The sequence below is a fragment of the Methylobacterium sp. C25 genome, from assembly GCF_021352225.1.
Classification (GTDB): Bacteria; Pseudomonadota; Alphaproteobacteria; order Rhizobiales; family Beijerinckiaceae; genus Methylobacterium.
Map to the genome: position 1 here is coordinate 114,773 of NZ_JAAUVI010000004.1, position 226,625 is coordinate 341,397.

Genomic DNA, 226,625 nt, shown 5'->3' on the forward strand with positions numbered 1-226,625 from the left:
CACTGCCCGGACGTCTGCCCGACCACGCTGCAGCAGATCACCGACGTGCTCGCCGCCCTCGGCCCCAAGGGTGACAAGCTGAAGGTCGCCTTCGTCACAGTCGACCCTGAGCGCGACAATCCGGCTGCGCTGAAAGAGTACCTGTCGAGCTTCGATCCGCGCATCACCGGCCTGACCGGGACGCCCGAGCAGGTCAGGGCAGCGCTCAGGGCCTATCGCGGCTACGCCAAAAAGGTCGAGGGCAAAGACGGCGACTACGTAATGGAGCACACGGCGCTGGTCTACGTCATGGACGCGCACAACAATTTCGTCAGTGCCCTCAACCTGCAGCGACCGCCGCAGGAGACGGCCGCGGAACTGACGAAGCGGATCTGACGCCCGCGCCTTTTCGGGTCAGCCGAGCGCCGCTGCGCGAGGTGCGCGCCAGACCATGCTCGGTTTTGTTCCAGCGATGCGGATGGCGGGCGAGCTCGAACACCGCGAGCCACGCCGCGGCGCTGACCAAGCCGAAGTAGAGCGGCAAGAGGAGTGCCCATGGCATCAGCCCGAACCAGCGGCGGCGCATACAGGCAAGCAGCGCCGGGAGCAGCATTGCCACGATACCGCCTATGAACACGACGTGCGTCCCAAGGCTCGTGACTTCCGCCAATATGTCTGGCGCCGCGTCGGGCCCAGAGATCAGTCGATAGACCGTCCAGAGCGAGAGAAACGGGTAGACCAAGGCAGATAAGACGGTCCCCGGTAGGAGCGTGACCGCGAACAGGCTTCCAAGCGGTCCCAGCCGCCCGGCAGTCTCTGCAGGATTCCGAAGATGGGTGAAGGTCGTCTGCAGAAATCCCTTCATCCAGCGCGTCCGCTGGCGTAGCCAAGGCTTCACCAGCCGAAGGCCCTCCTCCTTCGTGTCGCTCGGCAGGTCACCGACATGATAGCCAGCGAGCGCCAAACGCATCCCGAGATCTGCATCCTCGGTGACATTCCAGGCGTCCCAACCGCGCAATTCACGCAGTACGCGCGTGCGGAAATGTGTCGTCGTCCCGCCCAACGGCGTCGGCATCCGCCACGCAGCGAGGGCTGGTCCAAGCACGTCAAACAGGGCCGAGTATTCGAGGGCGAAGAGCCGCGTCAGCCAGCCATCCTCGTAGTTGTCGACGACGAGACGCCCCTGCAGGCAAGCCGTCGTCTTGGGGGCTCGGGCGAACAGCGTCGCGGCGAGCCTGAGTTGCTGTCGCTCGATCACGTCCTCCGCATCGTAGACGACGAGATAACGGCCGCGGGCCAGCGGCAGCGCGACGTTGAGCGCCCGCGGTTTCGTTCTGGGCAGGCCAGGCGGAGCCGTCACGATCTCGAACCAGGGCGGCAAGGCGATCGCCCGCAGCGCTTCCGCCGTTTCCGCGTCGTCGGCTTCGAGCAGGAGTTTGATGTCGAGCTTGGCCGCCGGATAATCGAGACGCTTCAAGGATCCGACCAGTTGCTCCACGACGCTGGCCTCGCGGTAGAGCGCGACGAGGACGGTATAAGTCGGCAATGCCGCGTCGTTCAGGAGACGAATCTCGGGAGAAGGCTCCGGGCTGGAAGGTACTCCAGCGGCACAGAAGCGGACCATCAGCAGCGCAATGGTCGCTAGTTGGGTCAATGCGAGCAGCCCCATGCTGAATCCGTTCGGCAAGCTGGTGAAAAGAAGGCCCAATCCGACCACGGCCCCAACGACGATGAGGTCTCTCGCCGTCAGGCCTGGCCGGCATGACCATTCTGGATGGTGCTGCCTCAGGTCATCTGCCGCTTCGGCCGCGATCTCATCGGCCCGCTGCGCGAATACGGCATTGCGCAATCGCGTGGGCGTGGTGATGGCCGGCTGGACGCTCCGCTGGTTCCAAGTGTCGATGAGGCGCGCGACGGCACGTCCGCGCGGCGCCACAGCGACGAGGGGCCAAAACTCCCGAGCCAACGGAGTGGCGTCAACGTCCAGCACCTCAGAATGGCGCACCTTGTCGTAGAGCCGCACGTCTTCGACGAATGTCGTGTCGAGGGTGAGCGCGAGGGCGCGGTAGTATCGCTCCTCGTCGATCACGCCGGTGTTGAGCAGCGTCGTAAGGACATCAGCGCGGCCCAGACGTGCCGCTTCCGCGGCGTTGGCGAGAGCCCGGTAAGATATGCCATGCGCGAGCAGAAATCCGATCTCGCGCGGAAGCACCACCTCTTCCGGGCGCGCCCCAGTGTCGAGAGAGCCCCGTGCCACGATGGACCTGTCGAGGACCGCCATGAGGGACGCTCCCGAGGGGCTCGACGGTATGGTAGGGAGGCAGGGTGAGCCCGATCTCGTCCTCCCTTCCGCAAAGCCATCGCAGCCGCACGGTCCAGGCAAGCGCCCTGCGCGCTCTGGTTGTGTACGGTTTGTTAACCGTCGCCCTATTGCTGACCAGTGCGGCAGAATCGACACAGGCGCAGGCTCCCGCCGTACCCGAGACAAAGCCAACGAGCCCGTCCGTCGCGATCCCGAACTTCTGGAATCCCCGCGCACGCGGTGAGCGTGTCGAGGCACCGCAACTCGGGCGCCCGGTCCGCTTCCTGACCGACGATGAATTTCCGCCGCTGCATTTCGCGGGGCCCGACGGCAACCCGACCGGCTTCTCGGTGGAACTGGCGCGCGCCGTCTGCGAGCGGCTGGTGATCCAGTGCACGGTGCAGGCGCGCCGCTTCGACACCTTGCTCGACGCTCTGGCTGACAAGCAAGGCGACGTCGTCGCGGCCGCGATCCCGCTGACGCCAGGCCTGCGTGCCCGCTTCCTGGCGACGCGCCCGTATTTTCGCTGGCCGGCGCGCTTCGTCGCGCGCGGCGACAGGGGGTTGGCGCCCCCCTCGGCCCAGGCGCTGTCGGGCAAGACGGTGGGTGTCATCGAAGGAAGTGCGCACGCTGCCTACCTGAAGACGTTCTTCTCCGGCGCAGTGCCGAAGCCTTTCCCCGATCTCGCGTCGGCCGAGGCCGCCTTGAGGCGGGGCGAGATCGACTACGTCTTCGCCGACGGCCTCAACCTCGCACTCTGGATCGGCGGCCAGGATTCCGAGCGCTGCTGCAGCTTCGTTGGCGGCGATTACCTGGAGAACCGCTATTTCGGCGAGGGCATCGGCCTGATCACCCGCACGGAGGACGCCGCCCTGAACCGCGCCCTCGACGATGCGCTCCAGCGCGTCTGGGATGATGGCAAATATGCGGAGCTCTACCTGCGTTTCTTTCCGGTGAGCCCGTTCTGAGTCATCGCGTTGACCGGCCCGGACCCGGTCCATAGTAAGTCACGACCATGACCGCCCCGCTCGCACTCGATCCCGACATCGTGGACGCTGCCGCCACGGCAGCCGCTTGGCCCTTCGAGGAGGCGCGCAAGCTCCTCGCGCGGCTCGAGCGGAAGCCGAAGGCGGAAGTGCTGTTCGAGACCGGCTACGGCCCCTCGGGCCTGCCGCATATCGGCACATTCGGCGAGGTCGCGCGCACATCGATGGTGCGTCACGCTTTCCGCGTGCTCACCAATGACAGCGTACCGACGCGGCTCATCGCCTTCTCCGACGACATGGATGGCCTGCGGAAGGTGCCGACTAACGTCCCCAACCAGGACAGGCTCACGGCCGCGCTGAACCTGCCTTTGACCAAGGTGCCCGACCCGTTCGGCACCCACGAGAGCTTCGGCCATCACAACAACGCCGAGTTGCGCCGCTTCCTCGACGCATTCGGCTTCGACTACGAATTCCGTTCCGCGACAGAGTGTTACAAGGCCGGCATCTTCGACGACGCGCTCCGGCTCGTGCTCGACCGCTACGAGGCGGTGATGGCGATCATGCTGCCCTCGCTGCGCGCCGAGCGCTCGGCCTCCTACTCGCCGTTCCTGCCGATTCACCCGGTGACGGGACATGTCATGCAGGTGCCGATCGACGAGGTGAAGCCGGCCACCGGCACCATCGTCTGGCGCGATCCGGCCACCGGCGAGGCCTACGAGACCCCGGTCACGGGCGGCCATGCCAAGCTGCAATGGAAGCCCGACTGGGCGATGCGCTGGGTGGCGCTCGGCATCGATTACGAGATGGCCGGCAAGGACCTCATCGACTCCGTGAAGCTCTCGGGCCAGATCGCCCGCGCACTCGGCGCCGAGCCACCGGAGGGCTTCAACTACGAGCTCTTCCTCGACGAGCACGGCCAGAAGATCTCGAAGTCCAAGGGCAACGGCCTGACCATCGACGAGTGGCTGACCTACGGCACGCCGGATTCGCTGGCGCTCTACATGTACAACAAGCCGCGCGAGGCCAAGCGCTTGTTTTTCGACGTGATTCCGCGCCACGTCGACGAGTACGACAACTTTTTGGGCCGCTACCCGCGGCAGGATGCGAAGCTGCGTCTCGGCAACCCGGTCTGGCACCTGCATGCCGGCAACCCGCCCGCCCCCGAGGCCATCGACGCCTCCGGCACGGTGCTGAGCTTCGCCATGCTCCTGAACCTCGTCTCGGTGGCCAATGCCGAGACCCCCGACGTGCTCTGGGGCTTCATCCGCCGCTATGCACCCGATGTCGGGCCGCAGACGCATCCGCGGCTGGCCGCGCTCGTGACCCGCGCGCTCGCCTATTACCGCGATTTCGTGCGCCCCCAGAAGCAGTACCGCGCGGCCACCGAGGAGGAGAGGGCGGCGCTTGCCGACCTCGCCGAGACCCTTGCCGAGCACGAGGGCTCGACCGATCCGGAAGGCTTGCAGGCCGTGGTCTACGAGGTGGGCCGCCGCCACTTCCCGGACCTCTCGGGCAAGGCCAAGAGCCCCGATGGGCGGCCGGGCGTGTCCAAGACCTGGTTCGCCTCGATCTACAACGTGCTGCTCGGGGAAGCGCAGGGGCCGCGCTTCGGCTCGTTCATCGCGCTGTATGGGGTGGCCGAGACGCGGGCGCTGATCGGGAAGGCGCTGGAGGGTGCGTTCGTCGGAGCCGACGCTTAACGGGGGCGTCGGACGTCATCTCGTTTCAGGCCGTACGGAAGGCCGGACGAGCGGGACGGATGTCCCGCCTGTCCCAAGCCGTCCCACGGCCGGGATTGCCCCCTCTGAGAACAGCATCGGCCGGAACCGTCGTGGAACGCATTGACAGCGCGCCGCTGATTATGCCAATATTCCTATATCGGCAGAGTGGTGGTTCTCACAAGCCGGGCTTGATGGGGGGACTTGAACCCCAACCGGGCATATGCCGCCACGTTTCGAGTAGTCTTCGCAGACTGTCCGAAATCTACTTTGGGTAGAATTCGGTAAATTGCCAGTAGGCTTACCCACCACCATAAGCACCCATAATGGGCGGCATCAGTGGTTTTGATTGGTTGGAGCCTTTCAGCTGCGGCAAACTGCTGACGGACGAAAGTCAGCTAGCGCTCAGCCAATTTTTGCCCAATTGGTTCGCAACTAAACCATCTGCAGCAACGGCGCTGCGCAGGGACGGTGCTGGTCCAAATGCCTCGATACTTTTTCGACGTTCACGATGGCGTTGACGTTCGCGACGATGCCGGCCGTGAGTTGGAGGGTCCCGAAGCGGCGCGGCAGGAAGCCGTCCGGCTTGCGGCGGAGTACGCGAAAGATGTCGAGAACCTATCAGCAGGCGGCCTCCTAGTCGTCACCGTCCGAGACGGGTCCGGCACCACCGTGACCACGGTCCGGCTGATCTGCCAGATCGACTGACGCGGCAGTTTCCTTCGCCAGCTCAATGGAGAGCATGTCGAGCAAGACACGAAGCCGGAAGCCGCCGTTATTTCCTAATAATTCTCTGGCTTCCCGGCACAGGCCCGCCACGCTCTCAAGAACTTGTTCCTCTTGAGGCATAATCCTCTCTGCGACGCCGTGAACACATCGCCCCAGATGGAATGAACGGCCGAGCCGCGTCCAGGACTTTGTTGCCGGGGACTTGCCCGTCGCCCGCACCATCGCGCGTTTAGTTGATGACTTGTGTTTTTTGAGCAACGGGCAGGGCAAGTCGCGTTAGCGCCATCTCTCTACCTCCACGCATCCGCACTCTCGCATCAATTCGATCCTGGATGCGAATGCCTTTGCATGAATTTTTTGAAATACTCTCTCCGCATGTGGCCGCCTATTCTATAGAGAGATCGCCGTATTTTCCGGAAACTTCATCATGAAGGCTTCGGATTTACGGTTGGCGTGCTCAGTCGATACCGCGCAAGAATGACCTATTGGCTGAGCTTCCGGCAAACGGCCAAGCGTCATCCAGTCCATCTCCCGCACAGCCTCAACGACCGGCGCCCCGGTGGTCGAGGCAGGCCGCGGCGACGATGCCCGCCGCATAGGCGAGGATGTTCCAGCCTGAAAAAATTCGACCGAGCAGGAGCTGGCCGGCGAGAGTGAAGCGGAACGCATCGAGACCGGGTGTGTGGAACAGGCGAAGCAGTTCGACCGAGATCGCCACGGCAAGGGCGACGGCGATCACCATTCGCGTGCGCGCACCCGCCATCAGGAAGGCGACGATCCCGTAGACCATCGCGCCCCACAGCACGCTGCCGACGTACTTCACGACGCCGGCGGGGAGGCCGACCGGCACCAGCCGCAGCATCGTTCCGAGTACGATGACGGCGAGCGTCGCGACCAGGATCACCAGCCGGCTTCGAACGAGAAACCGCATCATGGTCGCTCTTGGTTTCGGCCCGAGGCGTCGAAGCGCGGAGCCGGGTCCCGGGTTGCTCCGCTCCGCTAGCACGACATGAAGGTGAGCCGCATTCGGATAACCCAAGCCGCAATGCCCTTGCGAGGAGGCCGCCGCGTCGCATCCTTGCACAAGGAGAAACAATGCATTTTCGATTTCGGACGTTCACCACGAAGTCAAGACACATCAACCTTCCCAGTATTCAAGTCGACATCGAGGAGTCGACTCAAGTTCTCGCGAAGGAGTGTTTCAATGTCGAACGCAGACCATGCCCGGGTTCCAACAATAGACAGGCATGATGGGCCTGGGGCCTCGCCCGCAATCGTGCCGGCGACGCATCGTTCGGCGGGAGGTTCGACGAGCGCTCGAACGTTCAGGCAGGGCGAGTTCGACGTCACCGTCTTTAGCGACGGGCACATGATCGTGCCGGCGGCCTTCATCGCGCAGGACGCACCGGCCGATCAGCGCGAAGAGGTGATCGAGCGCTCCGGCGCGCCTTCGCCGAACGTCCTGCCAGCGGCCAACGTGCCAGTTCTGCGCCGGGGAACAGAGCTCATCCTGTTCGATCTCGGCGATGGAGGCCGGTTTCAGCCAACGGAGGGGAAGCTTCTCGGCGCGCTGCGCGACGAACGCATCGATCCGAGAGAGGTCACCCAGGTCGTTCTCACGCATGCGCATCCCGACCATCTGTGGGGATTGAGAAACGTCGCAGGCGAGTTGAACTTCCCGAACGCGGATTACGTCATCGGCCAGACGGAATGGGATTTCTGGACGGCGCCCGATGTCGCCTCGCGGCTTCCCGAGGCCTTCCGGGGTGTCGTCCCTCAAACACAGAGCGATCTCGCTGCGATTGCACACCGCGTTCGCCTCTTGAAGGACGGCGACGAGGTCGCCGCCGGAATCTCGGCCGTAGCGACCCCCGGCCACACGCCCGGGCATCTCTCCTTTGCAGTCGCAGGCGGCGACGGCCTCTTCATCACGGCCGATGCCCTCACGCACGAGTTGATCTCGGTCGAGCATCCCGCCTGGCAGAACGGCTTCGACTATCAATCCGACGTCGCCATAGCGACCCGGCAGCGCCTGCTCGATCGGCTGACGCACGACAGGATGGCGGTCCTGGCCTTCCATTTCCCGTTTCCGGGCCTCGGCAGGATCGAGAGAGCCGGCTCGGGCTACCGCTACACCGCCGCACGGTGAAGCCGGCGCGGGGCGCGGAGATGTCCGCGCCTCCTTCACGTGGACGGTACCGACCCGTTCGCATCCCGCGATCGCTCGCCGGGAGCGAGATCATGACACCCGATGCCCCCCTGTCCCATTGCCGCCCGATCTATCTGGCTCGGTTGCTGCCGCTGTACCTGGCGATCTTCGTCGGCTTCGTCGGCTACAGCCTGATGATCACGATCTTCACGCCGCTGGTGGTGAACGACGTGACGCTCGTGGCGACGTCATCGACGGGCACACGCTCGATCGTGCTCGGCATCCTGCTGAGCCTCTATCCGGCGGCCCAGTTTCTCGGCGCTCCCCGGCTCGGCGCCTGGTCGGATCGGTTCGGCAGAAGGCGGGTGCTGCTCGTCAGCCTGGCGCTGAGCGTCGTGTGCTATGTCGGCATTGGCGAGGCGCTGCATGCCCACCTGCTCTGGCTCCTGATGGCCGCGAGCTTTGCCTGCGGCCTGTGCGAGAGCAACATCGTGGTGGCTCAGAGCGCGATCACCGACATCGTGCCGCCATCGCTGCGCAACCGGTATTTCGGCTACGTCTACCTCGCGTCGAGCTCCGCCTATATCCTCGGACCCATCGGGGGCGGTCTGCTTGCGAATTCCGGCCATGTCGGCTGGTTCGGCAGCGACACGCCGTTCTGGGCCGTCCTGCTTCTTCTGGTTGCGACGACGGCCTGGGTCTGGTGGAGCTTCGCCGAAACCCGTCGAGGCGCCGATCAGCGTGGCTCCGGTCCCGATGCCGGCGGCCTCACGACCTTCCTCAGGTCCCTGAACGATGTCCGCTATCGCCGCTACTACGTGATCAACGGGCTGATCTATCTGGCGATCTTCGGATTCTTCCGCAGCTATCCGATGTATATCGAGGGCCGCTTCCAGCTCGGCCTCGCGGATCTCTCCTGGTTGATCGCCTGGGTCAGCGTCCCGATCGTGCTCGCCAATCTCTGGATCACCGGGTTCGTCTCGGCCCGCTACGATGTTGCGGATATCGCGTTCTGGTCGGCGATCGCCGTCGGCATAGCCATGGTGGCGATCGTGCTGCCGGGTAGCCCGAGCTGGCTTTGGACGACCCTCGCGCTCACGGCGATGCCCCTGGCGCTGTGCCTTCCCAGTTTGGCGACCATGCTCTCCCTCGCGGCGCGCGACGGCGAGCAGGGAAGCGTGCTCGGCAACAACCAGAGCATCCAGGTGGGTGCGGAGGCACTGTCGGGCCTGGCAGCCGGTCTGCTGGCGACGCTCGATCTCCGCCTGCCCTTGGTCGCCCTCGGCATGGTGTCGATCGTCGCGGCCACGCTGATCGCGCGAAGCCCGAGACGCCGGATGGATGCTGAACGGTGACACCAGGGGTCGCCTCGTCATCACGCGCAAGAGCGCCGCAATCACGATGCGAGCATTTACACCGCCGGACCCGCCCGGTATCACCCCGGCCTTCACCGCACACGAGTTCACCCCAAGATGCGCGCCGAGATCGAGCAGAGCTCGGATGCCGCCAAGCAGTCTATAGGACTGCTGAGGAGGCATCTTTGACTGGGATACCGTCGATAAACGTCTCGCGGAGCTGAACGCCGCCTCCGAGAACCCCGACCTCTGGAACGACGCCGAGGCCGCGCAGAAGGTCATGCGCGAGCGCCAGCAGCTCGACGAGGCCGTCACCGCTATCCGCAAGCTGGAGCAGGCGCTTGAGGACGGCGCCACGCTGATCGAGCTCGGCGAGATGGAGGAGGATCAAGCCTCCATCACCGAGGGCGAGAACGCGATCAAGGCCGTCGAGAAGGAGGCCGCGAGCCGCCAGGTCGAAACCTTGCTCTCCGGCGAGGCCGACGGCTTCGACACCTATCTCGAAGTCCATGCAGGCGCTGGCGGCACCGAGAGCCAGGACTGGGCCAACATGCTGCAGCGCATGTATGGCCGCTGGGCCGAGCGCCGGAAGTTCAAGGTCGAGATCGTCGAGATGACCGACGGCGAAGAGGCCGGGATCAAGGGCGCCACGCTCCTGATCAAGGGCCACAACGCCTATGGCTGGCTCAAGACCGAATCCGGCGTGCACCGCCTTGTGCGGATCTCGCCCTACGATTCCAACGCGCGGCGGCACACCAGCTTCGCGTCGGTCTGGGTCTATCCGGTGATCGACGATCGCATCGAGATCGAGATCAAGGAATCCGACTGCCGCATCGACACTTACCGGTCGTCCGGCGCGGGCGGCCAGCACGTCAACACCACGGATTCGGCGGTGCGCATCACGCACAACCCGACCGGCATCGTGGTGGCCTGTCAGCAGGAGCGCTCGCAGCACAAGAACCGGGCCACCGCCTGGAACATGCTGCGCGCCCGGCTCTACGAGGCCGAGTTGAAGAAGCGCGAAGAGAAGGCCAATGCCGAGGCCGCCTCGAAGACCGATATCGGCTGGGGCCACCAGATCCGCAGCTACGTGCTGCAGCCCTATCAGCTCGTGAAGGATCTTCGCACGGGCACGCAGTCGACCGATCCGGACGAGGTGCTCGACGGCGATCTCGACCCGTTCATGGAGGCTTCGCTCGCGGCGCGGGTCTACGGCACCACAGAGGCGGTCGAGGATATCGACTGATCGTGCAGCGGCGCGGAGGCCTATGGCCGCTGCGTCAGCTTCTGCAATTGCGCATGCGACCAGGCGACCCAGGATTCGCCGGCCAGGCCGTCGCGGCCCGGACGATCCGAGACCGGCTCGGGGTCCACGGCCTCGTCGGCCAGGCCGATGCCGGCCTTGAGGAAGCGCTGCGGATCGACCGGCTCGCCGTCGATCCGAACCTCGTAGTGCAGATGGTTGCCCGTCGAGCGGCCGGTAGAGCCGACGCGGCCGACGATGGTGCCGGCCTCGACCCGCTGGCCGGGCGTCACCGAAAAGCTCGCCAGATGCGCGTAGCGCGTGACGAGCCCGTGGCCGTGATCGACCTCGACCATGTTGCCGTAGCCGCCATTGGGCTCTGCCACGGTAACGCGGCCGGCCGCCGTGGCGCGGGCCGGGGCTCCGTGCTCGGCGCGCATGTCGATGCCCGTGTGTAGCGCAAGGCCGCGTGTGAAGGGATCGAGGCGGGCGCCGAAGGTGCTGGTGTAGACGGTGTCCTCGGCAAGCGGCTTGCGCAGGGGGAGGGTGGCCACCGTCCGGCGCAGCCGCTGCTCCTCGTCGCTGGAACGTTGCGCCTCGGCGAGCGCACGATCGAAAGCGTCCCCGGTCAGCGGGACCAGCGGGCCGCCGACGCCACGCTCCGGCTTGTCAAAACGGCTCGGGGCGAGACCAGCCCGCGCGATCAGGTCTCTGAGCCGCCCGACGTTGCGCGCCGTCTTAGCGCTGAGATCGCCCAGGACCTCCGACTGCCGCTCGGCCAGCTGGTCGAGCCGGCCGTCGAGATGAGCGAGGCGCAGCCCGAGCCGGCGCTCCGGCGCCTCGACCCGGTCGCCGCCGCGCATACGCAGGCCGAAGCTGCCGCCGGCATCCGAGGGCTCGGGCGTGGGAAAGGGTTTTTGGGGTTGGGCAGCGGCCGGCTGCTCCGCCGGGATCGCGCCGGTGGTCACCGGCTCGGAGGCGCCGAGGCTCACCAGGATGCCCTGGCGCCGCTCGATCAGCGCCTGACGTTCGGCGAGCGCGCCGAGCCGGCTCTCGAAGCCCTCGCGGCTCCTGATCCGCTCGGCGACCGTCTGCTCGACCTGCGATTGCAGCGCGCCGACCCGCTCCTGATAGGCGAGCTCGACGGTGCGGACCTGCACGAAGAAGCGGCCGAGCGTCTCGTCGCGAAAAACGATGTAGTAGGTGGTCGCGCCGGCCCAGACCGTGCACGCGCAGAGCGCAACGGCCAGGATCGGAGCGAGCCTGCTCCGGCGCGGAGCCCGGGCCTGGGCGAGGCGATCGCGGCGCCGGGCCGAGCCGTCGGTCGGAAAGTTCGATGGTGAGATGAGACGCATCACGCCGAACGGGGAAGGCAGATGCGGCCATCACACATCGTCAAGGTTAAGGAACCGACAAAATCGCCCCGGCGCCGCTGTCTCAGCCGAGGGCGCGAGTTGCCTCGAGCACCTCGTCGGCATGGCCGGGCACCTTCACCTTCGGCCAGATGCGAGCAATCTTGCCTTGCCCGTCGATCAGCACGGTGGTGCGCTCGACGCCCATGTATTTGCGCCCGTACATGCTCTTCTCGACCCAGACGCCGTAGGCTTCGAGCATGCCCTTGGCCTCGTCCGAGGCGAGCGGGAAGGTCAGCCCGTATTTCGCGCGGAACTTGTCGTGGCTCTTCACCGAATCAGGGGAGACGCCGACCACCGTCGCGCCGGCCTTCTCGAAGGCATCTCCGAGCGCGTTGAAGCCCTGGGCCTCCAGGGTGCAGCCGCTCGTGTCGTCTTTCGGGTAGAAATACAGCACGACCTTGCGCCCCGTGAGGCCTGAGAGGGCGATCGTCTCGCCTCCCGCGCCCGGCAAGCTGAAATCGGGAGCTTTTTGACCCTGTTCGAGCGGCATCATGCCTTCCTTTCGGCTGATTGATCGTGTCCCTCGGGACATGCGCCCAGACGTTGCGGCGCGCCACGCCGACAGACTACGAATCCCAAGGTTTTGCGCCCGCTTACCCCGGGTGTGCCAGCCACTCCAGCGGCGAAGGATGAATGGACCAGGAAACGGCCCACTCGCTCCTCGAGGAAGCGGTGACCGGCAACGCTGCGACCGGCAAGGCTGCACGGGGGCGTAAGACGCCGCCGGAACGGCCTTGCAAGCCGCCGGGCCGTATCCGCCGCAGATGCATGCTGGTGGCCGTGGCACTGGTCTTCCTGCTCGGCCTCGGCACGGGGCTCGCGGTGCTGCGGCTGTCGCAGGGCCCGCTGCGCATCGACGGAATGTCCGAGCGCGTCGCCGCCGGCCTCGCCGGGAGCATCGGACCCGGCTGGCGGGTCGATCTCAAGGACAGCTCGCTGGAGCTCGACTCCGAAAATTCCCTGGCCCTGCGCGTCGCGGGGCTCGACGTGTTCAATCCGGAAGGCGCGCTCGTCGTCAGCGCTCCGCTCGCCGTGGTCAGCATCGACACCTGGGGGCTCCTGAAGTTCTCGGTGCAGCCGCGCTCCATCGAGTTCCGCGACCTGCGGATGACCGCGCTCGTCCATCGCGACGGCTCGATCGCCTTCGCCGCCTCCTCGCCGACGGAGGCCGCAGCGGTGAAGCCGCACACCCTGCCAAGCGTCGACCAGGCGCGCGGCACCGTCTCGCCCGTTTCCGCTGCCGTCGGCTCGATCTTCGGTGTCGTGCTCGATTCCGCCGGCGTCGTCGGCGCCCTCGACCGGGCCAGGATCACCAATGGCCGCCTGACGCTGATCGACGACGATGCCCGCGAGCGGGCGGTGTTCGAGCGCGTCAACGGGCTGTTTCGGCGCGATGCGACACGCGATGCCCGCATTTTCGAATTGCGCATCGATGGCCCGCATGGCGAGTGGCGGTTCGGCGGCGACCTGCACGAGGAGGGCGGTGGCCGCCGCTCGGGCACCATCACCCTCGACGACCTGCCGGTCACCGACATGCTGCTGCTCGGCGGGATGTCCAAGCTGCCGGTCGAGACCGACCTGAAGCTCTCGGCCTCAGCCGACGTGGCGATCAATGCCGGACGGATCGACACCATGAAGGTCGGCGTCCATTCCAGCGCCGGAAATCTCCTGATCGAGGAGAAGGACTTCAACCCGGTCACGATCGAGACGCTGAACGCCCAGGCGAGCTGGGACGAAGCGGGCCGCGCCTTGAAGCTCGACGCGCTGGACTATGCCGGCGCCGGAAACGCCATCCGGCTCGAGGGGCTTTTCGCCCAGAGCCCGTCGGGGGCCATCACGGACTGGACCTTCGGCTTCAGCGGCCGCAATGCGGTCCTGCGCGGTGCCGCGGCCACTGACGCGCCCGTGAAGGTCGCCGAGATCACAGGTCACCTGACCGGCCGCGAGGGCGGCATCAGCATCGACGATTTCTCGATGCGCGGCGAGAAGCTCAACGGCACCATCACCGGCACCATCGGCACAAGCCGCGACGACGACGGCGTCACCCTGCGGATCAAGGCCGACCATACCGACGGGCGCCTCGCGCTCCGGCTCTGGCCCGAGCACATCGCGCCGGCCGTGCGCTATTACCTCCAGGACTACTTGGTCGGCGGCCAGGTCGACGCCACCGACATCGTGGTCGACCTGAGCGGTTCGGAGATGGCGGCCGCCCTGCAGGGCGCGCCCCTGCCCGACAAGGCCCTGCATGTCGACGTCGCGGTCTCGGACGCCGGCCTCACCGTGTCCCGCGATGCGCCGCCGCTGAGCCGCGCCCGCCTGTCGGGGGTGATCACCGGCCGCTCGACGACCATCAGCGGCGCCAGCGCGGAAATCCGCATGGCGGATAACCGCGTCCTCGCCATCAGCGACGGCTCCTTCACAGTCCGCGACCCGCAGCCGGCCAAGGTGCCCGCGCAGATCGGGCTGCGGCTCGGCGGCAGTGCGGACGCGGTCGCGGCGCTCCTCCAGACCAAGATGTTCAAGGGGCTGACCGGCGCCGATATCGATCCGGCCAACGTGAAGGGCCGCGCGGACATGCGGATCGACTTCCCGTTGAACCTCAAGCACGTGCCCGATCTCGCCGACATCCCGGTCACGCTCAACGGGGCGCTGACCGACCTCACCGTCGACAAGGCCTTCGGCAAGGAGCGTTTCGAACAGGGTCGGTTCGCGCTGAACTACGACCGCAGCGGCTTCGCGATGAAGGGCGACGGCCGGGTGCTCGGCGCGCCGGTGACGATCGACCTCAAGCAGCCCAAGCCCGGCGCCCCCGGCGAGGCGCTCGTGAGCGTGGTGCTCGACGAGACCTTCCGGGCCAAGAAGGGGTTCCCGGTCGCTCCGCAACTCACGGGGTCGATCCCGGCGCGCATCACCGTTCCGATTGGCCGATCAGGGTCGGGTAAGCCGCCGATGCGCGTCGAAGCCGATCTGACCAAGGCCGGCATCGACGGCCTGCTGCCCGGCTGGTCGAAGGCCGCCGGCAAGCCGGGCAAGCTCAGCCTCACCCTCGCCGAGAACGCCAATGGCGGCTCGGACCTGCGCGACATCAACCTCGACGCGGCCCCGGCACTCGCTCGCGGCAGCGCCGTCATCACTGCCGACGGCGCCTTCGACCGGGCCGACATCACCAGCCTCAAACTCTCGCCCGGCGACGACATGCGCGTCTCGGTGGATCACTCGAGCGGCGTCTACAAGGTCGCGGTGAAGGGAGCGGTGGCCGATGCACGGCCCTTCCTGAAAACGCTGACCAGCCCCGATCCCAAGAAGGGCAAGGACAAGGACGGCAAGGACATCGAGGCCGACATCGCCCTCAATATCCTGACGGGATACAATGGCGAGGCTCTGACCAACGCGAACCTCAAGATGACGATGCGCGATGGCGACATCCGCAGCGCTCAGGTCAAGGGACGGTTCGGCAGCGCGCCGTTGACCGCGAGCATCAGGCCCGAACGGGGACAACCGCTCCTCGCGGTCGAGTCCGAGGATTCGGGCGCGACGCTTCGCTTCTTCGACGTCTACAAGCGCATGTACGGCGGAAAACTCGACCTGAGCCTCTTCCTGAACGACGGGCCCCAGACGGGCGGCGTCAAGGTCAAGAACTTCGTGCTGCGCGATGAGCCCGCCCTGTCACGGATCATGGCCTCGAGCCCAGCCGCCGGCGATGCCGTCGATGCCCGCGGGCGCCGTGTCGCGGCTGCGAGCGACGTCGGCTTCGACCGGATGCGCGCGAATTTCCAGCGCAACGGCTCCCGCGTGAGTTTCTCCGATGCCGTGATCTCCAACGCCGCCATGGGCTTCACCATGGGCGGCTGGCTCGACACGGCCAAGGAACGCACGCAGATCGACGGCACCTTCGTGCCGCTCTACGCGCTCAACAACGTCGTCGCCCATGTGCCGATCGTCGGGCCATTGCTCGCCGGCGACCGCAACGAGGGGCTGTTCGGCGTCAACTTCGCGGTCGTTGGTCCGATCTCGAAGCCGACGGTGAGCGTGAACCCGCTCTCGGCCGTGGCGCCGGGCTTCCTGCGCCAGCTCTTCGGCGCCGGCGGAGGCAGCGCCGGCCCATCCGCCAACGGATTGCCATCGCCGGAACGCTGACGTCGCTTCCGATAGATCAGGTCTGTGATAGCGGCGAAGCTGACGGCGGCGCTGAGAAGCGCGTCTCAGCCCTTCTTGAGCAGCACGTGCTTCTTCTTGCCGAAGGAGAGCTTGATCACACCCTCGGCGGTGAGATCGCCGGTGCGCAGCACGGAGCGCTCGTCGCTGACCTGGGTGTCGTTGACGCGCAGGCCCCCGCTCTTGATTTGCCGCCGCGCCTCGCTGGTGGAGGGCAGGAGCCTGGCAAATTCAGGCCCGAAAGCCGTGAGCACGCCGATGCCGGCATCAAGCAGTTCCGCCGACACGATCACGGTCGGTAGATCCGCCGCGACGCTGCCCTCGACGAAGGTTTTTCGCGCCGTCTCGGCAGCAGCTTCGGCCGCTTCACGGCCATGCATGAGGGCGGCGGCCTCAGTAGCGAGCGTCTTCTTCGCCTCGTTGATCTCGGCACCGCCGAGAGCGGCGAGCCGGGCGATCTCGTCCATCGGCAGCAACGTGAACAGCTTGAGGAAGCGGCCAACGTCGGCGTCTTCTGTGTTCCGCCAGAACTGCCAGTAGTCGTAAGGCGACAGCATCTCGGCATCGAGCCAGACGGCGCCGGCAGCGGTCTTGCCCATCTTGGCGCCCGAGGCCGTGGTGAGTAGCGGGCAGGTCAGGGCGTAGAGCTGCTTCGTGCCCATGCGGCGGCCGAGATCGAGGCCCATGACGATGTTGCCCCACTGGTCCGAGCCGCCCATCTGCAGGACGCAGCCGTAGCGCCGGTTCAGCTCCACGAAGTCGTAGGACTGGAGGATCATGTAGTTGAACTCCAGGAATGACAGCTCCTGGTCGCGCTCCAGACGCATGCGCACGCTGTCCATCGACAGCATCCGGTTCACGGAAAAATGCCGGCCGATGTCGCGCAGCATCTCGATGTAGTTGAGCTTCGTTAGCCACTCGGCATTGTCGACCATCAGCGCCTCGGTCGCGCCGTCGCCGAAGGTCAGGAACTTGGCGAAGGTCTTGCCGATGCCGCGCTTGTTCTCCTCGATCTGCTCGAGCTTCAGGATTTTTCGGGTTTCGTCACGGCCCGACGGGTCGCCGACGCGGGTGGTGCCGCCGCCCATCAGCGCGATCGGCTTGCCTGCCTTCGTCGCCTGTAGCCAGTGCAGCATCATGATCGAGAGCAGGTGGCCGATATGCAGCGAAGCCGCCGTGCAATCATAGCCGACATAGGTCGTCAGCCGCCCCTCGGCCGCCGCCGCGTCGATGCCGGCGAGATCGGAGGTCTGGTGGATATAGCCGCGCTCGGTCAGCACCCGCAGGAAATCGGATTTCGGCGTGTGGCTCTCGGCGGTCATGTGTGTCTCGGTCAGGGGTGGCGCGACAGGATCGGCGCCAGCATGCTAGCTCCCCGCATCGGGGATGGGCCGGCTCTTAACAGGGCAGCCGGCGAAAGGCACGGGGCGTGAAGACATGACCATAAAGCGCGCGATCGGCCTGATGAGCGGCACCTCCCTGGACGGGGTCGACGTCGCGCTGATCGAGACCGACGGCGAGGCGGTCCATGTCGTCAAGAGCCGCAACAACTTCCTCGAACCCCTCGGTCCGACCGGCTATCGCGGCTACGAGGAGGACGAGCGCGCGCTCTTGCGTGCCGCCACTAAGGATGCCGAGAGCGTCGTGCTGCCCACCGACCGGCCCGGCCACCTGCCGGAGGCGGAGGAGTTCGTCACGCGCGCCCATGCCGAGGCCGTAGAACGCTTCCTCGCCGAGAACGGGCTGACGCCGGGCGACATCGAAGTCATCGGCTTCCACGGCCAGACCGTGATTCATCGCCCTCAGCATCGCATCTCGATTCAGATCGGCGACGGACAGGCGCTGGCCGACCGACTCGGCATTCCCGTGGTCTCGGACCTGCGCCGCGCCGATATCGAGGCGGGCGGGCAGGGGGCTCCGCTGGTGCCGATCTTCCACAAGGCGCTCGCGGAAGCCGCCGGCTTCGAGGGGCCGTTCGGCATCCTCAATATCGGCGGCGTCGCCAACGCCACGCTGATCGATTCCAAGGGCGGCGTCGTCGCCTTCGATACCGGGCCGGGCAATTCGCTGATCGACGAATGGATGCAGGAGCGTGAGGGCAAGAACCTCGACGATGGCGGCCGTACCGCCGCTCGGGGCAAGCCCGACGACCAGCTCTTGGCCTGGCTGCTGCAGCACCCGTTCTTCGCGCGCAAGCCGCCGAAGTCGCTGGACCGCAACTGGTTCTCGCATAAGCTCGCCGGCCAGCTCTCCACCGAGGATGGAGCGGCGACGCTGACCGCCTTCACGGCCCGCGCCGTGCTGCTCGCCCTCGACCACGCTCCCGAGCGCCCGACGCGCTGGGTCGTCGCCGGGGGCGGGGCCAAGAATGGCGAGCTGATGCGGCTCCTCAACGGGCTGCTCGATGCCGAGATCCTGATGGCCGACACGATCGGCTGGTCCTCGGCCTTCCTGGAGGCGCAGGCCTTCGCCTATCTCGCCCTCCGCTCGATGAAGGGCCTGCCGATCACCTTCCCGAGCACCACCGGCGTCGGCGAGGCGATCTCGGGCGGCGTGCTGGCCCGGCCGCGCTGAGCGGCTCGCTCGGTTTCGCCGCAACGACTACGCTTCCCTTCCGATCGGACGAGAATCCAAAGAATGAGATCTCAGCTTCGCACGGGTGCCGCCGCCACCGGGCTCGTGCTGATGGGCGGTGCCCCGGCCATGGCCTTCGACTGCGCCAAGGCGGCCACGCCGATGGAGAAGGCGATCTGCGCCGATCCCGTTGCCAAGGCTTCCGACGACGCCATGGAATCGGCGTTCAACGCCCTTCGCGCAGGCCTCACCGGCCCGCAGAAACAGGCCGCCCTCGACGACCAGCGCGCGTGGCTGAAGCAGCGCAACGAGAATTGCGGGAAGGAGAAGACACCCGCCTCCTGCGCCGCGGACTCGAACGGCGCGCGCACCGGCGTCCTCACCGCACGGCCGGAATCCGGTCCTGGCGCGCAGAGCCGCCTGATCCCGGTTTTCATTCGCCAGGCTGGCAGCCGCGACAAGGTCGAGGTCGACGTGCAACTCTACAAGTTCGCCGACCCTGCCACACCCGGCGAGCGTCTGCTCAACGCCCGCGCCGATGAAATCGCCGCCAAGATCGACTTCAAGAAGGACGAGCCGGACGACCGCAGCTGGAGCCACGAGGAGAACTGGTCGATCTCCTACGCCTCGCCCGCCTTCCTCTCGATCTGGTCCACGGGCTACGATTACAGCGGCGGCGCCCATGGCGGCGCCAGCGGCACCGGCATCCATATCGACTTGCGCAGCGGCCGCATCCTCGGCTTCTCCGATCTGTTCGACGCCAAGGCAGCGTCAGAGATCGACAAACGCTGCGTGAAACAGATCAAGGCCGAGAAGGTCGAGCGCGGCACCGGGGACGATGGCGACGATCCCGATCTCGCCAAGAAGGTCTCCGAGATCGTGAAGGACCTTGCCAATTGGTCCATCAAGGAGACGCAGGCCTCGGTCTATTTCGGGCAATATTCCGTCAGCTCCTATGCTGAGGGCGTCTACGGGTGCGACCTGCCGATCGCCGATCTGAGCAAGCTGTCAAAGGTGCCACTGCCCCCGCGTTGAGGCTTCGCGCAATCGCGCCATGCACCATCGTGTTTGTGACTCCTCGCCTCCCGCGCTAGAGCGGGCCTGAGATGTCCCACAACACGTTCGGCCACCTGTTTCGCGTCACCACCTTCGGCGAGAGCCACGGGGTCGCCCTCGGCTGCGTGGTCGATGGCTGTCCGCCCGGCCTCGCGATCGAGGCGGAGGAGATTCAGGCCGAACTCGACCGGCGCAAGCCCGGCCAGTCGCGCTTCACCACCCAGCGCCGCGAGCCTGACCAGGTGAAGATTCTGTCTGGCGTGTTCTCCGACGACCGCACCGGCGGCCGCCAGCTCACCACCGGCACGCCGATCGCCCTCGTCATCGAGAACACCGACCAGCGCTCGAAGGATTATTCGGAGATCCGCGACAGCTACCGTCCGGGCCATGCCGATTACGCCTACGACGCCAAATACGGCATCCGCGATTATCGCGGCGGAGGTCGCTCCTCGGCCCGCGAGACGGCGGCACGCGTCGCGGCCGGCGCCATCGCCCGCAAGGTGCTGCCGGGCGTGACCATCCGCGCCGCCCTGGTGCAGATGGGTCCGCACGCCATCGACCGGGCGAACTGGGACTGGGAGCAGGTCGGGCAGAACCCGTTCTTCTGCCCCGACGCCAAGGCCGCCGCCTTCTACGAGACCTATCTCGACGAAATCCGAAAAGACGGCTCGTCGATCGGCGCGGTGATCGAGGTGGTCGCCGAGGGCGTGCCCGTCGGCCTCGGCGCTCCGGTCTACGGCAAGCTCGATGCGGATCTGGCCGCGGCGATGATGTCGATCAATGCGGTGAAGGGCGTCGAGATCGGCGACGGCTTCGCGGCCGCTGCGCTCCGCGGCGAGGAGAATGCCGACGAGATGCGCTCGGGCAATGCCGGCGCGCCGACGTTTCTGGCCAACCATGCCGGCGGCATCCTCGGCGGCATCTCGACGGGACAGCCCGTTGTGTGCCGCTTCGCGGTGAAGCCGACCTCCTCGATCCTCACGCCCCGGAACACCGTCACCCGCGACAACCGCGACGTCGAGATCGTCACCAAGGGCCGCCACGACCCCTGCGTCGGCATCCGCGCCGTGCCGGTCGCCGAGGCCATGATGGCGTGCGTGCTCGCGGATCACTATCTGCGCCATCGAGGGCAGGTCGGCGAACCGCCCCAGAGCGCCTGAAGAACCGGAAGTCAAACGTGACCCACCATTCCCGCGTCTCCGAGGCCGTCGCGGCCTTTGCCCGTGGCGAGATCGTCGTCGTCACGGATGACGACGACCGCGAGAACGAGGGCGACCTCGTCGTCGCCGCCTCGCTCTGCACGCCGGAGAAGATGGCCTTCATCATCCGCAACACCTGCGGCATCGTCTGCGCGCCGGTGACGCTGGAGGAGGCCCGCCGGCTCAACCTCGCCCCGATGGTCGCCTCGAACGACGCGCCGCTCGGCACCGCCTTCACCGTCACCGTCGACGTGAAGCACGGGCTCACCACCGGCATCTCGGCCGAGCAGCGCTGCAACACGGTGCGTGCGCTCGCCAACGGCAACATGGGCGCGGCCGATTTCGTGCGCCCCGGCCACGTCTTCCCGCTGATCGCCCGCGACGGCGGCGTGCTGATGCGCTCGGGCCATACCGAGGCCGCGGTCGACCTCTGCAAGCTCGCCGACCTGCCGCCGGTCGGCGTGATCTGCGAGCTCGCCAACGACGACGGCACCGTGATGAAGGGGCCGCAGATCGACGCCTTCGCCGAGACGCACGGCCTGAAGCGCGTCTCGGTCGCCGAGATGATCGCCTATCGCCAGGCCCGCGACCGGCTGGTCGAGCGTGTCGGCAGCTTCCCGGTGAAGACCCAGCACGGCGCGATGACGGGCTATGCCTATGTCACGCCCTTCGAGACGATCCAGCAATTCGCCTTCGTCCATGGCGAGATCGGCGACGGCCGCGACGTGCTGGTGCGCCTGCACCGCTCTAACGTCGTCGCCGACGTGATCGAGGGCGGCGGCCAGATCGACTGCGTCATGCGCCGCTTCGCCCGCGAGGGTAGGGGCGTGCTGGTCTACCTGCGCGACGGCACCGCCGGCGTGCCGCTCTCGCGCTACGCCGACGAGGGCGCGGAAGCGCAGCGCGTGCGCCAGTGGCGCGAAGTCGGCCTCGGCGCGCAGATCCTGCGCGATCTCGGCGTCCACTCGATCCGCAATCTTTCCGCGTCCTCGCGCGCCTATGTCGGCCTCTCCGGCTTTGGCATCGAGTTGCTCGGCGACGAGCCTCTGGAGTGACCGAACGCCCGCTGTTCCCAGGGCAGGCCTTCGCCGCGTTCCTCTTCGACATGGACGGCACGATCCTGACCTCGATCGCTTCGGCCGAGCGGGTCTGGGCGCGCTGGGCGGAGAGGCACGGCCTCGACGTCGCGACCTTCCTGCCGACGATCCACGGCGTGCGGACGGTGGAGACCATCGCCCGCCTCGGTCTGCCCGGCATCGATCCGGTGGCCGAGGCGGACGCCATCATGCAGGCCGAGATGGAGGACGTCGCGGACGTCGCGCCGATCGCCGGGGCGCCGGCGTTTCTCGCCGACCTGCCGCGCGAGCGCTGGGCAATCGTCACCTCGGCGCCGCGCCTGCTCGCGGAGCGGCGCATCGCGGCGGCCGGCCTGCCGCTGCCACCACTGATGATCGCGGCGGAGGATGTGGAGCATGGCAAGCCTGCGCCCGATTGCTTCCTGCTCGGCGCGGAGCGGCTCGGTGTGTCGGTCGAGGATTGCCTCGTCTTCGAGGACTCGCCGGCTGGCCTGACAGCTGCCGATGCCGCCAGAGCACCGGCCCTGGTCATCACGACAACGCATGCCCATCCGTTCGAGACCGGCCATCCGAAGTACCGGGATTACGAGCGCCTAGCCGTGCGCGCGACAGCCGACGGCCTCCAGGTCTTCGAGCAAACCTGAACCGTCATTGCGAGCGAAAGCGAAGCAATCCAGGGCCAACGGGCAGGCGTCGCGGGTGTGGCTCTGGATTGCTTCGCTGCGCTCGCAATGACGGCGGAAGCGCTCAGATCAGCGCCAGATCCGTGGCATCTACGCTCGGAAACACTCTTCGAAGCGCCGTCTGGTCGAGCCCGTAGAGCCGCTGAAAGAGCCCGGCGAACAGCGCCCGATAGTCGGTGAGCACAGAGTAGTCCCGGTTCTGGAAGAGGTGGGCCTCGTCGGCCTTCACTTGCGGGCCGGCGATCCGGCCGCCCTTGAGGCCGCCGCCGAGCACCCAGTAGACGCTGCCGTGGCCGTGGTCTGTGCCACGGTTGCCGTTTTCGCGAAACGTGCGGCCGAACTCGGAGAGTACGACCACGACCGTGTCGTTCCAGGCCGGGCCGATCTCCTGCGCGAAGCCCGCGAGCCCACGCCCGAGCTCCCCGATCCGGTCGGCGAGATACCCTGTACCAGCGCCCTGGTTCACGTGGGTGTCCCAGCCGCCGACATCGACGAACCCGAGGTTGAACTGGTCGCGCATCAGGTGGCCGATGCGCCGCGCCGACAGCTCGAACCCCTTCGGTGACACGGCCCCGCGATCGGCCTGCTCCTGATGCGCGGAGATCGTCCGATAGACCTCGTCGCGCACCCGGAACCCTTCGCTGACCGAGGAGGCCAGCGGCGTCGCCTTGTACATCGCGGTGATCAGCCGGGCCTGGCGCTCGTCGATGCCAGGCTTGCCGACTCGGGCGATGGCGATGTTCGGCACGGTCTCGCCGCCGCGAAAGATCAGCGGCATCTGCTCGGCGAAGGCGATGGGTCGCACGCGGGTCAGCTCGGCCGCGAGCCGCGCCATGAAGCCGGAATTGTAGTCGCGCCCGCTGCCGACGGTCTGGCCGAGCTCGATCGTGTCCTGCGTCTCGAAATGGCTGCGGGTGAGGTCGTCCGTGCCGGCGAAGGGCACGAAGGCCGCCTGACCCTTCGCGAAGAGCGGAAGGATCGTCTCGCGCAGGCTCGGATGCAGGCTCCAATCGGCATCGAGCGTCAGGGCGGCGGCCGGGTTGTTCGGGTCGGGTCGCGCCACGGCGAGATTCGGCCGGGAGCGGTAGTAGAAGTCGCTGCCCGTCGGGATCACCACGTTGGCGGCGTCGTAGGCGCCGCGCAGGAAGACGACGAGCAGCCGCGCATCCGCTTTCGGCGCGGCCCAGACGCGCCCGGCCACGGCGGAGAGCCCCAGCGCCAAGGACGCCCGGATGAGATCGCGACGATCCATGGCGAGATCCTTCATGCCCAGCCTCACCGCATGAACTCGGGAGAGGACAGGAACAGCGTGTTCCAGTCCTGCGGCGAAACCGCCTGGGCGAGGGCCGTGCGGGTCGGCTCGCTCAGCGTGGCGGCCAGCGTCGAGAAGTAGAGCTCGTTCTGGATCAGCGGGAAGGCCGGCACCTCGGTGGCATCCGGCATCACGGCGTTGAACAGGCCGGCCGATCCCGAGCCGATCTGCCTGGCGATCTCGAAGCGTGTGGTCATCTGGCCCGGCCCGCTCCAGGAGGCCGCGTCGAGGGGGTAGCCGTCCGGCGTGGTGCGGTTGAACAGGCCCTCGCCGAGGCGGTTGAGCCAGCCCTGCATCGGCGCGGTGTTCAGGATCGGGCGCCCGTCATAGGCGAGCCGCACCGCCGAGAGCACGAAGCGCATCGGGTCCTTGAAGCGGGCCGCGTTGGGCGCCGTGAAATCACGCGAGTGAAAAAGAGCATCGAGCACGGTCGGGATGTCGCCGCCGCTCTTGGCGAAGACGCCCGCCATGGTGTCGACGAGGGCGCCCGAGGGTTCACTGCCCATGAAGGCACGGGCGAGGCCCCGCGAGACGCTGCGTGCCGTCGCCGGCTGGCTGCAGATGATGTCGAGCGCCTCGCCGATCTCGGCCCAGCCGCGCCCGCGGATCGTGTGGCCGAGCAGGTTCTTGTCGCCGTAATCGTGCCGGTTCGGGTTGAAGATGAACAGGCCGGCCCGGACTAGATCGGCCTGCCGCTCGGGCTTCACCTTCGGGTCCTCCGTCCGCGCATCGATGCCGATTCCGGTGAGGATGCGGGCGAGGTTCTCGACATCGCCCTGCGTGTAGCCGGTGCCGACGCCCATGGTGTGCAGCTCCAAGAGCTCGCGGGCGTAGTTCTCGTTGATGTGCCCGGCGGCGTTGTCGGCATTGTCGAGGTAGCGCAGCATCGCCGGGTGCCGCAGGGTCGCCTCGACGAGATCGCGGAAGCGGCCCAGCGCGTGCGGGCGTATCGCGGTATCGACGTAGTCGCCGACCATGGCGCGCAGGTTCGCCTTGCCGAGATGAACGTTGAAGCGGTTGAACCAGATCCAGGTCAGGCGCTCGCGGAGCTGGTCGGGGCTGTAGAGCGCGCGGAGCAAAGTCGCGGAGGCGGCGTCCTTGACGCTGGCATTGAGCGAGGCCTGCAGCGCCCGCCGTGACTTCTGCTTGGCCTCGGGATCCGGCTCGGCATTGGCCTCCTTGCCCTGGGCCTGGAGCGCGGCAATCCGGTCGAACAGGCTGCCGCTCGGCGCCAGGGCGTCGACCTGCGCCTGCACCGCCGCCGGCAGCCGCGGCTGGGCCGGCGGATGCAGCTGCTCGCGCAGCCACGCCTCTCGTCCCTTTGTGCGAAACTCCGAAAAACTCGACGGGGTGATGCCCCAGGTCAGCGCATCGACGAAGGCCGCGTCTTCGGCTGGCGTGGCATCGGCACACACTGCCGAGCCCGCGAGCAAGGCAAGGGCGGCGAGGCAGCGCAGGGGACGGATCATCGCAGGCGAAGTCCCGGTGGCGAGCTAGGGCAGACTCGGCCCGGATTGCGGCAACCGCAAGTTCGGCGCGATCACGACACCGGTAGCTTGCTCCAACTCCCTCCGGAATTCCCGGATCGGACCATTTTTCTCGAAGGGAGTTCGATGATCTCAAGGTCAGGATCGACGAGACTGGTCGTCTCGACCTAAAGGCACCAAACCATCGGGCCGTGTGAGGATCAGGCTTTCCTAACTACGCGGCTGTTTAAGCATGGTGATCTAGCGGTCTGATTGCAGGCGGACGTTGCGGCTTATTGATGCCTTGAGGATCGGACCGACCACCGAACGCAGCGGCTCGGGATCGACGTGGTGGTCGCGGCCCGCCGACCGAGCTACGAATCGTTGGTCGATAGTCCCATCGGAGCCGAGAATGGGCGTGAAGAGGTCGATGAACCGGAAGCCCCGATCGTTGCAGATCGCGCGAAGACGCTGGTTAAAGCTGTCATGCATCGCCGTTCTTTCACTAAGCTTCGGGATATCTATCGACCTCACAGCATCGATCATCGCCTCTGGCGAACGATCCCCCTCCAGCCCAACGATGTGAGCGTTCGCGTAGCCCTGTGCCCAAGACTCGTCCGACAGTGCCGGCGGGAAGATCGACAGAACATGCGTCGCGAATGGCGATCCATAGTAGCTGCCGAGAAATGCGTGATACGCATCGGAGACCGTGTCGCAGAATGCCTCGAAGCCAGCGCGGTCAAACGCCCGTTCACCGGACTGGATGCGGCGGAAGACCGAGACGAATTCCACATCGACTTGGCCAAACTGGAAGAAAACCGGCAGCCGAGACGCCAGCCCCGTTTCGCCAAGGGCCGCCGCAAGCCGCGCAAGTCTGGAATGGTACCCTGAGCGCGAGTGCGGATTGTTGAGCCCAAGCGCAGAGCCCCCCAAGCAAGCCAAGTGAATGGGAATGATGGGGTCTCGCCAGTTGTTTCCAACAATCCGGCTGGCGAGCGAGTGGCTGTCGCCAATCAGCAGATAAGGTTGGCCGACACGCTGCATCGCCGGCAGGACGGCCTGCCAGAAGTCCGCATCTCGGGCGGTGTCTGGATGCAGCAGCAAGTGGCTGTTGATCAGACTCGACATCAACTCGGCGAGCGAGTTTCGATTCCAGCAGCGTGCCTCGGCAAGCCGGCTGAAACCGGCGGTGTCGAGCCGTATCGGATAGGAGAAATGCGTGAGGGAGCAGTAGTCGAGGAGATGCAGGAGAGCCCGGCGGTCGTCGGTAATGGCGGCACGAAATTCCGCCGACTGGCCCCTATAAGCTAACGGCTCGAAGCCCGCCGCCTTCACACGCAAGCCCATCGATGCATGCGTTTCCGGGAAATAGCGTCGCTTCCCGAGAGCGGATCTCAGCCAAAACGGCCACGGCTCAACCAAACAGCGGCTCCTTCCGTTGCCCCAGGGCCAGAGTCCGGAGCGCCCGCGGCGAGGCCATTCGATCGGCGCAGGCTCCCCTGAGAGACGTTGCCTACCGGCCCATCAGCGCATCGACATGCGCCGCGACTGAGCGGCCGAGCCCGTCGAGATCGTAGCCGCCCTCCAGCACCGAGACGACGCGGCCGCCGCCATGCTTGTTCGCGACCTCCATCAGCCGGCGCGTCGCCCAGCCGAAATCCGCCTCGGTGAGGCGCAGATTCGCCAGCGGGTCGAGATGGTGTGCATCGAAGCCCGCCGAGATGATGATGAGATCGGGCGCGAAGATCTCGAGCCGCGAGAGGATGCCGGCCTCGAACACCTCACGGAAGACGCTGCCGTCGTCGCCCGACCGCAGCGGCACGTTGACGATGGTGTCGTGATTGCCGCGCTCGGAGGCCGAGCCCGTGCCGGGAAACAACGGCATCTGGTGAGTCGAGGCGTACAGAATGTCCTTGTCGTCCCAGAAGATATCCTGGGTGCCGTTACCATGGTGGACGTCCCAATCGACGATCGCGACGCGGCTGGCGCCGTAGGCCTTCCGGGCATGACGGGCGGCGATGGCCACGGTGTTGAACAGACAGAAGCCCATCGGCGTCGCGCGCTCGGCGTGGTGGCCGGGCGGCCGCATTGAAACGAAGGCGTTGGTCGCTTCCTTCTTCATCACCGAATCGACCGCGAGCATGGCTCCGCCGACGGCATGCATCACCGCCTTGAGGGTGCCTGGCGACATCAGCGTATCGGAATCGATCTGCACGTAGCCGTCGGTGGGCGCGGCCTTGGCGATCGTCTCGACGTATTCGGCCGGGTGAGCGAGTTCGGCCGCAGCCAGGTCGGCGCGCGGGGCGAGGCAGCGGACGAGCGCGGAAAAGCTTTCCTGCTCCAGCGCACGCTCCACAGCCTGGATACGGGCCGGGCGCTCCGGGTGGCCCGGCGGGACGACATGGTCGAGGGCGCTGGGATGGCTCACGTACAGGGTGGTCACGATCATCCTCCCACCAGCGCGGCGCCTGCAACGGGCCGGCCTGCTGTCTCATCTCGGCAACAAGCGCAGCAATTGCGCCACGGTTTCGCTCGGCAAGGGCAGCTTGCCACAGTCATGACCATGAAGCTCGGCAATTTATCGCCGGTCCTGTCGGCCATCCGACTCGGCATTCCGTCTACTGGGCAACCACGATATGCGTTCCGTCCTCAGGCTCCTTGCCCTCGCTCCGCTCTGTGCATCGCTGACCGCGTGCATGTCCGAGCGCGCCGAGCGTCCCCCAACGCAGCTCGCGGCGCTGACCCCGCCGAATGCCGTCGGCGGCACGATGCCGCTGCCCCCGCCGCCACCCTTTTTCCCTCCCGGACCCGAGCGCGACCGCGAATGGCTGAAGCTCGCGCCGGCCGCCCAGATCAACGACCCCGCGCTCCTGCGCACCGTCGTCGACTATCCGACCAAGGAGAAGCCGGGCACGGTGATCGTCGCGACGGCCGAGAAGCGCCTCTACCTCGTCATGGCCGACGGCAAGGCGATGCGGTACCCGGTCTCGGTCGGCAAGGAAGGCGCCTCCTGGTCGGGGACGGCCAATGTCGACCGCAAGCTCGAATGGCCGGACTGGAACCCGCCGAAGGAAATGCTCGAGCGCAAGCCCGATCTGCCGCATCGCCTGGAGGGCGGCCCGCTCAACCCGATCGGCGCCCGCGCGCTCTACCTCGCCCAGAACGGCAGGGACACGCTCTACCGCATCCACGGCACCAACGAGCCGGAGAAGATCGGCCAATCGGTCTCGTCGGGCTGCATCCGCATGCTCAACGAGGATGCGATGGACCTCTACAACCGCGTGCCGATCGGCACGAAGGTCGTCGTGATGTAGGCCCGCACCGGACATTCGAATCTGACGACGGCCCTGGCGGGGCGGCACGCAAGTGCCGCCCCGCTCCGTTTTGCTGATCGTCTCCGGACCATCCGCCGCAGCGCGAAGATGCAAGATCCGAAAAATGCGCTCATTCATGATTACGATTTCGAAAGCACCAATCGTGATGACGCTTTAACCTGAAATTCCATTCAGATTTGACCGTTAACCTCTTGAGACGAGGCCATCACGCATAGTGCAGACACACAGGGACAAGAGACCGGCAAGACAAAAGCCGGGGGAGGCATCAAGACATGAGCAACTTTTCTCTTCAACTCTTCTGCAACCGTATCGCCACCGCCGGCACGATCACCCGCGCCGACGTGCGAATCCTGCGGGAGGAGCGCCTCGAAGATGGCCTCGAGCACCGCGATGAGGTCGACCTGCTGCTCGCCCTCGACCGGGCCGTGACCGACAAGGACGAGACCTTCGCGGACCTGCTCGTCGCTCTGGTCGTTGACTTCGCCGTGTGGGGCGAGACCCCTCATGGCCGTATCGACGGCGAGACCGCTTCATGGCTCGTCGCCTCGATCGGCGGCCGTACCGGTCCGACACCAACCGGCGCGCGCATCGCCGTCGATCTCGTCCGCGAGGCCGAGGCCAGCGACGACGTGCTGACGGGTTTCGCACTCGAGGCCAATCGCTGGGCACGCCGGCCTGCGGCAGCGCGCTCCCGCAGCTTCGCCCTCGCAGCCTGAGGCCGCCAAAACCCGCTGAATTGTATTCACTTTACGACAGGGGCCGGCAAAGCTTTCGCCGGCCGAGCAAGTGCTTTATCGGAATGCGGCCCGGCCCCGTCCGGGTCTCCGCACGACGACACTTCCTCCCAAAACGCGGCCTGTGATGTTCGACAAGATCCTGATTGCAAACCGGGGCGAGATCGCCTGCCGCATCATCAAGACGGCCCGGAAGATGGGCATCAAGACGGTCGCGGTCTATTCCGATGCCGACCGGGACGCCGTCCACGTCGCCATGGCGGACGAGGCTGTCCATATCGGCCCCGCGGCCGCAGCGCAGTCGTACCTGCTGATCGACAAGATCATCGAGGCCTGCAAGCAGACCGGCGCCCAGGCCGTGCATCCGGGCTACGGCTTCCTGTCCGAGCGTGAGGCCTTCCCGAAAGCGCTGGCCGAGGCCGGCATCGTCTTCATCGGCCCGAATCCCGGCGCCATCGCCGCCATGGGCGACAAGATCGAATCGAAGAAGGCCGCGGCCGAGGCGAAGGTCTCCACCGTTCCGGGCTATCTTGGCGTGATCCAGGATGCCGAGCACGCCGTGAAGATCGCCGACGAGATCGGCTACCCGGTCATGATCAAGGCCTCGGCCGGCGGCGGCGGCAAGGGCATGCGGATCGCGGAATCCGCCGGTGAAGTGAAGGAAGGCTTCGATCGCGCCAAGTCCGAGGCCGCGTCCTCCTTCGGCGACGACCGCGTCTTCGTCGAAAAGTTCATCGTCGACCCCCGCCACATCGAGATCCAGGTCATCGGGGACAAGCACGGCAACGTGATTTACCTGGGCGAGCGTGAGTGCTCGATCCAGCGCCGCAACCAGAAGGTCATCGAAGAGGCCCCATCGCCACTTCTCGACGAGGCGACCCGCCGCAAGATGGGCGAGCAGGCCGTCGCTCTCGCCAAGGCAGTGAATTACGATTCCGCCGGCACCGTCGAATTCGTCGCCGGCCAGGACAAGTCCTTCTACTTCCTCGAGATGAACACCCGGCTCCAGGTGGAGCATCCGGTGACCGAGATGATCACCGGGCTCGATCTCGTCGAGCTGATGATCCGTGTCGCCGCCGGCGAAAAGCTGCCGCTCGGCCAAAGCGACGTGAAGCTCAACGGCTGGGCCGTCGAGAGCCGCGTCTATGCCGAGGATCCGACCCGCAACTTCCTTCCCTCGATCGGCCGCCTCACCACCTACCAGCCTCCGGCCGAGGGCCCGGTCGGCGACGCCATCGTGCGCAACGATACCGGCGTGGAGGAGGGCGGCGAGATCGCGATCCACTACGATCCGATGATCGCAAAGCTCGTCACCTGGGCGCCGACCCGCCTGGAGGCCATCGAGGCACAGGGCACCGCGCTCGACGCCTTCGCGATCGACGGCATCCGCCACAACATCCCGTTCCTGGCGACGCTGATGGCGCATCCGCGCTGGCGCAGCGGCGAACTCTCGACCGGCTTCATCAAGGAAGAATTCCCGGACGGCTTCACCGCCCCGGCGCCCGAGGGCGAGATCGCCCTGCGCCTCGCCGCCGTCGCCGCGGCGATCGACCACAAGCTCAACCAGCGAAAGCGCGGCATCTCCGGCCAGATGCGCGATCCGGGCCTGTTGAACTTCGAGCGCGAGCGCGTGGTGCAGCTCGCCGATCAGAGCTTCAACGTGACCGTCTCCACCGTCGGCAACGAACTCGTGGTGACGAGCGAGGACGGCACCGTGACGCCCGTGCTCAGCGATTGGCGGCCCGGTCAGCCGGTCTGGACGGGCACGGTCGGCAACCAGAACGTCGCGATCCAGGTGCGCGGCGTGCTCAACGGCGTCTTCCTGCAGCATGGCGGCGTGGCCGCGAATGCCCGCGTCTACACCCGCCGCGAGGCCGAGCTCGCCGCACTGATGCCGGTCAAGGAGACCGGCGATTCCGGCAAGCAGCTGCTCTGCCCGATGCCAGGCCTCGTGAAGCAGATCCTGGTCGAGGAAGGCCAGGAAGTGAAGGTCGGCGAGGCGCTCGCCATCGTCGAGGCCATGAAGATGGAGAACGTCCTGCGCGCTGAGCGCGACGGCAAGATCTCCACCATCGCGGCCAAGGAAGGCGACAGCCTCGCCGTCGACGAGGTGATCCTGGAATTCGCCTGAGCGAGGCCTCGCCTTAAGGGGCAGCCATGTCGGATGCCGCCCGGAACGAGCAGACAAAGCTTCTCGCCACCGGGCTGAACAATATCGGCGTGGCTTTCGTGGTGATCGGCGTCGTGACGCCGATCACGGCGGCCAGCTTCGGTGTCGCAAGCGCTCCGCACTTCAGCTGGAGCACGGGCGGGTTCTCCGTGATTTGGCCTACATTGGATAGGCAGACGCGTCCTGCGGAGCCTCAGGCCATGAATTCCGGCCAGATCTTCGTCACCTTCGTCATCCCCGCCTTCGTCCTGACGGCGGCTTATCTCGCCATGCTCGCAAACGAGCGGGCCGTGAAGCGCAGCGAGCGCACACCGCCGGGCGAGTAAGCCTCACAGCCGCTCGATCATCGCCATCGCGGCTGCAGGGTTTCGTGCCTTCGCGCCCGAGATGAAGAAGGCGAAGACGTCACGCCTTTGCTTCTTCGGTTTGTCGCCGCTCAGCGTCGGCAAGTCGTCGGGCACACCGCCATCGGCATAAGTCTTCAGCCGCTTGGCCCAGGCATCGAGGTCATCCGCCGAATAGCCCGTCTCGATGTCCCGGCTGCGCTGCAGCCTGAGATAGACGAAGTCCGCCGTGACGTCGGCGATGGTCGGGTGATCGGGATCGTCGAGCACGACCTGTGCGACATCGGCCTCGGCCTCGCGCAACAGGGTCACGAAGGCCGGGTCGGCGAAACTCTCGTGGCCCGCCTCGATCACGTGACGCAGCGTTTTCCCTTCACGCTTGGCCGGCAGCAGCTTCAGGAAGGCCGCGATGTCGTCGCGGTCGAATTTTTTCGTGGCCGGAAGCTGCCAGAGGATCGGGCCGAGCCGGTCGCCCATCTCCGTCGGACCCGTATCGAGGAATCGCGCGATGGACTCCGCGCCCTCGGCGAGGACACGTCGGCTCGTGGTGAAGCGTGAGGCCTTCACCGAAAACTGGAAGTTATCGGGCGTATCGCCGGCCCACTTGCGAAACGTCTCCGGTGTCTGCCCGCGATAGAAGGTTCCGTTGATCTCGATCGCGGTCAGGCGCTCCGCCATGTAGGCGAGCTCCTTCGTCTTCGGCAGTTCCTTCGGATAGAAGCCGCCGCGCCAGTCTTCGAAGGTCCAGCCGCCGACGCCGACGCGGATCGTGCCGGCCATCAGCGGACGGGTCCCAGATCGGTCGGGAGCGACGAATGGCGCATTGGCAAGCCTCGTGCAGGTATTTGCGCGCCCGGACCGGGCGACACCGTTACTGTACAGGACCGCTCGCTCCTTCGTACAGCGGCCCTCAGACCTCAGCCAAAGCCCGCGATGCCACTCTACTTCGCCTACGGAGCCAACATGGATGCGGCCGCGATGGCCGCGCGCTGCCCGCAATCCCGGCTGGTCGGGGGAGGGCGGCTCAACGGGCACCGCTTCATCATCATGAAGGAGGGCTACGCCTCGGTGATCCGCGCACGCGGCTCCACCGTCTGGGGCGTGCTCTGGGACCTCTCGCTTGCGGACGTCCCGGCGCTCGACCGTTACGAGGGCGTGGCGGGCGGCCTTTACGTCAAGGCGAGCCAGCCAATCACGACGCCGGGCGGCGTGAAGCGCGCACTGATCTATTTCGGCCGCAGCACCGCCCCCGGCATCCCGCGGCCGGGTTATCTGGATGACGTACTCGCGGCAGCGCAGGCCGCGCAATTGCCAGGACCATACGTTCAGGAGATGCGCGGGTGGCTGCGGCGGGCGCGGGCCTGACGGCCGCGTAGCCCGCGCGAGATCATGCTGCGTTTTGATTGAAGCGATCAAAACGCAGAAAACATGATCGATTCAATGAGTTAGAGCATGCTTTGCGCGAAAAATCCGTGTCCACTTTTTCGCAGCATGCTCTAGGTGGACGGTGAGAAACGGAGCAGCCCATTGAGCGAGACCAAGTCGATCCATGTGGTCATCCGCGGCCGCGTCCAGGGCGTCTTCTACCGGAAGTGGACGCAGGAGCGCGCACGCCACCACGGGATCGTCGGCTGGGTGCGCAACCGCGAGGATGGCGCCGTCGAAGGCGTTTTCTCCGGTCCGGCGGAGGCCGTCGACGCGCTCGTCGCCGAATGCCGCGACGGGCCACCGGCAGCGCGCGTCGAGGGCATCGACATCACCGCGGCAGACTCAGTCCAGGGCTGCGACTTCGAGGTGACCCATTGAGCCGCAATCGCGAATCTCGCCCGCAGGGCTTGCCGCGCCGCGGCGCGCTCTGTAGCCGCCAGACCATGAGCCCTCCCGCCGGATCCGGGGCCGCCCGACGTCATGCCTGATCTCAGAGCCTTCTCGCCCCTCGACCTCGTCGGGCTGGTCTTCTTCGTCGGGGCCTGGTTGACCTACGGCTACGCGGTGCAGAGCCGGAAGGGTCACCGCAGCCTGAGCCGGATCATGCATGGCCAGCGCCGGATCTGGGCCGAGCAGTTGATCGGACGCGATAATCGTGTGGTCGACACCACCATCAACGCCTCCCTCCAGAACGGCACCGCCTTCTTCGCCTCGACCTCGCTGATCGCGCTCGGCTCGGTGCTGACCCTGTCGCGCTCGAGCGACGACGTGCTCAGCCTGTTCGGCTCGCTGCCATTCGGCGTCGCGACGACGCGGGCGACCTGGGAGGTGAAGGTCGCCGGGCTCGCGATCGTGTTTGTCTACGCCTTCTTCAAATTCTCCTGGGCCTACCGGCTGTTCAATTACGGCGCGATCCTGATCGGCGCGGTGCCGCCGAAAGGCACTGGCGTCGACTACGAGACGATGCAGAAGGCAGCGCATCGCGCAGCAGCCATGAACATCGCCGCCGGCAACCACTTCGACCGGGGCCAGCGGGCCTTCTTCTTCGCGCTGGCGTATCTCGGCTGGTTCGTCAGCGCTCCGGTCCTGATCGCTTCCACCGCCGCCTGCGTCTTCGTGATGTGGCGCCGGCAATTCTCCTCCGAGATCCGTGCCGCCCTGCTTGCCGACGAGGAGACCCGCGATGGCCGATGAGGCCGTGATCGAGAAGACGATGCTCGACCTCGTCGTCGAGCGCGGACCGGGCAAGACCTGCTGCCCCTCTGAGGTCGCCCGCGCCATCGGCGGCCCGCATCCCGACGGCTGGGGGCCGCTGATGCAGCCGATACGACGCGTCGCCGTGCGGCTGACCAAGGAGGGCCGCATCGCCATCCTGCGCAAGGGCAAACCGGTGGCCGATCCCGACGACTTTCGCGGGATCTACCGGTTGGGTCCGTCGAGCCTCACCTAGACGACGCGTAGCGGCCGCGCAGGTTGAAGGCGAGGAACAGCAGCATGACGCCGAAGGCGAGGCTGTAGGCACCCATCCAAAAGGCCAGCACGATCGCCGACATGCCGGGATTGATCGCCAGTGCCAGCCCGAACAGGATCGAGATCACGCCACCGAGCCCGAGCCACCAGCGGCCGTAATGGAGATGCAGCCTGAAGGCGGCAGCGATCATCAGGGCGCCCGTCACGAGGGCCCAGGTGGCGACCAGCAGCACGAAGGCCCAGATCGCCGCCGCCGGGATCAAGGCCGCAGCGAGCCCGACGACGATGTCGACGATCCCTTCCAGCAGCAGAAATCCGTAGCGCTCGTGCTTCTGAGCCGCCCGGATCGCCGAGGCGATCGTCCAGCCGCCATCGACCAGCATGTAGGCCGCGAAGTACAGCGCCAATGCGAGCAAGAAAGCCTGCGGAGCCGCAAAGGCGAGAACGCCGAACAGGATGGCGAAGACGCCTCGCAGCGCCACGAGCCACCAGTTCCGCGCAAGAACCGCACTCATCGCGTCGAGCCTGGCGACGCCAGCGAGCGGAGTGTTGGAAGAACCTATCGGTGGTACGGCGGTCGAATTGGCCATCACAGCCTCCTGCCGTCCTGCTGGCGGCGCGACGTTCGTCGCGAAGCGAACGCTGCGCCGGCAAAAGCGTTCCCCTCCTCAGGCGGCCTCCAGCGTCCTGCAGCTCATCCGCCGCAGGGCGGCTTCCGCATCGGCAGCCCCGGGAGCGCCCATGAAGACCTCCTGGAGACGCGCACCCGTCTGCGGTCGATAGGCCTCGCGCGGCAGCGCCGGCATGGCTCCGTCGTAATACGAGGCGAACATCTCGGCAAAGGCGTCGTAATCGAGCGCGCTGACCTCGAGCTTCAGGTCGATCCGGCAGGGGCGCACCATGGCGGGATCCAGCGCCGCGACGTGGTTCGTCGTGATGATCGTGATCAGCCCGTGCGGCGTGGCAAGTCCGTCCAGCGTGTTGAGCACGCCGTGCAGCAGGGCCTTCGCATCGCCGATAGTGCCAGGCACAGGCGCGGTCTCGCCAGCCTCGCGCTTCAGCGAGCCAAGCGTGTCGATGTCCTCGATGGCCAGGATCCCGTTCTTGAAGCGGCCGATCTCCGGCCCGAGCGCGACGAGCCGGTCGACGCAGTAGAGGTCGCGGTTGAAGTGGCTGGCAATGGCCTGGATCAGGCTCGACTTGCCGGTGCCGGGCTCGCCGTGCAGCAGGATGACGAGCTTGTAGGTCAGCCCGCGCCGCCGGTACCACTCCTCGTTGGCGAGGAACCAGCGTACCTTCTCGATGAGTTCGGCTTTCATCGCGCCATTGGCGAAGACGGTTTCGATCGGCCGCTTGGCCCGGCGGATCGCCTGCCAGCCGCTGGTCGAGCGATGGTGAATGTCGATGGTGCCGCGATCCTGCATCGCGTCGTCGAGCGCCTCGTCGAGGAAGCGACGAATAGCGGTGCGATCGCGGGTCAGGAAGGCGAGGGTGAGCACCTCCACGACCTGGAACGTCTTGGCGTTCTCGTCGATCCGCAGGTTGTACCAGATCCACGTGCCCTGCCAGCGGGCGATGCCGGAGCCGTAGCCGACGGTGAGCGCATTGTCCTCGGTGACGCTGTAGCTGCGGCCCCAGGCATGCAGGCGATGACGCGCGATGAGCCCGGTCAGGCGCTCGACGGAGGCACCGTTGGAGCGCGCCGTCAGCGTCGAGAAAATCTGGCTGCCGATGAAGGCTTTCAGGCCGGCGGCGAGCCGGGTCGCCTGCAGAGCGAGAAAGGCGGCGATCGTCGTACCGATGCCGGCAACGAGAAGCTGGTTCGTCGAGAGCGCGGTGAGTTGGCTGACGAGATCGGTCATGCCGGCCTCCGAAGAAGCGACACGGCTGGCCGGCCGGCGGGCTGCCCCTTCGATCGAGCACAGCCGCCCGAGATGGGGAGCGTCGCTCCCTAGCACCAGGGCTCAGGGCGACTTTTCAGGCGCGGGCATCCACGTGTCGGTGTAGCCGACGAGCTTGTAGACCACGAGGCCGATCCACTCCTTCACGGCCAGATCGAGTTCGAGCAGGCCGTCCGAGGCGAAGGTGTTGAAGCGCGTCACGTCATGCGGACCGGCAGTCCGGTAGTCGACCGGATAGGCCGTCACCGGGAAGCCAGCTTTGCGGAAGCAGCCGACGGCCCTCGGCATGTGCCAGGCCGAGGTCACGAGCAACCAGCGCTCGTCCGGCTTCGGCTGGACCAGCTCGGCGGTGAACCTCGCGTTCTCGCGCGTGTTGCGCGAGCGCTCTTCGAGGATCAAGCGATCGCGCGGTACGCCGAGGGACTCGGCGAAGCGGCCGACCGTGCCGGCTTCGGTGACCGCGTCCTCCTTAAGGCTGGCACTGCCGCCCGAGAAGACGAGCCGCGCCTGCGGATAACGCCGGGCGAGGTCGCCGAGGGCGAGTTGGCGCTCGCCCGCGTCGTTGAGCGTGAGTTGGTCGCGCTCTGCGGAGATCCCTGTCATCAGGCCGCCGCCGAGCACGACGATGCCGGTGATCGGGCGCCCGTCATCGACAAAGGCGGGAAACCGCTCCTCCAGCGGCAGGATCGTCCAGATCGGAAGTGGCGAGAGACCGCCGGTGAGCAGCCCGAGGAAACCGAAGATCGCAAAGATCCGCCCGATCGGTGCAGCCGCCTGCGTGAACAGGAGCAGGCAGCCGAGCAGCCCGATCAGGATGAAGAAGTTCGACGGCGTGATCAGAAAGAAGATGATCTTCGAGAGCGGGAAGAACATGACTTTTCCGGATCGTGGAGGTGAGGGCTCGGGCGAGGGGGCATTGCTCATCGCGGCATCATCCGGCGCCGCTCCCGAGCCTCGGTAAGTGCTCAGCTGATCGGCACCGTCAGAACGGCCGAGGCAGCCTCGCGTTGCGCGATCACCTGGAACCAGCGCACGATATGCGGGCGCTCGTCCCGTTCGAGCGGCATGTTGAGCCAGCGATGGGCCGCGCAGCCGACGGCAATGTCGGCGATGCTGAAGCTGTCGCCCGCCACGAATGCTGTGCCGGCGAGATGCCGGTCGAGCAGGGCCGCGCCCTTCTCGGTCGTGACGCGAGAGGCCTCGACGGCCTTGATGTCGCGCTGGCCCTCGGGCACCCGCATCATCTGCCAGAAGGCGTCGCGCATGCCCGGGGTGAAGGCCGTAGCTTGCCAGTCGAGCCATTGGTCGACCCGTGCGCTGGCGCGAGGATCACCAGGGAGTGCCAGCGGCGAGCCGGGCTGACGCGAGAGGTAGCGCAAGATCGCGTTCGACTCCCAGAGGGCGAAGCCGTCCTCCTCGAGCGTCGGCACCAGCCCGGTCGGGTTCATGGCGCGGTAGGCAGGCTCACTGACCACGCCATGTGCGCCGCCGGCATCGGTCCGCTCATAGGGCAGCCCGGATTCCTCCAGGCCCCAGATCGCCTTCTGCACGTTGACGGAATTCGCCCGTCCCCACAGACGCCGCATCACTTGTCCTCGCTCTGGTCTTCCGGCGGATAGGCGTGCTCGAGGCCGGCCGGATCGGTGACGAGGTGACCCTCGGCACTCTCGCGCCAATAACCCGGGCCGACCGGCACCTTGCCGTGGCCGCCGGGAATATCGAGGACGTAGGTCGGCTGCGCCAGCCCGGAGAGCTTTCCGCGCAATGCTCTCATCAAGGCCTGCCCCTCGGGAAGGCTCGTGCGGAATCCGCTCGTGCCCGGCGCGAGGTCGGCATGGTGAAGGTAGTAGGGCTTGATGCGGTTCTCGACGAAGCCACGCATCAGCGCGGCGAGCGTCTCTGGGTCGTCGTTGACGCCGCGCAGCAGCACGCTCTGGCTCACCATCGGAATGCCGGCATCAACGAGCCTGGCGATGGCGCCGCGCGCCGCCGCCGTGAATTCTTTGGGGTGGTTGGCGTGGAGCGCCACGAAGACCGCACCGGTGAAGCGCTTGAGCGCAGCGACGAGCGCTTCGCTCACCATCGAGGGGTCGACCACCGGCACGCGCGTATGGATGCGCAGCACCTTCACATGAGGGATCGCATCGAGCGCCTTGGCGATCGCCGCGAGGCGGCGCGGCGACAGAGCGAAGGGGTCGCCGCCGGTGAGCACCACCTCCCAGATGCCGGGATTGGCTGCGATGTAGGCGTAGGCGGCCGAGAGCTCAGCATCGCTCAGCGTGCCAAGTCCTTCGGGACCGACCATCTCGCGGCGGAAGCAGAACCGGCAATAGACTGGGCAGACATGGAGCGGCTTCAGGAGCACCCGGTCGGGGTAGCGATGGACGAGGCCGGGCAGGGGCTCGTGCACGGCATCGCCGATCGGGTCGGCGATCTCGCCGGGCTGAGTCTCCAGCTCCTCGGCGCGAGGGACGAACTGGCGCGCGATCGGGTCCGACGGATCGGCCGGGTCGATCAGCTCGGCGAGGTCCACCGAGAGCGAGACGGCGTAGCGCGCCGCCACGGCCTCCAGGCCGGGCAGGTCTTCGGGCCGCAACAGGCCGGCGCGGGCGAGATCGGCGGGGCTGCGCAGGGGCCGGGTCACGATGCAGTGCTCCGGGCGACCGGCGTCCAGACCACCTCGTCGATGCGCGGCGCGCCGGTGGCAAGCATCACCAGCCGGTCAAAGCCGAGCGCGATGCCCGAGGCCTCCGGCATGATCGCGAGGGCGTCCAGAAAATCCTCGTCGATCGGGTAGCGCTCGCCGTAGACGCGCGCCTTCTCGTCCATCTCGGCCTCGAAGCGGCGGCGCTGCTCGGCCGGATTGGTCAGCTCTCCGAAGGCGTTGGCGAGCTCGACGCCGCAGGCATAGAGTTCGAAACGCTCAGCCACCCGCGGATCGTAGGGGCTCGGTCGGGCGAGAGCCGCTTCGCTCACCGGGTATTCGCAAAGGATGGTCGGGCGGCCATCGCCGAGATGCGGCTCGATCAGGCCGACCAGGATGCGGGAATAGAGATCCGCCCAGCTGTCGTCCGAGGCGACGCGCAGGCCTCGCGCGGCAACGGCGGCAGCGAGCCGATCGCGATCGGTCTGGCCGTCGTCCGAGAGTGTCGCCAGTAGATCGATGTCGGCATGACGCATGAAGGCTTCGGCGACGGTCAGGCGCTCGAACTCGGCGAAGGGATCGGCCTCACGGCCGCGATAGGCGAGGCGGGTGACGCCGGCCGTCCCGGCGGCGAGCGCCAGCAGGTCGGCGCAGTCCCGCATCAGGGTCTCGTAGCCCTCTCCCGCTCGGTACCACTCGACCATCGTGAATTCGGGATGGTGCAGCGGCCCGCGCTCGCGATTGCGAAAAACCTTGGCGATGCTGAGGATCTTCGGCTCGCCGGCCGCCAGCAATTTCTTGCAGGCGAATTCCGGCGAGGTGTGCAGGTAGAGTTTTTCGCGACCGCCATCGGGTTGGATCGCCTCGGTGGCGAAGGCCGAGAGATGCGCCTCGTTGCCCGGCGAGACCTGCAAGCAAGCGGCTTCCACCTCGACGAAATCCTGCGCGTAAAAATGCGCGCGCAGAGCCGCCTGGATGCGGTTTCGCGCCATCAGCAGCGGGCGCCGATCCGCATGGACCTGCGGTTGCCACCAGGGGGAGGGAGGGTTCACGCTGCGCCGGCTCTTTAGATTGACGGGTCTCGGCTGGCACGAAGGCGGCGGATGCGGTAGGGGCTGCAGCGATATTTCGCTACGGCGTCGCCGCATCGGCCCGGCGCCCTCGACAAAACAAGGTCTACGCTCGTGAAGGTGATCGCCTCGACGCTCCGCAAGGGCAATGTCGTCGACAAGGACGGCAAGCTCTACGTCATCCTGACGGCGGAGAACATCCACCCCGGCAAGGGCACCCCGGTGACCCAGCTCGACATGCGCCGCATCACCGACGGCGTGAAGGTCTCCGAGCGCTACCGCACCACCGAGCAGGTCGAGCGCGCCTTCGTCGAGGATCGCGAGCACACCTTCCTCTACAACGACGCCGAGGGGTTTCACTTCATGAACCCCGAGAACTACGAGCAGATCGCGGTGCCCGAGGACGTGGTCGGCTCCTCCGCCCCCTACCTGCAGGAGGGCATGGCCGTGATGCTCTCGCAGCACAACGGCGTGCCGTTGACCATCGAGCTGCCGGCGCGCGTGACGCTCGAAATCGTCGACACCGAGCCGGTGACCAAGGGTCAAACGGCGTCCTCGTCCTACAAGCCGGCGATGCTCTCGAACGGCGTGAAGACCACGGTGCCGCCGCATATCCAGACCGGCACCCGCGTCGTGATCATGACGGCCGACGGTTCCTACGTCGAACGCGCCAAGGACTGATTTTTATCAGCTGAGACACGATCTTACGGCGGGGAGGCGGTGCCCTCCGCCGCCTCGTAGCATTGCCGGGCGAATCTCTGCGCTTTCGCCCGCTGCTCCAGCGTATAGGGGATGCCGCTTCCCCAGAGCCCCTCGCGGCGCAGGACGTCAGCGACACATTGGCTCGCGATCCGACAGGCCTCGGTCGAGCCGCCCGTGCGGGTGCAGTTGCCCTCGAATTCTGCCCGAAACTCCGAGACGCCCGCATTCGGGTTCGGTCCGGTCACGCTGACCACCGCGTAGACCAGCGCGAACAGTATCGGCTGGTGAACGAGATAGATCGCGAGGCTGTGCCGCCCGGCGAGGCTCGCGGCCCGACCGAGCCTGCCCTCGGCCTGCCATGCTGCGACGCGCGAGCGCAGGAAGGCCGGCAGCCCGAGCTGGCCTAGCGCGATCCCTGCACAGACGATCCCGAACCAGGGAAACAGGGGCACCCAGTCGTTCGTCTGCGGCGGCAAGTGGGCAAGGCCGAGAAATCCGAGCGCCGGGTCGTCGAGCAGCGGCGCGCGCAGCGTATAGCTGCCGAGGATGAACGCGACGCACAGCAAGGCGCTGATCACGGCGCTCGGTCGGCGGGGCATCAGGAGCAGCGGCAGCGCGAGCACGCTGGAGTTGGCGATGCAGTGCAGGATGCCAAAGAAGATGTAGCCGTCCCGCATGAACCAGAACGTCGCGGCGGTGATCAGGACCGCGCCGCCACCGATCCGGGCGAGCCGCATCAGATAAGGCCGCCAGCGCAGGCCGTTGCGGGTGGCCAGCACGAGGCCAATCCCGACGAGCAGCAGGAAACTTCCGGCGATGAGATGGGCGATGACCCGCCCGGGCGTGGTCAGCGCCGCATTCAACGGCGTCAGACGGAGAAACCCGAGATCCCAGGTGAAATGATAGGACGCCATCGCGAGCAGTGCCGCGCCGCGGGCGGCGTCGATCGCGTCGATGCGGCTTTGGGAGCGGGGGGCCTCCGCGGCCATGGCGGCAGCGGAGGAGGGGCTGGCGTCGTGCATGGGCTTGCGCGTAGCATCCTTGCTGGGACGGAGCGATGCCCGGCGGTGCCTCTCGTGATTGTGACCGGGCACGGTTTCGCGCGCGAACATTATGACGTCGCGCGGTGATCACGCGCGACATGCCCGAGCATGACTGTGGCAAGACTGCCGAATCACGAAAAAATGCAATGTTCACGCGCCGGCTTGCCTCGCGAACGGGCTTCCGCCGAATCCGGACTTTGTTAACCTGACATCAGAATCGCGTCGGCGTGATTCGGTTCGGTTCGGGTTGCTTACATGTCGAACGATCACGGAACGGCAGAGGACGAGCGCGCCGCCGCAGCGCTCCCGGAGGACGGAGCGCGCGAGGCGCAAGTCGAACGGCCGCTCGACCTCGTCGAGGTCTCAGGGCGCATCAAGTGGTTCGACGTCTCCAAGGGATTCGGCTTCATCGTTCCGGATGACGGCTCGCCCGACGTGCTGCTCCACGTCACCTGCCTGCGCCGCGACGGTCACCAGAGCGCAAGCGAGGGCGCGCGCATCGTCGTGGAGGCCGTGGAACGGCCGCGCGGCTGGCAGGCGTTCCGGGTGGTCTCGCTCGACCAGTCGACCGCAACCCATCCATCCGAACTGCCGATGCCGCGCACCCATGTCAGCGTGACGCCGACGAGCGGGCTCGAGACGGCGGTGGTGAAGTGGTTCAATCGCCTGCGTGGTTTCGGCTTCGTCAGCTGTGGCGAGGGCAAGCCGGACATCTTCGTGCACATGGAGACCCTGCGCCGCTACGGCATCGCCGAGCTGAAGCCGGGCGATACCGTGCTCGTGCGTTACGGCGACGGCTCGAAGGGTGCTATGGCGGCGGAAGTTCGCCTCGTCGACGGGGCGCTTCCGGCCTCTCACTGACGGTACCCCGATGGTCTCGAGCCTGCTTCGCCGCCGCGCCGCACTGGCGCTCGCCGCCTCGCTTCTCGCCGCTCCGCTCGCCACATCCGTTCTCGCCGTGCCCGCGCGCGCGGAAAAACCCGTCGACGACATGTCAGGGGCGCTCACCGAACCTCTGGCCATCGTCTCGAAGAGCGGCCGCCACGCCTTCAAGGTCGAGGTGATGCGCACCGATTCCGACCGCGGCCGCGGCCTGATGTTCCGCAAGTCGCTGGCGGCCGACCGGGGCATGCTGTTCGATTTCGAACAGGTGCAGACGGTCAATATGTGGATGAAGAACACCTACCTGCCGCTCGACATGGTGTTCATCCGGGCTGACGGAACCGTGGCCCGCGTCGCCGCCGATACCGAGCCCTTCTCCACCAAGGTGATCCCCTCGGGCGAGCCGGTGCTCGCAGTGCTGGAGGTGAATGCCGGCACTGCGCAGAAGCTCGGCATCCGGTCCGGCGATCGCGTGGAACATGCGATGTTCAAGGGCCGGCCCTGATCAGGGCAACCGTGTCTAATCCTTAGCCGAGTATTGCAAACGCATCGGTGCCGTACCCCCAAATGGGTATGGCACAGCTCGTTCGCCTGCGCGTTGTCTCGCAGTAGGCGGAGTTCAGCCATGTTCACATTCAGCGAGACGGCGCCCGGCCAGTGGCAGTGGAGCTTCGCCTTCGGCAAGCATGTCCTGGCTCACGCCGAGGAGGCTTATGCAAGCCGCGGCAAGGCGATGGCCGCCGCAGAGGTATTTGCGCGCGGGGTCGGGCAAGCGCTCGTTCAACTGATCGGACATCGCTGAGCGCAAGCAGAAGCCCGCCACGGCGAACCGGACGGGCGTCATCTTCGACGAAAAAGTCTTACGCCGCCTTCGGCAGTGAACGCATGTCGATGACGTAGCGGACCTTCACGTCGCTCTTCTGCATGCGGGGATAGGCGGCGTGGCCGGGTCTCACGGGCCTGCGGCGAGGCTCGGCGCCGTGCGGTGATCGAGGATCTCTTCGCACCAGGCGGCCACACGAAGGAGGCGCAAGTCGTCGCGGTAGCGGCCGACGAGCTGGATGCCGAGCGGCAGGCCGTCGTGCAGTCCTGCCGGCAGGTTCACGGCCGGGGTGCCGAGGAAGGTCCAGGGCACGCAGAAAGCCGGATTGCCCGTATAGGCGAGGCCTTCCGGGGCCGCCCCCGCCGCCGGCAGCGTCAGGATCGCGTCGAAGCCGTCGAGCACGGTGGCGAGCTCCCTGCGAAGCCGCGTCTGCAGGCGCAGGGCATCGACATAGGCTGGTGCGGCGATCGCGGCTCCCTCGGCGATGAGTTCCTTCAGGACGGCGCTGACCAGGTCCGGATGGCGCTCCGCCAATGGCGCGAAGATGGCCGAGGCCTCGCAGGCCAGGATGATCCGCCCGGCCTCCCACATCCCAGCGAAGGAATCGGGCAGCGCGAACGCCTCCACGGTGCCTCCAGCGTCCCTAAAGCGGGCAGCCGCGGCCTCGGTCAGCGCCTTCTGCGAATCGTCCGCCGCATCCCAAAGGCTAGTCTTCACAAAGGCGAGGCGCGGAGCCGGCAGCGGCGCGAGGCCGCCATCGAGGGTGAAGCCCGGCAACGGCCGTCCGTGCGGGTCGGTATCGCTGACGGCGGCCAGCAGATACAGCGCGAAGGCGGCATCCCCGACCGAGCGCGTGAACACACCGACATGGTCGAGGGACGGCGCCAGGGCATGGACACCGGTGCGGGGAATCGCGCCGTAGCTCGGCTTGAGCCCAACGACGCCGCAGAAGGCGGCGGGGCGGATCACGGAGCCGAAGGTCTGGCTGCCGAGCGCCAGCGGCGCCAGCCCCGCGGCCACGGCCGCGGCGGAACCGCTCGACGAGCCGCCGGGCGTGTGGGCGGTGTTCCAGGGATTGCGCGTTGGCCCGGGGTGCCGCCAGGCGAATTCCGTGGTCACGGTCTTGCCGATCACCGTGGCGCCGAGCGAGCGCAGCCGCTCCACCACCCAGGCATCGGCATCGGGGATGCGGTCGGCATAAATCGGGGAGCCGTTGGTGGTCGGCAGGCCACTCGTCGCGAAGATGTCCTTCACCGCCACGGGGATGCCGGCGAGCGGGCCGGCCGTGGTCGCGGCGTCACCCGGATCGGCGATGCAGGTGAAGGCCCGGATCTCGGGGTCGATCCGGCGGATCCGCTCGACGAGGGCGGCGCGATAGGCCGCGCCGTCGAGGCGGCCGTCACGGATGGCGCGGGCGGCCTCGACGAGGCCGAGAGTGTGCGCTTCCATCGTCATCAGTTTCCGGCGATCGCCTTCTCGATGAAGGAACGCCGCACGAAGGTCGCGTAGTCCGGCTGGGCCGCGAGGTTGCCGAGCGCGATCTGGGTATCGAGGCCGACCTTCAGCGCATCCGGGCTGATGTCGGCGGTCTCCGGATAGACCTTCTCGGCCATCATGCGCTTGACCGCGGCCTCGACCACGGCCGGATCGAGGGTCGGAAATTCCTTCTTGGCGACGGCAATGGCCTTGGCCTGGTCGGTCTTCATCAGGACGAGGGCCGCCTGCAGGCCGTTGACGAAAGCCTGGGCGGTCGCCGGATCGACGTCCTTGCGGGCGCTGATCGCCGAGAAGGCGTAGGCGCCGTAATGCTGCGGGAAGCCGACGAGCACCTTCATGCCCTTGGCCACCGCCTGGTCGAGGCCAGGCTCGTACATCACCGCGACCTTGGCCTGACCGGCCAGGAACGGGCCGGGCTCGGTGCCGATCTGGACCTGCGTGATGTTCACGTCGTCCTTCGCCATCCCGTTCTCCTTCAGGTACTTGAGGAAGAGCGAGGTGCTGGTGGTGGGCATCAGGCCGGCGACGATGGTCTGGCCCTTGAGGTCCTTGGCCTCCTTGAAGGGGAAGTCCGGAGTCGCGGCGATCCAGACGGCGGCACCGTTGACCACGTTGCAGATGATGTTGACCGGTGCGCCCTTCGAGGCGGCCACCGCCGTCCATTCCGGCCCGTGCAGCGAGAACTGCGCGCTCTTCGAGATCACCGCCGAGAGGGCGACGCTCGGGGCGCCGGCCGTCTCCTTGGTGACGTCGATTCCGGCCTTCTCGAACAGGCCTTCGTCCAGGGCCACGTAGAGCGGCAGGTAGAGCATCGACTGGAAGGCCTGGGAGACCGTGGCCTTGAGGTTGGCGGCAGCGGCCGGCGTGGCGCAGGCGAGCGCGGCGGCGAGAAAGGCCGCGGAACGGAAGGACTTCAACATCGAGAATCCGTGGGAGAGGAGGGAGAGAAGGCGGCCCGAGCCGGGCCGCCGAGGGCAAGAGCGGGGGCTCAGACCTGGACCTGGCCGGCGGTCGAGATCTGCTTCCAGGGCAGGATCCGGCGCTCGACGAAGTCGATCAGGTGGTAGAGGACGAAGCCGACGAACATCAGCACGAACAGCCCGGCCCAAACCGTGTTGAGGTCGTAGAGGGACGAGGCGTTGTAGATCAGGTGGCCGAGGCCGCGCTGGGACGAGATGAACTCGCCGACCACCGCACCGACCAGCGCGAAGCCGATATTGATGCGGAACATCCCGATGATCGCCGGCAGGGTCGAGGGCACGATCACCGAGCGAAAGATCTTGTTCTTCGAGGCGCCCATCGAGGCGAGCAGGGCCTGGAGGTCGGGATCGGCGTCACGCGCGGCCTGATAGGCGGCGATCAGCGCGACGAGGGCGGTCAGCGAGACCGCGAGCGCCACCTTCGAGATGAAGCCGGTGCCGAACCACAGGATGACGATCGGCGCGAGTGCGATCTTCGGCACCGAGTTGATGGCGACGATGAACGGCTCGACGATGCGGGCCACGAGGGTCGAGTACCAGAGGGAGAGGCCGGCCAGGGACCCGAGGGCCGTGCCGATCACGAAGCCGAGGATCGCCTCGATCAGCGTGTACCAGGTATCGGTGAGGAGGCTCCCGTCGAGCAGGCTGGCGCGGAAGACCTGCCAGATGCCCGAGGGCGCACCGACGAGGAAGGCGTCGAGCCAGGCGGCGTCGACCGCGATCTCCCAGATGATGAAAAAAGCGGCAACCGCTGCGAGCTGGATCAGGCCGCGCCCGAGCCGCGTGTCGATGGCGCGGGCGATGGGGCCGGGACCGCGCCGCGGCATGCTCATGCTCCGATTCGAGGACACGGCGCGGCTGCCGCTTTTCAGGGCTTGCGTGGTCATCAGGCAGCCTCCGCTCGGGTACGGGTCTGGATGTCGAGTTCGCCGCACAGTGCGTGGAAGTATTCGGAGAAGCGCGGGTCGCTGCGCGCGCCGATCGGCGAACGGTCGCCGAGCTCGATCTCGTGGACGTTCTTGACCTGCGAGGGCCGGCCGCCGAGGACTACGACGCGCTTCGACAGCGCCACCGCCTCGTCGATGTCGTGCGTGACGAGCACCACGGTCTTGTTGAAGGTCTCGACCGCGTCGAGCAGCACGCCTTCGAGGTAGAGCCGGGTCTGGTAGTCGAGGGCCGAGAACGGCTCATCGAGGAGCAGGATGTCCGGGTCCATGATCAAGGTCCGGATCAGGGCGGCGCGCTGGCGCATGCCGCCGGACAGGGTCTTTGGATAGGCGTTCTCGAAGCCGCCGAGGCCGAAGCGCGCGAGGTAGTCCCGCGCCGTGTCCGTCGCCTGGCAGGGGTCGACGCCCTTCATCTCCAGCCCGAGCATCACGTTCTGCAGGACCGTGCGCCAGGGAAACAGCAGGTCCTTCTGCATCATGTAGCCGACCCGGCCGCGCAGTCCGAAGACCGGCTCGCCGCGGAAGAACATCGCGCCGCTATCGGGTTCGATCAGCCCCGCGATGATATTGAACACCGTGGTCTTGCCGCACCCGGATGGACCGATAATCGAGACGAAGTCCCGCTCGTGAATGTCGAAGGTCAGCCCGTCGAGAACGGGCACTGAGCCTCCCTTGGCGGGGAAAGCCTTCCGAATGCCGTTCAGGCGCAGTTGAACGTTGTTCGCCGTCATGCCGACTCCTCTTACGGAGCGGCACGCAGCAAACCTCGGGCCAATCTGCATTCAAAATTTAGAAGTCTGGCAGCCCGACTGCATGAAGCACCAGAAAGCCGGATTGCCCGCGTTGCAGCCGGCACGATGCCTCGGCCTCAGGCGCGGCCGGCCTCGGGGTGCGGGAGCCAGCTCAGTCGCCGATCGATCGATCGCTCGGGCATCTTGGCGAATTTCCTGAGCCTCGGCAGGTCGACGAAATGGAAGGTCCGGCCCGTCCTCGTGATGTACCCGTCCACCTCGAGGGACTTGATCGTGCGGCTGACATGCATCGCGCTGATGCCGAGGACGTCGGAAAACTGGTCCTGGTTCATCGGAATGTAGATCGACTGGCGTCCGGCCTCTGGCGAGCCCGCCTTGCGATCGAACAGCGTCAGGAGAAACGCAGCAAAACCCTGCCGGGCACTGAGCCGCCCCAGCATCAGCAGGTTGTCCATGAGGGCGACGCGCTTGCGTTGAGCAGCCAAGAAGAAAAAGCCGCCCAGGCGCGGCTGCTCAGCGAATATCGCGCCGAGCTGGGCAGCCGGGATCTGGCTGATCAGGCAATCCGTCAGCGGAGTCAGCGTATCGACGGCATGCAGGAAGGGCAGGCTCGACGCCCCCATGAGATCGCCGTCGACATGGACCGCAACGACCTGACGTTTCCCGTTCGCGAGACAGATGCTGCTGGTGATCCAGCCGCTAGACAGGAAGTACAGGCCCGGGTTCTCGTCTCCCTCCATGCGGACGTCTTGCAGCGCTTTGACCGCGATGAAGTCGCCGCTCAGCCGATGCAGCGCCTGGACTTCGCCCGCCGTCAGGTCGGCGACCGCACCGAGACGCCTGACGAGCATGTCGCCCGCCGTCTCCAATGCCGGATACAGGCCTGCTTCCGCGATCATTTTCATGGCGCAATCTCCTGAAAAATCCTCCCGTACGAATATTTTGACGCGCGACAATAGACGCTTCGGAATACCGTGATGGTACCCCGAAGGATTGACAGGGCAATCTGGACATTAGTCGAAAGCCCGAATCCGGTCGGGCGAGATCATCGACATCGCGCAGCGGCACGCGGCACAGCGGCCCCGCTGAGGTGCGAGACCGGTTTGCCGCTCACGCCGAGCGGGGGCGGTCAGGCTGAAATTGTCTCTGGTTGCACAGATCTCATTCTGAGCGACATTCTTTTACCATCTCCAACGCCAGTTCGATCATGATCATGTCGAACAACACTCTGATTCTAAAGGAACATGCGCTTTCGATTTCACTTCTAGCCTTGTCACACAGATCCATGCTCTTCTTTATCTGTAATTTAGCTTTATTCGACATCTCTCTATCCAGTGTGTTCGTAATTTTATTGATCAGAATTGATTCGTTAAGAATAGTCACGAGCCCGTGATCCGTCTCAGACAAATGCTAAAATGCCGCTCTCGCGTTGCGGTTCGCGAACCCGCACGGTCGCGGCGAGACGCTGCTGCCACTGCAGCCCCCGAACTGCCCGATTCCGCCCCGACATTCTGTTCGCCGAACTTCGCAAAGAACGGCGGCCCGACGATCCGGGCAAGGGGAGGGCGCCGTGCTGAAAACCTATCTGTCGAACCTCGTGGCCGAGTTGGAACGGCCGCGCACGGAGCGGCCATTCGGGTCGGGCTGGCTCTCGGGTTCGGCGGCGCTCCTCTGTGCCATCACCGCCAACCTGATGGTTGTGGCGCTGCGCAACCCGGACCTGCTGACCACGCCCGAACTCGCCATGGTGCGCGACAGCGCGCTGTTTCGGCCGTTCCTCTACTTCGTGCTGATCACAGGCTACGTGCTGGCGGCGCTGAGCCTCGCCTTGCGGCCCGACAAGACCCTCGGCGTCACCGCCATGGCCGCGACGCTGCTCGCCTCCTTCATCGGCAGCCTGCCGACCCATGCCTCGCTCAGGCTCGAAGGCGCCTTCCTCGGGCTCGATTTCTTCGTGCTCAACGTGCTGTTCATGGGCTTCCTGTTCGTGCCCCTGGAGCGCCTGTTTCCGCGCAACCGCGACCAGATCCTGCTGCGCGAGGAATGGCGCGAGGACCTGTTCTACTACTTCGTCTCCTCGCTGCTGGTGCAGGTGCTGACCTTCCTGACGCTTGCACCCTCGCGGCTCGTCAAGGAGAACACCGACCTCGGCACGATCCAGAGCTTCTTCGGCGGCCTGCCCTGGCTGCTGCAGCTTCTGCTGATCATGCTGTTCACGGATCTCGTGCAGTACTGGGTGCACCGGATGTTCCACCGCATCCCGGCGCTGTGGCGCTTCCACTCGGTGCACCACTCGGCGAAGTCCCTCGACTGGATCGCCGGGGCACGGATGCACTTCGTCGAGATCGTCGTGCTGCGCGCGCTCACCGCGACGCCGATGTTCGTGCTCGGCTTCGAGGAATCGGCGATCCAGGCCTACATCCTGATCGTCTACGTCTATTCGGCCTTCATCCACGCCAACGTCTCGGGCAGCTTCGGCTGGCTCGAGAAGCTGGTCGTGGTGCCGCGCTTCCATCACTGGCACCACGGCGAGGAGCGCGAGGCGATCGACGTCAACTTCGCGATCCACTTCCCCGTGATCGACAAGATCTTCGGCACGCACCACATGCCCGAGGGCCGCTGGCCCAAGGGCTACGGGATCAAGGGACACCCCGTGCCGCGCGGCTATTGGCGGCAATTCCTGTATCCGTTCCAGCGATAGGGTCGGATTCCATCTCGTCCTGGCGCGCGGCCTGGGCGCGGCCGAGCCAGAGCGCGTTCACCAGCCAAGCGATCGAGAGCGGCACCGCCAGGATTGCCGTCCATGTGCCGGCGAGGCCGAGAGCACCGATGCCGGCATAGGACCAGGCGCCGATCTGGTCGCCGGTGCGATAGACCACCGTGTCGATGAAGCTCTTGGCTTTGTAGCGGTCCTCGCGCGGGACGACCGTGAACAGAACCTCGCGCACTGGCCGGGCGATGGCGAAGTTGCCGGCCCGCCGCAGCACCTGGAAGCCGACGATCGCGACGAGGCTCGGCGAGATCGCAAGCGCCGCGAAGCCGAGCACACTCGCCGCCGGCAGCAGCGCCAGGGTCGGCCCGACGCCGATCGCCTTGGTGATCCGGCCGGTCAGGAAGAGCTGGATGCCGAGCGTCAGCACGTTCACCGCCAGATCGACACTGGCGAAGAACGCCGTCTGCGCCGCGCGGTCCGGGAAGCTGCGCTTCGCGATGCCGGCCTGCTCGAAATACAGGAAGGTCGAGGTGACCGAAAAAATCAGCAGGAACAACGCGATGTTGAGCAGATAGGGCGAGGCGAAGGTGCGTCGGATCCCGGCAAAGGCGCTCCCGCCGATCGTCTCGACGGCGCGGCCCGTCGGCACCTCGTGCAGCCGCTCCGACAGCCGCGCCAGCCCGCGCATCGAGAAGACCGCGCCCTCGAGCAGCAGGGCTGCGGCGATCAGCAGTCCCCAGGTTGGGACATGGCTCGCGAGTGTCGCCGTCACCGCCGAGCCCGATATCGCGCCGAGCGTCGCCCCCGCCGCGATGAAGCCGAACAGGCGCTTGCCCTGCTCGGTGGTAAATACGTCGACGATGGTGGCCCAGAAGATCGAGACCACGAACAGGTTGAAGATCGACAGCCAGACGAAAAACACACGCCCGACCCAGATCAGGCTCTCTCCATCCGCGAGATAGATTGCCACGGCAAACAAAAGGATGTTGCCGGCAAAGAAGCGATAGGTGAGGGGCACGAAGCGCGCCCGTGGCAAGCTCTTCACCAGCCACGCGAAGGGTAGGTTCAGGGCCAGCATGCCGATGAGCGTCGCCAGGAACAGCCAGGGCAGGTTCTCGAGCCCGCCAGCGATGCCCATCTGGTCGCGGATCGGGCGCAGCACGTAGTAGCTCGCCAGGATTGCGAAAAGGTAGGCCCAGGACCAGGCCAGAGCCGGCCCCTCGCCGGGCCGCAGGTCGACGAGGCGCGCCAGAAGGGACGGGCGCGCCGCAGCGCGCTCCCTCAAGGCTTTACCCCGAGCTTCTCCTTCAGCTCCGGCGCGGAAAGTTCGAGCCCGAAGCCCGGCTGCCCCATCTGGAATTTTTTGGCGGCTCCCAGGTCGCCGACGACGACTGAATCGAACCCGGCATCCGTCACGAGCGTGCGGGCGGTCTCGATCGCCTTCGGATCGTCTCCCGCGATCGGGATCGCCATGCGCGGCTCGGGCCGGCCGGCATTCTTCTCGAAGACCTTGAAGTTCGCCGCATTGAAGGCACGGGCGATGCGCGCACCGGGCAGGTACTTCTGCGACGTGACGCCGATGCCGTTCTTGTCGACCTCGTCGCGCAATTCGGCGCCGTCACGCGCGGCCGTCGCGTTGCCGGCATCGATCACAATCTTGCCCTTCAGCGCGGCGGCGTTCTGCTTCCCGAATTCGGGATAGGCCTTGTAGGGCACCGCGAGAAACACCGCGTCGGCATAGGCCAGCGCCTCGGCCGGTGTGCCGGCATGGGCCTTCGGCCCGAGGCTCTCGACCAGCGGCTTCAGGTCTTCCGGATGGCGCGAGGCGAAGAGCACCTCGTAGCCGGCCTTCACCCACAGCGTCCCAAAGGTGCTGCCAATCTTGCCGCCGCCGACGATCCCGATCTTCTTGGGCGTTGGCTCGGCCATTGCCGGTGTTGCCGCGACCGCCGCCAGCGCAGCAAGGGCCGCAACCCGCGACACAATCCGAAGGGCATCAAACGGCATCGATATAGGTCTCCATCTTCTTGCGCTCCGTAGCGTCGGGCAGCCGTCCGCGTGCCGCCCCGACGTTCTCCTCGACATAGGCGACCTTGGCCATGCCGGGGATCGGGCAGGTGACCGCCTCGTTGGCGAGAACGTATTTCAGGAAGAACTGCGCCCAGTTCGCGCAGCCGAAGGCCGCCGCCCAGTCGGGGATCGGCTTGCCCTTTACGGCCCCGAACAGACGGTCGCGCCCGAAGGGGACGTTGATCATCGCGGCCATGCCGCGATCCTTTGCCAGCGGCAGGATGCGCTCGGCCGCAGCCCGGCTATCGATGGCATAATTGACCTGGATGAAGTCGAGCGCCTCGCGCTTCATCACCGCTTCGAGATCGGCGAACTGGCTGTCGACCCAGACCGTGACGCCGACATAGCGGATCCGGCCCTGCCGCTTGAGCTCACGCAGGGTCGCGAGGTTGGTCTCGACATCGACGAGATTGTGAACCGCGATCAGGTCGATATTTGTGACGTTCATCCGCTTGAACGAGCGCTCGATCTGCGCGAGCCCATCCTTGCCGCGCTCGGAGACCTTGCTCGCCAGAAAGATTTTTTCGCGAAGGCCGCCCTCGGGCAGGATCTTTCCGAGCACGTCCTCGGCGGTGCCATAGCTCGGCGCTGTATCGATCACCCGGCCGCCCAACGCCATGAAGCGCTCCACCGCCTCACGTAACGGAGCGATCTTGTCGGGTGTGGGCTCCACCTCGTAACGGCGCGAGGTGCCGATACCGATGGCCGGCAGGGACTCGCCCGAGGAGGGGATTTTTCGGAGCAGTAGCGAGTCCTCGGCCAGTCCCGGCCGGACGGCGAGCGGCATCAGGGCGCCGGCGGCCAGCAGCGTTCGTCGATCAAGAGGCATCAGCCTTCCCTTCGCGATGACGCGGGGTAAATGGAGCGCATCGCGAGCGAGGGGAGGCGTGCGACAAACGCTGCCCCTGCAGCCGAAATTGATCCGATCGGACGAGTCCGGCTATCACGCTGCGTTTCGACAAGGAGCAGGATGCGCTACGCAATCGACACGTTCGCCATCGTGCGTGGATGCATCGTCGTCACCGGGTGGACCGACGGACGCCTGCCCAGCCTCTATCTCGGCAAGACCAAGCTGCCGACCTGCACGGCCCGCTCGGCGCGGACGGATCTTGTGACGCTGTTCGGTGATCGCGCGCGCAAATGGGGCTTCCGCCTAGCCGCTGCGACGGAAGCGGCGAGCGTGCCGCACGATGCGATCAGCCTGCATTGGCCGAACGGACGCGTGATGACCCCGATGGACGTCGCCGCGCTGCCCCAGGGCCGGCGCTCGATGTGGGAGTTGCTCGACGAGTTCCGCAAGCGTGTCGGGGCCAAGCCGGGGCCGCTCCTCGAAATCGGCTCGCGGGCGCGCAGCGGCCACTCCTACCGAGGCCTGTTTCCATCGACGATTCCCTATCGCGGCCTGGACGTGAAGGACGGGCCGAATGTCGACGTGGTCGGCGACGCCCATCACCTCTCACGCCACGTCGAAGGGCCATTCGACTACGTGTTTTCCGTCTCGGTGTTCGAGCATCTGCTGATGCCCTGGAAAGTCGCCCTGGAAATGAATGCGGTGATGCCCGTCGGCGGCGTGGCCTACATTCAGTCGCATCCGATGTGGCCGCTGCACGAGGAGCCCTGGGATTTCTGGCGCTTCTCCGAGAATGGCTGGCGCGGATTGTTCAGCAGCCATACGGGGTTTTCCGTGATCGGGACGGGCTACGACATCCAGGCCATGACCGTGCCGGTTTTCGCGGGGGGAGGTTCCACGATGGATATCGAGCACGAGCAGGCCTTCCTCGCCACCGCTTGCCTCGTCGAGAAGACCGGGCCGGCACGTGTCGCGTGGGACGCCGAGGCGGGCGACGCCTACGATCTCTCCTATTCGCACGCCTGACATGCCCCATCCCGATACGGCGAGCCTGATCCGCCGCGGCCGGCCGCCGGTCGCCCTGCCCGTCGAAGGCAGCCGCCTGCGCCTCATCATCGGCCTCGACGGCCAGGATCTCGGCCTGCGCTTCGTGCGCGTCAGCTTCCTCGACCCGACCAGCGCCGCCTTCAGCCGAGTGACGCTCAGCGCCGGGTTGAAGGAGGGCAGCTACAAGCCGCAGCTCGCGCTCTCGGCCGACGGCAACGGCCGCTTCAGCTGGACCGGCTTGCTGCCGAAGACCGTGCGGCATCTCGAACTCGCGCCGACCTTCGACGATTTCCTGCCGCCGCTGACCGACCTCGAACTCGCCGAGCCCCATCTCGGCGGCCTCATCACCACGGGGCTGATGCGGCGGCCGCATCTCGTCGCCGAGGCCGGCCTTTGGCGGCTGGTGCGCAAGCGGCTCAGGGCGAAATATCGGCTGGAGGCGGCCGTCCAGCCGCGCGCGCTCGCCGGCTACGACGACTGGATCGCCCGCTTCGACACCGTGACGGCAGCCGACCGCGCCCGCATGAAGGCCGAGATGGCGGGCTGGGCCAAGCCGCCGGCCCTCTCGGTGCTGATGCCGGTCTACAACCCGGATCCGGGAGTGCTGGAGAAGGCGATCGCCTCGGTGCGAGGCCAGCTCTACCCGCACTGGCAGCTCTGCATCGCCGACGATGCCTCGACCCGGGCTGGCGTGGCGGCCGTGCTCGAACGCGCCGCAGCCGCCGAACCTCGAATTCGATTGATCCGCCGCAGCGAGAACGGCCACATCTCGCGCGCCACCAACAGCGCACTGGAGGCGGCAACGGGGACGTTCTGCGCGTTGCTCGACCACGACGACCTGCTGCCGGAAAATGCCCTCTGGGAGGTCGCCAGCGCGATCGTCGCCGATCCCAACCTCGATCTGATCTATTCCGACGAGGACAAGGTCGATGCAAAGGGCAAGCGCTTCGAGCCTCATTTCAAGCCGGACTGGAATCCCGAGCTGCTGCTCGCGCAGAACTACCTGAACCACCTCACCGTGATCCGCACCGAGCTGATCCGTCGCGTCGGTGGCCTGCGCCCCGGCTTCGAGGGCAGCCAGGACCACGACCTTCTGATGCGCATCGCCGACGACCTGACGCCGGACCGCGTCCTTCACATCCCGAAGGTGCTCTATCACTGGCGCGCGGCGATCGGCTCCGGCACCTTCTCGGACGCGGCCTTGGCCACCGCGGAGGCGGCACGGCTGCGCGCGCTCGACGAGGCCATCGCGCGGCGTGGCTGGCGGCACCGGGCCGAGCGCGGGCCGGCCGGCTTCAACCGCATGGTCCGCGCGCTGCCCGAGCCGGCACCGCTGGTCTCGGTGGTGATCCCGACCCGTGATCGGGCGGAATTGCTCTCCGTCGCTCTCGAGGGGCTGCTCACCAAGACCGACTACCCTGCGATCGAAGCCGTGATCGTCGACAACGACAGCGTCGAGCCCCAGACGGCAGCCCTGTTCGCTCGCTACGCCGACGATCCGCGCGTGCGGGTCGTGCCGAGCCCCGGTGCGTTCAACTTCTCGCAGCTTTCGAATGTGGGAGCCGAAGCGGCGCGGGGCGAGGTGCTGCTCTTCCTCAACAACGACATCGAGGTGATCGAGCCCGGCTGGCTGCGGGAGCTGGCCTCGATCGCGGCCGAGCCGCATGTCGGGGCCGTCGGCGCGAAGCTGTTCTATCCGGACTGGACCTTACAGCACGGCGGCGTGGTGCTCGGCGCCGGCGGCATCGCAGGCCACAGTCATCTTGGGATCGAGCGCGAGGATCCAGGCTACTTCGCCCGCATGGTCGTCGCGCAGCAGGTCTCCGCGGTTACCGGTGCCTGCCTCGCCATGCGCAAGGCCGTGTTCGAGGAGATCGGCGGATTCGATGCCGAGCGGCTCAGCGTCGCCTTCAACGACATCGACCTCTGCCTGCGCGCCACGCAGGCCGGCTATCAGGTGATCTGGACGCCGCACGCAGTGCTGATACACCACGAATCGAAGAGCCGCGGCCAGGAGGACACGCCGGAGAAGCGCAGGCGGTTCGAGGGAGAGACCAAGGTGATGGTCGAGCGCTGGAGCAAGCAGCTCTCGCGCGACCCGTTCTACAACCTGAATCTGTCGAGGGCGAAGGCGAACTTCCGTCTGAACTGACGGAGCTTCCCCATTTATTCGGGCGCAGCCATGAAGGCTGCGCCCGATGCGAGACCTCTCGGCTGGCCTCGGTGATCGAGGCCGATCAGTAAGGATAGCCCTCGTAGCGGCGGCCTCGCTCGCCATAGGGCACGTCGCGCGGGCCGTAGGCGCGACGGTAGTAGTTGTAGCGCGACGGGGCGTAGTTGCCGTTGTTCACGCCGGCCGAGCGGTCATTCCCACTCTCGGTGGCGTAGGGCGAGAGGCCGCTGCCGCTGCTGCTGTTGCCGCCACCCATGGCGAAGGCCGATCCGGCCGCGAGAAGGACGCTTGCCGCGACAGTCGCTGCAAGCACGGATTTGGACGCGATCATCGTCATCGTGGTCTCCCTGTATGCACGCTAACTCGCGAGGTCGGCAGAGGATGCATGGCAAAGCTTCACCGAAGCGTTTTCGCCGTCGCCTCTCCTGCGTCCGTCATCCGACGCAGCCTCATGCCGCCTCCTCGGGTAGCGCGGCGGCGGTCCTGACCTCTCGGCGCAGGAAGTGGGCGGCCATCTCGATGGAGCGGCGCGCCTCCGGCACGTAGTTGTCGGCGAGTTGCCAAGCATGCGGCACCACCGGCCAAAGCGCGAGTTCCACCCGCACGCCGGCCGCGCGCGCGCGCTCCGCCAGCGCGACCGCGTCGTCGCGCAGGACCTCACGCTCGGCCGCATGGATCACCAGGGGCGGAAAGCCGGAGAAATCGGCCTCGATCGGCGAGGCGCGAGGATCACGGGGGTCGGCCCCGGCGAGGTAGGCCGTGATCAGACTCGCCAGGATGCCAGGGGTGAACATCGCATCGCGGTGCCGGTTGGACCGGAACGAGGCGCCACGCGCGAGAAGGTCGCTGGCCGGCGAGAACAAGGCGGCAGCGGCAGGCACAGGCAAGCCACGGCGGCGCGCCTCGACGATCAGCGCAAGCGCCAGGTTCCCACCCGCGGAATCGCCGACCACAGCCGCCGGTCCCTCCTGCGAGAAAGCGGTCCAGGCCGCCACGACGTCTTCGAGAGCTGCCGGAAACGGGTGCTCCGGAGCGAGGCGATAATCCGGCACGAACACTCGGAAATCCGCTCGCGCGAAGGCCGCCGTGATCGTGCGGTGGGTAAACGGCGAGCCGCCGACGAAGCCCCCGCCATGCAGGTAGAGCAGGTGAGGGCGCGCTACGTCGGTCTTCTTGCGTGGCCTCACCCATTCGCCCGGCACACCGCCGAGTTCGCCTGGGTCGAACACCGCGCTCGGCGAAGGGTGGAGCGTGTTCTGGTGGAAGACCGCGCGGATGCGGGCAATGTCGGGGGAATGGCCGAGCCGCGCCTTCACACGGATCCGGGCCGCCAGATCGAAGAGATATGCGCGAAGGCTCGCCATGGTCCGTCCGCTCCGGCGGCGAGGCCCGCGCGCCGGCTCGTTTCGTCCTATGACATGCCTTCCGGGATCCGAGCCACCTCGGGCTCGCCCGTCCTGGCCATCCCTAGGCCGACAGGGGCCGCGTCCCGTAGGCGTCGGCCATGGTGTCGATCGCGGCGAGCTTCGCCGTGAAGGCCGACCAGTCGTCACGTTCCGCGATGGGCTGCCAGATCCCCTCGACCTCGTCGATCAGCATGGTGCAGGGTTTTCCCGCGAAATAGGGATGGTCGAGCCGGGCGTCGGCTGACGGCTCCAGATCCTGCAGAGCGGCGTGGACCGGCTTGAAATCGTCTCCTGCGTAGAAGGAGGCGGCCGGGCTCGCCGCCGCCCGCGCCTCGCTGGCGAGTCCGCCTCGCCAGTCGAACAAGGCCTGCTCGAAGGGCATCTGGCTCTTGGCCATGAAGCTCCAGAAGGCCGAGATCAGCCGGTGCAACGCCTGCTCGTCGCTCGGGCGAGCCAGTCCGAGCCGGAAGAGGATCGCGTCGGCGAAGGCGTCCTGAAGCGCCGGTCCGAAGCCCTTGAGGCTCGCTTCGAGCCGCGTCTGCTCCGTGAGCGGGATCAGGCATTCGGCGAGCCGGCTGAGGTTCCAGAACAGCGCCTCGGGCTGCCGGCCGAAGCTGTAGAGCCCGTACTCGTCGAAATAGGCCGCGGTGAAACCCGCATCATGCGTCGGCGCGAAGCGCCACGGGCCGTAATCGAAGCTCTCGCCGGTGACGTTGATGTTGTCGGTGTTCAGCACGCCGTGCACGAATCCCGCCGCCATCCATTGCGCGCCCATCCTCGCCACCCGCGCGATCAGAGCGTCGAAGAAGGCGATCGTCCGGTCGGCCAGCGTCTCCTCGCGGATCTCTGGGTAGTAAGTGGCGACCACATGGTCGACGAGCCGCTCGATGTTCCGGGTCTCGCCCAGCGCCAGGAAGCGCTGGAAGGTGCCGATGCGGATGTGGGAATGGCTCAGGCGCACCAGCACCGAGGAACGGGTCGGCGAGGGCTCGTCACCCCGCTCCAGCGCCTCGCCGGTCTCGATCAGGCTGAACGACTTCGAGGTATAGACACCGAGCGCCTCTAGCATCGTGGTCGCCAGCACCTCGCGCATGCCACCCTTCAGCGTCAGCCGCCCGTCGCCGGCGCGTGACCACGGCGTCTGGCCGCTGCCCTTGGTGCCGAGGTCGAGGAGCCGCCCGTCACGCAGATCGTGCAGCTGGGCGAACAGGAAGCCGCGGCCATCGCCGAGATCGGGGTTGTAGGAGCGGAACTGATGGCCGTGGTAGCGGAGCGCCAGCGGGGTCTCGAAGCTGCCGGGCAGCGGCTCGAACCGCCCGAAATGCGCGATCCACTCCGCCTCCGACAGTCCGTCGAGGCCGACGCGTTGCGCCCAGGGCTGGTTGCGGTAGCGCAGGATGGTTTGCGGAAACCGCGCGGCGGCGACCACGTCGAAGAAGTCTGAGCCGAGATCGGCGTGGCGGCGCGAGGGGTTCGGGGAGGGCAGGGGCTTCGGACTCCATAGAGGATTTCGACCACGAGGTCGGCCGGTTCGGCCGGGCGGTCAACCCGCGAAGCCGTCTGCAGTTTTCGCAGGCGACAAACGGCACGGTTCGCATAAAGACGAAGGCTAGCACATACGGGGGCGCAGAGTGCCCGTCGATCAGCGTTTCGAGGCGACCCTTGCGGCGCCGTTCTCGGTCTCCGGGCGCGGCCTCCACACCAACCGGTTCGCCCGCGTCACCGTCGCGCCCGCGCCGCCGGGCCATGGCATCCGTTTCGATGTCGCCGGAGCCGGTGCGGTCGGCCTGTCGTACGAGACCCGTGCGCCGAGCCGGCTGAACACCGCGCTGAGGCTGCCCGACGGCACGACCTTGCGCACCATCGAGCACCTCGCGGCCAGCCTGTCGGCCTTCGGTGTCGACAACGCGCTGGTGATGGTCGAGGGCCGCGAGATGCCGATCTTCGACGGCAGCGCGCGCGACTGGTGCGCGGCCATCGTCCAGGCTGGTCTCACCACCCAGGCCGCACCGCGACGCCTCCTCCGCATCACCCGGCCGATCCAGGTGGCGATGGGCCAGCGTTTCGTGAGGGCCGAGCCGGCAGCGTCGCTCGAACTCGACGTCACCTGCGAGTCCTACTACGCGGGCGGCGTGCAGGCGTGGCGCGGCCATCCGTCTGCGAAGACCTTCGCCGAGGAGTTGGCGGCCAGCCGCTCCTCGGGCCAGGTCAGCCGGCTCTGGGATTTCGGCCCGGTAGCGACCCGGGTCCTGGCGCCGCTGCTGCGTCCGATCGGACGGCGGGCAGTTGCCGAGCCAGCCGGCGGACCGGTAGCGAACGCGCCATGGCCGGATCTGCCGACTGCGCTCACCGATGGGATTCGAGCCGGCATGGCGCATCCGCGCGGCGAGCCGGTTCTGCGCGGCGTCCGGCTCGGGCGAGCCGCGATTCAGGTCGGCCCCTGGGTGCTCGGCGGCGCGCGCTTCCCCGACGAGCGTGTGCGCCACAACGCCCTCGACCTGCTCGGCGACCTGATGCTCGCAGGGCGGCCCCTCGTCGGCCGGATCGTCGCGCACCGGCCGACGCACAAGCTCACTTACGCGTTCGTCGCCACGCTGATGCAAAGCCCCGACGCCTACGAGGTCGTCGAGGCCTAGCGCTCACGATTCGGCCCGGATGAGCTCGGCCTGCCGCGCGTCACGGGCGAAGATCGCCGCAAACCCGTCGCGGCGCGCCGCGGCAATCACTTTTTCAGGATCCTCACCCGGATAAGCCGCCTCGATCGCCACGACGCCTGCAGCCGAGGCGGCGAGGCGAACCATGGCGCGCGCGTGGATCAACACCGGTGACCAGTCTCCCTCGACCGTGACGGGCTGCGCGCCGAGTTCTTGCGCAAGCGCCGCATCCCAGCCGATCCCGCGAAGGCGCGGGCTCGCTCCCGCGAAACTCGCGGCGGCGAGGACCCCGGCAGCGCTGGTAACGAGGGCCACGATGCCGATGCCGCCATCCGGCAGGCCGTGCTCCGCCTCATGCACAGCGAGGTGCGCTCCAAGGCGGGCGATGTCGCGCCCATGGCTCGCCGTCAGCAGAATCGCGTCGGGACGAAGCTCCGCCAGTCCATCGAGATCCCTGGCATCGATTTCATCGACACGCAGCAGCAGTGGCACGGAGCGCCGTCCGGATGCCCCCTGCATCGTTGCGAGCCGCAATGACGGATGTGCGGCACGCGCATCGACGACCCATGCATCGGCGCAGGACGAATTCGGCTCTTTCGCGCCATCGGCGATCAGATAGGCCCGCACAGCGCACCCCAACCCCCTCGCGCGCCGAACCGGGACGCAGCCCGGCCGCAGGTCTTCAAGCTTCCTTTACCATAACGGCAGGAAAGTCCGTTACGCGGCACAGCGTTAGGCCGCTCGGCCACATCATCCATGTTCCTGTTCACCAATGCCCCCGTCGGCACCCGCGACACCGGCTCGACCGCCGGCAGCGGCCGCACGGTCACGGGCACGGCGAGCTCTCCGAACGGATCGGTGGTCGACGCGATCCGCAGCGGCGCCGAGTCCAGCGGAGTCGGCTTCGAATACCTGCTCGCCACCGCCAAGCGCGAATCCGGCCTCGACCCCACGGCCAAGGCCGCGACCTCTTCGGCCAGCGGCCTGTTCCAGTTCATCGACCAGACCTGGCTCGGCACCATGAAGGCGGCCGGGGCCAAGCTCGGCCTGTCCTCCTATGCCGACGCGATCACGGCGCGGCCCGACGGCACCTTCAGCGTCGCCGACGCCGCAACCAAGCAGCAGATCCTCGACCTGCGTCGTGATCCGCGCGTCGCCACGGCCATGGCCGGAGCGCTGACCCAGCGCAACCGCGACGCGCTCGGTGCGTCGCTCGGCCGCGAACCGACCAGCGGCGACCTCTACGCAGCGCATGTGCTCGGGGCGAAGGGCGCCGCCACGCTGATCAATTCGGCCCAGGTCAGCCCGGCACGTCCCGCGGCGAGCGACCTGCCGGAAGCCGCGGCCTCCAACCGCAGCCTGTTCTACGACAAGACCGGCCGCGCCCGCGGCTCGGCCGAGCTCTACGCGATGCTGTCGACCAGCACGGCCGGCGGCCAGAGCGCCGTCGCGGGCACCGCGAACGTGCCGGAGGCCACCACGGCCTATGCGTCCCTCGACGACGGGCTGCGCAGCCTCTTTCAGACCGACCGGCGCCAAGGCGCGATCTCTCCCGGCGTGGCCAAGCTCTGGCAGAACCGCGGAATCAGCACCGAGACCGCGCGCAGCGCGCCGACCTATTTCCCGCGCTCCGATTCCGAGGCGAGCACGACCGTCTCCGAGCCCGAGACCACGGGCTCGATCGGCTCCATCGGCTCCGCAACCACAAAGACCGCACCGATCCTCGTGCCGCTGCCGCCGCGCCGCCCCTCCGCGCTGGAGCTGCAGCAGCGGACGCCGCCGGCATCCACGAAGGTCGCGGCCGCCCCGGCCGCCGTCGTCGAGGAGCAGCCGGCAACCGACACGCCCGCCGTCACCCAGACCGCCAAGGCTGGCTCCGGCGGCTTCCTCGATCTCCTCTCCACCCTCGGACTTCGGAACGGCCAATGACCCTCCGTCAGTTCCTCCTCTCGACGCAGACCGCCTCCGTGGAACGCCGCGCCGAGGCCGCAGCGGCCCTCGGCCGAGCGTATTGCCACGGCAACCTCGCCCCCGAGGCGGCCTGGGAGGCCAAGACCGCGCTGCTGGCGCTCCTCGACGACGGGTCGGCCCTGGTGCGCCGCGCCTTGGCGGAGGCCTGCGCCGCATCGCCATCCGCGCCGCGCCCACTCATCGTGGCGCTGGCCTCCGCCGAGCCCGAGATCGCCTGCCTGGTGCTCGCCCGATCCCCCGTGCTGATGGATGCCGACCTCGTCGATTGCGCGGCGATCGGCTGCGAGACGGCCCGGTGCGCCATCGCCGGTCGCGCCGACATATCGATGCCGGTGGCCGCCGCACTCGCCGAGGTGGCGGGCGCCCCGTCGCTCATCGTCCTCGCCCGCAACGGTTACGCCAGGGTCGGCGTCGCCGCGCTGCTGCGCATGGTCGAGCGGCACGGCGACGATGCCCGCTTGCGCGAGGCGCTGCTCGCAAGGCCCGGCATCGGCATCGAGGTACGCCACGCGCTCTCCGCGCGCGTCTCCGAGGCCCTATCCTCCTTCGGGCTCGCCAGCGGCTGGCTCAGCCGCGAGCGCGGCGATCGCATCCACCGCGAGGCACGCGATTGCGCCGCCCTGTCATTGAGCGACGAGGCCGGCGAGGCCGGGCTGGCACGGCTGGTCTCCCACCTGCGGGCGCAGGGGCAGCTCAATGCCGGATTGATCCTGCGCGCCATCCTGACGCTGCGCATGCCTTTCGCCGAGGCGGCCCTCGCCGACCTTTCGGGTTTGAGCCGGGCGCGCGTCGCCGGGCTGATGTTCGAGCCGCGCGGCGCAGGCTTCGCCGCGCTTCATCGCCGCGCCGGGCTACCCGCCCTGCTGTTGCCAGCGATCCAGGCCGCGCTCTCGGCCTGGCGCGAGGGCGCGACGGGCGCCGCCGAGATCGAAGGCGCCCGGCTGGCGCGCCGGATGATCGAGCGGGCTCTGACCGCCTGCGAGGAGATGCCTTTCGCCGAAAGCCGCAGCCTGATGCAGTTGCTCGCCCGGTTCGAGGCAGAGGCCGCCCGGGAAGAGGCCCGCGAGCACGCCCGCGCCCTGGCTGACGAGGCCGCGCGTGACGCGATCCTGCGCATCGAGGCGGCCGAGCGCCAGAGCGATGGCTTCCTGCCGGAAGCCGTCGCGATCCCCTCCCGGCAGCTCGCGCCCAGCGCGGCGGAGGAGCCGATGGTGTCGGATCGGATCTCCCGCGTCCTCGACGAACTGCCCGACGCGATCATCACCAGCTATCGGGCCGAGCAGGAGCGCCGCCAGGCCGAGGCGACGAGTGCCGTCCTCGACGGACTTTCCGATTCGCTGATGGCGAGCTTCCTGGCGAGCCGCGAGCCTCCGCCGGAGAACAATCAAGCGCCGGCCGTCATGCTGACGAGCAAGGCCAGTGAGCAGAACCAGGCCCCCGTGCTGCTATCGGTTCCCTCGCGGGAGCCGGCCGCTCAGGACGGCCCGGCGCTGGTCGAGAGCCTGATCTCCGAGAGCATCATGGCCAGCTACCGGGCGGACCGCCTCCGGATGGCCGCCTGACAGGTCAGGAGGCGCCAAATGCCTCCCAGGCAGGATCAGCCGAACTGCTCGCGAAGAATCCTCTCGTCGAGGCTGTGGCCGGGATCGTGCAGCAGCACGAGGTCGGTGGCATGGTCGAGCCAGGTCTCAACAGTGCGGACCCGGCGGAATTCGGTGTGGTCGGCCACCGCCGCCACCGGCCGGTGCGCGGCCTCCAGCACCTCGATATGGATGCGCGCGTGGTTCGGCAGCAATGCGCCGTTCCAGCGCCGCGGCCGGAATGACGAGATCGGCGTGAGTGCGAGAAGCTGCGCGTTCAGCGGCAGGATCGGCCCACCGACCGAGAAGTTGTAGGCGGTGGAGCCGGCCGGCGTCGCCACCAGCACGCCGTCCGCGATCAGTTCGGGCAGCCGCACCTTGCCGTCGATCGAGATCCTCAGCTTCGCCGTCTGGTGGGTCTGGCGCAGCATGTAGACTTCGTTGATCGCCGGCGCCTCATGCGTGCGCCCCTCCGTGTCGGTGACGACCATCGAGAGCGGATGGATCACGCTGCGCTGTGCGTTCTCCAGTCGTTCGATCAGGCCGTCCTCGCGGAACTCGTTCATGAGGAAGCCGACGGTGCCTCGGTTCATGCCGTAGATCGGCTTGGAACCGTCCATGAACCGGTGGAGCACTTGGAGCATCAGGCCGTCGCCGCCGAGCGCCACCACGACGTCCGCTTCCTCCGGCGTGACGTGGTCGTAGCGGCGCATCAGCGCCTCGGCAGCTTCGCGGGCATCGGAGGTCGGGCTCGCGACGAAGGCGATCCGGTGGAAACGCGCCGCCATCGAAACCGTCGACCCGCCTTCGAACGTTGTTGACGCCGGGATGGCGCGAGGTCTCACTCGCGGCCGGACGCATCTTCGATGAGAGGCATAGCATGGAGCGCCCGCTCCTCGTCTACACCACGATGCCGGATACGCAGACGGCCCTCGCCATCGGCGAGGCGCTCGTGCGTGAGCACCTCGCCGCCTGCGTGAACGTGCTGCCCGGCATGGAGTCGGTCTATGCCTGGAAAGGCGAGATCGAGCGCGGGCAGGAGGTCGTGGCGATCCTGAAGACCCGCGAGGGCCAGGCGGAGGCGTTGAGTGCCGCGCTGAAGGCCCGCCATCCCTACGAAACGCCCATCATCCTGCATCTGCCGGTGACGGGCGCCGATCCAGATACCGCCGCCTGGATCCTGGCCGAGACCGCCACCGCGGGCTGACGTCAGCCCACAACGCCGCGTCGGCCAAAAGTGCGGACGGGCGGGGCATGCGCGTAGGCAGGCTCTGGGATCGCGTGCGCCGGTGCCGATTCCGGCGGCGGCAATGGCTCTGAGGCGATTTTGAGCGCGCGTTCGTGCCACGAAGCCTCGCCCTTCCGGTTTCTCTCGTCGGAATTCCCGTCGCCCCTCACGCCCACGCTCGGCCAGAACAGCAGGACCAACGCGAAGACCCCTTTGGCGGCGAGGCCGGCCGGGTGGCCGTCAATGATTCCGGCGAGCAAGGAATGCTCACCCGTCTGAGGCGCCAGCACCATCGCCTCGTAGGCGGAAAAGGCCGACATTGCAGGCAGCACGAGCCTCGGAGGAAAACCGGCATCGCGCAGGCGCTTCGTGGTGAGTGCCGTGCTGGTCCAAAGCATCGGGATCACGCCGATGGCCACGAAGAGCCCCGTCCCGACGAGCGTGTCGCCAGAGCCCTTCGCGAGACCGGCGACGAAGCCCAACGTCGCGAGCGCGACGCCGACACCGGCGACCGAGGCAACGATCATGCTCCAGCCGAAAAAGGCGAGACGACTTAATCGCCCCTTGAACCCGAACAATGCCCAGAACATCGCCGCACCCATCATCGCGCAAGAGCGTGATCGCGGGATATGACGGCTTGCTTAATCCGATCGGCGAAACAGGGCCTCAAGTCGGGTTTCGAGCGGTTCGCGGGCATCGTGACTTGGTCGGACGGACGTGCTGCAGGCCGCGTCGTTCCACCACCGCGCAGGGTGGCGCAAGACCGGCAACCCCGTCAGGTCAGTGGGGCCCAACGGGATAGCTGCGCCCTTTCCACGCGGCTGGCGCCTGTCCGCGCGCCTCCCTCACCAAGGCCGCCCACTGGATCGCCAACGCCGTGGTGATCGCAAAGGGGTGCAGGGGGATCGTCGCGAGCGGCTCGGCACAGGCGCGCGTGATCGCAGCCCGCGTCCCGAGGGAGACGACGCCCGCGGCAAACGCGGTCAGCGCAGCCGCCGGCCGTCCGGCCGCCAGCGCAGCCGCGAGCAACGGCCAGGGCAGGACGTGGCCGCCGAAGAGCAGGATCGTCCAGACGGGCAGGGCACGCGGGGTCGCCATGCCCTCGCGTGCGTTCTTCGAGAAGCCGGCCCAGGCTTGGCCGAAGCTCGAATACATCCGGCAGTCGGCGAGCGTCGCCCCGGCGACGAGATCCGTCCGGAAGCCTGATGCGCGCAACATTCGGGGCAGCATCACGCCGTCATGAAGCGAGGCGCGCACCGCCCCGTGGCCGCCCGTCTCGCGATAGGCATCGGCCGAGACCATCACGAGCTGACCGCAAGCCGCTGCGAGAGAGACGTCGGGACGCTGGCGCATCAGCGGGATCGGCAGGAAACCGAGCAGCAGGAAATTGATGGCGGGCACCGTGAGCATCTCGCCCAAGCTCCGCATCACCTGGCGCGGCACGCCGCTGACCAAAGCCGCGCCGCTGCGCTCGGCATGGGCCGAGAGCGCGGCAGCGGCATGCGGACCCAACGTCACGTCGGCATCGATGAACAGCAGGCGCTCGCCCCGGGCAGCCGCGGCGAGGGCGACACAGCCATTATTCTTGCCGGTCCAGCCCTCGGGAAGGGCCGGGACCGAGACCAAACGCAGACGGGGCTCGCTTTCGGCCATTCCGGTCACGATCGCGGCCGTGGCGTCCGTGGACTGATCATCGCCGACCAGCACCTCGACTGCGACTCCCTCGCTCGCGAGTGCCGCCTGGACGGTGCCGGCGATGATCGCCGCCTCGTTCCGGGCCGGGATCAGGATCGAGACGAGTCCCGTCGCGGCGGGTATCGGCTCGGGCGCGGCGAGGCTCCGGATGTTCACGGCGGCCAGCACTGCCGGCAGCAGGGCGAGGACGAGGGAGATGAGCGCGAGGGTCACCATCACGGCTTCCGCTCGGCCTCGGCCGCGCCGTGGGCCGGATCGAAGCGCCGGCCTCGCGCCAGAGCCACGGCACGGCGCCAGAGGTCGTAGACGCCGCCGATCCCGCGTGCACCCTCGATCACCGGCACGAAGCGGGCGGGATCGCGGACCATGACGTCGGCAGAAAGCGCATCCAGCGTCGCCGTCAATGCAGCCTCGAGCCGGGCCAGCCGCTCGCCGCGGTTCAGCGCAAGGAGGTCACGGGCGGGGACCGGCTCGCCGAAGGCACAGCAGGCCTCGGCGCCACGCTCGTCCCAGAAGGCGTAGTCGAGAGCGAGGGGCAGAAACAGCGCCTCCGGAGCGATCTCGGCGAGATGCGCGATGCCGGGGCGCAGATCGAGCGGACGGCTGCGCACGTCGGAAAAGCGGCCCTGCGCGGTGACCCAGAGCATGTGCCTCGGTTCAGCCAGCACCGTGCGCGCGGAAGCCAGGAACTGCGCGGCCCCGCGGCGCGTCTCCAACTCGACCGGGAAGGCGCCGAGACGGCGGAAGATGCCGTAGCGCTCCAGCGTCCGCGCGTCGAAGGGCGCGAACATCGCCCGTCCCGGAAACAACCGGTCGGCCAGCAGGATCAGCACCGCGGCATCCCACCAGGAGGGGTGATTGCAGTAGATCACGAGCGGCCCCGGATGATCGGCCTGGCGCGGCGCGCCCCAGCGGGCCAGTCGCAGGGCGTTCATGTGCCGGCGCAGGAAGCGCGCGAAATGCGCCGCCATGAAGCGCCAGACGCGCTCGGAGCGAGCCGGGGCGGCGCGGTGGGGCGTGTTCACGCGCTCTCGCGCAGGCCGGGCCGCACCCCCGCCCTCAGGTCGGAATCGAGGGCGTCGGCGGCGATCCAGCCGGACATCATCACCATCGGCATGCCTGGCCCCGGATGGGCCGCGCCGCCCGCGAGATAAAGGCCCTTCACCTCTCGCGAGCGGTTGCCGGGCTTGAAGGCGCCCATCATCCGCCCGTGCGAGGCAAGCCCGTAGATCGCGCCGTTCAGCACGTGATAGCGCTCATGGATGTCCTGCGGCGTCAGGTGGCGCTCGACCACGATGCGCTCCTCGAGATCCGGCATTCCCCCAGTGCGTTTGAGCTTGTCCAGGATCACCTGTCGATAGGCCGGGAACATCGTCTTCCAATCGTGGTGCGGGCGCAGATACGGCGTATGCACCAGGACATAGAGCGCCTCGCCGCCCTCCGGCGCCACCGATGGATCGGTCCGCGACGGCGCCGCGAGATAGGCGGTCGGGTCCGGCGCCGGCTCGCCCTTGCGGTAGATGAAGTCGAACTCTTCCTGCGGATCACGGGAGAAGACGAAGTCGTGGTGGCCGAGATGCTCGTAGCGCCGGTTCAGCCCCAGATAGAGCACCACGCCCGAGCAGGCCGGCTCGAACGTCTTTGCCGCATAGGCCCTGCCGGTCTCGCCGCCGACGAGCTCGCGGTAGGTGCGCACGGAATCCATGTTGGAGATCACGGCATCGTAGGCGGTGATCCCCTCAGCCGTGCGAACACCGCGCACCACGCCGTCGCGGATGTCGAGGCCCTTCACCTCTTCGGCCGGCCGCATCACGGCGCCAAGATCGGTGGCAAGCTTCGCGAGCCCCTCGGCGACGGCTCGGGTGCCGCCCATCGGATACCAGACGCCTTCGGAGACCTGCATGTGACCGATGGCGCAGAGCACGGCCGGCGCACCGTAGGGCGAGGAGCCGACATACTGGACGAAATGGTCGAGCATCTGCGCCAGCCGGGCATCCTTGACCTTGCCGCGGATCGTGGCGGCGACGGTGGAATGCATACGCAGGGAGAGCACGTCGCGCAGGGTCGCCGGGTTCATGTTTGCGCGGATGTCGATCGTGTCGAAGAGATCCTGCACCGCCTTCCAGAAGAAGAATCGTTCCGAGACGCCGTGCAGGGTCTCGGAAATGGAGAGGAATTTTCTGTAGCCCTCGCCAGCGTTCTGACCCGGAGCGAAACTTTCCATCGCCGCCGCCATGGCGTCGACGTTCTCGACGAGGTCGATGCGCGAGCCGTCCTCGAAGAAGCAGCGCCATTGCGGATCGAGCCGGCGCAGGTCGAGCGCCTCGTGCACGTCGCGGCCGGCTTCGGCGAAGATCCGCTCCAGCACGCGTGGCACGGTAAGGATGGTCGGCCCCATGTCGAAACGGAAGCCGCCATCGTGCAGCACGGCCGCCTTGCCGCCGAACCACGAGTTCTTGTCGTAGAGCGTCACGCGGTGCCCGCGTGCCGCCGCGACGCAGGCCGAGGCCAGGCCGCCCAAACCGCCGCCGATCACCGCGACCGAAGAACCGCTGCTCATGGTCGAGGCCACCCCATCGAGACCGGCCGAGAAGCCGGGCGCTCATGCGAAGCTAGAAGCGAGATCGGACCGGTCAACGCGAGACTCCGCCGCGCCCCAGACCCACGACGCAGGAACTTTCCAGCCGCGCTCGGACGTTGATTGAAGAAACGAGGAGTATTCCGATGTCCGCGCGATCCATCGCCGCCGCCTTTCTGCTGATCACAGCCGCGACGGCTGCACCAACCCTGGCCCAGTCCGTCGACCAGACCGGTACCGGCGGCGGCCCCGCCTCCACGATGAGGGCCCCGAACACCACGGCCGTCGGTCAGACCAAGCCGCCGGGCGCTGCGGCCGGCCCAGAACGGTCCGATACGCGTGAGGCGCGCAGCGACGTGATGAAGCGGGACGACAAGATCATGAAGGGCATCTGCATCGGCTGCGGCACGAAGTAGCCGCAGCGGGACATCGCCGCTCACGTGGCGAGCGGCGATGTCCCGGGCAATTCCCGCAGGGCGGGCGCCTTGGCTCCGACGAGGTCTTCGATGAGCAGGCGCGCCGAGATCCGTGCGCCCTCGTAGATCACCGGCAGGCCCGAGCCCGGATGGGTGCCTCCGCCGACGAGATACAGGCCCGGCCCGAACCGGTTGTGAGGGCGGAACCACAACATCTGCCCGAGGTCGTGGGCGAGGTTGAAGGTCGCGCCTTGGTGCACGGCGAACTCGTCCCGCCAATCGCGTGGGTCGAGCACGCGTTCGTAGCGGAGGCGGCTTTCGATGTCGGCGATGCCGAGCAACCTCAGCCGCTCCAGCACCAGCCGTCGATAGGCCGGCCGCGCCTGTTCCCAGTCGATGCCGGATTTGAGGTTCGGCACGGGCACCAGCACGTAGAGGGCGGTATGGCCGGGCGGCGCCATGCCGCCATCCGTGAAGCCGGCATGCTGCACGTAGAGCGAGGGCTGTTTCGACAGCGTGCCGCCGGTAATCTCGGCGATGTTCCGCTGGTAGTCCCTGGCGAGCAGGATCGAGTGGTGGCCGAGCCCCTCGGGCATCCTGCCCTCGATGCCGAGATACATCATGAAGGTCGAGCAGGAGAGGCGGGACTTTTCCACCTTGCGGTCGCGCCAGCGCGGGCGGTGGCTCTCCGGCACGAGCGCTCGGATCGTACCGGCGAAATCGCCGTTCAGCACCACCGCATCGGCGTTGAAGGGCTCGCCATCGACCATCACGCCCGAGGCGCGCTTTCCCTCGAAGAGCACATGTTCGACGCGCGCGCCGAGGCGGATGTCGACGCCCAACGTCCGGGCGAGCCCCGCCATCGCTTCCGAGACCGCCCCGCAGCCTCCGACAGGGTGATAGACCCCGTGCTCGTATTCGAGGAACGACAGGATCGTGAACAGGCTCGGGCACCGGAACGGGCTCATCCCGAGGTATTTGGTCTGGAACGAGAAGGCGAGGCGCACGCGCGGGTCGGCGAAGTAGCGCTTGAGGTCGCCGTCGACGCTGCGGCCCGGATGGAGATGGGGCAGGGCCGTGAGCATGGCCGGGCTCACCATCGACCAGAACCGGTCGAAGGCCTGCTCCAGAACCGGCTTGAACCGATTCAGCTTGGTCCGGTTCTCGGCGAAGAAGGCGGGGAGGTTGCGGGCATCGTCAGGTGCGATGCGGGCAATCTCGGCCTGGAGCCGGCTCTCGTCGCCGGTGGCGCGAATCTCACCCGAGAGGCCGTCCTTGCCCTCGAAGAGCAGGTGGTACATCGGGTCGAGGCGCCGCATCTCGACGTGATCCTCGAGGCGCTCGCCGCAATTGGCAAAAATATCGGCGAGGATCTGCGGGTAGAGGAAGAAGGTCGGCCCGATGTCGAAGCGGTAGCCGCCGGGCGCCTCGACCGTCTTGGTCCGCCCCCCCACCGCCTTGTCGCGCTCGAACAGCGTGACGTGAAGGCCAGCCTTGGCGAGAAGGAGAGCGGTGGCGAGGCCTCCGGGGCCGGCGCCGACCACCGCGACGCGACGGCCCGACAGGCTCCGCAAACGCTCACCCGACTGAAGCAATGCCGTCCGCCCTCTCGAAGCCAACCTTCGCTCGAGTGATCTCGGCCCCAGCCCGCCCTGCGGCAATTGCAGCGCAATGTCGCGCGCAATGCAACGCTTGGTTTGAGCCCTGCGTCGACTGTCAGACCCGTCCGCGCGCCCGCCAGAATTCGCGCAGGACGATCGCACCGGCGGTGGCGACGTTGAGCGAGTCGAAGCCCGGCGCCATTCCGATCCGGGTCTTTCGGCATTTTGCCATGAACCCGGAGGCGAGGCCCGGTCCCTCGCTGCCGAGCAGAACAAGGGCGCGGGCGGGCAGGGGGGCATCCGCGATGTCGTGCTCGGCGCCCGGCGTCATCGCCAGCGGCACCAGATCGTGGCGCTCCGCGAGATCGAGCAGCGCATCCGCGCTCGCCGCGCGGGCGAAAGGCACGGTCAGCGCCGCGCCGGCCGAGACACGGATCGCCTTGCGATAGAGCGGATCGCAGGTCTCGGGGTCGAGCAGCACTGCATCCGCCCCGAAGGCGGCGGCGTTGCGGAAGAGGCCGCCGACGTTGTCGTGGTTGGTCAACCCAACGAGGCCAAGCACCGTCGCCGGGGCGGGCGGTACCGGGATCAACACGTCCGGCTCCAGCGACGTACCGCTCAGGCCCACGGCGAGTACGCCGCGATGGATCGGAAAGCCCGCCACCGCGCTCATCACTGCGCGCCCCGCGAGATAGACCGGCGGCGGATCGGGCAGGGCGCCGAGACAGTCGGAGAGGCCAGCGAGCCGCTCCGGCAGCAGCAGGATCGACTCCGTGCGGAAGCGCGAACCTGGCGACAGCATCAACCGCAAGGTGACGTCGCCCTCGACGATGAAGCGCCCCTGTCGCCCGACGAGATCACGCTCGCGGATCGCCGCATAGGCTGCGAGGCGGGGATCCGCGGGATCGTCGATGGGGATGGTTTCGGGTTTGCTCATGCCGCTCCAGAACCGTGCGCGAAGTGCATTCGCGGCACGCAGGGAGGAGGGGGCGCCTGGCTAGGCTTTCCTTACCGAATTCGGACCCTGCCCGTCATTCCGGGGCGCCGGAGGCGAACCCGGAATCCATAACCGCAGGTGGCGCAAGATCAGGCATAGCCTGTGGTTCTGGATTCCGGGTTCTCGCTTGCAGCGAGCCCCGGAATGACAGGGCCCTCAAGCCCTACCGCCGCCCATGCGCATGCTGGCCGGGTCGGATTCCTCCTTCTTCGGCACCTTCACCAGGGCCTCGCCGTCGAGCACCACTTCATCGCCGACCTTGCAGGTACAGGACAGGCGGGCGCGCCGGCGCTCGGGGATCAGTTCGGCCACCTCGACGATCACCTCGACCGTGTCGCCGATGCGCACGGGAGCACGAAAGTTCAGCGTCTGGCTGATGTAGACGGCACCGGGGCCGGGCAGACGGGTGCCGAGCACGGCAGAGATGAGCCCGGCCGTGTAGAGGCCGTGGGCAATGCGGGCGCCGAAAGGCGTGCGCGCCGCGAAGTGCTCGGACAGGTGGATCGGATTGCGGTCGCCGGTGATCTCGGCGAAGCCCACTACGTCGGAGGACGAGATTTCTTTCTTCAGCGTCTCAGTGAGCCCGACCTCAAGATCCTCAAAATACAAAATACGAAGTTCGGGCAGCATCGTTGAGTTTCTCCTGTGCCGCCACGAAGAAGGTGGGCTTGGCAAAGCTTTGGCCTCGCACAGGAGGCCACGCAAATCCAGTGCGCCATTGATACGCCCGGCGGCCTTCATTCGCGAGCGCGACGCGTATCATTACGCAGGCCTTTCCGGGCGACGGGCCGGGTCTTGGCCGGCCTGTGTCCTCCTGCTTTCGCCGGACGAACCGACGCCGCGCGTCCCCGCGATCGGCGAAGAAGCTTGGCCGTCAAGCCCTCGACTTCACGACGCATCGAACCAGATGGGGGCGCGGCGGTTCCGCGAAACGAGGGCCGTCGGAGGACGGACGGGGCGGACAGACCCGGTGGCGCGAGGGGCGCGACCGGCCCCCTGGCCACAACCGAGGAGAAGCATATGACTTGGAAATTTGCGGGTTTGGGCCTCCTGGCCCTCGGAACCGTCCTGGCCGGCAGCGGCGCTGCCGAAGCCCGGTTCGGCTGCGGCCCCGGCTTCCATCCCAATCCCTACGGCGTCTGTCGCCCGAACGGCCCGCGCTTCTTCGGACCGCGCCCCGGCCCGCGTGTGATCGTCGGCCGCCCCGGCCCGCGCTACTACCGCCACGGCTATCGTCGTTGGTAAGCCTGATCGGCCCTGAGAGCAGGGCCGCTGAATTGCCCCCGGCCTTCCTTCTCGGCTAGGGGCCTCCCGGCGGCGGATCAGCCGCCGGGTCGAGGCGATCGGACAGGATGGACGCGCAGGGCGCAGCTTCAGGATTGCGGCCGGTAGTCGTCCGGGTCGCCGGGCTGAACCTCGCCTATTTCGGCATCGAGATCGCCGTCGCCCTGACGATCGGCTCGGTCGCGCTCATCGCCGACAGCCTCGACTTCCTCGAGGACGCGGCGATCAACCTCCTGATCTTCGCAGGCCTCGGCTGGAGCCTTCGCAACCGGGCGCGGCTAGGCACCGGGCTCGCCTTCATCCTGCTGGTGCCGGCGATTGGCGCTGCCTGGGCCGCCTGGGACAAGGTCGCGGACATGGCGCCGCCCGCCCCCCTGCCGCTGACACTCACCGGGATCGGCGCGCTCCTCGTCAACCTCACTTGCGCTCTGATGCTCGCCCGCCATCGCGGCGGCCATGGCAGCCTGACCAAGGCCGCCTATCTCTCCGCCCGCAACGACGTGGCGGCGAATATCGCGATCATCGTGGCCGGCCTTGCCACCGCGGTGACGCTCTCGCCCTGGCCGGATCTCGTCGTCGGCATCGGCATCGCGATCCTCAACGCGGATTCCGCCTTCGACATCCTCAAGGCCGCGCGCGCCGAGCGCCGGGCCGCAATGAACGTCTGATGCTGCTCTTTCCGATCTCCGATCTCCATCTCGAACGCCGCCGTCCCGATCTGATCTCGCGGCCCTCGGCGCCCTTCGACGTCCTGGTCTGTGCCGGCGACCTGTTCGAGGGCCATCCCGAGCAGGGGCTCGCGGCCGTGCTGGCGCTTGCCGGGGGCCGGCCCGTGGTTCTCGTGCCGGGCAACCACGAGCACTATGCGCCGACCGGCGATCCGCGTACCGCGCCGGACTTGCTCGACGCCCTGCGTGCGGAGGTCGCGCGCCTCGCCGCCGAGGGCGCCCGTCTGCACCTGCTGGAGCACGGTGCGAGCACGGCGATCGATGGCGTGCGCTTCGTCGGCACGACCCTGTGGAGCGACTGGTCCCTGGCTGGGCGCTGGCTGAAGACCGACACGCCCGACCGCCCGGAGGATCCGGTGGCCTATGCCGCCGCGCGGATGACGGACCCGGTCACCGGCTCACGCGAATATCGCGGCTCGATCCGCAACGCCGATGGCTCGTCCTGGTCGCCGGAGGATGCCATGCGGGCGCATCGCGCGCAGAAGGCGGCATTGCTGGCGGCGTTGGCCGAACCGCATGACGGGCCGACGGTCGCCGTCACCCATCACCCGCCGAGCCCGCTCGCCGCCGATGCGTTTCGCAATGCGCCGGGCGTGCCCTGGTGGGTGCCGGCCTTCTACGCGACGACCGTGCTGGAGGATCTCCCCGACGCGCAGCGCCCGCAGGCCTGGATTTCCGGACATTTCCACGCCGGCCACGACCTGCGCGTCGGCCGCACGCGCTGGGTGGCCAACCCGGTGGAAGGCAAGACATTTTCGCCCGAGGTGCGGGTGGAGGTGGGACGAGAGTAATCTCTGCGGATACCACTGCAACCAATGGCGTGATTCAGCGTTCGGCAACCGTGTTTCCAAGTGTTTGCCCCGGTCCCATGTGGGTTCTGGTGACGAAACGCACGGAGCAACTTTACCAATACCGCTAACCGGTCATTGAGCTTGATGAGCGGTTGCCAGCTTACCGCCCGAGGAGAGGGCAGAGAGTCATGAGAGAGCGCATCGAGGATCTGAGGTTCATCGTGATGATCGGCCTGGTGACGCTGCTCGGCACCTGCGTGACGGCCCTCGTCGGCTGACGCGGCAAATCTCCGCACTGGCTCATCCTGGGATCGGCTGACGCATCCGGGTTACAGCCTTCGTTACCCAAATCACGTACTGCCTCGTTCCATGGACCCGAGAACAAGCCGGGAACGCCGGCCCTCTCTCGGAGCGAATCCGTCGGATCGGAGGAGGCCTGACATGCGAGGCTCGAGACTGTCCGCCCCCCTTGCGGCCCTCGTCGCTGCAGGCTGGCTCGCCGGCTCGCCCGCGCTGGCACAGGAGCAGCAGGGCGGGCTCGATGGCCTGCGCGGGGACTGGCACCGCTGCGTCCGCCAGCACTTCTCCGGCCAGCCGCTGAGCATCGAGAAGCGCGCTGCCGAGCGCGCGGCGCTTGCCGCCTGCAAGGCGCAGGAGGACGCCTATGTCGCCGCCGAGCTGACGGCGCGCACCGCCGCTTCCGACGGCTCGCAAAGGCGCGGCCTGACGACCCGTGCGCTGGCCTGGATCTCGTCGGCAGCCTCCTACGTCGTCGATCCGGTCGCCTCCTGGTTCGGCCGCTGACCTTGCGAAAACTACTCGTCATCGGGATCGGCACCGGCAACCCCGAGCACGTCACCCTCCAGGCGGTCCGCGCGCTCAAAGCGGCCGATGCGATCTTCCTGATCGACAAGGGGGACGCCAAGGCCGAGCTGCTGCGCGTGCGCCGCGAGATCTGCGAGCGCTTCATCGAAGGCGAGCCGCCGCGTTTCGTGGAGGCGGCAGATCCCGAACGCGATCGGTCACCGGCGGATTACGGGGTGGCGGTCGACGATTGGCACGCCGCGCGGGCCGAGCTCTACGAGGCGCTGATCGAGACACATCTCGGCGAGGGCGAGAGCGGTGCCTTCCTCGTCTGGGGCGACCCATCGCTCTACGACAGCACGCTCAGGATCATCGAACGCATCCGCGCGCGCGGACGGCTCGCCTTCGCGTGCGAGGTGATCCCCGGCATCACCAGCGTCCAGGCGCTCGCCGCCGGCCACCAGATCCCGCTCAACGGCATCGGCGAGCCGGTGACGATCACCACGGGCCGGCGCCTCGCGCAGGACCTCTCCACGGACGGCGCGACCGTCGTGATGCTCGACGGCAAGGTGGATCTCGCCGGGCTCGACCCGGACCTGACGATCCAGTGGGGCGCCTATCTCGGCACCGCCGACGAGCTGCTGATCGCGGGCCGGCTCGGCGACGTCGCGGAGCTGATTCGCACCACGCGGCGCGAGGCGAGGGCACGTCACGGCTGGATCATGGATATCTATCGCCTCAGCCGGCCTGCGACATAAGAGCCGACTGGCGGAGCGTTTTTCTCCCGGCCCTCATGTCGAACGATTTGTTCGTTTTACAAAACGTATCCCAGCCGACACAGCCGATCCACGACATGCATTCGGCCTCGGAAACGCCGCGGCCCGGCCCTTGCTTAGCCGATCAAGCAATGAAGACTGGCCGTGGTCGTGGGCGACCATCGAGCCATCTGGGGGCAGGTCATGGCGAGAGCCTGGCGCGTCGTATGCGGGTTGGGACTTGCGGGTTTCGCGCTCGGCTGCCTCGGCGCGGCGAGCATGGTCGAGGCTCATCTGCGCAACGGGTTGGAGCCTGGCGAGACCGGCCTGTTCGGCATCTATGCGCGTCTCTCCCTTGAACTCGAATCGCGCCTCGGAACCGACCTGCCGGTTGCCGATACCCGCATCGTACTGGGTCCGGGTGGGCGGGACGTGCGCCTTCATGGCGAGCTGACGGACGGGGCGGGCGAGCGGCTCGAACGGCTTCTCTCGGAGAATCCTCAGGTCGAGCGCATTCACCTCACCAGCGAGGGCGGCCTCGTCGATGAGGGCGAAGCGATCGGCGCCGCCATCGCGCGGCACCACCTCGCCACCTACGTTCCCGATTATTGCGTTTCCGCCTGCACCCTCGCCTTCGTGCGCGGCAGCGAGCGCTACCTCTTGAAAGCCTCGCGGCTCGGCTTTCACGCGCCCTACGAGCCGGGACTGTTCGGACAGGCCTTCCAGGCGGATGCCGCGCCGGAGCGCGCCGCTTACCTGGCGGCCGGTGTCTCGGCGGATTTCGCGGACGACGCCCTCAAGGTGGCCTCGACCGACATGTGGTTTCCCGATGCGGAGAGGCTCACCAAGGCCAATGTCGCAACGCGGATCGTCGACGCCGCGCATTTCCCCGACTCCACCCTCGACGACGGTGACGACGCGGCCCATGCCCGCGCCGCGGTGTTGCGCAACGTCGACCTCCTGAATGGCTTCGAGACGAAGGCGCCGCGCATCATCGACGGCATCGCCGCCTGGTACCTCGAAGGCTACCGCAGCGGCCGCTCCGAATCCGACGCCTTCGAGGGCATGAAGCGGCTCGCCGCCCGCGCCGTTTTGCGAGCCATGCGCGAGGCCGACGATCGCAGCACGGTCGCCTTCGGTCGTCACCTCCTGAAGGCCATGACAGAGGCGCGCGCGGGGACCTGCGCCGCCATAGGAGCCGACGGCAACCTCGTCCTCGCTCAGCACGTGCTCGCCAAGGACGGCAGCGGCGGGTCGGTGGATCTGGCCGCCCGGACCCTGATCATACGGGTGCTGTCGCGCGAGGACGCGCCCGCTATCCCCAACGCGCTGACACTGTCCGACGACGCCCTGCGGCCGATGTCGGCCCCGCCGCCATCCGAATGCGCGGCCCTGAGGGCGGCCTATTCCGAAGCCTTGGCCCATCCCAAGCGCGAGGCGGCGGCAGCTTTGCGGGGCTTGATCACCCCGGCCTCGGCGCCGCGCCCGTCGCTCGAGGCCTCCGCAGAGCCTTAGGACCGCAGCGCGTATCCTGTCGCCTGCGACTGGCGCGGTTCCGGCCGGTCGGGCCAGGGATTAATGATGGCGCGCATTCGCAGCCGACGGCACGAGGCGTCGAGCCAGCTCGAAGCCGATCTCCACGGCCAGCCGGTCGACGAGCCGAGCCAGGCCCGGATTGTCCAACCGCGGGACGAGGCCTTTCATCGCGATGACGTGCTCCGCGAGCTGATTGGCCTGCCATTGCGCCCGCCGCGCCGGGCCGCCACGGCCGAGCCGCCCCTCCGTGAGGTCGAAGGCGAGGCCACAGGCTCGCGCCGCTTGGCGCTCACCGCCGAGATCGGTCCGGCCCATCAGCCGAAGCCAGCGGCCTCCGTCCCGCGTGCGGAACTCCGCCTCGAACGGCCCGCCACTCTCCAGGGATGCCGCGAACAGGGCCGCGATCCGGCTGCCATCCTCGGCATGGATCGCCGAGACCAACCGTGCCAGCGTCATCCCGGCCAGTTCTTCCGAAGCGAGGCCGAGTGCGTCGCCGAGGAGCGGAGCAGAGCCGAATCGGTCCGCTGAAACGTCGTGCGTCCAGGCGCCGAGACAGGCCGAACCGTCGAGGGCGGCCCCGAAATCCACGTCGTGCGAGGGAAGGACGGACAGCATGCGGGCGGACTCCGGCGAGGCGCGAGGACCGGTCACGACGCTCTCTGAAAATAAACTTCAAGTAAACTCATTCAGAGATCGTTTGCGATGACGAAACCTTAGGCCGCTCTGTAATCCTCTGTAAAGGCACCTTTGCCGAAGTCGACCGGCATCGCCGGCGGCATCGTGGCAAAAAATAACCTGAGGTTTATACCTGAGGAGCGATCTCGGGCGGCGAAGCGCCGGACGCGACCGGATCACAGGACGCCGTGATCTCGTCATCCCACGATCCGATGCTCTTAACGACCGATTAACCATAATCGTGACACCAAAGAGCCAGGGATATCCGGGATCAGGGCATCCTGGGATCACAGGACGCTCAGCCGGGCCGGCGTGATCCTCGAACGATCGGGGCGACAGCCGACAGGCTCCAGGGGTTTCACGCCGATGAAGGCCATCACGTTCGTCACGCAGAAGGGGGGCAGCGGCAAGAGCACGCTCTGCATCTCGCTCGCCGTCGCCGCGCAGGAAGCCGGTAAAACGGTCTGCATCCTGGAGATGGACCGCCAGGCCACCGTCTCGGACTGGCTCGACCATCGCACCGCCGACGGTCCGGAGGTCGCCCAGATCGACGCCACGCAGATCGAGGCCGTGATGGAGCGGCTGCACGAGTCGGCCTACGACTACGTGTTCATCGACACGCCCGGCGTCGATTCCGCCGGCACGCTGTCGGCGATCCGCGCGGCCGATCTCTGCATCATCCCGTGCCGCCCGACGCCCGCCGATCTGCGCGCCTTCAAGCCGACGCTCGCCGCGATCTACCGGCTCGAGAAGAAGTTCGCTTTCGTCCTGAACCAGACGCCGCCGCGCTCTTACCGCATCCGCGACGCCGCAGACGGCCTCGCCGTGCTCGGCATCCTGCCGGACGTGAACATCGTCGCACGCACCGACCACCAGGACGCCATCGGCGTCGGCCAGGGCGTCACCGAGTTCAATCCGAAGGGTCAGGCTGCCGGCGAGATCCGCCGCCTCTGGTCCTGGATCGAGCGCCGCATGCAGCAGGGCCGCGGGGCAGGGGCAGGCAAGCATGTCAAGGCCGCCTAAACTCGACCTCGCCGCGATCGTCGCCGCCGCGACGCCGCCGGCCCGCAAGAGCGCGGACATCGTCCAGCTCGACGTCCCGGCGCCGAGGCCGAAGCCGGCCGCGACGCTAAAGGAGCGCGCGCGCCAGATGTCGGTCTATCTGGAGCCGCCGGTCTACGATCAGCTGCGCGATCTGGCCCATACCGAGCGCACCAAGATGCACGCGCTCATGCTCGAGGCGCTCGACCTGCTGTTCAAGCAGCGTGGCGCCCGCTCCATCGAGCAGATCAACGAGGCCGAAGGCCGTTGAGCCTTCTAGATCGATTATCCTGAATTTCAGGAATGACTTGCGCACGGATTTTCGTCCGCTGCGCGAGATCGGCTGCGCGCTTTTTCGCCACCGCCATCGGCCAGGTGTGATTTCGCGTTTCTGAACGCGAGCTTAGTGAGCGATCTTCATCCTCACGCTCAACAGGTTGGAGGCGAAACCCTTCGCATCCGCACCATCGTTCAGCGTTCATTTACGTCGTCCGGACAATCCTCGCGGTCGTGACGGGACACGTGTCCCCGATCGTCAACTGTTGCGTATCGAGCGTCCCCGAGCCCTCCGCGTTCCTGGAGGGCATCAGGCGGCCGCCATTGAGCCGGGCGAGTTGCGTATGGCGCGGATCACGACGGCCGGATCGGTTCCGGCTCTGGGCGCTTCGACGCGCGCCTTTCCGCTTTGGCGCCTGGTCGGCGTCTGCGCCGTGGCGCTCACCACCGCCAATTGCGCCGGCAACACCCAGAAATTCGCGGGCGGCGGCTCGGGCAGCGACATCGACCCGAAATACGGGGTGAAGGCCTCCAAGCGCCTCTACAACGAGGGCGACGTGATACCGAAGGGCGGCGGACGCCGCTTCTCGGGCAAGCCCTACGTGGTGGCCGGCAAGACCTACGTGCCGCGCGACGATGCCCGCGGCTATGTCCGCGAGGGCCTCGCCTCCTGGTACGGCGCGGCCTTCCATGGCCGCATGACCGCCAATGGCGAGATCTTCGACCGGCACTCGATCGCGGCGGCGCATCCGACGTTGCCGCTGCCGAGCTATGCCCGCGTCACCAACCTCTCGAACGGCTACTCGATGGTGGTGCGCGTCAACGACCGCGGTCCCTACCATGCCGGCCGCGTGATGGATCTGTCGGAGGAAGCGGCCCGCGCCCTCGACTTCCATCGCAAGGGCACCGAGCACGTCCGCGTCGAGTATATCGGCAAGGCTTCGGTCGCCGGCAGCGACGACCGCAAGTTGCTCGCCAGCCTGCGCACCGACGGCCGCCCGGCCGGAACCGGCTCGAACTCGCCGATCATGGTGGCCGATCTGGGCTCCGATCACGACGAGGCGGCGCGCGAGCGCTTCGCCCGGCCCGCCCAGCCGGCCCTGGCCTACAGACCACGCGGATCGGACGAGGACGCATCGGAGACCGCCCCCGCCGCGCGCCCGCAGCGCGCCGCGCCGATCGTTCTGGCGAGCGCCGCCAGCGTCGCCGTGCCCGCCGCCGTGCAGCCGACCTCGGCGCGCGGCGCTGCATTCAAGCCGATGGCAGTGGCGGCCCTCAACCCGTCGGCCCATGCCGGGACGGCGGGACGCCTGGCATCCGCCGACGCGCCGGGCGCCGGCCATGGACGCGCTCCGCTCAGCCTCGCGCCGCCGCCGATGCGTCTCGCCGGTGCGATGCGCGAGCCCGCGGCCACGCTGCCTGGCCGCGAGACGGGTAGCCGAGCCGCCCATGCCGCCCTCGCGGCGGGAGGGCCGGACAGGGCCACCCCGCCGAAATTCGGTCAGGCCAAGTTCGCCGAGGCCAAGTTCGCGGAGGCCAGGTTCGCGGAGGCCAGGTTCGGTCAGGCCAAGGTCGCTCGGGCGACCATCGCGCAATCGGCGCTGCCAGCATCCAGGCTCCAGATCGCCCAGGCCGTTTCGCCCAAGACCAGCACTCTGGCGAAGACCGTCCCCGGCAGCCGCGCTGCGATGCCGTCGGATTCGAAGAACGCGATGGCGCGGCTGATGGCGGCTTCGGGCAAGAAACCGGCGGCCGCTGCCGCCGGAAGCCGCTCCCACGTGGCCGGCGTCTACTGACCGGCGCGTGATAGGCTGTCGATAAGTGCGGCATCGGCGCGCGTACGCGGCGTTGCACCCATCGAGACATTTGCCGGAAACATTCCGGCCGTCCTAGATCAGCCTTCGCGGCGAGGCTGAGAGGGCGAGGGCAGGGCGGATGGGGCTCGTCCAGTACGCGCTGAAATTCCGCATCACGACCTACGTCCTCGCCGTGCTGATGATGCTCGGCGGCGCCGGGGCCATCATCGTCACCCCGAAGGACGTGCTGCCCGTCGTCGACATCCCTGTCGTCGTCGTGGTGTGGACGTATACCGGCCTGTCCGCTCCCGAGATGGAGAAGCGGATCACGACGTATTCCGAGTTCGGAATCTCCAACAACGTCAACAACATCGCCCGCATGGAGTCGACCACGCTCCAGGGCACGGCGGTGATGAAGATCTATTTCGATCCGTCGGTCAGCATCGACCTGGCCATCGCCCAGGTCGTCTCCTCGACGAATTCGATCCGCGCCCTGATGCCGCCGGGCGTCCAGCCCCCGGTGATCGTGCGCTTCTCGGCCTCCTCGGTGCCGGTGATCCAGCTGGCGCTGACCTCGACCAAGGACGCGCTCACCAAGGTCTTCGATTACGGCCAGTACCGCATCCGCCAGCGCCTCACGACGGTGCCGGGCACGACGCTGCCCTCGCCCTTCGGCGGTGCCCCGCGTCAGGTGATGGTCGATCTCGACCTGCGCGCGCTGCAGGCGCTCGGCATCACGCCGCTTGAGGTCACCAACGCCATCGGTGCGGGAAACCTGACCATCCCTTCCGGCCTCGCCAAGTTCGGCGAGCAGCAATACCCGGTCCAGCTCAACGCCACGCCCGACACCATCGCCGAGCTCAACGAGATCCCGATCAAGGTGGTGGCCGGCCAGCCGGTGCTGGTGCGCGACGTGGCGCATGTGCGCGACGGCGGCCCGCCGCAGGTCAACGTGGTGCGCAGCGACGGCTCGCCTTCGGTGCTGATGAAGGTGCTCAAGAACGGCACCGCCTCCACGCTCGACGTCGTCAACAACCTCAAGAAGGCGATGCCGGACATCCGCGCCGCCGCGCCCGAGGGCATGAGCATCAAGACGCTGTTCGACCAGTCGGTCTTCGTCTCGAACGCGATCGAGGGCGTGCTGGAGGAAGCGCTCATCGCCTCCTGCCTGACGGGGGTGACGATCCTGCTCTTCCTCGGCTCGTGGCGCTCGACGCTGATCGTGCTGATCTCGATCCCGCTCTGCATCCTGACCTCGCTCGCCGTGCTCGCCGCGCTCGGCCAGACCATCAACGTGATGACGCTCGGCGGCCTCGCCCTCGCCGTCGGCATCCTGGTCGACGACGGCACGGTGGCGATCGAGAACACCTACCGCCTATTCGAGGAGGGCAAGCCGTTCCGCGAGAGCGTGGTCCACGGCGCCGCCGGCATCGCCAAGCCGGCGCTGATCTCGACGCTTTCGATCTGCGCCGCCTTCGTCTCGGTCTTCGCGCTCGTCGACATCCCGAAATACCTGTTCACGCCGCAGGCGCTCGCCGTCGTGTTCGCGATGCTGACCTCCTACCTGCTCTCGCGCACGCTCGTGCCGCTGCTGATCGACGTGCTCGTCGCGCGGGAATACGCGCAGCACCACGGCGAGGATCACGAGAAGCCGAAGAGCGGGCGGCTACGCCGGGCCCTGGAATGGCCGATGAAGCCGGTCTTCCGCCTCGCCGGCGCCTTCCGCCACGGCTTCGAGGCCCGCTTCGCCCGGTTTCACCGAAGCTATGTCAGGCTGCTGCACGTAGTGCTCGCCCGGCGCGTCGCGACGCTCGGCGTCGTCGGCTTCATCTTCGCCGTGACGGGCGTGCTCTTCACCTTCGCGGGCCAGGACTACTTCCCGCAGGTTGAATCGAGCCAGATCACCCTGCACCTGCGCACCCGCACCGGCATGCGCATCGAGACCGCCGACCAGGTCTTCGGCCAGGTCGAAAAGACGGTGCGCGAGGTGATCCCGCCAAGCGAAGTCGAGCTCGTGCTCAACAACATCGGTCTGCCGTCGAACAACTACAACTTCGCCTTCTCCGACGGCTCCTTCGTCTCCTACAACGACGGGCAGATGCTGATCAGCCTCAAGGAGGGGCACGGACCGGTCGCGGAGTATACCAAGGCGCTACGCGAGACCCTGCGGGACCGCTTCCCGGATCTCACGGTCTACGTGCAGCCCTCCGACATGATCACGCAGATCCTGAATTTCGGCGTGCTGGCGCAGATCGACGTCCAGATCTCGGGCCGCAACACGGAGAAGGATCTGGAAGTGGCGCAGAGGGTGCTGGCGCGCCTCAAGGAGACCAAGGGCCTCGTCGACGTCCATCTCCACCAGATCGTCAACGAGCCGCAATTCTACGTCGATGTCGACCGGCGCCAGGCCTCCGAGCTCGGGCTCTCACAGCAGCAGGTGGCCCAGAGCCTGAACGTGTCGCTGTCGGGCTCCTTCCAGGTGAACCCGAACTTCTGGACCGACCCCAAGACCGGCATCCCCTACCAGCTCTGGGTGCAGACGCCGGAATACCGCAACGATAGCCTGACCGAGCTGCAGAACACGCCGATCCTGGTCCAGGGCGGCGGCCGCGACGGGCCGGGCGTGCTCACGCTGCTCTCCAGCGTCTCGTCGATCAAGCGCACCCCGACCCAGACGGTGATCAACCACGTCAACACGCAGCCGACCTTCAACGTCTACGCCGCCGTGCAAGACCGCGACCTCGGCTCGGTGGCGCGTGAGATCGACCGGATCGTGCAGGAGGAGCAGAAGGCGCTGCCCGCTCCGGACAAGATCACCGTTCGGGGCCAGATCGAGAACATGCGCTCGGCCTTTTTCCGGCTGGAGGTCGGCCTCGGCATCGCGCTGATCGCGGTCTACCTGCTGATGGCCGTGAACTATCAGAGCTGGGGCGACCCCTTCGTGGTGCTCGCCGCCCTGCCGCTCGCCTTCTGCGGAATCACCGCGAGCCTGTTCATCACGGGCACCACCTTCTCCATCCCCTCGCTGTTCGGGGCGATCATGTCTGTGGGCATCGCGTCGGCGAACTCGATCCTGCTCGTGACCTTCGCCAAGGAGCACCGCGAGGCCACGGGCTGCTCGGCGATGGAGGCGGCGATCAAGGCCGGCGACACCCGGCTGCGGCCGGTTCTGATGACGGCGGGCGCCATGTTCCTCGGCCTGATCCCGATGGCGATCGGATCGGGGGAGGGTGGCGAGCAGAACGCAGCCCTCGCCCGCGCCGTGATGGGCGGCATCGCGATCGGAACTCCGGCGACGCTGCTCTTCGTGCCGTTTCTGTACACTCTGCTGCGCCGCGGCGCCGTCCAACCGGTCGAGGATTACCTATGATCCGGAACACGTTGCGGCGCGCGGCCGTTCGCCAATGGGCCGAGACAAGGTCACCGTGAGCCAACCCGAACAGCTATCTTCCGAGAAGGACATCCCCCCGCCGCCGGGCAAGGGGCTGTTCGTGCTCGTCGCACTCGTGACGATCGCCCTGCTGGGCTGGGGCGGCTACGGCCATTGGCGGCGCGATGCGGCTGCCGCCGAGTCGCAACGCAAGGTCATCCAGCAGGTGCCGCGGCTGCGCGCCGTGAATTCCGAGCGCGTCGAGAAACCCGTCGAGCTGACGCTGCCGGGCCAGACCGAGGCCTTCGCCACGGCCCGCATCTTCGCCCGCGCCACCGGCTACATCGCCGAGCGCAACGTGGATATTGGCTCGCGGGTGAAGGCCGGCGACCGGCTCCTGCGCATCGCCGCACCTGATCTTGACCAGCAACTCGCCCAGGCCCAGGCCCAGCTCGGACAGCTCCAGGCGCAGCTTCTGCGCGCCAAGGCGCAGGTCGATCAGGCCAAGGCCAACGTGAACCTCGCCCAGGTCACCAATTCGCGCACCTCGACGCTCGCCGGCCAGGGTTGGGCCTCCAAGCAGAATGCCGACAACACCCAGGCCGGAGTGCTCAGCCAGACCGCAAATCTCGCCTCGGCCGAGGCGGACGTGAAGGTGGCCGAGGCCAACATCAAGGCGCAACAGGCCACCGTCGACCGGCTCAAGGCGCTGACGAGCTTCGAGATCGTGACGGCGCCCTTCGATGGCGTGGTCACCACCCGCAGCGTCGATGTCGGCGACCTCGTCACGGCGGATGCCGGCAGCGGAACGCCGCTGCTCGCCATGGCCCGCGACGACCTGCTGCGCATCTCGGTGAACGTACCGCAGAACGCCTCGGTCGGCGTGCAGCCCGGCATCGACGCGACCATCAAGGTACCGCAGATGCCCGGCCGTAGTTTCGCCGGCGTGGTCGAGCGTAGCTCGGTGGCCCTGCTCTCGGCCTCGCGCACGCTGACCACGCAGGTCGACGTGCCGAACAAGGATTTCACGCTACAGGCCGGCCTCTATGTCTACGTGACGCTAAAGATCCCACGCACGGCGCCGGCCATCCGCATCCCCGCCGAGGCCATGGTGTTCAATCAGAAGGGCACCCAGGTCGCCATCGCCAATCCCGACGGGACCGCCTCCTGGCGCAGCATCGGCATCCGCCGCGACCTCGGCGCCTTCCTGGAGCTCGACCAGGGGCTCAACGGCAGCGAGCGCATCCTCCTGAGCCCGCCGCCGGATCTGAAGGACGGCCAGAAGATCGAGATCCAACCGGAAAAGGGTGACGGCAAGCCGATGCAGGCGGCCCAGCGCTGACGATCAGGGCGGGCACGTCGCCGCAGGCTTCATCATTCCAACAGGTTGGATTCGATCGCCACCTCAGTTCAGGATATAGTCAAGCTCTTGGGAGGCCTGCCTCGGTAGGCGACGTGCGAGAAACGACGATGCGGGCTTCGAGAGCGATCCTTCGCGCGGCCACTGTTCTCGCCGCCGTATTCTCCCTGGCGACAGGGACCGCGATCGCCCAGACCTTCCAGACATCCGCGCCCCACGCGATCCTCGTCGATGCCGAATCCGGCGCGGTACTGTTCGAGAAGGCGGCCGACGAGCCTTTTTCCCCGGCCAGCATGGCCAAGTTGATGACCACCGAGATCGTGTTCAGCGCCCTCAAGGAAGGGCGGCTGACCATGGATACCGAGTTCACGGTGACCGAGGACGCCTGGAAGCGGGGAGGGGCCGGCGGCGGTGGCTCGTCAATGTTCGCTCAGGTCAATAGCCGCATCAAAATGTCCGATCTGTTGCGCGGCCTGATCGTCCAGTCCGGCAACGACGCCGCCATCACCATCGCGGAGAACATGGCCGGCACCGAAGAGGCCTTCGCCGGCCTGATGAACCAGAGGGCCAAGGAGATCGGGCTGACGCACTCGACCTTCCGCAACGCCACCGGCTACTCCGCGCCCGATCAAAAGGTGACGGCGCGCGACATGGCGAAAATCGCGCAGCACATCATCGAAACCTACCCGGACCTCTACAAGATCTTCGCCGAGCGCGAGTTCACCTGGAACAAGATCAAGCAGCAGAACCGCAATCCGCTGCTCACCCTCGACATCGGCGCCGACGGTCTGAAGACCGGTTACCTCGAGGAGTCAGGCTATGCGCTCACCGGTTCGGCCGTGCAGAACGGCCAACGCCTGATCATGGTACTCTCGGGCCTCAAAACCGCTCGCGACAGGGCGTCGGAATCGCGCAAGTTGATGGAATGGGGCCTGCGCGCTTTCGACAACCGGCAAATTTTCCAAGCCAACGAGACCGTTGCCGAGGTGCCCGTCTACGGTGGCGACAAGGGCTCGGTCGCCGTCGTGGCAAAGAAGACGGTCCGCTTGCTCCAACCGCGCGGCTCGTCCGAACGGATGAGCGCGCGCGTGGTCTATAAGGGTCCGCTCGTTGCGCCGATCGAGCAGGGCCAGCAAGTCGGCACATTGCGCGTCATGCGAGGCGATACGATCGCTCTCGATCAGCCGCTCTACGCCGCTGATCCCGTCGCCACCGGCACCCTGACCCAGCGCGCCTTCGATGCCGCGCTCGAAGTTGGCGGCGACCTCGTGCGCAAGGCCTTCGACAAGGCCCGGGGCGGCGGCAAGGAAGCCGGAAGCGCCTCCTGAAAACTCAGGCCGTCGCCCCGCGATCCCGGTCATGCTAGGCCCCTCGGCATGACGACCGACACGCCAGAAGATGCCCCGGAAGGTGTCTTCATCACGTTCGAGGGCGGCGAGGGGGCAGGGAAATCCACGCAGATCCTCCGCCTCGCCGCGCATCTGCGCGCGCTGACCGGCCGCGAGGTGGTGACGACACGGGAGCCCGGCGGCACGCCGAAGGCCGAGGCCATCCGCGAAGCGGTGCTCGCCGGTGTCGCCAAACCCTACGGCGCCTTCGCCGAGGCCCTGATGTTTTCGGCTGCCCGCATCGACCATCTCGACCATCTGATCCGGCCAGCGCTCGCTAGTGGCGCCGTGGTGCTCTGCGACCGCTTCTCGGATTCGACCCGCGCCTATCAGGGTGCAGCCGGCGGTGTTGACGAAGCTGCCTTACATGCATTGGAGCGCGTGGTCGTCGGGCCAACCCGGCCGCAGCTTACGATCATTCTCGACCTGCCACCGGAAACCGGGCTCGCGCGGGCCCGGCAGAGGGCGGGGGACGGGGAGGGGGCCGACCGGTTCGAGGCGGAGACGCTCGACTTCCACCAGCGCCTGCGCGTGGCCTTCGGTACCATCGCCGCGGCCGAGCCGGATCGCTGCGTCGTCATCGATGCCGATGCCGCACCGGATGCCGTCGAGGCCGCAATCCGCTCCGCCGTCGCCGTGCGGCTGCCCGACCTGCTCTCCGGGGGCGAAAAGGACGCGACAGAGAATGCCGCCTGATTTCCCGCGCGAGGCCGCGGAAGCGGGCGATCTTCCGGACATTCCCCGGCCGCGAGAGCAGAACAGGCTCGTCGGGCACGAGGCGGCGGAGAGCGCCTTCACCGAGGCCCTGTGCTCCGGCCGGCTGCACCATGCCTGGCTGATCGGTGGCCCACGCGGCATCGGCAAGGCGACGCTCGCCTACCGGGTCGCGCGCCGCCTTGTCGCAGATCCGCGCACATTGCCCCATCCCGACAGCTTGGACGTGCCGCCAGAGCATCCCGCCGCCCGGCAGGTCGCGGCACTCTCGCATCCAAATCTGGTGGCCCTGCGGCGCGTCCAGGCCCCTGGCGCCAAGACTCTGCCGACGAAGATCTCCGTCGACGCCGCGCGCAAAGCTCTCGACCTGTTCGGCGAGACCGCGGGCGGGGAGGGCGGCCACCGCGTCTGCATCGTCGACAGCGCCGAGGACCTCAACGCCAACAGCGCCAACGCCCTGCTCAAGATGATCGAGGAGCCGCCGCCGCGCGCGCTCTTCCTGATCGTCAGCCACGCGCCAGGGCGCCTCCTCCCGACGATCCGCTCGCGCTGCCGCAAGCTCGCCCTGCGGCCGCTCGAGGACGAGCAGGTCGAGGCGGTGATCGACAGCTTTCCGCCGCCTTTCGTCCAGCCCGCCGCAGACGACGTCGCTCGCGCTGCTGCGCTCGGGGAGGGATCGGTGTCGCGCTCGGTCTCCTTCCTCGATTCCGCAACGGCAGGCGTGGTGCGCGAGGTCCGCATGCTGCTCTCGAACCCGCACGATCCCGACTGGCGTCGTGTCCTCAAGCTCGCCGACACGGTCTCCGGCCGGGATGCCGACGAGTTGTTCGGGGCCGCCCTCGATACGCTGCAGCGCTTCCTTTCCTCGGAAATCGACCGCCGGAAGGGGGAGGGGGCCGCGCAGCTCTTGGCGCTTGTCGAGGCCGCCGAACGGATCGGCGAGAAGTCCCGCGAGGCGGCGGTCTATAATCTCGATCGCCGACCTCTGGTGCTGTCGCTGTTCGGCGAGGTGGCCGGCGCGTTACGCCACCTCTGATCTTCCGGACCTCTGTTCGTCGGTTGCGTCGCGCCGGATCCCGCGCAACAAGGCCAGACCCGATCCCCTGCGGAAAGCCTCTTCGACCTGATGGCCAGCGACACCGCACAGCGCACCTTCAGCATCACCACGGCGATCTCGTACCCGAACGGGATGCCGCATATTGGCCATGCCTACGAGGTGATCGCCACGGACGCGATCGCGCGCTTCAAGCGTCTCGACGGCTTCGACGTGCAATTTACCACCGGCACCGACGAGCACGGCCTCAAGATCCAGCAGACCGCGACCAAGGCCGGCACCACGCCGCGTGCCTTCGTCGACGACATGGCCGCGCGCTTCAAGGCGATGGCCGACGCGCTGCACTGCTCCTACGACCGCTTCATCCGCACCACGGAGCCGGAGCACTACGCCGCGGCCCAGGACATTTGGCGGCGCATGGAAGCGAATGGGGACATCTATCTCGCCAAATACGCCGGCTGGTACTCGGTGCGCGACGAGGCCTATTACGACGAAGCCGAGACGATCCTGACGCCGGACGGCAGCCGCCGCAGCGCCAAGACCGATACGCCAGTCGAGTGGATGGAGGAAGAGAACTACCTCTTCCGGCTCTCGGCCTACGAGGACAAGCTGCTGAAGCTCTATGCCGAGCAGCCGGACTTCCTCGGGCCGGACACCCGCATGAACGAGGTCGCGAGCTTCGTGCGCTCGGGCCTCAAGGACCTGTCGGTCAGCCGCACCACCTTCGACTGGGGCGTGCCGGTGCCGGAAAAGCCCGGCCACGTCATGTATGTCTGGGTCGACGCGCTGACGAACTACCTGACCGTCACGGGCTTCCCGGACCTATCCGACCCGCGAAAAAAGTACTGGCCAGCCGATCTGCACGTCATCGGCAAGGACATCGTGCGCTTCCACGCAGTGTACTGGCCCGCCTTCCTGATGTCGGCCGGGCTGCCGCTGCCGCGGCGCGTCTTCGGACACGGCTTCCTGCTTTCTAAGGGCGAGAAGATGTCGAAGTCGCTCGGCAACGTTGTCGACCCGATGGATCTCGTCTCGACCTACGGCGTGGACCCGGTGCGCTACTTCGTGCTGCGCGAGGTGCCCTTCGGCGGCGACGGCAATTACAGCCACGAGGCGATCATCAACCGCATCAATGCGGATCTCGCCAACGACATCGGCAACCTCGCCCAGCGCTCGCTGTCGATGATCGCCAAGAACTGCGAGGGCGCCGTGCCAGAGCCGGGCGCCTTCACCGAGGCCGACACGACGCTGCTGAATGCCGCCGCGGCCCTGCCGGAGAAGGCGAGGGGCCTGATGAAGGACCTCGCCCTGCATCAGATCCTGGCCGAGATCTGGACGGTGGTGGCCGACGCCAACCGCTACTTCGCTTCGGAAGAGCCGTGGAAGCTGAAGAAGTCTGATCCGGAGCGCATGAACACCGTGCTCTACGTGACGATCGAGACTCTGCGTCGCGTCGGCATCCTCGTCCAGCCCTTCGTGCCGACGGCCGGCGCCGTGCTGCTCGACCTGCTCGCGGTGCCGACCCTGGAACGGCTCTTCGCCCATGTCGGCGAGGCGCACAGCCTGAAGGCCGGAACGCCGCTGCCGGCGCCGAGCCCGATCTTCCCGCGCTTCGAGAAGCCCGAAGCCGCCTGAGGCTTCGGGTGCAAGGAACTGAATCCCGCTCCATGCTGGTCGACAGCCATTGCCATCTCGACTTTCCTGACTTCGCCGAGGACATACCGGGCGTGATCGCGCGTGCCGAGGCTGCCGGCGTCGGGCGAATGCTCACCATCTCGACCCGCGTCGCCAAGGCCGATGCCTACCGGGCGATCGCGGAGACGCATGCCCAAGTCTGGTACACGGTGGGCACCCATCCGCATGGTGCCGCCGAGGAACCCGACGTTCCCGCCGAGACCATCATCGGATTGACCGAGGCACCGCGCTGCATCGGCATCGGCGAGGCCGGGCTCGACTATCACTACGAGGATGCGGCGCCGCAGGCGGTGCAGGAGCGCGTGTTCCGTGCCCATATCGCGGCGGCACGCGCCACCGGCCTGCCGCTGGTGATTCATTCGCGCGATGCCGACGCACATATGGAAGCGGTGCTCGTCGACGAGGTCGGGCGCGGCCCGTTCAAGGCGATCCTGCACTGCTTTTCGTCCGGCGCGCGGCTGGCGCGGGTCGGCGTCGAGCTCGGCCTCTATGTCTCGTTCTCGGGCATCGTCACCTTCCGCCGCTCGCACGAGCTGCGCGAGATCGCCGCCGCCGTGCCGCTCGACCGGATGCTGGTGGAGACCGACGCGCCGTTCCTCGCCCCCGAGCCGCATCGCGGCCGCCGCTGCGAGCCGGCCTACACCGCCGACACGGCGCGCTCGCTGGCCAAGACGCTCGACATGCCCTTCGAGGCGCTGGCCGCGCAGACGACCGAGAACTTTTATCGGTTGTTCGACAAGGCGGCCGCCTTGGAGAGCAGGGCGGCATGAGGTGCGGGGAGGGCGTATGGCGTCCCTGAACCTGCGCATCCTTGGCTGTGGCTCGTCCGGCGGCGTGCCGCGGGTCGGCTATGGCTGGGGCGCCTGCGACCCGAACGAGCCGAAAAACCGCCGCCGCCGCTGCTCGATCCTGGTCGAGCGGCAAGACGGCACCGGCACCACCAGCCTTCTCGTCGACACCTCACCCGACCTGCGCGAGCAGCTCCTCGAGGCGGCCGTGAACCGGCTCGACGCAGTGCTTTACACGCACGCCCATGCCGACCACATGCATGGCATCGACGACCTGCGGCCGCTGGTTCTCACCATGCGCCGGCGCATCCCGGTCCATGCCGACACCTTCACGCAGTCAATGCTGCGCGCGCGCTTCGGATATGCCTTCGAGACCCCGCGGGGGAGCCTCTACCCGCCGATCCTCGACCTGCACGGCTTCACCGAGGCGGATAGCGTGAGCGTGACCGGGGAGGGGGGTGTCATCGAGGCCCTGCCTTTCGCCATGGAGCATGGCAACGAGGTGGCGCACGGATTCCGCTTCGGTCCGGTCGCCTACGCGCCCGACGTCAGCGTGATGCCCGAAGCCGCTAAGGCGCGGCTCAAGGGCCTCGACCTGCTCATCATCGACGCGCTGCGCGAGACCCCTCACCCGTCGCATTATTCGGTCACGAACGCCCTCGCGCTGATCGAAGAGGTCGCGCCGCAACGGGCGATCCTGACGAACCTCCACACCGATCTCGACTACGAGACGCTCGCCAAGAAGCTGCCGCCGGGCGTGGTGCCGGCCCATGACGGGCTCGCCGTCAGCGTGGATCTCTGACCGCTCAGGGCTTGGCAGGCTGAAGCAGCTCGGCCCGGAAAAAGAGCCCGGCCTTGAGGCTGTCGCCGATGCGATGGGCGCGCTCCACCAGAGCCGCGGCGATCTCCGGCGCGAACGTCTCCGATGCCGTCTCGCCGAATAGCCCGAGCCAGCGCTCGAAATGCGCCATGCCGATCCCGTCGATCGCCACGTGCTTGCCGAACGGATTGCCCTTGTAGCGCCCGGTCTTGAGCAGCACCGATGACCAGAAATCGCGGATCGTCGCGAGATGGCGCGGCCAGTCCTCGTCGGCGATCCGCGCGGCGAAGACCGGCCCGATCACGTCGTCGCGGCGGACCTTGGCATAGAAGGCGTCGAGGAAGTGGCCGAGCGTCTCCTCGCTCAGCGCCTCGAACCGGGCGCGGGGAGGGGGCGTCACCACCCCTGCCCCAGTCAATTCCGCACGAGGGACGGCTGGGACAATCCGGCGCCGGCCAGGAGCTGGGCCGCGGCCGAGCGAGCGAGCCGGCTGTAGCCGGCATCGGTCATGTGCAGGCCGTCCGGGCCGATCATCTGCTGCGGGGTCATCAGCCCGCGCGTGATCCAGGACAGCATCATGTCGTGGCGCCGGATGACCGGGACGCCGAGCTCGGCCGAGAGCTCGTGCAGCGCATCGCCGTATTGCCCGGCATTGGCGACGCCACTGAGCCGCTGGCACCATTGCTGGTCCATCAGCACCACGTCGGCGCCGGTGGCGCGGATCGCCAGGATGCCGTCGCGGGTCAGCGCCTTGAAGCGCTCCACCGGCACGCCCTTGAGCGGATCGTTGCTGCCGGTCTGCCAGATGACGACGTCCGGGTGCTCGGCGAGCACGTCGCGCTCCAAGCGCTGGGCCATGTCGCGGGCATCGTCGCCGCCCTTGCCGCGATTGATCACCGTGACCGAACGCCGGCTCGACGCGCCGATCTGCAGGCTCTGCTCGAGATCGGTCTCCAGCAGGGCCGGGTAGGTGGCCGCCGGCGACGAGGCGCCGATGCCTTGGGTCGATGACGAGCCGAAGGCGACGATACGGACGTCGCCGTCACGGCCGAGCAGCGAGGCCAGACGCGCCAGCTTGATCGCCGGCCGGGCCGGTGCAGCGGGCTGGGCCAGGGCAGGCGAACCGGAGCCGATCGCGAGGACGGCAAGGGCAAGGCAGGAGAAGCGCTTGGACATCGCTGGACGAAAGCTGGAGACGGAATGCCGACGGGTGGAAACGTAGCGAAACACTGTGACCATACCGCGAGCGGCCGCCACACTGCGCCCGTGATCGTTGTCGCACGCTCGCTTTGACCCGGCCCTGTGCCAGGACGGCGACAGGGCTGGGAGAAGCGCTTCCAAGGCCCCTACCCCCGGAAAACCCAGATGCAGGTTCCATAATATGTCTTATGCGAATGCTGGATCAGTTCGCGAGGGGGGTTTGGGACCCTCCCTCAAGCCGCCGGAGTCAGCGCCTCGTGTCCTGCGAGGCTCTCGCTGAGAAAGGCGATCAGCGGCGCGACGAGATCCGGCGAGCGATCCTCGCCCAGCACGATCACCTCGCTGAGCGGCAGAGCCGGCCACAGCTCCGGCGCGCGCAGGATCTGCATGCCCTCCTGCACGAAGGAGCGGCCGAGCAGCGTCACGCCGAGGCCGCCGGCAACCGCCGCCTGGACGCCCATCAAGCTGCTCGCCGTGCAGACGGCCGTCCATTCCCGGCGCACCGAGTCGAGGGCCGCGATCGTCATCTCGCGGTAGCTGCAGGGCGGCACCATCATCACCAGCCGGGCAGGCCGGCTGAAATCGAGCTGGTAGTCGGCCGAGGCCAGCCAGACGAGCGGCTCGCGCCAGATCACCCTGCCCCGGGCCTGAGCAGCGGTGCGCTTGGCGATCACCGCGTCGAGCCGGTCCGCGTCGTAGGCCTCCATGAGCCTGAGGCTCAGGCCGGTCATCAGGTCGACGTGGACGCCCGGATAGAGCCGCCCGAACCGCGCCAGAAGCTTCGGCAGCTCGCCCGGGATGAAGTCGTCCGACACGCCGAGCCGCAGCGTGCCGCTGGCGGGCGGCTCGTGCCAGGAGCGGATGATGCCGTCGTTCAGTTCCAGCATCTGGCGGGCGCTGACGAGGAGACGCTCGCCATCCGCCGTGAGGCCGAGCGTGCGGCTGGTGCGGTCGAAGACGCGCCGTCCCAAGATCTCCTCCAGTCGCAGCACCTTCTGGCTCACCGCCGATTGCGAGCGATGCACGATGGTGGCCGCAGCCGTGAAGCTGCCTGTCTCGGCAACGGCGACGAAGGCACGAAGCAGGTCGAGTTCGAGATCGGGATGGCGCATGGGTCGCTGCAGAGACGAGGAGGTGGCCACCTGATCTAGCAGAAAATCAGATCGCAATGATACGAACTATGCGTTTTACAGATTGAAGGTGAGGGCGCAGTCTGCCTCGGCGCGAGCGATCCACGGTGATCGCAGCGATCCCCCTGCCCTCGACTGAAGAGGCTCCCATGTCCGCCTCGGCCATTGCCAGCATCCACCGCCCCTACCCCGGCCTCACGGCCAAAGTCGCGCTCGGCCCGGCTCAACTCGTGCTCGACGTGGTGGGTCCGATGGCCCGCAAGGCAGCTGGCTCGAAGACGGTCGCGCGGGTTCTGATGAGCGCGGTCGCGCTCTGGGGCGCTCTGGGACCCTTGGCGAGCACGATCAGCGACATCGCACGATGACGACGCGAGCGCCGGGCGCGCCTAGCCGCCCTTCGGCCTGACCAACTCGAAGCGCTGCTCCGACTCTACGGTGAAGTAGTCGAAATAGCCGCCGCGCTGGATCGGCCGCATGGCGCCCGTATCCACGCGGCCGTCGCGCACGAAACGCTCGTCGACATAGATCGAGACCACCTGCCCGATCACCATGTGGTTGGTGGGCGCACCGCCGCCGAGCGGCACCAACGGCACGGTCTGCAGCCACTTGCATTCGATCGCCGCGGGCGCCGAGGCCACGCGCGGCGGACGCACCTTGCGGGATGGCGCCATCTCGAGCCCGGCATGGTCGAACTCGCTGAAGCCGCGCTCCAGCGGCGCCGAGGTGGCGTTCATCGCATCGCGCAGGTCGTAAGTGGCGAGGCTGCAGACGAACTCGCCGCCCTCCTCCGCGAAGGTCAGTGCATCCTTGCGGCCGGTCGAGGAGAACATGACCATGTCGTCGGCGACAGCATTGAAGAACGAGTAGGGCGCGAGGTTCAGCCGGCCCGCCTTGTCCATGCTGCTGATCCAACCGATCGGGCGCGGCGCGACGATCGCCTTCAGTGGGTTGTGCGGCAGGGTGCGCTCGTCGGCGGCGTAATGCATGAGGTTCGACCCTAAAGCCGCGTGACAATCTCGGCGAGCACGGGGCGCGGCCGATCGCTCGGCACCTCCTGCGGGCGCCCGATATGAATGAATCCGGCGATCTTTTCCGAGGGCTCCAGGCCGAGCGCGTCGAGGACGCGACGATCGTAGGCGAACCATTCGGTGAGCCAGGAGGTGGCATAGCCCGCGGCGTTGGCCGCGATCACGAGATTGGTGCAGACGGCGCCGGCCGAGAGCACCTGCTCCCATTCCGGAATTTTTACGTGCGGCCCTGCACGTGAGACCACGGCGACCACCACCGGCGCGTGGGCGAGGCGCTTGCGCTCGAGGTCGAGCCGGCCGGCATCGGCGTCGGGAAAGTCCGCTTCATGGGTCCTGGCGATGATCTCGCCGACCCTCGCACGCGCCTCCCCTTCGATGACGAGGAAGCGCCAGGGCGCGAGCTTGCCATGGTCGGGCACCCGCGCGGCGATGGCCAGCAGGTCGTCGAGCTCCTCGCGGGACGGGCCGGGGCCTTCGAGCCGCATGGGCGGCACCGAGCGGCGGATGCGGAGCATGTCGAGAGTGGCGTTCATGGACATCCGAAGGCTGGTTCGGCGACAGGAGGCGGCGATGGACGCGAGGGCGGCGATGCGCGATCCTGCGCACCCTCGGCGGCGGCCATGCCGCCGCCATCGTCCGGTCGTAGCGCTCGTCATGGCGTAGGGTCGCCGGATTGGCAATTGCGGGCGATGTCGCCCGTGCGACGGGACGAATCGAGCATGCGTGGAGTGGCGCTCTGGCAGGTGGTCGCGGTGATCGCCGCGACGGCGGGCGCAGCGCGCGCGCAGACGCCGGGTCCCTTCGACAATCCGGTGGGCGGCCCCCTGCCCTCGCCCGGCATCACCAGCCCGATGCTGCCGCAGCCCGCCCCGGCCGAGAGCGAGGCCGACCTGACGGTGTCGGCAACGCTCGCAGGCGGCAACCAGGCCCTGCGCTCGGGGCTCGCCTGGCGGATCTACGAAGACCGGCCGGATGCCAGCAAGCCGGCCATCGTCGCCCGCTCCACCGACGCGGCGCCGAGCTTCAAGCTCGCGCCGGGCTCCTACGTCGCCACCGTGACCTACGGCTTCGCCAGCGCCTCGAAGCGCGTGACCATGTCGGGCCAGACGGTACGGGAGGATCTCAAGATCAGCGCCGGAGCGCTCAAGCTGTCGGGCTCGATCGGCAACCAGAAAATCGCGCCCAACCAGCTCGCCTTCTCGATCTTCGTGCCCATCGGCACCAACTCGGAGGGCCGCCTGGTCCGGAGCGGCGTCAAGGCCGGCGAGGTCATCCGACTGCCCGAGGGCACCTATCACGTGGTCTCGACCTACGGGGAATCGAACGCCATCCAGCGCGCCGACCTCAAGGTCGAGAACGGCAAGGTGACGGACGCTACCCTCAACCACCGGGCCGCCACCGTGACCCTGAAGCTCGTCGCCGCCCCCGGCTCCGAAGCCTTCGCCGGCACCGCCTTCAGCGTGCTGACGCCCGGCGGCGACACCATCCGCGAGGCGATCGGCGCCTTCCCCTCGGTGACACTGGCGGAGGGCGACTACGTGCTGATCGCCCGGCACGAGGGGCAGGTCTATACCCGCGAGTTCAAGGTCGAGAGCGGCCTCGACCGCGACATCGAGGTCGTGGCCAAGGCCTCCTGAACGCACGAAGGCCGCGGCGTCGCGAGGGACGCCACGGCCTTTGAAAGGACGATCGCGTTCGCCGGATCAGCGCCGCATGCTGCCGACGAGGTTGCCGACACCGCCGAGGAAGTTGCCCATCTCGCCGAGCGAGGGTCCGCGCTGCGGCGGCGCCTGCTGAGGATAGGGCGCGGGCTCGCGCATGGCCCGGGCCTGTGCCGGGGCGGGGCGTTGCGGACGCGGCACCGCCGCCCTCACGGCACGCTCGGCCTGCGGACGAGCGAGCACCTTCTGGTAGTCCGTCTCGCTCTGCTCCCACAGGGCGACCTGCTGCGCCTTGGTAAGGAAGCCGGAATCCGGCAGGCCCTTGGTCTTCTGCCAGTTGGTCAGTGCTCGCCGAGTGCCCGGCCCGAAGGTGCCCGAGGTGCCGCCGGGGTCGAAGCCGATGGCACGCAGACGGCTCTGCGCCTCGATCCGGTCCTTCACGGACAGGGCGAGGCCGGCCTCGGTCTGAGCCGTGCCGGGCTCCTTCAGCTCGGCGTCCGACTGGACGGAACGGCCACCGGCCGGCCCGCCGAGACGCGCCAGGCGGTTGCGGGCGATCTGCGCGAAATAGCCGTTCGGATGCGCGTCGAGATAGGCCTGGTAGTCCTCCTTGGCGCCGGATTTCTCCGCCGATTCCCACAGCTTGATCTCAAGGGCCTGCGGGCCGGCCGCCGCCATGGCGGGATTGACCGAGGGCACGCCGGGCGTCTCGGCGGCTGCGACCTGCACGGCGGCCGCCGCGCTGGGAGCGGGGTTGAGGTAGAACTCGCCGATGATCGAGGTATTCACCCACGGGCGCTGGCGCTCGTTGGTCGAGCGCCAGACATCCTCGCGCACCCGGTCCATCACCGTGCTGATCGAGACGCCGGGCGTCTCCATGTGCTTGAGCAGCGCCGTGGTGAAGGGGCTGTTATGGCCGCCCGAGCCGTCGAGGGCGGTCTTTCCCGGATCGGTGGCGAAGGCGATCATCGTGCCGGCGGCCGAGTTCACCGTGATCTCGGAGAGCCCCGACGCGACCGAGGCCGAGCGGGTCTTCAGCGAGCGGGCGAGCTCCTTGGCGAAGGGATTGTCGCGGCAGGCATCGAGGATGACCACGTTGACGCGGTCCTCGCGCTGCATCTGCCGCAGGACGAGGTTGACGTTCATGGTCTTGAAGTCGAGGTCCGCCTCGCTCTTCAGGACGGTGTCGGTGGGCAGGAGGTAGTTGTCGCCCGCCACCGCGACGCCGTGGCCGGCATAGTAGACGAAGGCCACCTTGGCGCCGTCGAGCTTCGAGGCATACTGGCCGACGAGGCTGCGCATGCCGTCGAGCTTGAGATCGTAGCCTTCGACCACCTCGAAGCCGATCCGCTTCAGGGCCGCGGCCACCGCCTTGGAATCGGTGAGCGGATTGTCGAGCGCGGGCACGTTCTCGTAGGCGCCGTTGCCGATCACCAGGGCGACCCGGCGATCCGCCGTCGCCGCCTCGGCGAAGCCTGAGCCCATCGCCAGAATCACGACGGACATGCGGGCCATGCCGCCCAGGACAGAGCGAACGGACAGCCCCCGCACGCGATCGATGACACCCCTCATGCCTCGTTGCCCCTCGTTGGACGTGAGCCGGGCCGGCCGTACGTGCCGGTCCGTTGAAAGCGTCGAGACCATCGCCAAGGCTCAAACCTCGATCAACTGCCGGCCGCACTCCTTCGTGTGATTGCGGTAAATTTTTGTAGCGGTGTGGCCGACAGGCCATCTGATATCGCGAGAATCGAAATGATCGAGTGCGCTAGCACATCAGATGAAGAAAGGTTGTGCGTGATCCGGTTTACCGTAATGGCAATGATCATGGCGCTTTTGCTGCCCCTCGACCGTGCCTTTGCGCAGACCGTCATAGACGGATCGGAATCGGTGCTTGGTGCGGAAGATGCGAAGGCCGTCTTTGCCTTGGTCGGCAAAGGAATGAAGGACCCCTCCTCCGCACTCTACTCGCGGCTGCACCGTGGCCGGGCCGGAGCGCTGTGCGGCGAGGTCGACGCCACCAACCGGATGGGGACGCATACCGGCCCGCGCCCCTTCGTGGCGGACACGGCAGCCGGGTTCGGCGGCGTGCTGCCCGATGCTCCGGAGCTGCGTCATCCGTCGAGCATGGCGCAGTATCAGGCGATGCAGCGTACGCTCGACCTGTACCGGGCCAATTGCACCGAAGAGTAGCAGCCTCAGGCGAAGCGCCGGGCACCGGCCACGCAGGCGACCACCGCGGCGGCGGCGGCCAGCATCGCGGGCTCGATCTGCTCGCCGAGCAGCAGGGCGGCGAAGCCGAAGCCGAGGAAGGGCTGCAGCAGCTGGAGCTGCCCGATCGAGGCGATGCCGCCGCGGGCGAGCGCCCGGTACCAGAACACGAAGCCGATCAGCATGCTGAACAGCGAGACGTAGCCGAGCCCGGCCCAGGCCGGCAGCGGCGCCGTGAGCGGGTCCGCCGGCATCCAGAGGAGCGTCAACGGCAGGGTCAGCGGCAGCGAGAGCAGGTCGGCCCAGGCGATCACCTGCCAGCCGCCGAGCCGCCGCGCGAGGCGGCCGCCCTCGGCATAGCCAAGCCCGCAGACCAGAACGGCAGCGAGCATCAGGCCGTCGCCGAGGCCTGAGATCACTCCGGCATTCCGGGCGGCATAGGCGACGGTCACGGCGCTTCCGAGCATCGACAGGGCCCAGAAGCTCCAGGACGGGCGCTCCCCTCCCCTCACCGCGCCGAAGACGGCCGTGGCCAGCGGCAGCAGACCGACGAACACCGCCGCATGGGCGGCGCCGACATGGCGGAGCGCCAAAGCGGTGAGCAGCGGAAAGCCGATCACGACACCGCAGGCCACGATCGCGAGGGAGGCGAGATCGCCGCGCTTGGGCCGCCTCTGCCGCAGGGCGATCAGGAGAGCGCCCGCCGCGAGACCAGCGATCGCCGCCCGTGCCGCGGTGAGAAACAGCGGGTCGAAGCCCTGGAGCGCCAGTCGCGTGGCCGGAAGCGAGACGCTGAAAATCAGGATCCCGGCGAGGCCATCGAACAGGCCGGCCGGGATCGTGGACGTCGTGAGCCCTGCCGGCGAGGCACGGTCGGGCTCCTGCAGGGCCTTGGCCCCTTGCGCCTTCACCTTACGCGAAGGGCAGGATCAGCGGCAGGGCCAGGGCGACGCCGGCGGTGAGGATCAGCGCGTCGGCAAGGCGGCGGGCAATCCAGACACGGCGGCTTGAAGGTGCGGTCTGAGCAGTCATGGCGGGTCCCCTTTTGTTTCGTTGATGGCGGTACAATGCCGGAGCGGCGGCTTCCACGACAGGGACGGTTGCAGTACGATTCGATTGAACTGTACGGGACAAACGCCGGTACAGTTGCCTCGAATGGGGAGGACGGATGCCATGACGGAGGGTGTGATCGAGATCCTCGCCGAGCCCGGCCTGAGCCGTGTCGAGGCGGTGATGGCCGCGATCGAGCGACGCATCGAGGGACGCGCCATGACTGCCGGCAGCCGCCTGCCCTCGGTGCGGGCCTTCGCCGAGACCATGCAGGTCTCGAAATCGACGGTGGTGGAGGCCTACGACCGGCTGCTGGCCCAGGGCTCGATCGTCTCGCGGCCCGGCTCCGGCTTCTACGTCGCCGGCAAGGCTCAGCCGCTCAGCCTCGCCTCGATCGGCCCTCGGCTCGACCGGGAGGTCGATCCGCTCTGGATCGCCCGGCAATCCCTCGAAGCGGGCTCCGAGACGCTCGTCCCCGGCTGCGGCTGGATGCCGTCGTCCTGGATGCCGGAGGACGCCATGCGGCGGGCGCTCCGCCAGGTCGCCCGGGACCGTGGCGAGGACCTGACCAACTACGACACGCCGCTCGGCTTCGCGCCGTTGCGCAAGCAGCTCGCCCGGCGCCTGACCGAGCGCGGCATCCTTGCCCATCCCGACCAGATCGTGCTGACCGATTCCGCGACCGCTGGCCTCGACCTGATCTGCCGCTTCCTCGCCGAGCCGGGCGACACGGTGCTGGTGGACGATCCCTGCTACTTCAACTTCCACGCCCTGCTGAGGGCCTACCGCTTCAAGGTCGTGGGCGTGCCCTTCGGCGTCGGCGGGCCGGACCTCGCCGCCTTCGAGCAGGCGCTGACCGAGCACAAGCCTCGGTTCTACCTGACAAATTCCGGGCTTCATAACCCGACGGGCGCTTCCCTGACGCCGGCCGTCGTGCATCGCGTGCTGCGGATCGCCGAGGCCCACGATACGGTGATCGTCGAGGACGACATCTACGCCGATTTCGAGCTCGAATCCGGCCCGCGACTGGCCGGCTTCGACGGGCTCGACCGCGTCATTCATATCGGTGGCTTCTCGAAGACGCTCTCGGCCGCGGCCCGGATCGGCGTCATCGCGATCCGCTCGGACTGGATCGAGCGCCTCGTCGACCTCAAGCTCGCCGTCAGCGTCGGCAGCGGGCACCTCAACGCAGTGCTGGTCCATCGCCTGCTGACCGATGGCGGCTACCGTCATCACCTCGAGACGATGCGCAACCGCCTCGCCGACGCGCGCGGCGTCACCCTGAAGCGCCTCGCCGCTGCCGGCCTCAGCGTAAGCTACGTGCCCGCGGCCGGCATGTTTCTGTGGGCGCGCCTGCCCGATGGCATCGACGCGGCCGAGGTCTCCCGCCGCGCGCTCCGCCACGACGTCGTGCTAGCTCCCGGCAACGTCTTCAGCCTCGGCCAGAACGCCGCCGACCACCTCCGCTTCAACGTCGCCCAATGCGCCGACAAGCGGGTCTTCGACGTGCTGGCGGAGGCGATGGAGGGGTAGGCCCCTCCATCCCGAAGGTTAGGGCGCAGCCACTTCTTCGTGGTGCCCGTCGAGTGTCGCGTTCTCGCTCGGCACGCTGTCGGACACGGCCTCGGCCCGGCGGATGTCGGGCGAGGTCGCCTCTTCCACGAACGAGGCGATCGCTTCCGCGAGCGGCAGCGTCTTGGTGTGCTGGCTGCCGAGGCGGCGGATGGAAACAGTGCGCTCCTCCGCCTCACGCCGGCCAAGTGCCAGCAGCACCGGCACCTTGGCCAGCGAGTGCTCGCGGACCTTGTAGTTGATCTTTTCGTTACGCAGATCGGCTTCAACCCGAAGCCCTGCGCGCGTCAGCGCACGGATGACGTCGCGGGCGTAATCGTCCGCCTCGCTGGTGATCGTCGCCACCACGACCTGCACCGGCGAGAGCCAGAGCGGGAAATGCCCGGCGAAATGCTCGATCAGGATGCCGGTGAAGCGCTCCATCGAGCCGCAGATCGCGCGGTGGACCATCACCGGCGGGACCTTGTTGCTCTCGCCGTCGATGTAGAAGGCGCCGAACCGCTCGGGCAGGTTGAAGTCGACCTGCGTGGTGCCGCACTGCCAGTCGCGGCCGATGGCGTCGCGCAGGACGTACTCGAATTTCGGCCCGTAGAAGGCGCCCTCCCCCGGATTGACCGCGGTGGTGATGCGCCCGCCCGACTGCTCCTCGATCTGCGCGAGGACCTGGGTCATCACCGCCTCGGCATGGTCCCATAGCGCATCGGAGCCGACGCGTTTTTCAGGCCGTGTCGAGAGCTTCACGACGATGCGGTCGAAGCCGAAATCGGCGTAAGTGCTGAGGATCAAGTCGTTGATCTTGAGGCACTCGGCCGCGAGTTGGTCCTCCGTGCAGAACACGTGCGCATCGTCCTGCGTGAAGCCGCGCACACGCATCAGCCCGTGCATGGCGCCGGACGGCTCGTAGCGGTGCACGACGCCGAACTCGGCCATGCGCAGGGGCAGGTCACGATAGGACTTCAGCCCGTGCTTGAAGATCTGCACGTGGCCCGGGCAGTTCATCGGCTTCAGCGCGAACCAGCGCTTGTCCTCGGCCTCGTCGCCGGCGGATTGGGCCGCGAACATGTTCTCGCGGTACCAGTCCCAGTGGCCCGAGGTCTCCCAGAGCGCCTTGTCGAGGATCTGCGGGGCGTTCACCTCGGCATAGTCGCCCTTCAGGCGCCGACGCATATAGGCGATCAGCTCCTGGAAGATCGTCCAGCCCTTGGCGTGCCAGAACACGACGCCCGGCCCCTCCTCCTGGAAGTGGAAGAGGTCCATCTCGCGGCCGAGCCTTCGATGGTCTCGGCGCTCGGCCTCCTCCAGGCGGTGGAGATAGGCGTCGAGATCCTCCTTCGAGGCCCAGGCAGTACCGTAGATGCGCGTCAGCATCGGGTTGTTGGCATCACCCCGCCAATAGGCGCCCGCGACCTTCATCAGCTTGAAGGCGGTGCCGACCTTGCCCGTCGAGGTCATGTGCGGGCCTCGGCAGAGGTCGAACCACTCACCCTGGCGGTAGATCTTCAGGTCCTCGCCCGGTGGGATCGCATCGACCAGCTCGACCTTGTAGGCCTCGCCCTTCTCCGCGAAGAGATTGCGGACGTCGTCGCGCTTCCAGACCTCCTTGGTGAAGGCCGCATCGCGCGCGATGATCTCGCGCATCTTGGCCTCGATCGCCGGGAAATCCTCGGGCGTGAAGGGCTCGTTACGCGCGAAATCGTAATAGAAGCCGTTCTCGATCACCGGCCCGATCGTAACCTGCGTGCCCGGCCAGAGCGCCTGCACGGCCTCGGCCAGAACGTGCGCGCAATCGTGGCGAATCAATTCCAGTGCGCGCGGATCATCGCGACCGAGGAACTCGATGGCGGCGTCGTGCTCGATCGTGTCGTCGAGATCGTGCACGGTGCCGTCGAGCGCCATGGCGACGGTGCGCTTCGCGAGCGACTTGGCGATGCCTTCGACTACGGCACGGCCGGTCACGGCAGCGTCGAAGGCGCGCGTATTGCCGTCGGGAAATGTCAGTATGGGCATGTTTCGCAGTATCCTTGCTCACTCCTGCGAACGAGGCAGGTAAGCGGTGCTTCAGGGCTCGCGCCGGTGCACGGCGGCGCGGTTTAGACCGATTTGGCGCAAGAGGAAAACGCCCTTTGGACCGAGGCCGCGGCGACGGATCTCGGGCGGGACGTCGCGCATCTCCTCGTGCGAGAAGCGAGAGCGATCTCCCTCGGACGGTTGGACATGGGCCGCAAGCTGGATCTCGATACCGGAACGCCGGTCTGGTCGGCCTACCGCGCGCCCGCTGACCGGTCCGCCCCGCTGCAGAGAGACGCCGCCTGCGACGTGCTCATCGTCGGCCTCGGGATCAGCGGCGCGATGGCTGCCGAGGCGCTGACTGCGCAGGGTCTATCCGTCATCGGCGTCGATCGCCGCGGGCCGATGCGCGGCTCGACGCGGAGCACGACGGCGCTCGTCCAGTTCGAGATCGACGAGCCGATCACCAGCCTGAGCGGCAAGATCGGCAGGGCGAAGGCCGAGCAGGCCTGGCGCCGGTCGCGACTGGCCGTGACCAATCTGCAAGGGCGCATCGCGCAGCTCGGGATCCGCTGCCGGCTGGAGACGCGATCCTCGCTTTACGTCGCGGGGAACGTGCTTGGTGCCGGCAAGCTATGGGAAGAGGCTCAAGCCCGTGTCGCGGCCGGCCTGCGCGCCACCTACCTGAGCGCGTCTGCGCTGAATGAGGGCTTCGGGATCGATCGGGCCGGCGCGATCCTCAGCGACAACAATCTGGCGCTCGACCCGCTCAAGCTGACCGTTGGATTCCTGCGCGAAGCCGCCCGTCGCAAGGCCCGCTTCTACGCACCCGTCGAAGTCACGCGCCTGGTCCATCACGCGAGCGATGTGGTCGCCGAAACCCGCGAGGGGCGAAGGATCACGGCCGGACATGTGGTTCTGGCCACCGGCTACGAGCTGATGGACGTCGTTGCTTCCGACACCCATTCGATCATCTCGACCTACGTGATTGCGACGAAACCGCAAAAGTCGTCGCTCTGGCCGGGCGCCGCCTTCGTCTGGGAAGCCTCGGACCCGTATCTCTACATGCGCGCGACCCATGACGGGCGGGTCATCTGTGGCGGCGAGGACGAGGAATTCCAAGACGAGGATCGACGCGACGCCCTGATCCCAGCCAAGACGGCACGGCTCGCCAAAAAGCTGAAACAGCTGTTTCCGCAACTCGACACGGAGCCCGATTTCGCGTGGGCCGGAAGCTTCGGGACCACGACGACGGGCTTACCGTCGATCGGGCCGCTGCCGGGGCGGCCGCGCGTCTTCGCCGTCCAGGGCTATGGCGGCAACGGCATCACCTTCTCGCAGATCGCCTCGGAACTCGTCTCGACCGCGATCTCGGGCGGCCGGGACACCGATGCTGCGTTGTTCGCCTTCGGGCGCGAGGACAGGAGCGCATGACTCAGAACCGGCCGGGCAGACCACCACCGGAGTGTGGATCGACCCCGATGGTGGTCCGATGGCTGCTGGGATCGATCGTCTTCGGCGGATTGTCGGCTTGTGCGCAGACAGCGCCGTCCCCGCCTCCAGAGACGGTCTGCGAGACGAGGACGCCCACTGCCTTCGGCGTGCCGGCACCGACTTCCTGCCGGCCGGGTCACGTCGACGGTCGGCCTCGCACCGGCTCATCGGGGTCGTCGCACAGGAACGGCGTCGGCGGTTCCTGAACGCCCTTCCAGCGGCCATAGCGCCAGGGAAGCCACCAGCGCGCCCGCTCAGAGACGTGTTCGGGCACCAGATCGATCCCGTGCGTCCCAAAAGGTCCGCAGCGGCAGATGCGCGAAAACCCCATCCAGCCGCCGGCCCAGATCCCGTGCCGCCCGATGGCCGAGTCCGTGTATTCGGAGCAGGAGGGCCAATGCCGGCACTGGCGGCCGATCAGGCCCGAGAGCGTGAGCTGATAGGCGCGGATCGCGTAGTGAGCGGCTCGGCGCGCCAGCACAGTCCTACTCCGCGGCCTGGGGCGCCTTGCGGGCAGCGATCTGATCGAGGGCACTCACCACCGCGTCGAAGGTCAGCAGCGTGGAGGCGTGGCGCGCGCGGAAGTCGCGCACTGGCTCCAGCACGGCGAGATCGGCCCATTTGCCGTCCGGCGGCGGACCGTTCTCCTTGAGCATCGCGCGCATCCGCTCGCGGACCTGTCGAAGCTCGTCCGCGCTGGCGCCCACGACGTGCCGGGCCATGAGTGAGGAGGAGGCCTGGCCAAGCGCGCAGGCCTTCACCTCGTGCGCGAAGTCGGTAACGACGGCCCCGGCATCGTCGGTCAGGAGATCGACCGTCACCGTCGAGCCGCAGAGCTTCGAGTGGGCACTCGCACTCGCATCGGGCGCGTCGAGGCGGCCGAGCCGGGGAATATCCGCTGCCAGTTCGAGAATGCGGCGGTTATAGATGTCGTCGAGCATCAGGACTCTGCCGGAAACCGGATCCGCGTGCCGCGCATTGCGCGAACGCCCCATAACGCCGATATAGGCGTGGAGCCGCCGTTCCGCGAGGACGGCCCGTCGTTCCAGGTCGTGCCCCGACCGGCGTCGCCGGATCATGAGGGGCACCGGCATCTGTATTCGAGAGACGCCGGCGAGACCCGACGATGTACGCGAAGCCCGACAGCACCACGATGAAGACCCGTGTCGCGCGGGCGGGAGATGCCATGGATGCCGCGCTCAAATCCCTATCCTACGGCATGAGCGACGAGAACCGGCGCGCGGACGCCGCCATCCTGACGCGCAACGACAACGACGCGCACGCCGAGATCGCAGCGATGCCGGACTCGGCCCAGCGCGTGCCGAACGAGATCGCGCTCGGCCGTCCGAGCCGCCAGGAGGCCGAGGCCGCCGTGCGCACCCTGCTGCGCTGGGCCGGCGACGACCCGACTCGCGAGGGCCTGATCGACACGCCGGCGCGCGTCGCCAAGGCCTACGAGCAGCTCTTTTCCGGTTACAAGGTCGATGCCGACAAGCTGCTCGAGCGCGTCTTCGAAGAGGTCGAGGGCTATTCCGACGTCGTGCTGGTGCGCGACATCCCGTTCTACTCCCATTGCGAACACCACATGGTGCCGTTCATGGGGCTGGCGCATGTCGCCTATTACCCGTCGAAGGGCGTCGTCGGCCTGTCGAAGCTCGCCCGTGTGGTCGACGTCTTCGCCAAGCGCCTGCAGACGCAGGAGACCATGACCGCGCAGATCGCAGACACCATCGAGTCGATCCTCAAACCGCGTGGCTGCGCCGTGATGATCGAGGCCGAGCATCTCTGCATGGCGATGCGCGGCGTACAGAAGGCCGGCGTCTCGACGATCACCACCCAGTTCCGCGGCGTCTACAAGGACGACGCGTCGGAGCAGGTCCGCTTCCTGACGCTCGTGCGCAACAAGCCCTGAGGCTCGGTCTCCCGCGCGCCGCTTGCCGAGGCGACACGCCACCATGACACACGACTTCTTCAAGGTACCTGCGACCAAGGCCGAGATCGAGGAGGACGACGTTCTGATGCCGCGCTTCGGCGCGGACGGGCTCGTCGCCTGCATCGCGGTGGACGCGCATGACGGCGCCGTCCTGATGCTCGCTCACATGAACGCGGAATCGCTGGCACGCACCATCGAGACCGGCGAGGCCTGGTACTGGTCGCGCTCGCGCGGCGAGCTTTGGCACAAGGGCGCCACCTCAGGACAGATCCAGCGCGTCGTCGAGATGCGGGTGGATTGCGACCAGGATGCCTTGCTGATCCGGGTCGAGGTCGGCGGTGACGGCGGCTGCTGCCATACCGGACGCCGCTCGTGCTTCTACCGCAACGTCGCGCTCGGGTCAGGGGCCGGGGCACGCCTCGTCCCGTCCGAACGGTGAGCCCTCGCGCCGCCCGTCAAGTCGAACGCTTTCCCGAAGGGACCGTCGAGCCCGTTGCGGCGCCGCATCGGCGCGCGCCGCGAATCGGCTTGGCGCTGGGCGGGGGATCGGCACGCGGTTGGGCACATATCGGCGTGATCGAGGCGCTGGAGGATGCCGGCATCTCTCCCGAGGTCGTTGCTGGCTGCTCGATCGGGGCGGTGGTCGGAGGCGCCTATGCGGCGGGCAAGCTCGACAAGCTCAAGGGGTTCGCCACCTCCCTGACCAAACGCAGCGTCATGGGGCTGGCCGACCTGAAGCTGACCGGATCAGGGCTGATCGGTGGCGAGCGCCTCGCGCGCCGCCTCGTCGATGAACTCGGCGGACAGCGGATCGAGGCCCTGCCGGTCGCCTTCGCCTGTGTCGCCACTGAGCTCGGGACCGGCCACGAGGTCTGGCTGACCAACGGACCGCTCGTCGAGTCGATCAGGGCCTCCTACGCCATCCCGGGTCTGTTTCCGCCGATCTCGCTCGATACCCGGCTGCTGATGGATGGCACGCTGGTCAATCCGGTCCCGGTGCGGCTCGCTCGCGAACTCGGCGCCGATGTCGTGATCTGCGTGAACCTCGCCTGCGACCCCCGGGTCCGCGGCTCCCTGGTCTGGCACGAGGCTCCGCCGGCCGAAGACGAGGAGGATCTCGAAGAGCAGATCGAGCAGGTGGTTGAAGCCCGCAGCCATTGGGCGCTCCTGCGTGGCGCCGGACTGCGCATCGTAGGGCGTCGCCCCTCGCGCGACGGTTCCATCGCCAAGGCGGCGAACAAGACGGGCGCGCCCGGTGCGGCGCGCGTCATGTTCGATGCGTTCAACATCACGCAGGATCGCATCTCGCGGGCCCGCCTCGCCTCGGACCCGCCTGACGTGATGGTCACCCCGCGGCTCGCCGGGATGGGCTTGTTCGAGTTCCACCGCGCGGCCGAAGGCATCGCCCTCGGCCGCGAAGCGGCCCGGGCAGCGTTGCCGGAGATCCGCCGGATGGTCGAGGGCGCAGCCGCGCGGGTATGACCCGCCCAGCCAACTGCCCGTTCAGGCCATCGTGATGTAGTCGCGCATCGCCTGATGCTCGGCTTCGACGGTCGCGATACGCCGCTTCACCACGTCGCCGATGGAGACGACGCCGGCGAGTTGTCCGTCCTCCACCACCGGCAAGTGGCGGAAACGACCTTCGGTCATCACTTCCATCACCTCCTCGATGGTGGTGGAGCGGGTGCAGGTCGTGACCTTCGAGGTCATGTAGCGGGAGACCGGGGCGTCGAAGGCGGCGGCACCCGCCTCGGCGAGGGCGCGCATCACGTCGCGCTCTGACAGGATGCCGATCACTTTCCGCTCGTCGTCGCTGACCACCACCGCACCGATTCGCTTCTCGGCGAGCAGATGGATCGCCTCGTCGATCGTCCGGTGCGGGGCCACCGTCGCGACGGTGGTGCCCTTCTCGGCAAGAATACGTGCAACGGTCATCGTTTGCTGTCCTCCCAGGACATGCGCCGTCAGCCCGCGGCGCCGTGAAGGTTTTCCGGGCCGGGTTGGCCCCGGCTCTCGAATCAATACTGTGGCGCTCCCGTCGACATGGCAAGCTTGTACGACCGGGCAAGGTTTCCCGATTGCTGAAAAGAGCGCGAGGTCGCTCGAGATGTCACCGCATGCTTAGGACGAGGCGCGATCGTCCGGCCGGCGTCATCCTTCTTCGGGACGACGGCGCGGTTCCAGGAGTGGCAGCAGAAAGAACCCGACGAGGAACCCGCCGAGATGGGCATCCCAGGCGATCGGGCCATCACCGGCACCGAGCGGCAGGGAGATCAGACCGAACAGCAGGTTGGTGCCGAGCCAGATCACAAGAAACAGCACGGCACTCCTGTTGCGCATCAGTTCGGGGATCGTCTCCAGTCTTGGTGGAGGCGCGATCTGCCAGGCCATGGCCGGGCGATAGGCCGACGGGGGGCGGAACACGAATCGCGCGGCCGCGGCCATCAGCGCAGCGATGCCGGCTGAGGCTCCTACTAGCGGCATTGCGTTCAAGGGATCGATGATGAGGTGCAGCAAGGCGCCCGCCACGATCCCAGCCAAGGCCAGCACGCCGTAGCGCCACGGTCCGTACCGGCGCGCCACCGGCGAGCCGAAGGCGGCGAGCCAGACCACGTTGAAGATCACGTGCATCCAGGAACCGTGCAGGAGTCCGTAACTGGCCAAGGTCCAGGGCATCGGACTGGATTCGGAGATCAGCGCCCTTGCGAAATCCTGACGGGCCGCGGCGGTCACCGGGTCGCTGATCCCCTCGCCTGCCGCCTGTATGATGGCCTGCGCCTTGGCCGGATCGAAGGCCATCGTCCAGCGCGCGGGAATGAAGGAGAGATCGATCAGGGTCTGGACGTCCCAGACGTCCGGCAGGACCTGCCGAACGGCATGGATGCCGACGAGCACCGCAATCGAGGCGGTCACGACGCCCGGCAGGTTGAAGACGGGCACGCGGCTCCGGGGCGGAAGATCGGGGGAGGCATCCATGCCGCCACCATGTCGGGGCTCGTGGTCGCGCGGCAAGAGCTACATGCGATGCCGCGTCGACCATCCGCAGTGCGGAGAGGCGGGATGGCCTCGAGAAGACGGCAAGAAAAAAGGGGAGAGCGTTACCGCCCTCCCCCAAACGATGGAGCCCGTACCCTGTTCGCGGAGCCGCGCGCTAGAGCGCGCCGGAGGCCTCGCATCGACCGGGTCCGATTCCTCGAGTTTCACATCGCAAGCTGTGGATCGGGACCGCTAAGGGACGGGGTGCCGCTGGGGAGCGGCGGGTCTCGATCCGACGCATTCATCCTCGCCGAGCGCGGCCCTCAGCGCAATCGCAACTATCTCTTAACCTTAACGAAAGCTTAAGCGAGCCCCCTGCCTTCGACCGGCATAGGGTGTGCGCCGTGATCGCCGAATGCAGCCGGCACTGGTCGGCCTGACCCGGCGATCGACGATCCCGAGACAGGCCGAGCGCAGCCGTACCGATCCGGAACACCCATGAAGCACCCGACGAGCCGCCTGCTCCATGCCTATTGGGACCGCCTGCGCGGCGAGCGCGCCGCGCCGGAGCGCAGCGAGATCGAACCCGGCGAGATCCGCAACCTTTTGGCCGACAGCCTGATCCTGGAGATCGAACCGCAGCGGCGTCAGGCGGTCTTCCGGCTTGCGGGCACCCGCCTTTGCGCCCTGTTCGGACGCGAGTTGCGCGGGTCGCCCTTCTCGGAGCTGTGGGACAGGACAGGCGGCGATCCTGCCGACAGTGCCTGGCGCCTCGTGGAGACGGTGACGATGGACACCGTCGGCGTCGTCGCCGGCCTCAAGGGGCTGACCGCCAGCGGCGAAATCATCGAACTCGAACTGTTGCTGCTGCCCCTGCGTCATCGCGGACGGACACAGGCCCGGTTGCTCGGCGCGCTCAGCCCGCATTGCGTGCCGGCCTGGCTCGGCCTGCACCCGGTCATGCGCATGGAGGTCAATTCCCTGCGGGTTCTGGGACCGGCTTTCGTTCCGGAGGAAACCAAGCTCCCGAGCGACATGCCGCAACCGGCCAACGACCCCCTCCCCGTTCGCCGTGGCCATCTGCTCGTGCACGAGGGTGGTCGCCTCTGACTTACATCTCGCAGGCTATCTCAATCTGGGGTAGTATATTCACGCAAAGACCCGTGTTTTGCGTGCATGCTGGGATTTGCAACAAGGCTTTCGTAACCCTCGGCAACTAATGCTGGAGACCCGATTCCGCGAATTCCGGACGACATGAGGACATGAGCGAGGCCGCCGCGAGAGCCGAGTCCGTCGAGGCTCGTCCTGTCCGTGGCCACGAGCTGCGCCGTCATCAGCGCGTGCGTGTCGCGCTGCTCGGGCGCTACATGCTGTCGGACCGCCGCGAATATCCTTGCCAGACCGTCGACATGTCGCCGGGCGGCATCAAGGTGACCTGCGCGGTGCTCGGCCAGATCGGCGAGCGCGTGGTGTTCTATCTCGAGCAGATCGGCCGGGTCGAAGGCGTCATCGCGCGCCATCCGGGTTCCGGCACCCTGGCGGCCCAGTTCACCGCCTCCCCGCGCAAACGCGACAAGATCGCCTCCCAGCTCACCTGGCTCGCCAACCGCGAGCATCTCGGCCTGCCCGAGGGGCGCACGCACGAGCGCCTGACTCCCAACAATCCGGTGGTGACCCTGCGGCTCGCGAGCGGACGCGAACTGACCGCACGGGTGATCGACATCTCGATGTCGGGCGTGGCGATCGCCACCGAGACGACCCCGCCGCTCGGCACCAGCCTGATGGTCGGCAGCACGCCGAGCCGCGTGGTTCGCTATTTCGAGGGCGGCATCGGCGCTCAGTTCATGCTGCCGATCTCTGCCGACCGCTTCCACGAAGGCATCCGCCTCTAGAGACCGCCCAGGGCGGAAGGCGGGCGATGACGGCGGCCTATCCGCCGGCTCTCGGCTGCGCCTCGCGCCGACAGGGTTATCGGCATCCTAACGAAGCCTCGAAAAGTTGGCGGAAATCCTCATCCGACGATTCGGCGTGCCATTCGGTCTGCGCACGGCGCCGGCAATTCCATAAAATTGCGCGTATTCGCTTCAGCGCCCCGGAGCAGATGCGGCTGCACGATGGCCCTCGTTCAAAGGGATGGCCGCGATGTGCAGCGCAGGAATCAAGGCAGGGATCACGGGGCTCGCTCTTGGCCTCACGCTCCTCGTCGGCGCCACGCAGGCAACGGCCCGCGAGCAGAGCAGCGCCCTTCCCCGGGCTTCCGCCGGCGCCAGGCCGGTCGGCACCGCCCGTCCGATCCTCGCCTGGACCGAGTTCTGCAAGTCCTACGCGACCGAGTGCGCCGTCGACACGAACGAGCCGGCCCGCATCACACTGACCCCGGCGGTCTGGTCCCTCGTCACCTCGGTCAACCGCCGCGTGAACGACCGCATCCAGGCAAGAACCGACCAGGAGCATTGGGGCGTGCCGGATCGTTGGGATCTCGCCGAGGACGGTGTGGGCGACTGCGAGGATTACCAGTTGCTGAAGCGGCGCCTGCTCGCCGAGGCCGGCCTGCCTCGCCGTGCCATGCGGATGACCGTGGTGATCGACGAGAAGGGCGAAGGCCATGCCGTGCTCACCCTGATCACCGATCGCGGCGACTTCGCCCTCGACAACAAGACCAGCACCGTCATGGCCTGGCACGAGACCGGCTACACCTACATCAAGCGCGAGAGCCAGGACGCGGTGGCCTGGGTCTCGCTCGGGGGTGCCACCTCCCCGATGGTGACCGCCAATCGCTGAGGGCTCGTGTGGCTCGGCTGCAAGCCGGGCCGACGATGTCTCGATCCGGGACGCAAAACGCGACGATCCATTTACACACGCTTAACTTTGCTGTTGAGCCTGGGACCTCGCCGTGCAAGCTTCGCCGTTGGGTCATTGCGGCAAGGCTTCAAGGTCATGCGGTACGCGGTTTGGGACGGCGGGTCTGCGGTCTTCCGCGTCTCGGCGCACCGCCATCTGCGCCAAATCGCCCATCTCTCGATCGTCGGCGCGATGCTGCTGCTCGGCGGCGCGGCCACGCAAGCCCGACCCTCGATCCGCCTTCCCGAGATCGGTACACCTATCGAAGACGGCCAGCCGGCTCGGCCGGTCGCCGCCTGGAACGATTTCTGCGCCCGCATGCCGAGCGAGTGCACCGTCGACCTGTCGGAGCCAACGCAGATCGCCCTGACGCCCTCTGTCTGGCGCCTGCTGTCCAGCATCAACCGGCGCGTCAACCAGCGTATCAAGCCGGTGACCGACATGGCGCATTGGGGCGTCGTCGACCGCTGGGATTATCCCGATGACGGCTTCGGCGATTGTGAGGACATACAACTGCTCAAGCGCCGCATGCTGGTGCAGCGTCACCTGCCCCGCCGCGCCCTGCGCATGACGGTGGTGATCGACGAGATCGGCGAAGGACACGCGGTGTTGATGGTGCGCACCGATCGCGGCGATCTGATCCTCGACAACAAGACCAACGCCGTGCTGCCCTGGCAGCGCACCGGCTACAGCTTCGTGAAGCGCGAGGGCCAGGATGGACTGGCCTGGGTGTCACTCACCAACGGCACGTCACCGGCCACGACGGCGAACCGCTGAATCCGCCTCAGCCGCCGACCATGAGGGTGGCGAGATCGACCGCGACGCGGCCCGACATCAGGCTCCAGCCGCAGGCGACCATGGTCGCGATCATCACGAAGGGGATCGGCCTGTGCTCCAGGCGGCGCCCGCGCAGGGTGTTGCGCAGGATGATGAAGGGCGCCGTGAAGGCCAGCATCGGCACCGCCGCCAGGGCCGAGACGCCACCGGCCTCCAACAGCCGGAAGCTGGCCTTGCGATCGGTGAACAGCTCGAAGGCGCTTGCAAGCAGGCCTGCCAGCGCGAGCCCGACGAGAAGCGTCTGCAAGGATTCCGTGGCGGCGGGGCTGACGGTCATGACGCACCATCTCCATCACAAAGAGACAGGCACTCTGACCAAAGATTTACGATCTGTTAAGCATTACCCTCCCGGACGGTAAACGCCGGCCGGAAGGGCTGTGGACGAAGGCTGCCCGGTCAGGCGTCTTCTTCGAGGTCGATGTCGAGTATCGCCATCCGGAAGGTGTAGGAATCGTCGCCGTCCTCCTTGTCGTCGGCGATCACGCCGATCGACTCTTCGCCGATGAAGACCTCGGCGGTATCGCCCGTCTTCATGGCGACGACCTTGATGCTCGCGTTGGCGAACTTGCGGCGCAGGTAGCCCTGGAGCGTGGCGGCTTCGGTCTTGTTCAAGGAGCTGGCCTTTCGGGTTGAGATGCGCCTCGCCTTCGCACGGACTGCCCGTCGCGGCCGCCGAAAGGCGGGCGGGACCGGCCCGATGGCGAGGGCGGGATTGGGCGCAGAGCTAGAGGCCCCTGCGCCGGATCGCAAGGCCGGCGTCAGATGCCGCCGGCGATGTCGATGTAGTCCGTCATCGCCAGGAGCTGGTCCATGGAGCGCGCCGGCTCGGCACAGCCGGCCGTGCCGACCACGCGGGCGGGCACGCCGACGACGGTGGTGTGAGGCGGGACCGGCCGTAGCACCACGGAGCCGGCCGCGACGCGGGCGCAGGCCCCGACTTCGATATTGCCCAAGATCTTGGCGCCGGCGCCGATCATCACGCCGCGACGGATCTTGGGATGTCGATCACCGCCCTGCTTGCCAGTGCCGCCGAGCGTCACCGCGTGCAGGATCGAGACGTCGTCCTCGACCACTGCCGTGGAGCCGATGACGATGCCCGTAGCATGGTCGAAGAACACGCCGCGTCCGATCCGGGCCGCCGGATGGATGTCGGTCTGAAAGACTTCGGACGACCGGCTCTGCAGGTAGAGCGCGAGGTCACGCCGGCCCTGGTTCCAGTACCAATGCGCAAGGCGATGAGCCTGAATGGCGTGGAAGCCCTTGAAGTAGAGCACCGGCTCCAGCGCCCGCGTGGTCGCCGGATCGCGGTCCATCACCGCGGCGATGTCGGCGCGGATGCTGCGCCCCAGCTCGGCATCGGCCTCGAGACCCTCGCGGAAGCCGTGCGCGACGAGTTCGGCCGGCAGAGAGGCATGGCCGAGACGCGCTGCCACCCGATGGGCGACGGCTGCGTCGAGGGTCGGATGGTTGAGGATCGTCGCCACGAAGAAAGAGGCGAGCTGCGGCTCGTCGCGCACGACCGCCTCCGCCTCGTCCCTCACGCGCGTCCACCACGGATCGACGACGCCCGCGACGGCATTCGATCCCCGGTTGAGGTTCGGCGCAGGGCTGGCTGACATGCCTTCCTCCTAGGCGCAGATGGGACGGATCGCAGCTGGCTTCGAGCCTAGCCTCGCTCCGGATAACGATCTGCCAATGCGCAGGCCGATCCCAGCAAGAAACCGTGGCTCGGTCGGGCATCCGGAGAACCGGATGTCTTTCGGGCCTTGGGATCGGAAGTGAGCACCGGTGTGCGCTGCGTCAAGGCCCGGCTCAGCACAAGGCTAAAGCGGCACCGGACCCGAAGCGTGATTCAGGCGCGGCGCCTGTCCTTCGCGGTTACCTCGGTCGCGGCCGGGATTCGCGCCTCGATCTCGCTCGTAAGCCTGTCGAGCATCGTGGCGACGGGCACGTCGGAGGTGTCGACCGTCGCGGCGGCGCGGGCGTAATGCGGCTCGCGGCTGATCAGCACGGCCCGCAATTCGTCGAGGGCCGCCGGATGATCGCCCTTGGTCTCGAGTTGGCCCTGATCGCGCACGCGCTGCATATGCTCCTCGGGCCGGGCCTGCAGCCAGATCGTCAGGAAGGACTGGAGCAGGAGGTCGTAGGTCAGCGGCTCGGCGACGATGCTGCCACTGGTGGCCAGGATCAGCGGGCCAGGATGCGCCGTCAGTCGCCGCAGCGCCCGCTGCTCCAGCCGGCGATAGCCCTCCTGGCCGTAGATCGCATAGATCTCGCGCACGGAGAGCGCGTTCTCGCGCTCGATCTCGGCATTCAGCTCGATGAAGGTCCAGCCCAGACGCTCGGCGACGAGCCGCCCCAGGGTCGACTTGCCGGCACCGCGAAGACCGATCAGCGCGACACGGATGCCACCACCTTGACCGGATTGCTGCGGCGAGGTTCCGGACAGCACGGACTTGGCGAGCGCGACTTGTTCGGGCGACGCGTCGCGCAGGAGATCGCGGATCAGCCGCCACTCGGACGAGGAATCCTCGCCTGCGATCATGTCGTCGAGGCGAACGCCCATGGCATTCGCGACCCGTCGCAGCAGGATGATCGAGACGTTGCCTTGCCCGCTCTCGAGCTGGGCAATGTAGCGCTCCGAGAGCCCGGAAGTCTGCGACAGCAGCTTGCGCGACAGGCCGCGCATGGTGCGCGCCTCGCGCACGCGCCGACCCAACTCGCTCAGAAAAGCGGTTTCGAGTTCCACGCCGCTCATGGCGTCATCAGCCTCCCCATGCGCCAAGATACAGGCGCGACTTCCGCTTCACGCGAGGCACGCAGCAAATCGCAGACCACGTCCTCGACATGATCACGCCTATGCTGCGTTGCAATAGCAGATCAGTAGATGTGCCGCTTCGAGGGCATGAACGCAATCGTTCCGCAAGCGGCGGTCCCATGCATTTCGCAACGGGGGTATCCTCGATGCGACTGGCCACAGAACCTCGACGCGCGGCTGATGGCGTCGCGCGCTTACTCGGTAGCGGGCAGCGCCGTTGCCTCCAGAACCTCTGCGGGCGGATTGGCCTTGCGGGCAGCCATAGCTGGCCGTGCGACGGCGGCGAGCATGACGGCAGTCGGCCGGCGCGGTGGCAGAGGCACCTCGACGAGATCGGCGGAGGCCACCTGCTGTGGCGCAGCCGACTGGGACGGGCTCGGGGCAGGAGAGCTTGGAACGACCGCGACCTGTGCAAGGGCCTCGACAGGAGCCTGAACGTCGCCGCCGAGTGCTGCCGGCCGGCGCGGAGGCAGCGGTACTTCAACGGAACCTGCCGGCCCGGATGGGGCAGCGTAGGCAAGCGCGGTCGTCCCGGCGATGCCGGCCTGCGGATCGGCGGAAGCGATCCGCGTCGGCGCTGCATTCTGTCCGGAGGACAAGCCGAACAGCTTCGAGAAATCGTTCGAGGAGCTGGCGGTCTGCACCGGAGCCGCAGTCGGCGTGTCATCCGGTACGGTGACCGTGGTCTCGATGCCGAGCCGTTTGGCGGCGTAGTAAAAGCCCTTGTTGTAGTAGCGGTAGGCTTGGTCGAGATCACCCTTGGCGAGGCGGTAGGCGCTGGCGAGATAGGCGATGCCGTATTTCAGGTTGGTCTCGGGGTCGTAGAGACCGGCCGCGTCGCCCTTGTAACCCATGCCACGCGCCGTCGCGTGCTTGATCTGCATCAGGCCGAGCGCCGAGCCGCCCTTGGCGCGGGGATTGTAATTGCTCTCGCGCTTGACCACCCGGTGGACGAAGGCGGCAGGCACCTTGTTGACCTTGGCCTGCTGCTCGATCAGCGCATCGATGTTGTCATGCGCTCCTTGCGCGAGCACGGAAACCGGAACGGCAGCGATCAGAGCGGCGAGCGTGAGGCGCGTGTGCATTCCGGCATGACCCAAGTTCGGCGCGTTGGCCTCTCTCCTCGCGGAGACAGCCACGGTTTCGGAAGCTTGGTCGTAGCGAAATGAGGCCGGAAAGCGGCCTCGGTCTGGCGGACTTGGACAGCGTGGCTGTTCGTCGGCTTTCTGTGTTCACCGGGGCACAGTCCCCGGGGAGTCGCTCAACTCGCCGAGGCGCTTGCGAGGACGAAGCGCTCGATGGCACGGGCGAAGCCGTCATCGTCGTTGCTCGCGGTCACCGACGTGGCAGCGGCCTTCACGTCCGGCGTCGCATTGCCCATGGCGATGGCCAGCCCGCTCACCGCGAACATCGCCTTGTCGTTGGCGGCATCGCCGATGGTCGCGATCCGCTCGGGAGCGATTCCGAGCCGGCGGCCGACGTCCAGAACGAAGCTGCCCTTGCTCACGCCAGGGGGCGTGATGTCGAGATAGTAGGCCTGCGAGCGCCCGACATTGGCTTCGCCACCCAAGGCCTCAGACAGGCTTGATTCGGCACGAGCGAGCCCGTCGGCAACCCCGCTCACGCCGACGATCTTCTGAGCCGACCGGAGAAGCGTGCCGAGGTCGCCGACGACCCTCGGCTCGATGCCGAGCGTCCGGCGCTCGAGGTCGGTGTAGGGCGCGCCCGGATCACGCAGGTTCCAGAAGCCATCGGCGAAGACCCAGACGTCGATTCCCGCCCGAAGCAGGCTCTCGACCGCCTGCCGCGCGGCGTGCTCCGGAATCGACGCCTGAGAGAGCGGCACCAAGTCTGGACTGACAATGCTACCGCCGTTGAAAGCGCCGATCGGCAGCCGCAGGTTCAGTGGCTCGACAAGGGGCCTGAAACCAGCCGGGGGCCGGGACGATGCAATGGTAAAGCGGATGCCGACAGCCGAAAGGCGCCGCACCGCGTCGATGCTCGCCGGCGTCAAACGCTTTTCCGTCGTGACGAGCGTGCCGTCGACGTCCGAGACCACGAGGGCGATATCCATGCCGGCTCCGCTCGCTTCAGGGTTCCTTTGCGAGAGCGAGGCGCGCGAGGATCGTGGCCGCGATCCCGTCTGACTCGTCCTCGATCCCCACCGTGACCGGACGCTCGTCGGGGCCCGGAGGTTCCAGATCGGCGAACTGGCTGTCGAGCAGAGCGGCCGGCATGAAATGGCCGTGCCGCCGCGCCAGGCGAGCGGCGATGACGGCGCGACTCCCCTCCAGATACACGATGCGAACGCACGGGCGACCGCGAACCAGGGCGTCGCGATAGACGCGGCGCAGGGCCGAGCAGGCGACGACGCCTCCCTGCCCGTCCGCCAGCCGCGCGTCGATCCACGCAGCGATCCGGGCAAGCCAGGGCCTGCGGCTGGCATCGTCGAGAGGGTGACCGGCCCGCATCCGGTCGATGTTCTCGAGGGTGTGAAAATCGTCGCCGTCGGCGAAGGGCAGGCCGAGCCGTTCGGCCAGCAGTTCGGCCATCGTGCTCTTGCCGGAACCCGACACGCCCATCACCACGAGCACCATCGGAGCCGTCATTTCGTGCATCCGTGCTTTCGGGAGTGCCCCTCAGGCAGCCATCGTCTCACATGAGGGACCGTGCGCGGTCGAGAGGCTGGCCCAGTCGGCCAGCCCGCGCTGATGCAGGGTCTCGGATCCGAGCGTCATCGCGAAGAAATCGTAGGCGCCGGGACGGTCGTTCGACATCAGGAACTGGAAGTGCATTCGGAACGGCCGCAGCCGGACCTTGCGGTAGGTCTCATCGCTGAGGATTTCGCGAAACCGCGCCGAGCGAATCGTCGGGTTGACGATCGCGGACCCGGCTTCGATCGGAAGATCGAGATCGTTCAGCGGATTGAAACGCGGGAAATTCATCCAGTCCTGCGGCGCCACGTAGTCGATCCAGGCGACCCGCCGGCTCGTCACGAGGCTCGCGATATCGGCCCGGACACGGGCCGCCTGCGGCTGGATCGCAACCAGCGGCAGCCCCGAACCGAGCGTCGCAACCGACAGGACCGACCCTTGCGTGCCGACGTCGAGATCACGGGCAAGCAGCCGCGCTGTCACCTCCACCGCCGTCAGGCCGCCGGTGGAATGGCCGACGATCAGGATCTCGTCCAGCGTCTCGCCTGCCTCCGCAAAAGCGGAAAGGCGTGCGACGAGGTGGTCGGCGAAGACGTTGAGCCGCGTCTCGTAATCCGGCCGCCGCCCCTGGCCGTGCTGCCAGTTGAACACCCAATCGTTCAGGAGCTGCCAGAAGAAGGCGCGATAGAGGAGCACCTCCATCGTCCTGATCCAGCCGAGGCCGACGAGGATACCGAGGGGAATCGTCGCCCAGGGCGGTAATCCCAGGCTGTGCGCGTACCAGTCGCCGAGATGGGCATGGACCACGAGGGCGACGAGTGCGCTGACCGCCCCGAGCAGCAGAAGCAGGACAAAGGGATAGAGAATGACGTTTCCGTACTTCCAGTTGAGCCGGTAGAACGTGAACAGCTTGCCTCGGATCAACGCGTGCAGTGTGCCGACGACGAGGAGGGCCACGCTGACGAAGCGCAACCGCTCCGAGTCCCGCGCGACGACGTCGTCCCACAGCAGCACGTCGTAGCTTGTCTCGACGCCTTCCGGAGCAGTGACGGTCCAGTGCTGCACGAGCCCGTCCGCCGAGAGGCTCGCGCGGCTGATCTGAGGTTTGGCTTCGCCGAAACATTTGGCGTGCCGCAGCAGCTCACGCACGAAGAGCAGCCGGTAGCGGGTGCGCGATTCCGGGTCGTAGCCAGGACAATAGAAGACGTGGCGTCGCCGGACCGATATCGATTGCTTCGGCGAGCCGGAGCACAGCAGATCGGGCGGCGTATATCCTAGACAAGTTCTTGTCGCGACCGCTCCGCGAGATGGATATCTATCATCAAGATCAGACTGCACACAGCGCCCCCACCACGGCAGTATAGTAAATACTACATGTCATTCCGCATGCATTTTGTCAAAAGATAGCCCTCAAATCTTCTTCGGCAAAAAATCAGGCCGTTTCGAAAAATCAGATGCCGACAGGACTGCCCCCTGCCAACTGGCTTGTGCGAATCGGGGACGACAGGACGACCTGGGCCGTCGAGAGAACACTGTGACTGCCTCGCCACGGACAGGCTCGGTGGTTTGAGCTAGGCAGCAGGCTCAAGGAAACCGACAGGCCCTCCTGTATGCGCTCCATTCCTCTTGCCCTCAGCGTCGCTCTCGCGACCTCGGGCTGTTCGTACCTGCCTGCGGCAGGGCCGACGTCGAGCGCGATCGTGAACGGGGCGGACGTCGCGACGCCTGGTGGGGTGTATGCGCGCTACGAGCTGGTGGACGTCTCGCCGGCGGTGATCGAATCGCTGCGCTCGCGCCCGCTCGACAGCCTGCTCGCCACCTTCGGAGACCGCAGTCCCTCGTCTGAGCCGGTGATCGGCATCGGCGACTCGGTGTCGGTCCAGGTTTGGGAGGCGGGCTCGGGTGGCCTGTTCTCGGGGCCGCTCGTGGCCGACCGTTTCTCGGCCGGCTCGAAATCCGCGCTGATCCCCGAGCAGGTGGTGAGCCGCGACGGGGCAATCTCGGTGCCCTATGCCGGCCGTATCCAGGTGGCGGGCCGCCGTCCCCAGGACGTGCAGGTGCTCATCGAGAACGAGCTCGCGGGAAAGGCGATCCAGCCCCAGGTGCTGGTGACGGTCTCGAAGCCCATCTCGCAATCGGTGACGGTGACCGGCGAGGTCACCTCGGGCGCGCGTATCCCGCTCTCGGGCAAGGGCGACCGGCTGCTCGACGTGGTGGCCTCGGCCGGCGGTGTCAGGGGGCAGGTCAGCGAGACCTATGTGCGGCTCTCGCGCGGACCGACCACCGTGACGGTGCCGCTCACCGCCGTGGTCTCGAACCCGCGCGAAAACATCTTCATGCGCCCGAGCGACGTGCTCACCCTGGTGCGCGATCCGCAGACCTTCATGGCGCTGGGCGCGCTCGGCAACGCCACCGAGATCCCGTTCTCGGCCGAGGGCATCACCCTGGCTCAGGGCCTCGCGCGAGCCCGCGGCCTGTCGGACGTCCAGGCCGATGCGGAGGGCGTGTTCCTGTTCCGCTTCGAGCCCAATACCCTGGTGCGGCGCCTCAAGCCCGGCTCGCCGCTTCTGACCACCAAGCTCGTGCCGGTGGTCTATCGCTTCAACATGCGCGATCCGCAGAGCCTGTTCATGAGCCAGGCCTTCCGGATGCGCAGCCGCGACGTGCTCTACGTCTCCAACGCCCCCTTCACCGAAGTCCAGAAGGTGCTCAGCGTCTTCTCGACCGTCGCATCGCCGATTTCCGCTGCGGCATCGACCTACGCCTACACTCGATGAGGCACAGGACCGTCACCGGCGTCGCTAGCCTAGAAAGGATGGCAGCCGGGCTCGTAGCTTTCGCTTCTTGCGAAGCACCGTGCTGGCACCGATCCATGGCCGAGGATGTGTTCATCTCCCTGTCTTTGCTAGGCCGTCTTGAATTTTGCTCATTGTGCGGCGCCCAGCGAGTCGGGTTTGGCTGACAGAACAAGAGCGCTAGAAGGGGCGTGATGACGATCGGACGCCTTCTCCTTCGCAGCGCACGCCCAGCCAGCCTTCCGTCACGGATCGTATTCGGAACGATCCTGTTGGCTGTGTCCAGCTGCCCTACCCTGGCGGATGTCGTCGTCGGCGTCGCCGTGCCGCGCTCGGGTCCCTACGTCGCCATCGGCGAACAGGTCTTGCGCGGCGTCCAGGCCGCCGCGAACGACGCCAATGCGAAAGGCGGCCTAGACGGCGAGCAGATCGTTCTCGACGTCCAGGACGACGCCTGCGACTCCAATCAGGCGACAGCGGTCGCGAACCACTACGTCCAGGCGAATGTCCGCCTCGTCGTCGGCCATGTCTGCTCGAATGCGTCCCTGACAGCCTCCGACATCTACGCTGCCAACGGAATCGTGATGATCACCGCGGCCTCCGTCGCCGCGAAGCTCACCGACCGCAACCTGCCCACGATCTTCCGGGTCTGCGGACGCGACGACGATCAGGCCAAGCTCTCGGCGGCCGTGCTCGCCGAGCGGTTCCGCGACCGCAAGATCGCGATCCTCTACGACCCCTCGCCGCCCTCGCGCACGCTCGCCGCGGCCACCAAGGACAATCTGAACCGGATCGGCGTGAACGAGGCCCTGTTCGCGGCTTTCCAGCCGGGCGATACCGACAACGCCGCCCTCGCCGACCGGTTGAAGAGTGCAGGAGTCGACGTGGTCTATTACGGCGGCGGCGCCCCGGAGATGGGGCGCCTCGTGAAGATCTCGGCCGATCGCGGATTCAAGCCGCAATGGTTCGGCACCTCGTCGATCGCCACGCCGGAATTCGGCAAGATCGCCGGCTCGGCGAGCAATGGCGTCCTGATGACCTTCTACCTCGACCCGAGCCGCAAGCCGGAGGCGCAGCCCGTCGTCGCAGCGGTGAAGGCGCAGGGAGGTGAACCGGACGGCTCGCTGGTCTACGGCTACGCAGCCTTACAGGCGCTCGTCGAGGCCGGCAATTTTGGTCACAGCGCCGACGCGCGGGCCATTGCCAAGGCGTTGCACACCGAGCGCTTCGATCTGGTCCTCGGCCCCGTCGGCTTCGACGCCAAGGGCGACGTGACCGCTCAGGGCTACGTGCTCTACGTCTGGCGTGACGGCAACTTCAACTACGCCAAGACGAACTGAGCCGGCTCAGGGCCGGATGGCCGCCTCGACCTCGGCGGCCCTGTTGAGGTCGCGCATCACCGCATCGAGGCTCGGATTCCTGGCGAGCTGGCGTCCATGCAGGCGACGCACGGCGTCGACGAGGGTGCCCTTTCGCCCGAGCGCATCATCGGCGAAGCCGATCATCCGGGCATTCGGCCAAGCGCCGTCCCGCAAAGCGTGCAACCGGACGATCAGCTCTTCGGCCGGCGTCTCGGGCTCGGCCTGGGCGAAGAGCGTCGCCAAGGCGGCCGTCGAGCGCGACAGCCCGAGATGGCAATGAACCAGGATGTGGGCCTCGCCGGCCTCAGCCGCGATCGATCGTCCGAAAGCGAGGATCGTTTCTACATCGCCAGGTTCTGGCACGACGACGCCGGGTGCCGGCGCGACGGCATCGTGGAAGCGCAGCACGCTACGGCGATGCGCGCCGTACCCGCCGAAATCCGGATCAGGCCAGCCGGGATCGAGGATCGACAGCACATGCGTGACGCCGCGAGCGCCGTGACCCGGCAGTTCCTCGAGGCCGCAGACGGTATGCAGGGTGACGCGGGCGTGTTCCACGGCATGCTGCTATCACAAGAGTGATGGTCGAGCGAACGCGGCGGGACTTCGCACGCCCGAATGTGTATGCCGCGCCGAGCAGAGATCTGAGACGAGCGACGCGAGATGCCGAACACCTTGCCGCGACGGGCGCTTCTCTCCGCGGGCCTGGCGACCGCCGCCGCGCCACTGGCAACGCCCGCTCTCGCCGAAGCAGCTCCCGAGCTGACCTGGCGGCTCGGATCCGGCTTCCCGAAGACGCTCGACATCCTGTTCGGCGCCTCCGAGAGCTTCGCCCGGATCGTCGGCGAGGCCACCGACGGCCGCTTCAAGATCCAGCCCGCCGCACCCGGCGAGATCGTGCCGAACGAGGGGCTGCTCGACGCCGTGGGGTCGGGCAAGGTCGAGATCGGGCATGCCTCGTCCAATCTCGGTTTCGCCAAGGATCCGGCCTTCGGGCTGGCCACCGCGACGCCGTTCGGGCTCAACGCCCGCGGGCAGAGCGCTTGGTGGCTCCAGGGGGGAGCGGGGGAGCTTTTCGCCGAGGTCTTCGCCAAGCACGGGCTGGTGGCGCTCCCGGGCGGCAATACCGGCGCGCAGATGGGCGGCTGGTTTCGCAAGGAAATCAAGACGACGGCCGACCTGCAGGGACTGAAGATCCGCATCACCGGGCTCGGCGCTCAGGTCATGGCAAAGCTCGGCGTGTCGCCGCAGGCGACCGCGGGCCAAGATCTCTACGGGGCCCTCGAGTCGAAGACGCTCGACGGCGCCGAGTGGATTGGCCCGCACGACGACGACAGGCTCGGCTTGCAGAAGGTTGCGCCCGTCTACCACTTCCCCGGCTTCTGGGAGGGTGGCGCGATGATGCTGTTCTGGTTCAACGCCGAAAAGTGGAAGGCACTGCCGAAGGCCTACAGGGCCGTGCTGCAGGCAGCAGCCGCGCAGGTCAGCGCCGAGGTCCAGGCCAAATACGATGCGCGAAATCCTCAGGCCCTGCGCCGGTTGGTGGCCGTTGGCGCTCAGCTTCGGCCCTTCCCGCAGGAGGTGATGGAGGCGGCGCTGAAGGCGGCCAACGACCTTTACGGCGAACTCTCGGCCAAGAGCGCCGACTTCAAACGGATCTATGAGGCGATGAAGACGTTCCGGAACGAGGAATATCTCTGGTTCCAGGTCGCCGAATACACCTACGACAATTTCATGATCCGCGCCCGCGCCCGCGGGTGAGGCGGCCGTCAAGGCAAAAAAAAAGCCGCCCGTGAGAGCGGCCCGTAGTCTAGGGAGGAAACGCCCAAGGAGGGCAGCAGGACCGAACGCCATCGATCCCGCGACGCACAATCTGATCCTTCGACGGCGAAATGCAAGAGCGTCGTTTCAGGTGACGAGGCGCTCGACGTGCTGACCCGCACATTGTTCGAACAATGTTACCAAAATGTCTCAGGCTTGGATCGCGCCGCTGGTCAATGATCGAAGGCGAAGGCCAAATAGATCTGCCCTTAAACCTCTGTGAATTCAGATGTTCTGATCCTGATCGAGCTCCGGTATTGGCAAGCGGTGCGTCGGGAGGTTTGAACGGACGGCGGGGTCATGGTGCAAGGCTTTCGCCGAAGGCCATCAACTGGAATGGAGTTTTTTGATTCGGCATGGCGATCCAGGCGACGCGTCTCAAGGCTCTGAACGACGTCGCACCGCGCGAGGGCGGCTCTTACGTCCTCTATCTGCTCCAGCAGGCAAACCGCGCGGACTATAATCCGGCCCTTGAATTCGCGATCGAGGAGGCGAACCGCCTCCGCTGTCCCGTGGTCGTCTGTTTCGGGCTGCTCGATGGCAAGAGCGGCTTTCCCGAGGCCAACGCCCGGCACTACGCCTTCCTGCTGCAGGGGCTCGCAGATTGCCGGGGGCGGCTGGCCGCGCGCGGCATCGGTTTCGTCATGCGGAAGGCCTCACCCGCCCGGGTCGCCATCGATCTCGCGAGAGATGCGAAGCTGCTGATCCTCGACCGCGGATATCTGACGATCCAGAAGAGCTGGTACCGCGAGATCGTCGACGGGGTCGACACGCGGATCGTCCAGGTCGAGGGCGACGTGGTGGTTCCCGTCGAGACGGCCTCGAAGAAGCACGAATACGCCGCACGCACCTTGCGGCCGAAGCTCCACAAGCTGTGGGACGAATATCTGGAGCCACTGAAGGCCCGCAAGGTCACGCACAAGGCCGACCGGCTGAGCCTGGAGAGCGAGATCGACATCTCCGATCCCGATAAAGTGCTCGCCGGCATGAGCCTCGACACCTCGGTCGCTCCGGTGAAGCGGTTCGTCGGTGGCCACACGGAGGCAAAGCGGCGCCTGAAGGCCTATCTCGCCGGCTCCTTCGCCGGTTACGGGGCCGAGCGCAACAAGCCGGAGGCGGATGCCGCCTCCCACATGAGCCCCTACCTGCATTTCGGACAGATCTCGCCGGTTGAGATCGCGCTGGCCGTGCGCGACGCCAAAACCGGCAGCCGCGAGGACCGACAGAGCTACCTCGAAGAGCTGATCGTGCGGCGCGAGCTCGCCATGAACCACGTGTTCTACACGGAGGGCTACGACCGCTACGAGACCGCTCTCCCCGATTGGGCGAAGAAGACGCTCGCCGACCACGCCGAGGATCCGCGCCCACATCGCTACAGCGAGGCCAAGCTCGCCGGGGGTGAGACCCACGACGAATACTGGAACGCGGCGATGCGCGAGATGCGTGAGACCGGCTACATGCACAACCAACTGCGCATGTACTGGGGCAAGAAGATCCTTGAATGGTCCCCCTCCCCCGAGGAGGCCTTCAGACGCACCCTGCGGCTCAACAACCGGTATTTCCTCGACGGACGCGACGCGAACTCCTTCACCAACGTCGCCTGGATCTTCGGGCTTCATGATCGCCCCTGGCAGCGACGCAAGATCTTCGGCACGGTGCGCTACCAGAGCGAGAACTCGCTGAGGAAGTTCGACGCGAAAGCCTATCTGAAGAGCGTGGAGCAGCTCTGCGCCGCGGAGGGCTGAGCCGGCCCGAAACTGGCTTAAGAGAGACCGTGGCGGGACGCCCCGTTCCGCCTCCGCGACGCCCTCCTCCGAACAGGCACCATGAAGCTTCGTCCCCGCCAGATCCGACGCACGATGCTGCGTCTGCGCGGCGCATCCCTCGACACCTGGCAGGTCTGGCGGCGAAGGCTGTTCTTCCTCACCGGAGGCCTCTGCGTCGGCCTCGCCGCCGTGGCCATGGCAAAGCTCGCGGATGGCGCGCAGGCTTTGTTCAAACAGGGGCTGGCCGTCTCGCCCTGGCTGACGCTCGCCGTCACGCCCGCGGCCTTCGCCCTCGCGGCCCACCTCGCCCGCACGGTATTTCCGAACTCGCAAGGGTCCGGAATTCCTCAGGTCATCGCGGCGCGCGCCATCGACGATGCAGGCGCGCGCCATGCTCTGGTTTCCCTGAAGGTCGCCTTCGGCAAGATCGTGGTGATGACGCTGGGGCTGCTCGGCGGCGCCTCGGTGGGCCGTGAGGGGCCGACAGTGCAGGTCGGCGCGGCGATCATGGGAGCCTTCGGCAGGCTCTCGCCCGAGCGGATGCGCGGATTGCTGCTCGCGGGCGGATCGGCGGGTGTGGCGGCAGCCTTCAACACGCCGCTCGCCGGCATCGTCTTCGGCATCGAGGAGCTTGGCCGGGCCTACGACACGCGGGCCGGAGGTCTGATCGTGGCCGCCATCATCGCGGCCGGCCTGACCTCCCTCGCGATCCTCGGCGACTACACCTATTTCGGCACCACGAAGGCCGTGCTTCCGTTCTCGGCGAACTGGCTCGCCGTGCTCGTCATCGGCGCGGCCGGCGGTCTCCTGGGCGGCCTGTTCAGCCGCATCGTAATCCTGTTCGGACGCGGATTGCCGGGCCGTGCCGGCCGCTGGATCGCCGCGCATCCAGTCCTGTTCGCGATGTCCTGCGGCCTCGCCGTCGCGGTGGCAGGCCTGGTCTCGGGCGGGACGATCTACGGCACCGGCTACGAGGAGGCCCGGGCGATCCTGCACGGCGAGGACCATGTCGACTGGAGCTTCGCCCCGTTGAAGTTCCTCGCCACCGTCTTCTCCTCGATCAGCGCGATTCCCGGGGGCCTGTTCGCGCCGTCGCTCGCCGTTGGCGCCGGGATCGGCGCCGAGGCGCGCCTCCTCTTCAGCGATGCGCCGATCGGCGCGCTCGTGCTGATCGGCATGGTCGCCTACCTCACCGGCGTGCTGCAGGCGCCGATCACGTCCTTCGTCATCGTCACCGAGATGACCCAGGACCACGCCATGATGATCCCGCTGATGATCGCAGCGGTGATCGCGGACGCGGTCTCCAAGATCGTCTGCAAGCAAGGCATCTACCATGCGCTCGCCGCCGTGCTCGTCGCCAAGGCTGAGCCGGCCGACGAGGATTTTCCTGCACCCGGCACGGAACGCGGCACGGCCAAGCCGGGTTGATGGCCAGCTTTTTTCTCGTCGTCCTGGAGTATCCCGATGAAGCTGCTGCGGTGGGCCCTGATCGCCTTCGTGATCTCGATCATCGCCGGAGGCCTCGGCTTCACCGGCATCGCCTCGGGCGCGCGCTCGATCTCCAAGCTGCTCTTCGGCCTGTTCCTCGTCATCGCCATCGTGATCGTGGTGATCGCCGTGGCCATCGGGCACGCAGTGTTCTGAGCGCGCCGGCTTTGATGCGGGGCAAGACCTGTCTCGTCACCGGTGCCTCCTCGGGCATCGGTTTCGAGACGGCGCTCGGCCTGTCCCGTGCCGGCGCCCGCGTCGGCATCGTCGGCCGCAGCCGCGAGCGAACGGAGGCCGCCGCAGCCCGCATCCGCGCGGAGACGGGTGATCCCGTCGACGTCTTCGTCGCCGATCTCTCATCGCAGGCCGAGACCCAGCGGCTCGCCGGCGAGGTGCTCGCGCTCTATCCGCGCCTCGACCTGCTCGTGAACAATGCCGGGGCGATCTTCGACCGGCGCATGGTCACGGTCGACGGGCTGGAGCGCACCTGGGCGCTCGATCACCTCGCCTACATGCAGCTGACCCTGGCGCTACTCGACCGGCTGAAAGCCAGCGCACCGGCTCGCATCGTCAACCTGTCTTCGGCCGCCCATACGCGCGGCCGGATCGCCCTCGATGACCTGAACGGCGAACTTGGCTTCGCCGGCATGAAGGCCTACTCGCAGGCCAAGCTCGGCAACCTGCTCTTCACCTACGCCCTCGCCCGCCGCCTCGAGGGCAGTGCCGTCACCGTGAACGCGGTGCATCCCGGTGTGGTGGCGAGCGAGTTTGCCAAGAACCTCGTCGGCCCGCTCGGCTTCGTCTGGGGGCTGATGCGGCCCTTCCTCATCTCGACGGAGGACGGAGCCAAAACCTCGCTCCACGTCGCCACCGCAGCCGAACTCGACGGCGTGACCGGGCGCTATTTTGCCAAGAGCCGAGAGACGGCCTCTTCGGCGCTCAGCCGCGATCGCGCCCTGCAGGAGACGGTCTGGGAGGCAAGCCTGAGGCAGCTCGGCGGGTTGGAAGGCGCGACCGCGCCTACTCCATCACCGCCGCCTTCATGATCACCACCATGGTGGCACGGGCCGGCTCGCTGCCGATGCAGCGCACGACGTGCGGGCGGTCGCAGCGATAGCGCAGGGTCTCGCCGGCCTTGGCGCGCTGGATCTCACCCGACACGTCGACCTCGAAGGCGCCCTCAATCACCGACAGCGACTCCACCGAGCCGCGCTGATGCGGGTCGGAATCGAGCACGCCACCGGGATCGGCCGAGACGTCGTACCATTGAAGCCACTCGACGGTCTTGATCCAGCCGATGATGGCGAGGCGCACCTTGCCGTCGTCGGAGACCAGGATCGGCGTGTCCGCCCGCGAGGTCTTCTCGATGAAGGGTTCTTCGTCGGACGTGGCGAGCACGCGCTCGATCGAGACGTCGAGCGCCTGGGACAGGCGCCAGATCGTGGCGAGCGTCGGGTTGGTCTCGTTGCGTTCGATCTGGCTGATGATCGACTTCGCGACGCCGGACTGCTCGGCGAGCTCCGAGAGCGAAAGGTTGTAGGCCTTCCGCAGCCGCTGGATGGTCTTGCCGAGTTGGCCCGACAGCACCTGCGCGCCGAGATCCCGCGCCCGCGCCCGTTCCACCCCCGTCGCCGTATCCTGCATCGTCCCTGTCCGCCGCCCCGCCATCCGGTAATCCGAACGAGCGTTTTCTCCATCAAACGCAAAGCGCCGGCGGACGCAACCCGCAAGGGCGCCCGATCACTGCCAGAGCGCATGGAAGTGATGGACCGGACCGTGCCCCCGGCCGACCGAGACACCGTCGGCAGCCCGGATCGCGGCCGTGATGAAGCTCTTCGCGCGCGCGGACGCCTCGGCGAGCTCGAGCCTGCGGGCGAGACCCGCGGCGACGGCCGCCGACAGGGTGCAGCCGGTGCCGTGACTGTTCGTAGAGACGATGCGTGGGGCAGCGAGGCGACGCAGGGTGCCGTCGGCGCCGATGAGATGGTCGACGCTCTCGTCACCTTCGGCATGGCCGCCCTTGATCAGCACGGCCCGCGCTCCGAGCGCCAGGATCTTGCGCGCCTGGGCGACGGCCTCGTTCTCCGTCCCGGCAACCTCCGTCGTGCCGAGCAACGTCGCCGCCTCGGGCAGGTTGGGCGTGATCACGGTTGCGAGCGGCATCAGCTCGTCGCGCAAGGCGGCCACCGCCTCTTCCGAGATCAGCCGATCGCCGCTGGTGGCGACCATCACGGGATCGAGCACGACGGGGAGCCCGGCAGCATGGCGTCGCAGGCCCTCGGCCACCGCGCGGATCGTGGCGGGCTGCGAGAGCATGCCGATCTTCACCGCGCCGACCGTGAGATCGGACATCACGGACTCGATCTGGGCGGCGACGAAGTCCGCCGGTACGTCGTGGATCGCCTGCACGCCGGTGGTGTTCTGCGCGGTGATCGCCGTGATCACGCTGGCGCCGTAGACCCGCAGCGCCGCGAACGTCTTGAGGTCGGCCTGAATGCCCGCGCCGCCGCTCGAATCCGAACCGGCGATGGTGAGCGCGATCGGGGTGCTGGCCATCAGCGAAGGTCTCCTCGGTTCTTGTGTCCGCGCGCCATCAGCGCTGCATCGATGCGCTCGCGCAAGTCGCGCGCCCTGGCCCGAGAGGCGCCGTCCTTGAACAGGGCCGAGATCAGCGCCACGCCGTCGGCGCCGGCCGCGATCACCTCGGCGACGTTGCCCGCGTCGATCCCGGCGATGGCCCCGAGCGGCAGGCTCGGACCGCGGGCGAGTCGTCCGCGGACGACGAGGCGCTGCAGCCCGTCGAGGCCGACCGGTAGATCGGGATTGTCCTTGCTCGTCGTGGCGAAGACGCCTCCGATGCAGGCATAGTCCACCGGCAGCCGGTACAGCTCGTCGGCCTGCGCCCCGGTCTTGACCGTGAGCCCGATGATGGCGGCGGGCCCGAGCAGGCGGCGGGCCTCCTCCGGGTGCAGGTCGCCCTGGCCGAGATGCACGCCCTCGGCACCCGCCGCGAGAGCCAGGTCGACGCGGTCGTTGACCAGCAACGGCACATGGCCCTCCACCGCCGCCTGGACCGCGCGGATGCGGGCGAGCGCGGCGCGGGCGCTGTCCATGTCCTTGTCCCGGTACTGCAGCAGCGTACAGCCGCCGGCGACGGCCTCCGATGCCAGCTCCGCGAGCCGGCTGGCATCGCCACCGAGCACACCCACGTCGAGGAGCCCGTAAAGGCGCAGGTCGACCGCATTGAGCCGGCCCGTACCGCGCTCCGCCATGCCCGCCATCGTGCCGCTCACCCGAACCTCCCCATCCCGACCTCGACCCGCGCTGCTTGTCGCGCCGCCCGCCCCCGGGTGGCAAGCCTCGCATCCACGCGCAATCGGAAACCGGACGTTGACGAGGAAGCGGACCCGTCCGCTATAGCGGTGGCGTTTAAAGAGATCCGCGGGAGAGACTGACGCGATGACGACGGCGGAGACGATCCGGGCCGCCTCACAAGGCGCGGAGGTGCGCGCCGCCGCGCCATCCTCGGCCGGTGCGTCCTCCGTCGGCCTCGTCGCGGTCATCCTCGCCGCCACCGACGGCGAGCCCCGCGCACTCACGGTGCCCGTCCCCGGCCAGGCCAAGGGCCGCGAGACCGGCCTGCCCTCCGGCCCCCTGGTCTCCGAGCACCCGACGCTGGAGCGCGGCCTGCGCGCCTGGGTCGAGCGTCAGACGCAAGCGCGGCTCGGCTATGTCGAGCAGCTCTACACCTTCGGCGACCGCGACCGGAAGGCAGCCGGGCCCGGATCCGACGCCGTCCACCTGCTCTCGGTCGCCTATCTCGCCCTGACCCGCGAGGCGCGGGCTACCGGCGAGACCGCCCCCGATCTCGAGCCGACCTGGCGCAACTGGTACCGCTTCCTGCCCTGGGAGGATTTTCGCGAGGGCCGGCCGCCGGCTCTCTCCGAGATCGAGCCGCGGCTCGCCGCCTGGATCGCCCAGGGCTCGGACACCAAGCTGCGGCGCCAGCGCGAGGACCGCGTCGGCCTCAATTTCGGGGGCACCTGGAACGAGGAGCGGGTGCTCGAGCGCTACGAATTGCTGTTTGAGGCCGGGCTGATCCCGGAGGCCAGGGGTCAGGGCGGCACCGCCGATCCTGCCGATCACGCCGTGACTGGCCAGCCGATGGCCCTCGACCACCGCCGCGTGCTCGCCACCGCGATCGGGCGCCTGCGCGGCAAGATCAAGTATCGTCCTGTCGTGTTCGAGCTGATGCCGCCTGCCTTCACGCTGCTGCAGCTCCAGCGCACGGTGGAGGCGCTCTCGGGCATCCGCCTGCACAAGCAGAACTTTCGTCGGCTCGTAGCTCAGCAGGGATTGGTGGAGGAGACCGACGGCATCACCAGCGGCGCCACCGGACGGCCGGCGAAGCTGGTGCGCTTCCGTCGGGAGGTACTGCTGGAGCGTCCGGCGCCGGGCGTCCGCCTGACGCGGTCGCGCCGGTCCGTCTGAAGCCGGCTCAGCCGTCCTTTTTGCGCGAGGCACGGGCCTTCTTGGGGGGGCCCGCTTCGACGGGCACCGACTGCAGCACCGGATCGGATGCCACCACGGCGACGGTCTTGCGACGTTGCTGACCGAGCCCGAGAGCGCGGGCCAGTTCCGAGCGCTGCTCCGAGTAGCTCGCGGAGGTCATCGGATAATCGGGGCTGAGGCCCCATTTCGCGCGGTACTGCTCCGGCGACAGCCCCCGCAGCGTCAGGTGGCGCCGCAGGGTCTTGTAGGGCTTACCATCCTCGAAACTGATCAGGTGCTCATGCGAGATCGAGCGCCTGATCTCCTGGGCTGTCGCCCTGGCTGGTGCAGCCTCCGCCGCGGGGGCGAGCGCCGTCACGCCACAGATGGCCGTGTGCACGTCACTCAGCAATTTCGCGAGGTCGGCGCTCTGTACATGGTTGTTGCTGACATAGGCAGAGACGATATCTGCAGTAAGCGTGACACGTCGTGCCGTTTCGTCGCTGGATTCGCTCATATCTGACCTGCCCTCACGTTGATAGGAAAGATCGAGCCGAGGATATGCCTGATAATGTCTGCGAGCAAGAACTCGAATCTGTATAATCGAGCGTTTTAATGGAAAACGATGAGGGCTTCCGCAGGAGGCCAATTTCTGTTCGATTGTAGAACCAGCTCGTCTCTCAATCCAAGAGCGACCACTTGCCGATATGAATTCAATCTGTGCTGAACGAGTGATTGCCACGAAGCGTGGCTATTTCGCGGTTTGTCGAAGCACACTCGGTTCTACAGCCTTTGCGCGGGACAAAGGGGGGCGATCAAGATCGTTACACCCGTCGTTCGGCCAGCGTTTCGACACGGCGCAGGCCTCGAAAACCCTGCACGGGATCGCGTCAGCTGGGAGGCGCCGAGGGTTTCTGGGCCGTCTCGGCGCAGTCTTTTCGGATGCCTGCTCAGTCGAGGCCGAGCATCAACCCGATATTCTGCACCGCCGCCCCCGAGGCACCCTTGCCGAGATTGTCGAGCCTCGCAACGAGCACGGCCTGACGATGCTCGTCCGAGCCGAATACCCGGAGCTCGAGCCGGTCGGTGTCGTTGAGTGCCTCGGCCTCGATGCGCTCGCGATGCGCGCCCTCGCCGGCACCGGTCACCACCTCGACGAGGCGTGCGCCCTCGTAATGCGCCACCAGCGCAGCTTCGAGATCGGTAGCCGCAGGTTTGCCGGGCAGCGTGTCGAGGTGGAGCGGGATGCTGACCAGCATGCCCTGCCGGAAGTTGCCGACGGAAGGCACGAAGATCGGCCGACGCGTCAGCCGCGAATAGGCCTGCGTCTCCGGCAGGTGCTTGTGACCGAAGCCGAGCCCGTAGAGCAGGAACGGTGCGCCCTCCCCGGACTCGTAGCTTTCGATCATCGTGCGCCCGCCGCCGCTATAGCCACTGACGGCGTTGATGCTGATCGGATGGTCGGCCGGGATCAGGCCCGCTTCGACGAGCGGCCGCAGCAGGCCGATGGCGCCGGTCGGATAACAGCCGGGATTAGCGACGCGACGCGACGCGCGGACGGCGTCCGCCTGACCGCGGTCGAGCTCCGGGAAGCCGTAAGTCCAGCCCGGAGCGACGCGATGCGCGGTGCTGGCATCGAGAATGCGCGGGCCACCCTCGGGAAGGCCGTCGGCCAGCGCCACCGTCTCGCGGGCGGCGTCATCGGGCAGGCAGAGCACGACGAGATCGACCTGGGCCAGCAGGTCGCGCTTGGCGCCCACATCCTTGCGGCTCTCGTGCGGGATGCTGACGAGCCGAACGCGACCCTCGCGTTCCAGACGCTCACGGATGCCGAGCCCGGTGGTGCCGGCTTCGCCGTCGATGAAGACCTTCGGCATCTCGGAAGCATTCGTGGCGGACATCGGGTCCTCTCGTTTCGCGGCGCGTAAACCTCGGGCGGAACTCGGCGAGCACGTGGAATTTCAGCCCAGCCGAGTCAATGGCGCGGGAGACATGACAGAGCCGTGACGTCCCGGTCCACAGCGCGGGCCGCGCGGCCTGGAACACCACCGGCGGCCTCCGGTTTGACCGGTCGACGATCCGCTCGGAGGCGCGCATGGCAGGAACCGCGAAGAAGACCGACCCAAAACTCTGGGAACGGGTCAAAGACGAGGCCACGAAATCGAGCAAAGGCGGCAAGCCCGGCCAGTGGTCGGCACGCAAGGCCCAGATGGCCACCGCCGCGTATAAAAAACAGGGCGGCGGCTATGCCGGCGGCAAGTCCGAGGACAACCACCTCAAGCAGTGGACCGAGGAGGAGTGGGATACGAAATCGGGCCGCGAGAGCGGCAAGACCGGCGAGCGCTATCTGCCGAAGAAGGCCCGTGAGACGTTGTCCGGCGACGAGTACGCCCGCTCGACCGCCAAGAAGCGCGCAGACAGGGCCAAGGGCAAGCAGCACTCGCGCCAGCCGAAGGACGTTGCCCGCAAGGCGGCCGCCGCGAGACGCCGGGCGCATTCCGGCGGCCCGACCAAGGCCGATTTGCTGAAGAAGGCCAGAGCGAAGGGCATCAAGGGACGCTCGACCATGAGCAAGGGCGAGCTGGAACGGGCGCTCGGCGCCTGATCCGGGTGTTCCGGTCAGGCGTCCGGCAGCGTAACAGGGCGTGCGACCACGAGCCGGAGAAACACGTGAATCGACTCGGCACGATGCTGCGGGCCTGCCTGTCCGCGCTGGCGCTCACGGGCGCCACCGCCCCGGCAGCGCAGGCCGCGGCGCTGACGGTAGTCGCGGTCGGGGCGAGCAACACCTCGGGCTGGGGCGTCGGCGAGGCAGCAGCCTACCCGGCCCGGCTCGAAGCCCTACTCCGCGAGCGCGGGCTCGACCTGCGCGTGATCAATGCCGGCCGGGCGTTCGACACGACCTCGGGCATGCTCAATCGGCTCGACACCGTGGTGCCGGAAGGAACGCGGCTCGTGGTGCTCCAACCCGGTGCCAACGACCTCCGCTTCTTCGGGACGCGCGAGCGGCGTGCGGCCAACATCCAGGCCATGGTGGCGCGGCTCAACGAGCGGGGCATCGCGTCGATCGTCTACGACCCGGTCTTTCCTCGTGAGAGCTATCAGTGGGACGGGATCCACATCACCCGCGAGGGCCATGCCCGGATCGCGGAGGATCTCGCTCCGCAGGTGATCGAGGCGCTTGCCCCTTCGGCAGAGGCTGGACCGAAGCGCGCAGGTTCGCGTCGCAAATGATCGGTATCTGAAACGCAGCGCTTCGATCGGCGGTCGATGATAGGCCGTCTTGCCATCGAGCCGCCCGGCTCCGCGAGCGTGCGGCGCCTCTCGCCGATTGGTGCAGCAGAGTCTTTCGGCGAACGGCTTTTACGCGGCCTCGCGCGCATCCTCGTTGGCACAGGCATCGACGCGCACCGCACCGTCGGCAGTCAACGAGCAGATGAACTCGGTTCCGTCGTCCAGAGCGAAGGAATGGAAGAAGTGCTTTTCCAGCTCTTCCAGACCTTCACCGGGTAGATCGGCGATCTCGTCGCGCGTGCGCTCTTCGAGTGACGGAAGATCACCATGGTCGGCAGCGGCGCTCCGCGCCGAGTGGGTGAAAACGACATCGAACGACATTGTTGCTTCCTTGCATCAACCAAGGCCTGAATGCGTGAAGACATCGCTGAGATGAGGCGATTTTGGGGCGGGCGTGTCGTGAAGGCCTCGGGAGCCTTTTGCTGCCGGCATCGGTTCACTTGCCGCGCCCTCCCTTTTGCGGGACCCCACACCATGATGAACACGATCCTCGTCGTCGCCCTCGTCTGCGCCAACTCGGTGGCGGCGCCGGACTGTACGCGCGATACGGCGCTGGACGTGGTCACCGGTCCGGCGCACTCTCTGCAGGAATGCCTGATCCAGGGGCCGACCATCGCGGCGGGCTCCGGACGCGCCGCCGACAAGGACACCTACGTGAAGACCCGTTGCGAGCAGCGCCACTGATGAGCGACGAGGTCAGCCCTGATCGGGCAGTGATGATCAAACTGCGCGCCCGCCTCGCCGTGGTCGAGCGCGCGGCCTGGTTCGGGTTCCAGCACGCCATGCGCACGCAGCCGACTGAGACCGAGGCCTTCATCGCCTCCGAGCGGGCGCGCTGCGCGGAGGGATTTGCCGGCCCGAATTGGGCGAAGGATCTCACCGCCGCCGAGCGTGCCCTGCTCGGTGCGGAGGTCGATTCAGGCCTCGCCCAGTTGCTAGCGGACGCCAGGGAAGAGCCGGGCAGCTAGCCGCCTCGAGCCATTACTGCCCGAACACTTCTCGCCAGGATGGCAGGTCGAGGCAGGGCAGGCGCCGCGCGCTGTACACGCCGATCGCCACGGCGCGCGCCAGGGTGTCCGCCGCCATCGCGCCGATCCGGGCGAGGTCGCCGACAGGATCGGCCAGCGGCACGCGGCCGGTCGAGACCGCAAAGACCACGTCGCCGTCGAGCGGCGTGTGGATCGGATGGATGGCCCGCGCCAAGCCGTCCTGCGCCGTCACCGCGAGCCGCTTCGCCTGGGCCTTGGTCAGCGCCGCATCGGTGGCGATCACCGCGAGCGTCGTGTTGGTGCCGGGCAGCGCCTCGCGTGGCCATGTGAAGGCATCCGCCGGCATGGGCGAGGGAAAGCCCAGGTCGCCGAACTCCGCATCGCGCTCGAACGGCGCCGCCCAGAAATGCGGGCCCTGCCCCACCGTGACCCGGCCGAAGGCGTTGACCGCCGCGAGGGCTCCGACGCGGAACGGCCGGTCCGGCACCAGCGCGGAGGCCGTGCCGATGCCGCCCTTGAGGTTGGCCGTGCGCGCGCCGAGCCCGGCGCCGACCGTTCCGACCGCAACGTCCTGCGAGGCTGCGACGGCGGCCGCATAGCCGAGGTCGCGATAGGGCGGGAAGCGGCCCCAGCGCTTGTCGCCGCCATTGACGAGATCGAACAGGATCGCGCCGGGCACGATCGGCACGCGCACGTCGCCGATGGGAAAGCCCCTGCCCGTCTCGGCGAGGCGTGCGACGATGCCCGCAGCCGTATCGAGCCCGAAGGTCGAGCCGCCCGACAGGCTCAGGCCGTCGATCGCGACGACGGTCGCGGCCGGGTCGAGCAGGTCCGTCTCGCGCGTGCCGGGACCGCCGCCGCGGACATCCACCGCCGCGACGGCGGGCTGATCGAAAAGAATCGCGGTGACGCCGCTGCCGAGCCGCTCGTCGCCGGCATGGCCGACCGTGATCCCGGCTATATCGGTGAGGCTGTTGCGCATGGCGGCTAGGCTCGGCTCGTCTCCGGCAGCGACCCTCGCATGGCGGCGCGCGCCCGACGAGCCGCCAGCACGGAATCGCCGGCATAGAGCACCAGGGCGCCCCAGATCAGCGCGAACAGCACGATGCGGTCGGGCGTCGGGGTCTCGCCGTAGAGCAGGATGCCGAGCAGCATGATGCAGGTCGGGGCGATGTATTGCATCAGCCCGAGGGTCGCGAGGCTGAGGCGTTGGGCGGCGGCCGCGAACCAGATCAGCGGCAAGGCCGTGGTCACGCCCGTGAGCAGCAACAGGCCGAATTGCCGCCCATCGGCAGGCACAGCGTCGGGAGCGAGCAGAGCGTAGGACAACGCAATCGGCAGCAGCAGCAGGGTCTCGGTGTAGAAGCCGATCATCGCGTCCACCGCAACGAGTTTGCGCAGGAGCCCGTAGAGCCCGAAGCTCAACGCGAGTCCGAGCGAGAGCAGCGGCAGCCGCCCGGCCATGGCGAGCGCAATGGCGACGCCGATCAGCGCGATCCCGACCGCCAGCATCTGCGCCGGCCGCAACCGCTCACCGAGCACCAGCGCGCCGAGGGCGACGTTGACCAGCGGGTTGATGAAGTAGCCGAGACTCGCATCGAGCATGTGGCCGGAGCCGACGGCCGTGAGATAGAGTAGCCAGTTGACGGCGATGGCCATCGCCGAGCCGATCAGCAGCGCGTGTCGTGGGCGCAGCGGAAACGGATTCGCCAGCCGCTTACGCAGGATCACGAGCAGAACCGTAACGAAGACCGCCGACCAGACGATGCGGTGGGCCAGGATCGCCTGAGGCGACACGCCGTCGAGCAGCCGGAAATGCACCGGCACCACGAGACCCCAGCTCAGATAGGCCAACAGCGCGTAGATCAGGCCCACCGGGAATGCCTTTCGCGACGCATCCACTTCGGATGGCTCGCGCGTCTTCTACCCGTTCGCGCACCCGGCGGCAGAGGCCCGGCGCAGGTCAGCCATCGCTTGGGGGAAGGGCCGTCAGCGTCGGCGGGACGATGCGGGAGCCGGCGCCGGAAGCACCTCGCCGCGCATCAAGGCGTTCAGGCGCTCGGTGTCGAAGCCGCTCATGGCGCGCACGGGCTTCGTCTCCGGAGCCTCGGCGCTCTGGACGATCGTGCCGGTTGTGGCCGGCTCCGGAACCGGCGCCTGAGCGATCGTCAGCGCCGGCGGAGCCTGGAAGCGCGTATGCGACAGCCGGTCGGCTGCCACGAAGCCGATGACGAGGGTCGAGGCACCGGTGATGCCGGCGAGGACCAGAGGACGCAGGATACCCAACGCACACACTCGACGATGGCCGGCCGGACAGGCCGCTGAACCGTGGTGGCAGGATCGTCGGACGGCCTCGAGCCGCCCGTCGTCCTGCAACCGATGCCGAAGATAGGAGCACCCCGTTAACGAAACCGGCGATCGGCCGTCGAACCCGATGTCGGGTCCGGCGGCATGGTTAGCGCTTCGTCACCGGCCGCTCGGTCTCACTGAGAGCGGCGGCCGAACGAGACCGCATAGGCCTGGACGCGGGCATCGATCAGCGGATCGTCCGAGACCTCGACGCCGTCGACGAGGGCGCTCGGCATGAACAACAGTTGCTTCTCCGCCTCGGCGCTGTCGGCCACCGCCTTGGTGAGGGTCAGGGTGCCCATGGTCACGCTCTTGCGGTCCTCCGGCCAGGGCTTGGTGGCGTCATTGGTGGGATCGCCGGCTTCGGCGAGCTGTGCCTCGACGCGGTAGCTCACCGGCCCCTTGGCGAGGCGGGCGCGGATCTCGTCCATCAGGACGTTCGGGGCCTGCTTGGCCGCCTCGGCAGCCGGCATCAGTTCCTCGCCGTCGACCGGCACGATGCGCCAGCGGAAGGCCTGTTTCTTTCCGGAAGCGTCGACGAACACGAAAGCATTGACGCCGTTGTAGGTCTGGCGCGCGAGGCTCGTCGGGGTCTTGGCCGTCCCGCCGGCTTCGGCGGCGGCCGGATGGCTCGCGACGAAGGCCTCGAGCGGGGTGGGCTTCGGCGCGTCGGGACCGCTCTTCGAAGCGGCGATTAGCAGGTCGCGAAACTCCTCACCGGTGGCGACGGGGAAGAACTTCAACGCGTTCGTGACGACGTCCATGTCGCCGTCCGGAAGCTTGAATCGCATGGCGAGGCCGTGCGGGTTGCCATCGGACGAGGCGTCGGGAATCGTCGGCACGCCGGTGCCGTCCGAGAAGCGCGCGGTCACCGGCACCTCGGATCCCTTGAACAGCGAGGCCTTGCTCAGCGAGGAGGCCTCCTTGCTCGGCGTGAAATGACCCTCGACGACAGCGCCCTTGGCATGGTTGGCGCGAAAGCCCGGATGGCTGCCCCAGAGCTTGTTCATCACGTCGATGGTCTGCTCGGCAGTCGAGGCTTCTTCAGCGCGTGCGGGCATCGCTGCCGCAGCGGTGAGGGCGATGACCAGCAGGGCCTTACGCGCGAGGAGGGTGTACTGCACGAAATCGTCTCCCGGTATTGGCCGACGGACTCGGCCAAGCTCTAATTCGTCGAGTTAAAGCACAAGGTTACATCGGCTGTGAGACGCGGCATGCGTGTGGCCTGGGTTGACGCGGCCGCGGCCGGCGGGCTGAAAGGTCATTCCCCCCAAAAGCCCAGCTCCGCCAAGGCAGATGTCGAAAACACCCCCGCGCGATCTCGGCCGCTTTCGGGCCGATACCCGTCTCGTCCATGCCGGCCGCGATCCGTCCGCGCAGCACGGATTCGTCAACACGCCGATCTATCGCGGCTCGACCGTGCTCTTCACGAGCTACGACGACATCAAGAACCGGCGCGGGCGCTACCAGTACGGCACATCGGGCACGCCGACGATGGATGCGCTCTCGGACGCCTGGAGTGAGATCGCCGGGGCAGCGGGTACCGTCCTGACGCCCTCGGGTCTGTCCGCGCTCACCGTCGCCCTGATGGCGGTGGTGAGTGCCGGCGATCACCTGCTCGTCACCGATTCCGCCTATCGCCCGACCCGCATCTTTTGCGACGGCGTGCTCAAGCGTTACGGCGTCGAAGTCGAGTACTACGACCCGCTGGTCGGCGCCGGCATTGCCGCGCTCCTGCGCGACAATACAAAGGCAGTGCTCGTCGAGGCGCCGGGTTCGCAGACCTTCGAGATGCAGGATGTGCCGGCCATTGCCGAGGCCGTCCATGCCCGCGGTGGCGCGGTGATCATGGACAATACCTGGGCGACCCCCCTGCTCTTCCCGCCGCACGAGCGCGGCGTCGACATCGCGGTGGAGGCCGGCACCAAATATCTCTCGGGGGGCTCGGACCTGCTGATCGGCCTCGTCTCGGCGACCGAGCGCTGGTACCCGGCGGTGAAGCGCACCTACGAGCATTTCGCGCCCTGCGCGGGTCCCGAGGACATTTTCCTGGGCCTCAGGGGCCTGCGGACCATGGGTCTGCGCCTGCGCGAGCACGGGGAGCGAGGCATCGCCATGGCGGAGTGGCTCCAAGGCCGCCCCGAGGTCGGGAAGGTGCTCCACCCTGCCCTGCCGAGCGATCCCGGCCACGCCATCTGGCGGCGTGACTTCAAGGGTGCCTCGGGCCTTTTCGGCGTCATTCTGAAATCGGTCTCGGACACGGCGCTCGGCGCCATGCTCGACGGGCTCGAGCTGTTCGGGATGGGCTTTTCCTGGGGCGGCTTCGAGAGCCTCGTCATCCCCTTCGATCCGACGGTCTACCGCACGGCCACCCGCTGGCAGGCGGAGGGACCGGCGCTCCGCTTCCATATCGGCCTCGAGGATCTCGACGATCTCAAGGCGGATCTCGATGCCGGCTTCGCGCGAATGGCGCAGGCCGGCTGAGCCTTACGGCGCTAGCCAGGTCTCGACCCAACCCGCATTGCTGCGCAGCCAGAGGGCGCGGCGATGGCCGCGCGTATCGAGATAGAGGAACTCGAGCCGCTCGGCCCGGATGACCACCGCGCAGAAATGCTCCCGGCCGGTGAGGATGGCGTCGTCCGCATCGGGCAGCGTGTAGTCGCCCCCATTCGCCAGGGCAGTGCCGGGACCCGGAGCGATGCCGTAACAGACGCGGCTCATCGGCTGGGATTGGGTCCAGACGGTCTCGGCGAACCAATCGTCAGTATGGAGCTTGGCGGTCCCGTCGACTCGGACCTGGATCCTGGCAGCCGAGTCGTAGACGTGGAGCGCGGCCGTTCCTGCAACCGCGATCTCCGAGGCTTTCTCGGAGCGCCGATCGCAATGGAAGCGCAGTGTACCGGCCCCGCGATCGGCCTCGCGCAGCACAACGGCGCGGACCTGGGGACGCCCGTGCGGGTCGACCGTCGCGAGCGCCGGGGTGTGAAACGCGCTATGCCGATCGGACACGCCTTCCTCCAGGAGCCGCCATAGCTCGGCATGGCACGCCGCGAGGTCGTCGTAGAAGGGGGGAAAGTCCGACATATGGCCGCCTGATCGGGCCCTTGCTGTCCCATCATGAATTAACTCATGATGAATGCGGCAATTTGCGGACGGTATGTCTTGCCGATACCTTGGATTTTCGTCGTTCAGTCAGAAATGATTATGGGCATGACAAGCTAGCTTTACGCTAGACTTCGTGTCGAGATACTCAGTGCGTCTCTGTCGCGGCCGGATCTGTCGCAGGCACCGCGGGTTTACGCCGCTCGCGGAAGATCATCGACAGGTTGCGCAGGTAGATGCCCGTCGAGAGCCCCTGTCCGATGATGATCACCGGCTCGCGGCGCACGAAGCCGTAGACCAGGGTCATCAGGCCGCCGATGATCGAGAGAAACCAGAACGACAGCGGCATCACGCTGCGTCCAGCACGTTCGCTGGCGATCCACTGCAAGATGAAGCGCGAGCCGAAAACGAGCTGCGCGCCGATGCCGAAGACCAGCCAGAAGTCGAACCGCGTGACGAAGACATCGTAGAAATAGGCTGGCAGGTCGTGGGCGAGCTGGATCAGCATGGCGTCAGCGAACCTCGCTCGGGCTCCCGGCCGAAATCTCGCGCGATGCCGGGATCGTCTTGGCGCGGCGGATCAGCCACCAGACGCCGGCGAGATCCATCAGCCCGACCCAGAGGCGGTTGAACAGGCCGTATTTCGAGCTGCCGGCGAGACGCGGCCGGTCGATCACGTCGCGATGGGTCACTCTGTAGCCCTCGCGCGCCACGAGGGCCGGCAGGAAGCGGTGCAGGCCATCGAAATGGGGCAGCACGAGATAGAGGTCGCGCCGAAACACCTTGAAGCCGCAGCCGGTGTCGCGCGTCGCATCCTTGAGGATGCGACCGCGCACGCCGTTGGCGATGCGTGACTGCCAGCTCTTGAAGCGACCATCCTTGCGCCCGATGCGCTGGCCAGCGCAGAGGCCCGTCGTCTCGCCGCCGTCGGAAACGGCCGCGTACATCACGGGGATGAAGGCCGGATCGTTCTGGCAGTCGCCGTCGAGCACCGCGATGATGGGCGCGCGGGCATAGCGCACTCCGGTCCGCATACCGGCTGCCTTGCCGGCGCAGCGGTCGTGCTGGATCACCCGGAGCCAGGGCCGGTGCGCCCGCGCGGCCTGCAACTCCGAGAAGGTGGCGTCGGTCGAGCCATCGTCGACATAGACCACCTCGAAGGGCACGAGATCCGCGCAGGCGGTCTCGATCTCGGCGAGCAGCGGCGCGATGTTGCCGGCCTCGTCCTTCACCGGGATGACGACGCTGAGACGGGGCTCTGCGGAGGGCGACGTCGCGTCGGTCACGGCGCAGCGCTTTCCTTCGGCGTGACCGGATCGAGTCCGCTCGCATAGGCGGTGACTTCGGTACGTCGGCCCGTATTGATGTTGAAGCCCGACACCGTCGCGACTTCGCTCGGATGCAGGTTTGCTGCAGCGATGGCTCCAGCGAACTCCTTCGCATAACGGCTCTCGACGAAGATCAGCCGGCAGCCGCCTTGGTTGAGGAAGGCGGTGACCGCCTCGCCGCTCTCGACCATCTCGAGATCGGTGCCGATGGTGAAGACGAAGCTCGGCTCACGATAGCCGAAGGTCGCCACCTGCGGCGCCTTGCAGGGCAACGCGTCGCGGATCGCCCCAAGGCGCGGTGAGACCTTCAGGCTCGCAAGTACCGGCTGCACCAGCCCGAATACGCTCGCGGACAGCACCACGGAGGCTGCGATCCCAATCGCGAGCGCCGCCTCGATGGCCCTGCGCGAGAAGGCAGCCCAGGCGAGCCAGGCCAAAACGCAAGCGAGCAGCAGAAACGGAAGGGCAGTGAGCGGCAGCCTGTGATCGAAGGACCAGGCCACTGCAGAGAGGCCGACCGTCAGCCCGACCGGAATCAGCACCACGAGACCCGCGCTGGCCCGCGCGCCGCGCCTGTCTGGGTCGAACCCGCCGCGTACCAGGGCAAGAACAGTGAGGATGGCCACGGCCGGGTAGAGCGGCAGCACGTAATGCGGCAGCTTTGTCGCGACCGCCTCGAACACGATCCAAGACGGAACGATCCAGGCGAGCAGGAACACGATGTAATCGTCGCGGCGATTCACCCAGGCGAAGGGGATGGCCAGCGCCGAGAAAGCCGCCGCAGGCCAGAAGGTGGCGAAGAAGGCAATGGCGTAGAAGCCGGGCGGCCCCCAATGCCGTTCGGTGCCGGAGCCGACCTTCGCCAGCATGTCCTTGCCGACGGAGGCGGCAAAAAACTCGCCGCCGGTCTTCCAGGCGATGGCGATGAACCACGGCGCCACGATCACCAACACCAGCAGCAGGCCGGGTCCGAAGCGCAGCTCGGACAGCCAGCGGACCGAGCCCTCGCGGATGCAGAGCACGAGGATCGCGAGGCCCGCGAACATCGGCACCATCGGTCCCTTCACCAGGATGCCGAGCGCCAGTGCCAGCCAGAAGATCGATGTCGTGCCGAGGCCGGCGGGCGCGCGCTCGCGGGTCAACCGCACGCGCCCGAGCCAGACCCGCGCCAACGCGCCCATCGCCGCGACGGCGCAGGCGGCGAGCAACGCGTCAGTCTTGGCAAGGCGAGCTTCTGCCGCGAGGTCAATGCAGGCCGTGAACAGGCCTGCGGCGAGCAGCGCGCCCCTGCGTTCCAGGAAGGCGAGCGCGGCCCAATAGGCCAGCAGCCCGGCCGCGAGGGCACCAAGCAGCGAGGGGATCCGGTAGAAGACAATCCGGCTACGGGCTTCCGGCACCCCGAGCATCTCGGCCGCGCCGACGGCGGCCGCCTGTGCCCAGTAGATGCCGACCGGCTTCTTGTGACGCGCTTCCCCCTGGAAACGGATATCAACGAGATCGCCCGTTTCCAGCATCTGCTTGGAGGCCTGGGCGAAGCGCGGCTCGTCCCGGTCCATCGGCTGCAGCGAGGCGATGCCGGGCAGGAAACATGCAAGGCCCAGCACAACCAGCAGGATCGTGGCCCGCAGGTGGCTCGCCGCACCGAGATCCAGCACCCGTTCCGCGAGCCGGATGGTCTGTCCGACCAAGCCAGGGCGCGTCTCGCCAACCTGCGATGCCGCGGTAGCAGCGGGGAAGCTCGTCATGCCGTCCGAACGGTCGATGATGGGGAGTGGTGCAGGGTGCCGATCACGCAGGCATTCCGACCGGAGGGGCCTCAACAGCGGGTCCGCGCGCCGCCTTGCGGGGGCTCTTTATAGAGGCGACCCGTGTCGATGATCGGCCCTGCAATGTCAATTCCGGGAGGGCCGCCGCCCACCGCGCGGGGGATCGCACCCACCGCGCCGATGGACCTCCGAGGGATGCGTTTTCGATCGTCCGCAACCGAGATATGCGGCGGTGCGGTAGCCGTGGCAGGGTGGGCGCCCTATATCCCTCGCCATGAGCAGCAATTCAGCGAACCCCTACACCCTCGAAATCGCAGCTTGCGAGCGCCCGGCCGGACACTTCACCTGGGCGATTCGCCGACACGGCAAACTCTTCCAGCGGGCAGATCGCCTGCAGACCACGGAAGAGGCCGCGGAGCGGAGCGGCCTCGCCGCCATCGAGAAGCTCCTGAACGGACACGAGCGCTAAGGTCCTTCTCGGGTCTCACTGAGATCCGGATGACCAAGCAGCCGGCCTAGAGCCAGAACCTACCCGATCCGACGATCACGAAGAGCCTGCGGTGCGAAACGCGCCGCGGGCTTTTTCGTGTTCGGCCGACCTCGTCATCCTGTTGATCGCCAAGGGCTTCCGGCTACTCTCCGATCAGGAGAAAACGCACATGTCCAAGAAGCCGAAAACGGCAAAACCCAAGAAGACGATCTACGACCGGCATCTCGACCGGAACCCGGCCAACTACCAGCCTCTGACGCCGCTCGCCTATCTCGACCGCGCCGCCCGCACCTTTCCGGAGCAGACGGCCGTGATCCATGGCGACCTGCGCCGATCCTACGCGGATCTCTACATGCGCGCCCGGCGCCTCGCCTCGGCCTTAGCGAGGCGTGGGATCAAGCGCGGCGAAACCGTGGCCGTGCTTCTCGCCAACACGCCCGAGATGATCGAGTGCCACTACGGCGTGCCGATGACCGGCGCCGTCCTGAACACGCTGAACACCCGCCTCGATGCAGCGGCCATCGGCTTCTGCCTCGATCACGGCGAGGCCCAGGTCCTGATCGTCGACCGCGAATTCTCGAAGACCGCTCGGGCCGCCCTGAAGAAGGCCAAGGCCGCACCTTTCGTGATCGACGTCGACGATCCGGTCTTCACCGGCGAGGGCGAGCGGCTGGGCGAGATCGACTATGAGGCCTTCCTCGCGGGCGGCGACCCGGATCACGATTGGGCGATGCCCGGCGACGAGTGGGACGCGATCTCGCTGAACTACACCTCGGGCACCACGGGCGACCCGAAGGGCGTGGTCTATCACCACCGCGGCGCGGCGCTGCTGTCGCTCGGCAACGTCATCACCGCCGCCATCCCTCAGCACGCCGTCTATCTCTGGACGCTGCCGATGTTCCACTGCAATGGCTGGTGCTTCCCCTGGACGCTCTCGATCGTCGCCGGCACGCATGTCTGCCTGCGGCAGGTCCGCGCGCCGGCCATGTATACGGCCCTCGTCGACCATGGGGTGACCCACCTGTCCGGTGCGCCGATCGTGATGTCGACGCTGCTCAACGCGCCGGACGATCAGAAGAAGCCCCTGCCCCACCGGGTCCATTTCCTCACCGCTGCTGCGCCGCCGCCCGAGGCCGTGCTCGCGGCGATGAGCGAGGCCGGGTTCGAGGTGACCCATCTCTACGGGCTGACCGAAACCTACGGTCCAGCCGTCGTCAACGCATGGCACGAGGACTGGAACGACCTGCCGTCCGAGGAACGCGCGAAGAAGAAAGCCCGCCAGGGCGTGCGCTATCCGGTGCTCGAGGCCTTCGACGTGCGCGATCCCGAAACCATGGCCTCGCTGCCGGCCGACGGTGAGACCATCGGAGAGGTGATGTTCCAGGGTAACGTCGTGATGCGCGGCTACCTGAAGAATCCAAAATCCACCAAGGCGGCTTTCAAGGGCGGCTGGTTCCGCTCCGGCGATCTCGGGGTCAAACACCCCGACGGCTACGTGCAGCTCAAGGACCGCTCGAAGGACATCATCATTTCGGGAGGCGAGAACATCTCGTCGATCGAGGTCGAGGATGTCCTGTTCAAACACCCCGCCGTCTCGGCAGCCGCAGTGGTGGCCAAACCCGACGAGAAATGGGGCGAGACGCCGGTCGCCTTCGTCGAGCTCAAGGAAGGCGGAGAGGTCTCGGCCGACGAGCTGATCGCCTGGTGCCGCGAGCGGCTCGCCGCCTACAAGCTGCCGAAGCAGGTGATGTTTGGGGAGCTCCCGAAAACCTCGACCGGTAAGGTCCAAAAATTCGTGCTGCGGGAGCGAGCGAGAGAGCAATAGCCCACGCCAAAAGAGAAGGCGGCGAGGCTCGCGCCCCGCCGCCGTTGCCGTAGCAAATCCCGATCGATCAGTAGGCCGGGCCGCCGGATGTCGTGCCGTATTGCGGAACGGCACGTTCCGGCTGCGAGGCGTTGCCGCCCTTGGCGGAGGAATCGTAGCCGCGGTAGGAATCCGCGAACACGCCGGAAGCGGCACGCGGCTGCCAGCCGGGGCCAGCTTCGACCGCCACGACCGGGACGCCGCCTGGAGTCACGTAACCCTGCGCGAAGGCTGAAGCGGGAGCTGCCAAGCCGAGAGCCAGGGCAGCAGCGACGGATGCGAGACGAGTGTTCATGGTCTTCTTCCTTTCGTCTGTGCGCGGTCTCCGTCAGATGTCGGGGGCCGTGTCTTCTTGGTGCCACCTCAAACTGGTTTGGCCTTTAGCGAAATGTCGTGCGCTTGCGCACATCAGGCCAAGAAAAACCGCAATCTGTTCTGTCGTGCGATTCCGCACATCCGATCTCGACTGAACGGATTAGGTCACGGCAAGAGGGGACGTGCCGCCTGCATTGTCGGAGCGGCCCGCATTGGGATTCCGGCGATGCTCATTCGGTCCGTCACTTCAGTCGTTGCGCTCGGAATGCTCGGTGCCGCTTTCGCGGCCTCGCCCGTCCTCGCACAGAACGTCAATCCGGCTGCTGTCCTCGCGGCAAAGGGCTCGCCCAAAGCTGGCCAGGGCTTCACCGGTCGCACCGCGCGCATCACCTCGATCATGGGCGCGGACGTGAGCACGGGGGCGCCCCTCCACATACCGACGAAGCCGGTCTGGACCCGCCCGACCCGCCGCGAGGCTGATGCCTCGGCCGGCCTGCGGTAAAAAAGCCGCAAGCTACGGCTCTCGGCGCATGACGCGCCGGGTGTTCCTAGCGACTCTGCTGGCTTCCGCTTAAGCGTAGCCTCCGAGCTCTCAGCTTGGGGGACATCGTGCGACGCCTCCTATCCGGCGTGGTCCTGCTTGCCGCCCTTGCCTCGACGGCGCGGGGACAGGATCTCGCTCCCGTCATCGAAGGCGCCGGCGACGACCCGCGGGTCTCGGTCTCTCAGCCTGAAACAACCAGTCAGGCCTCGGGCGGCTATGTCCGCTCGATCCAGCCCTATCTCGGCCCCTTCGGCGATCCGCTCGGTATCCGTCCGGTGCTGAAGGAGAAGGGCATCGAGTACAGCCTGACCTACATCGCCGACGTGCTCGGAAACCCGGTCGGCGGCGTGCGTCAGGGAGCGATCGCCGAGGATCGCCTGAATCTCCGGCTCAACCTCGACCTGCAGAAGATCGCCGGTTGGGACGGCGCCACCATTCACGCGAACGCCTATTTCATCCACGGCACCGGATTGTCGCGCTATTACGTCGGCAACCTGATGACCACGAGCGTGATCGAGGCGCTGCCTTCGACCCGGCTCTACGTGCTCTGGTTCGACCAGAAGCTGATGGACGGCAAGCTCGGCCTGCGCATCGGCCAGCAGGCGGCCGATACCGAGTTCTTCGTCAGCCAGACGGCGACCCTCTTCGTGAACTCGACCTTCGGCTGGCCGGCGATTACCGGACTCAATCTGCCAAGCGGCGGTCCGGCCTACCCACTATCGGCCCCGGCCGTGCGCGCCAAATACGTGCCCGGCAACGGTTTCTCGCTGCAGGTCGGCATCTATGACGGCGATTCGGCCGGCGCCAATCGTCCCGGCGACGACCCCGAGGCGCAGCTTCTCGACCGCAACGGAACGAATTTCCGCATCCACGACCCGGCCCTGATCGTGGCCGAGGCGACCTATGCCTACAATACCGACAAGGACGCCAAGGGCTTGCCGGGCGACATCACGCTGGGCGGCTGGCAGCATTTCGGTCGGTTCGATTCCCTGCGCTTCGCCAGCAACGGCCTGCCCCTCGCCGATCCGAACGCGAGCGGAATCAACAAACAGCTCCGCGGCAATGCCGGCATCTACGCGATCTGGGACCAGACTCTCTATCGCGAAGCCGGCAAGGATGACGAGGGTCTCGGCTTCTTCGTTCGCGCGGCTTATTCGCCGACCCGCTCGAGCCTGATCGACGCCTATGTCGATACCGGTCTCGCCTACAAGGGCCTGATCGAAGGCCGCGACGACGACACGATCGGCGTCAGCCTGGCTCATGCCAGGATCAGCGACGATGCCCGCCGGGCCGATGCCGACATGATCGCCTATACCGGCATACCGATGCCGCGCCGGCGCGGAGAGACCGTGATCGAGGCGACCTACCAGGCCCTGGTGGTACCGGGCTTCACGGTGCAGCCAGACGTGCAGTACGTCATGCATCCCGGCGGCGGGATCACGAACCCGCGCTATCCGGAACTGGGCCGCGTCAAGAACGCCGCGGTGCTCGGGATGCGAGCGACGATCCAGTACTGACCAGGTCGCCATTGCTCGGCGGCCCCATCCAGGATCGCTCGTGCGTCGTCAGCGAGTTGGCTTGGAAGGCGTCGCTCCGCTCACGATGACGACGGGGCCACACCCTCCCCTCGAATCACGAGCGTACGAAACCCGGCCTTGCACCGCATCGCCGGCACGATCAGGATTCCCATCCTGTCCCGCGTCGACGAGTGAGGTCCCGTGCCTTTCGGCGAATCGAGTCTGACGGCCTGGATCCTTCTCTGGGTGGCGGCGCTCTCCAGCCTTGCCACCTTCCTCCTGTCTCTCCGCCGCGATGCTCAGGCGCGGCGCAGGATGCTGGCCGAGGAGGAGCAGCTCTGGTCGCTGACCTGGGCCGACTACCTCGACGACGGCCCTTTCCGCTGTCTGCGCCTGCGTCTGCACGACATCGACAAGCACAAGTGCCGGTTGAAGACCGTCACGCTGAAGAAGCCGGGCGCAGGCCGTCTTGCGCCGCAGACCTGGATCGACAAAAGCACCTCCGAGCCCTGGCACAAGCGTGCTCAGGCCGACCGAAAGGCGCTCGGCCGCCGTGTCGTCGTCGCTCGCGACCTCGACGGCTCGAATGCGCGCTTTTCCGGTCAGCCATACGAGGACGTCTATCTCTATATCCTGATGCCCAAGCGCCCGGCCCTCAGCTTCGCCACCCAGACCCCCGTGCGCGTGGTCTGCCGCATCTCGGAGATCAGCCGCCGCTCGCGCCGTCGAAAAATCACCGTGACCAGCCCACCCGCCGATTGGGCGCGTGCCGATGCGCCCAAGCCCGATGATGTGAAGCTGAAGGCATGAACCACTCGGTTGCAGCGCTCACCAGGGGCTGAGCAGGCGGTGGTTAAAGGCAACCCCGTCGGGCGCGCTGGCGAAGTCCACGAGCAAGACGGGCCAATGGCAACTGCGCCGGCCGATCCTCTACCCCTCGATCAGCGCCCAGTTCGCCCGAGCGATGGGCGCAATGCGCATGCCGTGCGGCACCGCCATGTCCGGTGGGGGTCGGCGCAGGGCCTGTTCGAGAAAAGCCAGGGTATCTTCGAGCGCGCTGCCCGAGAAGGGTTTGGCGATCACCGCGGCTGCGCCTTCGAGATCACCGGTGAGCTGGCGCGAGTTGGCTGTGATGAACACGCAGGTAATTCCGCCGATGCCAAGCGCGGCTTGCGCTACTGCGACGCCGGAGGAACCGTCGGCTAGGCGCAGATCGACGAAGACGAGATCGGGCCGCGTTTCACGAAGAAGCGCAACGCCTTCTTCGGCACGCACTGCTGTCCCGACGATGAGGTGGCCGGCATCCTCCAGCAGCATTTCGAGCTGCATCAGGATGAGGGCCTCGTCCTCGACCAGCAGCACCCGCAATGGTTCGCTCACCGAGTCTCCGATCTGACTGCCGATTCGCGTGGCAGTCTGACGTGGACGGCCGTGCCGGGATCGGCCGCGCGCCATGTGATACTGGCGTTCAACTGGCGGGCAAGGGTTTCGATCAGACGCTTGCCGAAGGAGCGTTGCCCGGAGCGTTGGTCGAGGTCCGGCATTCCGACGCCGTCATCCTTGACCTCGATCACGATGGAGGTCTCGCCGGGAATCACGGCAATCGAGAGCCTTCCGGGCCGGCCATCCGGGAAAGCATGCCGGAGGACGTTGGTGACGATCTCGTTCAGGACGAGCGCGATCGGTGGCGCCTTGGCAACCGGCACCTCGACGGCCTCGACGTCGAAATGCAGACGGATGTCGTTGCGCCCGAGCCCGCGCACCAAATCGCTCGTGAGGTCACGCACGAACTCCGTCACGTCGAAGCGCTCGACGTCGTTCGACTGGTAGAGCCGACGATGCACCGTGCCGAGTGCCTCGACGCGCTTGAGCATGTCTTCCATCGTGGCGCGCGCCGTCGGGTCGGTAATGGTGCGCGTCTGCAGCGCCAGCAGCGAGGCAACCATCTGGAGGTTGTTCTTGACCCGGTGGTCGACCTCATGGAGCAGCATGGTCTTGGCGGCGAGAGCCTCGCTCAGCTCGCGTGTGCGCTTGGCGACCTCGCGTTCGAAATGCTCCTTCTCGCTCCATGTTTTCAAATGCGCGTCGATACGATCGGTCACGTCGACCTGCGAGGCGAAGTAGTAGAGCACCTCGCCGGCTTCGTTCGAAACGGGGCTGATGTAGAGCGCGTTCCAGAACGGCGTCCCATCCTTGCGATAGTTCAGCACATCGATGGCAATGTCGCGTTTCGCCTCGGTAGCCTCGCGGATCTGGCGTACGGCGCCCTTGTCCGTCTCTGGCCCCTGCAGGAAGCGGCAGTTCTGTCCCATGATCTCGTCGCGGTCGTAACCGGTCAGCGAGAGGAAGGCGTCGTTGACGTAGACGATCGGATTGTCGGCCTGGCGCGGGTCGGTGATGATCATCGGCATGCGGGTGCCGCGCACCGCAGCGGCGAATGGATCGCCCTTGCCGGTCTCGGCTTGCAATCGATCGGTCTGCCGCCAGGCGTCGTCGCGTTCCATCCCGTCCTGTCCTCTTCGGACCTGCCGCTGCAACTGCGGCCCACCGGTCCGGTGATCCGGCCTTCGCGACCCGTAGTCAATTCAAGCGTCGCGGCTCGCGAACCTTGCCCGGCTAAGGACCGCCGTAACGTTCAAGAGCCGGGTAGTGCCGAGAGGGCCACCGGACTTCGAGATGCCGTGCTGATCCCGGCGCGGCGATAAGATCGGATTACGGGAGCCGCTGCACTTTGAAATCCGATCGGCAAACGATGCCCTGCCTGCCGCACTTCGAACAGGCATGCATGTTTTGCTGGCAGAGCCAGCCGCTCTGGTAGGGGGCTGAACGGAACTGTTTCGTATCTGCTGCTAAGGTCAAACTGGGACAGAAAGTTAGAGTCGTTGATGGTGAAAATCGGAACTCGAATCGCTCTGGCAGCGACCCTGGCCGCCCTGCTCTATCCAGCCGCCATTCAGGCCGGCGAAGCGGAACAGGCCGAATACTGCCGCGATGACGTGATCCGCCTCTGCGCCAGCTCGATCCCGGATCGTGGGCGTATCATCCGCTGCATGAAGGCGCAGCGGGTCAGCCTCAGTGCCGGCTGCAGGGCGATTTTCGACGAGCAGATGAATGCACCGGATGGCAGCCGCCCATCGAGCGCTCACTGAATGAGTGGAGAGGAGCGACTGGATCGATCCAGTTGTCTCAGCCGCCTTCGGGCTCGACGAGAGCATAGACCGCCTCGCCCATTCGCTTGAGTGGTCCACCCGTTCCAGAGCGCTTCCAGAGCCGGGTATTCAGCGCAGCGACAGGATCGTGACCCGGCAGCGAAAACCCCTGGCCGGTCAGCACCGTCAGGATCTCGCTCGCATGAAGCGGTCGACCAGCGTCTTGAAGCACGCCCAGAGCCGCCTCGATCAAAGCGCGGCCATAGCGCCGAGCGAGGACGCCTTCGGACAGCCCTTCTTCGGCGGAATCGTGTGTTGGCTGGGGCGCCGATCGCACCGGCGCGCTCGGAGCCTTCGGCGAACCGCGTTCGAAGCTCGGCGGAACCGGAGAGGCAGAGCGCAGCGAGGGCTCGGCCGTTCGACCGGCGTCCGACGTCACGGAAGCTGGCGGAAAGGCGGTGCCTTCCGAAGAGGCGCGACCTGCTCCATGGCCGGCATTGTTGTCTGGCTCTCCCGCGACGAAGGCCGTTCCCCGACCTGGTGCAGACGCGGTGTCTGTATCGCCACGGGCGACGGTGGCCTCGGTCGTCAGCCGACGTCCGAGTTCGAGATAGAGCGTCAAATCGGCGATCGCACGATCGAGTGTCTCGCGCTGTCGGCGCAAAGATGCGAGCTGCGCTTCAGCTTCGTCTTCAGACAGCACCATCGTGACATGAACCATAGGTTGTTCCGACCAGCCCGGACCGGTCGATTCCGGAACAACCTAATGGAATATTCCAAACATGTCTATCGACCCTTCTATTCCTACCTGTGGGGCAATTAGAATAAGCCCCAAGGACATGAGCCTGCATGGAATATTCTGTAATGAAATTACTTTTAATTGCAATCGCTTAGATGGCAGACGCTCTTGGCATCCTGAGAATATCAAGCAGCCTTCTGCTTCTTCCTGGATATTCCGATGACTTTCGGAGGAACAATCAGAACGTTGGGGTCAGCCGGATTGAGCTGCATTCCGCGTTCGTCGAGGCTGACCGGAAGGCGCGGAAATATCTCAAGCACGCCCGCGAGATCGGCTTTGAAGGCCTGCCGGAAGCTGCGCTGGCTCGCATTGTCCGCACCGAACTGCCGGTGGAGATTATCCCAGGTAAGCCTCAGCGGCCGTTGTAGGGCGCGCAGTCGGTATCCGACCCAGAACAGCAGATCGAGTTTGCGCGCCGAGCCAGACAGTGCCCGTGCCGCACGAATATCAACCGGCAAGGCGTGCTTGATCAGGCTCTCGTAGAAATCCTGGTGGAATTGCACTTCGCGCTGCCAGACGACCTCCCCCGCACCTTGAGGCCGCCACAGGTCGAGCTTTCGGAAAGGCGGAACGGTGAGCGTCGAGGCGGTCTCACGACCGTCCCACAGGCCAATCTGCATCGAGCAGGCCGCGAGACGATTCAGCTGCTCCTTGAAAGCGCCGATGGTCCCACGTTCACCGCCCGTTACCGCAAAGCCCATTTCGCGCATGAAGCCGGAGAGACTGTCGGCCACAGCGATGACCGGGCTGCGCTGACGCACGGCTTCGGTGCAAAGATGCAGGAGCACCAGGCGCGCCTTGGGCCCGAAGGGCAGTCCTTGCGCCTCCATCTCTCCCGTCACCGGGTTTTTTAGACGGCCCGCGCTCAAGCTCAGGGAGTTGCGTCCATATTCGCGCACCACCTCTCGCACTGGACCCGGGTCCCGATAAGGAAGGCCGCAGAGTGCCAGTACCGAGTGGATGTGCTGCAGGTTTTCCGGCACCGCCGGCTCGTTCTCGATGACCTCACGAACGGCATCGCGACGGCGTTGATCACGACCCATGACGTCGCGCCGGATTTTTTGTGTCGTCTCGAGCGCCGCTCTGTCGTCCCGCTCGCGTTGGCGGAACAGGATGTGCTCGACGATCTGAGCGAACAGAAATCCACCGCGTGCGGCTTCGAGCTCGGCACGCAGATCCGGGTCTCGAATCTGATCGATCTTCTGCTCGAGCCCCGACATTCCCGTTCCGCGATCTTGGTCCCGACCACCTGGCCCCATCATCAGACGAAGGCCGGATCTGGATGGCATCGGATGTCGCACGATTCGTAACCGCAGAGTCCCGTGTCGGATGCGCGTTATCCCGGCTTTCCCCGCTTCTCGATGCCGGCAATCCCCAGACCGTTGCATCGAGACATCGCTCGCAGAGTCCAATGCAGCAAACACCCGGCCATTGCGTCTACGCAGAGTTCGATACGGGGCCAATCGCGCAACTCATCCCCGGAATGCACAGGCAAAGCCGATTTTGCGCGCCGAATTCGATGCGGGATCACGCAGAGTTTTATGCAAGGACCGCTGAACGAAGCGCAGAATCCCATACGCCGGAACGCTGAATCCGATACGAAGTTACGCAGAACCCAATACGAACATCCAGATTAAAGCTTTGAATTATATGAGGTTTCAGCGATCCCATATAACATGCTGAAATGACTCTCTTAAAGAGAGTGATCTGATATATTTCCTATGATGGGGAAGCACTGTCCGCCGCAGCGAACTGGCGTATTCCGTTTTGAATTTATGGAATATACGGAATTGTCCACAAACTGACGGGCAGTTATCCAACGGACGCAGCAAAAGCCGTTTGATGCGTTTCGAGCCGCTTGGATGGACGTTTGGAACGAAACCGGTACGACGGTGCGCATGAAGAACCGTTCGATCGATACCCTCCTTTGCCTCATGGCGACGCTGCGGGATCCGGTTCGGGGCTGTTCCTGGGATGTCATACAGACCCCGGCCAGCATCGTGCCCTTCACCATCGAGGAGGCATATGAAGTCGCGGATGCGATCGACCGGGGGGATCACGACGATCTGCGTGACGAACTCGGGGATCTTCTGCTGCAGGTGGTCTTCCAGTCCCGGATGGCGGAGGAAGCCGGGACGTTCACGTTTGCGGATGTCGTCGAAAGCATCGTCGGCAAGCTCGTGCGCCGTCACCCTCACGTCTTCGACGTGAACGGGTCACCTTTGCCGATGGATCAGCGTGTCGAAGACCCACGCGCGGTGGAAGCTGCCTGGCAGCGCATCAAGGCTCAGGAGCGAGCCGAAAAGGAGAGGCGGACAGGCGGGCGAAACCCCGCTGCCTCTCCGCTCGGCGACGTGCCGCTGGTCCTGCCGGCTCTCAAGCGTGCGGAGAAAATCTCACGCAAGGCTGCCGGTTACGGATTTGATTGGCCGAACACGCATGACGTGATCGCCAAGGTTCGCGAAGAGGCCGACGAGGTCGAAGACAGTTTGCGGCAGGGCGACTCGAAGGCAATTGCCGAAGAGATCGGAGACCTACTGTTCTCGGTGGCAAATCTCGCACGGCATGCTGGCGTGGATGCGGAGGAAGCGCTGAGACAGGGGACTCGGAAGTTCGAGCGCCGGTTCGCGGCGATGGCCCAGCGTCTCGCCGGGCAGGGCCATGCTCTGTCGTCGAGTGACCTACCCGCGATGGAAGCAGCTTGGCAGGCCGTCAAGCGGGACGAAGCCTGACAGAAGCGCAGTTTCATTCGCCTCGGCATCTTTCCCGTTCGGGATGACGTGGCGTGCGATGTGATCCTCTGATCCTTGCATCAGGGGATCAGCCGATCCCGGTCCGGCCTCGACCGAACGGCCAATCGATCGCATGGACGGCGTAGAGCGCCCACCAGACCATGACCGGCTGAAGCGCAAGACGCGGGGCATGGTACCACCAGCTGTCCGGGATCGGCGGAACCGAGATGTGATCGAAAGCGTGTTTCAGGTTCGCGGGAAACACGCAGACCGCGTAGAGGGCGAAGAGGAACCCGGCGAGCCGTCGCAGGCGGTTGGTCATCAGTGCGACGGCTCCCGCCAGCTCGCAGAGACCGGTCGCCACCACCACGAGACGAGGTTGCGGCACCCAGTCCGGCATGATCGGCAGGAAGGCATCCGTCGACACGAGATGGACCAGGCCGATGGCACCGTAGACCACGATCATCGCCCAGCGCATCCAGCGGCGTGTCGTGGGCGCGCCCTCCTGGTTCATCCTGTCACCGTCTCTCGAAGCCTCAGGTTTTGGCGGAATCGATCACGCGCGCGATCAACTCCTGGCACCGAACGATCGTTGGATCTTCCTTCTCGGGCCATGACCGCTCACCGATCGCCGTGATCGGGCTCAGCAGGCGCAGGGAGTTGGTCAGGAAGACGGCTTGGGCCTGCAAGAGCTCGTCGAGGCTCAGTGCCCTTTCCCGAACCGGCAGCCCGAGATTCGGAGCCTGCTCGAGCAGCAGAGCACGGGTGATGCCCGGCAGGAGGCCCTCCTCGACAGGCGGTGTAACGAGTTGCCGATCGATCACTGCGAACAGGTTTCCAGTTCCTGCGCAGGCCACTCGACCCTTCGTGTTGAGGAACAAGGCCTCGTCGAAGCCGGCCGCCTGAGCGCTGCCGGCGGCGAGGACCGCGTCGAGATAGCCGAGAGTCTTGGTGCGAGAGGTTGGCGACGTCTCGTTGCGGGCGATCGCGGAGACCTGGAGGCGCAGGCTCGCATGGGCCAATCCTGGCTTTGCCGCGGCTGCGCTGGCGAAGATGAGAGGACGCGGCTCTTTAGGGGGCGCGACACCACGCGGGCCTGCCCCTCGCGTCACGGTGGTGCGGACTGCCGCTCGTGGTGCCGTGCCGGCGACCGCTCGCATGGCCTTGAGGATGGCTCCTGCGTCGATCGAGAAGCCGAGTGATTCAGCCGCCGCGACGAGGCGGGCGACATGAGCCGTCTCGAACACGACCCGCCCGTCGAGGGCCAGCGCGGTGTCGAACACGCCGTCCCCAAGGAGCAAACCGCGATCGGCGAGATCGAAGGGCACAGGGCCTTCGACGATGCGCCCGTCATACCAGAGCATGGGCGTCCAGGGGGTGCGACAGCCGTTCCGGCATCCGTCCCCTGCCCTCGCGCCAGGCCCGGGCCAACCGGAGGAAGTTGGCGAAGATCGCGTGGCCACCCTCGGTTAGCACCGATTCCGGATGGAACTGGATGCCCCAGGTCGGATGCCGGCGATGCGAGAGCGCCATGATCTCACCCTCGTCCGAGACGGCATCGATTGCGAGATGGCGCTCCATGCCGGGTTCCGGCGCAACGATCAGCGAGTGGTATCGGGCCACCGTCATCGGGTCCGACAGGCCCGAGAAAAGCCCGGTGCCGCCGTGATGGATCGGGGTCGCGTGGCCATGGAGAGGACGGATTGCGCGCTCGACGCGTCCACCGAATGCCGCCCCGATCGCCTGATGCCCCAGGCATACGCCGAGGATCGGCACGGCACCCGACAGCTCGCGGATCACCGGCAGACTGACTCCCGCCTCGGCAGGTGTGCAGGGCCCCGGCGAGATCACCACCGCATCGGGAACGGCGGCACGGATTTCGCCGACCGAAAGGGCATCGTTACGCGCGACCTCGACCGTCTCGCCGAGCTCCTCGAAGTAGCGCACGACGTTGAAGACGAAGGAATCGTAGTTGTCGATGACGAGGATCATGGCCTTGCTGCCTCGTCCGGCTCGAACGCGGCGAAGACCCGGGCGGCCTTGGTGAGGGTCTCCTCGTATTCGGGGCCTGGCTCCGACAGCAGCGTGATGCCGCCGCCGGCCTGCAACACAGCCTGATGTCGGTCCATGAACACGGTGCGGATCGCGATGGACGTGTCCATCGAGCCATCGAAGCCAATCGCGCCGATGGCCCCGCAATACAGCTCGCGGGCATCTCCTTCGATCTCGGTGATGATATCCATGGCCCTGAGCTTCGGCGCGCCGGTGATCGAGCCGCCGGGGAACGTGTTCGCGATGAGGTCGAAGGCGTCGGCGCCCTCGCGCAAAGTTCCGGTGACCACCGAAACGAGATGGTGGACCGAGGCGTAGGATTCCAGACCGCACAGAACCGGCACGCGCACGCTGCGCGGCTCGCAGACCCGCGAGAGATCGTTGCGCAGCAGGTCGACGATCATGATGTTTTCGGCCCGCTCCTTCGGGTTCTGCTGGAGAGCCTGAGCCAGGCGGGCATCTTCGTCGGGGTCGTCGACACGTCGAACCGTTCCCTTGATCGGGCGCGTCTCGACGTGCCGACCACGAAGCGTGACGAAGCGCTCCGGTGAACTCGATGCGACGGTCAACTCATCGAACGCGAGATAGGCGCCGAACGTCGCCGGGTTGGTCGCACGGAGCCGCTGATACAGGGCAAATCCGTCAAATCCCGGCGGCAGCTCGGCGCTGAAACGTTGGGCGATATTGGCCTGGTAGATGTCGCCGGCCCGGATATAGTCGCGAACCTTTTCGACAGATTCCTCATACGCCTGCCGGGTGAAGTTCGACTGCCATGTGAGCTTGGCGGGAACGGTCTCGGTGCAGGATTCGGGTTTCGTCTCACCGAGCAGGGCAGCGAAGGCGTCGATGCGGCCAAGGGCCCTTGCCTCGCGCGCAAGGCTTTCGGTTTCCGGGAAGCCGGTGGCGATCAGGAGGCAGCGATCGCGCTCGTGATCGATGACGAGCAGGGTGTCGTAGAGATTGAACGCGATGTCGTCGGTGAGTCCGGCACGGCGCGGTGGCTTCGCGACACGTTCCAATTCCCGCCCGAGATCATAGGCGAAATAGCCGATGGCTGCGCCCGGAAAAGCCGGGAGATCCGGCATGGCCGGCAGGCGGTAAGGGGCGAGACACTCTCTGAGTGCGTCCAGTGGCTTGCCGTCGAGCGGCCGGCCATCGAGAGTCGCCCGGCCCTCACGCAGGCGGAAACGACCGAACGGGTCGGCAGCCAGCACCGAGACGCGTCCGAGCGTATGGTGGTGCATGGCACTGTCGAGAAAGACGAGACCGGGCAGACGCGACAGGCATGACGCCGCCGCGATTGGATCGATGGTTGGGATCTCCTGGGTCCAGATCATGGATGCGGTGTTTCGGGTTTTGCGCTCGCTGTCCTCTCAAGCACCAACCGCGCCGGAGCGCCTTTCGTCAATTCCGGCACAGGCCGACTTGCCTGCAACCACGGCATGAGCGCCCTGCCCTCCTGGGCCAGCCTGCTTGATATGCAAGGTAAAAAATTGATCGTAACCCCATCATCAATCGGCATTTTTTTATAGAGCTGCCTTGTGACATCGGTGTCGTACGGTGCCCTGGCCGCCTGAGGCTCGCAACGCAGGAGCGGTGCGCGTATACCATCCGCATCCTATCCCACCGAGAACCACGCGGCCCGATGGCTGCTTCTCGTCACGTTGTCGTTCGAGACGTCATGACCGCCACCGCCGAACCCCTGCAATCGGATACCGGGAAAGCCGCTCCGCGGATCTCGTTCGTGTCACTCGGCTGCCCGAAGGCCTTGGTCGATTCCGAGCGGATCCTCACGCATTTGCGGGCCGAGGGCTACGAGCTGGCCCGTCGCCACGACGGGGCGGATGTGGTGATCGTCAACACCTGCGGCTTTCTCGACTCGGCCAAGGCGGAATCGCTGTCGGCGATCGGGGAGGCGATGGCCGAGAATGGACGGGTCATCGTCACCGGCTGCATGGGTGCGCAGCCGGAAGAGATCCGCGAAAAATATCCGCAGCTTTTGGCGGTTACGGGTCCTCAGGCCTACGAATCCGTGGTCGCCGCGGTGCACGAGGCGGTGCCACCGGCCCATGACCCCTTCCTCGACCTGATCCCGCCGCAGGGCGTGAAGCTGACGCCGCGGCACTACGCCTATCTGAAGATTTCCGAGGGCTGCAACAATCGTTGCACGTTCTGCATCATTCCCTCGTTGCGCGGCGATCTGGTCAGCCGCCCGGCAGCAGACGTGCTGCGCGAGGCCGAAAAGTTGGTGAAGGCCGGCGTCAAGGAGCTGCTGGTCGTCTCACAAGATACCAGCGCCTATGGCGTTGACACCCGCTATGCCGCGAGCCGCTGGCAGGACCGGGACGTGCGCGCCCGCTTCTACGATCTCAGCAAGGAGCTCGGCGAGCTCGGCGCCTGGGTCCGGCTCCACTACGTCTACCCCTACCCGCATGTCGATGAGGTCATCCCGCTGATGGCGGAGGGCAAGATCCTGCCCTACCTCGACATGCCGCTCCAGCACGCGTCTCCCAGCGTTCTCAAGAGGATGCGCCGTCCCGGCAACCAGGAGAAGCAGCTCGATCGCATCCGCCGCTGGCGCGAGACCTGCCCGGATCTGGCGATCCGCTCGACCTTCATCATCGGCTTTCCCGGTGAGACCGATGCGGAGTTCGAGGAACTGGTCGACTGGATCAAGGAAGCCCGGCTTGAGCGCGTCGGTTGCTTCGAATACGAGCCGGTCCGTGGCGCCACCGCCAACGGCATCGGTGTGCAGGTGCCCCCCGAGGTGAAAGCCGAGCGCAAGCGGCGTTTCATGGAGGCGCAGAACGGCGTTTCGCTGAAGCTTCAACGGGCCAAGATCGGCAAGCGCCTGCAGGTGATCATCGACGAGGCTGGTCCGACGGTGGCCAAGGGCCGCTCTAAGGCGGATGCACCGGAAATCGATGGCACGGTCCATGTCGCCTCGCGACGCCCCCTACGGCCGGGCGATATCGTCACCGTGAAGATCGAGCGGGCGGAGGCCTATGACCTGCACGGGATCGCCGTCTAGCACCTGGATCCCGTGATCCAGGGATGACGGGATCGCTGTAAACTTGGCGCCTGGCTGGTCCTGTGATGCCGTGATCCTGTCAGGCCTCGATGTCTTGGCTTTGGAGCCGCTGCACGCCAACCTTGGCCATGGTCTCCAGAGCGCGGCCCACCGATCCATCGACATCGATTCCGCGCACTGCATCCTCGACCAGAAGGACGGCGAAACCCTCGGCCCGTGCATCGAGAGCGGTCCAGAGGATGCAGAAATCCGTCGCGAGCCCTGTAAGGACGAGTCGGGTCACACCGCACTCACGCAGGTAGCCGGCGAGACCCGTACGTGTGGTCCGGTCTGCCTCCAGAAACGCCGAATAGCTGTCTACCTCGGGATGGGTGCCTTTGCGCAAGATCAACCCCGCCCTCGGCACTTCGAGACCGGGCGCCAGTTCGGCTCCGGACGAGCCCTGCACGCAATGGTCCGGCCAAAGCACTTGCTCGCCATAGGGCAGCGCGAGCGTCTCGAACGGCATCCTGCCCGAGTGCCGAGACGCGAACGAGGCATGCGCGCTGGGATGCCAGTCCTGGGTAACCACGACGTTCGGGGCGTGGCTGGCCAGCCGGTTGATCGGCGCGATCACCGCATCGCCGTCCGGCACGGCGAGCGCCCCACCGGGCAGGAAGTCGTTCTGGACATCAACCACGACGAGGGCGTCGGACTCCAGGAGCCTCATCGCGGGCGATGGGACCAGGACGCTGGGATCACGGGTTCCTGTGATCCGAGGATCACGGGATCATCACCGTGGAGCCGGTCGTGTTCCTGCCTTCGAGATCACGATGCACCTGCGCGGCATCGGCGAGCCGGGCGCGTGAGTGGATCGGGATCTTCACCGCGCCGCTCTTCACGACGTCGAACAGCTCTGCGGCGTTGGCGTCGAGCAATTCGCGTGTGGCGATGTGGGTGAACAATGTCGGCCGGGTCGCGAAAAGCGAGCCCTTCTGGGCCAGGATCCCGATGTCGAACGCATCGATCGGCCCAGAGGACGAGCCGAAGCTCGCGAAGACACCGAAGGGCCGCAGGCAGTCGAGGGAGGCCGGAAAGGTCGCTTTGCCGACGCCGTCATAGACCACCGGCACGCCCTGCCCCTTCGTGATCTCCTTCACGCGGGCGGCGAAGTCCTCGTCGCGGTATAGGATCACATGATCACAGCCATGCGCCCGCGCGAGCTCGGCCTTCTCCTGCGAGCCGACCGTGCCAATGACGGTGGCACCAAGATGCTTCGCCCATTGTGTCGCGATCAGACCGACGCCACCGGCGGCGGCGTGGAACAGGATCGTATCGCCCTTCTGGACGCGGTAGGTCCGGCGCAGCAGATATTGCGCAGTCAGGCCCTTCAGCATCATTGCCGCGGCCGTCTCGTCGCTCACGCCGTCCGGCACATGGACGGTTCCGGACGCCTCGACGATCACCTCTTCGGCATAGGTGCCGACGGCTCCCGCATAGGCGACGCGCTCACCGACTTTGAAACCGGTGACGCCCTCGCCGATCGCCGCAACCTCGCCAGCGCCCTCCTTGCCGAGTGTGAATGGCAGCGAGGCTGCCTTATAGGCGCCTTTGCGGAAGTAAACGTCGATGAAGTTGACCCCGATCGCCGTCTGACGGACGCGGAGCTGGCCCGGACCGGGCTCCGCCGTAGGGACATCCTCGTAGGACATCGCCTCCGGCCCGCCATACTCGTGAACCCGGATCGCCTTGGGCATCTGAACTCTTCCTCAACGCTGAAGGTTGAAGCCGAGATAGGGCCAAAGCGGCCACGGCGACAGTGTCAGGCTTCGCGAACCGCGATTTGCATTCCGGTCCCGAGGAGGCAACGCCGAATGCGGTCCTCGATGTCGGGGGTCAGGTCACGTACGCTGACATGCATGGTGGCCGTGTCGGCCGGCCGGACGTCGAGTGAGTAGTCCAACCCCTCATCCTGCATCTGGCGCAGCAGGTTCGTGCTCGCGGCCGTCATCGCAACGATGTGCTGATCGATCAACTCGGGTTTCATGAGCGCCCCGTCATTCGTCCGTGAGTTCGTCGTCCGCCTCATGCAAGCGGAGGGCCTCTTCCTCGGATTGAGGGAGACGGACGATCTCGATCGGTGGAAAGAGATTGGCGAGACCTTGGGCGACGCCGTGCAGTAACGGATCGAACGGCGAGCCGAAGCTGCGCTCGTCGAGCTCGGTCTTCGTCAATACAAAACGCTTCAAGAGACGCCCCCCGCGTCGCCGAAAACTTCAACGCAGCTGGGATAATGCGAATGGAAGGGTTTGGTTTCATACGCTCTTGACCCAGGCCGCGCGCCGCCTCTGTAAGCAGGATCGAGAAGGCGCACTGCTCACGGATGCGCCGCCGATCTCCTGGGGTCCAAGGTGTCGAGCGAGGCTGGTTTCGAAGTGGCGGTGGTGGGGGCGGGTGCAGCGGGATTGGCCGCTGCGCTCGCCCTGGCGCGCGAGGGCATTGCCACTGCCCTGGTCGGACGGCACGCGCCCGTCGCCGATGGGCGGACCGTCGCGCTTCTCGACGGCTCGGTCCGGTTTCTCGATGCGCTCGGCGCCTGGGCCGCAATCGCGCCGCAGGCCGCACCGCTCGTCGAACTGCATCTCGTCGACGATACCGGCAGCCTATTTCGACCACCCCCAGCTCGTTTCGTTGCCTCTGAGATCGGGCTCGATGCGTTCGGCTGGAACGTCGAGAGTGCGCGGCTGGTGGACAGTTTGCGGCTGCTGGCCCGCGCGACGCCGAATCTCACCGTGTTCGAAAGCGACGCGGCGGACAATCATCGCGATGGCAGTGGCGCGCGGCTGATGCTCGAGGACGGCCGCACGGTCGAGGCGCGCCTGATCATCGGTGCCGACGGAGGGCGCTCTCCACTCAGGGTGTCTTCGGGGATCGCGGTGCGGGACTGGTCCTATCCGCAGGCGGCCATCACCACGATCCTCGCTCATGATCGTCCGCATCGCGATGTTTCCACCGAGTTCCACACGCGGTCGGGACCCTTCACACTGGTGCCGCTGCCCGGTGGGCATCGCTCGAGCCTCGTCTGGGTCATGGGAGAGGGGCCAGCGCGCCGCCTCTCTGGCCTCGACGATGCAGCGCTGGCTTCGTCCGTGGAGCATCAGGCTCAAGCGATGCTCGGTGCCATGCGCATCGACGGCCCGCGCGGACTCGTGCCGATGCGTGGCCTGTCGGTCGCGACGCCGGTGGCGGAGCGGCTCGCCCTGATCGGGGAAGCGGCTCACGTCTTCCCCCCGATCGGTGCGCAGGGATTGAACCTCGGACTACGCGACGCCGCGAGCCTGCGGGACGTTCTGCTTTCGGCTCGGGGCGCCGGACGCGACCCGGGCAGCCGGGAGGCCTTATCGGGCTTCGCGCGTGGCCGTGCCGTCGACGCCCGCCTGCGAGGAACCGCAGTCGATTGGCTCAACCGCAGCCTGCTCGCCGATCTCGTGCCCGTCGATGCCCTGCGTGGGCTCGGCCTGATTGCTATGAGCACGATTGGACCGCTCAGGCGCGCGGTGATGCGCGAGGGCGTGCTGCCCCGGCTCGGAGCGCCAACGCTGATGCGGGGGCGCTGACCGGCCGGCTCATCAGCGCTGTGCGAGGGTCCGATCGTCCAGCGGTACGGCCTCGGCGCCCCTGAGATTGTCCGAGCGCCCCTTCGGCGAAGCAATCTGGGCCTCCGGGAAGGCCTTTCCGCTCTTGGCCAGGGCTTCCCCGTGCTCGAACAGGGCCTTCATGTATTTCGGATCGAACGGGCCCGGCGAAACCTTGTCGAAGCGGCCGTCGATCTCGGCGACCCGCAGGTCGAGATGTGTCCGGGCGGCAAAGGCCCGGGTGATCGCCAGGGCGCCTTGCGTCTGCGCCTTGATTGCCGCCGACACGGTGCCGCTGAGGACGCCGAGCACCGTGCGCGGCACCAGACCGAATTCCGGCGTGAGCTTGTTGTTGATCACGAGATAGACGGTGCTCGCTGGGAGCTTCGGGCCGCCTTCCGGCGCACCGGCGAGCGTCGCAGCCGGTGCCAGATAATACGGTGCCATGGATCCGCCGTCGTCGTGCATCTCCTGGATGTGCTTGCCGCCCTCGGTGACTGCATTGATCATCACCGGTGGGAACACGCCGGGAACAGCGGTGGAGGCGAGCACGATCTCGCGAAACAGCTTCAACGGCCTGTCACCGTATTTCCGGGCGTCCGGGCCGCTCGCGAGGCTTGCGATCGCGCCCATGTCCCAGACGACCGGGCGCTCGGTCTCGACCTGCGTCGTCGCGACGAGGAGGCGGCGGCCCTTGGCATGCTCGGCAGCGATCGCCTTCAGGAGATCGGGCGTGACTGACCTGTCGATCCGGTCCTTCAGCGGCCAGGTATCGGTCAGGGCCGCGTTGGTGCCGCCGAACTCGAACACGTCGGCGGCGGTGATTTCGGTGTAATTCTGCTTGAGCGACGCATCCGCGCCCGAGCCGACGAACGCGAACGGTGCGATCAACGCGCCGGTGCTCACCCCGGTGATCACGCCGAAGCTCGGACGGTTGCCGGCCTGCGACCAACCGCTCAGGATGCCGGCCGCGAAGGCGCCGTTCTCGCCACCCCCGGAAATGACGAGCCAGGGGTCACGTGCGGCAGCAGCCTCGCCGACTACCTTCTGGAAGGCTGCCGGATCGTCGCCGGCGAACCTCACGGAACCGGGCAGATCCTCGGGCTTGGCGCTGGCGGTCTCCTGGGCCGTGAACGGCGTGCGCTCCTGCCTGCCCTGCTGGAGCGGATCGGGCGCTTGCGGCTTCGGCGAGGCCCTCTCGCCCGCCTGCGGGCGCTGATGCTGCGCCGGAGAGCGCGCGAGCGCGCCGTCGTCGAAACCAAACCCGAGGGCGATCAGGATCGCCCCCGTCATCGCTCCGCGCCGGTTGGCGCTCATCGTCGTCGGTTCTGATGTCATGGCGATACCTCGAGGACGAGAGCAGTCTCACGACGACATGGTCACCATACGGTGCCCACGAAACCATGACTCATCAAGAGTTCCCAAACTCTTTCCTTGGAAAAGCTTCTGGGAAATCAATTGTGGGCCAGATCCGGCCCGACTGCCGTGTCCTGACTGCCTCATCTGCGTTCGCGCCGAAGCGCTCTCAGCCGCCTCGACGCAGAAACACCCAAGCCATCGGCCAGTTCCGATGATATTGCGCTGCAACGGCGCCCTTCGTCATCGCTGTGCGACTTCGCACCCGATTTCCGCCAAACCAATGGCTAAGCCTGACTTCGACGATTCGCAGATGAGGACCGAACCGGTCCCTTACGATGACGATCCGCCGCAACGGCCCCGACCGCGTGCTGTGTCGCTTCTCCTGAGAGACCGTCCGGCAAAGACCCTGGAGTATCCAGCGATGATCCGACTTGCGACGCAGACGCGCCATCCGCTCGCGATCCTCGGCTTGGCAGTCCTGACCGCGTTCGCTGCCCCGACAGGAGCGACGGCCCAGACTGCGCCCGTCACCACGACGCCACCGGGAAAACCCGACGCCTGCGGGCTCGTGCAGAAATCCGATCTCGAAACGCTGTTTCCCGGACGCCCGGTCGAAAGCAAGGGCGCGACGCTGAGCCTGGTCTTCAAGGGGCCCCAGTACAATCAGGGCTGCCAGTATCTCGTACGCCTGCCGAGCCCGACCTCGCGATCCGATCTGGCGAAGTTCGTGACCGTGACGGTCGTGTTGTCCGGTGAGGGGACGAGCGGCCGAGGCGGCTCCATCGACGTCTTCAAGAACGTGCTCAGCACGCGCACCAAGATTGCCGAATCCGATCCCCACAAGAAGCGCACGATCGAACCCGCGCGCGGCATCGGCGACGAGGCCTTCCAGGAGGTGTCCGAGTACACGACGGACGTGCGCGTCCGCAAAGGCGATCTCGTCTTCGTCATCTCCCTCGACAATTACTCGACGCAGACCTTGCCGAACGCCCTGGCGCTGGCTGAGCAGGCGGCGGGACGCTGGCAGGAGGGAACCGGCATGGTTGCGGGCACGGATACGGCCGTGAAGAGCCCCGTCACGCCGAAAGACGAGGTCATCATCCCGCCGGATACCCGCAAATCCGCTCAAGCCCCGGTCGATCGCTGGCCCGACGCCTGCGCTCTCCTGAAGGAAGACGACGTGCGCGCGGTGTTCGGCGACATGAAGCTCGATCCGGTCCGCAAGGTCATGGGCACCCTGACCTCCGACGGGCGCGAGCAGAAGGTCGAGAAGCTGCCGAACCCGATCGCCTGTCACTATACGGCGAGCAAGGTGCTGACCGAAGGCGGTGCCCGGAAGATCATCACCAACACGATCTCGCTGAACGTCCAGGACGTTGCCGCGACGCCCGAACTCGCGCTCAAATATTATCAGATCTCGAAGAAGGTCGGCGATGCCAAGACCGACCTGCAGGGGATCGGTGACGAGGCCGCGCTTTCGCCGACCAACCAGATCGTCATCCGCAAGGGCGTGGTCAACATCGCGGTCCGCGTCGGCGGCGACATGCGTGACAAAGCGCTCTATGACGACGCGACCCAGCGCGTGAACACCATCGCCAAGCGCGTCGCGGCGCATATGCCCTAATGGTTGTACTCGGGTAGCCTTTACGCGGAGGCGGCGGGTGAACTACGGGAGGCGGAAACACGCGCCTTCCGGAGCCCGAACCACATGAAACTTCCGCGCCGCTTCTTCCAGCCGCTCGCCGCCGGGGCCCCCGAGCCGTTCCGCGAGCTTCCGGTGAAGCTGGAGCGGATGATCCACTTCGTGCCGCCGCACAACGAGAAGGTCCGCGCCAATGTCGGCGACCTCGCCGCGACGGTGGACGTGGTGCTCGGCAACCTCGAAGACGCCGTGCCGGCCGACCAGAAGGAGGCCGCGCGCAAGGGCTTCATCGCCATGGGCAAGGAGGTCGATTTCGCCAAGACCGGCACCGGCCTCTGGACCCGCATCAACGCCCTGAACTCGCCCTGGATTCTCGACGACCTGTTCGAGGTCGTCGGCGAGATCGGCAACAAGCTCGACGTGATCATGGTGCCGAAGGTCGAGGGGCCTTGGGACATCCATTATATCGACCAGCTGCTCGCCCAGCTCGAGGCGCGTCACAAGGTCGAGAAGCCGATCCTGGTCCACGCCATCCTCGAGACGGCCGAGGGTGTCGCCAACGTCGATGCCATCGCCTCCGCCTCCCCGCGCATGCACGGCATGAGCCTTGGCCCGGCCGATCTCGCGGCCTCGCGCAGCATGAAGACCACCCGCGTCGGCGGCGGCCATCCCGAGTATCGCGTCATCGCCGATGCCAGGGGCGAAGAGGCTCGGGCGAGCGCTCAGCAGGACCTCTGGCACTACACGATCGCGAAGATGGTCGATGCCTGCGCCGCCAACGGCATCAAGGCCTTCTACGGCCCGTTCGGCGATTTCTCGGATGCCGCGGCCTGCGAGGTTCAGTTCCGCAACGCCTTCCTGATGGGCTGTGCCGGCGCCTGGACGCTTCATCCGAGCCAGGTCACCATCGCCAAGAAGGTTTTTGCGCCGGATCCGGACGAGGTGAACTTCGCCGCCCGCATCGTCGAGGCCATGCCCGACGGCACCGGTGCGGTGATGCTCGACGGCAAGATGCAGGACGATGCCACCTGGAAGCAGGCCAAGGTCATCGTCGACCTCGCCCGCCTCGTCGCCGACAAGGACCCGGAACTGGCGAAAGTCTACAAGCTGCCTTGATGGGGATGCAGACTTCGATCGGATGACAGGAGCGTCGAGCCGGCCTATTTTACCGCTTATGGCCGAGACCGTGATGCACGAAGACCTGATCAAGACCGCCAAGTTCAACCTTGGAGCGGTGGTCCGTCACCGAATCTACCCGTTCCGCGGCGTCGTGTTCGACGTCGACCCGGAATTCGCCAACACCGAGGAATGGTGGGAGGCGATTCCGGAGGAGGTCCGGCCGCGCCGGGATCAGCCTTTCTACCACCTGCTCGCCGAGAACGCGGACAGCGAGTACATCGCCTACGTCTCCGAGCAGAATCTGGTGCCGGACATGTCGGGCGAGGCCCTGCGCCATGCCGGTATCCCGGAGGTGTTCGACCGGGCGCCTGACGGCGCCTACCGGGTGCGGGCCGGCCACGCGAACTGAGCGGCTCCAGGGTTCAGAATACGAAAAGGCCGGGCAGCACTGCCCGGCCTTTTTTCGTGATCGATGAGGCTGCGCGCCTCGGCCCGATGACTCGGGCCGAGGCCATGACCGGAAAACTTATTTCGGCGCGGCGTTCGCGGCCGGTGCGGTGGCGCCGCCCTGGCTCTCGAGCTTCTTGCGCATGTCGTCGCTCTTCTTCTCGAGCTCAGCCTGCAGCTTCTTCTGCTGCTCCTCGAGCACCTTCGGGTCGACGGCCGGGCCGTCGAAGGCCGTGCCGAAGCCGGCGAGCGGCACCGCGAAGATGACTTCCTTCTGGGTCTGGTTCTGGACCGCGACGTTGAGGGTGGTGCCCTTCTTGAGCGCGTTCATGAACTCGGCCGAGACGCCGCCGGCTTCCGCGAAGCAGCCATTGGGGAAGCAGACCGCGAACTTGCCGGCGGTGAGCTCCTTGCCGTCGACGTTGAAGCGGATGCCCGGGGCGAGCATCAGGCCGAGCGGCAGAAGGAAGCGGACGACCTTGACCTCCTGCTTCTGGGCCGGGTTCTTCATGTCGTAGACCGCGGCGGCGAGAACCGGCTGGCCGTTATCCGAGACGAAGTCGCGGGTGGTGTAGCAGACGTCGGTGCCCGAGTTCTTGTCGTTGCCGCAAACCTTGGTCCACTTGTCCTGGCTCGGCTCGGACTTCACGTTGATGATCTGCGGGCCGGCCTGCTGGGCGGCGCCCTGCGGGGGCTGACCACCCGGGGCGGCCGGTGCCGGGGCGGTGGGCGCAGGTGCCGCCGGGGCGGCCTTCTTGTTGCCTTGGGCGAAGGCCGGGCTGGCAAGGCCGGCGCCGAGGCCCGCCAGAGCGATCAGCGTGGCAGTGCGCAGCGGGCGCGCGGGACGGTTTGCAAGAAACATCGGCTTCATGACCCCTTCAACGAATTCTAATCGCTTCTGGTGCGGCTCAACTGACGCACATTGCTGTCTGAGGACCAGCGGATGGCTGCGATCCGGCGATCCGACGGCAGGTCGACCCCGTCGCGAAAAGCCGGACCTTCGCGGACGTCGGGGCGCCTGATTCAGCTAACCCGCTGCCCTGTCGAATGATCGCGCGGCCTGCTTTCTCCCCGTAATGAGGCGAAGGCATGACGCCTGCGCCGTACACCCATGCGGGCTGAATCGGAAGAGCAAGAGCGGTCGCGATGAACGAGACTCGGCCGGTTCGGGGACTTCGCCCGATCCAGGACATTTAACGTCGGGTTAACCATAAGCGCCCCATCACCGAGCACAGGATCGGGGATGCGTCCGGGTGTCTGCGCATTGGGCTGTCACAGGGGCTGAGACGCTGGATACGCCCGTCATGGCGCGGATCGGGCTCGGCGCGCTGCTGCGCATGACCGCCCGGCGCCATCCCGATCGCGTCGCCCTGATCGATCCGGCGGACAAGCCGCTCTGGAGCGGCCGGCCGGCCATCACCTGGACCTACGCTGCCGCCGCCGAGATCGTCGATCGCCTCGCCCGCGGATTGCGCGCCTGGCGGCTGCCGCCCGGGAGCCGCATCGGACTGTGCCTGCCCGGCAGTGCCGAGAGCGCGCTGGCCCTCCTTGCGGTCGAGGCGGCCGGCCACACACCCTGCCTCCTGCCGGTCTCCTGGGACGAGGACAGCCTCGTCGCTGCCGTCCAGGGTGTCGGGGTCTCGGCCATCCTCACCCAGGCCCGCCTCGGCACGGGGGAACTTGCCGAGCGGATCTGCGCGGTCGCCGTGCGCTATTTCGGACTGCGCTACGTCGCTGCGTTTGGGCCGGACGTTCCGGACGGCGTGATCAATCTCGACGGCATGGTGCTGGACGAACGCGCCGCTGCCTCGGACGAGCCGGGCGCGCGACCGTCGCCGGCACCCGTCGGCACCGGTATCGTCACCTTCGCCGCAGGCGATCCCGGCCGAGCGGTCCATCGCAGCTTCGGTTCCCTCGTCGCGGCAGCGACGGCGCATCTCGTGTCGACCCGCGTCGGCCCCGACGAGCGCATCCTCAGCCTGATCGGGCCGCACGACCTGCGCGGGCTCGCGACCGGCCTCACCGCGTCGCTCGTCTCGGGTGCGGCTCTAGAAACCCTGCCGCTCTTCGACGGCGCGGCCTTTGCCGCCTCCTTGGCGCGCGAAGTACCGACGCACCTCGTCGCCCCGGGCTTCCTCGAAGCCAACCTCGCCGGACGCGCCCTGCCCTCGAGCTTGCGCTCGGTTGCCCTCGCCCACCGGGCCCCCGTCCGCTTCCCCAACCGCAGCCGCCGGCCCGATCAGGCCCTGCGCGTCGAGGCCGTGATCGACAGCCTCGCCTTCGACGAGACCGCGATTCTGTCCGGCCGCCGCGGCACGGCCCGCGACCTCGCCCTCGTTCTGGCCTCGCCCGAGCGCCTCGCCTTGCCCGAATCGCTGATCGCGATCACCCGGACACAGGAAGGCCGGCTCGCCTTCCGGGGACAGGCCTGCGCCTGTGCGCCGCTGCATCGCGGAATACCGGCATCGGAACCGGCCGAAATCTGGCGACCGAGCCCCTATGAACCGGTGGTCACGGCTGGCCTCGCCACGGCGCTCGTCGCCGGGCCGACCCATACCCGCGACGCTGTCCCCAGTTCCTTCGCGCACGCTTGACGGTTCCGACGTCCGGCGCCCCCGTTGCCGATGAGGCTCTTCGGCGCCCGATCCGATCTCTAGAATTTCCTTAAGGCTGCCAGACGATTGCAGGGGTCGATTGATCCCGGCGGCTGTCGAATCGCCGAAAATCGGCCATTCAATTCATCTCGCGCTCACTTGGAGAGCGGCATCGTCACGGAGTCGACATGGCCGGCGAACCAATCGTAGCCATGTGAGTTATTGCACTGCGGCCCTTTCCTGGGCCGGCTATCTGAGGTATCAGCAACGCTTATGGGTGCGCTGCAGCAAGTGCTAGTCGTCGACGACGGCGTTCGCCTCGCCGATCATTCCCTGGCCGCCGACCTCGCAGGGCTCGGTTATGCCAGCGTCACCGCTTCGATCGAAGCCTTCGACGATGTGCTCGCGGTGATTGCGCGCCCCGCCGCCGTCCTGCTCCAGAGTTCCAATCGTCGCGACGCCGTCTACGAGCGACTGGCCACCCGCCTGCGCGAGCAGATGAAGAGCGGCGGCATCCCGGTGATCGAACTGGACGGCGCCCCGACCCGCGTCGGTGCCCCCGTCGATCTCAAGAGCCGAATCGGTCCCTACGTGCTCAACGAGCCAGAGCTTTAGACGGGATCGGCAACGGGACGATGACAGGGGCGGGCCGCGAGGCTCGCCTTTTTTCATTTCACGCGGCCTTCTTCCCCTGCCCTGCGATCTTGGCGAGGCTGCGCAGGATGCCGGTGGTCTCCTTGAGACGCGCCGGGATGCTGTTCAGCTCGCGGATGAAGACGATGCTCATGTCCGGCCGCACCTTGGCGAAGGAGGCCTGGCTCGTGACGTAGGCGATCAGCCCCGGCGGGTTCGCGAATTTCTTGTCGCGGAACTGGATCACAATGCCCTTCGGGCCGGCTTCGACCTTCTCGATGTTGGTCTCGTGGCAGAGCAGCTTAATGGTCACGATCTTGAGAAGCTGCTCGACCTCCGGTGGCAGCTTGCCGAATCGGTCGATCAGCTCGGCGCCGAAGCTCTCGAGCTCGGCGTCGCTCTCCAAGGTGGACAGGCGACGATACAGGCCGAGGCGGACCGTGAGGTCCTCGACATAGTCCTCGGGGATGGTGACCGGCGCGCCGAGGGCGATGGTCGGCGACCAGGCTTCTTCCTCAGGCTCCTCGATGCCGGCCTTGAGAGCGGTGACGGCGTCCTCCAGCATCTGCTGGTAGAGTTCGTAGCCGACCTCCTTGATGTGGCCGGACTGCTCGTCGCCCAGAAGATTACCGGCGCCGCGAATGTCGAGGTCGTGGCTCGCGAGCTGGAAGCCGGCGCCCAGCGTGTCGAGGGTCTGCAGCACCTTGAGGCGCTGCTCGGCCTGCGTCGTGAGCTGGCGGTTGGCCGGTGTGGTGAACAGCGCGTAGGCCCTCGCCTTCGAGCGGCCGACGCGCCCGCGCAGCTGGTAGAGCTGGGCGAGGCCGAACATGTCGGCCCGGTGCACGATCAGTGTGTTGGCGGTGGGGATGTCGAGGCCCGATTCGACGATCGTGGTCGAGAGCAGCACGTCGTACTTGCCCTCGTAGAAGGCCGTCATGACGTCCTCCAACTGCCCGGCCGCCATCTGGCCGTGAGCGACCGCCACTGTGGTCTCGGGCATCTCCTGGTCGAGGAATTTCTTGACCTCGGCGAGGTCCTCGATGCGGGGCACCACGTAGAAGGACTGCCCTCCCCGGTAGCGCTCGCGCAGCAGCGCCTCGCGGATCAGCAGCGGGTCGAACGGCGTCACGAAGGTGCGCACCGCGAGGCGGTCTACCGGCGGCGTCGCGATGATCGAGAGCTCGCGCACGCCGGTCATGGCGAGCTGGAGCGTGCGCGGGATCGGCGTCGCCGAAAGCGTCAGCACGTGGACGTCGGCCTGCAGCGTTTTCAGCCGCTCCTTGTGGGAGACGCCGAAGTGCTGCTCCTCATCGACGATGATCAGGCCGAGATTCTTGAACGCAATGTTCTTGGCCAGCAGCGCGTGCGTGCCGACGACGATGTCGACGGTGCCGTCCGCGAGCCCCGCCCTCACCTGCTTCATCTCGCCGGCCGAGACGAAGCGCGAGAGCTGAGCGACCTGGACGGGAAGTCCTTTAAAGCGCTCGGCGAAATTCCTGTAGTGCTGGCGCGCCAGCAGCGTCGTCGGCACGATCACCGCGACCTGCTTGCCCGAGATCGCGCCGGCGAAGGCGGCGCGGAGCGCCACCTCGGTCTTGCCGAAGCCGACATCGCCGCAGACGAGGCGGTCCATCGGACGGCCGGCATTGAGGTCGTCGAGCACCGCGTCGATGGCGTTCTGCTGGTCTTCCGTTTCCTCGAATTGGAAGCGGGAGGCGAACTCGCCGTAGAGGCCCTCCGGCGGATGCAGGCGCGGGGCCTGCTTCACGAAGCGCTGCGCGGCGACCTTGATGAGCGCGCCCGCCATTTCGAGGATGCGCTTCTTCATCCGGGCCTTGCGGGCCTGCCAGCCGCTGCCGCCGAGGCGGTCGAGGGCGACCTCCGAATCCTCGGAGCCGTAGCGGGTCAGCAGCTCGATGTTTTCGACCGGCAGCAGCAGCAGGCCGGTGGCGTACTGGATCTCCAGGCAGTCGTGCGGCGTGCCGGCGGCATGCACGGTCTTGAGCGTCACGAAGCGGCCGATGCCGTGATCGGCATGGACGACGAGGTCGCCCGGCTGCAGCGCCTGCACCTCCAGGATGACGTCCTGCGGGCGCTTCGACTTGCGCTTCTGGCGCACCAGGCGGTCGCCGAGGATGTCGCCCTCTGAGACGACGGCGAGCCGGTCGATGATGAAGCCGGATTCGAGGCCCCAGACCGCGACCGCCACGTCGGTGCCGCGCTTCAGCGCATTCACGGCGGTCAGCGTGTTGATGGAGATCGGCTTCTTGAGACCGTGATCGGCGAGCACGCCGCAGAGCCGGTCGCGCGAGCCGTCGGACCAGGATCCGAGGATCACGTGATGACCGGATCCCTGCAGGTCCTTGATGTGGGCGACGGCCGCATCGAAGACGCTGGCCGCCTCGTCGGCCCGCTCAGGGGCAAAACTCCGGCCGGCATGGGCGCCGCAGTCGATGACCGCGCGCTCGTCGGATTCCGGCTGTGCGAAGGGGGTGAGCCGGGCGACGGCGCCCGTGGCGATGCGCTCCTTCAGCTCGTTCGGCGTGAGGTAGAGGGCGCGCGGCGGCAGCGGCTTGTAGGGCGCGACGCCGGGTTGGGGCGTCTTCTGGGCCTCGTCGCGGGCCTGGAAATAGTCCTGGATCAGCGAGAGCCGCTCGGCGGCGGCGTCCTCGGCCTGCGCGTCGAAGATCAGCGGCACGCCGCCGACATAATCGAACAGCGTGTCGAGATGCTCGTAGAAGAGCGGCATCCAGTGCTCGAGGCCGGCATAGCGGCGGCCCTCGCTCACGGTCTCGTAGAGACGGTCGTCACGGTTCGCCGCTCCGAAGGAGGCGATGTAGCCCTGTCGAAAGCGCCGGATCGTATCCGTGACGAGCTGGACCTCGCTCATCGGCACGAGATCGAGGGAGCGCAGGGCCCCGACGGTGCGCTGGGTCTCCGGGTCGAAGGCGCGGATGGTCTCCAGCGTGTCGCCGAAGAAATCGAGGCGGATCGGGTTCGGCAGGCCCGGCGGCGACAGGTCGAGGATGCCGCCGCGCACGGCATATTCACCGGTGTCACGCACGGTGCCAGTGCGGAGGAAGCCATTGGCCTCGACCCATTCCTGGACCTTCGACATCGGCACGACGCTGCCGGCCGAGGCGGAGAAGGTCTCGACCGCGATGCGATTCTTCGGCGGCACGCGCTGCACCAGGGCGTTCACCGTGGTGCAGAGAATGCGCGGGTTCTCTTCCGAGGAGCGCGACCGGGTCAGGCGCGAGAGCGCGGTCATGCGCTGGGCGGCGATGCCGGCATTCGGAGAGACGCGGTCGTAGGGCTGGCAGTCCCAGCCCGGAAAATTCATGACCTCGATCTCGGGGGCGACGAATTTCAGCGCCGTCTGGAAGGCGTTGGAGCGGCTGGAATCGCGCGCCACGTGCACCAGCACCGCTGGCCCCTCGAAGCCTTGGGCCAGGGCGCGGGCGAGGTCGGCGACCACGATGGTGTCGAAGCCGTCGGGCACGTTGCCGAGTGTCGGGCTTTCGCCACGCTTCAGCGCCTCGATCGCCTTGGTGAGCGGAGCGGATTTGGGCAGCGCGAAGCGTGCGACCGGCTGTTTCGGAGCGGGTACGGGGGCAGTTTTGGCCATGTCGGGCGCGGTGTAGCTCGAAACGGTTGATTTGGTCAGGGGGCGATATGGGCTGGCAGGGTCGCTGCGTCGCATGCCTGCTGGCTGCGTCTCGGACAAGCTTGATCGGTTTCGCGCAGTTCCGGGTGCGGAGGAGTTGGGCCCCGTTTACCGCCGCCCGGCGACCAAGTGGCCCCTCTCGTGGACGACGAGCAGCGCGGCCAAGCTGATGGCAAAGCGCCAGTCCCAGACCGGGGCGTAGGCGGCGATGGGCAGGAGCATGGTCCCGCCTGTCGTCGCCGCCTTGCCGAGCCCGAGCGCCCCCAACGAGGAGCGGCTTCCGGGCGGGTCTTTTTATGAGGCGTCGTGCGCCGAGGAGGTGGCCGCCTGGGGTGCGTCCTTCGGCTTGCGCTTGAATAGCTTGGAGATGCCGGCGCCGAGGCCGATCACCGCGAGGATGCCGATCTTGGCGAACTTCGCCAGGAAAGCCGCCACGATCGCGAACAGGCCGAGCTTCTTCACCGCGACGCCCCCGACCAGCGCCGCGAGCCCATAGGCGGCGATGCGGTCGGTGGAGGTGTTGAAGTCGGAGTAGCGCTTGCCATCGACGTAGGAGAGGTTCGAGAGCAGCGAGTGCGCCACGGGCTTCCGTGCTTCGACCTCACTTTGCGAAGTCAGCAGGTTGAGGCTGAAATAGCCGTCCCGACCAAGGGCATAGGTGTTGTAATTGACGCCGCCATCGGCGCTGTCCGGCTCGTTCTCCTGCTTCGAGGAGAGCGACCAGACCAGGCGATGCGTCTGTGCGTCGTAGCTCGGCTTCTCGATCCAGCCGACGATGCGGAGCTTCGGGAAGCCACGCGCGGCGCGGTCCTCGTTGGATTGGGCGGTGACCTCCTTGATGTTGGCGAGCAGGTCGTCGGCGTTCCAGTCCTTGGCGTCGTCGTCCTTGATGTAGCCTTCCTTGATGTAGCGGATGACGACCAACCAATCGTCCTTGTCGGCGGTGCCCGTGACGAGGCCGACGACGTCTGGACCCGGCGTGTTGCCGTAGGCGCGCAGGATGCGCTTGGCCTGCATGGCCGGCACGAACGCGGTGTTGTCGGGGAGCTTGAGGTCGGCCTGGTCGAGGAGCTTGGCGCTGTTCGGGCCGAGCGTGGCGACCTTCTGGGCGTCGGTCCAGGCGGACTTCACCTCCGCCGCCTTCTGCTCGGCGGTCATCGGGCCGGGCTGCGGCGCGGCCTGTGTCGTCGCCGCGGTTTGCGCCTGCGCGGATCCCGCGCCTCCGACGAGGATGAGCGCCAGACAAAGTGCAATGGGGCGGGCTCGCCCAATGAAGGTCACGGCCATGTCCACTCCTTCGATCAGCAGATCGCGTCGCCCGCTGGTTGCGATGCGACGATTCGGCACAATCGAAGTCTGGGACTAGACGATTTGGTTGGGCGTGTCCGCCCGCACCGTACGGCCGAGCTTCAGGAATGGATCGGTGAATCGTGTCGGTGGAACGCCTTGAGGCGGCGAAACACTGGCGTGTCGTAGTCCGAGGGGGTCGCGGCCTCTCCAGTGAGCCAGCCAAGCAGGTCACGGTCCGGCAGCTCGATCAGCGCCTCGAAGGCGGTGAGGTCGTCCTCGGACAGGTCCCCGATCTCGGCATCGGCGAAGCGACCCATCAGCAGGTCCATCTCGCGCATGCCGCGATGCCAAGCCCGAAAAAGCGTGCGGCGGCGGCGGGGATCGAGATCGGCGCTGGTGCGGGTGGTGCCGGACATGAAGGGCTCCGTGGCGGACGGGGCAGTCTAGCCGAGGCGACCCGGCGCGCGAAACCGAGCCGTCACCGGATCGGCTGATCCTGGGATCAGGGTATCCGGGTATCAGAGGATCCAGGGCCGCTCTCCACGCCTCCTTGGTGGCGGGGGCGCGACGGCAGACGGATGACGCCATATCCTTGCGGCCCTACACAGCCTCGCTCCATGACCGACGATACCCCCCGCCTGCGCCCGAGCCTCCTCGATGCCCTGTTCGCCCCGGCCCGCGGGCTGCCCGGCGTCGGGCCGAAGATGGCACCGCTCATCGAGCGGCTGCTCGGCACGGACGAGCGGCCGGCGCGGATCGTCGACCTGCTGTTTCACCTGCCCCAGCGTGGCATCGCCCGTCCGCTCGTCGGTTCGATCGCGCAGGCCCCCATCGGCGAGCCCGTGACGCTCGGTGTCACGGTGGTCGATCACCGTGCCCCGGCAGCCGGCCGGCGCGCCTATCGCGTGCTGGTGGAGGACGGGACCGGCGACATCAGCCTCGTCTTCTTCGGCATGCCGCGGGCGCGGGTCGAAAAGATGCTGCCTCTCGGCAGCCATCGCTTCGTCTCGGGCCGGATCGAGCTCTGGGACGGCATGCGCCAGATGGTGCATCCCTCGCGGATCATCGACGAGGCCGGCCTCGCCGATCTCCCTGCGGTCGAGCCGGTCTATGGCGCCACCGAGGGGCTGACCTCGCGCACGATCAGCCGCCTCGCCCATAGCGCCCTCGATAAGCTGCCCGTGCTGCCGGAATGGCAGGACCCAGCGTGGCTGCGCGCGCAAGGCTTCGCGCCCTTCGCCGATGCGCTGAAGGCAGAACATCACCCGGACGAGGCGCCTCCCCCGGTTCCCGAAGGCGAGATCGCGCCGTCGACTGCCGCACGCCGGCGGCTGGCCTATGACGAACTCTTGGCCTCGCAGCTGGCGCTGGCCCTGATGCGGGCCCGCGCCCGGCGCAAGCCGGGCCGCTCCAATGCCGGTGACGGCCATCTGAAGGAGCGGATCGAGGCCACCCTTCCTTTCGCGCTGACCGGCGCGCAGTCGCGGGCCGTCGCCGATATCCGTGCCGACATGGCCTCCGACAAGCGCATGCTGCGCCTGCTCCAGGGCGATGTGGGCTCGGGCAAGACGGCGGTGGCGCTCCTCGCCATGGTCTCGGCCGTCGAGGCCGGCCGGCAGGCCGCGCTGATGGCGCCGACCGAGATTCTCGCCAGACAGCATTTCGAGCGGCTGTCGCCCCTGATCGGGGCGCTGCGCATCCGTCTCCTTACCGGCCGCGACCGGGTCGCCGAGCGCCGGGCCACGTTGTCCGATCTCGCCGAGGGGAAGATCGACATTCTGGTCGGCACCCATGCGCTCTTCCAGGAGAGCGTGGTGTTTTCCGATCTCGGCCTCGCCGTGGTCGACGAGCAGCATCGTTTCGGCGTGCACCAGCGTCTGGCGCTCGGCGACAAGGGCGAGGCGGTCGACATCCTGGTCATGACCGCGACGCCGATCCCGCGCACCCTGGCTCTGACGTTCTTCGGCGACATGGACGTCTCGGTGCTCGACGAGAAGCCGGCAGGGCGCCAGCCGATCAAGACCATCACCGTGCCGATCGAGCGCATCGACGAGGTCGTTGCCGGGCTGCGTAGGGCGCTCGAAGCCGGGGACCGCGTCTACTGGATCTGCCCGCTGGTCGCGGAATCCGAGTTCATCGACCTCGCGGCCGCGGCCGAGCGGTTCGACGACCTGGCCAAGGAGTTCGGCGCCTCCGTCGGTCTGATCCACGGCAAGATGCCGGGGCCTGAGAAGGACGCGGCCATGGAGCGCTTTGCGTCCGGGGATACCAGGATCCTGGTCTCCACCACCGTGGTCGAGGTCGGTGTCGACGTACCGGAGGCCACCATTATGGTGATCGAGCATGCCGAGCGCTTCGGCCTCGCCCAGCTCCATCAGCTGCGTGGCCGCGTCGGGCGCGGGAGCAAGCCCTCCTCCTGCCTGCTGCTCTATCGCGGCCCTCTCGGCCAAGTCGCCAAGGCCCGGCTTGAGATGATGCGCGAGACCGAGGATGGGTTTCGCATCGCCGAGGAGGATCTGCGCCTGCGCGGTGAGGGCGAGGTGCTCGGCACCCGCCAGTCGGGCCTCGCCGCCTTCCGCCTCGCACGGATCGAGAGCGACGGCAATCTGCTGGAGGCCGCTCGCGACGATGCCCGGCTGATCGTCGAGCGCGACCCGGCCCTGAAGAGCGAGCGCGGGCAGGCGCTGCGGGTGCTGCTCTACCTGTTCGAGCGCGACGCCGCGATCCGGCTGCTTGGGGCTGGGTGAGTTTCGGGGCGCAACGCTCGGCCCCCGTCCCTCGATCGTTCAGATTCGCGAGTGTTTCGCCCGTTCAGGAAAGCCGCTTCTGAACGGGCCTTCGACGCGGCAGACTGCGCGCCCACGCCGCATCAAGAAGGATTAGCTCGATTTGTGACAGTTTTATTTTTTATCTATTTCACAGATGCTTATGCGGATTTCTTGAGGTATTTTCTCAGCAAACTTGAGTGCAATAGAGCACCCAGTGTGGCCTTCATGAACTTGAAATGAACGTATTCCCCGATTAACTGGAGATGAACGAAAGGCCATTCAATCTGGCCTGCCACAGATGAAAACGGGAGATCGGACATGTCTGCAGGACTGTTCCAGAACCTGCCGGGCGCTCACGAGATGGGCTCCACGAACTCTCTGGCGAGCGAGCCGTGGCTGTTGCCGATCTCGGACAAGATCGCGGCCTCGCCCTCTTCGGATGACCTGATGGACAGCGTGCGGCTCTCGGCCCGTCCGTTCCGGATCGCCGCCAATGCTCTCTGTGCGGTGCTCGCCCTGTTGCTGACGGCGCAACTGACGACGAACTGGGTCGGATCGAACACCCGACCGGCAACGAGCCAGGTTGCCGAGGCGACCCCGCCGACCATCGCCGCCGAGAAGGCCTCGCTCAGCATCCATCACTGAGCGGGCGGTTCTGGTCCCAGACCGACGACTACGCGTCCAGGCGCGCCGGATCCCGGCGCGCTTTTTCGTTGGCGGCCTCTTGTTCGACCTGAGCCGATCGTAGGCCCGCCGCCATGGCCTGGAGCCGGTTCTGATGGTCTTCCGGCTGGATCACGCCGGCCGACATCACCAGCTTGGCCGCGTCATCGACGCTGATCGGCAATTCGATGATCTCGGAGCGCGGCAGGTAATAGAAGAAGCCCGTGGTCGGGTTCGGCGCGCAGGGCAGGAAGACGCCGACGTAGTCGTGCCCCTCGCCTGCCGGCATGCCGTCGTGCTGCGCCAGCGCGTTCTGCACCTCGGTGCCGGCCGGCGCCGACAGGAACACCACCGACCAGGTGCCCTTCACCGGGAACTGCACGAGACCGACGGTGCGGAACGAGGTCCCGTTGGCCGAGAACAGCGTCTCGAAGATCTGCCGCAGCCCGCGATAGAGGCCGGAGATCACCGGCGTGCGGGCGAGCAGCACCTCTCCGAACTCCACCACCGAGCGCCCAACGAGGTTCGCGGTGAGGAACCCGAGCAGCGTCACCGCGACGAAGGCGATGACGAGGCCGAGGCCGGGGATCGAGAAGGGCAGGTAGTGGTCCGGCAGGTAGCTCGCCGGCACCAGCGGCTTCACCCAGCCGTCGATCAGGGCGATGATCCACCAGGTGATGTAGATCGTGATTGCCAAAGGGCCGGCGACGATGATGCCGGTGAGGAAATAGGTGCGCAGACGCCCCCGCGCGCTCACCCGCTTCTTCGAGGAGATCGGCTCTGGATCCGGGATCGGCGAGATGGTGGGCGCCACGGGAAAAAAACTCTGGACCGGAGGGCTGCCGGAAGCTCGGGCATTACGGACCCTGTGAAGAGGTAACCGCTCCCCTGCGCGGCCTCAAGAGCGCGGGCTCGGCGACAGGCCGAGCTTGGCCGTTTCCCAAGCCGCGCGGGCTCGGGCCTGCCGTGCCGCGCCCCCCGAAGGCCCTGCGCATCGTGTCAGGCGCAACAGGAGCCCTTCGCCTGGCCGCCCTCATACTGGTCGTGCAGCTTCACCCAGCTCATCGTACCCTGCTCGTTGCGCCCCTTCGGCGCGAGATCTAGCCAGTTGAAGGCGCCGACCAGGGTTTCGAGGCCACGCGCATAGGTCGAGTAGGTGTGGAAGATCTCGCCGGCCGCGTCGCGGATGAACAGGCTCGCGCCGGGGAGATCGGGTGCGGTCGACGGTTCGTCGCCGTAATTGTAGCTGATCACGCGCCCCGGCTCCTCCGACCCGAAGGACACGCCGAAGTCGTAGTTGAACGAGTTGCGGCCGGACGAGACCCAGCGGAATGTCCAGCCGAGGCGCCGTTTCACCTGCTCGATATGCCCCAGGGGTGCACGCGAGACCGCGCAGAAGGCGAGGTCGGCCTGCTCGAAATGCTGGCGGGCGGCGTCGACATGGTCGGCGACGAAGGAGCAGCCTGGGCAGATGTGGTCCGAGCCGGGCGTCAGCATGAAATGGTAGATGGCGAGCTGGCTACGGCCCTCGAACAGGTCGCCGAGATGCTTCTCACCGTCCGGGGCCTCGAAGACATAGTCCTTCTCGACCTTGACCCAGGGCAGCTCTCGCCGCGCGGCACTGAGTGCGTCGCGCCGGTGGGTGAGGTCGCGTTCCTGCGCCAGCAGGGCCTTGCGGGCCTCGAGCCAGGCCTCGCGGGTGACGATGGTGGGTTCGCTCATCGTTGTTCTCCTCGAGTGACGTGGGCGTCTTCCTGAAGAACGTGCGAGCTTTGGGAATCCCGACACTCGACATTTGGGAATCTCAGAGGCGAATCGGAATCAGCGTGCGCAGACGCGCGTCGCGCAGGTAGAGCCCGCCCCAGGCCAGAAGCCCGAGATAGAGCCCGAACAGCAGATGGCTGAAGATGGGGCTGCCGACGCGCAGATGCGTCGCCATCGCCCCGCCGAGATAGCCCGTCAGCAGGATCGCTCCCAGCACGGAGGTCCGCGGCGTGGCGTAGAGCAAGGTGCAGATCAGCGTCACCACGCCGAGCCCGCGTGCCATCTCGACGCTCGCCGGCCAGCCGAGGGCCTGCATCGTTTCGGTGACGGGAGCGATCGGAATCAGCTTGATGCCGCCGTCGAACACCAGGAACACGATGACGAGCCCACTCATGATGCGCCCGGCGAGCGTCATGGCGCGGGAGCTGGTCTCGTGTTGCGGCGTCGTCGGCATGGTGGTCCCCCTAGGGTCTCGCGAACGGCACAGGCCGCGTCCGTCGATTGATATCCCGAGGACGGTCGAAGCGTCGCCGTTCCGACAGCGGCTGGCGAGAAATCAGCGGCCGAGATCGTGGCGGGGGGCATCCGCATCCGGCGCACTGCAGGGCTTGGACGAGCCTGCTTCCCGTCGAGCCGGAGGCCGGATTGCCTCGGAGCGAAACACTTCGCGCTCCCAGACGTTTAGTGCTACGATGAATTCTGCATTTGCTAAGCTCCCATAGGCGCAGTCATGACAGCTCTGCTCGACGCCTATCCGGGGGATGTTCTTCGCCCGCCTTTCGGCGCGCCGGACAACGATCTCTCCGACATCGAGCTGCTCCACAGCATCAGCATCGAATTGATCGGCGAACAGGATCGGGTCGCGCTCTACGGCAGGATCGTCGACGCGGCGGTGTCGATCACGGGGTCGCAATTCGGGACGATGCAGCTGCTGTGCCCTCGGGGGCACGCCTCGGGCCATGGCGGCGAGCTTCAGCTCCTCTGCTCGCGCGGGATCCCGTCGGACGCCATCGGATTCTGGCAATGGGTCAGCCCTGCGGCGCGCAGCAGTTGCACCTTGGCGCTGAAATCCGGCCGGCGGGCGATCATTTCCGATTTCGAGAAATGGGACGATATCGCCGGCACCGAAGACCTTCTCGCTTTCCGTCGCGCCGGCATCCGCTCCGCCCAGACCACACCGCTGCTCTCGCGCAGCGGAAGGCTGCTGGGGATGATTTCGACGCATTGGAGCACGCCGCACCAACCCTCCGAGCGCGATCTGCGGCTGCTCGATATCGTGGCCCGGCAGGCGGCCGATCTCCTGGAGCGCACGATCGCGGAGGAGGCGCTGAGGGCGCGCGAACAGGAACTCGCCCGAACCGTTGCCGCCCTGCGCGAAAGCGAGGAGCAGCAGCGTCAGGCCGAGGCCACGCTGCGCGTCCTCAACGAGACCCTCGAATCGCGCGTGCAGCAACGCACCAACGACCTCCTGGCGGCCGAGGGCCAGGTTCGCCAGATGCAGAAGCTGGAGGCGATCGGCCAGCTCACCGGGGGCGTGGCGCACGATTTCAACAACCTGCTGACCGTCATCCGGTCGTCAGCCGAGCTGCTGCGTCGCCCGTCGCTGTCCGAAGAGCGGCGCACACGGTATCTCGACGCCATCTCGGACACGGCAGACCGCGCCGCCAAGCTCACCGCGCAACTCCTGGCCTTCGCTCGCCGTCAGGTGCTCAAGCCCGTAACCTTCGATGCGGGCAACCGGCTCGACGACGTCGCAGACATGCTGCGGACCGTGGTTGGTTCACGCATCCGACTGACCGTGGAGCCCTGTGCGTCGGCCTGCTTCGTGGAAGCGGATGCCAGCCAGTTCGAGACCGCCATCGTCAATCTCGCGGTCAATTCGCGCGATGCGATGAATGGTGAGGGCGACCTTGCCATCCGAGTGCGTGAAACGGCCTCGATTCCTGCGCTCAGAGGGCATGCCGCCATCGAGGGACGGTATGTCGCCGTCGCTGTGACGGATGCCGGCGTTGGCATCTCGGCCGAGATCCTCGACCAGATCTTCGAACCCTTCTTCACCACCAAGGGTGTCGGCAGGGGCACGGGCCTCGGTCTGTCGCAGGTCTTCGGCTTCGCGAAGCAATCGGGCGGCGACGTCGCCGTTGAGAGCCGGCTCGGCGAAGGCACGACCTTCACGCTCTACCTGCCGCGGGTCGAGGCGCCGGCGCGTACCGACGCCGAGGAGGCGGGCGAGCCGCTGATCGAGAGCCATGGCAGCGTCCTCATCGTGGAGGATAACGGCGATGTCGGCGAGTTCGCGCGCCAGCTTCTCGATGATCTCGGTTTCGAGACCTGCCTCGCCGCCAACGGCCAGAGCGCCATCGCCATTCTGGAAGAGCGGGCCCGGGATTTCGACTTCGTGCTGTCCGACGTGATCATGCCCGGCATCAGCGGGCTCGAACTCGGCCGCTACATCCGCACGCACTGGCCACATCTGCCGGTGGTGCTGACAAGCGGGTACAGCCAAGTGCTGGCCGACGACACGCATCATGGCTTCCCGGTGCTGCACAAGCCGTACTCGGTCGGAGAACTCGGGCGCATCCTGCGTGCGGCTCGCCTGCCAGCGGTGGCGGACCTGACGCTCTGCGAATCCGTCCCGGCGCCGGATCCCGAGGATTTCGCCCTGGCGCTCTAGCCGGCTGCGCCCCCTCAGCCCGTCGGCCTCAGCCGTTCCATCGGAAATGCGACGCGGTCCAGCTCCAGCCATAGCGCCATCGTGCCGAGCTCCGTCTCGAGAGCCTCGCGCGTATGGTCGGGCGCGCCGGGTTCGAGATGAACGGATTGCACCAGGAGCCGTGAGGCCTGCCGGTCGGCCTTGAGATCGACGCGCGCGACGAGGCGATCTCCGAGCAGGAAGGGCAGCACGTAGTAGCCGTGCACGCGCTTTTCGGCCGGGACGTAGATCTCGATCCGATAGCGGAAGCCGAAAAGCCGTTCGGTCCTGTCGCGCTCCCAGATCAGTGGGTCGAAGGGCACCAGAAGCGCCTGGGCCTCGACCCGGCGGGGCTGGCGCGCCTCCCGGTGAAGCCAGGCATGCCGCCATCCCGGCACTGAGACCGGGATCAGCACCCCCTCCTCCGCGAGCGACAGGATCGCCGGCCGAGCCTCTCCAGGCGACAGGCGGAAATAGTCCCTGAGCTCGGCCTCGGTGGCGATGCCGTGCGCGGCGGCGGCACGCTCGATCAGGAATCGGTGCGCTTCCGCATCCGATGGCGTGGGCAGCCCCAGCACCTCCGCGGGAATCACGCGTTCTGGCAGATCGTAGACCCGCTCGAACCCGCCGCGCCGCGTCGCCGTGGTGATGTGACCGGCCCAGAACAGCCATTCGAGCGCGCTCTTCACGTCGCTCCATTCCCACCAGCCGGACTGGCCAGCATGGGCCTCGAAATCCGACGCCGCCAGCGGGCCCTCGGCCCGGATGCGATCGAGAAGGGCCATGGCCTCGGGCCGCCGCTCCGTCGCGTAGGCCCGCATCCGGCTCCAGCCGGCTTCGCCGCGATCGGCCTTCGCCATCCGCCAGCGCAAATGGGGCTGGAAGTCGAAGGGCAGGAGCGAGGCCTCGTGCGCCCAGTACTCGAACAGTCTGCGCTGGCGCTTCGGCCCCCAGGCGAGGCGATCGAGTTCGGCCCGGTCGTAGCGGCCGAGCCGGGAGAAGGCGGGCAGGTAGTGGGCGCGCGACAGCACGTTGACGCTGTCGATCTGGTGGAGATGCAGACGCTCCAGGGTCCGGCGCAGATGCGCGATGCCCGGCAACTCCGGCCGCCGCATGCCGAAGCCCTGCGCGGCGAGGGCGATGCGTCGCGCCAGCGGCAGGCCGATGGTTTCCGTCATGATGGTCTCGATTGGTCCGCTATCCAGCCGCCCGCACGCCACCTTCGCCCAATCCGTCGAGCTGCATCCGGATATAGGCCGCCTCCGCTGCCGTCCCGGCCAGCGCGATGGCCCGGTCGAAGCTGACGCGAGCCTCCTCCCGCCGGCCGAGCTCCTTCAGAAACGCTCCGCGGGCGCCGTGGAAGTAGAAATAGCCCGACAGATCCTTCTCCAGCGGTGCGATCAGCGCGAGCGCGTCTTCGGCCCCGCGCGCCTTGAACACGGCGACCGCGCGGTTGAGCGTCACCACGGGTGAGGGCTGCATCCGCTCCAGGCTCGCATAGAGGTGGTCGATCTGTGGCCAGTCGGTCTCGGCGGCCGTGGTGGCGCGGGCGTGGAGCGCGGCCACCGCCGCCTGGATCTGGTAGGGGCCGGGCCGGTTGTGGCGCATCGCCTTGTCGAGAAGCGCGAGCCCTTCACCGATCATCGGGCGATCCCAGGCCGCGCGATCCTGATCCTCCAACAGCACGAGGGCACCCTCCTCGTCGAAGCGCGCGGCGGTGCGCGAATGCTGCAGGAGCATCAAGGCGAGCAGGCCCATGAGTTCGGGCTCGGCCGGAAAGATCTTGAGGAGTAGTCGCGTCAGGCGGATCGCCTCGTCGCAGAGCGGTGCGCGGGCCTCGGCCTGATCGTAACCGGCGGAATAGCCCTCGTTGAAGACGAGGTAGAGCATCGCCGCCACTGCCGAGAGCCGCTCGGCGCGCTCGGCCGGCCCCGGCGCCTCGAAGGGCACCTCGGCCTTGGCCACCCTCCCCTTCGCGCGGGTGATGCGCTGCTCCATCGCGCTCTCGCCGACCAAGAAGGCGCGGGCGATGCGCGCCACGGACAGGCCGGAGACGATGCGCAACGCCAGTGCGATCTGCTGGGTGCGCGGCAGGTCCGGGTGGCAGCAGATGAAGAGCAGCCGCAGGATGTCGTCGCGGTAGTGCGAGCCGTCGAGACGTTCGGCCATCGCGCCCTCGGCATCGTCGAGGTCCGAGAGCTTGTCCTCGTCCGGCAGGGCCTCCAGCCGGCTGCGCTTGCGCGCGGCGTCGACCCCGGCATTGCGCCCGACCATGATCAGCCAGGCGGCGGTGTCGCGCGGCGGCCCGTTCTTGGGCCAGCTCGACAGGGCCCGCAGGCAGGCCTCCTGGAAGGCCTCTTCCGCCGTATCGAGGTCGCGGAAGTAGCGCAGCAGGGCGGCGACTGCGACGGGGCGCGCCCCCGTCAGGGCCTGCTCGATCCAGTCGAGGTCGCTCATGACGTGATCGCCTTCCCAGGATCGCCCATGTGGGCGTAGCCCACCGGCCTGACTTCGTGGGCGCCACCGGGATTGGCATCGCCGAGTTCCTTCGCGATCGCCAGCGCCTCGTCCAGACCCGCCACCTCGACGAGATAGAAGCCGAGCAGCTGCTCCTTGGTCTCGGCGAAGGGACCGTCGATGACCAGCGGCGGCTCGCGGTCCTTGCGCAGCGTGGTGGCGGCGGTGGTCGGCATCAGCCGGGCCACGGGGCCCAGCTTGCCCTCCTGGGCGAGCCTCTGCTGGATGCCCATGAGCTTGCCCATCACCGCTTCATCTTGCTCCTTGCTCCAGGCGCAGACGGTGTTCTCGTCGTGATAGCAAAGGATGGCGTAGAGCATGGCGTTCGACCCGATTCCCCCCTGAGGACGGGCGAACCTAGCCGCTGCCGACACGACCGCGCAAAAATGCCCGGACGCGGATTCGGCCCCCCTGGCTCGTGGCAGTACTCTACTCCGCCGCCATCCGCGGCTCGTCGGAGGGATCGTCCGGCGCATTGGGATCGCCCGGTGCCGTCTCCCAGCCGAGTGCGGGGATCGCCACCGTGCGCAGATTGCGGAAGCCCGAGCGCACCGCGATGTGGCCCTTGCGCTCCAGGAAGGAGATCATGCCGCGGGCGCGGCCCGCGGAGCGGGTGCCGCAGATCCGTGCCACGGTGGCGTCGGGCGGGCATTCGCTGCGGTTCATCGCGGCGCGGGCGAAGAGCAGAAAGAGCGTGCGGTCTTCAACCGGCACGTCGTCGGCCACAGTGAGCGCCTGCTGCCAGCGCTCGTCGGAGGCGTCGATCGTATCGCCACCCGCCTTGGCGAGGACCAGCAGGCGCCGGAACTCGTCGCGGTTGGCCGTGCCGGGCAGCCGCTTGAAGCGGTGTGCGTAGGAGAAGGCGTTGAACAGTGTCTGCTCGTCCGCGAAGGCGTTGTCGGGGTTGGCGGCAATCTCTCCCACGATGGCGCGCAGGGCCGCCTCGCGCTCCTCCGGCGGCATGCCCGGGATCGGCGCATGCTCTTCCTCGTCGGCTTCACGGCGCTCGGCGATCCGCGCCAGCATGTCGTTGACCGAAGGCGGCGGCGGTGCCGCGGCCCGCCGCTCCGCCACCGGACGGGGCGCGGTCATCGGCACCGGCGCGAGCAGCGCCTCGCGCTCCTCGGCCGAGACCTCGGCCGGCGGTGGAGTCAGCCGGGGCGCGGCGCCGAGCGCGCGAAGCGCGACCTCGCCGACATGGAGCTGGGTCGGGCGCCGGTAGAGCGCGGGGCCGAGCGCCACGAAATGACCGCGGCCGAGATCGCGGAACATGTCGGTGGAGCGCCGCTCCATGCCGAGCAAGTCCCCGGCCCGCGCCATGTCGATGTCGAGGAAGGTGCGGCCCATCAGGAAGTTGGAGGCTTCCGCCGCGACGTTCTTGGCGACTTTGGCGAGGCGTTGCGTCGCGATGATCCCGGCGAGCCCGCGCTTGCGGCCGCGGCACATCAGATTGGTCATCGCCCCGAGCGAGAGCCGGCGTGCATCCTCCGAGAACTCGCCCCGCTCGACGGGCGCGAAGAGCTGGGCCTCGTCGACCACCACCAGCGCCGGATGCCAGTGCTCGCGCTCGGCCTCGAACAGGGCGTTGAGGAAGATGCCGGTCGCCCGCATCTGTCCCTCGACCTCGAGGTGCTGCAGGTCGAGCACCGCCGAGACGCGGGACTGGCGCACGCGCAGCGCGATGGTCTCGATCTCGGCGTCGCTCCGGCGCGCATCGATCACGACGTGGCCGTAGCGCTCACTAAGTGAGACGAAGTCTCCCTCGGGGTCGACGATGACCTGCTGCACCTTGCCGGCGCTCTGCTCGAGGATGCGCATCAGCAGGTGCGACTTGCCCGATCCGGAATTCCCCTGGACCAGCAGGCGGGTCGCCAGAAGCTCCTCGACGTCCATCAGAGCGGGCTCGGCACGAGCCCCTTTCACGACGACATCGCCGAGGGCGATTTCGATCTTCATGCCGCTTCCGATTGGCGAAAGGGTGCCGGCCCGCGTCGCGTGACACCTCGTTTCGCGGATCAAAGCCCGGATTTTCAGGCGATGTCCACCGCATGCGAGACGGGTCCGGGCGGGTGTTGCCGGGCTGCCGGCTCAGTCCAGGCAGAGATCGAAATAGAGCTGCCGAATGTGCTCGCGCTCCGCGAAGCCCTCCGAGCGGGAGCTCAGCATCTCGGGTCCGTCGGGAATGCGCCCGAAGAACGCGTTGGAGAGGTCGACCACGAAACCCCGCTCGCCGGAATAGAGGCCATCCCGGTTCTTGACGTTCACCGAACCGCAGATCCAAGCGCTCTTGGATTTGCGCAGCACCGATACCTTCGGATCGAGGGTCTCGAAACGCTGTCTGATCAGATCGAGCACGATGCGGGTGGAATCGGGTCCGATGGAGGTGTCCGATCCATCCTCCACGGTCACGGACCAGGCGGAGACTGGCCTGGCGAGCGCCGTGGCCAGGGAGACGGCGATGATCGCTGCAATCCGAGCTGCCCGAATCCTCATCCCCGTTCCAGTCGTGCGCAGATCCGCAAATGCTCATGCGCGTACAGGCAAAGAAAAACGGCGAAGCCGGGAAAGACTTCGCCGCCGATTTAAAAGAACTCCCGAGAGCGGTTGGCCAGGGAGCCCGTTCCATCCAGTCGCAAACGAGTCCGAGGATAGATCGAGCGAAAACGCTGTCAACCAAGGACAGTGCCCTTGAGGAAAGAATAAGTATCCAAATTTATTTGGGATGATTGAGCAAAAATCTAATGGCAATTAAGAAAATCGGGAAAAATCTGATGTAAATGTTGAATATGCGAGATCGAATCTTGTTGGGCTTATGAGTTTATTATTGCCTTTTTTCCGGAACCGCGTAGGCAAAGGAAAGCGGATCTCGGCAAGCGACCATTTTACGTCAAAACGAGACGAGCTGACGGCGTACCACCGCATTGGCGGACGCCGTTTTCCGGCAACGACCGGCAATGACTTGCCAAGCAAGTACGGGCATTTGGCAGATGAGCTGCTTAAGCCCGGGAGCGATCGCGGAGGAATACATGAGAGCTGCACATTGTCTCGCCCTCGGTGCAGGGCTTGTTGCGGCAGCACCGGCCCTTGCCAATGAGAGTGTGCTGAAGGGGATCGCCAACCCCGCCGAGCAGGTCATCCAGACTGTCGACTACGCCAACACCCGCTATTCCAAGCTCGACCAGATCAACGCCAAGAACGTGAAGGATCTCCAGGTTGCCTGGACCTTCTCGACCGGTGTGCTGCGCGGCCACGAGGGCTCGCCGCTGGTCATCGGCAACATGATGTACCTCCACACGCCGTTCCCGAACATCGTCTACGCGCTCGACCTCGCCAACGAGAGCAAGATCGTCTGGAAGTACGAGCCCAAGCAGGACCCGGCCGTCATCCCGGTGATGTGCTGTGACACGGTCAACCGCGGCTTGGCCTATGCCGACGGCGCCATCCTGCTGCATCAGGCCGACACCACTCTCGTCTCGCTCGATGCGAAGACCGGCAAGGTGAACTGGTCCGTGAAGAACGGCGACCCGGCCAAGGGCGAAACCAACACCGCCACCGTGCTCCCGGTGAAGGACAAGGTCATCGTCGGCGTGTCCGGCGGCGAGTTCGGCGTGCAGTGCCACGTCACCGCCTACGACCTGAAGAGCGGCAAGAAGGTGTGGCGCGGTTACTCCGTCGGCACCGACGACCAGATCCTGGTCGACCCCGAGAAGACCACCTATCTCGGCAAGCCGGTCGGCAAGGATTCCTCGATCAAGACCTGGGAAGGCGAGCAGTGGAAGACCGGCGGCGGCTGCACCTGGGGCTGGTACTCCTACGATCCGAAGCTCGACCTGATGTATTACGGCTCGGGCAACCCCTCGACCTGGAACGCCAAGCAGCGTCCGGGCGACAACAAGTGGTCGATGACCATCTGGGCGCGTAACCCGGATACCGGCATGGCCAAGTGGGTCTACCAGATGACCCCGCACGACGAATGGGACTTCGACGGCGTCAACGAGATGATCCTCACGGATCAGAAAGTCGACGGCAAGGAGACCCCGCTCCTCACTCACTTCGACCGCAACGGTCTCGGCTACACGCTGAACCGCGCCACCGGCGAGCTCCTCGTCGCACAGAAGTACGATCCGGCGGTGAACTGGACGTCCGGCGTCGACATGGACCCCAAGTCCAAGGAGTACGGTCGTCCCAAGGTCGTCGCCAAATACTCGACCGAGCAGAACGGCGAGGACGTGAACTCGAAGGGCATCTGCCCGGCGGCTCTCGGTACCAAGGACCAGCAGCCGGCGGCCTACTCGCCGAAAACCAACCTGTTCTACGTCCCGACCAACCACGTCTGCATGGACTACGAGCCCTTCAAGGTCTCGTACACCCCGGGCCAACCGTATGTTGGCGCCACCCTGTCGATGTATCCCGCGCCGAACTCGCATGGCGGCATGGGCAACTTCATCGCCTGGGACGGTGTGAAGGGTAAGATCATCTGGTCGAACCCCGAGCAGTTCTCGGCCTGGGGCGGCGCGCTTGCCACTGCCGGCGACGTGGTCTTCTACGGCACGCTCGAGGGCTACCTGAAGGCTGTCGACGCCAAGACGGGCAAGGAACTCTACAAGTTCAAGACCCCGTCGGGCATCATCGGCAACGTGATGACCTACGAGTTCAAGGGCAAGCAGTATGTCGGCATCCTGTCCGGCGTCGGCGGCTGGGCCGGCATCGGCCTCGCGGCCGGCCTGACCGACCCGAATGCCGGTCTCGGTGCCGTCGGTGGCTACGCAGCCCTGTCGAGCTACACCAACCTCGGTGGTCAGCTCACGGTCTTCGGCCTGCCGAACCGCTGAGCCACATCAAAGCCCAATCATCGATGCCGGCGCGGATCTCCGCGCCGGCATTTTTCGTTGTTAGGCGGCTACTCGACGGTGACGGATTTGGCGAGGTTTCGGGGCTGGTCGACGTCTTTCCCCATGAAGACGGCGGTGTGGTAGGCGAGAAGCTGGACCGGCACCGCGTAGACGATCGGCGCCACGACGGGATCGACATCCGGCATGGTCAGCGTCGCCAGCGTGTCGAGGCCGTGGTCGGCCGCGCCCTTGGCATCGCCGATCAGGACGATCCGGCCGCCGCGCGCGGCAACCTCCTGCATGTTCGACACCGTTTTCTCAAAGATCGCGTCGTGCGGTGCGATCACGATGACGGGGACGTTCTCGTCGATCAGCGCGATCGGACCGTGTTTCAGCTCGCCGGCGGCATAGCCCTCGGCGTGGATGTAGCTGATCTCCTTGAGCTTCAGCGCGCCCTCCAGAGCCATCGGGTAGGAGGTGCCGCGGCCGAGATAGAGCACGTCGCGCGCCTTCGCGATCTCGCGCGACAGCACCTCGACCTCCGGTTCGAGCTTCACCGATTCCGCCATCAGGCCCGGCACGGTGATCAGCGCGTCGACCAGCGCCCGCTCGCGGGCGGCGTCGATGGTGCCGCGGGCCCGGCCTGCCGCGATGGCGAGGCAGAGCAGCACGGTGAGCTGACAGGAGAAGGCCTTGGTGGAGGCGACGCCGATCTCGGGGCCGGCGAGCGTCGGCATCACCACCGAGGATTCGCGAGCGATGGTCGAGGTCGGCACGTTGACCACGGCGAGGCTGTGCTGCCCCTGAGCCTTGGCATAACGCAGGGAGGCCAGCGTGTCGGCCGTCTCTCCGGACTGTGAGATGACGAGCGTCAGCCCGTCGCGCTCCAGCGGCGGCTCGCGGTAGCGGGTCTCTGAGGCGACGTCGATCTCGACGGGGAGACGGGCGATGGTCTCGAACCAGTACTTGGCGACGAGGCCGGCATAGAAGGCCGTGCCGCAGGCGGTGATCGAGAGCCGCGACAGCTTGGCGAAATCGAAGGGCAAAGCCTCGGGCAGGGCGATGCGGCCATTGGCCATGTCGACATAATGGGCCAGCGTGCGCCCGACCACCTCGGGCTGCTCGTGGATCTCCTTCGCCATGAAGTGGCGGTGGTTGCCCTTGTCGACGAGATAGGCCTGGCTGACGATTTTTTGGCGCGGCCTTGCCACCACATTGCCGGCGATGTCGCGAACTTCAGCGCCGTCGCGGGCCAGGATCGCCCAGTCACCCTCGTCGAGATAGGTGATCTCGTCGGTGAAAGGGGCGAGCGCCAGCGCGTCCGAGCCGAGATAGGTCTCGCCCTGGCCGAAGCCGATGGCGAGCGGCGCGCCGTGGCGGGCGCCGATCAGGAAGTCCTCCTCGCCCGCAAAGAGAAAGCCGAGCGCGAAGGCACCGCGCAGGCGCGGCAGCGCGGCCTCGACCGCGGCGACGGGCCCGAGCCCCTGCCCCATCAGATGGCTGACGAGCTGGGCGACGACCTCGGTATCGGTCTCGGTCTCGAAGCGGGCGCCGACAGCCTGCAACTCGGCCTTCAGCTCACGGAAATTCTCGATGATGCCGTTATGGACTACCGCCAGCCGCTCGGTGGCGTGCGGGTGGGCGTTGGTCTCGTTCGGGCGGCCATGGGTCGCCCAGCGGGTATGGCCGATGCCGATGGCGCCCTTGAGCGGCGACTGCACCAGCTTGAGCTGCAGGTTCGAGAGCTTGCCCTCGGCGCGCCGCCGCTCGAGCTGGCCGTGCTCCAGGGTGGCGATGCCGGCGGAATCGTAGCCGCGGTATTCGAGCCGCCGAAGCGCCTCGATCACCTGACCCGCCACCGCCTCACGCCCGACGATGCCTACGATCCCGCACATGCCTGCGATCCTGCCGTAACTGTCGCGCCCGACGGCCGCCCGTCCCGGATCGGGACGAACGGCCGCCTCGCTCTCGCATCAGCGCAAGGTTCGGGCCTCGCGCATGACACTTCGAGCCGGCTTTTAACGGATCGGAATGGCACAGGGCCAGCGGCCCTGCGCCGCAATGCCGAGGTCAGGGCGACTTCGCCTTGGCGGCCTTGGCCGCGAGCATGCTCGCGCGCTTCGTTTTGGCGAGTCCTTCAAAGGTGCTCTGCCGTCCACGCCCCACGGCCAGGGCATCGGCCGGCACATCGCGCACGATGACGGAACCCGCTCCGATCAGGGCACCCGCACCGATGCTCACCGGGGCGACGAGTGCCGAGTTCGAGCCGATAAAGGCATCCGCCCCGATGCTTGTGCGATGCTTGCTCACTCCGTCGTAATTGCAGGTGATGGTGCCGGCACCGACATTGGCCCGCGCGCCGATCTCGGAATCGCCGAGATAGGTCAGGTGCGCGGCTTTCGAACCTGCATGCATGTGGGCGTTCTTCAGCTCGACGAAATTGCCGAGATGGACGCCCTCCTCGAGCACCGCGCCGCCGCGCAGACGTACATGCGGGCCTATATCGACACCGCGCTCGAGGCGGCACTCAACCAGGTGAGAAAATGCGCGGATCAGGCAGTCGTCGCCGATGCGCACCCCCGGGCCGAAGACAACGTTCGGCTCGATGACCACGTCGCGGCCGATCACCGTGTCGGCGGCCAGGAAGACGGTCTCCGGGGCGATCAGCGTGGCGCCACCGAGCTGCGCCGCGCGGCGAAGGCGATTCTGGATCGCGGCCTCGGCCACCGAGAGCTGCACACGGTCGTTGACCCCTTGCGCTTCCGCTTCGTCGATCGAGACCACCGCGACCCGCAGCCCCTCCGACACTGCCAGGGCCACGGCGTCGGTGAGATAGTACTCGCCCGCCGCATTGTCGTTGCCGATGCGGGTCAGCAGCCGCAGGGCGTGCGTTCCAGAGAGCGCCATTAGCCCGGCATTGGACAGGTGGGTCCGCCGTTCTTCTTCCGTCGCGTCCTTCTCCTCGCGGATCGCGACGACCTGGCCTCCCTCGGTGAGAACTCGGCCGTAGCCCTTCGGATCGGCCGCGTCGAAGGCGAGCACGGCGACGGCCGCGCCATGGGACAAGGATTCGCTGAGCCGGCGAAACGTTTCCGCGGTCACGAGCGGCGTGTCGCCAAAGGCGATGATGACATCGTTGCCCGTCTCCAGGGCCTCGCGAGCCTGCAGAGCGGCATGGGCCGTGCCGAGCCGCTCGATCTGCGGATGCACACGAGCGCCCGGCGCCCGCCGTTCGACCTCGCGAGCGACATCCTCGCGGCCAGGCTCGATCACGACATCGACACGCGTGGCGCCGGCCTCCTGAACCGCGGCTAGCACGTGGCCGAGCATGCTGCGCCCGGCAATGGCATGCAGCACCTTGGGCAGGTCGGAGCGCATGCGCGTCCCCTTGCCGGCAGCAAGCACGATTGCCGTGAACCCGCGTGCCGCCTGCCCTGCTCCCAGTTTCGTCATCCCCTGCCCCGTTCCCATCGGCATGCGCGGCATGTAACCGATCGCCACGCTTGCGTAAAAGGCCGCCCGACCCGATCGGGAGACCGCAACCTTAAGCCCGGGTTCAGGCGTTGCCTCCTAACGACGCGACCGATCCCGCCCCATCAACATCTGGCATCGACGAGGGCATGACGCATCCTTCCGCCGGACTTCCCCGGAACGAGCCTCACGACCAGGCCGATGCCGGCCGTAATCGCCGTGAGGTCCTGAGGACGGCAGCTGGCCTTGCTGCCGGAGCGATGGTCGGAGCCAAGCCCGCTTTCGCGCAGCAGACGGCCCCCGCCCTGCCTGCCGCCGGCACGACATTCACCGCCTCGACGGTCCCCGACATCGCGCGAGCGCTCGCCCGGCAGCCCTACCTGCCACAGCGCACCGATGATCTGCCGGATGTCCTCAAGAACCTGACGCGCGAGCAATATGCGGGGATCCGCACAGCACCGGGCGCTGCGATCTGGGGTGATGCTGGGTTCGATTTTGCGGTCGAGCCGCTGCATCGCGGCTCGGTCTATACCGACCGAGTCCAGCTTTTCCTGGTAGAGGACGGGATCGTGCGGCCGGTGCCCTACGCCCGCGACCGCTTCGCGACCGACGGCATCGCACTGCCCGATCCCGGCCAGACGGATCCGGGTTTCTCGGGTTTTCGCCTGCGCGCGCGGTTCGCGGGCGGCGATCTCTCCGATTTCGCCAGCTTCCAAGGCGTCTCATTCTTCCGCCTGATCGCCCGCGGCCAAGGCTTCGGTCTCACGGCTCGCGCCTTGATGCTGCGCCCGGCCGACGCGCGCGGCGAGGATTTTTCCCGATGGCGGGCCTTCTTCATCGAGCGCCCCGGCAAGGATGGGGCGCCCCTGGTCGTCCATGCCCTGCTCGATGCCGAATCTTGCTCGGCCGCTCTCCGCATGACGCTCAAGCCGGGCGACGCCTCGGTGGTCGAGATGGAGGGCTCGATCTTCACTCGCGCCGAGATCGACCATCTCGGGCTGGGTGGCGCGCAGACCAGTTACCTGTTCGGACCGGTGGGCCGTCGCGGCGTCGATGATGCTCGCGCCGCCGCCTACAGTTCCGGCGGCCTGCAGATCCGCAATGGGGGCGGCGAGGCGATCTGGCGCCCGGTGAACAACCCGCAGAACTTGCAGATCTCCTCGTTCGTGGACGATGGCCCGGACGGCTTCGGCCTGATGCAGCGCACCCGCGATTACGCGGCCTTCCAGGACGACGTGCAGCACTGGGAATGGCGGCCTTCTCTCTGGATCGAGCCTCTGCCGGGAGCCGGGGGGAGTGACGGCGGCCTCAGCGATACGGTCTGGGGGGCCGGGGCGGTGACGCTCCTCGAAATTCCGAGCGATTCGGAGATCAACGAGAACGTCATCGCCTATTGGCGCCCGAAGGTCGTGATCCCAGCCAATGTCGAGGCGCGGTTCCGCTACCGCCAGACCTGGTGCTGGCAGCCACCGTCCCCTGCGCCCGACCAGCCCGCCTTGGCGGTCGCCGGCATCAGCCGCAGCGGACGCGGCTCCAGCGCCGCGCGCCGGCTCTTCCTCGTCGATTTCATCGGCGACATCCTGTTCACCGGCCGGGATGGGGCCGTGCCGGAGCTGCGGACCGTTCTGATCGCCGGTCCCGGCACCATCACCCGGCAGGCGATCTATCCCTATCCCGAGCGCCGCACCGTGCGGGTCGTGTTCGAGCTCGATGCCGGCGGTCAGCCGGCCAGCGAATTGCGTCTCGCCCTCAAGTCGGGCGAGCGCCAGGTGAGCGAGACCTGGCTCTATCGCTGGACCGGATGATGCCCGCGATCGCCTCCTGGAAGCACCGATGACGGACGCCACGATCTTCGCCGACGCCAAGCAGGTGTCAGGTCCGACTTCCGGCGAGCGTAAGCCGGTCGGATTCCGCCCGGCCATGCCGCCGGAAGCGCCGCTTGCCATGCCGGTCCAGAATCTCAAAAGCTGGGAGCCATCGGCGCGGCGGGCGCCATCTCGGCCTGAACCCCGCCCCTGGGCCGCGCGCGCCTTTGTGTTCGGTGGCGCCGTGGCACTGACCGCCTATGGCACCTGGCAGATGTACGAGGTGATCTCGGTCGCGGGCGGCGCGACCGCGCTGCAATACGTGCTGCTCGGGCTGTTCACCCTCACCTTCTCCTGGATCGCCCTCGCCTTTACCGCGGCGATCCTCGGCTTCCTCGCGCTCCTGCGCACCCGCCGCAAGGCCGCCGTTCCGGCCACGCTTTCGGGCCGAACTGCCGTGGTCATGCCAGTCTATAACGAGGCAACCGCGCGGACCTTTGCCGCGGTCCAGGCGATGCGCGAGGAAGTCGAGGCCACGGGGCTCGGCTCCCATTTCGACTGGTTCGTCCTTTCCGACACCACCCAGGCCAATGCCTGGATCGCCGAGGAACGCGCCTTCCTGGCCCTGCGTGAAGAACTCGGCCCCGGCGCCCGCCTCTACTACCGCCACCGTCCGAAGAACCACCACCGCAAGGCCGGCAATATCGGCGACTTCGTCACGCGCTGGGGCGGCGCCTACGACCACATGCTGGTGCTCGATGCCGACAGCCTGCTCTCCGGCGCCTGCATCACGGGTCTGACTGCGGCGATGGAGGCGGACCCGGATGCCGGCATCGTTCAGTCTCTGCCGCTGATCATCAACCGCAACACCCTGTTCGCCCGCGTCCAGCAATTCGCGGCACGGATCTACGGGCCGGTGATCGCCACCGGCCTGACGATCTGGTCAGGCCGCGACGGCAATTATTGGGGCCATAACGCGATCATCCGCACCCGGGCCTTCGCCGAGGCCTGCGGCCTGCCCGACCTCGAGGGCCGACCGCCCTTCGGCGGTCACGTCCTCAGCCACGACTTCGTCGAGGCGGCTCTGATCCGGCGCGCTGGCTGGGGCGTCACGATGCTGCCGCTGCTGGCCGGCTCCTACGAGGAGAGCCCGCCGACCCTGATCGACCTCTCGGTGCGCGACCGGCGCTGGGCGCAGGGCAATCTTCAGCATGCCCGGGTGATCGGCGCGGCCGGCCTCGCCATGCCCTCGCGCCAGCACTTCGCCACCGGCATCATGGGCTACCTCGCTTCGCCGCTTTGGCTCGCACAACTCGTCATCGGCATCGCGCTGGTGCTGCAGACGGCCTGGGTACGACCCGAATACTTTTCGGCCGAGTTCGGCTTGACGCCCGTCTGGCCGCGCTTCGATCCGGTCCGCGCGCTGCAACTCTTCGGACTGACCATGGGCATCCTGCTCGCTCCGAAATTCTTGGGGCTGCTGCTGGCTCTGATCGACGGGCACACGCGACGGGGCTCTGGTGGCGCGATCCGGCTCGTGCTGTCGTTCTTCATCGAGATCCTGCTCTCGGCGCTGATCGCGCCGATCGCGATGCTGATTCAGTCGGGCTCCGTATTTCGGATTCTCGCCGGCCAGGACACCGGCTGGAACCCGCAACGGCGCGATGACGGCTCGATCCCGCTCTCCGACATAGTGCGCCGCCACCGCTGGCACACTGCGCTCGGTCTGCTCACCGGAGGCGCTGCCTTCGCCATCGCCACGTCTCTGTTCCTCTGGATGTCCCCGACGATCCTGGGCCTTGTGCTGGCGATCCCGATCTCCTGGGCGAGCGGTCAGCTTGCCTGGGGCCTCGCCCTCAAGCGCTTCGGCCTGCTCGGCACGCCGGAGGAGAAGGAACCGCCCGCGGTCGCGCTGCGCGCCGGTGAACTGGCCGCCCGCAACGCGCGGCAGGGCTTCGATGACGCGGACGCCCTCGCGGCCCTGCACGCGGACCCGCGCCTCGCCCATGACCACGCCGCAATGCTGCCGCTGGCCACCAGCCGCCCACGCGGCAACATCGATGCCGTCCGGGCGCTGGCCCAGGCCAAGATCATCGAGGCCGACACGCTCGGCGAGGCGACGGTCTGGCTGGCGCCGAAGGAGCGCATGGCGCTGCTCCACGACCGCGCCCTGCTCGACCGTCTGACGCGCTTGCGGCCTGCCTAAGAATTTCTCGCGGTATCGGTTTCCGAGCGCTACCGTTCTCCGCTACAAGCCGCCGGCCGCACGGCTCGCTAGCGGCACCGGTTTCGTCCGGATTGGAAGGGTGGCCGAGTGGTTTAAGGCAGCGGTCTTGAAAACCGCCGTGGGGGCAACTCCACCGTGGGTTCGAATCCCACCCCTTCCGCCAACGCTTCGCTCAGTGGCTGGTGTGCCGCCAACTTGAATGGATCAGTAGCTTGATCCACTGGAACCCGCAGTAAAATCCAGATCGTCATAACTGTGCTCAAGACACCGGCTCCGATTTGCTGCCGAGTCGGGCGCTCCTATCGCGTCGGACGCACGAACCTTTAACCCTAACGGTGCACAAACAACCCCACAGGTTGCGTCTGCGTGGGGGTTAACGTGCGTCTGGCAACGGCCGTCTTGGTGTCGCTCGCGGCGTTGCCTGCGATGGCTCAATCAGACCCACCTGTGCGCGGTGTCGTCCGCGCCGTGCGCGATGCCAGCATCGCGACCGACCTGAACGCGCGGATCATGAAGCTGCCTTTCCGCGAGGGCGAGTCGTTCAAGGCCGGTGACACCCTCGTCGCCTTCGACTGCGACAAGCCAGAGGCCGAAATGCGGTCCGCCGAGGCCGAGGATGCGGTCAACCGCATCGCCTTCGACAATGCTCAGCAGCTCGACCGCCGTCATGCCATCGGAAAGATCGAGGTCCAGGCCGCCAAGGCCAAGTGGGACAAGGCCCACGCCGCCGCGGAGGCCCTGCGCTTCCGCGTGCGGGACTGCCGGATCGTCGCGCCCTTCAACGGCCGCGTCGCCGAGCTGAAGGCGCGCGAATTCGAGATGCCGGCCAACGGCCAGCCGCTGCTGCGCATCGTCGATGCCGGTGCGCTCGAGATCGACCTCATCGTCCCATCGGCCTGGCTGGTCTGGCTGAAATCCGGAACACCCCTTCAGGTGAAGGTCGATGAGACCGGCAAAGCCTATGCCGCGAAGGTGATCCGAAGCGCCGCTGCCGTCGACCCGGTTTCGCAGACCATCAAGATCACCGCGGGCTTTGCGGCCGGCGACACCTCCGCCGTGCTCCCGGGCATGAGCCTCGACGCCACCTTCGAGCGCCCCGGCTCCTGACATGAGCGCGCCGCAGCCGAGCGCTCAGCCGCGCCGCCGTCTCCTGGTCGATCCGGCTGGCGAGACGCTTGCGCGGATGCCGATCCAGAAGCCCGCGCCCGTCGAAGATGCCAGCGCAGGCCTGCGCCAGCTCCTCGGAGTCGAGGCGGCCTTTCGGCAGGCTCCGGACCGCGACACTCTCGGCGTCGCCCTCATCAATGAAAGCGCCAAGCTGGTCCAGGCCCGCCAGGGCTTCCTCCTGAAGCGGGATCGTATCGGCGGGCTGATCGTCGAACGCGTCTCCGGAACGGTGCAAGTCGAGCGCAATGCCCCGCTGATCGCTTTCATCGAGGCGACCATCGCCGCCCTTCCCCAGGCCGAGTGCGCGGCGCCCCGGCTTCTCGACCTCGCGGCGCACGGTGGCGAGGAAGCGCGCAGCTACCCCTTCGCCTGCGCGCTGTGGATGCCGCTGCGCGACCGCTCCGGGGCGGTGATCGGTGGACTTCTCTTCACGCGCGAGCGAGTCTTCGATGAGGCCGTGACGGCTCTCGCCGCTCGACTCGCCGAGACTGGCGCTCATGCGCTGCTGGCTCTGCGCCCTCCCCTGCTGCCCCGCTTCGACGGCGACATCCGCAAGCCCGCGATTGGAATTGCCGGCGTCGCATTGCTCGCTCTGTGCTTTCCGGTGTCGATGACCGTGCTGGCGCCCGCCACGATCACGGCAGAGCACCCCTTCGTCGTCGCAGCCCCGATCGAGGGCATCGTCGAAGAGATCGCTGTGGCGCCGAACGCGCCCGTGGCGGTTGGTGACGTCGTCCTGCGCTACGTCGATACCGCGCAACGCAACGCCCTCTCCGTGGCCGAGCGCGAGGTGCAGGTCGCCGATGCGCGTCTGCGATCGGTGACCCAGGGCGCCTATGTCGACGAGCGCGCCCGACGCGATGTCGGACAGGCCCGTGCCGAACTCGCCCTGAAATCGGCCGAACGCGATTTCGCCCGCGAGACCTTCGGCAAGACCCAAGTTCGCGCGGAACGTGCCGGCGTCACTGTCTATGCCGACCGCAAGGAATGGTTCGGAAAGCCCGTCGCCGCCGGCCAGCGCATCCTCGAGATCGCCGATCCGAAGACGGTTGAAGTGCGCGTCGATCTGCCGGTGGCCGATGCCATCGCGCTGCAGCCGGATGCGCGCGTGCGCGTCTTCCTCGACACCGATCCGCTGAGCGCTCTCGAAGCGCGCGTCGAGCAGGTCACGCCCGTGGCCCGCCTGACCGATGCCGGCGTGCTCGCTCATCGCGTCGTCGCGCGGCTGTCCTCTTCCTCCAGCGCGCCGCGGCTTGGCGCTCATGGCACCGCGCAGCTCTATGGCTCGACGGTGCCCTTCGGCTTCTACCTGCTGCGCAAACCGCTGACGTTCCTCCGCCAGAAGGTGGGGCTGTGAGCCCCATTCCGAACTCGCTGCCCGGCGAGCTCCCGCTGACGGCACTGCGCGAGGATCTGCGGATCGAGCGCGGCGGCGTGCCGGGCGATGGCGGTCCGGCGCCCTGGCTGCTCTACGATCCGCTGGCGCACCGCTATTTCGAGATCGACGAGACCGGACTTGCGTTGCTGCGTGCCTGGCGCGCGGGCGCGGCGCCCGCCGATGTCGCGGCGGCGGCCGGCGATCGGATCGGTCGCGAGGTCGCCCTCTCCGAGGTCGCGAGCTTCCGGGGATTCTGCGAGCTCAATGGCCTCGTCGCGCATCGCGGCGGCTGGCAAGGGCTCGCTTGGCAGGTTGCGGCGCGCAAGCACGGGATCGGCGCCTGGCTGCTGCACAATTACCTGTTCATCCGCATCCCGCTCGTGCGGCCTCAGGCCTTCCTCGACCGGACCCTGCCGCTGGCGCGCCGCCTCGCGGACCGGCGCAGCTTGGTCGCCATCGCGCTCGCCGGGTTGCTCGGCCTCTACCTCGCCGCGCAGCAATGGGACGCCTTCACCGCGACCTTCCTCGAATTCCTGACGCCCGAGGGCATGGCCGGCTATCTCGCCGCGCTCGTCGTGATTAAGCTGCTGCACGAACTCGGCCACGCCTATGTCGCCACCCATTTCGGCTGCCGGGTGCCGAGTATGGGCGTCGCCTTCATGGTGATGGTGCCGGTCCTCTATACCGACACTACTGATGCCTGGCGTCTCACCGACCGCCGCAAGCGTGTGGCGATCGACGTGGCTGGCGTCGCGGTGGAGCTCGCCGTTGCTGCGTTGGCGACGCTCGCCTGGTCGTTCCTGCCTGAAGGCACGCCCCGATCGATCGCCTTTTTCCTGGCGACGACGAGCTGGGTGATGAGCGTCGCGATCAATCTCAGCCCGCTGATGCGCTTCGACGGCTACTACATCGCCGCCGACCTTTTCGGTGTTCCGAACCTGCAGCCGCGCGCCTTCGCCCTGACGAGCTGGGCCCTGCGCGAGACGCTGTTCGGTCTCGGCGACTCCTGCCCCGAATCCTGGAGCCGGCGGCGGCGCATGGCGGTGATCGGCTACGGGATCGCGGTCTGGATCTACCGGCTCGTGCTGTTCACCGGCATCGCCGTGATGGTCTACACCATGGCGTTCAAGCTGCTCGGCCTGCTGCTCTTCGCCGTCGAGATCGGCGTCTTCGTGATCCGCCCGGTCGTCCGGGAGATCGCGTTCTGGTGGGGCAACCGCGAGCGGATTCCCGCGAACGGGCGGGTGCGCCTGACGGCGGCGGCCCTGGCCATCGGCGTCCTGCTGCTGCTCCTGCCGATCTCCGGCCGCGTCGAGATCCCGGCCATCGCCGAGCCCGAGCGCACGGAGCGGCTGACCGCCGTGGCTCCGGCGCGGGTCGAATCCGTCGAGGTCGAGCCGGGCGCTTCGGTGAGCGCGGGCCAAGTGCTGATCCGCCTCTCCTCGCCGCGTCTTGACCACGAGCTGAACGCCGCCCGCATCCGCCTCGCCCTCGTCGAGATGAAGCGTGACCGCCGCGCCGCTGACGCGCAGGAGCGGGCCGGCGGCCTCGTCCTCGACGGCGAGCAGGGCGCGCGCCGCGAGGCCGTGCAGGGGCTCGAGCTGCGCCACGACGAACTCGTGATCCGCGCGCCCTTCGACGGCATCGTCGCCGAGATCGAGCCCGACCTGCAGCCCGGCCGCTGGGTCGGCAGGGGTGAGGAGCTGGGCACGCTCGTCTCGAACGGCCGCCGGCAGGTGCGTGGCCTGGTGCCCGAGGACGCCATGGCCCGGCTCTATCCCGGCGCCATGGGCACCTTCGTGCCCGACGACCTCACCACCGGTTCGATCCCGGTCAATGTCACCTCGGTCTCGAAGGCGGCCGTCGCGACGGTGGAGATCCCGGCTCTATCCTCGCTGCTCGGCGGCCCCGTCTCGGTGCGCGAGGAGAAGGGCGTCGGTCCGGTGCCGGTCGAGGCGCAGTACGCCGTCGTCCTCAACCGGCCCGACGACGAACTGCGCCTGTCCGGCACACCCGAGGTGGTGCGCGGGGTCGTCAGCGTGTCCGGTCATCGTGAGAGCATGGCCGCCCGCGCGCTGCGCCGGGTCGCAGCCGTGCTTGTGCGCGAGAGCGGTTTCTAGGGCGCCGTCCCACCCTTCCTTAACCATGCGCACATAGCCTCGGCCGGAGGGTGCGTTCGCTGCGCTCTGGCTGGGAAATGGGCGTCACGATGTTCGAGCGCTTCCGCAAAGGATCGCGTCACGGTTCGGAGCCGCGCGCTTCGATCGGGCCGATGCCTGCGCCGGCCATCCGTGCGCTGGAACCGCGCTTCGTGTTCGACGGCGCGGCTGCGCCGGCCGCCGCCCAGGCACAGTCCGATGCCGCCGCGCAGTCTCATTCCGACGCGGCCGAGAAGACGGCCGACACCTCTCACGCCGACGCCGCCGACAAGTCGAGCGCGGCTCCCGCCGCTGCCAGTCCGGCCTCGGAGACCGCGTCCACCAATGGCCGCCACGAGATCGTGGTGATCGATAAGAGCGTTGCCGATTGGCAGACCTTGCTCGCGGGCGTGCCGTCATCGGCCGAAGTCATTCTGATCGATCCCGGCACGGATGGGTTCGATAAACTTGCCGACGCGCTGCAGGGGCGCAGCGACATCGATGCGATCCACATCCTCTCGCATGGTTCGGCGGGTGATCTGCATCTGGGATCGGCCGAACTGACCGCAGAGTCGATCCAGGGTCGCTACGCCGCCGATCTCGCCATCATCGGCAGGGCCCTCACTGCCACCGGCGACATCCTGATTTACGGCTGCGACTTCGCCGCCGGCGAGACTGGCGCGCGGGCGGCCGATCTCCTCGCACAGGCGACGGGCGCCGACGTCGCGGCCTCGGACGACGCCACCGGCGACACGGCGCTCGGCGGCGACTGGGACCTCGAGGTGCATGACGGCTCGATCGAGACCGGCATCGTCATCAGTGATGCCGCCCAGCACGAGTGGCACCACCTGCTCGCTCCCGTCACGATCTCCATCAATGGCGATCCGACCGTAAAGGATGCCAACGGCAACGCGATCAGCACGGGGCGCGCTTCAGGCGGCTTCACGTATTATGACGTGAACAGCGGTGTCGTGAACGCGACCGCCCTCTGGCAGAACGTCGGCACCGCCGACGGTGTGGCCGTCGATCTGCGGGCCACCGTGATCAGCCGCGGGGAGAGCGACGACGCCGTCTCTTTCGCCAGCGCAAACAACAATGCGGTGGTGCTCGTTCGTTCGACCACGGCGAGCAACGGCACGGCGAACAATGCCGCTCAGATCGTCATCAAATGGGAAGTCGTCCGCCACAGCGACGGACAGGCCGTCTCGGCCGACATCAACTTTCGGATCGGCGACATCGACGGCATCGGTAGCCAGCCGAATACCCGCGAGAGCGTGACGCCTTCGCAGTTTGGCCTCGTCTCCTACACCCTGGCGTCCACGACGGATCTCAGGGTCGATACGTCGAACGACCGCGTGCGCGTCTCCGGCACGGAAAACGAGAACACCGCCAACCCCTCCGCCTCTCCGGATTCCCAGTCGAACGTGCAGTTCAACTGGAATGGCGTGACGTCCTGGGTGGTCACCTACGACCTCGCCGCCAACAGCGTCACCGGCGGCGCCGCCTTCCAGCATGACGGCCACCAGGCGATGGTGATCACCAACCCCGTCACCAAGCTGGTCCCAAAGGTCGATCTCGACGCCGATGATTCCAGCGGCGCGACGGGCTACGATTACAAGGCGACCTATACGGAGAAGGGGAGCGCAGCGACGATCACGGATACCGATCCGTTGATCAGCAATTCGGCTGCCACGGTGCAGAGCGCGACGATCGTCCTCACGAACGCGCAAGCGGGTGACCGGCTCAACATCGGCACGTTGCCGGGCGGCCTCACCGCCTCATCGACAACGGGCTCGGGCACGATCACCGTGACCATCACGGGCGATGCCAGCCCCGCAACCTATCAGGCTGCGATGCGAGCCATCACGTTCGACAGCACGAGCAGCGATCCGAACACGGTCGATCGCATCATCAAGACGCACGTCACGAGCGACAACGTGGAGGGCACGTCCTCCACCACGACCGTAACAGTCGTCGCGGTCGACGACCCGCCGGTGAATACTGTGCCCGTGGCCCAGACCACCAACGAGGATACCAGCCTCGTTTTCTCTGCCGCAAACGGCACTGCGATCACAATCGATGACGTCGATGCCCGAGGCGGCAGCCTGACGACGACGCTGAGCGTGCTCCATGGCGTCATCAGCCTTGGTTCGACGGCTGGCGTCTCGGTGACTGGCAACGGCACGGGAACGGTCACGGTGACTGGTACGATCGCCGCGATCAACGCCGCGTTGAATGGCACCACCTACACCCCGGCTACCGATTACAACGGCGCCGACACGCTGACGGTCAGCACGACCGACAACGGCAATACCGGCACGGGCGGCGCGAAGAGCGATACCGACACGGTGGCGATCAGCGTGACGCCGGTGAACGATGCGCCCGTGAATGGGCTTCCGGCTCCGCAGACGGTGAACGAGGACACGGATCTCGTCTTCTCGGCCGGCAACGGCAACCGGATCTCGGTCTCCGACGTCGATGCCGGCGCCAGCGACGTGAGCACGACGGTGAGCGTGCTGCACGGCAGCCTGACGCTGGGCACGACGAGCGGCCTGACGACGGTATCTGGCGACGGCAGCGGCACGGTGGTGCTCACGGGATCGCTGAGCGCGATCAACTCGGCGCTGAACGGCCTGCGCTACCGGGGCAATGCCGATTACAACGGCGCGGACACGCTCACGATCGTCACCAACGACAACGGCAATAGCGGCACGGGCGGTGCGAAGAGCGATACCGATACGCTCGCCATCACCGTTACCGCGGTGAACGATGCTCCAATCAACACCGTACCATCGGCCCAGACGGTCGATGAGGATACCGACCTCGTCCTGTCGTCCGCCAACGGCAATGCCGTGACCGTCTCCGACATCGATGCCGGTGGCGGCAACCTGTCCACGACGCTCAGCGTCCAGCACGGCACGCTGACGCTCGGGGGGAGCAGCAACGTCACGGTCTCGGGCAACGGCACGGGCTCCGTCACCCTCACCGGCACGATCGCCGATATCAATGCGGCCCTGAACGGCACGGTTTATCGGGGCGTGCCGGACTACAACGGCGCCGACACGCTGACGGTCAGTACGACCGACAACGGCAATGCCGGCACGGGCGGCGCGAAGAGCGATACCGATACGGTGGCGATCAGCGTGACGCCGGTGAACGATGCGCCCGTGAATGGGCTTCCGGCTCCGCAGACGGTCGACGAGAACACCGATCTCGTGTTCTCGACTGCGAACGGCAACGTCGTCGCCGTCTCCGACGTCGATGCCGGTACCGGCAATCTGTCGACGACGCTCAGCGTCCAGCACGGCACGCTGACGCTCGGAGGGACTGCCAACGTCACCGTCTCGGGCGACGGCATGGGCTCCGTCACACTGACGGGCAAGGTCGCCGACATCAATGCGGCCCTGAACGGCACCGTCTATCGCGCCGACGCGAACTACAACGGCGCGGACACGCTCACGATCGTAACTGACGACAACGGCAATACCGGCGCTGGTGGCGCGAAGAGCGATACCGATACGCTCGCCATCACCGTCATCCCGGTGAACGACCCGCCGGCCAACACCGTGCCCGGCCCGACCCAGGCTCTCGATGAGGATACGTCACTGGTCTTCTCGGCGGCCGGTGGCAACGGCATCAGCGTGTCGGATCCGGACGATGGCACCCTCACCGTCACGCTGAGCTCGGCCCAGGGCGTCCTCACGCTGTCGCGGATGACAGGGCTCACCTTCCTGCAAGGCGACGGTACGCGCGACGGGACACTGCAATTCTCCGGCACCATCGCCGACATCAACGCCGCCCTCGAAGGCCTTCGCTTCGATCCGAACGCCGACGTCAACGGAGCTGCGCAGATCGCGCTCTCGACGCAGGACGCGCAGGGCGCGACCGCATCCAGCACGATCGCGCTGAGCATCGCGCCGGTGGCCGATATCGTGCCCGATTCCGTGGCCACCGACGAGGACACGGCGATCACCTTCAACGCCCTCACGGGCACGAACGGTGCCTCTGCGGACTCGTTCGAGAGCCCGGCGGCTTACGTTTCATCGGTGACCCAGGGCACGCATGGCAGCGTCAGCTTCCTCGCCGACGGCACGATGACCTACACGCCGGTCACGGATTTCAACGGCACCGACAGCTTCACCTACACGGTGACCTCGGGTGGTACGACCGAGACGGCGATCGTCACCGTCACCGTCCGACCGGTGAATGACGCCCCGGTTCTCGACCTCTCGGCATCGGGCTCCGGCACCGGCTACGCCACGGGCTACACCGAGCGTGCGCCGGGCGTGGCGGTCGTCGGGGGCGACGTCTCCGTCACGGATATCGACAGCGCGAACATGACCTCGGCCAAGGTCGTGATCACCAATGGCAGCGCCGGCGATACGCTGGCGATCGAGGGCTCACTGCCGGCCGGCATCTCCGCGAGTTTCGATCCCGCGACCTACACGCTGACCCTGACGGGCTCGGCGACCAAGACCGATTACCAGGCCATACTTCAGCAGGTTCGGTTCTCGTCGGACAACCACGATCCCTCGACCGTCACTCGCACCATCGCCGTGACGGTCAACGATGGTGGGCTCGATTCGAATGCGGCCGCGACCACGGTCACCTTCGCCGCTGTGAACGACCCGCCGGTGAACGGCGTGCCGGCTGGCCAGAGCCTCGCCGAGGACACACCGCTCGTCTTCTCGGCGGCACGCGGCAATGGCATCACGATCGCCGACGTGGATGCACGGGGCGGCAGCCTGTCGACGGTGCTGAGTGTCGGGCATGGAACGCTGACGCTTGGCTCGCGCACGGGGGTGACTATCTCGAACGACGGCACCAGTTCGGTGACGCTGACCGGCACCCTCGCCGCGATCAACGCCGCGCTCGATGGTACGACCTACCGGCCCGATCCGGATTATAACGGGTCGGACAGCCTGACCGTTCTCACCAACGACAACGGCAATACCGGCGCTGGTGGCCCGCAGACCGATACCGATACGATCGCGCTGACCATCGCACCCGCAAACGACGCGCCGCGGGCCGGCGCCCTCCCCGCGCTCGGCTCACTCGACGGCGATATCGTCGGCGGCACCGATCTCGGTCGGTACTTCAGCGATGTCGACGGAGACGTGCTGCGCTTCAGCGCTGCCGGCCTGCCGCAGGGGCTCGCCATCGATCCGGTCAGCGGCCTCGTCAGCGGCAGGATCGACCGCTCCGCCTCACAGGGTGGCAACAGCGGCGACTATACGGTGACGATCACGGCCGATGACGGCCAAGGCGGCCTGACGAGCCGTAGCTTCACATGGCGTGTGGTCGATCCCGCGCCGACCGCCCGCAACGACGAGGTGATCACCGCCGCCGCGACACCGGTCTCCGGCTCCGTGTTCGCCGATAACGGCAATGGCCCCGACAGCGACCCTGACGGGGATCCGCTCTCGATCGCTGCCGTGAACGGATCGGCGGCCGATGTCGGCCGCCCGGTCACCGGATCAGCCGGAGGCCGCTTCACCGTTCTCGCCGATGGCAGCTATCGCTTCGATCCGGGCAGCGACTTCGCCGATCTCGCTACGGGCCAGACCCGCACGACACGGATCACCTACATGGCCACTGATGGTGAAGGCCGGGTCTCAGAAGCCAGCTTCACAGTCACGGTGACCGGCAGCATCGTCGCTCCGCCCGTGCTCGCCCCGACCGACGGCGCCGCGCGTGACGGCGATGCCGTGGACCTTCCGCTCGGAAGCCTCTTCCCGAATCCCGACGACACGACGCTGACCTATGGCGCCACCGGCCTGCCGCCGGGCCTATCGATCGACCCGGCAACCGGCGTCGTGACAGGCACGATCGACCATGCGGCTTCGGGGGCAGACGGCCGCACGGACTACCGGATCACGATCACCGCCACCGATCCGCAGGGCGCGACCGAGACGCGCGACTTCACCTATCGGGTCACGAACCCGGCGCCGAACGCCGTGGACGATGCTGCGGCGACGACCGAGAACATGCCGGTCACCATCGACGCACTCGCCAACGACAACAATCTCGACGGCGATCCGCTCGTCATCGTTGAGAGCGGTGACGCCGCACCGCGTGCCGGTCATGGCCAGGTGAGCGTCGTCGGCGGCCGGTTGGTTTACACGCCGAACGCGAATTTCAACGGCATCGACACCATCACCTACTCCATCTCCGACGGGAACGGCGGCATCAGTACGGCCTCGGTCTCGGTCACCGTCACGCCGGTGAACCAGGCTCCGGATGCCGACACGCTGCCCGACCTTTATGGCCGCGACGGTGACGCCGTGAGCTACGACGTCTCGAGCCGATTCCACGATCCCGACACGGACCCCACGGTCGTCCAGGCGCCGAGCGGCGATCGTCTGAGCTTCACCGCGACTGGTCTGCCGCCGGGACTCGCCATCGATCCCGCCACCGGTGTGATCACGGGCACACTGCCGAACGATCCCGCGCCGGTCTCGCACTACACCGTCACCGTGACGGCGACCGACGCGGCGGGAGCCAGTGTCTCGTGCAGTTTCGGCTGGACGGTGAGCGACACTGCGCCGCTCGCTACGCCGGACACGAGCACGATACCGGCCGGCTCCCCGGTGATCATTCCGGTCACGTCGAACGACGCCGACCCGAGCAGCACCGGTGTCCATCTCGTGGACGAGCCCGGCGCGGCGAGCGCCGGCCATGGCAGCGTCTCGGTCGATCCAGCGACGGGGCTTCTCACCTACGTGCCGGTGTCCGGCTTCTCAGGGCGCGACACCATCGTATACACGATCGAGAACGCCAACGGCGACCGCGCCACGGGTATCCTCACCGTCACCGTCACGCCCGTGAACCAGCGGCCGACGGCGCCGGACACGCTCTCCGGCCGCAATGGCGTCGACGGCCAGAACGTGACCGTGCCGCTCGGCAACCTGATCATCGATCCCGATGGCGATCCCCTCACCTACTCGGCCAGCGGCTTGCCGCCGGGCCTTGGGATCGATCCGGCAACGGGCAGGATCACCGGGACGATCGACCATGCCGCCTCCGGTCCGAGCGGCAGCGCCACCTATGTGGTGACGCTGACCGCCACCGATCCGAGCGGCCTCGCGGTCTCGCGCAGCCTCTCTTGGACGGTGACCAATCCGGTGCCCGTGGCGGCGGATGACGCCATTGCCACGGCGGAGGACACTCCGGTCGACATCGACGTCACCTCCAACGACCACGATCCGGACGGCGACCCGCTCTCGGTGGTGGCTGGCTCGGCCGTCGCCGCCCACGGAACGGTCACGATCAATACCGATGGCACCCTGCACTACGTGCCGGGCCACGATTTCAATGGCAGTGATCGCATCGTCTACACGATCACTGACGGCAATGGCGGCTTCGCCACGGCCTCGGTGACGGTCACCGTGACCCCGGTCAATGACGCGCCCGTGTTGGATGCCGGCTCACCCGCCCTCGCGAACCACGCGGCGAACGATGCGCAGATTGTCTCGATCCCGGCCGGAAGCGCCTTTTACGACATCGATCGCGGCGACCGGCTGACTTTCGGCGCGACGGGGCTGCCGCCTGGCCTGTCGATCGACCCGGCGACGGGATTGATCTCGGGCACGCTCGCCTCCGATGCCTCGACCCGCGTTCCAGGCGGCGTCTACACGATCACCTTGACCGGCACGGACCTCGCCGGAGCCTCTGCGACGGCGCAGTTGACCCTCACCGTGGCGAACCCGTCTCCAATCGCCGTCGACGACGTGTTGACGACGGCCGAGGACACGCCGCTCACCGGCACCGTGCTGGCCAACGATCACGACCCAGATGGCGACGTGCTGCACGTCGAGCCGGTGACCGGGCCGGCCCATGGCCATCTCGACCTTCGTCCGGATGGGACCTTCACCTATACGCCTGATGTGGATTTCCGCGGCGCGGATTCCTTCACCTACGCGCTGGTCGATTCCGATGGTGGCCGTGCGGTCGCCACCGTGCATCTCACCGTGACCCCGGTGAACGACGCGCCTGTTGCCGCGGCCGACCCACTGAGCATGCCGGCGAACACCGTCGGCACCGGCCGGATCGTCGCGAGCGATCGCGACGACGATCCGTTGAGCTTCCGCCTCACGGACGGGCCCACCAACGGCACTGTCACGCTCGCGGCCGATGGGCGATACGCATACACGCCATATGCGACCTATAGCGGTCCCGACCGCTTCACGGTCGAGGTCAGCGACGGCCATGGCGGCCTCGCTCTCGCGACCGTCGAGGTCACGGTGACGCCGAACCCGATCCAGGTGCCGCCGACCGTCATCATGCCCGGCCTGGTTCCGCTGCCGGCCACGGAACGCCCCGCCGCCCCGCCGGTTCAGCCGCCGGCCTCGTCGATCGCCGCCGAGGGCATCGTGCTTCCCGCGGTGGCTGGGATCGAGTCGCTGCAATCGATCGGCGACGTCGTGCTCGCGGACGGTGCCGTGGTCGCAGCGGTCAACGGCGTCGCCCACCTCCATGGCACCGTGATCCAGCTCGATCATCCGGTCATGTTGGAGGAGGGTCAGCGGATCGCGCGGATGGCCTGGGAGCGCTTCGATCGCATGCCGATCGACGACACCACCTGGTTCTCGCCGCGGCCCTATCTCGGCCGCTCGCTCGGCGTCTCGCTGGCGGCGGAAGAATTCGGCTTCGGCACGAGCGACCTCATGGTCGAGGCGATCCGGCGCCCGGACACGCTCTCGATCAACCTGCACGGCTACGCCGCGCGCCTCGATTCCGTTGCCGAGGTGAGGCTGCTCGGCCTCGATGGCGCGCCCCCGCCCCGTTGGATCGAGGGCGACGGCCTGGGCGGCTTCTGGGGACGTCCGCCGGCCGGAACGGGCATCGTCCGGTTCGAGCTGGAAATCGTGTTGCAGGACGGTCGCATCGTGCGCCGGGCGCTCAGCGTGGACGCCGAGACCGGCGAGATCCGCGCGCTTCCCAAGGCCGTACCGGCCGGCGAGCCGAAGCCGGCGACCAAGCGTGATCCGGAGCCGATCCAGCGGGCCGAAGTGCCTCTGTTCTCTGCGCAACTCGCCGCGCTCGACAAGCACGCTGCCCATGACATGGACCTGATCGAGCGTGCCCTGACACGCAGGAATTGACCGGACTGGGACGCGTCGAACCCGTGGGTTTGACGCTTCATTTACCTTAACGGATCAACAATCCGGGCGTCGCGAGAGTGTGCCTCCGGGGGGATTCCCGAACGCGACCAAAGCGAACGGGATGTCCGGGGTCATGGTGCTGGATCGTCATTCTGGCGGTAGGCGGACGCGTCGCGTCCTCTCCGTCCTTCTCGGGGCGACGACCCTCGCTGCGGCCTTGGCCGGCTGCACGCTCAAGCCGGAGCCGCTCGGCCAGGCCGAGCTCGGCGCCTATGCCGCCGACAAGCTGCGCCGCGTCGGCTCCGACCAGCCCCTGCCCGGCCCGCGCATCGATCTCTACGAGGCCTTCGCGCGCGCCCTGAAATACAACCTCGACCAGCGCGTCGAGATCATGCAGACGGCCGTGCGCGCGCAGGAGCTGAGCTTCGCCAGCTATTCCATGCTGCCGAACTTCGTCGCCAACAGCGCCTATGCCGGCCGCGACAGCTATGCGGCGAGTTCCTCGATCTCGGTCCTGACCCAGCGCCAGTCGCTGGAGCCGTCCTACAGCCAGGACAAGAACTACGTCTTCTCCGACCTGTCCCTGAGCTGGAACATCCTCGATTTCGGCCTGTCCTACATCCGCGCCCGCCAGGCGGCCGACACGGTCCTGATCGCGGAGGAGAACCGCCGCCGCGTGGTCAGCCGCATCATCGAGGACGTGCGCACCGCCTATTGGCGCGCGCTGTCGAGCGAGCGCCTCGCCAGCCGCCTGCGCCAACTCGAAGGCCGCGCCCAGGCCGCGATCGGCAATGCCCGCCAGCTCTACAAGGACCGCCAGACTTCGCCGATCACCGCACTGACCTACGAGCGCGAGCTGATCGAGATCAAGCGCGAGATCCAGCGCGTCGAGACCGACCTGCTCGTCGCCCGCAGCCAGCTCGCGGCGCTGATGAACCTGCCGCCCGACCTCCCCTTCCGGCTCGCCGAGATGGAGGGCGTCGATGCCGGGCTGAAGCTCGGTGTCGCCGATCCCGACCTCGTCCGCGTGGCGCTGGAAAACCGCTCTGAGCTGCGCGAGGTCGCCTACCGCCAGCGCATCAACGGCCGCGAGGCCACCGCCGCGCTGCTCGAGCTCCTGCCCGGTATGAACCTGATCGTCGGCGGCAACGCGGATTCCAACCGTCTGCTCTACAATTCGAACTGGGTCGGCTGGGGCGCCCGCGCCAGCTGGAACCTGATGAACGTCTTCAAATATCCCGCCCGCCAGGGGCTGATCGACGCCCAGGACGCTCTGCTCGACAAGCGCGCCCTCGCCGTGACCATGGCGGTGATGACGCAGGTCCATGTCAGCCGCGTGCGTCACATGCTGGCGATGAAGGAGTTCCAGACCGCGTCCGAGTTCCGCCGTGTCCAGCGCAGGATCGTCGAGCAGATGCGCGCCTCAGCCGCCGTCGAGTCCGCGAGCGAGCAGACCCTGATCCGCGAGGAGATGAACACGCTCATCGCCGAGGTGAAGTACGACCTCGCCCACGCAGCGGTGCAGAATGCGCGCGCGAACGTCTACGCTTCGCTCGGCCTCGACACCTTCCCGCTGGCGGTGATCGACCGCTACGACCTGCCACAGCTCAAACGGGCGGTGCAGCAGAGCTGGCTCGGCATCGGCGCTGTTTTTGCCGAGGCGCCGCCGATCCCGAGGGTGCCAGCTGGCCCGGCGCCGCTCGTTCTACGGCACTGAGCCGACGCATCACGATATCACCCCAGCGCCGGCCTCTTTACTGGATTGAGGACGACAGACATCTGGCTACTTCGCCGTGATCAGGGCGACACCAGTCGAACGGTGACTGGATCTAAGTTAGTTTTCGCGCCTCGCTAGCTCCCGATGGAAAGCTGCCGAGGTCTCACTCTGGGTCATCCCGGCTCTTTGTTGGGCGCATCGAGGGCCTGCGACAGCCCTCGCCGTGATAGCAGGATGGCGACATCCTGGCCGGCTGCGCTCTTGACGGCGCGGCCGGGTCCGTTGGTGGTGGCCAGCGCTTGAGAGCCTCGTCCTTGGCGGAGGTGTCGGCGATGCAGGACGGCTCCGGTCGCGCCTTCAAACCTGAAAACAGGTATGCGCGTCTTCGATCGCTTGCTCACCGGATCAAGCGCGATTGAGACTAACGCGATTTTCCGAACGCTCCCCAGCCCGCCGGGGGCGACCAGAGGCTCAGTCGATTGGGCAAGGCCGCGGAACGCGATGCTAAGTGCCGTGCGAGCGGGCGGTCGCGCGTCAGGCGGGCTCGATCCACCGAAGCACGGCAACGAGGCGCTCGGCCTGCGGCCGAGTCAGGCCGGTGGATACCGCGTCACCGTTGCGAAAAATCGTGCAGGTACCGTCTTCGGCTACGCGGATCTTGATCGAGGCCATCGCAACCCATTCCCCCCGCCGCTTCGCGACCCTTAGGGTGAAGCTTAACCGTTTCTGAACGGGAAGCCAGCCCAAGCGTGGCCGTTTTTTGTGGTTGCGTCGGGGATTCGTTTTGGTGCCGGAGGTCGGATCAGGTCCGTCCGGCGCAGTTTCCCGGTCTTAGGGCTGTAAGACCTTGCAGATGCAATGGATGCGTCATCATGGTCTCATTGGGCGAGATCCTGCAGCGGGTGCCCTTTGTGCGATATTGACTGGGGTTTTTCAGTCGTCGGCAGAGATGGCTTGACAACAGGTCGGTCGAAAATACAAAAAAGACCTGCTCACGGAAACTTGAGAATCCGGCAGAGACGTGGATCAGTGGTTGGCCCAGGATCGCAGAGCCATGAAGCAGGTCACCGAAACCGACCGATTGATCGGCGAGCGGATCACGGCGGCTCGGAAGCTCGCAGGCATCTCGCAGACGACGCTCGCGACCGCGATCGGCGTCACGTTCCAGCAGGTCCAGAAGTACGAGAAGGGGCTGAACCGCATCTCAGCTGGCAAGATCGTTGAGATCGCCCGGTTGCTCGGGATCGGCCATGCTGAACTGCTCGGTTCGACGGACGACGTCCCGGGTCTGCCCTCTCTGTCTAGGGCGGCGATTTCCCTCGCTCAAGCCTTCGACCGCTTGCCGGAGAGCGCAAGCAAGGCTCAATTGCGGCGCCTCGTCATGGCTCTTGCGGAAGATGTCGCCACAGAACGGAGCGAGCCGTAGCGGCACATGGCGCTACAGCGGTCGATGAGCGCGGCGGTTGCTTCGCCGATGAAGCTCATGGTCTGGAAGGGGCGCGTCTCCGGCTACTCGAAATCTCTGCGCATCGGTCGATTTCGGCAAAGCGACTCACAGGTCGGGACTGCTACCCCCGCTCGATAGGCGTCGTTAGGTTCTGATGGTTCACCCCTGTTTTCGCCTATATATTTGCAAGCTACTCTTTAAATGTAATTTAGTTGTATTTGAATAATAAAATATCATGATAGTATTTATTATATATTGTTAAACAAAAAATCGAAATATAGCTTCGGAAAAATCGTGTTTGTTGGTGTATTTGCGCAACCGCGACAAATCGGCATCATCGCCAAAGACAAAATCTGATAACCGTTTTGATTGTCGACGACAGCGGAAAGATGTTTTATCAAAAGATAGAAATGACATCGATGCGTCGGCTATGTCTTGTGGATCGCTGTCGCGACGTTTCCCATCTCGACTGATTGGCCGCACTGCGAGGCCAGTGGCCTGACATGAGCACGCATCGGACCATTCCATGGGCGCCCGAGCCGGAGCGCGAAGAGCCTCGCGAGGGCTCGATCCTGCGGCTTGCCGAGCATGCCATCGGACTCTGGCGCGCGGCTCAGGACGTACGCGATCCCATCCTTCTCGAAGCGCTTAGGCCATTGGTGGTCCACGTCGCCCGCGCTCTCGCTCGCGACATCATGGCAGATGCCGAGGATGGAACGGCACATTGATCGAACTTTGCCAAAGACGTCGCGCGACCCAAGCCGCCCCCAAGATGTCTTGAGCAAGAGATCGGTCTTGGAAACGACTCTCATCACCATCATTGGCGGAACGCCCGTGGTGGAAACTCAATCGCAACCGTTTCTGGACAAAATGTCGTGGAACGGTCATGTGGCTGTTCGGCGCGCAGATCAGCGCTCACCGATCTCAACGACATCAGGAAAAGCATGACTCGCAATCGCGGGCGGCGGTCGTTTACCGTCGCAGCCAAGTCGAGCGGCCAAAGCGGCTTCGTCACCATCCCCGTCAAGGCGCCGCGGGCGGCGAAGGCGGCCCGCCAAGTTTCGGCAGCGCCTTCGAGTGCAGCGTTTTCAGAGCCGGCACCGGCATCCGCGTCGGCGTCCGAACTCATGCCGCGCCGTATCCTGCCGAGCCTGATCGCCTGGGAGGCTCCGGTCCCCGAGCCAGAGCCCGCATTCACGCCGGAGCCGCCGCTGCCTCGCGTACGCCGCATCACGCCGCAGGGCACGCTCGACGATGCGCCGCGCCGGAGAGGCCGACCGCGCAAGCATCCTCTACCAGTCGATACGGCGCCCGTCGTCGCGCGCACGCCGGAGCCCGAGCCAGTCCCGGTGACCGCTCCAGCCGTGAGCCCGGCGGCCCAGGCTAAGCCCGCGATGCGCAGGGTCCAGCCGGACGGCGTGAGACTGCCTCTCGGCGAGCGTTGGAAGCGCCGCCTCCCGCGTGCCTGCTGGTAGAGTTCGGACAATCCGGCCAAGCTTGGGACGACCGGTCGTGAGGGCTCAAGCTGCGACCAAGGCGAGGGCGGCAAGGCGCCGCCTCGCTGTCAAAATTCGCAGGGCGCGACTACTGCACCCGAGAGTTTCACGAAAAGCTTCCGACTTGCGGCTCCAGCGCCGAGCCTGATCCTCCAGACCGAGCGAGCATGCGGCCGACGAGACCGGATCGGAGCTACGAAAAGCCTCTTCCGCCTTTCGACTGAAATGTCCCCGCTCGCGAACGCGCGAGGACTTCGGCCTTCACCCCGGACAGGTAGTTCGTCAGCACCGACTGGACCGCCTTGTCCGCGCACTCGACCCAGAAGATCGCTGGCCTGACATCCGCACCTAGAGCCCGCAGGATCTCTTCTGCGGGCTGGGCCACGTTGCGGTCACTCTCGCCGACGAGGCGATGCCGTCCTTTCGGCGTTGCAATCATGATGGTGACGGGCGCAGCGGACATGATGTGGTCCTAACGTGCTGGAAATCATCGTCAGCCGGTACCTCTGGCGCGGTCCAGCCGAGATTCAACGGCCACGTCTCTTGACCGTTCCGCGACTTCCGCAATCCATTGCGCCGCTGACCGCTTGCCACTCGCGCATGACGGGGCTGGCTGGCGGCAGTTCAATGGGGCGCTGCCCGGTTGATCGGATGGAGGTTCGAGGCGCTGGCAGGCACCCTGGTGCGGACGGCGGGACTCGAACCCGCACGGCCTTGCGGCCGCAAGATTTTAAGTCTCGTGCGTCTACCGGTTCCGCCACGTCCGCATGGGACGAGCGGTAACGACGGCTCGGCGTCAGATCAAGCCGGTACCGTTCACGCTGTGTCCGGCGTCCAGCCATAGAGCCAGTCATAGCGCCGGCTCATCCCGGCCGGCCCGAGACGGCGCATGACCATGTTGCGGGCAAGCCCGACCAGGGGACCGGCATGATAGGCGCGACCGTTGGACCGGGCCGCCTTCCAGACCCTGCGCACCCGGTCGCCGCGTGCCTTCGCGAAGACCCCGAGGGCGTCCGACACCTGAGCGTGGGCGCCGAGGCAATGCGTGAGCACCGCCGCGTCCTCGATCGCCATGGCGGCACCCTGCGCCAGGAACGGTAGCACGGGATGGGCGGCGTCGCCGATCAGCGCAACCCGGCCCGAGGCCATCGGCCCTGCCGCCGGGCGGTCGACCAGCGACCACACCATCCAAGTGTCGGGAACGGCGAGCAGCGAGCCGAGCGGCTCCGCGGCATTCCGGAAATGGTCGCGCAACACAGCCGGGTCACCGAGGCGCCCCCAATCGTCGTCGCCCTCGCGCTCGGGCACCACCGCGACGACGTTGAGCCGCTGCCCGGCTGCGATTGGGTAGTGCACCACGTGCCGCCCATGGCCGAGCCAGAGGCCCGTCTCGTCACCCTGAAGCTCAGCCGGCGCCGCCTCGCGCGCGATCGTCGCGCGCCAGGCCGCCTGCCGATGCGCTCGAAGCGGGCGTGCGTCGTGCCGCGCGCGAAGGCTCGAGCGCACGCCGTCGGCGCCGATGGCGAGATCTGCTTGGATCAGGTCGCCACGCCCGCCCGCGACGCTCTCCAGTGTCAGCGCAACACCGTCGGCGGTCTCCTCGACCGACACGACCTCGCGGCCGACAAGCAGCCGGATGCCGGGCCGCCCGCGCACGGCGTCGAGCAGCAGCGTCTGCAGGTCGGCCCGGTGGATGACGTAGTACGGCGCGCCGTGGCGGTCGCGGATCGCGGCGCCGAGCTCGATGCCGCCGAGCCTGTATCCGCTGGCGAGATCCCGGATCGCCACGCCCGGAGGCTCGTCGGCAGCCCGGCGCAGGGCCGGCCCGAGGCCGAGTTCGATCAGGATCCGGCTGGCATTCGGCGAGATCTGCAGGCCGGCCCCCACCTCCGAGAAACCGGTGCGCCGTTCGATCAGCGTGACCGAGTGCCCTGCCCCGCTCAGCGCCAGCGCGGCCGTGAGGCCGCCAATCCCGGCCCCGACGACGGCGATCGAGAGCGGGCTCACGATACGCGCGACCTCACTCGGCTGCGACTCTCGCCTGCGGCGCGTCGTCTCGCCAGATGCTGGCGGCCGGCTCGGCGCCGTCCGGCTTCAGACGCGCATCGTACCCGAACAGCGTCGAGCAGTACTGGCAGATGATCTCATCGCCGCCGTGGCCCATGTCGAGGAAGACATGGGGGTGGTCGAAGGGCGGCAATGCGCCGATGCACATGAATTCGCGTGCGCCGACGCGCACCCGGGGCACGCCGTCCTGATTGTGAAAATGAGGGACTGCCTTGTCCGCCATCGCCCTGCCCTGCTCTCGGGCGGAACCCCGCACTCGCCGCGATCCGTTCCGCATGCCGTTGGAATGAAGCTGCACGGGTCTAGCCCGTCACCGGTCCCACGCCTAGTGGCGGCCGGGCTCATGCGCCGTATCGATGGCGCTGGGCGGGATCGGGGCAACCCTGCGATCAAGCTCGAGGCCGCCGCGGTGGCAGACATTTGCCCCATTATCGCCGCGACAAAACGCGGATCTGCTCAGGATTCGTCAATCAAATGCCTTCAAAGGATTGCCGTAATCCAGCGGCTGAAAAGTCGTCACGAAGGCTGATCCGTCTCGATCCGCTCGGGCAAACAATTACCGATCGCTATCATCCGTCTGCTCAAGGTGTTCTCGTGAGTTTTACCGTCACTGCGCGCCATCACGCTCGCGACGTCAGCTTTCAGCGTGGCTCGATGCTGGCGGCGCTCGAACAGGCTCTGACCCTTGCGAGCGCCGGCATGGAAGGCGTGCTCGTCCGCGACGGCAGTGGCCGTAGCCGCACCCCGGCTGAGTTGAGCTACGCGTTGCTCGCGGCCAGCCCGGGCCGCGACGCCGCCGCGCTGCAACCACGCGCCGTCTGAGCACAATAGCTGCCGTGTAGGGCGCGAGTGGTGCGTGTGTGCTTCCTCGCTGATCAAACCATCGAGACCAGCCTGCAACGGCGCTCAGTGCTGTCTGAGATCCGACGGTTTCTCAGCAGAGTTGCCCTGGCTTCGGCGGGACCGCGGCGGGCCGAAGGACTCTTTCTGATTGCCCATGCCGGCGAAGAGATCAGACGGTGCGCGTCCTTGTAAGACAATTGAGCCGAGGACGGATCATGCGCAGGACTGTTTCCGCGCGGCGCACCTGTGGGTCACAAGGGCTTTGCCTAACCACATCATTTGACTGAGTTTTTTGAAAACGAGCCGCTCAGAAGGCGGATGGTGCCCAGGGACGGATTGAGCTTGGAAGCCGCTAAGTGACTGATAATCAAAGATCGGTGGTTGGGGCCGCGGCCGGTTTGTTACACGGTCTGTAGCACGTTGTCAGCTACCAGCTACTGCGGCTTCTCAGGCTGAGCCGAGCTTCTCGCACCCTTGCGCTTCCGCCGCCAGCATCGTCATCTCGAAGCCGGTTGCCCCAAGCGGTCCAAACATGAGGAGATTCCGGGTGTCTTGTAGCGCAACAAGCTGAGGGCGTAATTTGGTTCGAACTGTCGTATGCTTCTGCGTCGCTAGGAAGCGCAGGCATTGGCGCTCGTCCGCCAAACACCGTCTCATGACAGCAAAAAGCCGGCCCCTGGGCCGGCCTCCGCGGTCTGACTAGACGAACTTAGGCAGCAAGCTTGAGTTCGTAGCGGTCCACTTTCACGTTGTCGTTAGCCGCAAGCTGGTATGCAGCCTTATAGGCCGCAGCACGGTGTGCGTCAGCGAACAGCATGTCGCCCAGCTCAGAGTAGATGTTCTCAATCGCGGATATAACGTACGCGAACTGACCATCATTCAGGGCAAACGAAGCCTGAAGTTTGTTGAAGCGGTTCCGGAAGCCTTTGAGTTTGAAGCCAACGAGCTGCTTGCCGCTGGCGTCATGCACCAACGTTAGGAATTCATCCACGCGCTCATAGACGCAAAATGCGTCCGCCTTCACGTACTCCAGGCAATCGGAGTCGCCATAAAAAATTGCCGCCGGCTCGTACGAGCCGACGTGCTCTGAGTCGATGGTGCTCATGTGTCGATCCTGTCTACCAGCAGCGCTCGGCGTAGCGCGTATCATACCCTACAGGTAGGGCATGGTCAGGCGCTTTGCCAATCACTGGCTCAATCCTGGTAACGATGCCGTCTAAACCGTTAACACCTTCTTGTAAAGAAGCTGCCAGCCGAACTTGAACCGTTAGGACAACTGTCTCGGAGACAGGCACAACGGCCATGGGACAAACCATCGCGGTTTCAAGACTGTACTGCAGCGTTGCCCTAGGCTTCAGCACGTAAACAATAACCGAACAGCCGTCGTCCTCAGTATGATGTGGTCTTTTGATCCCACGGAAGCAAGCTGAAGCTTCCCTTAAGGTACTAAAGGTGGGCTCATCGCCGTTACGCATGGCGTAAGCCGCGTTGTTGATCGGAGGTAATTGGCCGAGGAGATGCGCCCAAACCATAAATAGTGGGGTCCTGCGCCAATTTTCGCGGCCATTGCCGGTGAGGTCATCGGAAACCCCGAACTTCAGCGTGCGGCCTCGATCATCGGGGCAACAGGCCTCTATCACCGGCGGACGCCGCCAGTGTAATACGGACAGTGATGACATCGGAAATGCTACCGGACAAACGCTGATCTGCTGAGCTACGTTCGGGCGGCCGCAAGGTCA

The 226,625-nt window shown here is 67.1% G+C and carries 212 protein-coding genes and 2 tRNA genes (1 of these 214 cut by a window edge); 105 read left to right on the forward strand and 109 right to left on the reverse strand.

What is annotated here, in order from left to right; all coding sequences use genetic code 11:
* Positions 1–375, forward strand: the 3' portion of a protein-coding gene (locus HCU64_RS13100) for an SCO family protein (RefSeq protein ID WP_233384406.1). The gene continues 216 nt to the left of window position 1, outside the view; 375 of the gene's 591 nt are visible here — the last part of the coding sequence; its start codon lies off the left edge, out of view; the stop codon is at positions 373–375.
* Here the strand turns inward: HCU64_RS13100 and HCU64_RS13105 are convergent.
* Positions 320–2,260, reverse strand: coding sequence for a glycosyltransferase family 2 protein (locus HCU64_RS13105; RefSeq protein ID WP_233384407.1), 1,941 nt, complete (start codon positions 2,258–2,260; stop codon positions 320–322). The two genes, HCU64_RS13100 and HCU64_RS13105, sit on opposite strands and share 56 nt — an antisense overlap.
* 107 nt (positions 2,261–2,367) lie before the next feature.
* On the opposite strand from HCU64_RS13105, the gene HCU64_RS13110 reads away from it, so the two are divergent.
* From HCU64_RS13110 to HCU64_RS13120, 3 genes are all read left to right on the forward strand, one after another.
* Positions 2,368–3,249 carry a transporter substrate-binding domain-containing protein gene (locus HCU64_RS13110; protein WP_233384740.1) on the forward strand — a complete coding sequence of 294 codons (882 nt, stop codon included), beginning with the start codon at positions 2,368–2,370 and terminating at the stop codon, positions 3,247–3,249.
* A gap of 47 nt (positions 3,250–3,296) precedes the next feature.
* Entirely contained in the window at positions 3,297–4,967 is a 1,671-nt protein-coding gene (locus HCU64_RS13115) for a lysine--tRNA ligase (protein ID WP_233384408.1), read from the forward strand.
* A 501-nt stretch (positions 4,968–5,468) separates the two neighbouring features.
* Positions 5,469–5,693 (forward strand): DUF6894 family protein, encoded by a 225-nt coding sequence (locus HCU64_RS13120; RefSeq protein WP_233384409.1) that lies wholly within the window; start codon positions 5,469–5,471, stop codon positions 5,691–5,693.
* A gap of 562 nt (positions 5,694–6,255) precedes the next feature.
* On the opposite strand, the gene HCU64_RS13125 is transcribed toward HCU64_RS13120, so the two are convergent.
* Positions 6,256–6,648 (reverse strand): DUF2809 domain-containing protein, encoded by a 393-nt coding sequence (locus HCU64_RS13125; protein ID WP_442785955.1) that lies wholly within the window; start codon positions 6,646–6,648, stop codon positions 6,256–6,258.
* 435 nt (positions 6,649–7,083) lie between these two features.
* Here HCU64_RS13125 and HCU64_RS13130 point away from each other — a divergent pair, with 435 nt between their 5' ends.
* The 3 genes from HCU64_RS13130 to prfB all read left to right on the forward strand — a co-directional run bounded on the left by HCU64_RS13130 (position 7,084) and on the right by prfB (position 10,464).
* A complete protein-coding gene (locus HCU64_RS13130) occupies positions 7,084–7,863 on the forward strand; it encodes an MBL fold metallo-hydrolase (RefSeq protein WP_233384410.1) in 780 nt (259 codons plus the stop codon).
* 92 nt (positions 7,864–7,955) lie between these two features.
* The gene (locus HCU64_RS13135; RefSeq protein ID WP_233384411.1) at positions 7,956–9,218 is read left to right on the forward strand and encodes an MFS transporter; all 1,263 of its coding nucleotides are present in this window, start codon (positions 7,956–7,958) and stop codon (positions 9,216–9,218) included.
* Between the two features lie 117 nt (positions 9,219–9,335).
* Positions 9,336–10,464, forward strand: a protein-coding gene (gene prfB, locus HCU64_RS13140; RefSeq protein WP_233384413.1) for a peptide chain release factor 2 whose coding sequence is annotated in 2 segments (ribosomal slippage) — positions 9,336–9,404 and positions 9,406–10,464 — 1,128 coding nt in all. Because the reading frame shifts where the segments join, the coding sequence is not laid out codon by codon here.
* A gap of 20 nt (positions 10,465–10,484) precedes the next feature.
* On the opposite strand, the gene HCU64_RS13145 is transcribed toward prfB, so the two are convergent.
* Positions 10,485–11,816 (reverse strand): M23 family metallopeptidase, encoded by a 1,332-nt coding sequence (locus tag HCU64_RS13145; protein ID WP_233384414.1) that lies wholly within the window; start codon positions 11,814–11,816, stop codon positions 10,485–10,487.
* A gap of 82 nt (positions 11,817–11,898) precedes the next feature.
* Positions 11,899–12,366, reverse strand: a complete 468-nt coding sequence (locus HCU64_RS13150; protein ID WP_233384744.1) for a peroxiredoxin — start codon at positions 12,364–12,366, stop codon at positions 11,899–11,901.
* Positions 12,367–12,509: 143 nt separating this feature from the next.
* On the opposite strand from HCU64_RS13150, the gene HCU64_RS13155 reads away from it, so the two are divergent.
* Positions 12,510–16,013, forward strand: coding sequence for a DUF3971 domain-containing protein (locus HCU64_RS13155; protein WP_233384415.1), 3,504 nt, complete (start codon positions 12,510–12,512; stop codon positions 16,011–16,013).
* Positions 16,014–16,078: 65 nt separating this feature from the next.
* Here the strand turns inward: HCU64_RS13155 and tyrS are convergent, their stop codons facing one another.
* Positions 16,079–17,353 (reverse strand): tyrosine--tRNA ligase, encoded by a 1,275-nt coding sequence (gene tyrS, locus HCU64_RS13160; RefSeq protein WP_233384416.1) that lies wholly within the window; start codon positions 17,351–17,353, stop codon positions 16,079–16,081.
* A 115-nt stretch (positions 17,354–17,468) separates the two neighbouring features.
* Between tyrS and HCU64_RS13165 the strand changes: the two genes are divergently transcribed.
* From HCU64_RS13165 to HCU64_RS13185, 5 genes are all read left to right on the forward strand, one after another.
* Positions 17,469–18,605, forward strand: a complete 1,137-nt coding sequence (locus HCU64_RS13165; RefSeq protein WP_233384417.1) for an anhydro-N-acetylmuramic acid kinase — start codon at positions 17,469–17,471, stop codon at positions 18,603–18,605.
* 63 nt (positions 18,606–18,668) lie between these two features.
* Complete coding sequence (locus HCU64_RS13170; protein WP_233384418.1) at positions 18,669–19,640, forward strand: lysozyme inhibitor LprI family protein; 972 nt, start codon at positions 18,669–18,671, stop codon at positions 19,638–19,640.
* A gap of 71 nt (positions 19,641–19,711) precedes the next feature.
* Positions 19,712–20,821 carry a chorismate synthase gene (aroC, locus tag HCU64_RS13175; RefSeq protein WP_233384419.1) on the forward strand — a complete coding sequence of 370 codons (1,110 nt, stop codon included), beginning with the start codon at positions 19,712–19,714 and terminating at the stop codon, positions 20,819–20,821.
* Positions 20,822–20,838: 17 nt separating this feature from the next.
* On the forward strand, positions 20,839–21,915 hold the full coding sequence (ribB, locus tag HCU64_RS13180; protein ID WP_233384421.1) for a 3,4-dihydroxy-2-butanone-4-phosphate synthase: 1,077 nt from the start codon (positions 20,839–20,841) through the stop codon (positions 21,913–21,915).
* Between the two features lie 11 nt (positions 21,916–21,926).
* Complete coding sequence (locus tag HCU64_RS13185) at positions 21,927–22,580, forward strand: HAD-IA family hydrolase (protein ID WP_233384745.1); 654 nt, start codon at positions 21,927–21,929, stop codon at positions 22,578–22,580.
* Between the two features lie 103 nt (positions 22,581–22,683).
* Here HCU64_RS13185 and HCU64_RS13190 read toward each other — a convergent pair whose 3' ends face one another.
* From HCU64_RS13190 to HCU64_RS13205, 4 genes are all read right to left on the reverse strand, one after another.
* Positions 22,684–23,871, reverse strand: coding sequence for a DUF1501 domain-containing protein (locus HCU64_RS13190; RefSeq protein WP_233384423.1), 1,188 nt, complete (start codon positions 23,869–23,871; stop codon positions 22,684–22,686).
* A gap of 23 nt (positions 23,872–23,894) precedes the next feature.
* Entirely contained in the window at positions 23,895–25,400 is a 1,506-nt protein-coding gene (locus HCU64_RS13195) for a DUF1800 domain-containing protein (protein ID WP_233384425.1), read from the reverse strand.
* A 258-nt stretch (positions 25,401–25,658) separates the two neighbouring features.
* Positions 25,659–26,744: a hypothetical protein gene (locus HCU64_RS13200; RefSeq protein ID WP_233384426.1), complete on the reverse strand. Its 1,086-nt coding sequence runs from the start codon at positions 26,742–26,744 to the stop codon at positions 25,659–25,661.
* A gap of 166 nt (positions 26,745–26,910) precedes the next feature.
* Positions 26,911–27,840, reverse strand: coding sequence for a histone deacetylase family protein (locus tag HCU64_RS13205; RefSeq protein WP_233384427.1), 930 nt, complete (start codon positions 27,838–27,840; stop codon positions 26,911–26,913).
* A 253-nt stretch (positions 27,841–28,093) separates the two neighbouring features.
* Here HCU64_RS13205 and HCU64_RS13210 point away from each other — a divergent pair, with 253 nt between their 5' ends.
* From HCU64_RS13210 to HCU64_RS13225, 4 genes are all read left to right on the forward strand, one after another.
* The gene (locus HCU64_RS13210) at positions 28,094–28,711 is read left to right on the forward strand and encodes a L,D-transpeptidase (RefSeq protein ID WP_442785956.1); all 618 of its coding nucleotides are present in this window, start codon (positions 28,094–28,096) and stop codon (positions 28,709–28,711) included.
* A 293-nt stretch (positions 28,712–29,004) separates the two neighbouring features.
* Positions 29,005–29,448: a hypothetical protein gene (locus HCU64_RS13215; RefSeq protein ID WP_233384429.1), complete on the forward strand. Its 444-nt coding sequence runs from the start codon at positions 29,005–29,007 to the stop codon at positions 29,446–29,448.
* Positions 29,449–29,593: 145 nt separating this feature from the next.
* Complete coding sequence (locus tag HCU64_RS13220) at positions 29,594–31,597, forward strand: acetyl-CoA carboxylase biotin carboxylase subunit (RefSeq protein ID WP_233384430.1); 2,004 nt, start codon at positions 29,594–29,596, stop codon at positions 31,595–31,597.
* 26 nt (positions 31,598–31,623) lie between these two features.
* Positions 31,624–31,962 (forward strand): hypothetical protein, encoded by a 339-nt coding sequence (locus tag HCU64_RS13225; RefSeq protein WP_233384432.1) that lies wholly within the window; start codon positions 31,624–31,626, stop codon positions 31,960–31,962.
* A gap of 3 nt (positions 31,963–31,965) precedes the next feature.
* Here the strand turns inward: HCU64_RS13225 and HCU64_RS13230 are convergent, their stop codons facing one another.
* Complete coding sequence (locus tag HCU64_RS13230; protein ID WP_233384433.1) at positions 31,966–32,760, reverse strand: DUF72 domain-containing protein; 795 nt, start codon at positions 32,758–32,760, stop codon at positions 31,966–31,968.
* A gap of 153 nt (positions 32,761–32,913) precedes the next feature.
* Between HCU64_RS13230 and HCU64_RS13235 the strand changes: the two genes are divergently transcribed.
* The 4 genes from HCU64_RS13235 (at position 32,914) to HCU64_RS13250 (ending at position 34,858) form a co-directional block, all read left to right on the forward strand.
* Positions 32,914–33,345, forward strand: coding sequence for a gamma-glutamylcyclotransferase family protein (locus tag HCU64_RS13235; RefSeq protein WP_233384435.1), 432 nt, complete (start codon positions 32,914–32,916; stop codon positions 33,343–33,345).
* A gap of 162 nt (positions 33,346–33,507) precedes the next feature.
* Complete coding sequence (locus HCU64_RS13240) at positions 33,508–33,786, forward strand: acylphosphatase (protein ID WP_233384436.1); 279 nt, start codon at positions 33,508–33,510, stop codon at positions 33,784–33,786.
* 102 nt (positions 33,787–33,888) lie between these two features.
* Positions 33,889–34,602 carry a DUF599 domain-containing protein gene (locus HCU64_RS13245; protein ID WP_233384437.1) on the forward strand — a complete coding sequence of 238 codons (714 nt, stop codon included), beginning with the start codon at positions 33,889–33,891 and terminating at the stop codon, positions 34,600–34,602.
* Complete coding sequence (locus HCU64_RS13250; RefSeq protein ID WP_233384438.1) at positions 34,592–34,858, forward strand: DUF3253 domain-containing protein; 267 nt, start codon at positions 34,592–34,594, stop codon at positions 34,856–34,858. Before HCU64_RS13245 ends, HCU64_RS13250 begins: the two co-directional genes overlap by 11 nt.
* Here the strand turns inward: HCU64_RS13250 and HCU64_RS13255 are convergent.
* The 6 genes from HCU64_RS13255 to epmA form a co-directional block, all read right to left on the reverse strand.
* The gene (locus HCU64_RS13255; protein ID WP_442785957.1) at positions 34,851–35,468 is read right to left on the reverse strand and encodes an HdeD family acid-resistance protein; all 618 of its coding nucleotides are present in this window, start codon (positions 35,466–35,468) and stop codon (positions 34,851–34,853) included. The genes HCU64_RS13250 and HCU64_RS13255 overlap by 8 nt on opposite strands.
* Before the next feature lie 78 nt (positions 35,469–35,546).
* A complete protein-coding gene (locus HCU64_RS13260; protein ID WP_233384439.1) occupies positions 35,547–36,740 on the reverse strand; it encodes an AAA family ATPase in 1,194 nt (397 codons plus the stop codon).
* A 102-nt stretch (positions 36,741–36,842) separates the two neighbouring features.
* Positions 36,843–37,652, reverse strand: coding sequence for a YdcF family protein (locus tag HCU64_RS13265; RefSeq protein WP_233384440.1), 810 nt, complete (start codon positions 37,650–37,652; stop codon positions 36,843–36,845).
* A 92-nt stretch (positions 37,653–37,744) separates the two neighbouring features.
* Positions 37,745–38,365 carry a glutathione S-transferase family protein gene (locus HCU64_RS13270; protein ID WP_233384441.1) on the reverse strand — a complete coding sequence of 207 codons (621 nt, stop codon included), beginning with the start codon at positions 38,363–38,365 and terminating at the stop codon, positions 37,745–37,747.
* Complete coding sequence (locus HCU64_RS13275; protein WP_233384443.1) at positions 38,365–39,423, reverse strand: lysine-2,3-aminomutase-like protein; 1,059 nt, start codon at positions 39,421–39,423, stop codon at positions 38,365–38,367. The genes HCU64_RS13270 and HCU64_RS13275 overlap by 1 nt, the downstream gene beginning before the upstream one ends.
* A complete protein-coding gene (gene epmA, locus HCU64_RS13280) occupies positions 39,420–40,415 on the reverse strand; it encodes an EF-P lysine aminoacylase EpmA (protein WP_233384749.1) in 996 nt (331 codons plus the stop codon). The genes HCU64_RS13275 and epmA overlap by 4 nt, the downstream gene beginning before the upstream one ends.
* Positions 40,416–40,607: 192 nt before the next feature.
* Between epmA and efp the strand changes: the two genes are divergently transcribed.
* Positions 40,608–41,174 carry an elongation factor P gene (gene efp, locus HCU64_RS13285; protein ID WP_233384444.1) on the forward strand — a complete coding sequence of 189 codons (567 nt, stop codon included), beginning with the start codon at positions 40,608–40,610 and terminating at the stop codon, positions 41,172–41,174.
* 23 nt (positions 41,175–41,197) lie between these two features.
* On the opposite strand, the gene HCU64_RS13290 is transcribed toward efp, so the two are convergent.
* Complete coding sequence (locus HCU64_RS13290; RefSeq protein WP_233384446.1) at positions 41,198–42,217, reverse strand: DUF1624 domain-containing protein; 1,020 nt, start codon at positions 42,215–42,217, stop codon at positions 41,198–41,200.
* Positions 42,218–42,493: 276 nt separating this feature from the next.
* On the opposite strand from HCU64_RS13290, the gene HCU64_RS13295 reads away from it, so the two are divergent.
* The 3 genes from HCU64_RS13295 (at position 42,494) to HCU64_RS13305 (ending at position 43,922) form a co-directional block, all read left to right on the forward strand.
* The gene (locus tag HCU64_RS13295; RefSeq protein WP_233384448.1) at positions 42,494–43,099 is read left to right on the forward strand and encodes a cold-shock protein; all 606 of its coding nucleotides are present in this window, start codon (positions 42,494–42,496) and stop codon (positions 43,097–43,099) included.
* Positions 43,100–43,109: 10 nt separating this feature from the next.
* The gene (locus HCU64_RS13300; RefSeq protein ID WP_233384449.1) at positions 43,110–43,625 is read left to right on the forward strand and encodes a DUF192 domain-containing protein; all 516 of its coding nucleotides are present in this window, start codon (positions 43,110–43,112) and stop codon (positions 43,623–43,625) included.
* Positions 43,626–43,745: 120 nt separating this feature from the next.
* Entirely contained in the window at positions 43,746–43,922 is a 177-nt protein-coding gene (locus HCU64_RS13305; protein ID WP_233384450.1) for a hypothetical protein, read from the forward strand.
* 150 nt (positions 43,923–44,072) lie between these two features.
* Here the strand turns inward: HCU64_RS13305 and HCU64_RS13310 are convergent, their stop codons facing one another.
* The 5 genes from HCU64_RS13310 to HCU64_RS13330 form a co-directional block, all read right to left on the reverse strand.
* Positions 44,073–45,392 (reverse strand): amidase, encoded by a 1,320-nt coding sequence (locus HCU64_RS13310; RefSeq protein WP_233384451.1) that lies wholly within the window; start codon positions 45,390–45,392, stop codon positions 44,073–44,075.
* A gap of 5 nt (positions 45,393–45,397) precedes the next feature.
* Positions 45,398–46,360, reverse strand: coding sequence for an ABC transporter substrate-binding protein (locus HCU64_RS13315; protein WP_233384452.1), 963 nt, complete (start codon positions 46,358–46,360; stop codon positions 45,398–45,400).
* 68 nt (positions 46,361–46,428) lie between these two features.
* Positions 46,429–47,307: an ABC transporter permease gene (locus HCU64_RS13320; RefSeq protein ID WP_233384453.1), complete on the reverse strand. Its 879-nt coding sequence runs from the start codon at positions 47,305–47,307 to the stop codon at positions 46,429–46,431.
* Entirely contained in the window at positions 47,307–48,098 is a 792-nt protein-coding gene (locus HCU64_RS13325; RefSeq protein WP_233384454.1) for an ABC transporter ATP-binding protein, read from the reverse strand. Before HCU64_RS13325 ends, HCU64_RS13320 begins: the two co-directional genes overlap by 1 nt.
* A gap of 137 nt (positions 48,099–48,235) precedes the next feature.
* A complete protein-coding gene (locus HCU64_RS13330; protein WP_233384455.1) occupies positions 48,236–49,024 on the reverse strand; it encodes a Crp/Fnr family transcriptional regulator in 789 nt (262 codons plus the stop codon).
* Positions 49,025–49,689: 665 nt separating this feature from the next.
* Here HCU64_RS13330 and HCU64_RS13335 point away from each other — a divergent pair.
* Positions 49,690–50,820, forward strand: coding sequence for a sterol desaturase family protein (locus tag HCU64_RS13335; RefSeq protein ID WP_233384456.1), 1,131 nt, complete (start codon positions 49,690–49,692; stop codon positions 50,818–50,820).
* Here HCU64_RS13335 and HCU64_RS13340 read toward each other — a convergent pair.
* The 3 genes from HCU64_RS13340 to HCU64_RS13350 are packed head-to-tail and all read right to left on the reverse strand — an operon-like array spanning position 50,759 to position 53,731.
* Positions 50,759–52,117, reverse strand: a complete 1,359-nt coding sequence (locus tag HCU64_RS13340) for an NTP/NDP exchange transporter (protein WP_233384457.1) — start codon at positions 52,115–52,117, stop codon at positions 50,759–50,761. The genes HCU64_RS13335 and HCU64_RS13340 overlap by 62 nt on opposite strands.
* Complete coding sequence (locus tag HCU64_RS13345) at positions 52,114–52,839, reverse strand: NADPH-dependent F420 reductase (RefSeq protein WP_233384458.1); 726 nt, start codon at positions 52,837–52,839, stop codon at positions 52,114–52,116. Before HCU64_RS13345 ends, HCU64_RS13340 begins: the two co-directional genes overlap by 4 nt.
* The gene (locus HCU64_RS13350) at positions 52,829–53,731 is read right to left on the reverse strand and encodes an aldo/keto reductase (protein ID WP_233384459.1); all 903 of its coding nucleotides are present in this window, start codon (positions 53,729–53,731) and stop codon (positions 52,829–52,831) included. The genes HCU64_RS13345 and HCU64_RS13350 overlap by 11 nt, the downstream gene beginning before the upstream one ends.
* Before the next feature lie 141 nt (positions 53,732–53,872).
* On the opposite strand from HCU64_RS13350, the gene HCU64_RS13355 reads away from it, so the two are divergent.
* Both HCU64_RS13355 and HCU64_RS13360 read left to right on the forward strand, forming a co-directional pair.
* A complete protein-coding gene (locus HCU64_RS13355; protein WP_233384460.1) occupies positions 53,873–54,778 on the forward strand; it encodes a class I SAM-dependent methyltransferase in 906 nt (301 codons plus the stop codon).
* Between the two features lies 1 nt (position 54,779).
* Positions 54,780–56,951, forward strand: coding sequence for a glycosyltransferase family 2 protein (locus tag HCU64_RS13360; RefSeq protein WP_233384461.1), 2,172 nt, complete (start codon positions 54,780–54,782; stop codon positions 56,949–56,951).
* 85 nt (positions 56,952–57,036) lie between these two features.
* On the opposite strand, the gene HCU64_RS13365 is transcribed toward HCU64_RS13360, so the two are convergent.
* From HCU64_RS13365 to HCU64_RS13375, 3 genes are all read right to left on the reverse strand, one after another.
* On the reverse strand, positions 57,037–57,309 hold the full coding sequence (locus tag HCU64_RS13365) for a hypothetical protein (RefSeq protein ID WP_233384462.1): 273 nt from the start codon (positions 57,307–57,309) through the stop codon (positions 57,037–57,039).
* A gap of 112 nt (positions 57,310–57,421) precedes the next feature.
* Positions 57,422–58,336, reverse strand: a complete 915-nt coding sequence (locus tag HCU64_RS13370) for an alpha/beta hydrolase (protein WP_233384463.1) — start codon at positions 58,334–58,336, stop codon at positions 57,422–57,424.
* A 103-nt stretch (positions 58,337–58,439) separates the two neighbouring features.
* Positions 58,440–59,864, reverse strand: a complete 1,425-nt coding sequence (locus tag HCU64_RS13375) for a protein adenylyltransferase SelO (RefSeq protein WP_233384751.1) — start codon at positions 59,862–59,864, stop codon at positions 58,440–58,442.
* Between the two features lie 145 nt (positions 59,865–60,009).
* Here HCU64_RS13375 and HCU64_RS25425 point away from each other — a divergent pair, with 145 nt between their 5' ends.
* Complete coding sequence (locus tag HCU64_RS25425; RefSeq protein WP_233384465.1) at positions 60,010–61,014, forward strand: UDP-3-O-acyl-N-acetylglucosamine deacetylase; 1,005 nt, start codon at positions 60,010–60,012, stop codon at positions 61,012–61,014.
* 3 nt (positions 61,015–61,017) lie between these two features.
* Here the strand turns inward: HCU64_RS25425 and HCU64_RS13385 are convergent, their stop codons facing one another.
* Positions 61,018–61,524 carry an aldolase/citrate lyase family protein gene (locus tag HCU64_RS13385; protein WP_233384466.1) on the reverse strand — a complete coding sequence of 169 codons (507 nt, stop codon included), beginning with the start codon at positions 61,522–61,524 and terminating at the stop codon, positions 61,018–61,020.
* Positions 61,525–61,788: 264 nt separating this feature from the next.
* On the opposite strand from HCU64_RS13385, the gene HCU64_RS13390 reads away from it, so the two are divergent.
* Together HCU64_RS13390 and HCU64_RS13395 are read left to right on the forward strand one after the other, a co-directional pair.
* Positions 61,789–62,961, forward strand: coding sequence for a lytic transglycosylase domain-containing protein (locus HCU64_RS13390; RefSeq protein ID WP_233384468.1), 1,173 nt, complete (start codon positions 61,789–61,791; stop codon positions 62,959–62,961).
* Complete coding sequence (locus HCU64_RS13395; protein ID WP_233384470.1) at positions 62,958–64,565, forward strand: DUF2336 domain-containing protein; 1,608 nt, start codon at positions 62,958–62,960, stop codon at positions 64,563–64,565. The genes HCU64_RS13390 and HCU64_RS13395 overlap by 4 nt, the downstream gene beginning before the upstream one ends.
* Positions 64,566–64,600: 35 nt before the next feature.
* Here HCU64_RS13395 and HCU64_RS13400 read toward each other — a convergent pair whose 3' ends face one another.
* Positions 64,601–65,371: an NAD kinase gene (locus tag HCU64_RS13400; RefSeq protein WP_233384472.1), complete on the reverse strand. Its 771-nt coding sequence runs from the start codon at positions 65,369–65,371 to the stop codon at positions 64,601–64,603.
* A 92-nt stretch (positions 65,372–65,463) separates the two neighbouring features.
* On the opposite strand from HCU64_RS13400, the gene cutA reads away from it, so the two are divergent.
* Positions 65,464–65,790 carry a divalent-cation tolerance protein CutA gene (gene cutA / locus HCU64_RS13405; RefSeq protein WP_233384473.1) on the forward strand — a complete coding sequence of 109 codons (327 nt, stop codon included), beginning with the start codon at positions 65,464–65,466 and terminating at the stop codon, positions 65,788–65,790.
* Between the two features lie 2 nt (positions 65,791–65,792).
* Here cutA and HCU64_RS13410 read toward each other — a convergent pair whose 3' ends face one another.
* From HCU64_RS13410 to HCU64_RS13425, 4 genes are all read right to left on the reverse strand, one after another.
* A complete protein-coding gene (locus tag HCU64_RS13410; protein WP_233384475.1) occupies positions 65,793–66,401 on the reverse strand; it encodes a DUF805 domain-containing protein in 609 nt (202 codons plus the stop codon).
* Positions 66,402–66,591: 190 nt separating this feature from the next.
* Positions 66,592–67,722: a glycosyltransferase gene (locus tag HCU64_RS13415; RefSeq protein WP_233384477.1), complete on the reverse strand. Its 1,131-nt coding sequence runs from the start codon at positions 67,720–67,722 to the stop codon at positions 66,592–66,594.
* Positions 67,722–68,477 carry a lysophospholipid acyltransferase family protein gene (locus HCU64_RS13420; protein WP_233384753.1) on the reverse strand — a complete coding sequence of 252 codons (756 nt, stop codon included), beginning with the start codon at positions 68,475–68,477 and terminating at the stop codon, positions 67,722–67,724. Before HCU64_RS13420 ends, HCU64_RS13415 begins: the two co-directional genes overlap by 1 nt.
* A gap of 50 nt (positions 68,478–68,527) precedes the next feature.
* Positions 68,528–70,066 (reverse strand): phytoene desaturase family protein, encoded by a 1,539-nt coding sequence (locus tag HCU64_RS13425; protein WP_233384479.1) that lies wholly within the window; start codon positions 70,064–70,066, stop codon positions 68,528–68,530.
* A gap of 164 nt (positions 70,067–70,230) precedes the next feature.
* On the opposite strand from HCU64_RS13425, the gene HCU64_RS13430 reads away from it, so the two are divergent.
* Complete coding sequence (locus HCU64_RS13430; protein WP_233384481.1) at positions 70,231–70,500, forward strand: hypothetical protein; 270 nt, start codon at positions 70,231–70,233, stop codon at positions 70,498–70,500.
* Positions 70,501–70,520: 20 nt separating this feature from the next.
* Here HCU64_RS13430 and crtI read toward each other — a convergent pair whose 3' ends face one another.
* From crtI to croR, 3 genes are all read right to left on the reverse strand, one after another.
* Positions 70,521–72,095, reverse strand: coding sequence for a phytoene desaturase family protein (crtI, locus tag HCU64_RS13435; RefSeq protein ID WP_233384754.1), 1,575 nt, complete (start codon positions 72,093–72,095; stop codon positions 70,521–70,523).
* 121 nt (positions 72,096–72,216) lie between these two features.
* The gene (locus HCU64_RS13440; RefSeq protein ID WP_233384482.1) at positions 72,217–73,038 is read right to left on the reverse strand and encodes a TrmH family RNA methyltransferase; all 822 of its coding nucleotides are present in this window, start codon (positions 73,036–73,038) and stop codon (positions 72,217–72,219) included.
* 216 nt (positions 73,039–73,254) lie between these two features.
* Positions 73,255–73,728, reverse strand: coding sequence for a 3-hydroxybutyryl-CoA dehydratase (gene croR / locus HCU64_RS13445; protein WP_183505516.1), 474 nt, complete (start codon positions 73,726–73,728; stop codon positions 73,255–73,257).
* 390 nt (positions 73,729–74,118) lie between these two features.
* Between croR and HCU64_RS13450 the strand changes: the two genes are divergently transcribed.
* From HCU64_RS13450 to HCU64_RS13475, 6 genes are all read left to right on the forward strand, one after another.
* On the forward strand, positions 74,119–74,343 hold the full coding sequence (locus tag HCU64_RS13450) for a GCG_CRPN prefix-to-repeats domain-containing protein (RefSeq protein ID WP_233384483.1): 225 nt from the start codon (positions 74,119–74,121) through the stop codon (positions 74,341–74,343).
* Positions 74,344–74,450: 107 nt separating this feature from the next.
* Positions 74,451–75,050, forward strand: a complete 600-nt coding sequence (locus tag HCU64_RS13455; RefSeq protein ID WP_233384484.1) for a cation transporter — start codon at positions 74,451–74,453, stop codon at positions 75,048–75,050.
* Positions 75,050–75,901, forward strand: a complete 852-nt coding sequence (locus HCU64_RS13460; RefSeq protein ID WP_233384485.1) for a metallophosphoesterase — start codon at positions 75,050–75,052, stop codon at positions 75,899–75,901. Before HCU64_RS13455 ends, HCU64_RS13460 begins: the two co-directional genes overlap by 1 nt.
* A gap of 441 nt (positions 75,902–76,342) precedes the next feature.
* Positions 76,343–76,705, forward strand: coding sequence for a hypothetical protein (locus HCU64_RS13465; protein WP_233384486.1), 363 nt, complete (start codon positions 76,343–76,345; stop codon positions 76,703–76,705).
* Between the two features lie 2 nt (positions 76,706–76,707).
* Positions 76,708–77,463, forward strand: coding sequence for a precorrin-6A synthase (deacetylating) (gene cobF / locus HCU64_RS13470; protein ID WP_233384487.1), 756 nt, complete (start codon positions 76,708–76,710; stop codon positions 77,461–77,463).
* 201 nt (positions 77,464–77,664) lie between these two features.
* Positions 77,665–78,975: a hypothetical protein gene (locus HCU64_RS13475; RefSeq protein ID WP_233384488.1), complete on the forward strand. Its 1,311-nt coding sequence runs from the start codon at positions 77,665–77,667 to the stop codon at positions 78,973–78,975.
* A 60-nt stretch (positions 78,976–79,035) separates the two neighbouring features.
* Here the strand turns inward: HCU64_RS13475 and HCU64_RS13480 are convergent, their stop codons facing one another.
* The gene (locus tag HCU64_RS13480) at positions 79,036–79,611 is read right to left on the reverse strand and encodes a PAS domain-containing protein (protein WP_233384490.1); all 576 of its coding nucleotides are present in this window, start codon (positions 79,609–79,611) and stop codon (positions 79,036–79,038) included.
* Positions 79,612–80,037: 426 nt separating this feature from the next.
* Between HCU64_RS13480 and HCU64_RS13485 the strand changes: the two genes are divergently transcribed.
* The 11 genes from HCU64_RS13485 to HCU64_RS13535 all read left to right on the forward strand — a co-directional run bounded on the left by HCU64_RS13485 (position 80,038) and on the right by HCU64_RS13535 (position 93,955).
* On the forward strand, positions 80,038–80,694 hold the full coding sequence (locus tag HCU64_RS13485) for a ParA family protein (RefSeq protein WP_147045791.1): 657 nt from the start codon (positions 80,038–80,040) through the stop codon (positions 80,692–80,694).
* On the forward strand, positions 80,678–80,983 hold the full coding sequence (locus tag HCU64_RS13490; RefSeq protein ID WP_233384492.1) for a ribbon-helix-helix domain-containing protein: 306 nt from the start codon (positions 80,678–80,680) through the stop codon (positions 80,981–80,983). Before HCU64_RS13485 ends, HCU64_RS13490 begins: the two co-directional genes overlap by 17 nt.
* A gap of 349 nt (positions 80,984–81,332) precedes the next feature.
* Positions 81,333–82,784: a septal ring lytic transglycosylase RlpA family protein gene (locus HCU64_RS13495; protein ID WP_233384494.1), complete on the forward strand. Its 1,452-nt coding sequence runs from the start codon at positions 81,333–81,335 to the stop codon at positions 82,782–82,784.
* Positions 82,785–82,923: 139 nt separating this feature from the next.
* A complete protein-coding gene (locus HCU64_RS13500) occupies positions 82,924–86,154 on the forward strand; it encodes an efflux RND transporter permease subunit (protein ID WP_233384496.1) in 3,231 nt (1,076 codons plus the stop codon).
* Positions 86,155–86,188: 34 nt separating this feature from the next.
* On the forward strand, positions 86,189–87,496 hold the full coding sequence (locus HCU64_RS13505) for an efflux RND transporter periplasmic adaptor subunit (protein WP_442785958.1): 1,308 nt from the start codon (positions 86,189–86,191) through the stop codon (positions 87,494–87,496).
* 128 nt (positions 87,497–87,624) lie between these two features.
* Positions 87,625–88,842 carry a D-alanyl-D-alanine carboxypeptidase family protein gene (locus HCU64_RS13510; RefSeq protein ID WP_233384500.1) on the forward strand — a complete coding sequence of 406 codons (1,218 nt, stop codon included), beginning with the start codon at positions 87,625–87,627 and terminating at the stop codon, positions 88,840–88,842.
* A gap of 48 nt (positions 88,843–88,890) precedes the next feature.
* Positions 88,891–89,598: a dTMP kinase gene (tmk, locus tag HCU64_RS13515; protein ID WP_233384502.1), complete on the forward strand. Its 708-nt coding sequence runs from the start codon at positions 88,891–88,893 to the stop codon at positions 89,596–89,598.
* Entirely contained in the window at positions 89,588–90,652 is a 1,065-nt protein-coding gene (locus HCU64_RS13520; RefSeq protein ID WP_233384503.1) for a DNA polymerase III subunit delta', read from the forward strand. Before tmk ends, HCU64_RS13520 begins: the two co-directional genes overlap by 11 nt.
* A 90-nt stretch (positions 90,653–90,742) precedes the next feature.
* Positions 90,743–92,305: a methionine--tRNA ligase gene (gene metG / locus HCU64_RS13525; RefSeq protein ID WP_233384504.1), complete on the forward strand. Its 1,563-nt coding sequence runs from the start codon at positions 90,743–90,745 to the stop codon at positions 92,303–92,305.
* Between the two features lie 32 nt (positions 92,306–92,337).
* Entirely contained in the window at positions 92,338–93,135 is a 798-nt protein-coding gene (locus HCU64_RS13530; RefSeq protein ID WP_233384505.1) for a TatD family hydrolase, read from the forward strand.
* A 16-nt stretch (positions 93,136–93,151) separates the two neighbouring features.
* Positions 93,152–93,955, forward strand: a complete 804-nt coding sequence (locus tag HCU64_RS13535) for an MBL fold metallo-hydrolase (RefSeq protein WP_233384506.1) — start codon at positions 93,152–93,154, stop codon at positions 93,953–93,955.
* Positions 93,956–93,959: 4 nt separating this feature from the next.
* Here HCU64_RS13535 and HCU64_RS13540 read toward each other — a convergent pair whose 3' ends face one another.
* From HCU64_RS13540 to HCU64_RS13550, 3 genes are all read right to left on the reverse strand, one after another.
* Complete coding sequence (locus tag HCU64_RS13540; protein WP_233384507.1) at positions 93,960–94,373, reverse strand: group III truncated hemoglobin; 414 nt, start codon at positions 94,371–94,373, stop codon at positions 93,960–93,962.
* Between the two features lie 14 nt (positions 94,374–94,387).
* On the reverse strand, positions 94,388–95,149 hold the full coding sequence (locus tag HCU64_RS13545) for an SGNH/GDSL hydrolase family protein (protein ID WP_233384508.1): 762 nt from the start codon (positions 95,147–95,149) through the stop codon (positions 94,388–94,390).
* Between the two features lie 257 nt (positions 95,150–95,406).
* Positions 95,407–96,285, reverse strand: coding sequence for a LysR substrate-binding domain-containing protein (locus tag HCU64_RS13550; RefSeq protein ID WP_233384510.1), 879 nt, complete (start codon positions 96,283–96,285; stop codon positions 95,407–95,409).
* 167 nt (positions 96,286–96,452) lie between these two features.
* Between HCU64_RS13550 and HCU64_RS13555 the strand changes: the two genes are divergently transcribed.
* Positions 96,453–96,668, forward strand: a complete 216-nt coding sequence (locus tag HCU64_RS13555; protein WP_233384511.1) for a hypothetical protein — start codon at positions 96,453–96,455, stop codon at positions 96,666–96,668.
* 21 nt (positions 96,669–96,689) lie between these two features.
* Here HCU64_RS13555 and HCU64_RS13560 read toward each other — a convergent pair whose 3' ends face one another.
* Both HCU64_RS13560 and HCU64_RS13565 read right to left on the reverse strand, forming a co-directional pair.
* Positions 96,690–97,289: a flavin reductase family protein gene (locus HCU64_RS13560; RefSeq protein ID WP_233384513.1), complete on the reverse strand. Its 600-nt coding sequence runs from the start codon at positions 97,287–97,289 to the stop codon at positions 96,690–96,692.
* 11 nt (positions 97,290–97,300) lie between these two features.
* Positions 97,301–97,864: a nitroreductase family protein gene (locus HCU64_RS13565; protein WP_233384514.1), complete on the reverse strand. Its 564-nt coding sequence runs from the start codon at positions 97,862–97,864 to the stop codon at positions 97,301–97,303.
* A 186-nt stretch (positions 97,865–98,050) separates the two neighbouring features.
* Between HCU64_RS13565 and HCU64_RS13570 the strand changes: the two genes are divergently transcribed.
* Complete coding sequence (locus tag HCU64_RS13570; RefSeq protein ID WP_233384516.1) at positions 98,051–98,968, forward strand: hypothetical protein; 918 nt, start codon at positions 98,051–98,053, stop codon at positions 98,966–98,968.
* 66 nt (positions 98,969–99,034) lie between these two features.
* On the opposite strand, the gene HCU64_RS13575 is transcribed toward HCU64_RS13570, so the two are convergent.
* Positions 99,035–100,564, reverse strand: a complete 1,530-nt coding sequence (locus tag HCU64_RS13575) for a caspase family protein (protein ID WP_233384517.1) — start codon at positions 100,562–100,564, stop codon at positions 99,035–99,037.
* 180 nt (positions 100,565–100,744) lie between these two features.
* Between HCU64_RS13575 and HCU64_RS13580 the strand changes: the two genes are divergently transcribed.
* Positions 100,745–101,182, forward strand: a complete 438-nt coding sequence (locus HCU64_RS13580) for a hypothetical protein (protein WP_233384519.1) — start codon at positions 100,745–100,747, stop codon at positions 101,180–101,182.
* A gap of 5 nt (positions 101,183–101,187) precedes the next feature.
* Here HCU64_RS13580 and HCU64_RS13585 read toward each other — a convergent pair whose 3' ends face one another.
* A complete protein-coding gene (locus tag HCU64_RS13585) occupies positions 101,188–102,039 on the reverse strand; it encodes a DMT family transporter (RefSeq protein ID WP_233384756.1) in 852 nt (283 codons plus the stop codon).
* Between the two features lie 334 nt (positions 102,040–102,373).
* On the opposite strand from HCU64_RS13585, the gene HCU64_RS13590 reads away from it, so the two are divergent.
* Positions 102,374–103,783 carry an aminotransferase-like domain-containing protein gene (locus tag HCU64_RS13590; protein WP_233384521.1) on the forward strand — a complete coding sequence of 470 codons (1,410 nt, stop codon included), beginning with the start codon at positions 102,374–102,376 and terminating at the stop codon, positions 103,781–103,783.
* An 18-nt stretch (positions 103,784–103,801) separates the two neighbouring features.
* Here HCU64_RS13590 and thrS read toward each other — a convergent pair whose 3' ends face one another.
* On the reverse strand, positions 103,802–105,829 hold the full coding sequence (gene thrS / locus HCU64_RS13595; protein ID WP_233384523.1) for a threonine--tRNA ligase: 2,028 nt from the start codon (positions 105,827–105,829) through the stop codon (positions 103,802–103,804).
* Positions 105,830–106,036: 207 nt separating this feature from the next.
* On the opposite strand from thrS, the gene HCU64_RS13600 reads away from it, so the two are divergent.
* Positions 106,037–107,263, forward strand: coding sequence for an NAD(P)/FAD-dependent oxidoreductase (locus tag HCU64_RS13600; RefSeq protein WP_233384525.1), 1,227 nt, complete (start codon positions 106,037–106,039; stop codon positions 107,261–107,263).
* Between the two features lie 196 nt (positions 107,264–107,459).
* Here HCU64_RS13600 and yidD read toward each other — a convergent pair whose 3' ends face one another.
* Together yidD and HCU64_RS13610 are read right to left on the reverse strand one after the other, a co-directional pair.
* Positions 107,460–107,801 carry a membrane protein insertion efficiency factor YidD gene (gene yidD / locus HCU64_RS13605; protein ID WP_233384758.1) on the reverse strand — a complete coding sequence of 114 codons (342 nt, stop codon included), beginning with the start codon at positions 107,799–107,801 and terminating at the stop codon, positions 107,460–107,462.
* A 7-nt stretch (positions 107,802–107,808) separates the two neighbouring features.
* The gene (locus tag HCU64_RS13610) at positions 107,809–108,264 is read right to left on the reverse strand and encodes an iron-sulfur cluster assembly scaffold protein (protein ID WP_233384526.1); all 456 of its coding nucleotides are present in this window, start codon (positions 108,262–108,264) and stop codon (positions 107,809–107,811) included.
* A 185-nt stretch (positions 108,265–108,449) separates the two neighbouring features.
* Here HCU64_RS13610 and folE point away from each other — a divergent pair, with 185 nt between their 5' ends.
* The 3 genes from folE to HCU64_RS13625 are packed head-to-tail and all read left to right on the forward strand — an operon-like array spanning position 108,450 to position 110,738.
* Positions 108,450–109,235, forward strand: a complete 786-nt coding sequence (gene folE, locus HCU64_RS13615; protein ID WP_233384528.1) for a GTP cyclohydrolase I FolE — start codon at positions 108,450–108,452, stop codon at positions 109,233–109,235.
* Positions 109,236–109,278: 43 nt separating this feature from the next.
* Entirely contained in the window at positions 109,279–109,695 is a 417-nt protein-coding gene (gene hisI, locus HCU64_RS13620) for a phosphoribosyl-AMP cyclohydrolase (protein WP_233384529.1), read from the forward strand.
* Entirely contained in the window at positions 109,692–110,738 is a 1,047-nt protein-coding gene (locus tag HCU64_RS13625) for a patatin-like phospholipase family protein (RefSeq protein ID WP_233384530.1), read from the forward strand. The genes hisI and HCU64_RS13625 overlap by 4 nt, the downstream gene beginning before the upstream one ends.
* Before the next feature lie 21 nt (positions 110,739–110,759).
* Here the strand turns inward: HCU64_RS13625 and HCU64_RS13630 are convergent, their stop codons facing one another.
* The gene (locus tag HCU64_RS13630) at positions 110,760–111,191 is read right to left on the reverse strand and encodes a CBS domain-containing protein (protein WP_233384531.1); all 432 of its coding nucleotides are present in this window, start codon (positions 111,189–111,191) and stop codon (positions 110,760–110,762) included.
* A 216-nt stretch (positions 111,192–111,407) separates the two neighbouring features.
* A complete protein-coding gene (locus tag HCU64_RS13635) occupies positions 111,408–112,232 on the reverse strand; it encodes a rhomboid family intramembrane serine protease (protein WP_233384532.1) in 825 nt (274 codons plus the stop codon).
* A gap of 498 nt (positions 112,233–112,730) precedes the next feature.
* Between HCU64_RS13635 and HCU64_RS13640 the strand changes: the two genes are divergently transcribed.
* The 4 genes from HCU64_RS13640 to HCU64_RS13655 all read left to right on the forward strand — a co-directional run bounded on the left by HCU64_RS13640 (position 112,731) and on the right by HCU64_RS13655 (position 115,850).
* Complete coding sequence (locus HCU64_RS13640) at positions 112,731–113,342, forward strand: PAS domain-containing protein (RefSeq protein WP_233384533.1); 612 nt, start codon at positions 112,731–112,733, stop codon at positions 113,340–113,342.
* Positions 113,343–113,494: 152 nt separating this feature from the next.
* Positions 113,495–114,124 carry a PilZ domain-containing protein gene (locus HCU64_RS13645; RefSeq protein ID WP_233384534.1) on the forward strand — a complete coding sequence of 210 codons (630 nt, stop codon included), beginning with the start codon at positions 113,495–113,497 and terminating at the stop codon, positions 114,122–114,124.
* A gap of 241 nt (positions 114,125–114,365) precedes the next feature.
* Entirely contained in the window at positions 114,366–115,013 is a 648-nt protein-coding gene (locus HCU64_RS13650; protein ID WP_442785959.1) for a transglutaminase-like cysteine peptidase, read from the forward strand.
* A 156-nt stretch (positions 115,014–115,169) separates the two neighbouring features.
* Entirely contained in the window at positions 115,170–115,850 is a 681-nt protein-coding gene (locus HCU64_RS13655; RefSeq protein ID WP_233384536.1) for a transglutaminase-like cysteine peptidase, read from the forward strand.
* 7 nt (positions 115,851–115,857) lie between these two features.
* Here the strand turns inward: HCU64_RS13655 and HCU64_RS13660 are convergent, their stop codons facing one another.
* From HCU64_RS13660 to HCU64_RS13695, 8 genes are all read right to left on the reverse strand, one after another.
* Positions 115,858–116,187 (reverse strand): DUF6949 family protein, encoded by a 330-nt coding sequence (locus tag HCU64_RS13660; RefSeq protein ID WP_233384537.1) that lies wholly within the window; start codon positions 116,185–116,187, stop codon positions 115,858–115,860.
* 119 nt (positions 116,188–116,306) lie between these two features.
* A complete protein-coding gene (locus tag HCU64_RS13665; RefSeq protein ID WP_233384538.1) occupies positions 116,307–116,522 on the reverse strand; it encodes a DUF3126 family protein in 216 nt (71 codons plus the stop codon).
* 146 nt (positions 116,523–116,668) lie between these two features.
* Positions 116,669–117,529 carry a serine O-acetyltransferase gene (gene cysE, locus HCU64_RS13670; RefSeq protein WP_233384539.1) on the reverse strand — a complete coding sequence of 287 codons (861 nt, stop codon included), beginning with the start codon at positions 117,527–117,529 and terminating at the stop codon, positions 116,669–116,671.
* A 233-nt stretch (positions 117,530–117,762) separates the two neighbouring features.
* Positions 117,763–118,668 carry a helix-turn-helix transcriptional regulator gene (locus HCU64_RS13675; protein WP_233384540.1) on the reverse strand — a complete coding sequence of 302 codons (906 nt, stop codon included), beginning with the start codon at positions 118,666–118,668 and terminating at the stop codon, positions 117,763–117,765.
* Between the two features lie 254 nt (positions 118,669–118,922).
* Entirely contained in the window at positions 118,923–119,813 is an 891-nt protein-coding gene (locus tag HCU64_RS13680) for a lytic transglycosylase domain-containing protein (protein WP_233384541.1), read from the reverse strand.
* A gap of 176 nt (positions 119,814–119,989) precedes the next feature.
* Entirely contained in the window at positions 119,990–120,802 is an 813-nt protein-coding gene (locus HCU64_RS13685) for a Cof-type HAD-IIB family hydrolase (RefSeq protein WP_233384542.1), read from the reverse strand.
* A gap of 16 nt (positions 120,803–120,818) precedes the next feature.
* On the reverse strand, positions 120,819–121,337 hold the full coding sequence (locus tag HCU64_RS13690; RefSeq protein WP_233384543.1) for a gluconokinase: 519 nt from the start codon (positions 121,335–121,337) through the stop codon (positions 120,819–120,821).
* Between the two features lie 30 nt (positions 121,338–121,367).
* Entirely contained in the window at positions 121,368–122,531 is a 1,164-nt protein-coding gene (locus tag HCU64_RS13695) for an alpha/beta hydrolase (RefSeq protein ID WP_233384544.1), read from the reverse strand.
* 461 nt (positions 122,532–122,992) lie between these two features.
* On the opposite strand from HCU64_RS13695, the gene HCU64_RS13700 reads away from it, so the two are divergent.
* Both HCU64_RS13700 and HCU64_RS13705 read left to right on the forward strand, forming a co-directional pair.
* Positions 122,993–124,159 (forward strand): polysaccharide biosynthesis/export family protein, encoded by a 1,167-nt coding sequence (locus HCU64_RS13700; protein WP_233384545.1) that lies wholly within the window; start codon positions 122,993–122,995, stop codon positions 124,157–124,159.
* A gap of 212 nt (positions 124,160–124,371) precedes the next feature.
* Positions 124,372–125,517 carry a branched-chain amino acid ABC transporter substrate-binding protein gene (locus HCU64_RS13705; RefSeq protein WP_233384546.1) on the forward strand — a complete coding sequence of 382 codons (1,146 nt, stop codon included), beginning with the start codon at positions 124,372–124,374 and terminating at the stop codon, positions 125,515–125,517.
* Positions 125,518–125,523: 6 nt separating this feature from the next.
* Here the strand turns inward: HCU64_RS13705 and HCU64_RS13710 are convergent, their stop codons facing one another.
* Positions 125,524–126,096: a tyrosine phosphatase family protein gene (locus tag HCU64_RS13710; RefSeq protein ID WP_233384547.1), complete on the reverse strand. Its 573-nt coding sequence runs from the start codon at positions 126,094–126,096 to the stop codon at positions 125,524–125,526.
* A gap of 105 nt (positions 126,097–126,201) precedes the next feature.
* Between HCU64_RS13710 and HCU64_RS13715 the strand changes: the two genes are divergently transcribed.
* The 5 genes from HCU64_RS13715 (at position 126,202) to HCU64_RS13735 (ending at position 131,659) form a co-directional block, all read left to right on the forward strand.
* A complete protein-coding gene (locus HCU64_RS13715; protein WP_233384548.1) occupies positions 126,202–127,299 on the forward strand; it encodes a TRAP transporter substrate-binding protein in 1,098 nt (365 codons plus the stop codon).
* Between the two features lie 416 nt (positions 127,300–127,715).
* Positions 127,716–129,104, forward strand: coding sequence for a deoxyribodipyrimidine photo-lyase (locus HCU64_RS13720; RefSeq protein ID WP_233384549.1), 1,389 nt, complete (start codon positions 127,716–127,718; stop codon positions 129,102–129,104).
* Positions 129,105–129,185: 81 nt separating this feature from the next.
* Complete coding sequence (locus HCU64_RS13725; RefSeq protein ID WP_233384550.1) at positions 129,186–130,553, forward strand: chloride channel protein; 1,368 nt, start codon at positions 129,186–129,188, stop codon at positions 130,551–130,553.
* Positions 130,554–130,589: 36 nt separating this feature from the next.
* On the forward strand, positions 130,590–130,769 hold the full coding sequence (locus HCU64_RS13730) for a DUF1328 domain-containing protein (protein WP_233384551.1): 180 nt from the start codon (positions 130,590–130,592) through the stop codon (positions 130,767–130,769).
* A gap of 14 nt (positions 130,770–130,783) precedes the next feature.
* Positions 130,784–131,659 carry an SDR family oxidoreductase gene (locus HCU64_RS13735; RefSeq protein ID WP_233384552.1) on the forward strand — a complete coding sequence of 292 codons (876 nt, stop codon included), beginning with the start codon at positions 130,784–130,786 and terminating at the stop codon, positions 131,657–131,659.
* Here HCU64_RS13735 and HCU64_RS13740 read toward each other — a convergent pair.
* From HCU64_RS13740 to thiE, 3 genes are all read right to left on the reverse strand, one after another.
* Entirely contained in the window at positions 131,634–132,257 is a 624-nt protein-coding gene (locus HCU64_RS13740; RefSeq protein WP_233384553.1) for a helix-turn-helix domain-containing protein, read from the reverse strand. The two genes, HCU64_RS13735 and HCU64_RS13740, sit on opposite strands and share 26 nt — an antisense overlap.
* Before the next feature lie 96 nt (positions 132,258–132,353).
* Positions 132,354–133,169 carry a bifunctional hydroxymethylpyrimidine kinase/phosphomethylpyrimidine kinase gene (gene thiD, locus HCU64_RS13745; protein WP_233384554.1) on the reverse strand — a complete coding sequence of 272 codons (816 nt, stop codon included), beginning with the start codon at positions 133,167–133,169 and terminating at the stop codon, positions 132,354–132,356.
* A complete protein-coding gene (gene thiE / locus HCU64_RS13750; protein ID WP_233384760.1) occupies positions 133,169–133,894 on the reverse strand; it encodes a thiamine phosphate synthase in 726 nt (241 codons plus the stop codon). The genes thiD and thiE overlap by 1 nt, the downstream gene beginning before the upstream one ends.
* A 178-nt stretch (positions 133,895–134,072) precedes the next feature.
* Between thiE and HCU64_RS13755 the strand changes: the two genes are divergently transcribed.
* Positions 134,073–135,104: an NUDIX hydrolase gene (locus tag HCU64_RS13755; protein ID WP_233384555.1), complete on the forward strand. Its 1,032-nt coding sequence runs from the start codon at positions 134,073–134,075 to the stop codon at positions 135,102–135,104.
* Between the two features lie 7 nt (positions 135,105–135,111).
* Here HCU64_RS13755 and HCU64_RS13760 read toward each other — a convergent pair whose 3' ends face one another.
* Together HCU64_RS13760 and argC are read right to left on the reverse strand one after the other, a co-directional pair.
* Complete coding sequence (locus HCU64_RS13760; RefSeq protein WP_233384556.1) at positions 135,112–135,621, reverse strand: MucR family transcriptional regulator; 510 nt, start codon at positions 135,619–135,621, stop codon at positions 135,112–135,114.
* 433 nt (positions 135,622–136,054) lie between these two features.
* Positions 136,055–137,005, reverse strand: a complete 951-nt coding sequence (gene argC, locus HCU64_RS13765; RefSeq protein WP_233384557.1) for an N-acetyl-gamma-glutamyl-phosphate reductase — start codon at positions 137,003–137,005, stop codon at positions 136,055–136,057.
* A 194-nt stretch (positions 137,006–137,199) separates the two neighbouring features.
* On the opposite strand from argC, the gene HCU64_RS13770 reads away from it, so the two are divergent.
* Both HCU64_RS13770 and HCU64_RS13775 read left to right on the forward strand, forming a co-directional pair.
* The gene (locus tag HCU64_RS13770) at positions 137,200–137,709 is read left to right on the forward strand and encodes a hypothetical protein (RefSeq protein WP_233384558.1); all 510 of its coding nucleotides are present in this window, start codon (positions 137,200–137,202) and stop codon (positions 137,707–137,709) included.
* Between the two features lie 65 nt (positions 137,710–137,774).
* The gene (locus tag HCU64_RS13775; RefSeq protein WP_233384559.1) at positions 137,775–138,338 is read left to right on the forward strand and encodes a GDSL-type esterase/lipase family protein; all 564 of its coding nucleotides are present in this window, start codon (positions 137,775–137,777) and stop codon (positions 138,336–138,338) included.
* Positions 138,339–138,467: 129 nt separating this feature from the next.
* Here the strand turns inward: HCU64_RS13775 and HCU64_RS13780 are convergent, their stop codons facing one another.
* A complete protein-coding gene (locus tag HCU64_RS13780; RefSeq protein ID WP_233384560.1) occupies positions 138,468–138,719 on the reverse strand; it encodes a hypothetical protein in 252 nt (83 codons plus the stop codon).
* Positions 138,720–138,875: 156 nt separating this feature from the next.
* Here HCU64_RS13780 and HCU64_RS13785 point away from each other — a divergent pair, with 156 nt between their 5' ends.
* Both HCU64_RS13785 and HCU64_RS13790 read left to right on the forward strand, forming a co-directional pair.
* Positions 138,876–139,082: a hypothetical protein gene (locus HCU64_RS13785; RefSeq protein ID WP_233384761.1), complete on the forward strand. Its 207-nt coding sequence runs from the start codon at positions 138,876–138,878 to the stop codon at positions 139,080–139,082.
* Positions 139,082–139,366 carry a hypothetical protein gene (locus HCU64_RS13790; protein WP_442785960.1) on the forward strand — a complete coding sequence of 95 codons (285 nt, stop codon included), beginning with the start codon at positions 139,082–139,084 and terminating at the stop codon, positions 139,364–139,366. The genes HCU64_RS13785 and HCU64_RS13790 overlap by 1 nt, the downstream gene beginning before the upstream one ends.
* Positions 139,367–139,379: 13 nt before the next feature.
* Here the strand turns inward: HCU64_RS13790 and HCU64_RS13795 are convergent, their stop codons facing one another.
* From HCU64_RS13795 to HCU64_RS13810, 4 genes are all read right to left on the reverse strand, one after another.
* Positions 139,380–140,369 (reverse strand): P1 family peptidase, encoded by a 990-nt coding sequence (locus tag HCU64_RS13795; protein WP_233384561.1) that lies wholly within the window; start codon positions 140,367–140,369, stop codon positions 139,380–139,382.
* 5 nt (positions 140,370–140,374) lie between these two features.
* Positions 140,375–141,262, reverse strand: coding sequence for an EamA family transporter RarD (gene rarD / locus HCU64_RS13800; RefSeq protein ID WP_233384562.1), 888 nt, complete (start codon positions 141,260–141,262; stop codon positions 140,375–140,377).
* Between the two features lie 114 nt (positions 141,263–141,376).
* On the reverse strand, positions 141,377–141,673 hold the full coding sequence (locus tag HCU64_RS13805) for a hypothetical protein (protein ID WP_233384563.1): 297 nt from the start codon (positions 141,671–141,673) through the stop codon (positions 141,377–141,379).
* Positions 141,674–141,870: 197 nt separating this feature from the next.
* Positions 141,871–142,797, reverse strand: a complete 927-nt coding sequence (locus tag HCU64_RS13810; protein ID WP_233384763.1) for a catalase family peroxidase — start codon at positions 142,795–142,797, stop codon at positions 141,871–141,873.
* A gap of 235 nt (positions 142,798–143,032) precedes the next feature.
* On the opposite strand from HCU64_RS13810, the gene metC reads away from it, so the two are divergent.
* Entirely contained in the window at positions 143,033–144,220 is a 1,188-nt protein-coding gene (gene metC, locus HCU64_RS13815) for a cystathionine beta-lyase (RefSeq protein WP_233384564.1), read from the forward strand.
* 3 nt (positions 144,221–144,223) lie between these two features.
* On the opposite strand, the gene HCU64_RS13820 is transcribed toward metC, so the two are convergent.
* From HCU64_RS13820 to HCU64_RS13835, 4 genes are all read right to left on the reverse strand, one after another.
* A complete protein-coding gene (locus tag HCU64_RS13820; protein WP_233384565.1) occupies positions 144,224–144,820 on the reverse strand; it encodes a pyridoxamine 5'-phosphate oxidase family protein in 597 nt (198 codons plus the stop codon).
* Between the two features lie 166 nt (positions 144,821–144,986).
* Entirely contained in the window at positions 144,987–145,346 is a 360-nt protein-coding gene (locus HCU64_RS13825; protein ID WP_233384566.1) for a lipid-A-disaccharide synthase N-terminal domain-containing protein, read from the reverse strand.
* Positions 145,347–145,350: 4 nt separating this feature from the next.
* Complete coding sequence (locus tag HCU64_RS13830; RefSeq protein ID WP_233384567.1) at positions 145,351–146,124, reverse strand: glycosyltransferase; 774 nt, start codon at positions 146,122–146,124, stop codon at positions 145,351–145,353.
* The gene (locus HCU64_RS13835; RefSeq protein ID WP_233384568.1) at positions 146,121–147,911 is read right to left on the reverse strand and encodes an ArnT family glycosyltransferase; all 1,791 of its coding nucleotides are present in this window, start codon (positions 147,909–147,911) and stop codon (positions 146,121–146,123) included. The genes HCU64_RS13830 and HCU64_RS13835 overlap by 4 nt, the downstream gene beginning before the upstream one ends.
* A 295-nt stretch (positions 147,912–148,206) precedes the next feature.
* Between HCU64_RS13835 and HCU64_RS13840 the strand changes: the two genes are divergently transcribed.
* Entirely contained in the window at positions 148,207–148,401 is a 195-nt protein-coding gene (locus tag HCU64_RS13840; protein WP_233384569.1) for a hypothetical protein, read from the forward strand.
* A gap of 190 nt (positions 148,402–148,591) precedes the next feature.
* Positions 148,592–150,247 (forward strand): acyl-CoA synthetase, encoded by a 1,656-nt coding sequence (locus HCU64_RS13845; protein WP_233384570.1) that lies wholly within the window; start codon positions 148,592–148,594, stop codon positions 150,245–150,247.
* A gap of 67 nt (positions 150,248–150,314) precedes the next feature.
* Here the strand turns inward: HCU64_RS13845 and HCU64_RS13850 are convergent, their stop codons facing one another.
* The gene (locus tag HCU64_RS13850) at positions 150,315–150,581 is read right to left on the reverse strand and encodes a hypothetical protein (protein ID WP_233384571.1); all 267 of its coding nucleotides are present in this window, start codon (positions 150,579–150,581) and stop codon (positions 150,315–150,317) included.
* 246 nt (positions 150,582–150,827) lie between these two features.
* Here HCU64_RS13850 and HCU64_RS13855 point away from each other — a divergent pair, with 246 nt between their 5' ends.
* From HCU64_RS13855 to HCU64_RS13865, 3 genes are all read left to right on the forward strand, one after another.
* Entirely contained in the window at positions 150,828–151,103 is a 276-nt protein-coding gene (locus HCU64_RS13855; RefSeq protein WP_233384572.1) for a hypothetical protein, read from the forward strand.
* A 107-nt stretch (positions 151,104–151,210) separates the two neighbouring features.
* A complete protein-coding gene (locus HCU64_RS13860) occupies positions 151,211–152,662 on the forward strand; it encodes a carbohydrate porin (RefSeq protein ID WP_442785961.1) in 1,452 nt (483 codons plus the stop codon).
* A gap of 201 nt (positions 152,663–152,863) precedes the next feature.
* Positions 152,864–153,472 carry a hypothetical protein gene (locus tag HCU64_RS13865; protein ID WP_233384573.1) on the forward strand — a complete coding sequence of 203 codons (609 nt, stop codon included), beginning with the start codon at positions 152,864–152,866 and terminating at the stop codon, positions 153,470–153,472.
* A gap of 120 nt (positions 153,473–153,592) precedes the next feature.
* On the opposite strand, the gene HCU64_RS13870 is transcribed toward HCU64_RS13865, so the two are convergent.
* Both HCU64_RS13870 and HCU64_RS13875 read right to left on the reverse strand, forming a co-directional pair.
* A complete protein-coding gene (locus HCU64_RS13870) occupies positions 153,593–154,042 on the reverse strand; it encodes a response regulator (RefSeq protein WP_233384574.1) in 450 nt (149 codons plus the stop codon).
* Positions 154,039–155,166: a histidine kinase dimerization/phosphoacceptor domain -containing protein gene (locus HCU64_RS13875; RefSeq protein ID WP_233384575.1), complete on the reverse strand. Its 1,128-nt coding sequence runs from the start codon at positions 155,164–155,166 to the stop codon at positions 154,039–154,041. The genes HCU64_RS13870 and HCU64_RS13875 overlap by 4 nt, the downstream gene beginning before the upstream one ends.
* A 381-nt stretch (positions 155,167–155,547) precedes the next feature.
* On the opposite strand from HCU64_RS13875, the gene HCU64_RS13880 reads away from it, so the two are divergent.
* Positions 155,548–155,811, forward strand: coding sequence for a hypothetical protein (locus HCU64_RS13880; protein ID WP_233384576.1), 264 nt, complete (start codon positions 155,548–155,550; stop codon positions 155,809–155,811).
* Positions 155,812–155,848: 37 nt separating this feature from the next.
* Here the strand turns inward: HCU64_RS13880 and HCU64_RS13885 are convergent, their stop codons facing one another.
* Together HCU64_RS13885 and HCU64_RS13890 are read right to left on the reverse strand one after the other, a co-directional pair.
* Positions 155,849–156,517 carry a winged helix-turn-helix domain-containing protein gene (locus HCU64_RS13885; RefSeq protein WP_233384765.1) on the reverse strand — a complete coding sequence of 223 codons (669 nt, stop codon included), beginning with the start codon at positions 156,515–156,517 and terminating at the stop codon, positions 155,849–155,851.
* Positions 156,518–156,735: 218 nt separating this feature from the next.
* Entirely contained in the window at positions 156,736–157,830 is a 1,095-nt protein-coding gene (locus HCU64_RS13890; RefSeq protein WP_233384577.1) for a replication protein RepA, read from the reverse strand.
* Between the two features lie 678 nt (positions 157,831–158,508).
* Here HCU64_RS13890 and mazG point away from each other — a divergent pair.
* The gene (gene mazG, locus HCU64_RS13895; RefSeq protein ID WP_442785966.1) at positions 158,509–159,342 is read left to right on the forward strand and encodes a nucleoside triphosphate pyrophosphohydrolase; all 834 of its coding nucleotides are present in this window, start codon (positions 158,509–158,511) and stop codon (positions 159,340–159,342) included.
* An 88-nt stretch (positions 159,343–159,430) separates the two neighbouring features.
* Here the strand turns inward: mazG and HCU64_RS13900 are convergent, their stop codons facing one another.
* From HCU64_RS13900 to pabB, 4 genes are read right to left on the reverse strand one after another with little or no spacing between them, the layout of a single operon-like run.
* On the reverse strand, positions 159,431–159,856 hold the full coding sequence (locus HCU64_RS13900; protein WP_233384579.1) for a DoxX family protein: 426 nt from the start codon (positions 159,854–159,856) through the stop codon (positions 159,431–159,433).
* A 22-nt stretch (positions 159,857–159,878) separates the two neighbouring features.
* Entirely contained in the window at positions 159,879–160,706 is an 828-nt protein-coding gene (locus tag HCU64_RS13905; RefSeq protein WP_233384580.1) for an aminotransferase class IV, read from the reverse strand.
* Positions 160,693–161,334 (reverse strand): anthranilate synthase component II, encoded by a 642-nt coding sequence (locus HCU64_RS13910; protein WP_233384582.1) that lies wholly within the window; start codon positions 161,332–161,334, stop codon positions 160,693–160,695. The genes HCU64_RS13905 and HCU64_RS13910 overlap by 14 nt, the downstream gene beginning before the upstream one ends.
* Positions 161,331–162,731, reverse strand: coding sequence for an aminodeoxychorismate synthase component I (gene pabB / locus HCU64_RS13915; protein ID WP_233384583.1), 1,401 nt, complete (start codon positions 162,729–162,731; stop codon positions 161,331–161,333). Before pabB ends, HCU64_RS13910 begins: the two co-directional genes overlap by 4 nt.
* A gap of 344 nt (positions 162,732–163,075) precedes the next feature.
* Between pabB and rimO the strand changes: the two genes are divergently transcribed.
* Positions 163,076–164,425 carry a 30S ribosomal protein S12 methylthiotransferase RimO gene (gene rimO / locus HCU64_RS13920; protein ID WP_233384584.1) on the forward strand — a complete coding sequence of 450 codons (1,350 nt, stop codon included), beginning with the start codon at positions 163,076–163,078 and terminating at the stop codon, positions 164,423–164,425.
* 79 nt (positions 164,426–164,504) lie between these two features.
* Here the strand turns inward: rimO and pncA are convergent, their stop codons facing one another.
* The 4 genes from pncA to HCU64_RS13940 form a co-directional block, all read right to left on the reverse strand.
* The gene (gene pncA / locus HCU64_RS13925) at positions 164,505–165,134 is read right to left on the reverse strand and encodes a bifunctional nicotinamidase/pyrazinamidase (RefSeq protein ID WP_233384585.1); all 630 of its coding nucleotides are present in this window, start codon (positions 165,132–165,134) and stop codon (positions 164,505–164,507) included.
* A 52-nt stretch (positions 165,135–165,186) separates the two neighbouring features.
* A complete protein-coding gene (locus tag HCU64_RS13930; protein ID WP_233384586.1) occupies positions 165,187–166,161 on the reverse strand; it encodes a quinone oxidoreductase family protein in 975 nt (324 codons plus the stop codon).
* A 65-nt stretch (positions 166,162–166,226) separates the two neighbouring features.
* Positions 166,227–166,451, reverse strand: a complete 225-nt coding sequence (locus HCU64_RS13935) for a hypothetical protein (RefSeq protein WP_233384587.1) — start codon at positions 166,449–166,451, stop codon at positions 166,227–166,229.
* A gap of 10 nt (positions 166,452–166,461) precedes the next feature.
* A complete protein-coding gene (locus tag HCU64_RS13940; RefSeq protein ID WP_233384588.1) occupies positions 166,462–166,638 on the reverse strand; it encodes a hypothetical protein in 177 nt (58 codons plus the stop codon).
* 177 nt (positions 166,639–166,815) lie between these two features.
* Between HCU64_RS13940 and HCU64_RS13945 the strand changes: the two genes are divergently transcribed.
* Positions 166,816–168,021 (forward strand): FAD-dependent monooxygenase, encoded by a 1,206-nt coding sequence (locus HCU64_RS13945; RefSeq protein WP_233384589.1) that lies wholly within the window; start codon positions 166,816–166,818, stop codon positions 168,019–168,021.
* A 12-nt stretch (positions 168,022–168,033) separates the two neighbouring features.
* Here HCU64_RS13945 and HCU64_RS13950 read toward each other — a convergent pair whose 3' ends face one another.
* Positions 168,034–169,377 (reverse strand): patatin-like phospholipase family protein, encoded by a 1,344-nt coding sequence (locus tag HCU64_RS13950; protein ID WP_233384590.1) that lies wholly within the window; start codon positions 169,375–169,377, stop codon positions 168,034–168,036.
* Between the two features lie 442 nt (positions 169,378–169,819).
* On the opposite strand from HCU64_RS13950, the gene HCU64_RS13955 reads away from it, so the two are divergent.
* The 3 genes from HCU64_RS13955 to hspQ all read left to right on the forward strand — a co-directional run bounded on the left by HCU64_RS13955 (position 169,820) and on the right by hspQ (position 172,568).
* On the forward strand, positions 169,820–171,022 hold the full coding sequence (locus HCU64_RS13955) for a hypothetical protein (RefSeq protein WP_233384591.1): 1,203 nt from the start codon (positions 169,820–169,822) through the stop codon (positions 171,020–171,022).
* A gap of 84 nt (positions 171,023–171,106) precedes the next feature.
* Positions 171,107–172,156, forward strand: coding sequence for an HpcH/HpaI aldolase/citrate lyase family protein (locus HCU64_RS13960; RefSeq protein WP_233384592.1), 1,050 nt, complete (start codon positions 171,107–171,109; stop codon positions 172,154–172,156).
* Positions 172,157–172,229: 73 nt separating this feature from the next.
* Positions 172,230–172,568 carry a heat shock protein HspQ gene (hspQ, locus tag HCU64_RS13965; protein ID WP_233384593.1) on the forward strand — a complete coding sequence of 113 codons (339 nt, stop codon included), beginning with the start codon at positions 172,230–172,232 and terminating at the stop codon, positions 172,566–172,568.
* A gap of 117 nt (positions 172,569–172,685) precedes the next feature.
* On the opposite strand, the gene HCU64_RS13970 is transcribed toward hspQ, so the two are convergent.
* Positions 172,686–173,468 (reverse strand): invasion associated locus B family protein, encoded by a 783-nt coding sequence (locus HCU64_RS13970; protein WP_233384766.1) that lies wholly within the window; start codon positions 173,466–173,468, stop codon positions 172,686–172,688.
* Positions 173,469–173,910: 442 nt separating this feature from the next.
* Here HCU64_RS13970 and HCU64_RS13975 point away from each other — a divergent pair, with 442 nt between their 5' ends.
* Positions 173,911–175,200 carry an AMP-binding protein gene (locus HCU64_RS13975; protein WP_233384767.1) on the forward strand — a complete coding sequence of 430 codons (1,290 nt, stop codon included), beginning with the start codon at positions 173,911–173,913 and terminating at the stop codon, positions 175,198–175,200.
* A 273-nt stretch (positions 175,201–175,473) separates the two neighbouring features.
* Entirely contained in the window at positions 175,474–175,815 is a 342-nt protein-coding gene (locus tag HCU64_RS13980; RefSeq protein ID WP_233384594.1) for a hypothetical protein, read from the forward strand.
* 58 nt (positions 175,816–175,873) lie between these two features.
* Here HCU64_RS13980 and mfd read toward each other — a convergent pair whose 3' ends face one another.
* The 3 genes from mfd to HCU64_RS13995 form a co-directional block, all read right to left on the reverse strand.
* Positions 175,874–179,461, reverse strand: coding sequence for a transcription-repair coupling factor (mfd, locus tag HCU64_RS13985; protein WP_233384595.1), 3,588 nt, complete (start codon positions 179,459–179,461; stop codon positions 175,874–175,876).
* Positions 179,462–179,794: 333 nt separating this feature from the next.
* Positions 179,795–180,787, reverse strand: a complete 993-nt coding sequence (locus tag HCU64_RS13990) for a DUF2167 domain-containing protein (protein WP_233384596.1) — start codon at positions 180,785–180,787, stop codon at positions 179,795–179,797.
* 122 nt (positions 180,788–180,909) lie between these two features.
* Entirely contained in the window at positions 180,910–181,206 is a 297-nt protein-coding gene (locus HCU64_RS13995) for an FAD assembly factor SdhE (protein WP_233384597.1), read from the reverse strand.
* Positions 181,207–181,407: 201 nt separating this feature from the next.
* On the opposite strand from HCU64_RS13995, the gene recG reads away from it, so the two are divergent.
* Positions 181,408–183,537 carry an ATP-dependent DNA helicase RecG gene (gene recG, locus HCU64_RS14000; RefSeq protein ID WP_233384598.1) on the forward strand — a complete coding sequence of 710 codons (2,130 nt, stop codon included), beginning with the start codon at positions 181,408–181,410 and terminating at the stop codon, positions 183,535–183,537.
* A gap of 339 nt (positions 183,538–183,876) precedes the next feature.
* Positions 183,877–184,203: a hypothetical protein gene (locus HCU64_RS14005; protein WP_233384599.1), complete on the forward strand. Its 327-nt coding sequence runs from the start codon at positions 183,877–183,879 to the stop codon at positions 184,201–184,203.
* A 28-nt stretch (positions 184,204–184,231) separates the two neighbouring features.
* Here the strand turns inward: HCU64_RS14005 and HCU64_RS14010 are convergent, their stop codons facing one another.
* The 3 genes from HCU64_RS14010 to HCU64_RS14020 form a co-directional block, all read right to left on the reverse strand.
* A complete protein-coding gene (locus tag HCU64_RS14010; protein WP_233384600.1) occupies positions 184,232–185,035 on the reverse strand; it encodes a DUF502 domain-containing protein in 804 nt (267 codons plus the stop codon).
* Between the two features lie 185 nt (positions 185,036–185,220).
* The gene (locus HCU64_RS14015; protein ID WP_233384601.1) at positions 185,221–185,943 is read right to left on the reverse strand and encodes a DUF899 domain-containing protein; all 723 of its coding nucleotides are present in this window, start codon (positions 185,941–185,943) and stop codon (positions 185,221–185,223) included.
* Between the two features lie 82 nt (positions 185,944–186,025).
* Positions 186,026–186,439: a DoxX family protein gene (locus HCU64_RS14020; RefSeq protein ID WP_233384602.1), complete on the reverse strand. Its 414-nt coding sequence runs from the start codon at positions 186,437–186,439 to the stop codon at positions 186,026–186,028.
* A 276-nt stretch (positions 186,440–186,715) separates the two neighbouring features.
* Here HCU64_RS14020 and HCU64_RS14025 point away from each other — a divergent pair, with 276 nt between their 5' ends.
* Positions 186,716–188,659 carry an ATP-binding protein gene (locus HCU64_RS14025; RefSeq protein ID WP_233384604.1) on the forward strand — a complete coding sequence of 648 codons (1,944 nt, stop codon included), beginning with the start codon at positions 186,716–186,718 and terminating at the stop codon, positions 188,657–188,659.
* Positions 188,660–188,673: 14 nt separating this feature from the next.
* On the opposite strand, the gene HCU64_RS14030 is transcribed toward HCU64_RS14025, so the two are convergent.
* The 5 genes from HCU64_RS14030 to HCU64_RS14050 all read right to left on the reverse strand — a co-directional run bounded on the left by HCU64_RS14030 (position 188,674) and on the right by HCU64_RS14050 (position 193,687).
* Entirely contained in the window at positions 188,674–189,855 is a 1,182-nt protein-coding gene (locus HCU64_RS14030) for a winged helix-turn-helix domain-containing protein (RefSeq protein WP_233384605.1), read from the reverse strand.
* A 19-nt stretch (positions 189,856–189,874) separates the two neighbouring features.
* Positions 189,875–191,134, reverse strand: coding sequence for an RNA polymerase sigma factor (locus HCU64_RS14035; RefSeq protein ID WP_233384606.1), 1,260 nt, complete (start codon positions 191,132–191,134; stop codon positions 189,875–189,877).
* Positions 191,131–191,514 carry a YciI family protein gene (locus HCU64_RS14040; RefSeq protein ID WP_233384607.1) on the reverse strand — a complete coding sequence of 128 codons (384 nt, stop codon included), beginning with the start codon at positions 191,512–191,514 and terminating at the stop codon, positions 191,131–191,133. Before HCU64_RS14040 ends, HCU64_RS14035 begins: the two co-directional genes overlap by 4 nt.
* Before the next feature lie 109 nt (positions 191,515–191,623).
* On the reverse strand, positions 191,624–193,150 hold the full coding sequence (locus HCU64_RS14045; protein WP_233384608.1) for an ATP-binding protein: 1,527 nt from the start codon (positions 193,148–193,150) through the stop codon (positions 191,624–191,626).
* A 132-nt stretch (positions 193,151–193,282) separates the two neighbouring features.
* Positions 193,283–193,687, reverse strand: a complete 405-nt coding sequence (locus HCU64_RS14050) for a hypothetical protein (RefSeq protein ID WP_233384609.1) — start codon at positions 193,685–193,687, stop codon at positions 193,283–193,285.
* 533 nt (positions 193,688–194,220) lie between these two features.
* On the opposite strand from HCU64_RS14050, the gene xoxF5 reads away from it, so the two are divergent.
* A complete protein-coding gene (gene xoxF5, locus HCU64_RS14055; protein WP_233384610.1) occupies positions 194,221–196,026 on the forward strand; it encodes a lanthanide-dependent methanol dehydrogenase XoxF5 in 1,806 nt (601 codons plus the stop codon).
* Positions 196,027–196,094: 68 nt separating this feature from the next.
* Here xoxF5 and glmS read toward each other — a convergent pair whose 3' ends face one another.
* Both glmS and glmU read right to left on the reverse strand, forming a co-directional pair.
* On the reverse strand, positions 196,095–197,921 hold the full coding sequence (gene glmS / locus HCU64_RS14060) for a glutamine--fructose-6-phosphate transaminase (isomerizing) (RefSeq protein ID WP_233384612.1): 1,827 nt from the start codon (positions 197,919–197,921) through the stop codon (positions 196,095–196,097).
* 175 nt (positions 197,922–198,096) lie between these two features.
* Complete coding sequence (gene glmU, locus HCU64_RS14065; protein ID WP_233384613.1) at positions 198,097–199,479, reverse strand: bifunctional UDP-N-acetylglucosamine diphosphorylase/glucosamine-1-phosphate N-acetyltransferase GlmU; 1,383 nt, start codon at positions 199,477–199,479, stop codon at positions 198,097–198,099.
* Between the two features lie 167 nt (positions 199,480–199,646).
* On the opposite strand from glmU, the gene HCU64_RS14070 reads away from it, so the two are divergent.
* The 8 genes from HCU64_RS14070 to HCU64_RS14105 all read left to right on the forward strand — a co-directional run bounded on the left by HCU64_RS14070 (position 199,647) and on the right by HCU64_RS14105 (position 219,033).
* Positions 199,647–201,302, forward strand: a complete 1,656-nt coding sequence (locus HCU64_RS14070) for a glucan biosynthesis protein (protein WP_233384614.1) — start codon at positions 199,647–199,649, stop codon at positions 201,300–201,302.
* Positions 201,303–201,330: 28 nt separating this feature from the next.
* Complete coding sequence (gene mdoH, locus HCU64_RS14075; protein ID WP_267922338.1) at positions 201,331–203,508, forward strand: glucans biosynthesis glucosyltransferase MdoH; 2,178 nt, start codon at positions 201,331–201,333, stop codon at positions 203,506–203,508.
* A gap of 94 nt (positions 203,509–203,602) precedes the next feature.
* Positions 203,603–203,692 (forward strand) — tRNA-Ser (locus HCU64_RS14080).
* A gap of 263 nt (positions 203,693–203,955) precedes the next feature.
* On the forward strand, positions 203,956–204,636 hold the full coding sequence (locus HCU64_RS14085; protein ID WP_233384615.1) for an efflux RND transporter periplasmic adaptor subunit: 681 nt from the start codon (positions 203,956–203,958) through the stop codon (positions 204,634–204,636).
* A gap of 1 nt (position 204,637) precedes the next feature.
* Positions 204,638–206,053, forward strand: coding sequence for an efflux RND transporter periplasmic adaptor subunit (locus HCU64_RS14090; protein ID WP_233384616.1), 1,416 nt, complete (start codon positions 204,638–204,640; stop codon positions 206,051–206,053).
* Positions 206,050–208,194 carry an efflux RND transporter periplasmic adaptor subunit gene (locus tag HCU64_RS25430; RefSeq protein ID WP_233384617.1) on the forward strand — a complete coding sequence of 715 codons (2,145 nt, stop codon included), beginning with the start codon at positions 206,050–206,052 and terminating at the stop codon, positions 208,192–208,194. Before HCU64_RS14090 ends, HCU64_RS25430 begins: the two co-directional genes overlap by 4 nt.
* A gap of 152 nt (positions 208,195–208,346) precedes the next feature.
* On the forward strand, positions 208,347–217,316 hold the full coding sequence (locus tag HCU64_RS14100) for an Ig-like domain-containing protein (protein ID WP_233384618.1): 8,970 nt from the start codon (positions 208,347–208,349) through the stop codon (positions 217,314–217,316).
* Between the two features lie 133 nt (positions 217,317–217,449).
* Positions 217,450–219,033 carry a TolC family protein gene (locus HCU64_RS14105; RefSeq protein ID WP_233384619.1) on the forward strand — a complete coding sequence of 528 codons (1,584 nt, stop codon included), beginning with the start codon at positions 217,450–217,452 and terminating at the stop codon, positions 219,031–219,033.
* A 534-nt stretch (positions 219,034–219,567) separates the two neighbouring features.
* Here HCU64_RS14105 and HCU64_RS14110 read toward each other — a convergent pair.
* Positions 219,568–219,705, reverse strand: a complete 138-nt coding sequence (locus tag HCU64_RS14110; protein ID WP_183505173.1) for a hypothetical protein — start codon at positions 219,703–219,705, stop codon at positions 219,568–219,570.
* 382 nt (positions 219,706–220,087) lie between these two features.
* Between HCU64_RS14110 and HCU64_RS14115 the strand changes: the two genes are divergently transcribed.
* Both HCU64_RS14115 and HCU64_RS14120 read left to right on the forward strand, forming a co-directional pair.
* Complete coding sequence (locus HCU64_RS14115; RefSeq protein WP_233384620.1) at positions 220,088–220,459, forward strand: helix-turn-helix domain-containing protein; 372 nt, start codon at positions 220,088–220,090, stop codon at positions 220,457–220,459.
* Positions 220,460–220,983: 524 nt separating this feature from the next.
* On the forward strand, positions 220,984–221,208 hold the full coding sequence (locus HCU64_RS14120; RefSeq protein ID WP_233384621.1) for a hypothetical protein: 225 nt from the start codon (positions 220,984–220,986) through the stop codon (positions 221,206–221,208).
* An 89-nt stretch (positions 221,209–221,297) separates the two neighbouring features.
* Here HCU64_RS14120 and HCU64_RS14125 read toward each other — a convergent pair whose 3' ends face one another.
* Positions 221,298–221,609, reverse strand: a complete 312-nt coding sequence (locus HCU64_RS14125; protein ID WP_233384622.1) for a hypothetical protein — start codon at positions 221,607–221,609, stop codon at positions 221,298–221,300.
* Here HCU64_RS14125 and HCU64_RS14130 point away from each other — a divergent pair.
* On the forward strand, positions 221,608–221,955 hold the full coding sequence (locus HCU64_RS14130; RefSeq protein WP_233384623.1) for a hypothetical protein: 348 nt from the start codon (positions 221,608–221,610) through the stop codon (positions 221,953–221,955). The genes HCU64_RS14125 and HCU64_RS14130 overlap by 2 nt on opposite strands.
* A gap of 214 nt (positions 221,956–222,169) precedes the next feature.
* On the opposite strand, the gene HCU64_RS14135 is transcribed toward HCU64_RS14130, so the two are convergent.
* The 4 genes from HCU64_RS14135 to HCU64_RS14150 form a co-directional block, all read right to left on the reverse strand.
* Positions 222,170–222,439, reverse strand: a complete 270-nt coding sequence (locus tag HCU64_RS14135) for a hypothetical protein (RefSeq protein WP_233384624.1) — start codon at positions 222,437–222,439, stop codon at positions 222,170–222,172.
* A 217-nt stretch (positions 222,440–222,656) separates the two neighbouring features.
* Positions 222,657–222,743 (reverse strand) — tRNA-Leu (locus tag HCU64_RS14140).
* Between the two features lie 49 nt (positions 222,744–222,792).
* The gene (locus tag HCU64_RS14145; protein ID WP_233384625.1) at positions 222,793–223,983 is read right to left on the reverse strand and encodes an FAD-dependent oxidoreductase; all 1,191 of its coding nucleotides are present in this window, start codon (positions 223,981–223,983) and stop codon (positions 222,793–222,795) included.
* Between the two features lie 13 nt (positions 223,984–223,996).
* A complete protein-coding gene (locus HCU64_RS14150) occupies positions 223,997–224,266 on the reverse strand; it encodes a zinc-finger domain-containing protein (RefSeq protein WP_233384627.1) in 270 nt (89 codons plus the stop codon).
* A gap of 251 nt (positions 224,267–224,517) precedes the next feature.
* On the opposite strand from HCU64_RS14150, the gene HCU64_RS14155 reads away from it, so the two are divergent.
* The gene (locus HCU64_RS14155) at positions 224,518–224,865 is read left to right on the forward strand and encodes a hypothetical protein (protein ID WP_233384628.1); all 348 of its coding nucleotides are present in this window, start codon (positions 224,518–224,520) and stop codon (positions 224,863–224,865) included.
* 730 nt (positions 224,866–225,595) lie between these two features.
* Here HCU64_RS14155 and HCU64_RS14160 read toward each other — a convergent pair.
* Positions 225,596–225,991, reverse strand: a complete 396-nt coding sequence (locus HCU64_RS14160) for a hypothetical protein (RefSeq protein ID WP_233384630.1) — start codon at positions 225,989–225,991, stop codon at positions 225,596–225,598.
* Positions 225,992–226,004: 13 nt separating this feature from the next.
* Complete coding sequence (locus HCU64_RS14165; RefSeq protein ID WP_233384631.1) at positions 226,005–226,565, reverse strand: hypothetical protein; 561 nt, start codon at positions 226,563–226,565, stop codon at positions 226,005–226,007.
* Positions 226,566–226,625: the final 60 nt, after the last annotated feature.

Coding starts and splice junctions, on each gene's coding strand:
- HCU64_RS13105 (WP_233384407.1), bottom strand. CDS start 2,260: ATGGCGGTCCTCGACAGGTCCATCGTGGCACGGGGCTCTCTCGACACT.
- HCU64_RS13115 (WP_233384408.1), top strand. CDS start 3,297: ATGACCGCCCCGCTCGCACTCGATCCCGACATCGTGGACGCTGCCGCC.
- HCU64_RS13120 (WP_233384409.1), top strand. CDS start 5,469: ATGCCTCGATACTTTTTCGACGTTCACGATGGCGTTGACGTTCGCGAC.
- HCU64_RS13125 (WP_442785955.1), bottom strand. CDS start 6,648: ATGATGCGGTTTCTCGTTCGAAGCCGGCTGGTGATCCTGGTCGCGACG.
- HCU64_RS13130 (WP_233384410.1), top strand. CDS start 7,084: ATGATCGTGCCGGCGGCCTTCATCGCGCAGGACGCACCGGCCGATCAG.
- HCU64_RS13135 (WP_233384411.1), top strand. CDS start 7,956: ATGACACCCGATGCCCCCCTGTCCCATTGCCGCCCGATCTATCTGGCT.
- HCU64_RS13145 (WP_233384414.1), bottom strand. CDS start 11,816: ATGCGTCTCATCTCACCATCGAACTTTCCGACCGACGGCTCGGCCCGG.
- HCU64_RS13150 (WP_233384744.1), bottom strand. CDS start 12,366: ATGCCGCTCGAACAGGGTCAAAAAGCTCCCGATTTCAGCTTGCCGGGC.
- HCU64_RS13155 (WP_233384415.1), top strand. CDS start 12,510: ATGGACCAGGAAACGGCCCACTCGCTCCTCGAGGAAGCGGTGACCGGC.
- tyrS (WP_233384416.1), bottom strand. CDS start 17,353: ATGACCGCCGAGAGCCACACGCCGAAATCCGATTTCCTGCGGGTGCTG.
- HCU64_RS13165 (WP_233384417.1), top strand. CDS start 17,469: ATGACCATAAAGCGCGCGATCGGCCTGATGAGCGGCACCTCCCTGGAC.
- HCU64_RS13170 (WP_233384418.1), top strand. CDS start 18,669: ATGAGATCTCAGCTTCGCACGGGTGCCGCCGCCACCGGGCTCGTGCTG.
- aroC (WP_233384419.1), top strand. CDS start 19,712: ATGTCCCACAACACGTTCGGCCACCTGTTTCGCGTCACCACCTTCGGC.
- HCU64_RS13190 (WP_233384423.1), bottom strand. CDS start 23,871: ATGGATCGTCGCGATCTCATCCGGGCGTCCTTGGCGCTGGGGCTCTCC.
- HCU64_RS13195 (WP_233384425.1), bottom strand. CDS start 25,400: ATGATCCGTCCCCTGCGCTGCCTCGCCGCCCTTGCCTTGCTCGCGGGC.
- HCU64_RS13200 (WP_233384426.1), bottom strand. CDS start 26,744: ATGGGCTTGCGTGTGAAGGCGGCGGGCTTCGAGCCGTTAGCTTATAGG.
- HCU64_RS13210 (WP_442785956.1), top strand. CDS start 28,094: ATGTCCGAGCGCGCCGAGCGTCCCCCAACGCAGCTCGCGGCGCTGACC.
- HCU64_RS13215 (WP_233384429.1), top strand. CDS start 29,005: ATGAGCAACTTTTCTCTTCAACTCTTCTGCAACCGTATCGCCACCGCC.
- HCU64_RS13220 (WP_233384430.1), top strand. CDS start 29,594: ATGTTCGACAAGATCCTGATTGCAAACCGGGGCGAGATCGCCTGCCGC.
- HCU64_RS13225 (WP_233384432.1), top strand. CDS start 31,624: ATGTCGGATGCCGCCCGGAACGAGCAGACAAAGCTTCTCGCCACCGGG.
- HCU64_RS13230 (WP_233384433.1), bottom strand. CDS start 32,760: ATGGCCGGCACGATCCGCGTCGGCGTCGGCGGCTGGACCTTCGAAGAC.
- HCU64_RS13235 (WP_233384435.1), top strand. CDS start 32,914: ATGCCACTCTACTTCGCCTACGGAGCCAACATGGATGCGGCCGCGATG.
- HCU64_RS13245 (WP_233384437.1), top strand. CDS start 33,889: ATGCCTGATCTCAGAGCCTTCTCGCCCCTCGACCTCGTCGGGCTGGTC.
- HCU64_RS13250 (WP_233384438.1), top strand. CDS start 34,592: ATGGCCGATGAGGCCGTGATCGAGAAGACGATGCTCGACCTCGTCGTC.
- HCU64_RS13255 (WP_442785957.1), bottom strand. CDS start 35,468: ATGGCCAATTCGACCGCCGTACCACCGATAGGTTCTTCCAACACTCCG.
- HCU64_RS13260 (WP_233384439.1), bottom strand. CDS start 36,740: ATGACCGATCTCGTCAGCCAACTCACCGCGCTCTCGACGAACCAGCTT.
- HCU64_RS13265 (WP_233384440.1), bottom strand. CDS start 37,652: ATGTTCTTCCCGCTCTCGAAGATCATCTTCTTTCTGATCACGCCGTCG.
- HCU64_RS13270 (WP_233384441.1), bottom strand. CDS start 38,365: ATGCGGCGTCTGTGGGGACGGGCGAATTCCGTCAACGTGCAGAAGGCG.
- epmA (WP_233384749.1), bottom strand. CDS start 40,415: ATGGCGCGAAACCGCATCCAGGCGGCTCTGCGCGCGCATTTTTACGCG.
- HCU64_RS13290 (WP_233384446.1), bottom strand. CDS start 42,217: ATGCACGACGCCAGCCCCTCCTCCGCTGCCGCCATGGCCGCGGAGGCC.
- HCU64_RS13295 (WP_233384448.1), top strand. CDS start 42,494: ATGTCGAACGATCACGGAACGGCAGAGGACGAGCGCGCCGCCGCAGCG.
- HCU64_RS13300 (WP_233384449.1), top strand. CDS start 43,110: ATGGTCTCGAGCCTGCTTCGCCGCCGCGCCGCACTGGCGCTCGCCGCC.
- HCU64_RS13305 (WP_233384450.1), top strand. CDS start 43,746: ATGTTCACATTCAGCGAGACGGCGCCCGGCCAGTGGCAGTGGAGCTTC.
- HCU64_RS13310 (WP_233384451.1), bottom strand. CDS start 45,392: ATGGAAGCGCACACTCTCGGCCTCGTCGAGGCCGCCCGCGCCATCCGT.
- HCU64_RS13315 (WP_233384452.1), bottom strand. CDS start 46,360: ATGTTGAAGTCCTTCCGTTCCGCGGCCTTTCTCGCCGCCGCGCTCGCC.
- HCU64_RS13320 (WP_233384453.1), bottom strand. CDS start 47,307: ATGACCACGCAAGCCCTGAAAAGCGGCAGCCGCGCCGTGTCCTCGAAT.
- HCU64_RS13325 (WP_233384454.1), bottom strand. CDS start 48,098: ATGACGGCGAACAACGTTCAACTGCGCCTGAACGGCATTCGGAAGGCT.
- HCU64_RS13330 (WP_233384455.1), bottom strand. CDS start 49,024: ATGAAAATGATCGCGGAAGCAGGCCTGTATCCGGCATTGGAGACGGCG.
- HCU64_RS13345 (WP_233384458.1), bottom strand. CDS start 52,839: ATGCCGTTTGATGCCCTTCGGATTGTGTCGCGGGTTGCGGCCCTTGCT.
- HCU64_RS13350 (WP_233384459.1), bottom strand. CDS start 53,731: ATGCCTCTTGATCGACGAACGCTGCTGGCCGCCGGCGCCCTGATGCCG.
- HCU64_RS13355 (WP_233384460.1), top strand. CDS start 53,873: ATGCGCTACGCAATCGACACGTTCGCCATCGTGCGTGGATGCATCGTC.
- HCU64_RS13360 (WP_233384461.1), top strand. CDS start 54,780: ATGCCCCATCCCGATACGGCGAGCCTGATCCGCCGCGGCCGGCCGCCG.
- HCU64_RS13365 (WP_233384462.1), bottom strand. CDS start 57,309: ATGACGATGATCGCGTCCAAATCCGTGCTTGCAGCGACTGTCGCGGCA.
- HCU64_RS13370 (WP_233384463.1), bottom strand. CDS start 58,336: ATGGCGAGCCTTCGCGCATATCTCTTCGATCTGGCGGCCCGGATCCGT.
- HCU64_RS13390 (WP_233384468.1), top strand. CDS start 61,789: ATGTTCCTGTTCACCAATGCCCCCGTCGGCACCCGCGACACCGGCTCG.
- HCU64_RS13395 (WP_233384470.1), top strand. CDS start 62,958: ATGACCCTCCGTCAGTTCCTCCTCTCGACGCAGACCGCCTCCGTGGAA.
- HCU64_RS13400 (WP_233384472.1), bottom strand. CDS start 65,371: ATGGCGGCGCGTTTCCACCGGATCGCCTTCGTCGCGAGCCCGACCTCC.
- cutA (WP_233384473.1), top strand. CDS start 65,464: ATGGAGCGCCCGCTCCTCGTCTACACCACGATGCCGGATACGCAGACG.
- HCU64_RS13410 (WP_233384475.1), bottom strand. CDS start 66,401: ATGTTCTGGGCATTGTTCGGGTTCAAGGGGCGATTAAGTCGTCTCGCC.
- HCU64_RS13415 (WP_233384477.1), bottom strand. CDS start 67,722: ATGGTGACCCTCGCGCTCATCTCCCTCGTCCTCGCCCTGCTGCCGGCA.
- HCU64_RS13420 (WP_233384753.1), bottom strand. CDS start 68,477: ATGGCGGCGCATTTCGCGCGCTTCCTGCGCCGGCACATGAACGCCCTG.
- HCU64_RS13425 (WP_233384479.1), bottom strand. CDS start 70,066: ATGAGCAGCGGTTCTTCGGTCGCGGTGATCGGCGGCGGTTTGGGCGGC.
- HCU64_RS13430 (WP_233384481.1), top strand. CDS start 70,231: ATGTCCGCGCGATCCATCGCCGCCGCCTTTCTGCTGATCACAGCCGCG.
- HCU64_RS13440 (WP_233384482.1), bottom strand. CDS start 73,038: ATGAGCAAACCCGAAACCATCCCCATCGACGATCCCGCGGATCCCCGC.
- croR (WP_183505516.1), bottom strand. CDS start 73,728: ATGCTGCCCGAACTTCGTATTTTGTATTTTGAGGATCTTGAGGTCGGG.
- HCU64_RS13450 (WP_233384483.1), top strand. CDS start 74,119: ATGACTTGGAAATTTGCGGGTTTGGGCCTCCTGGCCCTCGGAACCGTC.
- HCU64_RS13455 (WP_233384484.1), top strand. CDS start 74,451: ATGGACGCGCAGGGCGCAGCTTCAGGATTGCGGCCGGTAGTCGTCCGG.
- HCU64_RS13460 (WP_233384485.1), top strand. CDS start 75,050: ATGCTGCTCTTTCCGATCTCCGATCTCCATCTCGAACGCCGCCGTCCC.
- HCU64_RS13465 (WP_233384486.1), top strand. CDS start 76,343: ATGCGAGGCTCGAGACTGTCCGCCCCCCTTGCGGCCCTCGTCGCTGCA.
- HCU64_RS13475 (WP_233384488.1), top strand. CDS start 77,665: ATGGCGAGAGCCTGGCGCGTCGTATGCGGGTTGGGACTTGCGGGTTTC.
- HCU64_RS13480 (WP_233384490.1), bottom strand. CDS start 79,611: ATGCTGTCCGTCCTTCCCTCGCACGACGTGGATTTCGGGGCCGCCCTC.
- HCU64_RS13485 (WP_147045791.1), top strand. CDS start 80,038: ATGAAGGCCATCACGTTCGTCACGCAGAAGGGGGGCAGCGGCAAGAGC.
- HCU64_RS13490 (WP_233384492.1), top strand. CDS start 80,678: ATGTCAAGGCCGCCTAAACTCGACCTCGCCGCGATCGTCGCCGCCGCG.
- HCU64_RS13495 (WP_233384494.1), top strand. CDS start 81,333: ATGGCGCGGATCACGACGGCCGGATCGGTTCCGGCTCTGGGCGCTTCG.
- HCU64_RS13500 (WP_233384496.1), top strand. CDS start 82,924: ATGGGGCTCGTCCAGTACGCGCTGAAATTCCGCATCACGACCTACGTC.
- HCU64_RS13505 (WP_442785958.1), top strand. CDS start 86,189: ATGGGCCGAGACAAGGTCACCGTGAGCCAACCCGAACAGCTATCTTCC.
- HCU64_RS13510 (WP_233384500.1), top strand. CDS start 87,625: ATGCGGGCTTCGAGAGCGATCCTTCGCGCGGCCACTGTTCTCGCCGCC.
- tmk (WP_233384502.1), top strand. CDS start 88,891: ATGACGACCGACACGCCAGAAGATGCCCCGGAAGGTGTCTTCATCACG.
- HCU64_RS13520 (WP_233384503.1), top strand. CDS start 89,588: ATGCCGCCTGATTTCCCGCGCGAGGCCGCGGAAGCGGGCGATCTTCCG.
- metG (WP_233384504.1), top strand. CDS start 90,743: ATGGCCAGCGACACCGCACAGCGCACCTTCAGCATCACCACGGCGATC.
- HCU64_RS13530 (WP_233384505.1), top strand. CDS start 92,338: ATGCTGGTCGACAGCCATTGCCATCTCGACTTTCCTGACTTCGCCGAG.
- HCU64_RS13535 (WP_233384506.1), top strand. CDS start 93,152: ATGGCGTCCCTGAACCTGCGCATCCTTGGCTGTGGCTCGTCCGGCGGC.
- HCU64_RS13545 (WP_233384508.1), bottom strand. CDS start 95,149: ATGTCCAAGCGCTTCTCCTGCCTTGCCCTTGCCGTCCTCGCGATCGGC.
- HCU64_RS13550 (WP_233384510.1), bottom strand. CDS start 96,285: ATGCGCCATCCCGATCTCGAACTCGACCTGCTTCGTGCCTTCGTCGCC.
- HCU64_RS13555 (WP_233384511.1), top strand. CDS start 96,453: ATGTCCGCCTCGGCCATTGCCAGCATCCACCGCCCCTACCCCGGCCTC.
- HCU64_RS13560 (WP_233384513.1), bottom strand. CDS start 97,289: ATGCATTACGCCGCCGACGAGCGCACCCTGCCGCACAACCCACTGAAG.
- HCU64_RS13565 (WP_233384514.1), bottom strand. CDS start 97,864: ATGAACGCCACTCTCGACATGCTCCGCATCCGCCGCTCGGTGCCGCCC.
- HCU64_RS13570 (WP_233384516.1), top strand. CDS start 98,051: ATGCGTGGAGTGGCGCTCTGGCAGGTGGTCGCGGTGATCGCCGCGACG.
- HCU64_RS13575 (WP_233384517.1), bottom strand. CDS start 100,564: ATGAGGGGTGTCATCGATCGCGTGCGGGGGCTGTCCGTTCGCTCTGTC.
- HCU64_RS13580 (WP_233384519.1), top strand. CDS start 100,745: ATGATCGAGTGCGCTAGCACATCAGATGAAGAAAGGTTGTGCGTGATC.
- HCU64_RS13590 (WP_233384521.1), top strand. CDS start 102,374: ATGACGGAGGGTGTGATCGAGATCCTCGCCGAGCCCGGCCTGAGCCGT.
- thrS (WP_233384523.1), bottom strand. CDS start 105,829: ATGCCCATACTGACATTTCCCGACGGCAATACGCGCGCCTTCGACGCT.
- HCU64_RS13600 (WP_233384525.1), top strand. CDS start 106,037: ATGGGCCGCAAGCTGGATCTCGATACCGGAACGCCGGTCTGGTCGGCC.
- HCU64_RS13610 (WP_233384526.1), bottom strand. CDS start 108,264: ATGCTCGACGACATCTATAACCGCCGCATTCTCGAACTGGCAGCGGAT.
- folE (WP_233384528.1), top strand. CDS start 108,450: ATGTACGCGAAGCCCGACAGCACCACGATGAAGACCCGTGTCGCGCGG.
- hisI (WP_233384529.1), top strand. CDS start 109,279: ATGACACACGACTTCTTCAAGGTACCTGCGACCAAGGCCGAGATCGAG.
- HCU64_RS13630 (WP_233384531.1), bottom strand. CDS start 111,191: ATGACCGTTGCACGTATTCTTGCCGAGAAGGGCACCACCGTCGCGACG.
- HCU64_RS13635 (WP_233384532.1), bottom strand. CDS start 112,232: ATGGATGCCTCCCCCGATCTTCCGCCCCGGAGCCGCGTGCCCGTCTTC.
- HCU64_RS13640 (WP_233384533.1), top strand. CDS start 112,731: ATGAAGCACCCGACGAGCCGCCTGCTCCATGCCTATTGGGACCGCCTG.
- HCU64_RS13645 (WP_233384534.1), top strand. CDS start 113,495: ATGAGCGAGGCCGCCGCGAGAGCCGAGTCCGTCGAGGCTCGTCCTGTC.
- HCU64_RS13650 (WP_442785959.1), top strand. CDS start 114,366: ATGGCCGCGATGTGCAGCGCAGGAATCAAGGCAGGGATCACGGGGCTC.
- HCU64_RS13655 (WP_233384536.1), top strand. CDS start 115,170: ATGCGGTACGCGGTTTGGGACGGCGGGTCTGCGGTCTTCCGCGTCTCG.
- HCU64_RS13660 (WP_233384537.1), bottom strand. CDS start 116,187: ATGACCGTCAGCCCCGCCGCCACGGAATCCTTGCAGACGCTTCTCGTC.
- cysE (WP_233384539.1), bottom strand. CDS start 117,529: ATGTCAGCCAGCCCTGCGCCGAACCTCAACCGGGGATCGAATGCCGTC.
- HCU64_RS13675 (WP_233384540.1), bottom strand. CDS start 118,668: ATGAGCGGCGTGGAACTCGAAACCGCTTTTCTGAGCGAGTTGGGTCGG.
- HCU64_RS13680 (WP_233384541.1), bottom strand. CDS start 119,813: ATGCACACGCGCCTCACGCTCGCCGCTCTGATCGCTGCCGTTCCGGTT.
- HCU64_RS13685 (WP_233384542.1), bottom strand. CDS start 120,802: ATGGATATCGCCCTCGTGGTCTCGGACGTCGACGGCACGCTCGTCACG.
- HCU64_RS13690 (WP_233384543.1), bottom strand. CDS start 121,337: ATGACGGCTCCGATGGTGCTCGTGGTGATGGGCGTGTCGGGTTCCGGC.
- HCU64_RS13700 (WP_233384545.1), top strand. CDS start 122,993: ATGCGCTCCATTCCTCTTGCCCTCAGCGTCGCTCTCGCGACCTCGGGC.
- HCU64_RS13705 (WP_233384546.1), top strand. CDS start 124,372: ATGACGATCGGACGCCTTCTCCTTCGCAGCGCACGCCCAGCCAGCCTT.
- HCU64_RS13715 (WP_233384548.1), top strand. CDS start 126,202: ATGCCGAACACCTTGCCGCGACGGGCGCTTCTCTCCGCGGGCCTGGCG.
- HCU64_RS13720 (WP_233384549.1), top strand. CDS start 127,716: ATGGCGATCCAGGCGACGCGTCTCAAGGCTCTGAACGACGTCGCACCG.
- HCU64_RS13725 (WP_233384550.1), top strand. CDS start 129,186: ATGAAGCTTCGTCCCCGCCAGATCCGACGCACGATGCTGCGTCTGCGC.
- HCU64_RS13730 (WP_233384551.1), top strand. CDS start 130,590: ATGAAGCTGCTGCGGTGGGCCCTGATCGCCTTCGTGATCTCGATCATC.
- HCU64_RS13735 (WP_233384552.1), top strand. CDS start 130,784: ATGCGGGGCAAGACCTGTCTCGTCACCGGTGCCTCCTCGGGCATCGGT.
- HCU64_RS13740 (WP_233384553.1), bottom strand. CDS start 132,257: ATGCAGGATACGGCGACGGGGGTGGAACGGGCGCGGGCGCGGGATCTC.
- thiD (WP_233384554.1), bottom strand. CDS start 133,169: ATGGCCAGCACCCCGATCGCGCTCACCATCGCCGGTTCGGATTCGAGC.
- thiE (WP_233384760.1), bottom strand. CDS start 133,894: ATGGCGGGCATGGCGGAGCGCGGTACGGGCCGGCTCAATGCGGTCGAC.
- HCU64_RS13755 (WP_233384555.1), top strand. CDS start 134,073: ATGACGACGGCGGAGACGATCCGGGCCGCCTCACAAGGCGCGGAGGTG.
- HCU64_RS13760 (WP_233384556.1), bottom strand. CDS start 135,621: ATGAGCGAATCCAGCGACGAAACGGCACGACGTGTCACGCTTACTGCA.
- argC (WP_233384557.1), bottom strand. CDS start 137,005: ATGTCCGCCACGAATGCTTCCGAGATGCCGAAGGTCTTCATCGACGGC.
- HCU64_RS13770 (WP_233384558.1), top strand. CDS start 137,200: ATGGCAGGAACCGCGAAGAAGACCGACCCAAAACTCTGGGAACGGGTC.
- HCU64_RS13780 (WP_233384560.1), bottom strand. CDS start 138,719: ATGTCGTTCGATGTCGTTTTCACCCACTCGGCGCGGAGCGCCGCTGCC.
- HCU64_RS13785 (WP_233384761.1), top strand. CDS start 138,876: ATGAACACGATCCTCGTCGTCGCCCTCGTCTGCGCCAACTCGGTGGCG.
- HCU64_RS13790 (WP_442785960.1), top strand. CDS start 139,082: ATGAGCGACGAGGTCAGCCCTGATCGGGCAGTGATGATCAAACTGCGC.
- HCU64_RS13795 (WP_233384561.1), bottom strand. CDS start 140,369: ATGCGCAACAGCCTCACCGATATAGCCGGGATCACGGTCGGCCATGCC.
- HCU64_RS13810 (WP_233384763.1), bottom strand. CDS start 142,797: ATGCCCGCACGCGCTGAAGAAGCCTCGACTGCCGAGCAGACCATCGAC.
- metC (WP_233384564.1), top strand. CDS start 143,033: ATGTCGAAAACACCCCCGCGCGATCTCGGCCGCTTTCGGGCCGATACC.
- HCU64_RS13820 (WP_233384565.1), bottom strand. CDS start 144,820: ATGTCGGACTTTCCCCCCTTCTACGACGACCTCGCGGCGTGCCATGCC.
- HCU64_RS13825 (WP_233384566.1), bottom strand. CDS start 145,346: ATGCTGATCCAGCTCGCCCACGACCTGCCAGCCTATTTCTACGATGTC.
- HCU64_RS13835 (WP_233384568.1), bottom strand. CDS start 147,911: ATGACGAGCTTCCCCGCTGCTACCGCGGCATCGCAGGTTGGCGAGACG.
- HCU64_RS13840 (WP_233384569.1), top strand. CDS start 148,207: ATGAGCAGCAATTCAGCGAACCCCTACACCCTCGAAATCGCAGCTTGC.
- HCU64_RS13845 (WP_233384570.1), top strand. CDS start 148,592: ATGTCCAAGAAGCCGAAAACGGCAAAACCCAAGAAGACGATCTACGAC.
- HCU64_RS13850 (WP_233384571.1), bottom strand. CDS start 150,581: ATGAACACTCGTCTCGCATCCGTCGCTGCTGCCCTGGCTCTCGGCTTG.
- HCU64_RS13855 (WP_233384572.1), top strand. CDS start 150,828: ATGCTCATTCGGTCCGTCACTTCAGTCGTTGCGCTCGGAATGCTCGGT.
- HCU64_RS13875 (WP_233384575.1), bottom strand. CDS start 155,166: ATGGAACGCGACGACGCCTGGCGGCAGACCGATCGATTGCAAGCCGAG.
- HCU64_RS13880 (WP_233384576.1), top strand. CDS start 155,548: ATGGTGAAAATCGGAACTCGAATCGCTCTGGCAGCGACCCTGGCCGCC.
- HCU64_RS13885 (WP_233384765.1), bottom strand. CDS start 156,517: ATGGTGCTGTCTGAAGACGAAGCTGAAGCGCAGCTCGCATCTTTGCGC.
- HCU64_RS13890 (WP_233384577.1), bottom strand. CDS start 157,830: ATGTCGGGGCTCGAGCAGAAGATCGATCAGATTCGAGACCCGGATCTG.
- mazG (WP_442785966.1), top strand. CDS start 158,509: ATGAAGAACCGTTCGATCGATACCCTCCTTTGCCTCATGGCGACGCTG.
- HCU64_RS13900 (WP_233384579.1), bottom strand. CDS start 159,856: ATGAACCAGGAGGGCGCGCCCACGACACGCCGCTGGATGCGCTGGGCG.
- HCU64_RS13905 (WP_233384580.1), bottom strand. CDS start 160,706: ATGCTCTGGTATGACGGGCGCATCGTCGAAGGCCCTGTGCCCTTCGAT.
- HCU64_RS13910 (WP_233384582.1), bottom strand. CDS start 161,334: ATGATCCTCGTCATCGACAACTACGATTCCTTCGTCTTCAACGTCGTG.
- pabB (WP_233384583.1), bottom strand. CDS start 162,731: ATGATCTGGACCCAGGAGATCCCAACCATCGATCCAATCGCGGCGGCG.
- rimO (WP_233384584.1), top strand. CDS start 163,076: ATGACCGCCACCGCCGAACCCCTGCAATCGGATACCGGGAAAGCCGCT.
- pncA (WP_233384585.1), bottom strand. CDS start 165,134: ATGAGGCTCCTGGAGTCCGACGCCCTCGTCGTGGTTGATGTCCAGAAC.
- HCU64_RS13930 (WP_233384586.1), bottom strand. CDS start 166,161: ATGCCCAAGGCGATCCGGGTTCACGAGTATGGCGGGCCGGAGGCGATG.
- HCU64_RS13935 (WP_233384587.1), bottom strand. CDS start 166,451: ATGAAACCCGAGTTGATCGATCAGCACATCGTTGCGATGACGGCCGCG.
- HCU64_RS13950 (WP_233384590.1), bottom strand. CDS start 169,377: ATGACATCAGAACCGACGACGATGAGCGCCAACCGGCGCGGAGCGATG.
- HCU64_RS13955 (WP_233384591.1), top strand. CDS start 169,820: ATGATCCGACTTGCGACGCAGACGCGCCATCCGCTCGCGATCCTCGGC.
- HCU64_RS13960 (WP_233384592.1), top strand. CDS start 171,107: ATGAAACTTCCGCGCCGCTTCTTCCAGCCGCTCGCCGCCGGGGCCCCC.
- hspQ (WP_233384593.1), top strand. CDS start 172,230: ATGCACGAAGACCTGATCAAGACCGCCAAGTTCAACCTTGGAGCGGTG.
- HCU64_RS13970 (WP_233384766.1), bottom strand. CDS start 173,468: ATGTTTCTTGCAAACCGTCCCGCGCGCCCGCTGCGCACTGCCACGCTG.
- HCU64_RS13975 (WP_233384767.1), top strand. CDS start 173,911: ATGGCGCGGATCGGGCTCGGCGCGCTGCTGCGCATGACCGCCCGGCGC.
- HCU64_RS13980 (WP_233384594.1), top strand. CDS start 175,474: ATGGGTGCGCTGCAGCAAGTGCTAGTCGTCGACGACGGCGTTCGCCTC.
- mfd (WP_233384595.1), bottom strand. CDS start 179,461: ATGGCCAAAACTGCCCCCGTACCCGCTCCGAAACAGCCGGTCGCACGC.
- HCU64_RS13990 (WP_233384596.1), bottom strand. CDS start 180,787: ATGGCCGTGACCTTCATTGGGCGAGCCCGCCCCATTGCACTTTGTCTG.
- HCU64_RS13995 (WP_233384597.1), bottom strand. CDS start 181,206: ATGTCCGGCACCACCCGCACCAGCGCCGATCTCGATCCCCGCCGCCGC.
- recG (WP_233384598.1), top strand. CDS start 181,408: ATGACCGACGATACCCCCCGCCTGCGCCCGAGCCTCCTCGATGCCCTG.
- HCU64_RS14005 (WP_233384599.1), top strand. CDS start 183,877: ATGTCTGCAGGACTGTTCCAGAACCTGCCGGGCGCTCACGAGATGGGC.
- HCU64_RS14015 (WP_233384601.1), bottom strand. CDS start 185,943: ATGAGCGAACCCACCATCGTCACCCGCGAGGCCTGGCTCGAGGCCCGC.
- HCU64_RS14020 (WP_233384602.1), bottom strand. CDS start 186,439: ATGCCGACGACGCCGCAACACGAGACCAGCTCCCGCGCCATGACGCTC.
- HCU64_RS14025 (WP_233384604.1), top strand. CDS start 186,716: ATGACAGCTCTGCTCGACGCCTATCCGGGGGATGTTCTTCGCCCGCCT.
- HCU64_RS14030 (WP_233384605.1), bottom strand. CDS start 189,855: ATGACGGAAACCATCGGCCTGCCGCTGGCGCGACGCATCGCCCTCGCC.
- HCU64_RS14035 (WP_233384606.1), bottom strand. CDS start 191,134: ATGAGCGACCTCGACTGGATCGAGCAGGCCCTGACGGGGGCGCGCCCC.
- HCU64_RS14040 (WP_233384607.1), bottom strand. CDS start 191,514: ATGCTCTACGCCATCCTTTGCTATCACGACGAGAACACCGTCTGCGCC.
- HCU64_RS14045 (WP_233384608.1), bottom strand. CDS start 193,150: ATGAAGATCGAAATCGCCCTCGGCGATGTCGTCGTGAAAGGGGCTCGT.
- HCU64_RS14050 (WP_233384609.1), bottom strand. CDS start 193,687: ATGAGGATTCGGGCAGCTCGGATTGCAGCGATCATCGCCGTCTCCCTG.
- xoxF5 (WP_233384610.1), top strand. CDS start 194,221: ATGAGAGCTGCACATTGTCTCGCCCTCGGTGCAGGGCTTGTTGCGGCA.
- glmS (WP_233384612.1), bottom strand. CDS start 197,921: ATGTGCGGGATCGTAGGCATCGTCGGGCGTGAGGCGGTGGCGGGTCAG.
- glmU (WP_233384613.1), bottom strand. CDS start 199,479: ATGACGAAACTGGGAGCAGGGCAGGCGGCACGCGGGTTCACGGCAATC.
- HCU64_RS14070 (WP_233384614.1), top strand. CDS start 199,647: ATGACGCATCCTTCCGCCGGACTTCCCCGGAACGAGCCTCACGACCAG.
- mdoH (WP_267922338.1), top strand. CDS start 201,331: ATGACGGACGCCACGATCTTCGCCGACGCCAAGCAGGTGTCAGGTCCG.
- HCU64_RS14085 (WP_233384615.1), top strand. CDS start 203,956: ATGGCTCAATCAGACCCACCTGTGCGCGGTGTCGTCCGCGCCGTGCGC.
- HCU64_RS14090 (WP_233384616.1), top strand. CDS start 204,638: ATGAGCGCGCCGCAGCCGAGCGCTCAGCCGCGCCGCCGTCTCCTGGTC.
- HCU64_RS14100 (WP_233384618.1), top strand. CDS start 208,347: ATGCCTGCGCCGGCCATCCGTGCGCTGGAACCGCGCTTCGTGTTCGAC.
- HCU64_RS14105 (WP_233384619.1), top strand. CDS start 217,450: ATGGTGCTGGATCGTCATTCTGGCGGTAGGCGGACGCGTCGCGTCCTC.
- HCU64_RS14110 (WP_183505173.1), bottom strand. CDS start 219,705: ATGGCCTCGATCAAGATCCGCGTAGCCGAAGACGGTACCTGCACGATT.
- HCU64_RS14115 (WP_233384620.1), top strand. CDS start 220,088: ATGAAGCAGGTCACCGAAACCGACCGATTGATCGGCGAGCGGATCACG.
- HCU64_RS14120 (WP_233384621.1), top strand. CDS start 220,984: ATGAGCACGCATCGGACCATTCCATGGGCGCCCGAGCCGGAGCGCGAA.
- HCU64_RS14130 (WP_233384623.1), top strand. CDS start 221,608: ATGCCGCGCCGTATCCTGCCGAGCCTGATCGCCTGGGAGGCTCCGGTC.
- HCU64_RS14125 (WP_233384622.1), bottom strand. CDS start 221,609: ATGAGTTCGGACGCCGACGCGGATGCCGGTGCCGGCTCTGAAAACGCT.
- HCU64_RS14135 (WP_233384624.1), bottom strand. CDS start 222,439: ATGTCCGCTGCGCCCGTCACCATCATGATTGCAACGCCGAAAGGACGG.
- HCU64_RS14150 (WP_233384627.1), bottom strand. CDS start 224,266: ATGGCGGACAAGGCAGTCCCTCATTTTCACAATCAGGACGGCGTGCCC.
- HCU64_RS14155 (WP_233384628.1), top strand. CDS start 224,518: ATGCCTTCAAAGGATTGCCGTAATCCAGCGGCTGAAAAGTCGTCACGA.
- HCU64_RS14160 (WP_233384630.1), bottom strand. CDS start 225,991: ATGAGCACCATCGACTCAGAGCACGTCGGCTCGTACGAGCCGGCGGCA.
- HCU64_RS14165 (WP_233384631.1), bottom strand. CDS start 226,565: ATGTCATCACTGTCCGTATTACACTGGCGGCGTCCGCCGGTGATAGAG.